Raw genomic sequence first — 230,686 nt, forward strand, 5'->3', positions numbered from 1 at the left:
AATCCGATCAACATCACAAGGAGGGCAGCAATGCCGAAGATGAAAACTAATTCCGCAGCGTCCAAGCGCGTTCGTCTTACCGGTACCGGTAAGGTGATGCACGATGGTAGCGCCATGCGCCACAACTTGGAGCACAAGTCGGCTCGTAAGCGTCGTGCTCTTTCTGAAGATAAAGTATTGGCTACTGCGCAGAGCAAGAAGCTTAAGGGCTTGCTCGTTAAGTAAGTAACAAGTAAGAATTGCTTGTAAACGAATACGCAATCGAAAATTTTTAAGAAAGCTGAGGAATACTTATGGCACGAGTAAAGCGCGCAGTAAACGCTCACAAGAAGCGTCGCGTTGTTCTTGAGAGGGCTTCTGGTTACCGCGGTCAGCGCTCCCGTCTTTATCGCAAGGCAAAGGAACAGCTGCTCCACTCATTTACTTATAACTTCCGCGACCGCAAGGCTCGCAAGGGTGATTTCCGCAAGTTGTGGATTCAGCGCATTAACGCAGCAGTTCGCGCTGAAGGCATCACTTACAATCGCTTCATTCAGGGCTTGCACTTGGCAGGCATCGAATTGGATCGTCGCGCTCTTGCTGAGCTCGCAGTTTCCGATATTGAAGCTTTCAAGGCTGTTGTCGAAGCTGCTAAGGCTGCATTGCCAGCTGATGTAAACGCTCCAGTTGAAGCCTGATTTTGCTTTAATAGAGTTCTATTTTAAGCCCACCAATTTAGGTGGGCTTTTTCTTTTAAATCAACAAATTTACTTATTAGCTATAATTATTTTTATGCGCTCAAATCTTGATTCTGACAATAGGGAAAATAATATTCCTGAAGAGTTTGCACTTCATATTCAACGCTTTATTGCGCATATTGATATTGAGCGTGGTCTTTCTAAAAAAACAGTATCTGCGTACGCTTCAGATTTGCAAGATTACACATGCTGGCTTTACGACGAACGAAAAATAAAAGATATTACTACTATTTCTCAATTAGATATTGAATCATACATTCGAACTTTGAATGAATTAGGGTTGGGAACTAGAACAGTTGCGCGTCGACTTGCAAGTATTCACGAATGGCACCGCTTTATGCTTGCTCATGGCGATATACAAGCTGACGTTTCAGCGCAAGTAAAAGCTCCAAAACAAGCCGAGTATTTGCCGGATGTTTTAAGTATTGAAGAGGTAAATAGAGTTATTGAAGCTGCTGGAAATTTTGGTAGCGAGGACGCTATTTCGATTAGAGATGCAGCTTTGCTAGAATTTTTGTACGCTACAGGAGCGCGAATTTCGGAAGCAGTTGGCGTAAAATTCGAAGATATTGATTTAAACGAATCTGTTGTAAAACTTACAGGTAAAGGCTCTAAGCAGCGTTTAGTTCCGATTGGTGGTTGTGCTGTTCGTGCTCTTCGTAACTATATGGAGAAATCTCGCCCAGAATTAGCGTTAAAGGGCAAACGTGAATTGCACACAATTTTCTTAAATAAGAGAGGTAATGCACTTTCTCGCCAATCAGCATGGGCAATAGTAACGCAAGCTGGCGAGCGTGCAAAACTTGACAAACCATTGCATCCGCATACGCTGCGTCATTCTCTTGCCACGCATCTTATTGCAGGTGGTGCTGATGTGCGCACAGTTCAAGAGTTGCTTGGACATGCTTCAGTTACAACAACTCAAATTTATACGCATATTAGTCCCGACGCATTAGTTGAAGCTTACGTAATGAGTCATCCTCGAGCTAAATAATTTTATGCTCAGAGTTTCGTGAGTATACCTGTTGATAAAGTGGGGAACATGCCTACTGATTTACTTGGACGCGAATACGAAACTTTTCATGCACCAGAGCCGTTAACTTCACATGGTCCTGCTCGCATTATTGCAATGTGCAACCAGAAAGGTGGAGTTGGTAAAACTACAAGCTCCATTAATATTGCTGGCGCACTAAGTCAGTATGGTCGTCGCGTTTTGATTGTTGATTTCGATCCGCAAGGTGCAGCAACAGTTGGACTTGGAATTAACGCAAATGCGCTTGATAATACAGTTTATACGGCATTATTTGATTCGTCTGTAGACGTTCACGACGTAATTCGTCATACTGAAACAGAAAATATTGATATTATTCCTGCAAATATTGATTTATCTGCAGCTGAAGTTCAGTTAGTAACCGAAGTAGGACGAGAGCAAATATTAGCAGGCGTATTGCGCAAAGTACGTGACGAATACGATGTTATTATAGTCGATTGCCAGCCTTCTCTCGGCTTGCTTACTGTAAATGCGTTAACAGCAGCTGATGGCGTGATTATTCCACTTGCTGCAGAATTCTTTGCTCTTCGAGGCGTTGCTCTTCTTATGCAATCAATTGAGAAGGTACAGTCTCGTATTAATCCAAATCTTAAAGTATTTGGAGTTCTTGTCACTATGTATACTCGCACGCTTCATAGTGAGGAAGTGTTGCAGCGCATTTATGAAGCTTTCCAAGATCGCGTTTTGCACTCTGTGATTTCGCGTTCTATTAAGCTGCCAGATTCTACAGTTGCTGCAGTTCCTATCACTATTTTTGCTCCTGAACACAAGACTGCAAAAGAGTACCGCGAAGTTGCGCGTGAGCTTATTGCTAAAGGTGTTGTTGCGTAAGTTCTTGTTGTTCTGCGTTAGTGTGGATTAAAAGCTGTCTGCGCTCACTAGTAAAATCGGTGCGGTTTGGCAGTTTACCTATTTGGGTGCTTGTCAATAATGTATATAGCTACTGTTTTTAGCTGATGTTTATAGCTTAAGCGGTTGCATGTTAATAATTACTTAAAACGCGAAGAATGGAAGAGGTTTGTGATGACTGTTCGCGGTGATATTCGAAATGTGGCAATTGTGGCGCACGTAGACCACGGTAAGACCACTCTGGTAAACGCCATGCTTCAGCAGTCGCACGTATTTTCTGAGCGTGAAGAAGTTCCAGATCGCGTTATGGATTCCAATGATTTGGAACGCGAAAAGGGCATTACTATTCTTGCTAAGAACACTGCTGTGCAGTACACAGGTCCATTAGCTGAAAAGTATGGTCATCCAGAAGGTATCACTATTAACGTTATTGATACTCCAGGTCACGCTGATTTCGGTGGTGAGGTCGAGCGTGGTATCTCTATGGTTGACGGCGTTGTTTTGTTGGTTGACGCTTCTGAAGGTCCTCTTCCACAGACTCGCTTTGTGCTTCGTAAAGCTTTGGAAGCTAAGCTTCCTGTTATTTTGTGCGTAAATAAGGTAGATCGTCCAGATGCTCGTATTGAAGAAGTTGTTGGCGAATCTACAGATTTGCTTCTTGGCTTGGCTCAGGATGTTGTCGAGGAAGGTATTGACCTCGATCTCGACGCTTTGCTTGATTTGCCAGTAATTTATTGCGCTGCTAAAGCTGGTTATGCTTCTGTTAATCAGCCTGAAAATGGTGGTTTGCCAGATAACGATAATTTGGAGCCATTGTTTGATTCTATTATTTCGAACATTCCAGCTCCTGAATACGAAGAAGGCGCTCCTCTTCAAGCTCATGTTGCAAACATTGATTCCTCTGACTTCTTGGGTCGTCTCGGTTTAGTGCGAATTTACAACGGAACTTTGGAAAAGGGCAAGACTTACGGTCTTTCTCGCGTCGACGGTTCCATTGAAAACTTCCGTGTTTCTGAGCTTCTTCGCACTCAAGGTTTGGAGCGCACTCCTGTAGCTTCTGCAGGTCCTGGCGACATTGTTGCTGTTGCTGGCGTAAACGACATTATGATTGGCGAAACTATCGTTGACCAAAACGATCCAAAGCCGCTTCCATTAATTCATGTCGACGATCCTGCAATTTCTATGACTTTCGGAGTAAACGATTCTCCTCTTGCCGGTACTGAAGGCAAAGATCATAAGCTTACTGCTCGTATGATTAAGGATCGTTTGGATCGCGAGCTTATTGGTAACGTTTCTATTAAGGTTATTCCAACTGAGCGTCCAGATGCTTGGGAAGTTCAAGGTCGTGGCGAGCTTGCTTTGGCTGTGCTAGCTGAGCAGATGCGTCGCGAAGGCTACGAGCTTACAGTTGGTCGTCCTCAGGTTGTTACCAAGACTATTGATGGTCAAATTAATGAGCCTATGGAAAGCACTACAATTGACGTCCCAGAAGAGTACATGGGTACCGTCACTCAGCTTATGGCTGATCGCAAGGGTCGCATGGATTCTATGAGCAACCACGGTTCTGGTTGGGTTCGTTTGCAATTTACTGTTCCTTCGCGTGGTCTTATCGGTTTCCGCACTGCTTTGCTTTCTGCTACTCGCGGAACTGGTATTGCAAGCTCTATTTCCGCCGGTTATGCTCCATGGGCTGGTCAGATTGTGACTCGTCAGAATGGTTCCATGGTTTGTGACCGCAAGGGTGTTGCAACTCCTTATGCTATGCAGCGTTTGCAAGCTCGTGGCGTATTCTTCGTTGATCCACAAAGCCCAGTTTACGAAGGACAAATCGTTGGTATTAACAACAAGCCAGATGAGCTGGATGTAAACATTACGCTTGCTAAGCACATGACTAACATGCGTTCTTCAACCGCTGATGTTCTCGAGACCTTGACTCCGCCAATCAAGATGAGCTTGGAAGAGTCTCTTGACTTTGCTAACGAAGACGAATGCGTGGAAGTTACACCTGAAGCAATTCGCGTGCGCAAGATTATTTTGAGCCGTGACGAATGGTATAAGTGGCGTGCTAAGCAGCGTCGTCAAAACAACAACGCTGCATGATAATCGCAATATACCAATTAGTAATGGAACGTTAGGTTTTATTATGTCGTCGAAACCGTGGTCGCATCGCTTGCCTTCGTGGGGCAGGTATGCGACCACGTGTGTTTCTGCAGTAATATGCGCGTTGATTGGTACTTTTGCTCATCGCTGCGGTGCAATGGATAACATTCCTTACGGATTCGTATTATCTATGCTTTTGCTGTTTTTGTCTGCTTGGTGTGCAAGATCTCGTAGTGGTTGGAGTGGATTACTTATTCACGCAATAGTTTTCTCCGCGTTTGCTTGGATTCTCGCATTAGATTTTATTGGCAGTGCAATTCTAGTACCTGTTGGTTTCACAATACCGTTGCCATGGTGTTCGCAATATGTTGGATATTTTTGGCTTTACGGCGTTCTTGTTGCTCACTTAGTCTTGCTTTGTATGCCTCAGCGTTGGTTTGTTATTGAATAGTGAAATGAGCAAAGAATTTGCAATAATTTAAGCGTGACTTCGCTGTGAATTTTGCATACAAAGAAGTATTAAGCAGTATTTTTTACAGTAGTCTTGATTACAATATTCTTAACTGCAACAGTCTTTAAGGAATATTTATGAATAGTAGTAACAGTAAGTTCTCACGTAAATTATGCTATTTAGGGCCGGAAGGTTCTTTTACGCATCAAGCAGCTTTAAAAGTTCAGCAGCAGTTACAATCATTTGAGAATTTGCAACTTATTCCAACTGCTTGCGAGAATGTTCTTAGTATTGCTAGTGAAATTGAAGAGCATCACCATTGGGGTGTTATTGCGTGGGAAAACAATATTGAAGGCGTTGTAATACCTAATTTAGATTTACTCATTGATGCAAAAAATATGGTTGGTATTACTCGAATAGGCGTCGATATTAGTTTTGATGCTGTTGTTTGCAAATCAGATTCAATCGATAACTGTTCTACTATTGTTGCTCACCCTCACGCGTTGGCACAATGTCGTAAGTTTGCTCAAGAGCGTGGATTGAAAGAAAAAACTGCGTCTTCAAATGCTGCTGCTTGTAGGGATTTAGTTCCTGGCGAAGTTGCTTTATGTCCTAAAATTTGTGCTGATTTATACAATAGGCAGATTGTGAGTGAAGCAGTTGAAGATTTTTCTGGCGCGCGAACTGAGTTTTTAGTGCTAGCTCCTCGAGATGAGGCTTTAAATTTTGTTAATACGCAGCGCGAAAACTTTTCATCATTTTCCTCAATTATTGCGTTTATTCCTCGTTGCACAGGTGCTGGAGTGTTAGCAAATTTGCTTGATGTTGTGCGTGATCATGGTCTTAATATGACTTCCTTTATGTCTAGACCGATTAAAGGGCAAGGCGGTTTATACAGTTTTATTGCAACTGTTGATGCTGCTCCTTGGGATTCTACGTGTAAAGCTATGATTCAAGAGGTTGTTGAACATGGTGATTGGGTTCGAGTTTTAGCAGTGTATTCTTCTGATAAACGCAAGAATCCGGTGATGGATGATTGGATGCTACCTCATGGTGGAGTGTGCGTTGAACCTTCAGTTGATGCTTTACGTAATTTGAACGTAATGCGTGCAGAAAGAGAATTATTATGGTAGAAGATGCTGAATTTTCGCAAAAATTTTCTGTTGGCATTGTAGGTCTTGGTCTTATTGGTGGATCTCTTGCAAAAAGACTTGCAAAATTGCCGGAATGTAGAGTATACGCTTGGAATCGTCATCATGACCCATACGAAGAAGCTGAAAATTTAGGAATTGACTGCGTAGACAATGTGCAAGATCTAGCTAAACTTCGTCCAAACGTTCTGATTTTGTGCAATGCTTTGTTTGCTATGCCAAGTATTTTGCAGGAAATCGCACCTTATATTGACAAATCTCGCACAACTATTAGCGATGTTGGTAGCGTAAAAACTTTAGTTAGAAATCAGGTTGCTGCAGCAGGTTTGCAAGATTGCTACGTTGGTGCGCATCCGATGGCTGGTAGTGAATTTACTGGTTGGAAAGCTTCTAGTGGTGAGCTTTTAAATGGTGCTTTGTGGGCTTTAACTGTTGATGATTCTACTGAGTTTTGGCGAGTTAGAAATATTTTGCAAATGATTGTTTCGCTATGCAAGAATCGCGCAATAGTTTTGGATGATGCAACGCACGATAATTCTGCAGCTCTTATTTCTCATATGCCTCATGTTGTTGCAACAGCTCTTGCAAACGTATTATGTGAACAATCTAATCGTGCTATTGCTTTACAACTATCTGCAGGTTCCTGGCGAGATATGACACGAGTTGCTCTTACTGATCCTCAACGCACTCGTGCTATGGTAAGTGAAAATCGGCATAATACTGCGAAATTATTGCGTTCCGTAATTTCTGAGCTAACTTTTGCTGCAAATATGTTAGATAATGATGTTGAAACCGCGGATGCTTTAGAGCAAGAGTTTTTTGCTAAAGCTCAATCTTGGAGAGAATATAAATACTTGCAGCGCAACTCGTCTAAAACTAGTATGCAACAAAGCGATGCTGCAAATAGCAGATTGTGGAAGTATGATTCTCAAATCAATTGGCAGCAGGAATTATTAGAATCCGCGCGCTTAGGAGAATCCATTGTTGAACTTTCCGGATTTAACATCAACGAATCTTCGCAACTGCTATTGCGCTCAGATGCTTCCTTGAGAAATGTGTAAAACTTGCTCCTTATCAGACAATTCTACAGACTAAGCGGCTTTTGGAATTTGCGTTCTGGGATTGGCTTTAAACGGTAAATAGTTTTGGCATCAATGAACATTTCTTCGGCAGCTCTAGTGCCGTTTGCTGCAGGATCTCGAAGTAAATGAAGCATTACCCCGTCCCACTCGAGTACGTGCCCAATTGCATCATGATACTCGATTTTTTGTGTTCCATTGTTATTGTCTTCTATAATTTTGTAAGTTCTTACTACTATGCGCGAGCCTGCAGGTATTTGCTGTGGTAGTGTAGTTAAATTCCGTGTTTGTGTGTTCATAACATGCTCCTTGTTGTATTATGCATGTGACTGAAGTATATGGCAAACGTTTTGTTTTAAACTTTTATGGAAGGGTGAGTTAAGTATGAGCAACAATAAATTTGTTTCTGAAAATTTCTTAGGCTTACCTTCTAAATATATGAGTTTAATAGATGATTATATTGATTATGTTCGTGCTAATAAAGGCTTGGGTGAACGCACGCAGAAAGCTTATGCCAGTGATATTTTGCAATGTTTAGCATGGTGTAATCGGCACGGATTTAATAATATTTCGGAGCTTACTACGGATGATTTGCGTTCGTGGATGGCTGATGAGTCGCGAAGTCATGCGCGTTCAAGTTTGGCTCGCAAAGTAGTTGCGGTGCGTGGTTTTTTTGCGTGGTGTCAGCATGTTGAATACATAAGCGGTAATCCTGCAGAAATTTTAATGACGCCAAAAATTAAAAATATGCTGCCATCTGTTTTGGATGAATATCAAGCAGAATCATTAATGAATAATGTTGATTCTAAAGCTAATGTTTCAACTTCGTGTCCCAAAAATCAGAAAGCTATAGGACTTCGCAATGCTGCAATTCTGGAGCTTTTATATGCGACTGGTATTCGTGTTGGTGAGCTTACTAGTTTAAATATTCAGGATATTAATTTTTCCTCGCACACTATAAAAGTTACTGGTAAGGGAAATAAGCAGCGTGTTGTGCCTTTTGGGGTTCCTGCTTATAAAGCTTTATCTGCTTGGATTTCTAAAGATGGACGAGAAATTTTATTGCGAAATTCTGTTGAAGAGGCAGTATTTCTTGGTACTCGCGGAAAGCGTATTGATCAGCGTTTGGTAAGGCAGATTGTGCATGACGAGGCTAAAAGTGCGCATGTTCCGGATATTTCTCCTCATGCTTTGCGGCATAGTGCTGCTACGCATATGTTGAATGGAGGGGCAGATTTACGCGAAGTGCAGGAATTATTGGGTCATTCATCGCTTAATACTACTCAGCGTTACACTCATGTTTCTATTGAATCTTTAAAACGTAAGTATTCTCAAGCTTTTCCGCGTGCATGATAGTAAATGTTTTAAGTATTCAATTATTCATATTTAACATGTTTTTTACATAATAAATATGTTAATTTACATTTTTGTAATATACATATACCTGTAAAAAACAATAAATTTTACTATATAAATAATAAAATTTTCGGTATTTATAATTAAATCTAGACTTAAATAATTAATTATTACTAATATACAATATTTTTTTCAATTTTCTTTTACTATTGCATTGTTTGTAAAAATACGTATCATTGAATTTTAATCAACGAAGAGGCCTCGTCATTGGCTTGCGAGAATCCATCTGGCAATAAAAACCGGATGGATTTTTATGTTTTAGCTGATGTTTGGCTTTTTTGTGATATGACAATCCTGCCTACCAGACGTTAGGAGAAAAATATATGAAGAATAAGGCTTTGGCTTTCGCTGCTGCTGCCTGCTCGCTGGCAATGTTACTTGGTGGCTGTGGCTCTTCCGCTAAGAATGCACAAACAAACGGTGGCAAGGTTATTATTACCGTTTCAAACTCTGAGCCACAAAACGAATTAGTCCCTGGAAATATTAACGAAAATGCTGGCGCTCGTCCTGCCATGTTGGTTAATTCCACGTTGGTAACTTTCGATGAAAAAGGTAATCCTGTGAATGAGGATGCTGAAAGCATCACTCCAAATGCTGATGCTACCCAGTACACCGTGAAGGTTAAGAAAGGAAAGAAGTTCAGCGATGGCACTCCTATTACAGCCGAAAGCTTTGTGAAAGCTTGGAGCTTCGTCGCTAACGCTAAGAATGCTCAGAAGTGTGCTTCCTTCTTCCAAACCATTAAGGGTTATGCTGATTTGCAGAAGGATGGTACTAAGGGTGACGAACAGCTTTCTGGTTTGAAGGTTGTTGATGAAAATACTTTTACCGTTGATTTGGAACAGCCAGATTCTGTATTCCCAATTAAGGTTGGCTACTTGGCATTTGCTCCACTTCCGGAATCCTTCTACAAGGATCCAAAGGCTTATGGCGAAAAGCCTGTTTCTTCTGGTCCATACTTGTTCAAGTCTTGGGATCACAACAAGCAGATTGAAGTTGTGAAGAACCCAGATTACGATGGTCCACGTAAGGCTCAGAATGATGGCGTAACTTTCAAGGTTTATACAGATGGTAACGCTGCATACCGCGATGTGCAGGCTGGAAACCTCGATATGACTGATAATATTCCAGATACCCAAACTAAGACTTTCCAGAAAGATACAACTGTTAAGGCTTACAACCGTCCAGGTTCTGTAATCCAACAGTTCACTATTCCTTCAAGTCTCCCGCACTTTGATGTAAAGACTGAAGAAGGTAAGCTTCGTCGTCAAGCTATTTCTATGGCTATAGACCGTAAGGTGATTATCAACAAGATTCTCAATGGCACTGCTTCTCCTGCGAACGAATTTACTTCTCCATTGACTCCAGGCTATAAGGCTGATCTTAAGGGTCATGAGAACGTAGAATTTAATGCAAAGAAAGCTAAGGAACTTTGGGCTAAGGCAGATAAGATTTCTAAGTATGATGGATCTCTTACTTTCTCCTACAATGCCGATGGAAATGCAAAGTCTGTGTTTGATGCTGTTGTGAATTCCCTCAAGAATAATCTTGGAATCAAGGCTGAGACCACTCCAATTCCTACATTCCAGGAATTCCGTAATGCTTGCGCTAAGCGTCAGATTAAGGGTGCATGGCGTGCAGGTTGGATGCCAGATTATCCAAGTGCAGAAAATTACTTGACTCAGGAATTTGCTTCCGTTGCAGCTGATGGCAATGGTTCCAACGAAGGTGATTATAAGAATCCAAAGTTCGACGATTTACTTAAGAAAGCTGCATCTGCTAAGCCAGAAGAGGCTATTAAGCTCTATCAGCAAGCAAACGAAATCCTTCTTGAGGATCTTCCATCTGTCCCATTGTTCTACTCGAACGCTAAGGCTGTGATGGTTCCAACTTTGAAGGGCTTCACAATGGATTGGCAGAATATGCCGCTGTACTATCAGCTTCACAAATAAGCTGGTAGCTAATTAAGAAAACAGCATAGTGTTACATACTTTTTAGAAAGTTAGTAGGTAACACTAGTTGGTTCCTCTTAATAATTTAATATCGCTTATTGCGAAATTGCTGCTCCAGCTAAACTAGTTAAATAAAACTATTGAGCTGGAGCGGCACTTTGTTGTTTTTTGAGTAAGTTTTAACAATTCAAGGAGAATTCGATGGGTAAGTACATTCTGCGTCGTATTTTGCAGATGATTCCTGTTGTTCTCGGCACAACATTATTAGTTTATGCTTTAGTATTTGCTTTGCCTGGAGACCCAGTAAAAGCAATGTTTGGAGAAAAACCTGTTAATCCTGCAGTGGCTGCACAAATACGAGCCGAGTATAACTTAGATAAACCATTTATTATTCAATATTTACTTTTCTTAAAGAATGCTCTTACCCTCGATTTTGGTCATACTTTTGCAGGTCAACCAGTTATCGATGAAATTGGTCGTGCATTCCCGGTTACTGTTCAACTAGCAATTATGGCATTCGCTTTCGAGGCAATATTTGGTGTCATATTTGGCATAATTTCAGGTTTGAAGAAAGGCAAGTGGTATGACAGTGTGATTCTGGTTGTATCTCTTCTTCTTATTTCTGTTCCAACATTTGTGACAGGTTTCGTAGGACAATACTTATTTGGTGTTAAATGGCGCATATTACCAGTTACAGCTAGTAACGATCCTGGATTCTTCGATTTGCTTCTTCCTGCAATGGTTCTTGGTTCTGTGTCTATGGCGTATATCATTCGACTTACAAGATCTGAAATTTCTTCAAATATTTCGCTCGATTATGTGCGTACAGCTCGTGCAAAGGGCTTAAAAGAAGGCTCTGTTATTGTTCGTCACGTTTTGCGCAACTCGCTTATACCTGTCGTCACCTTCTTAGGTCAGGATTTGGGTGCTCTTATGGGCGGTGCAATGATTTCGGAAACGATCTTCAACATTCATGGCGTTGGATTCCTCACATATCAAGGGATTCTAAAAGGAGAAGGAAACCTTGTTGTTTCCATTGTCACGCTTTTGACATTGATATTTGTATTTAGCAATTTTCTTGTTGATATGTTGTACGCGGCTCTTGATCCGCGCATTCGTTACGCGTGAGGGGAGTACACTATGGAAGATAATTTGATGAAAAATGATTTGATTGCAAATAATGCTTCAAATTGCGATATATTACCGGGGCAAGAACGCTACGTTGCACCATTAGACGATACGCCTATTCAAGAAGTGGATTCCGTAGACGAATCCGCTGCTGCAACGAGTATGTGGGCAGATACTTGGAGAACTTTGCGCAGGAATCCATTGTTTATTGTTTCTGCAATTTTGATTATTGCAATTATTTTTGTTGCGTTCTTCCCAAGCATTCTTACAAAGCACAATCCTAATTATTGCGTTTTGGAACACTCTCTTGAGCCAGCTTCAGCCGCGCATCCATTTGGTTTTGATATGCAAGGTTGCGATATTTATGCTCGAGTTGTTTATGGTACTCGTACATCGCTAAGTGTTGGTTTGCTTGCAACTATTTTGGTTGTACTTGTTGGTTCTTTAATTGGTGCGTTAGCAGGATTCTTCGGAGGCTGGGTTGATACTATTCTCAGCCGAATAACTGATATCTTCTTGGCTTTACCAATGCTTCTTGGTGCAATCGTAGTTTTACAAATGTTCCGTACATCTAAATCAATTTGGAAAATTGTGCTTGTTATGGTGCTTTTTGGATGGGTTAGCGTTGCTCGTATTGCACGAAGCGCTGTTATGGAATCAAAAAATCTTGAATTCAATACCGCATCTACTGCTTTAGGATCTACTCCAATACGTAATCTTTTCAAACACATTATCCCGAACTCTTTGGCTCCAATCATTGTTGTTGGAACAACTTCGCTTGGAACTTATATTGTGTTGGAAGCAACATTAAGCTTCCTTGGAATTGGTTTACCAAGTACTACTGTCAGCTGGGGTGGAGATATTTCTACCGCTAGAAATGTTCTTACTACGAACCCAGAAGTCTTGTTCTATCCGTCTATTGCACTCGCAATTACTGTGCTCGCCTTTATTATGATGGGTGATGCTGTAAAGGATGCATTAGATCCGAAGAGCCGTAAGGCGTGAATTTAGCGTGGAGGAATAAAACTTATGAATACAACACGTAAAGATATAGACATTCGCGCCATGCAGCTAGAGCAAGGGCCATTGTTGGAAGTAAAAAATCTCCAGGTTGATTTCACAACAGACTCAAAAAAAGCTGTTCATGCTGTTAGAGATGCTAGCTTCTGTGTTTATCCTGGTCAGTGGGTTGCAATTGTAGGTGAATCTGGTTCAGGAAAGTCCACTTCTGCAATGGCTGTTCTTGGTCTTCTTCCTGGAACTGGTCATGTTACAGGTGGATCTATTAAGCTCAAGGGTAAAGAAATTAGCAGTTTGAAGCCAAAAGAGATTGCTGCTTTGCGTGGTACTGCAATGGGTCTAGTTCCGCAGGATCCTATGAGCAACTTGAACCCTGTGTGGCGTATTGGCGAACAAGTTAAAGAAGCATTAATCGCAAATGGTGTTGACGTTGATCACGAGAAGCGTTCTTCATTAGCTGAGGCTCTTGCAGGCGATTCTGTTCAAGTCAAAAGCAATGAGGATGAAACATTCCTTGGCTCTAAAGAATTGCCAGAATTGATTGAAGTTGCTAAGAAAGCTTTGAAAGAAGTTGGGCTTGATGAGCATAACGATGCTGAAAAGTTCAATGAAGCTATTGATTACTACAAGAAAGAGTGGGTTCCAGGCTCTGAAACTCGTTGGCGCGTAGCAGACGATTTAATCAAATATGGTGTAAATGACGACAAAGCTTGGGAAATTGCCAAAAAGTATGTTGTAGGTGCAAGCGTTGAAGATCGTATTGCTGGTTTGCTCGATGAAGCTGGTTTGCCAGATGCTGCAACTCGTGCACGTCAGTTCCCACATGAGTTTTCCGGTGGTATGCGTCAGCGCGCTTTGATTGCTATTGGTTTGGCTTGCCGACCGGACTTGCTTATTGCAGATGAGCCAACTTCCGCTTTGGATGTTACTGTGCAAAAGCGTATTCTTGACCATTTGCATACACTAACTGATTCGCTCGGAACTTCTGTTCTCTTCATTACACACGATTTAGGTTTGGCTGCCTCTCGCGCGCAGCATGTTGTTGTTATGTATAAGGGTCGTGTTGTTGAATCTGGCCCATCGTTGGAAGTTTTGCAGCATCCTCAGCATCCGTATACAAAGAGACTTGTTGCTGCCGCTCCAAGCTTAGCTTCTCAGCGCATTATTTCTGTTAAAGAACACGGTGGTAACGCTGATAACTTGCTTGAGCATCACGTAGTAGGTGAGCAAACTCTCGAAAAAAGTGAGCATATTATTACTGTGGATCACTTAACTCGTGAGTTTAAGCTTCCTCGCAAGAAAGAGCTTTTTAAGGCTGTTGACGACGTTTCATTCTCTATTAAGCGTGGTACGACGTTAGCTATCGTTGGTGAATCTGGTTCAGGTAAATCTACTGTTGCGAATATGGTTTTGCGACTTCTTAAGCCAACAAGTGGAACTGTTACTTACGAAGGTAAGAATATTTCCGATTTAAAGGGTTCGGATTTGCTTGACTTCCGTCGCCATGTGCAGCCAGTTTTCCAGAATCCGTATGGTTCTTTGGATCCTATGTACTCAATTTATCGTTCAATTGAAGAACCTTTGCGTATTCATAAGATTGGTGATAAAAAGAGTCGTAAAAACCGTGTGGTAGAGCTTCTAGACATGGTTCGTATGCCTGCTTCAGTTATGACTCGATTCCCGAACGAACTTTCTGGAGGACAGCGTCAACGAATTGCGATTGCTCGTGCTATGGCTTTGGACCCAGATGTTATAGTTTGCGATGAAGCTGTATCTGCTTTGGATGTGCTTGTGCAAGATCAGGTTTTGCACTTGCTTAACGATTTGCAGGCGGAGCGTGGTTTGAGCTATTTGTTCATCACACACGATTTGGCTGTCGTTCGTCAGATTGCAGACGAAGTTGTTGTTATGCAGCATGGAAAGCTTGTTGAGCATGCAACTACAGATGAGGTATTCGATCATCCACAGATGGAATACACTCGCGATTTGCTTGATGCAATTCCAGGAGGAAATTTGGAACTTGGTTTAGACTAAATAGTACAAGCTGATAAAAAGGTGCAGGTTTTATAGAATCTGCACCTTTTTATTTTTCTATTAATTCCGTGTTTATTGGTTGAGTAATCCATAACTTGTAATCTGTGTTGGTTGCGTGATTTATGTCTGTTGCTTAGTGGTGGAGCTGTTTGTGTTGTGTACATATTAGAGTTGATTACATGATTACAATTACGACTTCGAATTTAAACGGTATTCGTGCAGCTGAGCGCAAAGGTATGCTTAACTGGTCTGACGCGCATACTCCAGACGTGTGGTGTATGCAAGAAGTGCGCGCTCCGCAGGATGCAATCGACCCAATTATGACAAAAATTGAAATGGGATATCGTACGTCTGAAAATATCGTAAATTCTATAAAAAACGATAATTTTACTTATACAAATGAAGTTTGCCGTGTAAAAGGTCGAGCTGGAGTAGCTCTAGTTACGTCTCTTCCTGTAGTTGAAAAACGCTACGGTTTGCCTGGTTTAAGTGAGGATGTTGATTCTGGGCGATGGGTTGAAACTGACGTGCGTACCCCTGAAGGGTATGAAATTACTATTGCTTCTGTGTATGTTCATGCTGGAAATGTGGACGATCCGCAAAAAATGCAACAAAAATTCCGCTTTTTAGATACAATGCTTATACGCTTGGGGGAGCTTCGAAATATTGCAGCAAGTGGCGGAAATCAAGCGATTTTGTGCGGTGACTTTAATATTGCGCATACTTCACTTGATATTAAAAACGCTAAGGCTAATGAAAAAAGTGCAGGATTCTTGCCAGAGGAACGCGCTTATATTGATCGCTGGATTAACGAATATGAATTTGTGGACGTTATGCGCATGCTTGCAGGAGATATTCAAGGACCATACACTTGGTGGAGTCAGCGCGGTAAAGCTTTCGACAATAACGTTGGCTGGAGATTAGACTACCAGTTCGCAACTCCTGAAATTGCGGAAAGCGCTCGCGGATTTGTGATCGATCGTGCTGAAAGTTATGATGCGCGATGGTCTGATCACGCGCCGTTAAGTATAAAGTATGACGTGTGATGCGTAAGTATTAATTTGCATAATGTGAAATAACTAAATAATCGCACGTGTATATGAATGTACTATATACGCAAATTTTTCAGTGCTTTGCTTGTGCTATTCTGGTGAAGTTAGGCAATTTACAATAATAAGTAATAAATATATTTTTGTAGATTTGTTGTTTTAAGAAATGAGGAATAATGGGTTGGTTATTTGGCCGACATGAAGAAGAAAAATCTTCAAAAGTTGAAGACAAAATCGTAGAGGTAAAAACTGGTCCATGGGATTTCAATGATGAAGATGCTCCTGATTTTAGCGATTATCTAGATTTTGGTTCAATCTATATTCCATATTTTCAAGGCATTGAGTTGCGAGTAAAAAAGCAGCATGAAACATCGCAAGTTCTTGGTATGACAGTAACTTATGGTTCTTCAAGCGTAGAAGTTGAAGCTTTTGCTGCGCCTAAAACATCTGGTATTTGGCTAGAAGTATGCAAAGATTTGCTTGATGGTAATAGTCAAGCGTGTACAGTACAAGGCGAATTCGGTACTGAGCTACTGTTGCCTGTAAAAGTTGGAGAAAAAACCATTACAACGCGTATTGTTGGCGTTGATGGTCCTAGGTGGATGCTTCGCGGAGTATTCTCTGGACCTGCAGCAACAGAGCTTGCAGATAATAATAACGAAACAAAACAATTAGACGAATGGTTTAAGGGGATTGTTGTAAATCGTGGTGAAGAGCCGCTTGCGCCTCGCGATTTTATTCCTATGCATGATCCAATAACTAGAGAAGAAAAAGAAGCTGCTTTAAATGCAGAAAATAGCGGTAAAGATGGGGAAAATAATACGTCTGATGAAGATGCTAATAATGCACTAAAAAAAGACGATAAACCATTAGGTTACGACCAACAAGTAGAAGTAAAAACTACGCTTACACGCGGTCCAATGTTTGCTGAAATTAGATAATGCAAGTAGTAGAAAGTTAATTGAATGGATTCACAGGAATCTTTACAGAAGGTCGAAGAAGAGTTTTCTTCGCAAGAGTTTTCAAATGAAGTAAAACTCGACGATTATGCGCAAACCAACAATTTTGTGCAGACTAAAAAACGCTCAGGATTAGCGACATTGGCTTCAATCGGAGCAGAAGGGTCTACATTTTCTGTAATTGATTCATTGGGTGGCATTCGAGGCGTAATTGAATCCATGCTTCCAGGCTTGCTGTTTGTTATTTGCTTTGTTGTAACGCGTAACGTACAAACAACGGTTATTGTGGCAGCTGTGATTGCTGTTTTGCAAGTTGTGGTTCGTCTTATTCAGAGACAATCGCTTATGGGAGCAATTAGTGGACTTGTTTCCATTGCAATTTGCCTTATTTGGGTGTGGACGAGTCATCAAGCGCGCGACTACTACATGATGGGTTTTTATTACAAACGCTGTTTATGGTACGCTTCTTGCTATTTCGCTGATTGTGCGCGTGCCTGCTTTAGGGCTTGTGATTGAGTCAATTCGCAAAATGCCTACAGAAAACTTTGGTGCGTGGCTTCATGAATGGCTCGATTATAAGCCGCTTAAGCGAGCGTATATGTATGTGACAGGATTGTGGATTGCTGTTTTTGTGCTGAGGCTCGTTTTGCAAGTGCCATTATATTTGACGAATCACGTTGTATGGCTTGGTACCGTTCGCTTGATTATGGGATTGCCGTTTTGGGCACTCGCAATTTGGGTTTCTTACTTGATTATTGCAACGCCGTTTATGCGGCTTCATCATAAAAATCGAGAGGCAAAGCAGGGTGATGAAGATCAAAACGATGTAAATTCAAGTGAAGTAAAATCAGCTTAACAAAAATCAGCTTAACAAAAATCAGCTTAACAAAAATCAGCTTAACAAAAATCAGCTTAACAAAAATCAGCGTTAGAAAATCAGCTTAACAAAACGCAAAACTAAGGGGTAGTTTATGCAAGTGACGATGCGAATCGAGCGTTATGCGGATCAAGGAAGATGCGTAGGTCATCTTGACGGACGCGTTGTGTTCGTGCGATTTGCGCTGCCTGGAGAGCTGGTTGTTGTGCGCATGGATGAGCCGATGCGTGCAAAAGCGCACTTTTTCACTGGTGAAGTTGTGGAAGTTTTAGAGCCTAACGCGGATCGTGTGGAGCCGCAATGGAAGCTCGCGGGTCCTTTGGTTCAGGGCGGCGGAGTTGGAGGAGCGGATTTAATTCACGTTTCTTTGCCTGGGCAGATTCGTTGGAAGGCAGCCGTGATTGCCAATCAATTCCAGCGTTTAGCGCATATGGATGTTTCGGAAAGCGATGTTAGCGTTGAGCGCATTCCGGGGGATGAGGAGCTTAACGGATGTAATTGGCGCACGCGCATGGAGTTGGTTGCGGATGATGAAGGGCGATTGTCTATGCGAAAGCGCGAGTCGCATGATCGCATTGCGATTGATACTATGCCACTTGCGTCGCGCGCGGTTTTGGCTGTTGCGGATTCTTTGGATTTGTGGAATCGAGAATTTGAGCCAAATGCGCAAATTCGTCTTGCTGTTCCAGAGCCTAGGGTTGATGGTTTGGATTTTGGTGTTTCTGGCGATAAGGCTGCGCTTCTTAGTGCGATTGGCGAAAATTATGCGCTTATAGTAAATGATGAGTTGGTTGCGGGTTCGGCTTTGTTGCGCGAGCGCGTGCGCGTTGCGGCTGCTGGCGATTCATCGCGTGCGCGTACTTTTGATTACGATGTTGACGCGCGCGGTTTTTGGCAGATTCATCGCGCAGCTCCAGAGCATTTGGTGAGCTACGTTTTGGGATTAGTCCGTTCTGCGCTTGGTGGTCGCACTAAGAATACGGTTTTGTGGGATTTGTATTCTGGATCTGGTTTGTTTACGATTCCGCTTGCGACTTTGGCTAATGTTGGCGGAGCTTTATCTAGTTTTGCTGGCGATTCTGGTTCTGCAGAGCCTGCGCGCGTGCTTAGTATTGAGGGTGCACCGATTGCTGTAAAGAATGCAAGGCGAAACATTGGGCGCGCAGGTCTTAGCAGAGATATTGTTGAAGCGCTTGAAGGCGATGTTGCGCAAACGCTTGAATCGCAGGTGTTTAAGGCGAGTAAGTCGTCTAAGATTGTTCGCCGATTTGCGCATCCTGATGTTGTTGTGTTAGATCCTCCGCGCGCTGGTGCTAAAGCTCAAGTTTGTAAGCAGATTGCGAAGTCTGGAGCAAGAGCTGTTGTGTATGTTGCTTGCGATCCGACTAGTCTTGCTCGCGATGTTGGCACGTTTAGGGAGCTTGGCTACAGCGTTCAGTCTTTGCGCGCGTTCGACATATATCCCAACACTCATCACGTCGAGAGTGTTGTATTGATGTCAAAGGCTGATTAGGTGGGTGCAAATTTGCCCTTGTGTAGCAGGGGTTCGCGAGGGCTATCGTTAAAAGGTTTAATGCGAAGCAGCTTTAAGCTGGGTTCTTGCGGTTTTTGAGTGCGATTTTTCTGTATGAGGGAAGATATCAACGCTCTAGGGTCGAGTGCACAGGATGTTAACGTTAAAAGGTGCACCCACTTTGCACCCACCCTGCACCCACCTGTTTATGTGCGGTTTGCTTGTAGTATGTTAGCGATTTTGGTATAGGGTGGGTTGAATATTTTTTGAAAAATTGTAGTTTTAAGTGATTTGGGAATATCGATAATATTGTTTCAAGAAAAATTGTGATATGAGTTGCTAGCGTAAAGTTCTTCTTTATAATTGGATTATAATAATCGGTTTTTGGGGTTGGGGGTATTTTATGTATAGTAGGAATACTAATTATACTAGGCAGATTATTGATGATTATTGTGTGCTAGATACCGAAACGACCGGCTTATCTGCGTATTACGATGAAATTATTGAAATTGGTATTTTAAGGGTCAGGAACAATGAGATAGTAGACCGTTATGATCAGCTGGTTAAGCCGAGTACCGGAGTAGATGGTTTTATTACAGCATTAACAGGAATAACTAATGAAATGTTGGCGAGTATGCCGTCTATCGCTGATGTGAAAACGGCTGTGCTTTCATTTATTGGTGAGGATATTATTCTTGGGCATAATACTTCTTTTGATATGCGTTTTTTGAATGAGGGTTTTAAGACTCAATTGTCTAATCAGTATATGGATACGATGCAATTTGCTCGTAAACTGTATCCTGAGTTGAAGCATCACAGACTCTCCAATTTAACTGATTATTTGGGTTTGCATAATAATGAACACCGTGCTTTAGCTGATTGTATTGCGACGAAAGAATTATATGATGCTGTTAAAACACGCATGGCTGAGAAGAATCTAGTCATTGAAGATTTATGGCCTGTTAGCGGAAGTCACGGTGGTAAAGGGATAGATATCAAAGCCATTAAGCCTGATGAAGTGGTTGTTGATAAAGATGGGTTTTTCTATAATCGGCACGTGGTTTTTACTGGTAAGCTTGAGAAAATGGTTCGCAAGGATGCGATGCAGATTGTAGTGAATCTCGGCGGCGTCTTAGATAATAGTGTGACTAAGCAAACTAACTATCTAATACTTGGGGATAATGATTATAATGCAATTCTTAAAGGTGAGAAGTCATCAAAGCATAAGAAAGCAGAAAAGCTCAAGCTTGAGGGGCAAGATATAGAAATTATTGATGAGCGTACTTTCTATGATTTGCTGGAAGTATAGTCTCAGATATAAGCCGTAAATAGTAAAAGGAATACCAAGCATTAGATTTAAAAGTGTTAGGTTAAAACTCAGAATGGAAAGTCAAAGTTTCAGAGTTCAAGGGCAAGGTTTCATTGTATCCAACACATAATGAAACTAAGATCACGCTGAGGATGGTTTATATTCCAGTACCAAAGGACGAGGATTAGTCCTATGAGCTTATGCTGTAGCCAGCACAAGTTATACGCATCAAAGATATGAAAGGGGTGAGTTATATGATACTCCCTGAAAATTTGATGAACTTGATTCGTCAGGGCGAGGGGCTGACAGTCGAATTCAAAAAATCAACAACAGATATTACGAAGGATGTCTACGATACTGTTTGCTCTTTTTCTAATCGGGATGGCGGTCATATTTTCTTTGGCGTGAAGGATAACGGGACGATTCTCGGTGTTGATAAAGACTGCGTTGAGCAGATGAAGAAAAATTTTGTTACGACGATCAACAATGAGAGAAAAATGTATCCGCCACTCTATTTGACTACAGAGGAATATGAGATCGATGGGCGTATTGTTCTTTATGTCTATGTCCCTGTTGGAAAAACCGTTTACCGCAATGCGGGCAGAATATTTGATCGCAATAATGAGTCGGACATCGATATTACAGATAATGCGGACATGGTTTTCAACCTTTATGCCCGTAAGCAAAGCACCTATTTTGTGAATAAGGTCTACCCTGCCATCCCGGTTTCAAGCCTTCGTCATGATCTTATGGATCGAGCAAGGAGAATGACGAGAGTGAATACTGAGCACCATCCGTGGATTGACATGACGGATGAGGAGATGCTCAGAAGCTGTGGGCTTATACTTGAGGATCCGGAAACGAACAAAGAAGGTATCACACTTGCGGCAGTCTTGCTTTTTGGCACGGATAACCGTATCATATCCGTGTTACCTCAGCATAAGACAGACGCTATTTTCAGAGTGTTTAATGTTGATCGTTATGATGACAGGGATGTGGTGATCACAAACTTGATTGAAAGTTATGATCGTCTGATGGAATTTGGAAAGAAGCATCTGAATGATGTTTTTACATTGGATGGTGTCCAGCGGATAAGCGCCAGAGATAAAATCCTGCGTGAGATTATTTCCAACCTGCTCATGCACCGTGATTTTTCCAGTGGATATGTACCGAAGCTTGTCATTGAACGGGATAAGATTACAACAGAGAATGCGAACCTTGCGCATGGGCACGGAAACTTGAATCTGGAAACATTTAGGCCATTTGCAAAGAATCCGCCGATAGCAAAAGTGTTCCGTGAGATCGGTCTTGCTGATGAGCTGGGAAGCGGTATGCGCAACAGCTATAAATACACGAAGATGTATTCTGGTGGAGAGCCTGTCTTTACAGAGGCAGATGTTTTTACGACAGTGATTCCCCTTTCTGAGGCTGCAACTGCCAAGGTCGGGCCGACTACCCAAGGCACTACCCAAGGCACTACCCAAGGCACTACCCAAGGTACTGTGCAAGGTACTATGCAAGCTGAACTGAGCGAAAGAGATAAGACGTTAGTTAATCTCTTACTGAAGCATCCGGACCATACACAAGCAAAGATTGCGAATGAATTAAACTGGGATGTTAATACTGTGAAATATTATATGAATAAGCTAAAGAAGAATTCCGTAATTCTACGCCATGGGACAAGTCAGAACGGCTATTGGGAAGTTATTTATAAGAATTGAGATATAATATATTCATCTGCATTTTAGGGCACTCCAAAGCGCACTTATAGATCAAGCCAAAGTGCCAAAACGCCAAGATGACGTTTTAAGTGGCGTTTTGAATGATGTTTTGGTGGATAAGATAATAGAAGTCATTCAAAATGATCCTAAGATTACGCAGGTAGAACTTGTAAAGATACTTAATATTCCATATCGTTCTTTACAAAGAAAAATGGATGAGATGAAAGACTCTGGCAGCATAGAACGCATTGGTGGCAAGCGTTATGGTCACTGGAAGATTAATGAGTGATGTAGATGTGTGAAGGATTGACTTTATGTATGGGCAGAAAATAACGGCGAGATTATATTTGATGAATCAAGATCCTTATAAAAAGTCCGATTCTGATAAGCGGGATAAGGGAACAAGATAAGGAGCAAGCCACGATACAAGATTTAATTCAATTTTGCTATGTTCCTCGCAGCCGGAAAGAAATGCAAGAATTTATGGGGCTGACCGGTAGAGGAAACTTTTCGCAAAAATTACAAGGCCTCTTATGAAACATCAAATAAAAAGGAAAGGTCGTGAATAAATGAGCAGAATACTATGCCCGGAATGCGGGACAAAAATATCAGATAAAGCTACGAATTGCCCGCATTGTGGATTTCAAAGTGCCGATTCAAAGAGGCCAATCAGTGAGCAGGACAAATACGAGATGGTTCCGATCTTCGAATATAATATTGAAGAGTGGCAGCCGAATCGAGGAGAACTAAGCATTATCTCATATGAAGATAATAGAAGTCTTATTCAATATTTTGGTAAGTGGGAAAATATCAAGGTGAAGCTTCCTGCAATTGCAGAAGTAATAGGAGCTATGGCAAACAAGAATCGCATCATGGTTGCTAAGATGGATTCCTATGTGAAGGATTTAATAGATAAGGGAATCTATCGATTCACCATTGATAAACAGGGAGAAATACTACCAACAATTCGTGACGCAGATGGATTTGTTAAACAGGTGAGACTTGAGGACATGGCCTTGACACCTAATCTCATACAGTCCTTAAACAATTTATCGATGCACGCGGTAATGGCTCAGATTCTTGATGAAATAGAATATGTCGGTTATGCAATAAGAGAAATCCATGTAGAGCTTCAGAATGATCGTCTTGCTATGGCAGAAGGAGCAAGGGATAAACTAATGCAGGCAAGGCTGATTCAGGATGCAAAGCTGAGAGAAGCGGCTATGCTGGATGTTATACATAGTGCGACAGATGCAAAGCGAGTATTGATGCGGAACTTTTCTCAGAATATGTATTATATCACCGAACATTCCCAGAAGCCTGATTTTCAAATGATGCGTAAATTCAAAGAAGAAAAAGACGTCAGCAGGAAGGCAATTGACGCATTTCAGGCAATTGTTTACATTACTAACTCTGTGCAGACCGAGTGTGAAGGATACGCAATGTTGGGAGAATACGAACCGTGCAAGGAATGCTTAGAGGAATTCAAATCCTTCATAGTGGAAAATAAACTTAATGAGCGAGATACATTATTGTTGCTCAATGAGAATTCTTCTCAGAAGCGGATCGAAGTAGTTGATCAGTTTACCGATATTGCAGCGAGGATTACAGCCTTTGATCCGAAGGCACAAATTGAGTATTCATTACATAATCTGTTGACAGTAGAAACAGAACATACCGAAGGTGATTATGATGAGCAATAATAAAGGTCCAGAAATTCGTTATTGCAAGAAGTGCGGATGTGAACTTGTAAGCACTAATAAGTACAAGTTATGTGATAATTGCAGACGCGAAAGGAGTGCAAATTTTAGAAAGGACGTATTAGGTGCGGTGGGTATGGTTGGCAGTATCGCACTATTTATTGTTGCCAAGGGAAAGCGTGGTGGCGGAGGAAATAAAGCCTGAGCAGAGTTGAGACGATGGGATTTCAGACATATTCCCTCAGAGCGAAGTCTTGAGGCGGTTGGTAAATCTGTGCGTTTGCATATTATTGGGCAGGAACATGGTCTTTGACCTGTTTCCGAGAACGGACAAGGGTAAAATCGGTGTGTTTTCCTCAAAAAATTCGCTTTGACCAATTCCCGCGAACGAACGTGAATTTGGCTACACACTCGACATTAATATGAAGCAGTCGTGCCACGTCGAGACTGTCGTATTGATGTCAAAGGCTGATTAGGTGGGTGCATTTTTGCCCTTGTGTAGCAGGGTTTAGCGAGGGCTATCGTTAAAAGGTTTAATGCGAAGTGGCTTTAAGCCGGGTTCTCGCGGTTTTTCAACGTGTTTTGGCTGTATGAGGGAACATGTCTACGCTTTAGGGTCGAGTGCACAGGATGGATAACGTTAAAAAGTGCACCCACTTTGCACCCACCCTGTGAAGTGGGGATATACAGTATTACAAGCATAATATAGTAAGAAATAATATGATGCTCTAAATCAAAGTTTCAGAGTACAGAGCAATAGTTTCAGAGTTCAAAAGCAAAGCTTCATTGTATCCAACACGTAATGAAACTAGAGTACGAAAAAGGAAGAGGTGCTTCATTTGTCAGAGAATCAAGCGGTACATATAACTTGAAACATGCTGAGACAAGTAAAGTGAAATACGATCTTGTTGGAAAAGTTGCAGAAGGCACTACCCTGAGAAGAAAGACAGTAGGGGCAATTCTTGCTGGTCTTCGCATTGATAGGCTTTATATGTTCAGGAATAATCTGGAAGAATTTATTACTAAGGTGGTTCGACTGATTAATGAACAGAAAGTAGCGATGATCGTTGAGCATATTTCATATGATTCTATCGAGGGCAAATATGATAGCTCAATCTTTACGGCAGAAAAAGATACCCAGAGCTTCGATAAGGCATTCTTGGCGAAGAGGTCCATCCAAGATTATGTATTTACGGATGGATCAGCAGAAAAGAGCATGGAGCGTTGTTTCACAGAGGATTTGGATGCAGCAGAAGAGGTATGTGTATATGCAAAGCTTCCAAGAACATTCCAGATACCTACACCGGTAGGAAACTATTCTCCAGACTGGGAAATTGCTTTCTATGAAGGAAAGGTAAAGCATATTTTCTCTGTGGCAGAGACCAAAGGAACCATGGATAGCTTGAATCTGCGTCCAATTGAGCAGGTCAAGATTTAACGAAATGTCCGCAAGTAATGTCAGATATCACGACGTTGATATATACCAGAGCTTGCTAGATGTGATGAAGACAATGAGTTAGGACGGTGGAGCTAATGACTAAAAAAGTATCAGATAATACTAATGATGCATATGAACAATTTGGAAAATGGCTTATCAAGCAACCTTTTTGGCTTCAAGATGCTACATATAGAATCTATACAGGAAAAACAATCGATGAAAAACAAATAGATCGGTATGCGGATATGTGTATTGATCAGCATAGGCAGCAAGATCTTCAATATGAGCATCTTTCTGTAGAAACAATAAGAGCAGAAAAAGAGAATAAAAATATATCAGTTTTATCTTTATCAGAAATCAAGAGTGTTAATGCATTGGCAGAAGATACCTCGTTAGAGTTTTCTGAGAGCGGTGTTACTGTAATATATGGATTGAATGGTACAGGGAAGTCTGGCTATATGAGAATCTTCAAAGAATTAAGCGGATCTCCATATGAAGAAGCAATACAGCCGAATGTGTATAAAAAAACTAAAGGTAGTACACCTTCCTGCAAGGTTAGAATAAAAAATGAAGGCAAAGAAATAGAAGAAGCATATGATTTATCAAGAGGAATTCAGTCTTCTATTTTATCCGCATGCGATGTTTTTGATACACGAATTTCGAATGCATATATTACTTCATCTAATAAGGTGTCGTATCAACCTTTCATATTTACAGTTTTATCGAAACTGGCTATTGTAGCAGATAAAATATCTAAAAGGATTGATGAACGTGAAAGCCATGTTCTTGATAGAACAATTACTATTCCAGATGATATAAAAAATCATAAATGCATGTCGTGGTTAAAGGAAATAAATAAAGATTCTAAAGTTCCGGAAGATTTCATTGAGTGGACTGAAGACGATCAAAAGCAACTTGAGGAGATACCAAGACTTTTAGACAGGGAAAAGGTTAAACAGCAAGTTGAAATTATTGAAAGTAGGGTAAAGTTAATCACTCAGGTTCTTAGGGATTTAGAAGAGGCAAATCGTAAACAGGATGCTGCATCCTTGGGAGAAATGGTTTCTGCCTGGAGTGAAACAAAAGAAAAATACGATTTATCTCGAAAACTGTTTTCAGAAAAAGCAGATATTCAAGATAGTGTAAGCGTAAATGTAAAAGCATGGAAAGACCTTTGGAAATCAGCAAAAGATTACTATGAATCATTTATTTTCGAAGATAACAAAAATCATTTTGGAGAGGAAGGATCAATTTGTCCACTTTGCCATCAGTCGATTTATGGGAAAACTCAGGAACGAATAAGTAGTGTTAATGAATTTATTAATGGTAGTTGTTTGAGTGATCTGGAAAAGACGAAAAAAGAGCTAATAAGCTATAGAGATTCGATTTGTAAAAGACAATATAGTAGCGATGTAGTTCAGCAATTATTAGAAGATATGGACAAGAAAAATCTTCAAAGTATAGTTGATACATATAAGCGAATTGAAGAAATAAAACTATTGTCTGATGTGACAGAGTTATCATTGAAATTATCTGAAGTAGGCTTGGAAAAAGCTATTACAAGTTTGAAATCCATTCTTTCAGCGCTAGAAGAAGGGAAGAAACCGCTAGTTAGCGCCCTCGAAATAGAAGGAAAAGAAGAGTTAATAAATAGTTTACAGGTGTTAAAATGCAAAAAATGGTGTGTAGACAACTTATCGACGATACAACGAGTTATTACAAATCTGAAAAAAATTGATGATTTGCAGTGTTCAAAGCAGTTTACCACCACTAACAAAATCACGAAACAATCAAATGTGTTGGCAGATTTATTGATAACACAAGCTTACATCGATCGTTTTACTAAGGAATTAAATATTCTTGCCCCACATGTTAAAGTCAAGTTAAGCAAAGGAACATCACAGAAAGGGAATTCGCCTTATAAGGTGAGTATTGATTCTGACAGTGGGATAAAATGTAAGCCAGAGGATATTCTTAGTGAAGGTGAACAAAGGATTGTTGCATTGGCGGCTTTCTTTGCAGATGCAACAGGTAGGGTCGATAGTATTCCTATTATTATTGACGATCCTATTTCATCACTTGACTTGAATTATGAAGAAGCGGCAACAAGAAGGATTGTAGAATTGGCATCATCTCGACAGGTAATAGTTTTTACACATCGTATTTCTTTACTTGTCGGTATAGGAGAGGTCTGCAAAGCGAATAATGTACAAATGCAAGAGGCACATATTCGAAGTGCTAATCGTGGAAAAGGTATACCGGAGTCTGAAGAAGTTTATCATGGGAAAATCAAAGCTCAGCTAAATGCATTAAAGGCAAAAGTTGTTAGAACAAGAAATATCGATTCTGATTTGCCAGAATATGATGATGCTGTAAGTAGGATATGCCAACAGTTCAGAATTTACGTTGAAAGATCTGTGGAAGATGTACTTTTATTGGGAATGGTGCATAGATTCCATAGAAGAATCATGACAAACAATAAAGTAATGAAGATATCACAGATTAAAGATTCTGATTGTCAGATGATAGATGATATGATGACCAAATATTCTTTTACAGAGCATTCTCAGCCAATGGACAGTATGCCTGTTCAGCTCAATTTGGATGAAATTTACAAGGATATAGATTCATTCATATCATGGGTAGTTGAATTCACAAAGCGAGTTGGCTGAAAATCTAGAAGGTTAACGGACTGATTTCTAACGTATAACTTATTCAGAGGGAGCAATTCATGGGGAAAAACAAAGCTGATTTGCAATCGATTCAAAAAGAAATAAAACCGTTCCCTTGTAAGGAGTGGTTTTAGAAAGCATATACTGATCCTGCAGATATGGCTCCTGTTTGTAGGCTTATACGAAGAAAGCATGACAAGGTAGATATTGCCCCAAGACCAAGAGATGATGGGAAACCATATCTTGTAATCAAGGTACATGGATTTCTTTCGGGTGGAGAAGTAAAGATTAGAGGTTCCAAACAGGGGAGGTGATTAGCATTGCGGATGCTATCATGGATAGAATATTCTCAAAATTTTAAATCATGGGCAGAGAGTACCAGAGAAAGTTACGTAAATAGGATTGATGATTTCACCGATGCTAATCACGTGGAGAGTGTTGTTTTGATGTCAATGACTTAATGGGTGGGTGCATTTTTGCCCTTGTATAGCAGGGGTTTGCGAGGGCTATCGTTAAAAGGTTTAATGCGAAGCGGCTTTAGGCTGGGTTCTCGCGGTTTTTCAACGTGTTTTGGCTGTATGAGGGAACATGTCTACGCTTTAGGGTCGAGTGCACAGGATGTTAACGTTAAAAGGTGCACCCACTTTGCACCCGGCTTTGTGAAATAAGTAAGACGATAGTTAAGTTGCTTGAGGTACTAAGTTATATATGAGTACATGGTATAATAGTGACAATTATTTTCGGAGGTATCAAAAGATGGTAATTAATAAATCCTGTTCTAAGTAATGTAGAGAGGTTAAATCCTCTCGGTATTTTCAAGGAGGATTTATGATACGTATTGATGATTTAACAGAAGTTGTAGGTGCAAGAACTTTATTTACGATTGATCATCTATCTATTGGTGCTTGTGACAAGGTTGGTTTAATTGGTGATAATGGCACAGGCAAAACCACCTTTTTACGCATACTTTCAAGTCTTGATACGGACTATGCGGGCCGAGTTCAAATGAACGACGAGATTAGTTATTTGTTCAACAATTTAGAAGATGAACTCGGTTTTATATCTCAGCGTCGTTTTCAGCAGAATTGTAGTAGTAGTCCAGGCGAGCAGCAAAGATTGAAACTGGAGCACCTTTTAGTTGATAATAAAGCATTTTTGCTTATTGACGAGCCTACATCACATTTAGACATTAAGCAAAGAAAGCTATTAGCTAAACGGCTCTATTCTCGCAATAAGGGTTTTATTCTTGTCTCTCATGATCGAGATTTTATTAATCAAACCTGTACGAAAATTTTCGAATTGGTCAATGGGAAAATTGAGGTTTATAGCGGTGATTATTCGTTTTACCTATGCGAAAGAGAAAAGAGGTATAAGTGTGCTGAGAGGGAATATGAGAGTTATGTAAAAGAAAAGAAGCGTCTTTTACAGGTTGCAAATGCAATAAAACAGCAGTCAGCAAAAGTAAAAACCACACCCAAAAGGATGGGTAACTCAGAAGCTAGGCTGCATAAAATGGGTGGGCAACAAAATAAGAAGAAGCTCGACAAACAGGTAAAAGCCACTTTAGAAAGAGTAAATCAACTAGAGGTGAAGAGTAAGCCATATCAAAATGCAGCCATCAAGCTCAATATGGATGAGCGAGAAAAAATTCATTCCAAGGTACTCATCAGGGCAGAAAATCTCAATAAGAGCTTTGATGGCAAGGTGATTTTTAAGAATGTCAATTTTGCGATAGACAATACAAATAAAGTTGCCTTATTAGGTGATAACGGTTCAGGGAAAACCACTTTGCTCAACATGATTCTTAACGGTGAAACGTGGACACATCCGAATTTACGAATTGGTTACTATAGTCAGCTAGGAGAAACACTCGACTATACAAAAACGATTCTAGACAATATATTACCTTATTCAATCTATGACCAGTCAATGACTAGAATCATCTTGGCTCGTCTAGGTTTCAAAACAAATGATGTGTTCAAGCAAGTGAATGTGCTTAGTGATGGTGAAAAAGCCAAGGTGAAATTGGCGAAGCTTCTAACAGGTAACTTTAATTATTTGCTGATGGATGAGCCAACTAACTTTTTAGATATTCGTGCCATAGAAGCTTTAGAAGAGCTGCTTCAAGGCTACGACAGACCCTTGCTTTTCGTGACGCATGATGTGTCCTTTATCAATAATGTAGCGGATTCTTTGTTACTTATCGAGAATGAAAAGATTACTGGTTTTGAAGGTAATTTGCAGCAATATAATGAGGGAAATGAGGTTTAGACTAATTATCATAATGAGAATATTTGCTGTTATTCGCTGGCATTGCACAAATGAGAAGTTTAGTGCCCAGGAATACATAGATGTCAATTGCAATTATCCTGGTGATTAGGATGGTGCAATAGAACGCATTGAAGAATGCGAGAAAGGTAATCTTGATATTATTCTTACTAAAAGTGTGAGCCGTTTTGGTCGTGATACGAAAGAAGGATTAGAGGCTATTAGAAAGATTCGATCTTGTGGTACAAGGATTATTTTTGAGGCTGATAAGATTGATACAGAAACGGTTGATGATGAGCTTTTACTTAGTGTGGTTCAGGTTTGTAGTCAAGCAGAGAATGATTGGCGTAGCGAGAATATTGTTTGGGGATTAAGGCATAGAGCAGAAGATGGCACATCAGGTCTTTATAGCAGAGTTTGTTATGGTTATAAGAAAGATAAGCATGGAATGCTTATTATTGACGAAGACCAAGCACAAGTGGTAAGAGATATTTTTGACTGGTATTTAAAAGGATTAAGTATCGACGGTATTATTAAAAGGCTAAAAAGTAGAGGTGTTAAGTCTCCCAAGGGAAAAGACATTTGGAGTAAACGGGCTGTTGATAGCACTTTGACTAGGCGTAAATATACAGGCGATGTGGCTATAGCAGATTCAGGTGGTTCTGACAGGCAATATTTGTATTCGGATCATCATTCCGGAATTATTTCTAAAGAGAAGTTTGAAGTCGTTGAGCTTGAGATGGCGGATCGGAGTAATGTGGAAGTTGGAGAGGACGGAACTATTATAAGAAAGAAGAAAAAATATAGCTCGAAGAGAGGTACTAAATTATGACGGAAAACTTAAAATACAAATTACGGTATTCATTTATTGTATGTTTAAGAAAATTTATGGAAGTTTTATTTTTTGCTTATGACATCATAAGGCATCCGATAAAAAACATTTCAATATGGTTAGTAGGATTGTTGGCGCTACTGATTTATGGAAATCTATCTATAGGAATAAAAGGGAAAGATATGTTTTTTATGTCTGCTGGATTGGTGTCAATAATTACATTCATATCGAACTTTTTAGAGAAGCAGACGATAGATATTGATAATAAAGATAATTTCTATTTAGGTTATAATATAAAAAAATTGAAATTTCATAGAAATTTTTGGCTTAAAAGATTTAATGAACTTCCAGTTAAACTACTGTTTTGGGTAATTGCTCTTATTCCAATTATCACAATTTTTGTTGAGTTAAAATACAAATCTAAAGTATTAAATGAGATGGTTGAAATAATAGTGGCACGTATTAAATATATAGATTCAATATGGCTTGCTACATTCATAGTTAGCTCATTTTATTGCACCGCAATTTTGATAGAGTCAGTGAATTTATCAAGAAAAAATTTCTCTCAAAGTTATTTATATAAAATAACTAATAACTTTGAAAGGCACATAATTAAAATTGAGATAGAGCGGGATTTTAAAGAAATATTTAATAATATTTTCAATATTAAAAGTAGATTAGGATTAGAAAATAATTTTTGTAGCAATGTTGAAAGCGTCATTAATTACATTGTTAATAGTGGGGATGCAGTTAGTGCAAGTGATTCTGAAATTATAGAATTTTATAACATTGCATTTGAATGTGAAGGAAATAAGATAGACGATGTACTAAGTAAAGTGTATAAATACGCAAAATGTAAAGAAGATAAAAAAATAAAATTTTTTATTTATCCGTATATGCTTAACAAAATTTTGAAATTAATTAAATTGTACTATTACACAAAATGGAATACAATAACTGAATTACATGTGTTACCGTCAGGGATTATAAATATTGCAATTCAAGATTTAAAGATATTGTTGGAAATAGAGAAAAAGTTGCATGGAAATAAAGAATATGAAAATATATTTTGTGGAATTTACATAAGTAATAAGTGTTGTTTTAGAAAAGATAAGACAAATAGTAATTTATGCATTTCAAAAATATGTGAAATTTTAGAAAAAAAGTTTAGAGATATTAAATTCCTAGATTGTATTAATAATATGGATACAATGATGAATTTGTTTGATGTCTTAAATAAGATAGATAGTCAAATTAAAGAGGATAGATATTTTTCGCCAATATTTAGTACCATATTTAAACATACTATTGATAATAAAAATGAAGACAATGAATTTGTTCAATTATTTTATGATGAGATGAAAAAACAGGATTTACCAGAATATATTATTAGCAAAAGAAATGAGGTTACTAAGAATATATTATTGAGTGGGGACTTGATATCAAATGATATTCTCGAGTATCTTCTAGGCTTTATTCAATTAGAAGATGCTATCGTGGTATTGATTTTTAGACTTGCTTATTCAGAACGTTCTGGTAGAGAAATAATGACAGTTGATGAATTTGAAGTTTGGAAAAGGGCATTCAATAAACTTACAGTAATAAAAGATATTGATGAGTTAAAAGAATCAAAATTTATAGATGAAATATGTAGCGAAATTTCAAAGTCAGATGTTTCTCATTTTATATTTTGTCAATTTATTAAATGGATGTGGTCTTCATTATTTGAAAAATTTGATGAAAAGAAATATGAGGAATTCATAAGGCTTGGTAAAGAAGGAATTAGAAGAAATTTTAGTCTAGATAGTTATATTATTGTGAGATTGCTATTATGTAAGTACTACTATAGGTCGTTAAGTGTTTATGAGTTTAAAGAGGAAAATAAAAAGCAAATAAAAATTGAAGTAAATAGTATTAAAGATATATTAAATAAAGAATGCGTATATATTTAGTGTCTTCAAATTGCCTAATCGAGATAGGAAATAACAGGTGTAAGCCAACCGATGATTGTGCCTATAAATAGGCGAAAAGCATGAAATTAAGAAATGATTTCAAAAATAGCCTAACAATCTCACGTCGAGAGTGTTGTATTGATGTCAAAGGCTGATTAGGTGGGTGCAAGTTTGCCCTTGTGTAGCAGGGCTTAGCGAGGGCTATCGTTAAAAGGTTTAATGCGAAGCGGCTTCAAGCTGGGTTCTCGCGGTTTTTGAGTGCGATTTTGCTGTATGAGGGAAGATGTCGACGCTCTAGGGTTGAGTGCACAGGATGTTAACGTACTTCGCTCGCGTTGAAAGCACACTGTGCTTTCAACTTTGAGCAAGCTCAGCGAATCGAAGGCGTAAAACAAAAATAAGGATTGGAGTTATAGGTTAAAATTGTCCTAAGCCCCCTTTACGTCATATCTCTCATGCTCATTCTTGACAAACCCATACAACAACTTTAATATTTTTAATAAAAGTTTAATTTAATTAAAGTTTTGTAGGTTGAAGAAAGGGGTGATATGGATCATATTCCAAAATGGATGGCTAATCTCACAGATGAAGATATGTCGTTTATAAAGAACTTTGTATTATCGTCTGGGTCGTTAAAAGAAATGTCGCAAATGTATCAAGTCTCTTACCCAACGATGAGAATCAGGCTTAACAAGCTTATTGAAAAACTGCGCATAAGCGACAATGAACCAGAAGATCCGTTCGTTCTTTTGGTAAAGAGTCTTGCTATTGACGATAAATACGATGTTGACACAGCTCGAACACTCATAAACGAATATAGAAAAAGGAAGGATGAATCATGAGCTATGCATTATTTGGTCCGATAATTGACATTCTTATCGCACTTGCTATATGTGCTTTAGTGTTCTTTATTGCAAGAAGTCTTATTCGATATGCGCATTTTCTTAAGAAAGACGATAAGTCATCTAAGCAGTCTGCAGAAGATAAAAGAATCGCATTACAGGACTTATAAAACACAAAAATAACAAGTTATCGTGGCAGAAATTGCAAAATTAGCAAAAACTGCCACGATAGCTCCATAAATATGTCTTTATTTAAGAATGGTTCCAAAATGTAAATATTTTTAAATGTTGGTTGTTAGGAACATACAAACTACTAATAGTAAAAGTTTTTTTAAAAAGTTTTCTAAAAGCACTATCGTTAAAAATAGGTACACCTATTTGTGTAGATAAAATCTGCACGTTAGTATGTTGGTAATTTACGAAACGAGAATCACGAGGAGGTGCTTATTATGACTAATCCTTTGCGCGGTATACGAGAAGAAGATATCGTCAAGTATTTTAAAGATCACAATCTTTCAGTTGATAAGACGTATGTATTTACAATGAAATACGACCCTTGGTGGAAAGATTTAATCAAACTATTTTTGTTACCTAAATTATTCTATGTAGCGCAAGGCGTTGATGCGCGTATTGTCGCTGCCACTAATAATGAGTTTATTGTGGTTAATCCGAATGCCATTTTAGGCTCGGGTAATCTAGCTAAATTAGACGATAAGCATCTTCGTCGCATTCCGTGGAATCAACTCACTAATTTTGAAGTTATAAATAAGCCAACAACTCAAATAATTCGCTTTACTGTCAATAGTAAAACCGAAGAATGGAGTGTACCAACGGAAAGTGCTAGCGTATGGCACTTTAATGTGTACAATCTTGATAATTTGAGAAAAACAATACAATCGCACATTAAGTAAGGAGATACGGTTATGTTAAAGGTAAAAAAGATTGTAACATCACTGATTGTGACTGTTTTGTCTTTCGGATTCTTGTCAACAACAATTCCAGCTGCGGAAGCGACTGAAAATAAGTCTACAGCTATTGTACAACAGGATGTTAAGAAAATTGAACAAGAAGTTCGTTTTATTTTTGAAGAAGCTAGCAGTTATAAGAATGGCGTGGTTTCTGTTAAAGATGAGCTCCTTAAGATGAAATATGGAAAAGTAATGGCCGCATACATTGCTGAAGGTATTCGACAAGTATATACAAATGATAACCTGTTGGACGCAATCCGCGCGAATAGCCAAGATAAGGATTTTTGGTCTTGCATGGGCGGCGAACTTATAGGTTTAATTCCTGGGATGGATATTGCTCAACTGCTTTCCAGTGGTGATTTTAAAGCTTATATTGAAGGGCATGCTTGGGATAAGCTTGCTAAATTCCTTGCAAAACAAATCGCTAAATTTGGATTGAAGGTGAATGTTGCAGGTATCGTAGCATCAATCGCAATTGGCGCTGGGAAATGTCTCATTTTTGGATGAAATAGTAATAAATTGTTCACTTTTGTCATAGATTTATGATGCATGTATTGCAATTTTGTATTGCAAAATATGAAAATAATGCTTTGGCTTTATCGCACAATTACTTTGCGACAGAGCCGAAGCATTTTAATCATCATTCTAAACATCTATTGACAAGCAAATTCCAAAACAAGATATCATATATTGTATGAACACTACTTATGCAATTGTTGATAATGACACGTTTGTATTGCGATATATGCAACTTCTTTTAAAAAGTCGTTTGCCTGAAAACTTTGTTTGTGCATGGATGTGTTCTTCTGCAAAACAAGCTATTCATCGTTGCGTTACAGAAAATACTCCTGACGTACTTTTAGTAGATATGTCAATGAGAGAAATGAGTGGTGTTGATGTAATTAAAGCAATTCGCGAGCGCAATGGCAATATTGTTTTAATTGGCTTTACTTCCTACATGCTGGATGAATACGTATTGCAAGTTGCTAAGGCGGGTGGTCAAGCGTTAGTACATAAAGACAATTTAGCAGACGTAGTTGCAGCTATCCAATCGCGCGCAACAAGCTACGGTTGCCCAGAATTGCCACAATATATTGACTATTTTCACACTCCGCAAGAATCATTTAATATGATTTCTCAACTTCCGAAGACTTCAGTTTTGTCTCCTCAAGAATCGGAAATTATGCGCTTGTGTAAACAGGGGTATTCGTCAAAAGAGATTGCAGATCAGCTTAATGTGAAAGTTTCAACAGTCAACACGCATTTACGGCGTATTTATGGAAAACTTCAAGTTAAAAGTCGCATGCAGGCGCTTGCTGTGCTCGCAAAATATTCACATGACATATAACGTGTAAGAAATTAACGTGTAAAAGTAGGTAGTTATGAAATTATTAACGCGTATGATCAATTTTTTGCCGCATGATGCCTGGCAGAAAATTGGAATTGGTGTAATCATAAGTTGTACTTTGATTCTTGAGATTTGTTCCTATAATAATCTTCATTACTACTCTAATTGGCATGCAATTACAGTTGAAATAGTATGGATTGTAATCTGCTTATGCATTGCAATATGGCCACGTAAAGCATCTTTTATTGTACTTATTTGGATGCCGTTGGTAATTATTGCGCCAAATATCAACTACTCATCTATGATGCTTACCATATTGATTTGTTTGGCAATTGCTGTAATTACTCAACCTTGGTACACCGTGCTTTCTTCTTGCGGAGTATCTTCATGGTTCTTTATTATCTGCGATTTTCAAAACGCTTATGTGTTAGCGTGGTGGCTTCTTATCACTCTTATTTCTAGTGCAATCGTAAAATACTATATTTCTACTATTCACCAACAGCAGGAACAGTTATTTGCGCAGCGTTACAACGTTTTTCAAAAATATGCCACTATTGCCGCAATTCGCATGCACGATGAAGTAACTAATGAGCTTTCCAGCATTATGATGATGGCTCAACAATCTATTGAACCTCAAACAACTCATGAGCAAGAGCATGAAAATTCGCGAGAGATTCTTCAACGTGCTACTACAACTGTTCATAGAGCACGTAATATCATTTCTCTTCTTGACAATGCTACAACTGCAAGCACTGGCGATGTTATGCAATCGACTACATGTTATAAAGATTTTTGTACAGGCTTACGCGTTTTATTTGACTGTGAACAAAAGTCATTTGAAAAGCTTGGCTATATTGGTTCCATTGACTTGAGTAGTGATTTAGCTACTGAAGATTCTCAATCAATCCATTTGCCTTTTGAAGAATGTGCTCAAATTGAGTATATTTGCCGAGAACTGCTTGCGAACGTAAAAAAGCATGCTGCAAAGCCTAAAGAATACGCCATGAATGTAATGCTTAATGACCATGAATGTCATATTACGTGTATAAATAGTGCGCAACGAGGTATTCTTGCTAACTTGCAATTAGGATATGGACTGCGTTTTCATAAGATGCTTGCGGAACGCGTTGGTGGAACTTTTAAAGTTATTGAAGATGACGATTCGTGGATTATTAATGTACATGTTCCGCTTCATGCAGAGAAATAGCCATTGCGCAAGATGCTTATTGTGCTTTCTTGCGCTTCAATCGAGTATTTGGACGAACCTTTGTGCAGCAGATGCAAGTAGGTGGTTAATTTGCAATGCAGAATGCTGCTTCGTTGCTATGTTATACCAGTTATCGTGGCAGTTTTTGCTAATTTTGCAATTTTTGCCACGATAACGCGCGATTTAGTAATAATTGTGTGCACAATGGTGCTACTTTGGTATTACGTTGGGTGCTGTAGGTCTGTTATAATAAAGCAAAGCATGAATAACAAATTCATGATTTTGAGCTTAAAGGAAACGGCATGGCTTCTACAAAAACAGCTAGAACAGGCAGATTAAGTGTAAGAGTTAATCCAGAAATACGGGATAGCGCATCGCAAGTTCTTGAACATTATGGTCTTGATATGAGTTCAGCAGTCAACCTATTTTTATATCAGATTGTAAATACGCAACGTTTCCCATTTTCACTTGAAAGTTCTCCATATGAGCATGCTATTGATGAAGCTATGAAAGAAAAACCAATAGCTGCAGGTACTGTAGACGATTTTGCTGAGCTGATGCGCAATGCCTAAACCGCCATTTTATAGTCCAATCTATCTGCGAGATGTTAAGAAATATAAGCAGAAGCATTACGATATTGAGCAAGTAATCAATATTGTAAGACTTATTTGCAATAGTGCAGATTCTCGCGAACTTGCAACTTATAGAGATCATATTCTTAAAGGCTCATATAAAGGCGTGCATGAATTGCATGTGTCTGCAGATGTTCTACTGTTGTATCAAGTTAAAGAAGATTGCATTATATTCCTACGCTTAGGATCTCACGACGACTTATTCTAGCTAGCAAAATCTACCACGATAACTTGCTTAAAAATATAGTTATACAAAAGGAATCACATTTGCAAGCGTACTTGATGAAATTATAAACTTATTGAACGTTCTTAACTCTAAGCAAAATGACTAAATTTTGTATCCGTTGGCGACAAAGCGACAATTTTGGCGACATAAAAATGTCGCTTGGGGCTTAGGACAATTTTTAGACATTTTGTGCAACCATAGCACGATGTTCCATAATTGTCTTTTAATCCCCATTTTAATTCTGTGATTGTTGTAAAAATCAATATAAGTATGAATAGCTTGACGTAATTCTTCTGTACTATCCCAGTTAAGTGGATAATACATTTCTGTTTTCATTTGTCCAAAAAAGCCTTCACAGGCAGCATTATCTCCACTGTTTCCTTTTCTTAACATGGAGCGTGTAATACCAAGACCTTCTAATCTCTCAATCCACCTGCCATCTCTATAGTGACCTCCTCTATCTGTATGAATAGCTAAGCTTTTACATTCTGTAATCTTAAGGGTAGTTAAAGCCTCTTCTAACATTTCATCTACAAGACTCTGATCTGGGTGGTTTGAAAGAGCGTAAGAGACCACTTTACCATCAAAACAGTCAATCATAGGGCTTAAATAGAGTTTTGACTCTTTTACTGAAAACTCAGTAATGTCTGTAAGCCAAATCTTATTAGGTGAATCTGCATGAAAATTATTGTTAACAATGTTACTACATGCGGGAGTAATTTCTCCTATGTAACTTGAATAGCGTCTTTTACGCCTGGCATATCTAACCTCAATTAACTCTTCTTTCATGAGCCGTCTTACTACTTTTTCAGATACTTTAATACCTTTAGTTCTCAACGCTAACCATATTCTAGGAGAGTCATAAGTAAAGAAGTTTTCTTCTGCAATCTTGTGTATGCAACCTCGTATATGTGCGTATTTGTCAGGTTTTTGAAGAGCATTTTTAGCATAGTAATAACTTGAACGTTTTATCTGAAGTGTTTTAATCAGAAGCTCTAACGGTAATACTAAAAGTAGTTAGGCTTATAACACTTTTTGCGGAGTGAGGATTTCTGATATTAATACGGTTGGGATTATATTAGATTTGTTGGGATTGTATTAAATACAGTTGGGACTTTATTGGCCACGGTTGGGACTCTATTAGAGCGTGGCTAATGCTCGTTTTGTTTTCTAAAACGAGTGTTGTTTAACGAGAAGGGGGGTGAAAACATTGTTAACGCTTAAACCTCAAAGCACGTAGCTTTCAAGGCAAGTGTGGTTTTTACATGTCAAACTGTTATAAAAACGAGATTATTCCACTCTTTTTTACACTCATGATACAGGTTTTAAGAAAGAGCGGGTAAATGTTATAAGAATTTTTGGAACAATTAACAAGATTGTGGTTAATGATTAATCAATAAGACACTACTAGTAAACAGTTAAAGCCTGATTAGCTATAGGGCGATGAGATACGTCAATAGGATCCTCATGGTTTTTCATGACTCCTATGAAGTACCTCTATTCTACTATGGCTGTTTTTCAGGTATTAGAGTCGGTACTTCATAAAGTATCGGCTCTTTTTTGTATGTGTCTTCACCCTACCGCTGCAGGCGGGAAGGGTGAGCATGAGGACTCGCAAAACTAATAGCAATGATTGAGCAACGTATAAGTATACAAGTTGTGTTCGTAATGAAGATGGTAGTTATAGTGAAGAAACTATCGAGATTAAGCCGGGCGAAAATGGTGTCACTGAAGCTGATATTAAGATGCTTCACTCAATGGATGACAGTGAGGTTTACTACAACAATAAGAACCTGCGTCCTACTAGAACTGTTGAAGAAAAAGCTGAGATTGAAGCTTGGAAAGAAGAATATATCCAGCATTTTAATCTTAAGCATGGTTATGAGCCGAATAAAGATGATGTGGAGTATGCTGCTGAAGAGCATTTTCCACGTAACTATAATCTTTCACTTGACTTTGATGCACGTCGAGAGTGTCGTATTGATGTCAAAAGCTGATTAGGTGGGTGCAAGTTTGCCCTTGTGTAGCAGGGCTTAGCGAGGGCTATCGTTAAAAGGTTTAATGCGAAGCGGCTTTAAGCTGGGTTCTCGCGGTTTTTGAGTGCGATTTTGCTGTATGAGGGAAGATATCAACGCTCTAGGGTCGAGTGCAATAAGTTCAATGATTGTTGCTTGTGCACAGTGTGATATACAAATGTATCAATCACTTGGATTTTCAATTCAGATTGGGAACTTGTTTTCATTTGAACCATAAGTCACAGTCATTAGATAAAAAATAAAGGAGTAAACTATGGAGCATAATTGCGGATTTATTAACGATAAAAAAGCATTTAGGTATAGAGCAGCAGCCATCATAGTAGAAGAAGGTTGTGTGCTATTTGCAGGAAATGATGAGGACGACTATTACTACTCAGTTGGCGGAGCGGTTCACATGGGCGAGACATCAGAAGAGGCCGTGAAGAGAGAAGTATTTGAAGAGACAGGTCTTAATTACGAGGTCGATCACCTTGCTGTCGTACACGAGAACTTATTTATCGGCAGCTCCGGCTTAGATGGAGTAGACTTCCATGAGCTTACATTCTACTACTTGATGAAGTCCCTGGGCAAAAGAGATTTTACGAGCCATAGTACTACAGAGTCAGGTGCTAAAGAGACAATGCATTGGTTACCTATAGATGAGCTTGATAAGTGCAAGGCTTACCCGACATTTATGAAAGAATATCTTAAATCGGAGCATAGTGGAATAGAGCATATAATTTCAGATGAAAGATATTAATGAATCCCGCTATTATGGCAAGAGATCGTTACATAAACATTATTTCTTAGAAGATTATGACAGGAAGAATGTGTTTGATATTGAAGAATATATAAAGAGAAAAGGCAAGGTTAAGCTTAATAGAAATACGGTAATTACAAGATTGTAAGATTTACTATTATAACTATATGGTCGAGGGTATATTCGATATGGTAGAACTATATAAATTTGGAGTTGTGGAGGCGATGAAATGATTAGAAAAATAAAAAAAGAAGATGCTCAATCTATACGAGAAATATGTGATATTTCTTTAGGATATACTGTTTCTACAGAGTTAGTAGAGAATCAAATCATAAAACTATCAGCTGATAAAAAGCATCATGTGATTTATGTTTATGAGGATGAGGATTTGCATAAAGTTGTTGGATTTGTACATGCTGAAATGTATGAGAGTCTTTATTCAGAGTGTGGATTAAATATTCTAGGATTAGCTGTTTTACCAGAGTTTCAAGGAAGAGGCATTGGAAAAAAATTGATGAATCATTTAGAAATGGATTCTCGACAAAAATTACTTAAGTTTATCAGGTTAAACTCAGCAGAAGCAAGAACGGAAGCACATAAATTCTATGAAAATATAGGATATGTATGTGATAAGACGCAAAAGAGATTTATTAAAATTTTCGAATAAGTCAATCCTAGTTTGTTGAACTGAAAAATTGAATACTAAATTTGTAAGACGATAGAAAAAAGAAAAAAATCTATCGTCTTTTTCATGCCTAATTTCAATTTATATTGCGCTCAATAAATAGGGGAAACTCGTTAATTAGCGAACTAGTATTTCAAGTACTTTTCACTAATATATACACTACAAAATGCTAGTTCTAGTTTCTTAACTCTTGGATACAATGAAACTTTTCCTTCTGTACTCTGAAACTGTTTGCTTTCTGTGTTATATATCCCAGCATGCACTTGACAACAAACGTATGTTTCTGTTGCCTTATTCCGTACGTTCGTTGTTGGGGATTGGCATGAATGAGAGCAGAGCAATGAGGTGGATATCGGTCTTCGGCGCATTGTGTTGTATGGCTCGTGCACCTTGGATTTTGTACGTTCTCTGTTAGTTTTGTATAAATTCTTTTGAAACAGCTATTTTCACATAATTATGTGCGCGTGTGCTAAGAAAATGCCGTGTTACGATTCGTAACGCTTGTGTTATCGTTCGTTCCTTTTCTATTCATATGTTGCTCGTTAGCATGTAATTACGCAGTGCGATTATTAATTGCATTACGAGCAAAACAAATAATCGTTAAGAACGAAAACTTATAGCCAATGAAAGGAGTTATACGATGTTGTTGGGAGAAAAAATCAGAAATGCGCGCGTGGAAGCGGGTTTAACTCAGGAAGAACTTGCTGAAATGATTATGGTTTCGCGTGCTGCGGTAGCGAAGTGGGAAGGCGGTCGCGGTCTGCCGGATGTTGCAAATTTGAAGGTGATTGCGGATGCGCTGGGCGTTACTGTCGACTATTTGTTGGATAAAGACAATGCTATTGATTTGTCAATCATTAAGAAGCCTATTGATTTAGCGAAGTATGGTCTTAATGCAAAATTGGGTGTTCGTAAGAAAATCAAGATAAAGGAACAAATTATTCGCGATGAATATGCAGACGCTGAAATTATTATGCTCACGGTGACGAAGTTTATTCCAAATTCGTCTGAAAAGTTTATGGATAATTTTATCGGGTGTATTACTACTTTGTTCGGTGATATTCCTTTGTTTGATACGTTTGCATTCGGTAAAGCGGTAGAGAGCATTGGCAGTGAACAGTATTACTTGGTGAATAAAAAAGAAAAGCAATTTTTTGTGCTGATAACGGATGAGTATATTATTAGCAGAATGATGCGAGTAAAGTTCACTGATAAGAAGATGTGTGTTGGGGATAAGGAATTTACGCAAGTTGGTAAGTTGCGTGATAAGTAAGAACCGGGAACCGGTAGTTGGTTGGGAATTGGTCAGAAGAATGTGGTTTTCAGTTTTGATTTCCGCATTCTCCTGATTTTTATTTTCCGGCTTTTGTACATGCTTTTAGTGTTTTTACATGACAGTTGATCATAAGAAATGAAATTCGATTTTTGCACACATATAAGAATGCATATTCTTTGCATCTGGCTAGTCTACTGAAATTATTTGACCTGTGCGTCAAAAAAGTTCATTGGCACCAAGTCATGATTTTGACCATATAAAACGTTACATTGGGCTTTTAGAAAGATATGTCACATATTGTCGAATTCCCATTATTTGTTGTTGATAATATTTTCGATGTTTCCGACTGTATAAAAGATACGAACAATCGTCACGCTACATTTATCTTCATCTAAGAGGTAAAAAGCTGTGTAGCTATCTATGGGAACCCTGTGTATTTCCATAGAACACCAAGGCTCCCAGACAACAATTTAATATTGCATGGGCATGGTGTTAGTAGAATGGATATCATGCCTGAAATCAGGCTATAAAGTCAATTTTAAACCTTTAACGATAGCTTTTTTAATAACCGTTAGCATAATAATGATTGTTATTAGGAATAGTTATTCCAGTAGTGCGTCAATATTTCGTTTTGAGTATAGAAGTCTTCGCACTTCCATAGTGTCGTCGATGACAACGTAAAAAATAGAAAAGTTGCGTACATTAATCCTGTAGTAAGGGTGTTCTCGTGTTGATTAATCCCTTCTCCTTACACTATCAAAGACGTCGTCTTTAGAAAGACGCGTAGAAGTATTTGCGGCAAAAGTATCTGCTTCGTCGAGTTTTCTTTCGATGTCGTCAGTGAGAGCAGAGTATTGTTTGATGCTCATGAGAACCATAGTTCCATAACCGTTTTTTGTAAGGAATACTGGTGTATTTGAATTTATAACTGTTTCTTCTACTTCTGGGAATTTATTTCTTAAATCGGAAACTGGGCGAATATTGATCATAGTATCAACCTCCTTTTATCAAAAAAGTATCATAATATTATCAAGATTACAATAGTTAGCGCGCTATCGAACTTTTATTCCGACGTTTGGCGAGATATTATTCCAATGTTTGGCGGCATCAGTGAAGATGATTGGAAAGCGCGGTGTGAAAATGAGAGAAAACGAATTGGCGGTCGGTTGCGCTCATTTGTCGGCAGAAATTGCGCTTTTAACGGCAATTGCCAACTGCACTTGCTACTACGCAACTGCTGTTTCAGATATAATTTTACCATGATCATGATGAATTCTAGTTTGAAATGGAGATGTTTTTATGATTTTAGCAGATAAAATATTGGAACTGCGTAAACAAAACGGTTGGTCGCAGGAAGAATTGGCGGACAAATTGGGCGTCAGTCGCCAAGCTGTTTCCAAATGGGAAGGCGCACAAAGTATCCCGGATATGGAACGGATAATTGCATTGAGCCGTTTGTTTGGTGTTAGTACAGATCTTCTTGTAAAAGATGAAATTGATGTTATGGGGAAGAACGTCAATGAAGATGGAAATGCCTGGCAGGAAGAAGCTGGCGTTCGCATGCGGGTAATTGAGCTGGAAGAAGCCTCCGCTTATATTGCTCACAGAATATCATTTGCCGCCTATGTTGCTCTAGGTGTTCTTCTTTGTATTCTGGCGGCAATCCCGTTGGTCGGCAGTGATCTTTTGCTTTCTCACACAGTAAATGCGCAAGTCGGTAAAACTATGGGCTTAGCATTTAGTGTTGCGATTATTACCGTTGCTGTAGCTATTTTTATTATTCAGAGTTTCCACGGAAAGCGTTATCAATATTTGGAAAAAGAGGACTTTGAAACGGCTTACGGCGTTGACAGTGTGCTCAAAGAACGCTTGGAACGATTCATGCCGTCGTATGTGCTGCGGACGGTCAGCGGTGTCGTTTTATGTATGGTTGCTTTTATTTTTCTTATAATTTCGGATATAGCGCCGAAATTTTATCAACTTTCATCCGGCTTTTTTGTAGTTGTCGCTATTGCTCTGGTGGCAGCAGCTGTTTATTTATTCGTACAGGCGAATATTGTCCGCTCGTCCTATTGCCGTTTGCTGCAGCCGAAGAAAAAGATTGTCTATCCTGCAAAGATTAGGTTATTCCTCCAAGCTTACTGGCTTATAATTGTCTGCATTTATTTAGCCTACAGTTTCATTACGTCCGATTGGGGAAAAAGTTGGATTGTTTGGCCGTTGGCCGCATTGACTTACGGAGTAATAGAAGTAGTGCTCAAAGCGTGGATGCTCGGAAAGAAATAAATGATTTGCTTCGTTTATAATAGAAACAAATGTAAGAAACGATAAATTATCGACTATAATCGAAAGCTATAATCGAAAGCGCAAGCGTGATATTTCATTGTTTTCCGACGATTGGCGAACTTTCATTCCGATGATTGGCGGGTTTTCGTTCAGACGATTGGCTTTGTTTAGAAATGTGGTTGTAAAGACTAAATGTTAAAAGGTTTAGCATGCGGTGGATTTAAGCTCACTTCTCGAGATTCTAGATGCAATTTTGCTATTTTATCAGTTATAACTTATAAATTATCGATTTTGGCATTAAATTTCACTTATAGTTTATAAGTGCGGTGAAAATTCCTGGTTCTGGTTCTACTTTTGGCTCTGACATTTGTTCGGATCATGCATTTTTCTAGTAAAAGCTGTGATTTATGGAAAAGAAAAATTTTATGGATGCGAAAACCCTATACTAATTGGAAAAATAAAAAATTTTTCTTTAATAAAGCTTGTATGAGTGATTTTTTTTAATAGTAATACTATTAAAGCTAAACAGACTATTATGGATTCTAATTTTAATAGAATTACATATTGGGAATAAGGAGAGCTTATGAGACTAATTAGACCAGATAGTAAATATATCCAAAGTTATATAGAAGCAAATGAAGAAGATGAAATTTTTAGGCCGAATGCTGAAAGACGTTTTAGAAATTATGAGACAATTGTAGAGAGTTCTTATAACTATGAACATGGTATAAATTTGCCTGAAAATTATGTTAGAGCCACTACATTTTGGCTGATAGATAATGAAAAATTTATTGGTGAAATCAATATTAGGCATGAATTAAATTCTTTTTTAATTAACTATGGTGGTCACATAGGGTACGAAGTTAGGCAATCTGAATGTATGAAGGGCTATGGAACAAAAATGCTTTCTATGGCACTTACATATTGTAAAGAGACTTTGAATCTACATAAAGTTTTAATTACGTGTGATGATGACAATATCGGCTCAATAAAAGTTATAGAAAATAATGGTGGAATTTTAGAAAACAAAGTGAAAAATAGCCTATCAAGGGGAAATGTTACAACAAGAAGGTATTGGATTAATATATAGAGGAAAGATGATGAGTGAGACGAATGTAAGGCCAGTGCTTTTCAAGCATGCTTTTTGGGATAATGTGATTATAGAAACTGTTGCTGGCATTTGCACTCTTATTATTTCGCTTCTTGTACAGCAGTTCGTAGGGCACCACGTACTAGGTTGGGAAACTGTGGTCATACTCGCGCTGAGTGTTGTGGTGTTTTCGCTGCTAAGTGCAGCGTATCTGCAGTGGTATAGGCATCGTAGACCGGATGACGGGTATTTGCTTATTGGAATCATCGATTTTGTGCTCAGGCTTCTGGTGACTTCTGGTATTGCTTTATTGCTTGTTTCCAATATCACGTTGCTAAGCATTATTATTGGCGCAGCGATTACTAGTGTGTTGCTGTTTGTTTTTGAAAAGTCTTGGCAGCCAGGTATGACGGATGCGCAATTACAGGAAGCTTCAAAGAAATCGGTTGAGCTTGGCGTTCAAATGCTTGAAGAAGAGCGCGTAAAGCGCGCCGAGGTGAGAAACATGATTGCATTACAGCATGCGAGCGCAGGTAAAACAGGCACTTCTAGAGGTGTGTCTCTAACATTTTCCTCGTTAATCGTTGCGAATATGCTGATGGAAGCAGTATGCGATGTTGTCACATTTTTGCTTGCATTGATGCTGCAATTGTGGATGCTTGGTACTATTGGTGGCTGGCGCACGCTGCTTGTCATGTTCTTGGGCAATATGCTATTTTCTTGCGTGGCGGCTGCGGTTATGGTTCTGATGGGTGCATTGAAGGCTGATCAACAGAAATGCCCAACAAAAAGTTGGTCTTTTTTGACTATTTCTGTATTGCTTAGACTGCTTATCTTCGGTGTTCTCGCTTGGCTTCTTACACCGAGTTTGGCATGGGTGAGCGTAGTTGTTGGTATTGTGCTTACCGATATTATTTTCGTTATCAAGCAGCACCCATGGAGAAGAACCGCAGTAGCTGCGTAAGATTCTGTAAGACTGTTTTCTTCTTCTTTGAGCAAAAGGCTCTACGTACGTAGAGACTATAGTATTGATGTCAAGGTCTGATTATGTGGGTGCATTTTAGGCTTTGTGCTTTTGATTTCTTCTTCGTAAAAACTCTTTAACAATGATTGGAATTATAGTTGGAATACATTCAGTGGTTAAGAAATACGTAATGTATAAGTAAATCCAGCTACTACCCAATTGTTGAGGAGACTCTTGTAATATCAATAAATCAATGGCTGGTGCGATAAGCGCTATGGCAATGGTTTTACAAACTCCTAAGTTTTCGAGTGTTTTTTGATTGACAACGATTGAGTAAAGGACAAGCGTTGTTAAACCAAATACGTGAGCTATACCGATAAATAAAACAGGTGAGTCATAAACAATTTCTGGATTAAACAATCTAAGTGAGTTAAGGATTAGTCCTAAAAGAGGCAATAATAATGAAAAAAGGAATAATCGTATAGCTTGATACATAGATTTCTTCATTACAACCTCCTTAAATTTATATAGCCAAGCAGATGACTACTGTCGTAGACGGACTATTTTCACTCATTTTACGTTAATTTATCTTACTTTGAAAGTTGTGATAATCATATCCGATTAAAATCTGGCGGTCATTGGCAGACGGGGTTTAAGGAGCTTGTGTAAATACTGTATCGTTTTCACGAAGGCAGCGTAGGCGTGATAAGCGAGATTTTGTTTGCTTTTATGAACATGACATAAAGTTCAGAGAAATTTTGACGATTTGATGTGTTATAAGTATTGGTTCGTATAGAAGTAGCGTCTTTAATATATTTAATATTGCGTATCGAATATGCTTGCTTATATGGACGAGAAAACGTTGTGTTGATGAGAGTAGAAAAGAAGTTCAAATACTCGCGATTATTTACGCTAGAAGAGAACAGGCTAAGCGACTGGAATAATTAGAACAATTGTAAATCGTAAGCGCAATATAGGAACAGAATATATGAACAGAATATAGGGATAGAAAAATGTCAGATTCGTCGACGAAAGAGAAAGAAAAACAGGAACATACTCCCACAGATGAGAAAAATCCTCTATATTGTGAATCACATGAGCAAATATGTGAGAACCTTAACAGTGCAAATAAGGAATTGCCAAAGTATAAGGTTTTGCGGCTGAGTGCGGAAATCTTTTCCATCTTAATTATTGTTGGAACTGTTTTTATGGCATCCAATAAGCTACAGCTTTTTGGATGGATCACCTATTGTTTTGCAATTCTGCTTCTTGTTGTAGTTTCTCTTATTTGGGTTATTGGTGTTATTTGGCAGCGCAATATACATAGTCGTTTTCGGAGTGCGAATGTAGAGCGTAACAAATCTTTTCTTAGCTATGGTAAGCAACAGTGGAAGGGTAGAATCTCGCTGGTTCTTTATTGCTTTTTTGTGTTAAGTGGTATTCTAACTGCATTCTTTGGAATAACTGCGGTACGTCTTCCAAATCAGTGGCTTTTGCAGACTTGGGCGTATGTTATATGCGCGGCAATGCCAGTTGTTTGGATGATTACGATTGCTCTTGTATGTGTCTTCTATAATCTCTATCTTATTTCGCGTGTACGGAAGATAGGTATAAGAATTGTACTTCGTTGTCTACATGTTCTGCTTTGTGTGCTGATTATCTTAGGTCTTGGATTTTTTGACGTTTTGTTTATTGTTGGCAGATATTCTGTGAAACAAAATGATAATGGTACATACACAGAGCACGTGGACGATATGTATGCTCCTTTTGAGTATTATCTTTATAAGTCTGAAGGCCCATTTTTCCTTAAGTATCTTCGACCAATGAAAGATTCAACTGATACTGATCCAAAAATAAGTGAATCTGAGTGGTATAGCAGAATTGATCGTAATAACAGGAAAGATACAAGATTAAAAGATACAAGATTAAAGGTTGAAGAGCCAGATAAAAATTACGATTTGCATGATTCCGCTGAGCATGATTTAGAATCAAAGAAGGAAAGAAATGCAGCGCTTAAGATATTTGATAAGTATTTTGCGGCGAAAGGCTTTGCGTTCAAGGAGAACTATACCGCCAAGGGAGATATGTACTTTGTTCTGAGTGAAAGCCGTTCGGACATTACTTATCTGCAGTATAACAGGGACTCTCAGGATGGAAAATGTGGTCTTTATATTCTGTTTAAGGCTTCAAAATCTTCAAATGGAAGCTGGTCGCCGAGTGATGCTCATATGCAGAGCACCTACACGTATGAATATAGCACTGGAGTAATTGCAAAGAGCAGTAGGGCATATTGGTAGTAGGGTTGATTGGTTATATGTAGGAATATAAGACTATCGGAAGATTGCCAGATAGTAGCATCCATAGTTGTGTACTCTAGTTGCTTATATTTTGGGGAACAAAACGGTGTAAAAATTGTAAAAAAGTTCCCTACATTATTGATTATTGGGGAACAAAACGGTATTTTATTTAAGTAAATGTTCCCCAATTTATGTGAAAAAGGAGTGTGAAGATGGCTGCAAAATATGATGATGTGCAAGAATTGCTTAGAAAAAAGGCTGATATTAATGCTCGCTTGAGTTTGCTTGCGTATGATGGTACTCCTGAAATCAAAAATCGTGGAGATGGTAAATATTTATACACCAGAAAGCGTGTTTCGGGAAAGTTGACGTCCACGTATGTTGGTGTGTATTCGGACGATTTGTATAATCTTCTTCTTCGCAATGCAAGTGAATCTAGGCAATTGCGTAAGGAACTTCGCGCTGTAGTAAGGCAGCTTGCGAATGCCGGATATTCTAATAGTGAGTTATCTGCTGATTTGGTGAACAATATTGCTTTTGCAAGGGCTAACTTAAAGGCGAATATTTACGATCAGGCGGTTTTGGAAGGTGTTGCTACCACTTTTCCTCAAACTGAAGAGATTATAGATAACGGGAAAGTGTTTGGTGTTTCTGCGAGTGACGTTCAAAAAATCTTGAATTTGAAGCATGCTTGGGAGTTTATTTTAGACGAGGATGTTGTATTAAGCAGGTCTGATTATTACATGCTCAGTCATATAGCGAAGCTTGTTAATGAGGGTTTTTTCTTAGACGGCGGTCGTATTAGGGGTGTTCCTGTTGCGATTGGTGGATCTACTTATATTCCGCCTATTCCTAATGAAATAGATGTTAAAGAAAAAATAAGGAATATTGTTGAAAGTGAGGAAGATAGTGAGAATGTTGAAGGTAGAGTTGGAAGGAAAGAGCCTATTGATATTGCGATTGAATTATGCGTTTATTGTATGAAGTCGCAGATATTTTTAGATGGGAATAAGAGGGCTTCTGTGATTTTTGCGAATCATTATTTGATTTCTCACGGTAGGGGCTTGTTGGTTATTCCAGAAAATAAGGTTCCTGAGTTTAAGAAGTTGCTTGTTGAGTATTATGAGGGTGAAGATTTGCAGGTGATTGCTTCGTTTATGAGGGAATGTTGTTGGAGGCATTAAACCGCGTGATTATGTTGGTTCTTCTGTTTCTTCGAATCTTGCTGTTTATGAAAATTATAGTTTGCTAGTAAATGAAGAAATTAGTGTCGATAGTCTAGACAAATTAATAAAAAAAAATAGGATATTTATTAAGATTATTACAGTAATCAGAGCGAATGGTAGATCTTGTTTACTTAATAGTCTGTTTTATGATCATTTGATACAGAGTGGTGTTAACGAAAAGGAGGCTAGTAGTGTTATGAGAAGTAAAACTATTTTTTGTAAAACCATTTTTCAAAGTTGTCTTGTTATGCTTTTGCTGCTAGGTTCTCTCTTTTCTCTTGCTGGATGTTCCGACGATGATGAGAAGGCGGCGCTTGCGTCGTATCATTGGGAAACAGTAGCGGTGTCTCGGGAAGAGTTTCGTATACCAGATAACTATATGAATAAGGATGAGTTGTATCTCTTTGTGTCACGAGATATTCTGGATTCTCATTATGATTTGTCTAAAGTTACTCTTGGAGATAAGCCAATCAAATTAGTTGACTCACAGTTTAATTTGCCTAGTTCAGGACTTAAAGCTTTATTTTTAGTTGGGAAATTTGATTTAAAAGACAAGCCAGGCTCTTGTAAGTCAAGCTCTTGTGTTCTTAAAATACCAGGGATTAATAAAACAGGTAATGTTGCTATAGGTTATAAGAAGAAATAGTAATATTTTGCAAATGTTAAACAAATGTTTTGTGATTGCTTATATTTGAGTTTTTTGCGGAATGCTCATATAATTTTCCACGTAAAGCACATTTAAGTTTATGAGGTGTTGCGCTATGACTGCCCAAATGATAGCTAGTCTTAAGAACGGTTTGAAAGGCATATAAAAGCACATAAAACAGCTTAAGATACATATTCTTTAGCAGTATTAAACACGCATTGCACATGATGTTTTGTCATTATGTTTGCACATGCGCGCTGGTTTTTCTGTGGTTTTTGCACGTTTTTTGCATGTTTTTGCGTGTTCTTATCGTTCTTGTAAGCAAGCGTTATCTTTTCTTATCTGACTAACTGATTTTCATTGTTGAAATTTATTCAATAACAGTAAGAATTAAGGTTTAATAAAAGTAAGAATTAAGCTTTAATAACACGTAAGAACGAAGCAATAATAATGAATAATAATATAGAAGACGCGACTAATAGTCGCGATAACAATAATAAGCAGTCAACTAGCAACTTAATATTGTGTATTGATAATGTAACAAGATCTTATTCTCGTGGATTCGGTCGTAAGAAAACAACTCGCCAAGTTTTACATAACGTATCTTTTGATATTCATTCTGGTGAAATATTTTGCTTGCTTGGTCCGAATGGTGCAGGTAAAACAACTACTGTAAAAATTGTTGGCACGTTGTTAGCTCCTGATAGTGGTAGTGTTCGTATTGCCGATATTGATGCTGTGAGTAATCCTCGAGAAGCACGTAAGCACGTGTCGTTACTTCTTGGAGGTGAGCGAGGATTTTATCAAAAGTTAAGTGCATTAGATAATCTTCGTTATTTTGCGGATCTTTCTGCTGTTCCATATAGGGAGCAAGGAAAGCGTATTCACGATGCTCTTGAGCAAGTTGATTTACTTGATAAAGCTCATGATGCTGTTCAAACTTTTTCAAGGGGAATGTGGCAGCGATTGCATATTGCTCGATCGCTGGTTGCTAGAACGGATCTTATGCTTTTAGATGAGCCTACCACTGGTTTGGATCCTGAAAATGCTAGGAAAGTACGTGAAATTATTCATGCTTTACGAGATCAAGGAATAGCGATTTTGCTAACTACGCATGAGATGAGTGAGGCTGAAAAATTAGCTGATACTGTTGCTGTAATAAATCACGGTAATATTATCGCTCAGGGAAGCGTGCAGCAGTTGGCTTCTTTGCAGCATATTGATCATGTAACAATGTACGCGTATGAAGGTGAATCATCGGTTGTGGATTCTAGTGTTAAGGAAGAATTGCAAAAACTTGATGGAGTGTTGTGGTGTGATGTTTTTGAATCGCATGGAGTGTTAAATATTACTATCGCGTGGAGCAAAACATTATCTCAAGAACGAAATATTAAAATTCCTGTTGATGGGATTACACGTTTAGGTGATCGCGCTGCAAGTTTGGAAGAAACGTATCTTGCTATTGTGCAAAATGATAATATTTCTGCATCAAATACTTCTACTTCTGCTGCTACGCCGTCTTCTTCGTCTTCTTCACTTTCATTAAGTAAGTAGGAGGCTTAATATGAATACTTCTACTCATTCATACGCTTCTGTGATTCGTGGCATGTGGTTTCAGCTTAAAAGCTTAGTGAAAACAACGTTTTTCTTGCAAAATGCGATACTTGCTCCAGTATGTTTTGCGTTGATGAAAATTGTTGCCTACTATGGTTTTTCTCATAATTGTGCTAATTGTCTTAATAATATTTGGGTTGATTCTTCTATAGCTGGATTATGGTCTGCTACAACTACTGCTGTTGGAATTATTGGATACCAGCGTTATTTAGGAACATTACAATATTTAACTTTAAGTGTTATCTCACCTTCTGCAGTGTTTCTTCCTATTGTAGGATCCGCAGCTTTACTTGGGTGCATTGGTATGCCGCTTGCGATTATTACAGTGGCTGTTTTCTGCCATGGGTTCTTTATGATAACATTCACGCAGCTAGTTGGATACTTACTTTCTATGCTTGCTTGCGTAGCTTCTGCTGCATTATTATCTGGAATTTTTGTATTATGCCGTAAAGCTACAGTTTATGAAGGTTTGATTTTAATTCCTGTATGGATGCTTTGCGGAATAGTAATCCCTGTAGAATCAATGTCATTGCCAGTTCGCGTTATGGCGTTTATTCATCCGCTTACGTCTGCAGTGTGGGTGGCTCATGCGCAATCGTTTAATGCTACTACTGTGTTAGCGATTGTGTTATGTGTTGTATTATCTAGCGTTTTGCTTGTTATTGCAGGTTTTATGTTACGTCATGCTATTCGACTTGCAACGCTTAATGGAAGTTTGAACATAATATGATACGAAATAATAATCAGGTTGAAACTATGCGAAATAAAATTATTCAAAATAGTAAGTGCGCTAGATTGCATCAATATAATCAATATTCACAGTATGGTCACGTGAGCGTGTTATCTAGTATACGAACTGGTGCAAGAGTGAGTATACAGAGTATACCTAGCTTAAATAGTTGGAATACTGCTGTTATTCGTATGATTATTGAGCCTCTTTTATCCACGTTCTTATACGTTTTTCTAGCTGGAGCTGTAAGCGGAGGATTCAATGGAGCAGCTAGTGTAGCGACTAGCGCTGGTTTTAATCATAGTTTGATTGCTTCAACTCTTGCTGCTGTGATGGGTGCGTGTTCTATTTCCACAAGTATGACTGTGTCAGAAGCACTAGCATGGGATCGTTTTGAAGGCACAACACCATTCGTGCTTACAAGCGCGAAAGTTGCATTACCATTATGGTTCGGTCGTATTATTGCGCTCGTGACTATTTCTTTAGTGAGTGATGCTGTGACTTTGTTCATAACAATGCTTGTAGTAAGCCCAAGTGCTTTCTTTGTGATTAATATGAGTGCGTTGATGCTGTTGTTCCTTATTGTTCCTGTTGCTTCTACGGGATTTGGTATCGCTATAGCTGCTATAAGCATGATGATGAATGATGTTTATACTATTTCTAACGCGCTTAGTGCAATACTTCCTATTGTTTGTGGTGTGATTGCTCCAATTAGCGTATTTCCTAAGATGATGCAATACGTGTTATATGTGATTCCAGTAACTCATGTTACTCAAGCATCTCGTAGTATAGTTGATGGTTCTGTAAATGTTGGCGTATCGCTACTTGTGATTCTTATTGTTGGTGCGTTGTGGGCAATTGTTGGTGTGATCATATGGAATGTTGGTGTGGTGATTCAACGACGTAAAGGTACTTTAACAACTATAGGGTTTTAAGTAATAAATATGTGAATTTAGTTAATTAAATAAGGATTTTATTAGCGGGTATAGGGGTGGGTAATACTAAAAGCATATTGATTATTGAGTAAGGTTGTTTAGCTATCTTAAACTTTTTAACGATAGCTTTTCCTATCGTTAAAAAGTGCACCAACTATCCATAGTGTGCACTCAAAAAAAGTGTAGCCGTATAGTAGTTCTTTCAATCCATCGTGTTTTCTTTGCGCCGGTTTTACCATTCTTAACCATCTTGTTGCTACATACACTACCAATGGGATTATTGCAAGAGTTCATCATTTAATTACAACAGTAGATTAGGTTAGTTTCATTAGAGTATTCTAATTGTAGTCTATTTGCATAATTTAGTATTTTTTTGGGGGGGGGATAACCCTATTTCTAGTTGTTACAAGTAAAACTTATAACACCTTATACATTTTATATGTTATCAAAAATAACAACAACAATTGTATGGCAAAAAATCATGTAATAAGATGAGTACTAAACCTAATGATAGGTCTTTTATATATTGTAATTACAAAGGAGAATTTCTATGAAATGTCATATTTTTAAGTCTATTGCTGTAGTTGTTGCAGCATTATCAACCTGTATTTCTCTGGTATCAACTGCTCAAGCTAGTGAGATAGTGGATAACGGACCAAGTGTTGTAGAAAGCAATGTCAGTGATGCGAATATAGATAATTATGCTAAGCGTCTTGAAATTATTTTTTCAAGGTATCTCAAGTTTAATGAAATTAATAAAAAATGGACTATAACACAAGCAGGGGAGTTTTCTCATGTTCCTAAAGAAGTGCTTGAGAATTTAATTCATAAGCTCAATGCAAATGCATCTGTTGGTGAGATTTCGTCTAATGATAATCATGCAGTGCGTTCGAAGGATTATGCTAAATGTATAATTAATGCTACTGGGCTAGGCAGCCTTGCTGGAGTATTTACTGGTGCTTTCACAAAGTTACTTGAAAAGCAGCTTTGGAAGCAAGCTGCTATGTATATTTTAAAGGTAGCTGGTTCAGCCGCATTTAGAGGTGGAGCTGTGGGCCTAGCTGCAAGTTTAGCAGCTTCTGCTATTTGGTGTGCGACTCCGTGGAGTGAGTGAGGAGGATATTCTCATGTACAAGGTTCTTATGTTCGTGCTGAAGTTGGTTATGTTTACAGCTGTGAATTTTATGTTCCTTTACTTGTCGATGGTGGTATTCGGCCATGATTTTGGTGCGATGTTCAAAACGTATGGGAATGCGCTCGGTCCGCTTATGTTTGTGCTTGCTTTGATGACAACGATGTCGTTGCCTAATGAAGGAACTATTTTTGAGGGTAAGCGGCAAAAAGTGTGCTAAAAAACCGAGTTTTCGTTGAAATATCAATGAAAACTTGCTGTAGTTAAGCTAAAAAAGCTTAACATTTAGTATTACTTGACATTGAAAACAAAAGGGGCTTAGGACAATTTTTAGACATTTTGTGCAACCATAGCATGATGTTCCATAATTGTCTTTTAAGCCCCATTTTAATTCTGTGGTTGTTGTAAGAATCAATATAAGTATGAATAGCTTGACGTAATTTTTCTGTACTATCCCAGTTATGTTGCAAGAAGGTTTTCTCTTGCCAGAAGAAGACTATCTCCTTGATATTAAAAACCATAAATAGATTCAAAAATGCATGTTTAGACCATTTGAGCCAGTCTGTTTCATTATAACTATTCTCTTTAACTACTCTAATCTTGCGCTCTAAAAGTCCAATACGTTGCTTAAAAGGAGAGCTGCCTTCGTACATAACGTCTTTATTTTACACAAATTGCTCTTAAAAGAGAATCTTTCGTTTTTTGTAAAAGATGAAACAGAAAGCGAGGTGATGGAAATGCAAAAGAATGTTAAGCAGACCTTGAAGCTTGTAGTTTCCAAGGCTAGCAGGTGATGCGCTTTTACAAAAAACCATCACGACAGATTTCATTAACCTTGCTTAAAGCTAAAAAAGACTACACGAAAATAGCTGATGAGATTGATGAACTGAAAGTTAAGAAACAGCAGCTTCTTATAGAAAAAGCAGGTCAAGAAGATGCTAAAAGACGGATCAGAGAAATGGAAGATTTTCTGAAAAGTGAACGTCACGATATTAGTGAGTATGATGAGAAGCTGGTAAGAAAGTACATCAAGAAAATAAAAGTTTACGAGGATAGGTTCAGCGTAACTTTTAAATCAGAGATTAGTGTGAATATTGAAAGTGTGTAACTTCTTAGAGCTCATTTTTAGCTATTTCTTATGTGCTCTAAATGAGTGATATCAGTCACTTATGATGTTCGGGAATATGGTATGAAATATTGTGGTTTCTACAATAATGTTTATTAAATATCGTATTATGCTTCTGCGTTCGGAAAGAATAGAATACAATTTTCGAGAGTAATGCTCATCTTTGAATCTGTGTATTCAATTTCGTAATTTCTGCAACAAATATGCCTGTTCTTGAATAGCTAAGATTGGAGTAGAAATCATGAAATTTGGTTTTATGTAAGCAAGGTCTATGAATATCGTTAAATGCTGATAATCATAAGCCTTGCTTGTTTTATGAGTGATGGAACATCTAATACCGCTATATTCAATTAAGCAGTAGGTTCGTTTTTAATATTCGCTAATTTTACCACTCAAAGATGTGGTTAATTCCATCATCTTTCGCGCGTAAGTATTTCCATCGATTTCTTCATTGTCATATTGACGCATTAACTCATCAATCTGTTTTTTAGTTCTTCCCTGGTCATATTTTTCCCTTAATTAATTTTGTTGATTTGCATAAAGAGCCTCTCAAATACAGAATCTCTTTATTTGGATTTTTTCTTTATATGTTCAAAATAATCATCATCATTTTTGGGTATGTTGTCATTTTCATATTCGCCAAGGTATGTGAAATCATGATATTTTACGCCATCATATTCGTATCCGGTATAAGGATATCCTCTTTGTGTTGTTCCCTGATATGGCTTGAATTCTGCTTCGGCTTCTTCCTTGGTGTAATAATCAGCGTCAAACCATACGCCATCTTGTTCTTTGTCCCAGCCAATTTTTGTGGCTTTAAACACATATTTCATTTTCATTCCTCCGTGATAAAAACTTATAGTGAATACGAATATAATCATTTCAGTCGTATCAGAGAATTGCTATTTTAGAATCTATGAATTTTCTTCTGTTGCGTCTTTGATAACGGTCTCTTGTGGATGGGAGTCATTGTATTCATTGATTCCTTGGATTATTTCCTGCTTAGCAGCTTCTAATTCGGCAGGTGAGTCTGATTTTTCTTTGAAATACTGAATTAGTTTCATGATGCAGGCACTGCCAATAGCACCAATTGCTAGTGCTCCGCCAATATAAGGAAGCATTTTCTTATGCCCCTCATCTTTTCCGAGGTTAAAAGTCTTATCTACGAATTTTTCAGGTCCGCCTGCATTTTTGGCTTCCTTTGAAAACTCTGCATAATTCCAAGTCATAATTTACCCTACCTAATTCTGCATCTTTCTACGCGAGAGTAGTAACAATGGTTGTTTCTATCTTCACAAATAAGATAATGAACATTAAGTTCGAATACAATATAAAGTCTAACATTAAACATCTTTTGTTCGGAACTGCGTCTTGAGCTTAATCTGATTTTTATAAATTTATGCTTATTTTCTTAGAGTCGATTTCAATATACATCCTGTTTATTATGGACTGTTTCGTGATGCCTAAAAATCAAGTTATCAAGCTAATCTTAAACTTTTTAACGATAGCCCTCCCTGTCGTTAAAAAGTGCACCCACTATTCATAGTGTGCACTCAAAAAAGTGTAGATATACTAGGAGTTCTCTCAATCCATACAGAATCAGTAGCGCTTCTTTGCAAATCTCACTGAATCGCAATAGCGTTTTGATGATTTCTACTGTGCCTGCAGCCTGTTGTAGCGTTTTCGTTCTGACATTTGTTTGTGTTCATAAAGGTGAGTGTAAGACTAAATAATCTTGTTAGAAAGAAAAATTTGTTTTAGTTTGCAATATTTAATAAAATACTCTCGTTGGTGTAGCATACGCAAATAACAGTATCCGACGCGCCTCTTAACAATGCGGATCAAGTCGGGTCTTTTGATTTTTGGTCTATAACCCGATATTTAACAAGGGAGTTGTTCAAGTGGCGAATAGTAGGAAGTTTGTAGCAAAAACGAAAGATGTTAGCTTAACGGTTAGAAGGGCTGATTCTTTTAATATTAGTTATGTTAATTGTGAAAAAGATATATTTCATATTGAAAAAAATCAAGACGGTATAAAACTCGTTCAAACAGAAAAAGTATCGGCTTTTTACTGGCTGCATTGGCTTGCTAAAGGCAGCCCTGAGGTAATTGTTTCGTTACCAGAGAGTGTTGATTTTTGTGAGATTAAAGCTGAGTCTAATCAAGTATTAGTAACGGATATTAAAGCTGACAAGATTTATGCGGAAGTTCATAACGGCAGGGTGGAAGCAAGGAATGTTCAGGCGAATGATGTTTTTCTAAAGTGTCTTAATGGTTCTGCTGTGGCGAATAATGTTAAGGTTGTTGCTTCTTGCATGGTGGATACGTTAAATGGTACGAGTGTTTTAGAAGGAGAAATACCTAAGGATGTATGTCTTGAAGTAGTTTGTGAGAATGGTATTAGCGAGGTTTCTGATAAGAATAAGGTCAATCTTAGTTGTAATAATTTTGGGCGCAAAACAGATGGATGTGCTCACTATGCTGTGCATTGCTTGAATGGGAAAGCTGTAGTGAAGTAATACTGTTGCGGTGTTTTATGTCTGTCACTGTGACTAGTCGCACGAAATATAGTTTGGCATATTCTAAAAATGCTTAGGAATGTTGGAGTATTAGGCTTGGTGGTTTTTTAATCCAAGTGTAAAGGTCATTTTCATTTGCTTCGCCTGATGCAACTTTGAGAATAATATCAATCAGTTCTTCATTTGGCAAGTTCCTCATAGACTTTTTTGTTCTTTTTAATGAACATGTTGGATAAAGCCATAACTTCATTATCTGTTGGAACAGTAACTTTTTCAGTTTTGGCTTTTGGGAATTCTAAAATTACGTAGCGAGGAGCGTTGTTTTTCAAAATAACAGCTGATCCGTATGTGTCAACAAGTCGCGCAACTTTAGAAAAGTTTTGATTTGCTTCGGAAATAGAAACAAGTGTGTCTGTATTTACATTCATATCAAGAACCTCCATTTTTAGGAGGATTATAGCATATATTTTAGGATAAATAAATCCTAAGTATTTTGAGAGTTATTTTATAAATGGCATTAGCCTATATGTGATTTAGTTGCTTATATTTTGGGGAACAAATCGGTGTAAAAATTGTAAAAAAGTTCCCTACATTATTTGATTATTGGGGAATAACCCTATTTTTCTAATAAAAGCTGTGATTTATGGAAAAGAAAAATTTTATGGATGCGAAAAGCCTATATTAATTGGAAAAATAAAAAATTTTCCTTTAATAAAGCTTGCGTGTGTAATTTTTTAATATTAATGCTATGAAAACTAAACAGACTATTATGGATTCTAATTTTAATAGAATTGTATTTTTATTAGAATTGCATATTAAGGATATTGCATATTAAGAATAAGGAGAACTTATGAAATTAATTAGACCAGATAGTAAATATATCCAAAGTTATATAGAGGCAAATGAAGAAGATGAAATTTTTAGGCCGCATGCAGAAAGACGTTTTATACACCCTGAGACAATTATAGAGAGTTCTTATAACTATGAACATGGTATAAATTTGCCTGAAAATTATGTTAGAGCTACTACATTTTGGTTGATAGATAATGAAAAATTTATTGGCGAAATTAATATCAGGCATGAATTAAATTCTTTTTTAATTAACTATGGTGGTCACATAGGATACGAAATTAGACAATCTGAATGTATGAAGGGCTATGGAACAAAAATGCTTTCTATGGCACTTACATATTGTAAAGAGACTTTGAATCTACATAAGGTTTTGATTACGTGTGATGATGACAATATTGGGTCGATAAAAGTTATAGAAAATAATGGTGGAATTTTGGAAAATAAAGTGAAAAATAGCTTATCAAGAGGAAATGTTACAACAAGAAGGTATTGGATTAATATATAGGAAAAAAGATTAAAAACAGCGAATGTGAATGTGAGAGTGACAGGAAAATAGCCGCAAAAGCTCGGTAACGCTGCGGTTTTCTGGCAATCGGGGGACTTCGGAATCGGGCAGACAAAACACTCTGCGGAAATTTATCTAAAGGAGAACCAACCAAGAGTGTGATGGTAGAGTTGCCAAGATAGATGTCAATAAATGGAGTTGCCGGGTTAGATGTCGGGTAGTTGTGGTTGTGAGATAGATATCAAGATTGGTGAGGCTTGATTTATTCGCAAAATTTACTATTCCTATTATAGAACGTTAAAAGGAGGAACTTTGAATATAGAGTATGTTGTAGTTGGCATATGTATTGTGGCAGTGGTGATGATTGCTGCTTTCCTAATTAATAGGCTAAAGAAAACAAATATTCCCAAAGACGAGAATAGCTCTGATTTGAATAATAGTGCGATGATAGTAAAGAAAACAAGTAAATTATCTCAGCCAGATCAAAAGCTCGATGAACTTGTCATTCAGATGGAAATGCTTCCGGTAGAAGCAATATCTGATGATAGTAAGCTGGTGGAGATAACTGATAGTAAAATTCTGGGGCGTGTGAGCAATTTGTTTTCCGGATTGGTGCAGGCTAGTATAGCAGGTTCCAATGCAGTCCAAACTGCAAAAGCGGGAAGCGAGGTTTTGTATCGCGCTATAATCCCGGCTGGTGCTAAACTTACCAATTCTAAGGCTATGGAAGGGGCGGTTCGAGGACTCTATTTTGGTGCTAATGGAATCAAGGGTCATGCAAACCTTTTAGCGGTTAAAGCTAAAAATGTAGTAGCAAATAATGTGGGTGTAGCCATGGGATTGGCATCAATTGTTGTTGGGCAGTATTACATGACGCAGATAAATGCAGAGCTTGGAGTAATCCGTGATGGAATTTCAAAAATATCTGATTTCCAAGATAACGAATTTCGAAGTCGGATTTTTTCACTTGTTGCTCATGTTAAGAAAATTGCCGACTTTCAAGTAGAGATCCTTGAGAATGATGAATTGAGACTGTCAAAGATTGCGCAGCTCGATAATCTAGAAGAAGAATGTACTCAGTTACTTGGTCAGGTTAATTTAACTTTGGCGGGCTTTACAAAGAAAAATGACCTGGATTATGCATCTTATGAAAAGGAATTAAAAGAAGCGCAAAACTGGTATACATACCAAAAAGCATTGCTTGATGTGCTGTATAAGATTTCCGACTTGAGGTATACGCTTCATCTGGGGGCTGTCTCAAGAAAGCAGTGCCTAGCGCTTTTGCCGACATACACAAAGCAGGTGGAAGATACTCAAGCATTATTGACTGGCTGGCATCAGACATCCGTAAATCGTTTAAGCATTGATACAGATGAGATCAAGCGTAAAAGAGATGGAATCGATCGCGTCATTCATTTTATTCCTGGATTATTTGATGATGACCTTAATTTTAGGGCGATTAACAAAAAAACAGTAGATATGATAACGGCTCAAGCATCAGTCAAATCCATTAAACATCCGCAGGACACCTCTGACCTGTATGCCGAGGATGTGCAATTGATTTCTAAAGACGGTAAAATCTACTACTTACCAATGGGTAAGGCAGAATGAATGTGAAAAAAGAAGAATGATAAGGTGACAGGTACGTTGTAACAAAAAGTATGACAGTATTCGTCCTCTTGACATGAATGGTGCCACCGTCACTCAGAATGCCATTCACGCCAACTATGATAATTTGTTAATTAGTGAGAGAGGTACTTTAGCACCGTTAGTTTCAAATAGTTGAATTTCATCAGTGGACGTTAGCATTACTATTATATTATCGTCCACTTGAGACCTTGGTGATTCTAAATGCACCAGCTTACTAGGAAGACATCTAAATGAGTAAATGTTCAAACGGTCGTAAGCAAATGCAGCTAGTTTCTATTCTAACAAGCGTAATGGTTCCAGTTATTGCAGCTTTCGCTATTATGGAGTTATATCATCTGCTTGGAGTAGCCATTGCAATGGAACTGATTCTTATCGTTTGGGCAGTCGTGCTTATTAAGTCAAGCAAGTAAAACAATTCTCCGACTAGACAGCGAGACTAATTAAATGGATGACATCATACAAGTACGTGTTTTGCAACTCCTAAGTGGAGTGGACGCGATGTATTTATTCTAAAGAGTGTCCACGGCTAGCTTGGGTGAGGTTAGAGACTTTTTTGCGATAGATTTCTAAATAGCGTTGAGTTCCATGAGCTTATTCTTCATAATGTATTTAGATTAAATTCCGAAATGGAAATAATTCTAAATAGGAAGAGGCGTACGTTTACGAGATGTTGTTCACAGATATAATATACGTTTAATATTAATAATAAAGGCATCAAGAAACAGTTAGAAGTTGATTTCATAGCTAATCTTGGAAGTAAAAGATATTATATACAATCTGCCTATAGCCTTCCTTCAATCGAAAAGATACATCAAGAAAAAGCGTCCTTGTTATATATTGATGATTCATTTAAGAAAAAATAATTATCGTAAAAGATAGAATAAAACCTTTTTTGGATGAGCATGGAATACTTACTAGTTTATTCGACTTCCTATTGGATAGGAATAGTTTAGATTTGTAGTGAATAGCTTAACGTATTAGTTATGCTTATATTCCCACACATATTCCCGAGCGCGAGCTTTTGAAAACTATTAACTTTTATTCATATTTGTCTCTCAATCTCACGTTGAGACTGTTGTTTTGATGTCAAAGGCTGATTAGGTGGGTGCAAATTTGCCCTTGTGTAGAAAGGCTTAGCGAGGACTATCGTTAAAAGGTTTAGCGTGCGGTGGATTTAAGCTGGGTTCTCGCGGTTTTTGGGTGTGTTTTGGCTGTATGAGGGAACATGTCGACGCTCTAGGGTCGAGTGCACAGGATACTAACGGTAAAAGGTACACACGACTTGCTCACAGGCTACAACGTCAAAGATAGGCAATTTCTTATAATGTAAAATATCTAGTAATATATACAAATATAATGAAATATATCCAAATACAACCAAATATATTGACCTTTTATAAAAAGCAGATATAATGGTAATTAGGTCTGTAGTGATGAAAATTTAGAGGCGGTATAACACAGATGAAAAATGAAGAAAGCTATATCAGCATTGATGAAGCGGCAGAATACTTGGGGATAAAAACTGTCACTCTGAGAACCTGGATAAGAAAAAAACCAGATATGCCAGTATATAAAATAGGAAAACTTTGGAAATTTAAACGCTCGGAATTAGATAAATGGATTGCCAGTGGAGAAAGTGCAGAGTAGCTGTTAAGTTAGGAGGGTGATTCATATTGTCTAAAATAGAACTTTACAACGATGACTGTATTGTTGCTATGGATAATCTTAGGGCAAAATCAATAGATTTAATTGTTACAGATCCGCCATATAATCTTGGTAGTTTTATGAAAACTAGAGATACTAATCTAAAAAAGATGAGAGACAATTTTTTTGCTGCCGCAGGTTGGGATGACATGGGTTTTGAGGAATGGAAGAAATCCATGGAGTCTTTTTTTGAACTATCTTCTAGAGTCATGAAAAAGGGTGGCTCTATGATTGTGTTTATGGCTATTATAAAAGTTGAAACGATTATAAAGTTAGCTGAGGAATATGGATTTTACTATAAGACAACAGGGATTTGGCATAAAACTAACCCTATGCCCAGAAATATGAATTTACATTTTGTAAATTCTACAGAAGCATGGGTGTATTTCACTTATAAAACAAAGACTGGAACATTTAACAATGGTGGAGCTATGTTTCATGATTTTATAGAAACATCCGTCACTCCGAATAGCGAAAGAAAATATGGAAAACATCCAACGCAAAAGCCAGAAAGTTTGATGCAGCACTTTGTAGAAATACTTTCCAACCCTGGTGATAATATTCTAGATCCATTTATGGGCTCTGGAACAACGGGAGTTGTTTCAAAACGAGCTGGTCGCAATTTTATAGGTATAGAATTAAACTCAGAATACTACAACATTGCTAAATCTAGGATAGAGGGCAAATAAATGCAACCAACGGTAATAGATTTATTTTCAGGCGTAGGAGGATTATCGTTAGGCTTTGAAGAAGAAGGATTCAGTGTTCTTTTAGCTAATGAGTATGATGAATCCATTGCAAACGCTTATATGAAAAATCATAAAACAACAAAAATGGTCGTTGGTGATATTACCTCTCTTGATTTGGATGCTATTTTTGGAACATATAAAAATAAGATTGACGTCATTATAGGAGGGCCACCTTGCCAAGGCTTTTCGCAAAAAGGTCAGCGGAAAACAATCTACGATAAAAGAAATTTTTTATTTGAATATTATGTAAAGGTAGTTGAGCTTGTAAAACCTAAGTATTTTGTAATGGAGAATGTCCCAAACCTGCTTACTGCTGAAAAAGGTTATTTTTTTAATGAAATTGAGACGCTATTTAATGCTATGGGGTACTTTTTGCAGCATGGAGTACTTAATGCCGCGGATTTTGGAGTACCACAAAATAGAAAAAGAGCAGTTATTATTGGCAAAATGAATGGGGTTGCTCCGTCTTTACCATCTTCGCTGAATGAGAAAGTAACTATATGGGACGCAATTAGCGACTTGGCATTTTTAGAATCAGGAGAAGGCGATGAGGTGCAAGAATACAGATATGCGCCTCAAAGCGAGTATGAAAAAAAATTACGTGGACATGCTAACCTTTTGTATAATCATAAGGCAACAAAACACTCTCCACTTTCATTAAAAAGATTGAGAATGATTCCTCCTAATGCCGGTAAAGAAGTTTTACCAAAAGAGCATCTGACTAAATCCATATATAGTGGTACGTGGACCAGAATGAAAAAAGATGATATATCCGTCACGATAACAACAAGATTTGATACACCTTCTTCAGGCAAATTTACTCATCCTTTTTTAAATCGGGCAATAACAGTAAGAGAAGCGGCCAGGATACAGTCATTCCCAGATGAATTCATATTCATTGGTAGTAAGAGTTCTCAAATGAGACAAGTTGGTAATGCTGTTCCGCCACTATTGGCATCAGCAATCGCTAGAGTAATTAAAAATGATATTATGGAGGGAAACACTGATGAATAGACCAGATAATATGTCCGTTTATAATGCATTGGATTTAAAGCTTGGTATTAAATCTTCGCTCCCACATGTTAAGAGTGCTGTCGCGCTAATACTTTTGTTTTGGGAGTGCTCTATTAAGTCTGCTGAGCTTCAGTATTCCGTGCAAAGTGGAGACAAAATAGTAATTAATCCAAATTTGAAAACTGCTATTAAAAATAAACTAGCACAAATTTGTAAACAAGATGGTATTAACATTGATACAGTAATAGATGCTATAAATAATAATTCACTATTTAAGTCTCAAATGGAATCGCTAATAGTAGCCTTTGAGCTAATTTGGAAGTTAGCAAAAATCAGCTTTATTGATGAAGATAAAACTGCTGGTGCAGAAAGGACAGGTGGAATAAGGTATCCCAAAAAATTAATCTATACGGTCAATGCTGACATTATCGATACTCTAATTGACAATGATTGGGATGCTTATGTACGTATTTTGATTTTGTGGATTGGTGTTGATATTAATTATGATAAGCAGATAGAGACTCGATTGAGTCGCTTGTTAACTGCAATATCTGAAGGCGCAATCTTTAAATTAGTTGATGGTACTAATGATGTTATTTTTAATCAAAACGACGTGTATAAGAAACTAATGCAAACTAAAAATAATGTAGACTTAAATGGAGATGAAGAAGCTAAAGGTTCTTTAAGAATACTTAAATCTCTGCTTTCGGATGGACTAAACCCATACCTTGAGGGCCATAATGGAGATGTTCAGATATTAAAAGGTCAGTTTAATAATCTAGAGGAATATCAAAAAAGGGTAGAAACCTTTCTGCAGCTATCAGCCACAAAAATAATAGGCTTCAAGGATGCAAATATAGATAAAGAGACCGATAGACAAGATTCGCTTGAAAATAATCGCGTTGTAAGTGGGCGTAATATTCTTCTATATGGTGTTCCGGGTTCTGGTAAGAGTTGGACTATTGAGCATGAATATTGCAAACCTGGAAGTGTTGTAGAAAGACTTGTATTTCATCCTGACTACACTTATTCAGATTTCATTGGACAGATTCTTCCAGCAGTTTCAGATGATGGACAGGTAAGTTATAAGTTTACTCCTGGACCTTTTACGAATATCCTTCGTGAATCATATAACAATCCGAGCAAGGAATACATCCTTATTATTGAGGAAATTAATCGTGGTAACGCTCCTGCTATCTTCGGAGAAGTGTTCCAGTTGCTTGACCGTAAAGTAGAAATTCGTGATATTGATGACAACGGATATCCCATCGGTACAAGTGAGTACGGTATTACAAATATGAATATTGCTGAGGAGATGTACGGCAAGGATAGAAAAACAGAAAAGGTTCGTATTCCTTCAAACCTTTCCATCATAGGTACGATGAACACATCAGATCAAAATGTTTTCACGTTAGATACAGCTTTTCAGCGCAGATGGGATATGCGTCTTATCGAGAACGATTTTGCCAGTGTCGACAGTTCGCTTGCTGATGCAGAAATCCTTGACACTGGAATAACATGGAAAAATTTCTGTGTTGAAATCAATAAGATTGTTGTTGGGAATAGTACAAGGATGACTTCTGCGGAGGATAAGAGACTTGGAGCATATTTTGTTCATGTTCATGACCTTAAATACGATGACACTATGGGAGATCTGAAAGAATACGATGCTCTTCGTGTGAAAGAAACCAGTGGTTCCCTTACAGATGATGAGAAGTCCAGAATTGCAGTGATTCGTGATGCAATGCGACAAAATAGGAAGTTCCCTGAAAAGGTAATAAAATATCTTTGGGATGATGCATTTAAATTCAACCGTGAAATTATTTTTGATGTTGATAAATATCAAAGTCTTGAACAAGTAATACATGCTTTTATGTATGCCAATGGTACTGAGCGCTTTAAGGTGTTTAAAGATAATGTCAGGGATGCATTTGCTAATGTAGAAGAAGATTAAGTCGGTGATTTATATGGATTTAGACTCAGCATCAAATTCAATCAAGGAATTTGATATTAAAAAACACTGCCATGTTAACACAAATGAAGATGGTGATCGTTTTGTTGGTATCAAAGCTGATTCTGATAATGCTATGGTCTATTTTCCAATCGGATATGAGTTGCCAAAAACCGATGCTGAAATCAGAACAGACATAAAGCATTTAATACAAGTGTTATCTGAATTTACAACAAAAGATGACAGATTATTGGCAATTAATAAGTTTACAGCACCACAATTGGTAGGCTTCCCTATCAATGCGTATAAAAATGTTATAGAATATTATTTTTCAATTGGTGGCGCCTATTATGTTGAGAAAGAGCAAGTATATACTACTGCTTCAACTGGTAAGCAGGATTGGGCAAGAACTGCACGAAAGCAAATGCCTCTTGTTCAAAGCAGAAATGGTGTGAGTTCTTTTGTGTTTACACAGTTTGAAGTTCGATCTTCAACTCCAAATGACACGAAAGAAATAACGCAGATTAATAGATTCTGTGTGTATGAAGCGTTTAAGAGACTTGGATGGCTGTATGTTCCCTATATGCCAGAGGAATCAGGGTCACATCCGGATATTAAGACGTCAATAAGAATTGTCCAAAACAAGCTTGCTACTACAAATGACGATAGGAAGAAATCCTTATTTCGTAGCATGAATGACATGCTTGAGTATATGTATGAGAAGACTTCAGATAAGCAATTCTACTTTGGTACAGATGACTTTGATCATGTGTGGGAAAAATTAATTGATCGAGCATTTGGAGAGAAGGACAAAAATAAATATTTTCCTCGTTCAAGATGGTTGCTTGATTGCGGCAAATACAAAGAAAAGAGGCCTTTGATTCCGGATACAATCATGGTATATAACGATAAATATTACGTTCTTGACGCTAAGTACTATAAATACGGTTTGACTGGGATTCCTGACCATCTGCCTAACGGTTCGTCAATCAATAAGCAAATTACATATGGCGAATATTTGGAAAAGAATAAGAATGTAGATGCGAAATCTCTATTTAATGCTTTCATCATGCCGTACAATATGGCAAAGAACTATTTTAGTCTGACGTCTTTTGTTGGAAACATTGGTGAGGCAATTGGCGACTGGAGATGCAACAAAAAATACTATGAACGAATCCAAGGAATTGTGATTGATACAAGGTACCTAATGTACCATTATTCAGGTAAGCCGATAAAGGAAAAGGCTGCACTTGCGGAATCTATAGAGTCTGTTCGGTGGAGGAAGGAAATAAAATTTACAAAGGAATCATCTCTTCCTAAAACAGTATCTTATGCGCGTAAGCCTACTGATTCTATGGTTGCCGAAGACCGTGGCACGTACGATATAGATTAAATATAAAAAATACTATTGCAGAATCTCTGTTTGTAGTACTACAGACAGAGACTTTATTTTATGATATGTACTCCTTTCACTAGCAGTCCAGAAAAGGGGTACATATCATTGCCCAATATTCATAGCCTTTGCTTCCTTTTACCTTTCTTCAGTATAATCTTCTCCGATTGTTCTAGATCTTGTAAATCTCGGCTTATCTTTCGGTTTAAAAGCAATGTGTTTGCTATACTTAATTTCATAGCCAAGATCAGCCATTTTCTTTAAAAAATCATCCCAATCCTTAAACTGTTTTACCATTCTGTCAATATCAAATTGCAGCCTGCTTTTCCAAGAAGTACCACGCTTTGTCTGTTTATTCTCATACCAAGATTTACCGTTAGTCTTATATTTCTTCTTGTAACTTTCGTAAAACTCATCAATGACAGGTAGGTTGTTTTCTTTGCATAGCTTGTCGCTTTGATACCTGATTTGATGACAGCTTTTCTTATTAGACTGGTGGCATCTACCCGTTATCATATTTACATTGTTGAAGATGATGTGATTGTGGATATGCCCTTATCTACGTAAGTAGATAAGACAAATTCGTACTTGTCTTTAAGTATATTCTTATACAGCTTTATACCAATCTGGTGAGCCATTTCAGGACTTGTTTCTCCCGGTAAAAATGATTGAATGAGATGTCTTGCAAAAACGGTTTTTGCTCTCGCGTCTTTCGTGTCCTTAAAAACTGAGTGTGGGCAGTTGATTCGTGGCATTTATGAGTGCGTAGTAAAAGTTGCTTGTTGAATATTATGAAGGCAAAGATTTGCAGGTAATTGCTTCGTTTATGAGGGAATATTGTTGGCGACATTAAATGCGCATGATGGTGTTGTCTGCTTTTGCGGTTGTTGCCGCTGCTACTTCTGTGTATGAAAAGTATAGTTTTACTGCTACCTTGTCTTGTGTTGTTTCCAGAACACTAGAAGCGTCACCACAGCACCGGCCAAAATTGTAGCGACGGTATTAATCTGTGTTCCAGGACTCCAAGCATAGCTAATAAAGTGCAAATTAGACACATATGGCTACTATCTCCTTACGATCTTAGGTAAAACCATTCATAATTAAGCGGTCAAAACATGCAAAAAAGACTACTTAAAACCTACGCAAGACATGTGGGCACACAAAGTTCGCTAGAAACGATTAGGCAAGATATACAGTATTACAAGAATAGTATACAATAATTTACTATAAGTCTTTCTTAAAATAATTAATAAAATTTATTATTTGTTACTGTTTTGTATTCATGACTTATAACTGTATTGTATTTTTTTGTAAGAAGTAATAGTATCTTTTACCAAAGTTCTTAAATGAGTTCTTAAATGAACTTAAAAGGAAATTAAATGAGTTATTATTTTTTATTGAAAGGTGAATATTATGGGACGTACTGGAACTGAACACAGCACTCCACATCTTACTAGTATGAGTGATTTCTTTGTTGGTGAAATACCAGACGATGATGAAAATTGAAATAAATATGCTGGCGGTTTTGTTATTTTGTAATACAATTGCCAGCATTATTTTGTGAAAAGATATGTTATGGTTAATTTTGTTTCACCTGAACGAGAATTTACATTGATGGATTCTTTGTCATCAATTATTGAGGTATTTGCCTTAAAGAAGTGGCAATGGAGTGTTGAAGTATCGCAATGGAGTGTTGAAGTATCAGCATTAGACACTACTTGTATTTTGGATTCGTGTGTTTATTTAGATGAGGCTGATTGTGCAGATATTGTTTTAGAATCCGCTAGAGGTAAAGGTCTTGGGCTTGAATCTCTAACTAGCGGTTTATATGAATTATTGGAACATATAGTATATTCGAATCAGTCTGTTTTGTATTCTTGTTCATCATCTCTTCGAATAAAAGGAGATGCGATTCTTAATCTTTCTAATTCAGCAAGCAAAAATACTGATTATACTTTTTATAGTATGAGTGATAATGCTATTGCTTCGTTACCACCAGAATACTGCGGTGGAAAGTCTACTGGTGAGTTTTCTTCTATTGATGAAAATTTAATTCGTTGCTACTATACAAATAATGGATGGGCCGCAGGTGCTTCTATCCAAGAAGCGACTTTGCATGCGCTTAATGAACTTATTGAACGAGATGCAACATCTAATATTCTTCTTTCTAATATATTTGATGATGTATGCGTAGAGTTTTTAATTCCTAATTGTGAATTATTGAAAGAAATAAAACAGGCTATTGAGAGCGCAACTGGTAACAAGGTGTATATTGTATCGATTCCAGCTTTGTCTGGCTCAGTGGTGCTATCTATATGTTATAAGACAGATAGAGAAGAAATTCCTACTTTTGGATGCGGCGCATCGCAATTTTTAGGATACGCAACATATCGTTCGCTTCTTGAGTTATGGCAAGAGTTATGTGCAGATAAAGATTATTCTAATCCTGAAGAACGTGATAGATCCAAAAGACTAAAACATCTTGTACATTCATATCCAAATATTAAGAAAGCTTTATTCTTAGAAAAAATTAGACAGGATAGTGGGAAATTTTCACAAAAATTAGTGTCATATGATATACGTGACACTTTATCTATTCCTAACATAGAAATTCAGATAAATAATATAGTAAATGATCTTCATAAGTACGGAATAGATATATGGAAACGTGACGCATTCCACTATGAGCGTAAATCGATGAAATGCAATCCTAGTGTTGTGCAAATTGTCGCACCAGGATTGGAACGTTTTCATGTTATTCGTCATGGTTTTCCTGCTGAACTTATAGGTCGTCTAAGAAAACGTAAATCAATAATGTCGATTCGTCAACACAATTAATGTAATTTATAAGGGGCTTATTATGAAGGCTATTGGTAAGCGGAATAATATTTTTATTCGTATGAGATCTATTAGTCCAGCATTGCGATGGGCTTTGGTTGGCTTCTGTTTTTCTATGCTTGGTAATCAAGCGTATGAAGGATCGGTTTTGCCTTCGATTATTATTGTTGGCTTGCCAGCTTGGGTGATTGGTTTTCGTAAGACTTTTATGACGGTTGCCGATTTTCTTTCGCCATGCTCTGGTTGGATAGTTGATAAGCTTGGCGGTTTTCGCGCCCTTGCTATGACTGAAGGCGTAGAAGGCGTGCTCGGTTTGCTGCCGCTTCTTATGTTTGGCTCTCCTGCGTGGAAGTGGTCGCTTGTAGCTCTTTCTTGTGCATTGTTGATTACAGGTCAAGTGATTGATATTGCTAGCGAAGTTTTCGAGGTTGATGCTGCAGGCGGCGACGACAGCATGATTGTAAACTACAGCGGCATTGTGAGCATTTTGGCAAGTATTACAGGAACATTACTTGGCTCTCCATTAGGATCGTGGATTGCGAGCTGGTCGATTCCTGCGGTTTTGATTTTCTCGTCCGTGACTTCTTTTGCGGCTTGTGCTACGCGATTTATTATGAAACAAGACATTGCGCAAGCGTCTTGCGCAGAAGAGGAAGCGTTGCAAGATGTAGAGAATGAATCGCAAGCGATTAGTGAAGAAGGAGAAGTATCGCAAGTATCGCAAGTATCGCAAGAAAATGACGTTGCCAATAAATCTGCAGCTAAGCAATCTGAGAATCCGTTACTCAAGAGTAAAATCATGCTTCTTGCAGGATCTCTTTTGGTTGCTTTTATTCCTGCATGCTCTGTTTCTTATATTCTTCTCGGTCTTGGTAAGCAATATGGTTCTAACTCTTTGACGATATTGTATATTTTTACTGGTGTAGGAAGCGTGCTCGCATCCGTTTTATATGCGCATTCTTCTCAAAAACTCGGTTTAAGAAAAGTTGCGATTTTAGGTATTGCTGTGAGCTTGCTTGCTTATTGCTTTATGTTTATTAATCTTTTGCCAATGATGTGCTTTGCATTCTTCCTTCAAGCGATTGGTGGAATGTTACTAGTAGAGCCGATTATTGTTGCGCGTCAGATTCTGTTTAAAGGTAGTGCGCTCGCTAAGTTTTCTGGTTGGGCGCGCCTTGCGTTTGCGATTGGTGCTACTACTGGTTCTTGGATTGGATTTGCATTCTCATCTACGTGCCAATGGCAGCTTTTGCCTATACTCGCGCTGATTTTTACTGCCGGTTTGATTGTTGTTTTGCCGCAGTTGCCAAATACCAGCTATGCGGCGCTCGCATGATTATTTGTAATATTTAATATTGAATATAGTTGTTACCTTAATCGCATGGTAGTTTTTGCCTATATTACTTGAATTATTACGCGGGGGGGGTATCCTTTGGTCTATTAACAAGCTCTTTTACAAGATGTGAGTTTACGTCTGCAGAGCGAGTTGAAGAGAAAATATATAAGTGAGGACTGTTAATGGTTAAGAAAACACAAGCTGCTAAAAATGCTTTACATGTGTCTAAAAATTACGCGTATTTGAAGCCGAGTACACTTCGTTCAATGGCGAAAGAGATAAGTGGAACTCGTTTAGAAGCATGTAAGTCGTATGCGATTTCACGTTTACCGAAAATTGCTGTGACTGCAACATTGGCAAGCTTGCTTGCTTGTGGTGCTGGTTTGCCAACTCATCAAGCTTGGGCTAATGGTTTTAATCTTCCTGATGGTAGCTATAGGTATGCGAATCGCGATTCTTCTACAAAGGCGCAGAGGTATGTGGATATTAAACTAGTGCCATGCGATGATAAACAAAACGATAATAAGGAAACAGCAGACAGAAAAACTTACGGACAATATTATAAGGTTGAGTACCAGTTTAATTCTCAGGGTGAATGGTGGGGTGGTCGACCATTCTGGTGGGCGAGCGTGCCTAAGGACGTCACGATTGTAAACGATAGCATTACTTTGTATAAGGACGAAGAGTTGACTGGTGGTTCGGCTTCTCAACAAACAGGTGCAACATATACAAAGGAGTCTTGGAATCAGTCTGCAAGCCGTTTCTGGTTTGATGATAATAAAGAGCAAAGTGTTGAATTTAAGAATAACTGGGAAAGAATGACCGGTGAAGCCGGCGGTTATGATGAATCTGGTAATACTCTCGATACTTCTAGAGAATATAGGAAAGCCACTAACTCTTTAATTATTAACTGGGAGAGTAGAGGCAATAGAAAATCTAAGATTAGCTTCGTTATTAAACTGAACGATAAAACAAAGCCGTTGAAGTTTGCTGCAGGCGTGTATCAGGTATTGGGTAACTGGCATTACACTGTTGGTAAGGTTGCGCTTGCGCCAACTTTGCCAGATTATTCCAAGGAATTAGAGCTTACTTATCCTCAGGCTACAGAAATTGCTACATTTGGACAGCCAACAGAGTCTGAACAAAAACAAATACTTAGCAAGCTGTGGGAAGCTAATAAGAGTAATACCGATGTGCTGAAAAAACTTAAAGGTATGGAACAGACTCAAACTGAAGATGCTTTCAAAAAGGCTGTAAAAGTCAATAACGATGGTAGCGCAACGGTAACGTACAAAGATAACTCTACGGATACTATTTCTAAGGAAAATCTGACTAAACGCTACGTGCCATTGTCAGAGCGCACAAAAATTACGTATCCGGATTTGACTCCTGTGAAGAATCCGTCTTCTCTTGATTCAACAGAGAAGAAGCAAGTTGAAAATGCTATTAAGAATGCTAATAGTAAGATTAAGGATCTTATAGAAAAGGTTGATGTTGCTGCTAATGGTGATGCAACAATCACATTCAAGGATGCAACTGGTACTCATTCAACTAAAAAGCTTGAAGGCAAGTATCTTGTAAAGAAGCAGCGTTCACTTGCGGATAAGTTTACGCCGTACTATCCAGTGCCAATGGCAGTTGGAAATCCACAAGGGTTGACTCAAGGTGAGCAAACAGAACTTGTGAAGAAAGTTTATGAAGCAAATAAAAATAAAGCTGACTTCATGAATGCTATTGGTAAGCCTCAGAATTTAGAAGCAGCTAAGCAATCTATTACAGTAGATGCTCAAGGCAACGTAACTATCACTTATACTGATAAGTCTACTGATAAGCTCGATGGCAACAAGCTGGTGTATCAGCGTAAGCCACTCGCTGATTTGACGAATATTACGCTTCCAGCTCGTACAGCTGTACAAGATGCTAAGAAGATTCAAAAGCAAGAACAGTCAATTATTAGGCAAGCTATCTTAACAGCCAATAATGACCTTCAAAGCAAGCTAAAAGGTAAGAATGAAAATAATGCTATCACATTTGATGACAGCAATCATACTATGACTGTTAAGTTTAATGATGATTCAACTTCTACCTTCGACTACTCTGAATTGGTGTATACCAAGGGTAATCCGGAAAAGCCAAGAACTGAAACAAAAGATAATAATGGCTACAAGTACAACATCACTAAGATTGCTATTACCGATAAGGATAAGCCGCAAGCTGCTGATTGGAATAGTTTTGTCATAAAGTTCATTCAAGATAATTGGAAAGTTAAATCAGGAAATGCTGAAATAACTACAGATTTTATAACTAAGACTGATGGCTTACTGAATAAACTTACCACTACTGGTGACAGTATAGGTAATGGAATGCAACTTTACAAATATAGTGGACAGTGGATTGAAAAAAATGGATCTAATCTTAAATTGGTTAGAGGTGGATTTGGTGGTGAAGATGGAATTGTAACAATTTATTTAGGCGACTCCATTGAAGTTAGAAAATCTAGTAAATATGGTGGTTCTGATTTAGCATTCAGTCTTACTAAGAACGACTGCTTTGTATCTAATGCTGCCGCTCCTCAGCCTAAAGAACTTAAGAAGGAAGCTGAGAATCTTATTGACAAGATTCTTAAGAAAAATGGCTTGAATGATCAAGAGATTAAGAAGTTCAAGGAAGATCATCAAGGTGAAATCAACAATATTACTAAGCCAGAAGATGTAGACAAGATTATTAAGTCTGCTAATGAGCATGGTCAAGATGAGAAGAAAAAGAAAGATGCTCAGAAGCAGATTAATGATGCTAAGAATGATCTTGGTTTGACTCCTGAGCAAAAGACTGAACTTGATAAGAAGATTGGTACTGAGACTGATCCTGAAAAGATCCGTGAGAAGATAAACGAGTTCCAAAAGGATCAGGATCAAAAGAAGCAAAAGGAAGCTGATCAAAAGCAGCAACAAGCTGATCAGCAGGCTGAGCAGGAGAAGCAACAGCAGCAGCAGAAAGATGATGCGAAGGTTGATGGCGAGGTAACGAAGCAGAATCAACAGGAGCAGCAAGACACAGGCAAGGCTGAAGAAGCTAAGAAGAAAGCTGAACTTGAGAAGCAAAAGCAGGCTGCTATTAATGAAATTAACGGGAATGATAAACTCAAGCCTGAGGAGAAAGAGCAGTTTATTAATAGCATTCAGACTGCAACTGATGAGAATGCTATAAATGCTATAAAGAAACAGGCCGCGGAAAAGGCTACTCAGAATCAAAATGCTGCTGATAACAGTAATAACGATGGTCTTAATGATGCTAAGACTGATGCTAAAAACAAGATTAGCAAGTTGAAGAATCTCAGCGAACAAGATAAGAAGAAGTATCAAGACGAAGTAGGTACTGCAGATAGTCTTGATAAAGTTGCAGAGATTCTCAACAAAGCTGAGTTTGAGGATGCTAAAGCTGCAGCTAAGAAGAAGATTGCTGATCTGAAGAAGCATGGTGATCTTACTGATCAAGAAGCTACGAACTTCAATGCAAAGTTGGATGATAAAAATACCGATTCTATACAAGACATTGATTCTATTCTTCAGGAAGCTGAGCTTGCAAAGACTAGAAAAGATGCGAATACTGCAATAGATAATCTTCAGAATCTTAATAATGCACAGAAGAAGGCTCTTAAGGAAGAAGTTGCAAATCCTGAAACTGACCCTAAGAGTGATTTAGACACTGTTGATAAGGTGAAAACTGCTATCAATAATGTTGTTACTAAGGCTAAAGATCTTGACGGCAAGATGAAGTCACTCAAGAATCTTGTGACTCTTATTAATGACCAGAAGTCTACTCTTACAGCAAAGCCTGATTATAAGGATAATAAGAAGACTGCTTTTGATAGTGCGTTCACAAATGCATCTACTCTTGTTGATGCAACTAAGGGTATGAATGCTGATGGTGCCAAGGTTGATGAGATTAAGAAGGCATTAGAAAAGGCTGTTCAGGATCTCGGTGGCAAGACTGTTGATAAGTCTGCACTGCAAAAACTTATTGACGGTGACACTGACTTCAAGAAGACGATCGCATACATTAACGCAGATCAGACTAAGAAAATTACTTACAATGAAGCTATTGCTGATGGTAATGCAGTGCTTACTGATGCTAATGCAACTGCTGAGAAAGTAGCTCAAGCTGTTAATGCTATCAATTCTGCTAAAGCTGCTCTTGATGGAGCGGTTAATACAACTGAACTTGAGCAGAAAGTTGCTGATTCTAAGAAGCTGAAGAAGTCGACTAACCCTCAATCTGTTGGCGATGCTAAGTATGAGAATGCTTCTGAAGCAAAGAAGTCTGCGTTTGATAAGGCTTTGCAACAGGCTGAGTCTGCTATTACTGAAGCTAAGAATGCTAAGTCTACTAAGTCTCCTGAGCAGAAGCAGCAAGCTGTTGATACTGCATTGACTGCACTCAAGCAAGCTGTTAATGAACTTGATGGTAACGATGTGAGTAAGTTGCAGACTGCTATCACCAATGCAAAAGCTAAGCAGCAAGAAGTTATTTACAAGAATGGTACTGCTGTTAAGAAAAAGGCTCTTGATGATGCTTTGAAGACTGCCGAAGATCTTGTTAAGACTCCTCACGGTCACACTGATTCTGAAATCAGCACAGCTTTGAATAAGTTGAATACTGCAATAAACGGTCTTGATGGAGCGGTTAATACAACTGAACTTGAGCAGAAAGTTGCTGATTCTAAGAAGCTGAAGAAGTCGACTAACCCTCAATCTGTTGGCGATGCTAAGTATGAGAATGCTTCTGAAGCAAAGAAGTCTGCGTTTGATAAGGCTTTGCAACAGGCTGAGTCTGCTATTACTGAAGCTAAGAATGCTAAGTCTACTAAGTCTCCTGAGCAGAAGCAGCAAGCTGTTGATACTGCATTGACTGCACTCAAGCAAGCTGTTAATGAACTTGATGGTAACGATGTGAGTAAGTTGCAGACTGCTATCACCAATGCAAAAGCTAAGCAGCAAGAAGTTATTTACAAGAATGGTACTGCTGTTAAGAAAAAGGCTCTTGATGATGCTTTGAAGACTGCCGAAGATCTTGTTAAGACTCCTCACGGTCACACTGATTCTGAAATCAGCACAGCTTTGAATAAGTTGAATACTGCAATAAACGGTCTTGATGGAGCGGTTAATACAACTGAACTTGAGCAGAAAGTTGCTGATTCTAAGAAGCTGAAGAAGTCGACTAACCCTCAATCTGTTGGCGATGCTAAGTATGAGAATGCTTCTGAAGCAAAGAAGTCTGCGTTTGATAAGGCTTTGCAACAGGCTGAGTCTGCTATTACTGAAGCTAAGAATGCTAAGTCTACTAAGTCTCCTGAGCAGAAGCAGCAAGCTGTTGATACTGCATTGACTGCACTCAAGCAAGCTGTTAATGAACTTGATGGTAACGATGTGAGTAAGTTGCAGACTGCTATCACCAATGCAAAAGCTAAGCAGCAAGAAGTTATTTACAAGAATGGTACTGCTGTTAAGAAAAAGGCTCTTGATGATGCTTTGAAGACTGCCGAAGATCTTGTTAAGACTCCTCACGGTCACACTGATTCTGAAATCAGCACAGCTTTGAATAAGTTGAATACTGCAATAAACGGTCTTGATGGAGCGGTTAATACAACTGAACTTGAGCAGAAAGTTGCTGATTCTAAGAAGCTGAAGAAGTCGACTAACCCTCAATCTGTTGGCGATGCTAAGTATGAGAATGCTTCTGAAGCAAAGAAGTCTGCGTTTGATAAGGCTTTGCAACAGGCTGAGTCTGCTATTACTGAAGCTAAGAATGCTAAGTCTACTAAGTCTCCTGAGCAGAAGCAGCAAGCTGTTGATACTGCATTGACTGCGCTTACTAAGGCTGTTAATGAACTTGACGGTAACGACAAGTCTCAATTGGTAGCAAAGCTCGCAGAAGCAAAAGGTAAGAAGAATGATGCTTCTTATAAGAATGCTTCTGCTGCTAAGCAAGCTGCTCTTGACAATGCTATAACCTCTGCAGAAAGCATTGTAAAGAAAGCTGGTGCAACAGAGAAAGAAATTTCTGATGCTACTTCTGCGCTTAATAATGCTGTTACTGGTTTGGATGGTCACGATACCTCTGCTTTGCAGGCGGCTGTGACTGCTGCTGAGTCGAAGAAGAAGACTGTTGCTTACATGAATGCTTCTGATACTAAGAAGACTGCGTTTGATAATGCTGTGGCTGCTGCTCAAGCTATTCTTGATTCGCCTAAGGGCAAGACTGAGCAAGAAATCAGCGATGCTAAGACTCAGCTTGAAACTGCTTCTAACGCTCTTGATGGAACTGTAGATACGTCTAAGTTGCAGGTTGAAGTTAACAAAGCTGATTCTTTGAAGAAGTCCGTACAGTATACGAATGCTGTTCAGGATAAGAAATCTGCGTATGATACTGCTCTTACGGCTGCTGAGTCTGCTCTTGCTGATGCGAAGAATGCTCAATCAGCGAATACTCCTGAGCAGAAGCAGATTGCTGTCAATGGTGCGCTGCTTCAACTTCAAACCGCAGCTGCTGCACTAAATGGTGTTGATATTGCTGATTTGCAAGCTGAGATTGCTCTTGAGAATAGTGTGAAAGAATCTGTAAAGTACGTGTATGATACTGCTGAAAAGCAGCAAGCATATAATAAGGCTTTGCAAGATGCGAAGGAGCTTATATCTAAGCTAGCTGATCCTGCTGGTCAGGGTGTGGAAGTTGCTACTAAGTCTCAAGCAGATCGTCAAGCTCTTGTTAATACTGCGTTAAAGAGTCTTAAGAATGCTAAAGATGCTTTGAATGGTGTTAATAAGACGGTATTGCAAGCTGAAGTTGATGATGATTCTCACTTTAGCAAGTCGTTTGCCTACTTGCTTGGTGAAGCTCCTGATTTGGATGTGTATAAGAAGGCATTGGCTGAAGCTAAACGTGTGCTTGCTGATCCGAATGCTACCCAGGCTCAGGTTGATGCTGCGGTTAAGAATCTTTCTGCTGCTCGTAAGGCTTTGGCTGCTGCTAAGGCTCATGCGGCTGATGTTCGTGCTTCTGTGCGCGCTCAGGTGTTGAAGAGTGGTAGTGTTGCTCAGCTTAGTAAGACTGGTAGTGACGTGTCTGTGTTTGGCTTGTTTGCTGCAACTCTTAGTGCTGCTGGTGCTGCGCTTTTCTCAACTAAGCGTCGTGGTACTTCTCGTCACAGTAGTAAGTAAAATATTTGCTAGCTGGTCTGGTTATTGCAGATCAGCTAGTTTTAGAACTGCTTAATGTTTGCTTAATTGTATTCAGTAAGTTTGCTGAGTATTGAGTTAATCAGCATAATGAAGTTAATGTAAAAGTGCCTCACTTTGCGTCTTTCTTTACTACGCAAAGTGAGGCATTTTGCTATTTTAATTTGCGATTACACTGGAAGTTATTGTTGCTTACTATATTTTAAGAGTTATCTTGCTTACAAAGCACTTATTGAAGCGTTTAGTCACTGAGTTGCTAAGTTATTGAAACAGCGAAACATTAAACCTTAACGATTTGCATATATATGCATCCTTATGTATAATCTTTAAAAAATAAAATCTTGCAAGTGCTAATACACGTAAAAGAGTATAAAACATTCTGCACAAATTACTATACAGGAGACTCTCATGCACAAGATTGTTCAAAAATGGAATAACATTGACCTTATTTTACGCATTGTAATTGGTCTTTTTTTCGGTGCTGCACTTGGTATTTTTGTGCCAGCTCACGTCTATGTGCTCGATCTTATGGGAAAACTTTTCGTCAGTGCGCTTAAATCTGTTGCGCCAATTTTAGTATTTTGCCTAGTTATTGGTGCGCTTGCGCAAGCAAAAAGTGTTGGCAACATGAAAGTGGTAATAGGGCTGTACGCGCTATCTACGTTTACTGCAAGCCTTGTAGCTGTATGTGCGGCTATGATTTTCCCTGTTGATTTTACTTTTGCTCATGTTGCAGCAGCGTCTTCGCCGTCTCCTCAAGGAATTGGTGAGGTGCTTAATTCACTTGTGCTAAATATTGTTGTTAATCCTGTAGATGCTCTCGTTAAAGGTAACTTTATTGGCATCCTCTTCTGGGCGATTGCTTTCGGTGTTGCTCTGCGATTAGCCGAGCCTTCTACAAAAGCATTTTTCGATAACGTTTCGTCTGCTATTGGAAAAATTGTCCACTGGATTATTAACGCAGCACCTTTTGGCATTATGGGTCTTGTTTATACAACAGTTGCAAGTAACGGTCTTCGTATTTTTAGTGAGTATGGTTTCGTTATTGCTTTGTTAGTAGGCACAATGACTGTTGTTGCTTTGATTCTTAATCCTATTTTGGTTTTCGTGCTTACGCGTAAGAATCCGTATCCTCTTGTTTTTAGAACTTTGCGCGATTCGGGTGTTACAGCATTCTTCATGCGTTCTTCTGCTGCAAATATTCCTGTGAATATGAATTTGTGTGAAAAACTTGGCTTTAACAAAGATAATTACTCTGTTTCAATACCGCTTGGCTCAACTATTAATATGAGCGGAGCTGCTATAACTATTTCTATCATGTCTTTGTGCGCTGCTCACACGCTTGGTATTCGCGTTGATATTCCAACGGCTGTGATTCTTTCTGTGCTTTCTGCAGTTTCTGCTGCAGGAGCATCTGGTGTAGCTGGTGGTTCGCTTTTGCTTATACCTCTTGCATGCTCGTCGTTTGGTATTTCAAACGATATCGCTATGCAAGTAGTTGCTATTGGTCTTATTATTGGTGTTATTCAGGATTCTTGCGAAACCGCACTTAACTCTTCCACGGATGTTCTCTTTACTGCGGTTGGCGAATATCGCATGTGGCAGCGTGCAGGTATTGAATTCAAAATGGGCAAGGATCACGAGACTGTGCAACTTAAAAAGTAGATGTTCTGCTGTTGCTAGTTTTTGCTAAGTATTCTTGCTAGTGCGCGTTCTTCCGTTTTTACGTTTTAGATCGCGCACTTTTATTATATTTGGATGTTTATTGTAAATGAATCTAGCAGATGTTCAAATAAAATAGTAGAAGTGGAATCGGTATTTTTAGCGCGCATTAGGCTTTAGGGAAGTGGTAGGTTGTGTTTGCAGGAATACTGCGGTTTATCCACGCGTTTGCTGCGATTATACTTCCGCTTCCGATTGTTGTTTCGCCGCCAAGAATAGTAGCATTTGCGTAAATTACTACGTTGTCTCCAATATTCGGGTGTCGCTTTCCGCCTTTTACAGGATTTCCATCCTCGTCTAGCGCAAAGCTTTTCGCACCAAGCGTTACTCCTTGGTAAAGCTTAACATGCTCGCCGATTATAGTTGTTTCGCCGATTACAATGCCAGTTCCGTGATCAATGCAAAAATATGCACCAATTTTTGCTCCTGGATGAATGTCAATTCCGGTTTTTCTGTGAGCATATTCGCTCATAAGTCTAGGAATTAGCGGCACGTTAAGCTTGTAGAGTGCGTGAGCTGTGCGGTGAATAAGCATTGCATAAAAACCAGGGTATGCGAGCGTGACTTCTACTTTGCTTGTGCAAGCAGGATCGCCTTCATACATGGCTTGAATATCTGTTAAAAGTAACTTTTTAATTGCAGGAAGAGTATTTATAAATTGATTGCAAGTTTCTCGAATTTTAATTGAGTTGCTTGTATAGGATTGAAGTTCGTGAAATATAATGCGTTCTATAGTGTCTAATGCGTTTGAAGTAACGGTATTCAAACTAGCGTTATTATTCAAACTAGCGTTGAGTTGCGTAGTATCGTTGCTTACATTGTGCACATGCAACTCAGGCAAAAGTAACACCTGAGTTGCATGTATGAGTGCAATAATATTGCGGTAATTAGGTATGAATGTAGCTTGCCTTATGTCTGAATCGTGAATTGAGTTCAGTTGATTTATAAGATCAAGGCGATCATTCATACATTTCTCCCGTTATTTTGCTATTTTCTTTATTTTCTATTTTCTTTATTCTATAGTTTTGATCATTATCTAATAATGTTATTTATTATTCTTTTATTATTTAATCAAAACTTGCGTATTTAAAGTAGGCTCCTAAATGTAGTTAGTCTTCAAATAATGCGGTAGACAAGTATCGATCTCCTGAATCTGGCAGTATTGCAACGATGGTTTTGCCCCTGTTTTCTTCTCTTTTTGCTTCTTGGGTTGCTGTCCAAATCGCAGCTCCGGAAGAAATACCAACGAGGACGCCTTCTTTTTTGCTTATAAGCTTGCCGTTTTCGATTGCGTCTTCATTTGTTACGTGAACAATGCGATTATAAATGTTTTTGTTGAGCACATCTGGCACGAATCCTGCGCCGATTCCTTGAATCTTGTGCGCTCCTGGTTTTCCGCCTGCGAGCACAGGGGAGTCGGCTGGTTCTACTGCGATTACTTCAAGATGCGGATTTTGCTCTTTTAAGTATGTGCCAGTACCAGTGATTGTGCCGCCTGTTCCAACGCCTGCAATAAGCATATCCACGTTTCCGTCAGTGTCTTGCCAAATTTCTGGACCAGTTGTGTTGTAGTGCGCGTGCACATTTGCTTGATTGGTAAACTGTCCCGGAGTCCACGCATTTGGCGTGCTTTCAACGATTTCCTTCGCTTTGGCAATTGCGCCTTTCATTCCATCTTTAGCAGGTGTGAGCACGAGTTCGGAGCCGTAAGCTTTCATAAGTTTTCGGCGTTCAATAGACATGCTTTCTGGCATTACAATAATGCTTTTGTATCCTTTTGTTTGTGCGATCATTGAAAGACCAATGCCAGTGTTTCCGGAAGTTGGCTCAACAATTACTGAGCCTGGCTTAATTGTGCCTGTGGTTTCTGCTTCTTCAATCATCTGCTTTGCAATGCGGTCCTTTACAGAGCCTGCTGGGTTGAAGTATTCGAGTTTTACGAGGATTTTTGCTTGAAGATTGTACTCTTTTTCAATGTGAGTAAGCTCCAGAAGTGGAGTGTGGCCTACGAGTTCTTGCACGGACTTGTAGATGTTGGACATAATATTTCCCCTTACTTGTTTGTTTTACTTGTTTGTTTTACTTGTTTGTTTTACTTGTTTGTTTTGTTTAATTTAATTTGTTTAATTTTGTTTATTTTTAATTTTTAAAAAATAATTTTTTATTAATAAAGAGATTGTTGTTTATTAGTTGTTTCTAAAAATGCCATTTATCTGTTTAATATCTAATCCGTATTAAATTGTTATCTTTTCAACGTTTTATATTCGAATTTTGGCATAAAAAAAAGAAACAGCGCGCTGTTTCTTAAATCGTAATTTGCTGCGTTCTAACGTAAATGCTTTTAACATAGGCTAGATGTTATGCATATTTAGTGCTTGCAAACATCATTTCGATTAAGAAATGCGCAACAGCATACGTCACAACAACAGTTTGTCATCATATTTGTATGATACATGTGCACTCCTTTACTCGTCGAAATGGTGATAGGTGATGACTATAGCGAATGGATTTGCGTTTGTCAAACTTGATTTGTGTTTGGCATACCTTGATACGTACTCCTTTTTCTGCGCGAGTGTCTGATTTTGCCTGTTTTTGGGCACTGGTGCAGTTGGCGCATTAAAGTCCTATGTTAAAGAGATAGGCGACTTGATATACTGAGTTATTACGCTAGAAAATTTAGGGTTTCAACGTTGATTTCACAGTGTTTGGAGGCGTTGTTGTAAATGAATTTAACAGACGTGCAAATAAAAGAGTACAAAAAGTATAATAGCGAAGATATTCCAAAGCTGTATGATTCCGTTGGTTGGTCTGCGTACACAGATGATTTAGCTGCTTTGGAAAATGGTTTTAACAATTCGCTCAAGATTTTAGCTGCTTATAAAAATGATGAGCTAGTTGGCATTATTAGGGCTGTTGGTGACGGGTACACGGTTGTTTTTATTCAAGATATTCTCGTTTTGCCTGAGTATCAAAGGCAGGGGATAGGGTCTGCTTTGTTAAAGGCGATTGTGGATTGCTATCCTAACGTTCGTCAAATTCAATTGACCACGGATTGCACTGAAAAAACTATTGCTTTTTATAAGTCTGTTGGTTTTATTGAGTTTTCAGAAATTGATTGCTGCGGTTTTATAAAAGACAGGACATGATGCAGAAAATATGATTCTCTAGTAGCCATTAAGTGCGAATTTGCATAGATTGGCCACTTTGTGATTTTCGTGTGCTAATGCGTGTATTTGTGTATAGGATTGAGTTGCTTGTAGGATGGAGCTGATCTTATGGAGGAGCTGATTGTATGGCAGAATATGATTTGCCGATTTTAGAGTATGATTCCGATAAAAGTGCGGTTATTATGCCAAATCACGATAATATTTCTGTTCAGCTTCCATCTAAAGCGGTTTTTGCTTTTTTAGGCGATGCAATCGATCAGTATGCTTTAAGTAGGAAAGCTACGATTGTAGCAAATTTTGAATCTGCAACTAAAGTATATCCAATATATGTTTTGGAAGAAAAAGTAGAGAAAAAAGTAAAGGAAGACGCAAACAGCGAAGTAGAAGAAGAAACTCAAAAAATCTGCTTAGTACAAGCTCCAGTTGGCGCTCCTGCTGCTGTTCAGATCTTAGATTGGTTGATTTCTTACGGCGTTAGGGAAGTTGTTAGTGCTGGTTCTTGTGGGTCGCTAGTTGATTATGCGGAAAACGTTTTTCTGGTTCCGTATAAAGCTTTAAGGGATGAGGGGACTTCTTATCATTATTTGCCTCCAAGTCGTTATGTTGATGTTTCAGAGCGTTCGAGGCGTGCTATTTTGCAAACTTTGCAGGCGCATAATTTGCCTTATCATGAAGTTAAAACGTGGACTACGGATGGGTTCTTCCGTGAGACTAAGACGAAAGTTGCTAATCGTAAGCAGGAGGGATGCGCGGTTGTTGAAATGGAGTGTTCTGCTTTAGCGGCTTGTGCGCAAATGCGTGAGATTGTTTGGGGTGAGATTCTTTACACTGCAGATACTTTGCACGATGTTGAAAATTATGATGAGCGCAATTGGGGCGGGGATTCTAAAGCGTATGCGCTTGAGCTTTGTGTTGAAGCGGTGTTGCGTATTTGATTTGATTTTTTTTTAACTCTATGCTTATTATTTCTAGCAAGCATTACGTATAAGTGTGTTTAAGCATTTATAGGTGTTATCAAGCAGATAAGCATGACCAATCAGGATAAGTATGATAGTGTGTCTTTCAATACTTAGTAGAGAGTGGATTAGCAATTCGAAAGCGAAAATGCTAGCTGCGAAAATGCTATTAGCGAAAAATAGCAAAAATAGCAAGAATAGCAAATAGATATAAAGGAAGTGAGAGGTAGCGAGAATGAACAAAACTGACAATACAGCAAATCAGCAATCGCCCGCGAATCAGCAATCATCCAAACTACATCCCGACGTAAAAAATTACGTAAAACTATTTTTCAAGGAAAACAAGCTTGTAGCTTTTCTTTCGATGATAGTTTTTATTTCCTTGTCTATGATTTACACTGCTATTTCTTGGATTTTGCAAATTATTTTCGACTATATGGCAGGTAAAGGAGCTTTCTCTTTAATTACTATTTTGCTGCTTGTTGTTTCCTTTATGCTGGCAATCTCCCTGATTTTCGCGTTGAAGCGCAGCTCGTACCCTCGCTTTCTTGAAAAAGCAATGAATCAGTATAAAGAGTCTGTTATCAAGAAGCTTTTACAGAAGAGTTATAGTGATTTTTCGCTCGCGAATTCCGGCACGTATCTTTCTGTGCTTACTAATGATTGTGAGCGTATTCAAGAAAAGTATTTGAAGAAGATTTTTGATTTTTTTCAAGACGTTCTTATGCTCGTAAGCTCTCTGGCTCTTATGATTTATTATAGTCCATTGCTCACTGTTATTGCTCTTATTATTTCTGTGCTTCCAATGGCGTGCTCGATTCTTACAGCTAACGGGATTGCCACTCGCGAGGAGCAGGTTTCCAAGTCGAACGAGTCTTATACAGCCTTAACGAAGGATGTTTTGAACGGCGTTTCGGTTATTAAGAGTTTTAAGGCGGAGCAAGAGGTTATTAACCGTTATCAGAATCAGTCGATGGAGCTTGAGCATACTAAGAATCTTCGCGAAAAAACGATGACTACTGTTTCTGCTCTTGGTACTATTTCAAGTCTTGGAACTCAGCTTGGCGTGATGCTTGTTGGCGCTTGGATGGTTAACGCTCACGTGGGCGTTATTACTGCTGGAATGGTGTTAGCTTTCACTAATTTGATGAATGGCGTGCTTCAGCCTATTGCAAGTCTTCCTCAAATGCTTGGCGAGATGAAGGGCGCTAAGAAGCTTATTAGCAAGATGGCTGATTATATGAGTAACGCTAAGGAAGATTCTGGCGAGATCATTGACGATTCTATTAAAAGCGTTGTTTTGCGCGATGTTTCGTACGCTTATGACCTGGATCATAAAGTCTTGAAAAATGTAAATCTAACTTTGCAAGCTGGAAAATCTTATGCAATAGTAGGACCTTCTGGAGCTGGTAAGAGTAGTTTGATTAATCTGCTTATGGGATACTACAAGGATTATGAAGGTAGTGTGAAGCTGAATAATCACGAGCTTAGCAATGTGAGCAAGAGTTCGCTTTACGATAAGACTACTCTTATGCAGCAGTCTGTGTTTATGTTTGATGCTTCGATTTTAGATAATATTACGCTTTTTAAGCCGTTCCCGGATTCGGAAGTGGATCGCGTGATTCACTTGGCTGGTTTGGATGATTTGATTGCTGCTAAAGGCAAGGATTATCAGTGTGGTGAGAATGGTAGTCATCTTTCTGGCGGTGAAAAGCAGCGTATTGCTATTGCGCGAAGCTTGCTTAAAAAGTCCGAGATTCTGCTGGTTGATGAGGCAACGAGCGCGTTAGATAACGAGACGGGCACGAACGTAACGCAGTCTATTTTGGATTTGCAAGGAATTCTTCGACTTGTGGTAACTCACCGCTTGGATGCTAATTCGCTTAAGCAATATGATGAGATTCTTGTGATGAAAAGCGGCGAGCTTATTGAGCGCGGAAGCTTTGAGGAGCTTATGAATCAGAAAGCTTACTTCTACTCGCTTTACACTGTGTCTATGTGAGGATGTGGAGCTGGTTTGCTCTCAATGCGCTGTGCAATTTAGCGCAAGTGATTCTGAGCCAGTGTTAGTAGCCATTAAGTGCGAATTTGCAGCAATTGGCCACTTTCTCAGCAATGCAACCTGCTTTCGAGTTACATTTTAAGGAATTACGCTGTTACTTGCAGTGCTTTCTTTGCTTTAAAATTTTGCAAAATAAATTTTAGTCAAAATCTGTTTTTATTTAATGATCTTGTGTAATTTAGATTGTATAGAGTTAGAGAAAAGGCATATATGGAACAGTTTAATCAGTATGACTAATGACCAGAGTAACTATGATTCAAGTAATCAGAATCAGACAAACCCAAACAATGATACTGTAAATTCAAATCCTACAACGTTGTGCATAGTGATTCGCAAAATATGTCAAAAATGACGAGTGATTTATAAAAGGGAGATGACATGAATGTAAAATATGGTAGCGTATTTACAAATCCAGAAGTTTTAAACAGACTCGCACAAATAGAACAATCTCCCCAAATACAAGGAAAATTAAGTGCTTTAAAAGAAGGCGTAAAAAATAACTCTTTTGATCCAATTCGTTTAATTCCAATAATACCGGTAGTAATGGTTTTAGGCACTTTGTATAACTATTTTCCAAATATTGATTACTCTCGTTACAAATATTATTTACTAATAGTAGGTGTTTTTGTTGTTTGCTTTGCAGGTAAGTTTTTTGTAAATAATAAGGTTGATGTAGACGCGCTATATGCGGATAATGTTTTAACGCCGATTTTAAATGTGATTCTGCCTGGAACAGTATTAAACAATTCCGAAGGAATTGACAGCAGCATTTTTGATAATCTTCTGCCAATATCTAGTAGGTATTATTCAAGTAAACACATAATTTTTGGCGATGAATTTAAAACTGAATTTTCAAATATGCAAGCAATCCACTTTTCTAGAAGTGAAAGTGGAAAAAGTGTTAAAAAAACGGATTTTATTGGGCAAGTCTTATTAATAAACTCAAAAACCAACATAAATGGCCACATTAGAATCGTCCCTGTTACTGGAAAGAACTTTATGGGACAAAAACTAAATGGATACTATGGTAAAAAAACAAAAGAGGAGAGCGAAGTTCAGACAGAATCCATTGAATTTAACGACTCGTATTCAGTCTTCTCTACAGACGATTTTTATACAAAACTGGTATTAGATCCAAGTTTTATAGAACTAATGAATAATTTGCAAAAAAGAATGCGAGTTTGCTTATACCTAGATAGTGAGCGTATTGTTGCAGCCTTTGATTCTGGTCGGTATTTATTCGGCGCTCCAGGAAAATCTGGAATAGAAAACCTATCTTTAACAAGAGAATATGCAAAATTTAGAGATATTTTGGCTGAGTATTACGAAATAATTAACGTAATTAGAGAGAAATTACAAAAGTAAAAATTACAAAAGTAGAAACTAGTAAATTGCAATACTAGCGAACTAAAAAATTAGAAAATACTAGAACTAAAGGAGATGTTATGGGAGACATTATGGGTGACGTTATGGATAAGAACACTGTGCTAATTTGTGTTGCAATAGTGCTTGTAGTGCTTATTGTCTGGTTTATTGGCATGTTAAATAGGCTAAGAAAATATAGGGTGATTATAGAAGAGTCGCGGAAAAACGTTGATATTGCGCTCGCTAAAAGATACGATACGATTTGCCAAATGCTTAAAGTTGCGCAGTCGTTTGCAAAGTATGAAAAAACAACATTAGTGGATTTAGTAAGTTTAAGAGAGGGATTGGGCTCAGCGGATTCTAGTTCGGTAATCAAAAATCAGAATCATGCAATAGGGAAGATTTTTGCTTTGGCGGAAGCTTATCCGGAATTAAAGTCTTCTGAACAATTTTTGAACTTGCAGGAAGAAATAAACGACGAAAATGAGCAGCTTGCGGCAGCAAAAAGAATTGTTAATAGTAATATAAGCACTCTTAATCAAAATATTGTTACCTTCCCAGTGTCGCTTATTGCAAGCTTAAGCGGAATAAAGCAGATGGCTTTTCTTGACGAAGATAATCTAAGCAATAAGAAGAATATTGACAGCATACTGAGCTAGTGAAAATGTTTAGCTAGACGGTATATCTAATATAGCCAATCGCCCGCGAATTTGCAGTGATTGGCCACTTTGGGATTGACTGATTTGTGATTGGTTGATTGGTATTTAAATATAAACGCCAGGGAGTTTATTTCAACTCTACTGGCGTTTATTGGTTACTTGCGTTATTCGCTAGTTGCGTTTTTTACTTGCCGTGTTTTCGGAAATAATCTGCTAAATAAACTGCGATATTACAATGCCGGCAGCCATAAGCGGAATATTGAAAATAAGGAACGTTGGAACGCAAGTATCCCAAATATGACTGTGCTGACCGTCTGCGTTTAAGCCGGAAGTAGGTCCAAGCGTAGTATCAGAAGCAGGGGAACCTGCGTCTCCAAGAGCTGCAGCGGAAGACATAAGAAGAATCGTTGCAGGAGTGCTGAAACCAATGCTCTGACACAGTGGCACGAACAAAACCGCAAGAATAGGAACCGTACCAAACGAAGTACCAATGCCCATAGTCACAAGCAAACCAATAATTGTAATCACAAATGCAGCAACAAGCTTGTTCTGACCCATAGAAGCAACACCCAAGTGCACAAGCTCCTCAACTCCGCCTGTAGCTTGGATCACGTTAGCATATCCTCCCGCAATGAGCATCACAAACGCAATAAGACCCATGAGTTTTACGCCGCCAGTAAGCTGCTTGTCGATGTCGTTCCACTTTATTGCGCCAAAGATAATCATCGTTGCAAGACCTGCAAGAGAAGAAAGTGAAAGATCTTTACTAATAATTTGCACTACTACAACAACAATAATTGCGAGAATAGTCACATAATGGCGTAAATTAAGAGGTCCGACAACAGCGTCAGCAGCACGAGTATCAGCTTCGGTGGTTTCGTATTCGCGAGGCTTGCGATAGAGCACAAATACGGCAAATAGCAAAGCTGCTAGCATTGCAGCACCCAAATACCAGTTCACAGCGCTAACGTCCGCAACGCTAACTTTCATGCCATTTTTAGAAAGATTCGTAGCAATAACAGTCTGGAAAATAAGACCAAAGCCAAACGGAATAGCAATATATGGAACCTCAAGACCAAAAGCAGTACAGCATGCTGCAGCTCGACGGTCAAGCTTCATCTTATTCATAACTCTCAAAATAGGCGGAATAAGAATAGGAATATAAGCAATATGAACCGGCACAATATTTTGAGACATGCATGCAATAATAGTTAGTACCGCAAGTAGAGCGTACTTTTTCATGCCAATAATTGAGCTAATTTTTTTAGAAATAATTTGAGCTAAGCCTGTTGCGGTAATTGCTTCCGCAAAAGTTCCAAGAAGAATGTAGGCTAAAGCGGTTTGTGAGTTGGTGGAGAAACCGTCGCAAAGCAAAGCCATAATTGTGTGATTTCCGTCACCAAAAAGAGGAAGATGACCGGCAATGCCACCTGCAATGCAAGCTATAATCATTGCTAGCAAAACATTAAGTTTTGCAAGACTAAGCGCGCATAGCACTACAACCGACACAATAACCGGATTAAATATGATATTTAAAATTTGCAAACCTAGCATGCCGTTCACCCCTTCAAATGCTTGAATGTTAATGTATTGTTTGAAGCAATACGTTTTATTTCGTATTGCTTACGCTTGTATTTTTGCATATGTATTCTTACATATGTATTTCTTACATTTAGTAATTAAAGACAATATAGCATGGAAGTGTTTACAACATGTTTCTTGAGTGAATATAAAATATAAACAATTAAATAAAAAAATTAGTGTAACTCAACAATTGTTTGCACAAAAGAGTATTCTAAATGATTAGTGGTGAAGAATTGATAAATCACCAAATGTTCGGTTTTACACCGTTTTATTGCAGTATTGCAACGTGAGTTTACTGCTGAAAAGTGGCGATAAAGCAATGCGAAAATTAAAAATTGTTTTGCTAATTGTGAAGATCTAAAAATAAGCAGTAAACAATAAACAACAAACTGAAAAACTAAAAAACTGAAAATAAGTTATTTAGAGTATTTAGAGTAAGGAGGAATGCCTGGCGCTCTAAGTAAAAAGGATATTACGACATATCTTAATTACAAGCGTCAAACATGCAAATTATGAAAGATAGTAAAACACTTTTAGAAGCTAAAGAATTAGGCTTACAAATATTTAGAAGAACACCATTTTGGGACGTATCGTTAAAAGTAGAGCCTCATCAAATCGTTGCAATATCAGGTGAACACGGCTCTGGAAAATCAGCTTTGCTGCTTGCACTGTCTGGTTATATGAAATTTACGAACGGAACTCTTACTATTGCGGACTCAACTCTTCCTAACGATTTTAAAAAATCACGTAAATATGTGGGATTGGGATTATTCAACGGAATTAACGAATTCTACAAAATGCAAACAATAGAAGAAGCTTTGATGAGTGAGCTAAAACTCGCATCATCTTCGCCACTATTTCGCGAACAGTATAAAAATGATGTAAAAAATCGCGAAGCATTGCGCCAATACGCGTACAATCTTCTTGCTCAATGGAAAGTATTTTCTCCTCACAAAACAGCAATAGGAGAGTTGACTCCGTGCGAGCGCATGCGTTTGGCAATTGCGTTGGCATTATTAAAGCAACCGTGGCTGCTATTTGTTGATGGAATTGAGACGGAGCTTACTAGTGAGCAACGCGAATGCTTACTTTCCGATATTCGCGAATATGTTAGCAAAAACTACTGCTCCTGCCTTGTTGGAGTTTTGCAAAGTGAGTTAGAAAAGCAAGCGGATCAAGTCTTAAGACTTATGCCAAATAATGAGAAAACAGAAAATTCTCATACTGATTCTCAACTTGCTACAAGTGAAGCAAACGGTGGTGAAAACAATGCACGTTAGTACTATTGCTCTTGCATTTCGTGAGATTAACAATACGATGAAAGGAAAAGCTCGAAAGCTTGTTATTGGAACCGTAGCTTTGATTCCACTTTTATACGGATCGCTTTACTTATGGGCATTTACAAATCCTTATAAGACTTTGGATACTGTGCCTGTGGCTGTTGTTGTTGAAGACAATGGCGCTATGATTAACGGCAAAATGCGAAACATTGGAAACGAAATCAAAACTCGTTTAAAGAATCAAAAAGACGGTAGTGAAGGTTTCCAATGGAATTTTGTAAATAGTGCTGAAGCAAATAAGGGCCTTAAAAATGGCAACTATTTTATGGTAGCAACTATTCCAGCTTCCTTTAGTAAGTGCATTGCTTCCGCGCAATACGATACTCCAACTAAAGCAAAACTTCACGTAAAGTACGATCAAGCAAGCAATATGCTGGCTTCACAAATTGGTAAAACTGCTTTCCGCACTATGCGTACTGAGATTAGCGAGGCGATTGCTCAAGAGTATTGGGAGCACATGTTTGCGAAAGTTAATTCAGCTTCCGATTCTCTTGGTGCTGCTGCAAACGGTGCTGGAGCATTGCATGAAGGTTCAAAGTCTTTGCAAGGCGGAATAAATAAGCTTGCAGATGGGTCGAATAAACTTTCGCAATCTTTGCAAAAACTTCAAGGCGGATTAGGGGAGCTTCAAAAAGGCGCGAATACGCTAACTGAAGCCAATGCTCGCAGCAAAGAAGGAGCTCAATATCTTGCACAAAAAACGCAAGATTTAGCAAACGGAGCCCAACAGTTAAGCGAAGGAACCCAAAGGCTATCGGCAGCGACAAGCGAATTCTATGAAGGAGCTCAAAAGCTTGCAGCTTCAAGCAACGAATTAGAAGAACATGTTAAAGCTGGAAACGCTGAAACAAAAGCACAAATTACTGGTCTTCTTATGCAAGCGCAAAACCCAGCAGTAACAAAGGAAGACGTGCTTGCTAATTTGCAAAGATTGGCAGAAGGATTAGGTGAAAATTCTAATCTTCTAGAAACAAATCTTTCTGCTTTAAGCGCTGGAGCAGACAAGCTTTCTGCAGGGAGCTTGCAAATAAAGGGCGGTGCTGACGCTCTTATGCAAGGCATGGAGAAAGTTAATGTTGGTTCAGATAAGTTAGTTGCTGGCACAAATAAGCTTGCTGACGGTTTGGCTCAAGTAAGTAACGGTAGCGAGAAACTAAATAGTGGCGTGAATGAAGCTGCACAAGGTTCTGCGAAAATAGTGAACGGTTCTGATCAGCTTAATTCCGGCGCTAAGAAGCTATCTGATAACACTCCAAAGCTTGTTGATGGTACTAAGAAATTGCATGACGGGCTTAAAGATGCTCAAAAGTCTGGAAAAGTAAACGGTATTGTTCAAAAAAGTAAGATGATGAGCGCACCAGTTTCCTTGGAGGAGCACGAGTATTCGCACGTTGAAAACTATGGAACTGGTTTTGCTCCTTACTTTATTTCTATCGCCCTTTGGGTTGGTGCTCTTATGACAACATTCGTTTTGAGAGTTATGGATAGGCGAGCGATACTAAACGGCATGAATCCGCTTAAAAGCGCGCTTATTAGCTTGACGCCGTTTGTGATTATGGGCGTTTCGCAAGCGATTATTCTTATGGGCGTTGTTCAAGGAGCGTTGAAGTTCCAAATCGATAATGTTGTTGCATTCTACGCGCTGGGGATTCTAGCGTCAATAGTCTTTATGGCTATAATGCAAATGATTATGGTGGTGTTCCGCATGCCAGGGCGAATAGTTGCGATTGTGCTACTTATGTTGCAAATCACAAGCTCTGCAGGAACGTTCCCAGTACAAATGACGCCGGCATTCTTTAGAGCTGTTCACCCATATTTGCCAATGACGTACTCGATTATGGGGTTGCGTCAAGCAATGTCTGGAAAGAACAGTGGTGAAATAGTTTCAGGCATTGGAATGCTTGTGCTTTTCGGCGTTATTGCGATTGCCATAACAAGCATTGCCTTCCGCATGAAGCGTACTGTAAAAATGTTTGATTTGCATCCTGTAATAACGCTTGATGCATAAGCGTTCATGCAGGCGCGATAATTAAAATCCCCGCAGCTCTTGTTGGTTGCGGGGATTTTTTAGTGAATTTTGTTTAATTTAGTTACTTTATAAATACGTTATCCGACTTTAGAAAGTAGACGCGTAGACTTCGGCAATGGCGGCTTCGTCCATATGCATGTAGGAGTTCTTCAAAAGTCGCTGCTGCTCTTTGACAACGCTTGCAGCCCAACTTTGAATCATATCCTCGGTCATGCCATACTCGTGAAGCTTGTGCTTAGGAAGAATCGTGTTAAGAACTTCGTCAAGCTTATTTAATACGTCTGTTTTCTGGCATTCAAGAATATTTGCCATAAAGTCAAAAAGCTTAGAAAGCTCAGTGTTTTCTGCGTTATTCTCGTCGTGCTTAGCATAGTATCGCAAAACGCTTGTAAGAAGAGCTGCATTCGTTTCGCCGTGAGCCACGTGGAAAGTTCCACCAAGCGGATAAGCCATCGCGTGAACGCAACCGCAGCCAGCGTTACCAAACGCAATGCCAGCGTAAAGACTTGCCGAAACCAAGTCGCTTACAACTTTGCTTTTTGCGCTGCTGCCTTCTTTAACAACTCGCATATAACTTTGCAAAATAAGTCCGCAAGCCTTGTAACTAAACATTTTTGTAAGCTCGGTTGCAATAGGAGAAAGTGCGGACTCAATCGAATGCGTAAGAGCGTCAATAGAGCTGGTTGCAAAAACGTAATCAGGCAGGCTCTTTAACAATTCTGGAATAAGAACAGCGTCCGTAGCATAGCAAGCATCGTTCGCCAAACCCTTCTTGGTATTGCGCTTAGTAAGCGAGAACACCGCAACGTTCGTAACTTCGGAGCCAGTGCCGCAAGTAGTTGGAACAAGAATAAGATCCGCGCCTTTTTGTGCAGGAATCTTGCCGTCAACCAAGTCTTCAAGCGGGCTTGTTTGCTTCAATGCACAAACCTTCGAAATATCCAAAACAGTGCCGCCGCCAATGCCAATCACGCGCTTTGGAGTTGTGTGAATGTCACTAACGATTGCATCAACCATTGCGTCGCTCGGCTCACCCTTGCCGTATTTCTCTTGGAAAATCACGTCGCAATCAAGATTCAAATCGCCAAAATAAGGCTCCCAAATGTACTGGTTTGTAATAACCAAATCGCCCTTGCTGAGCTTGAATTCTTGCGCGAAGTCGCGTGCGTTCTCGAACTTATGAATAGTTGGTTTAATAGAAAGCTGCTTCATCCTAGACTCCTTTGTTTTAATCTGCATGTCTTATGCTAATAGTGCGCGTTTTGTGCGCTCTTTTGTGCGCGGATGATTAAAAAACCAAGCAACTGCTCCATTATAGAACAGATTGCTTGGTTTAATAAATGCGATTTAAGCTAATCAGAAAAAGTGATTCAGCCTAAGCTAATCAGCAAAGTTTAATCATCCCTTCAACAAAGCCGTGTAAGCAGCCATCGTAATGTAGTTGTATGGCTGGTTGAAGTGAGGCATGAAGAAGATGTCGCACAAAGCAAGCTCCTTAATCGTGACTTTCTTTTGAATAGCTAGCGAGAACAGGTGAATTGCGGCAGACATATCGTAGTTAGAAGCCAATTGGCAACCAACAATAACCTTCGTATCCTTCTTGTAAACGATGCGAATCTTCACCTTTGGATTCTCAACTTCCATAAACGCAGGCTTTTGAGTATCCTCAAAATCAACGTAGTTAACGTCCATGCCCTCTTTTTGAGCGGCAGTCAAACTCAAGCCGGTGCAAACAAGCTTGTAGTCGTAGATCATCATTGCGCTAGAGCCTTGCACGCCCTCGGTTTCTACAGGAGTTCCGCAAATGTTGTGACCTGCAATCAAGCCGCTTCGAACTGCGTTAGTAGCGAGCGCAATGTAGTTTACGCGGTCTCGAGCGTTGTCGTAGATTGTAGCGCAGTCGCCGATTGCGTACACGTCTGGATCGGAAGTTTGCTGCTTCTTGTCAACAAGGAAAGCGCCGTTAGCATACTGCTTTAAGTGGTCTTTGCCGAGCGCAACGTTTGGGTGGAAGCCAATAGCGCAAATCACCATGTCGGCTTCGTAAGTGCCTTTGCTTGTTTTAACAGCCTTGACTTCAGTGTCTCCAACAATTTCTTCAACAGTTTGACCAAGTTCAAACTTAATGCCTTTATTCTCCATAATTTGCTTCAAATTATCGGAAAACTCTGGGTCAAAGTAGCCGTTAAGAATATGGTCTTCCATGTCAATAAGAGTTACGTTCTTGCCAAGTCGCTTAAAAGCTTCCGCAAGTTCCACGCCAATGTAGCCGCCGCCAAGAACCACAACATTACGGAAATCACGCTCTTGTAGCTTAGCAATAACAGTTTGAGCATTCTGGAAAAGCTTTACCATTTGCACGTTTTCCAAGTCAATGCCCTTAATGCGAGGCTTGTTTGGAAGGCTGCCGGTAGCAAGAACCAGCTTGTCGTAAGAATCGTGAATAACAGTGCCATCTTTAAGCTCGACTGTTACTTCTTTCTTTGCGTAATCAATGTCTAAAACTTTACTTTCAAGATTTACCTTAGCGCCTTTTTTAACAAAATCTTCTGGCTTCTGGTAGAACAGTCCGTCACTGCTTTGAATCTGCTTGCCAATCCACAAAGCCATACCGCAACCAAGGAAGGAAATATTGCTATTCTGATCGTAAATGGTAAGCTCGTTCCCTGGGTAGCTCAAAATGGTGTTAGCGCAGGCAGTGCCGGCGTGATTTGCGCCAATCTGAATGATCTTCGTCATCGGTAATCTCTTTTCGTCGTTGAATCTAGTTTTAATTTTGTTTATTTCTGTTGAATTCTGCTGAAATTAATTTAATCTAGTTTAATTTAATTCCGCTAAATTCTGTTGAAATTATTGTATGTGCTTCAACTGCTTTGTTTAATTCACGCTGCGGCGCGAATGCACATCCAATGCACAATACTATTACACGAATGCGAGTCTTACCAATTTTGATTTTGTGCGTGTTGTGAGGGAGTTGTGTGGTTATTTCACAATCTGACTATCACTAATCTTTTTGCGAACATGAATTACGTAGTTGAATCCTGAAGTTTGTATACAGTTTATATACAGTGACATTCACATATGTACAGTTTTTTGTGATGCGTTTTAATGTTTTATAAAGTGATATTCGTATGAAGGGGTATTGTGATGCGTATTTTGATTACTGGTTTTACGCCGTTTAATAATGAGTCTATAAATCCGTCGTGGGAGATTGCGCAATCAGTGCATGCGCCTGAGGGTGTGGAACTTGTTCGTTTGCAGATTCCTACGGAATTTAGCAAGGGCGCGCAAAAAGTTATTGAGAAAATAGAGGAAGTTCACCCTAATGCTGTGCTTTCATTAGGGCAATTTGGTGGTTCTGCTTGTTTTAACGTTGAGTATGTTGGCATTAACTGTAGAGCTGCGCGTATACCGGATAATAGTGGGTATAAGCCTTGGTATGAGCCTGTTGTGCAGGATGGTGATGTGGCTTATAAAGCGACTTTGCCAGTTGTGAACATAGTTGATGCTTTAAATAAAGCAAAATTGCCGGCGTCTGTGTCTTTTTCTGCTGGCGCGTACGTGTGTAATGACGTGCTTTACAGTGTTTGTCATTATTGCCAGACTAAAAAATTGCCGATTAAGAGTGGTTTTATTCACGTTCCATATTTGCCTGAGCAGATTCTTGATAAGCCTACTACGAGTTCTATGAGTTTAGTTGATATGCTTCGAGGTATTGAAGTTGCGCTGCAAGTAATTGCGGATGATTGCAAGTGATTGCAGATTAATCGCCAGCAAATCTTTAATTTGTCAAATTGCATAAAATAACTCAAAACAGCCACTTATGTTGAAGGTGTGGTATAAAAGTCTTATGTTTTCTAAACGCGCTATTACCATTTTTGCGGCTGCTGTCGTAACTGCTTTAACGTTGGGTACGTTGAGTGCTTGCGAGCCGCAGGGTAAAGCCGTTGGTAGCACTGGTCGCGCTGGAGACATAATTCACGACGGCATAGATATTAATGACATCCATTTGCTGGTCATTGGTTCAAAATTAGCTGCGCTTGATGACGAAGTTATGAAGCATTGTAAAACGTCAAAATTGAGTGCTTCTTATGTGCCGCTATCAAATGTTGTTAATCCTAACGAAGCGGCTCAGCAAGCTATTCGCGCTGCAAGCGAGCAACCTGTTTCATTAATACTTATAGACGCGCTCGACGTGACAGGCGTTGACGACCTGCATAATGATAATAATCAACCTAATATAAAAGAGAATAACAAGCTTAATAACAGCACTCGCAATAAACAAAACGAAAGCAAAGCATGGATTTCTGCGCTGCAATACGTGCGTTACGCTGGAGTGCCAGTTGCGTTAATAAATCCTGTAAAAGCACCAAAAGACGCAACTTTATACGCAGCTACTTTGTATTTTGATAGCGATGGAAGTGGAATTGGAAAAAATATTCATGAATCTTATTTATCAAAAAATAGCGAATCTTTAAACAATAAAAGCAATAAATCAAAATTTGAGCGTTCGTCTTTGCTAAGCATCGTTCGAGCAATAATCGACAATACACCGCATAGTAGGGAAGTGATTATAAATGACAAATAACGAACAAAACGCAATGGCATCTACAGAAATTAGCAAAAATAACGCTATTGCGGTGCTTCCTAAAGTAGAAGTTTCTGGTTTGAGCACAGAAGAAGTTGCAGAGACAGTCTCTCGCGGAGATGTGAATATTACTTCTAAGCAGACTTCTCGCTCTTTAATGGATATTGTGCGCGCGAACGTGTTTACATTGTTTAACGCGATTATTTTCACAGCAATGGTTGTTGTGCTTGCCACTGGTTCGTGGAAGGATGCTGTTTTTGGTGTGGTAATTCTGGTAAATACTGGAATTGGCATTGTGACTGAATTAAAAGCAAAGCGCACTTTGGATAGGCTTTCTATACTTGTGGCGTCTTACGCAATGGTTCGTAGAGGCGGAGAAAATATTGAGATTGCGCACAAAGATATTGTGCTTGGAGATATTTTGTGGCTTAGGGCTGGTGAACAAGTTCCTGCAGATGTAGAAGTGCTGGAATCGTGGGGCTTAGAAATGGACGAGTCCATGCTCACGGGCGAGTCTGCTACAGTTCGAAAAGCAAAAGGTGATAACGTTTATTCCGGATCTACTGCAGTTTCTGGAATGGCTTTAACGCGTGTTACTGCCGTAGGAGAGCACAGTTATGCGGCAAAATTGGCGGCGCAAGCGAAAGTTTATACCAAAACAATTTCCGACTTAAGCCGTGGAATTAACACGATTTTGAAGTATATGACGATGGTTGTGGTGCCTTTGTGTGTGCTGCTTGTGTGGTCGCAAATGCACAAGGTTGGCGGATTTGTTGAAGCTTGGCAGACTGGTGCTTGGAGGAGAGCTGTTGTTTCTGCTGTTGCAGGCGTTGTTGGCATGATTCCAGAAGGATTGGTTCTTCTTACTTCGCTTAATTTTGCGGTGGCTGCTATGCGGCTTGCTCGTAAGCAAACGTTAGTTCAGGAGTTGGAATCTGTAGAAACTTTAGCGCGCGTAGACTGCTTGAATCTGGACAAAACTGGCACTATAACCGACGGTGGTATTGCATTCGTTGGCGTGGAAAATCTAGATAATAGTGGTGCCGAAATATCTTTGCAGACCAACTTGCAAACCAATCAAGCTTTATTCGACTTATCAAATGAAGAAAATCCGAACGCAACAGGTGTTGCGATTATGGAAGGGCTTGGCTCTAAAGGAGTTGCAGCTAGCCAGCATGTATCTAACCGTCTTCCATTCTCTTCTGCTAGAAAGTGGAGTGCGGTGCAATATGCGAAAAGCAGCGGAGAACATGAAACTTGGTATATGGGTGCTCCGGAAGTATTGCTAAGCGCGATTAATTATGCAAATTCTAATGAACTTTTAGCGAAAGTTAATTCTTATGCGGAGCAAGGTGAGCGCGTGCTGCTGCTTGCAAAAGTAAGTAGCGAAAGTAGTACTGTAAGTAGCGTCGATAGTAGCAGCGTAAGTAGCGTAACAGAAACAGATAAAACTTTTGGCGATTCTCCAACTATTTGCGTAAATGCTCATCCTATTGCTTTAGTTCGCTGCTCTGAGCGTATTCGTGATGATGCTCGCAAAACGCTTAAATGGTTCCGTGAGCAGGGTGTGCGTTGCCGCGTAATTTCGGGAGATAACCCTACAACAGTTGCGGCTGTTGCTGCAAAAGTTGGCTTAACAGGAGATCGCAAGCCTGCTGCAATGGACGCTAGAAAATTGCCAGAAGATATTAACGAATTGGCTAAAGTGCTTGAAAATGTGGATGTGCTTGGGCGCGTGCTTCCTCATCAAAAGAAAGCGATTGTTCAGGCGCTTCACACTCAAGGTCATGTTGTTGCTATGACTGGTGATGGCGTGAACGATACTTTGGCTCTTAAAGAAGCTGATTTGGGCGTTGCTATGGGCAATGCTGCTCCTGCTGCAAAAGCTGTAGCTCAAGTGGTTCTTGTTGATTCACGATTCTCGCATTTGCCGGATGTTGTGGCTCGCGGTAGGCAAGTGATGGCAAATATGGAACGTGTGGCTGGCTTATTCCTTGTAAAAACTGTTTATTCTGCGCTTATTTCTGCAGGAGTTGTGCTTCTAGCGTTGCACTTCCCGTATTTGCCTCGTCACATTACTTATATTGGTTCTTTAACTATTGGTATTCCAGCATTTTTGCTCGCTTTAGCACCTAATACTCGTCGATACATTCCAGGTTTCTTGAAGCGAGTTGTTCATTTTGCTGTTCCTAGCGGATTTGCTATAGCTGCTTCTGTGCTCGCTACTGCTGTTATAGCTCCGCGAGTTTTGGGATTAAATCTTGACGATGTTGTTGCAAATAATTTGATAGCATCTCGTTTTATTGTCTCAAACGTGCAAGCTTTGGCAACTACTCGCAGTATTTGTTCCGTAATCGTATTTGTTCTCGGCATACTCGTGCTTGCAAGCGTTGCCAAGCCGTTGCGCTCGTGGAGAGGAATTATGGTTGCGCTATTTGCTGCAGCTGGAGTTGCTGGAGCTTTTATACCGTTTACTGCAAAATTCTTCGAAATTCACGTGCCGACTGCAGGAAGCGCGTTTACTGTAATGCTTATAGCTGTTGTTTTAGCTGTAATCTTATGGTTTGTGTGCGTGAGTTTAGCAAACTTGTTATCTAAACAAAGTAAGAAGTGAACAATCTAACATATTTCTCATGTAATTAGTGTGTCGACGTGAGCTTAATGATGCTTACAATAGATACGTGTTTAGTATTTTAGAGATGTTTTCAGTAGGCGTTGGTCCTAGTTCATCACATACAGTAGGTCCTATGCGAGCTGCGTGTTCGTTTGTTTCATCGCTTAAAAAAAGTGGTAGTCTTGCAAACGTTGCGCACGTAAGTGTGACTCTTTACGGATCACTGTCTTTAACAGGTCTTGGTCATGGCACTGATCGCGCTTGCGTTGCAGGTCTTGAAGGAAATCTTCCAGATAATGTAGACACTGATCATATGCTTACTATTCGTCAGGAATGCAAAAAAACTGGCACTTTAACGCTTGCAGGTGAACATACTATTGCTTTTGATTACGATAAGGACGTAATTTTTGAAAAATGGATGCGAATGGTTGTTCATCCTAATGGAATGCGTTTTGTTGCAATTGATTCTGACGGAAATAAAATCGATGAGCAAGTTTGGTATTCAATTGGCGGCGGATTTATTCGTCAAGGGTGTGCAGATGATGCAATGGTTGGCTTGCATGAGCGTGTTACTGAGCAAGATGAAAATAATGCCAATAAGAATAGTGTAAGCGAGAATAATAGCGAAAGTAATAACGGAAATAGTAGTGATAATGCTGCAAGCTCTTCAAATCAAACAAAAGATTCCACTGTACCTTATCCTTTTACTTCATGCGACGGGCTTATAAATATTTGCCGAGAAAAGCATATGTCAATAAGCGATGTTGTGTGGCAAAACGAGCTTGCATTGCATGAAGGTGATGCTGACTACGTGCGCAACTATTTGCTGCATGTTTGGAAAGTTATGAGTAAATGTGTAGAAAACGGATGCAACTCAAAGCAACCGATTTTGCCAGGAGGTCTTGATGTGCCTCGCAGAGCTCCTCACATGTATGAGCGTTTAGCTGCAAATTCAGACATGCTTCGCAACAATCGTCGTCGTTCGGATGCTGCTTTAGAAAGTTCAGACTCTGCGTGGGTTAATCTTTTTGCGCTCGCTGTTAGTGAAGAGAATGCTGGTGGTGGGCGTATTGTTACTGCTCCAACGAATGGTTCTGCAGGAATTATTCCTGCAGTATTGCAGTATTATTGGCGATTTGTTGATTCTGCTAATGAAGATGGAGTTGTGCGATTCTTGCTTGCTGCAGGTGCTGTTGGTTACTTATTTAAGCGAAATGCTTCAATTTCTGGAGCTGAAGTTGGTTGTCAAGGAGAGGTTGGTTCTGCTTGTTCGATGGCTGCTGCAGGATTGTGCGAAGTGTTGGGAGGGACCCCGGAACAGGTTGAAAATGCTGCAGAAATCGGTATAGAACACCATTTGGGGTTAACTTGCGATCCTGTAGGCGGTTTGGTGCAAATTCCTTGTATTGAGCGCAATGCTATGGCTGCAAATACAGCAATTAATGCTGTTCGAATGGCAATGCTTGGAGATGGCTCGCACATGGTAAGCCTTGACAAAGCGATTAAGACTATGAAAGAAACTGGTCATGACATGATGTCTAAATATCGCGAAACCTCAAAAGGTGGGCTAGCTGTAAACGTTGTTGAGTGCTAATTTGCTAATATTTTTGCATTAATTCGTTGATGTTTTGAGATTAATTTTTGCTAAGTTATACACAATGCGTATATTTCATGTACATACGTAACGTTTCAGTGCTAATCTAGGACAGGTTAATCTAGGAAGTGTTAGTCTAAACTGCATTTATTCGAATGTGCATTTACTTAAATGTACTATTTAAAATGCGCTGCTTTAGTAATGCAGGATGGTTAAAAGCTGTCTGTGTAGATGTTATACTGTTCAGATTATACTGTTTGGAGTTTGTAAAGGAGGAAATATGGCACAAGATATGCCAGAAGTGATTGCAGAATTTGGCACTACGCCAACGGTGACGTTCCCTGAATCTGAACCGCCAGCAGGCCTTAAAGTTGTTGAATTAGTTGAAGGTAATGGTCCTGTAGTTCGTGCAGGTGACACTGTAACTGTGAATTATCATGGTGTGGTTTGGGGTAGCGACAAGCCATTTGATTCAAGCTTTGCTCGTCATACTCCAGCTAGTTTTGGTATTGGTGTCGGTCAAGTGATTCAGGGCTGGGATCGTACTGTTCCAGGTCATAATGTTGGATCTCGTTTGTTGATTTCTATTCCTCCAGAGTATGGTTATGGCTCTCGTGGCATACCGCAAGCCGGTATTGGCGGCGGAGACACGTTGGTATTTGTTGTTGATATTATTTCAACTCGTTGATAGAAGAGCGTGAATTTTATTTACGAACGCATAGTTTTTATTTTTAGAGATTGTTGTATAAGGAGGTAGCAATGGCTGAAGAAAAAACTATTTTACTTACGCAGGAAGCGTATGACAAACTAAAAGAAGAGTTAGCACATCGTGAAGGTGAGTATCGAGAAGAAATCACTGAGCGTATTGCTGCAGCTCGTGCTGAAGGTGATTTGTCTGAAAATGGTGGTTATCAGGCTGCTCGTGAAGAGCAAGGAAAGAATGAAGGTCGCATTAATGAGCTTATTGTAAAGCTTCGTAATGCGAAGATTCTTGAAGCACCGAAGGATGGCACTGTTGGCAATGGTTCTTTGGTTACTCTTGAGCTTGCAGGTCGAGAAATGACTTATGTTCTTGGTTCTCGCGATATTGCTGTAGCTACGGATTATGACGTTATTAGCCCGGAATCTCCAATTGGGGCAGCTATTATGGGTGCTCATGCTGGTGATACTGTTAGCTATGCAGCTCCAAATGGACGTGAAATTTCAGTGACAATTAAGGATTCGCATCCACTTGCGTAAGTTGCGTAAGTTACATGATTTTCATAATCTGCATAAGTTGATTTTATAAATATTATTCTCCCCGCTTAGTTCATATTTTGAAATAAGTGGGGAGAATATTTTTTGAGGGGTTGGTGGATAAGTTCTATATTTTTCGCAAAACTGTAACAACTTTTCCCATAATAGTTGCGTGTGATCCGTCAATAGGAGAGTAAGCCGGATTATGTGGAATAAGCCATACGTGACCGTGGTCATTTCTGAAAGTTTTAACAGTTGCTTCGTCATCTAACAGTGCTGCAACAATGTCTCCATTTACAGCCTCATGCTGCTCTCTAACTACTACATAATCGCCATCGCAAATAGCGGCGTCAATCATCGAATCGCCGTGTACTTCAAGCATAAAAAGATTTCCTGTACCTGTAAGACGTTCTGGCAATCGCATTACATCTTCAATATGCTGTTCTGCTGTTATTGGAGCTCCTGCTGCGATTCTTCCCACTAGAGGAACATCTCTAGAATTTATAACAGAATCAGATTCGTATGCGCTAATATTGGCAACTCTTGAAGAATTTTTATTAATTTTGTTATTTGAATTGTTTTCAACAATTGAATTATCAAGAATTTCAATAGCGCGACCTTTATTTGCATTAATTCGCAAAATCCCTTTATCTTCAAGTGTCCGCAATTGATGTTTCACAGAAGATGGGCTTCTAAGTCCAACTGCTTCTCCGATTTCGCGGAAAGAAGGAGGGAATCCATGAATTTTTATATTGTTTTGGATGGCATTGATAATATTGCGTTGGCGGTCAGTAAGTGACATTGCGCTAATATCGCTAGCATTAATGCCATTGTTATCGTTATTTGTGCCATCGTTATTCATGGTGCTCCTTTCGCTTTTACTATTTTAACGCACTTTCTTAAAAAAATCAAACATCTGTTCGACACGCCGTTGCAACTATCGAACAAATGTGTCATTATTAATACATCTGTTCGATAGAACAAATGTTCAGTCGATTAAGGAAGGAGAAAGGATAATTATGAGTACGTCATTAATTAGAAGTGGCAGGGAAGTTAGAGTAGGTATGCAAGAAAATACTTATTTGATTCGTAAACGCTGCGTTTCTAATAAGCATGCGCGCAAAACTAGAGTTTTTCGTGTAACTGTACTTTTGATGACAGCAATAACATTCTGTACATTGTTTATGCCAAAGACTGCTGTTTCTGCAATACCTGAAAGAGTTGTTACATATACAGTTCGTCCTGGAGATACGTTATGGAATTATGCTGCTACTATTACTCCTAAAAACGGTGATATATCAGATAATGTAGAGCGTTTAATGGCTTTAAATCATCTTTCTTCTGAAGATTTGGTTATCGGACAGTCTATTAATGTTCCATTAAATAATGCTCAATAGTTGATTTAGTACAAATAGTATGAAAATGGGGGAAATATGAGAAGGGAAAATATTACTATATTTGAAATTGAAACTGATGAGCTAAGTTTTACTGAAAATGATGATGTAATATTCAGTGTGTTTTATGGAGTATTTCGGATTATGGACAATAAAATCGTATAATATTCGGAAATATTTGAATAAAGTAAATAATATTATGTAGTTTTTCGCTATTTTTTAGTATGCTGAATATATGCATTGTCCTTTTTGTAAGAATTCTGATACGAAAGTTATAGATACTCGTATCAGTGAAGATGGTTACTCTATTCGCCGTAGACGTGAATGCCAAGTTTGTGGTAATCGATTTACTACGGTGGAAACAACTCAGTTGCTTGTAATGAAGCGTTCAGGCTCTATTGAACCTTTTGATCGGGCAAAAGTTGTTGCCGGTGTTAGCAAAGCATGTCAAGGACGTCCCATTAATACTGAAGCGTTAAAGACAATTGGTATGCGAGTAGAAGCTGATTTGCGAGCACGAGGTTTAGCGCAAGTTACATCTGAAGAAGTTGGCAAAGCTATTCTTAAGCCATTGCGTGAATTAGATGAAGTTGCATATCTTCGTTTTGCAAGTGTGTACCAAAACTTCGCAGGTCTTGAAGATTTTGAACATGCCATTGAAGATTTAAAGCGCAGTAAAACAGAAAAATAATAATTTTATCGATTATTGTTACAGAATATCTATTCCCTGCGCTTTTGCATTATTTTGAGTTCTATTTCTCAAAATTTGCGTCATCTGCAGTGCGTATTATATGCAATTTTTGAGTTGGTCTAGTCATTGCAACATATAGATTGGCTGCAGCAGTTAGTCTAGATGCTGCTTCCTGCTCAATTTGAGAAGGTTGCAACACTATGACAGCGTCATATTCAAGACCTTTTACTTCCTCAGCTGTGCAAACGCTGCATTGGCAATCATCGGCATTTTGTTTGTTTAACTGATTCCATAATTTTTCAGGTAATGCATGTTCTAATGCTTGATTTACAACCTTTTTAGCATGGCTAACTATACTGTTAGGAGTAATGATTGCAATACGACCACTACCATCATCAGAGACAAATTTTTCGAATAGTTTTATACAAGATTCTGCAAGTGCAGTATCGAGTTCATCTTGTGATTCAACCGTTTGTGATACGAGTGAATCAGGTACTGAGCGAACTGCATGAACAGTAGAAATGTATAATCCTGAATCTGTTGCAACTTTGCTTGCTGCTTCAGAAACTTCACTAGGATTTCGATAATTAATTGTTAACTCGTAAAGATCCCAATTTGGTTCTCCAAATAGAGAATTCATATTCTTCTGCCATCTGTGAGTTCCTCCGAGCGCAGAAGTTTGTGCAACATCGCCAACAATAGTAAAGGAGCGTGAAGGACAACGACGAATAAGCATTCTCCAATCCATTGCTGTAAGCTCTTGAGCTTCATCGACAACTACGTGACCATATGTCCACTCGCGGTCAGAAGCTGCTTTACGGGCAAGCATTCCTGCATCGTCGCCTTGCAGATTATCAAGAAGCATATCAGCAGTTACTATGCCATTTCCAATACCAGCTTGTGCTAAAGTGTCAGCTGCAAATTGTTGTTCTTCAAGTTTTTTTGCTTGTGCTGCAGATCTTTGAGCGTCAAGTTTTGGATCAGGACCGAGCAATTCCATAGCTTCATCAAGTAATGGAATATCAGAACGAGTAAGCGGGCTGCCCTTTGGTCTAGTAAGTGAGTTAATGTCTTCGTCGCTCAACCAAGGTGCGTATGTGCGTAATTTGTCAGGTTTAGCAAAAAGTTGGTCAATGAGCCATTCTCCAGTCATAGGTAACCATGCAAGATTTAAAGTAATGCGCAGTTTATCGTCAAGACGAAGTTGAGAAGTTATATCGTTTAATTCAGCTTGATCTGGAACATAATCAAGTTTTTCCAAATAACGATTTTTCAATATGCTGAGCACGGTTTTTATAAAAGTATTTCGTGCCTGGTTATGCGGCTGGTGAGTCCGTTGAGCATCTGATTGAGCTATCTCAATATCTTCTTTTAGAAGAGGAATACCAAATCCTCCAACATGAATTGTTGGAAGATTTTTAGGAACGCGAATACGAGCGGCAATTGCATTCGCAATAACTGTTCGCATACGATACATTCCTTTTAATTTTGCTGCGTATGGAGAATCTTCATCTGTAGCACAAATTCCAGGAATTAAGTCGGAAATAGTTCTACTTACTACACCTGTTTCACCAAGAGAAGGGAGTACTTGATCAATATAACGCAAGAATGCCGAACTTGGACCAACAATAAGAACTCCTGAACGCTCAAGTTTGCGCCTGTGAGTGTATAACAAATAGGCTGCTCTGTGCAAAGCAACAGCTGTTTTTCCTGTGCCAGGACCTCCCTGTACAACAATAGTGTGATCAAGAGGAGCGCGAATAATTCGATCTTGTTCTGCTTGAATAGTGGCAACAATATCAGTCATTTTGCCGGTTCTGCGAGAACCTAAAGATGCGAGCAGTGCTCCTTCGCCAGTAAGAGTACCTTGTTGTGAAGCTTTTCCTATTTCATCAGAATGTATGTCAAGTACTTCATCTTCAACACCAATAACGTCTCTGAAACGGAGTGTAATATGACGACGCATAACAATATCGCCATGATGCGAAGGGGTTGCCTCATAAAAAGGTCGTGCAGCTTCAGCGCGCCAATCTGTAAGAATAGGATCATGGTTTTCGCTAAGCAAACCAATGCGACCAATGTATCGCCTAATGCCTTCTGTGTTATCAAGTCTTCCAAAAACAAGACGATCTTCAACAGCTCGTAATTGTGTAAGACGATCTTCGTACATGGTTGCGAATGAGTCGCGCTCTGTGCGCTGTGTTGGTGAACCGTGCGAACCTGACGCGCGCACAGCGTCTAAGCGCGCGCGAATAGTATTACGCAAATCATCTAGACGGCTATAAGCTCGGTCAACAGCTTGTTGTTCTTCGCTAAGTTGTGAGGAATAGGTAGACATACGCTTCCATTCTTCGTAGAATCTGCAGCCAAATCAAAGCCAATTTTTAGGCATTTAAGTGTATCTCGAGGCATAAACCACTGATTTATTTCGTGTTGTAATCTAAATTAAAACAAGCTAAAAGCTTAGCGAATAATTGCGTTTTATTTTGCCGCAAAAATATAATCTAAACATATGTTTATAAGGGTTGATTTTGAATTATAGAGAGATAGAATTCTTGAGTTGTGAAGCATAAAACGATGAGGTTGACGCCTACTAGTTTGTTGCAACTTAGAAATAAACAGAATGGCTTACTGCATCACTGTTGATGTAGCGAGTTTGTAATCAGAAAGGTAGTTCACATGAAGAAGCTTATTCTTGATTTGGATACTGGTGTTGATGATACCTTAGCAATTTCTTATGCTCTTGGTAGCCCTGAGGTTGAGCTGATCGGTATTACTGGTACGTATGGCAACGTTTTAATGGAACAGGGCGTTCGTAATGCTCTTGCTATAACAGATTTATTTGGACATCCAGAAGTTAAAGTGTATCGTGGTTTGCCGCATGCGAGCAAGAAAGATTCGTTTGAAGTTCTGCCTATTTCTGCATTCATTCACGGTGACAATGGTATTGGCGATGTTGTTATTCCAGATTCAAAGCGTGAAGCTGAGTCTGAGCCAGCTGTTGATTTCATAATTGATGCAGTTAAGACTTATGGCAAGGATCTTATTTATGTTCCAACTGGTCCTATGACAAATATTGCTGCTGCATTGCATAAGGCTCCAGAAATCAAAGATGAGATTGGCAAGATTGTTCTTATGGGCGGCGCGCTTACCATTCATGGAAACGTAAACGCTTGGACTGAGGCGAATATATCTCAAGATCCAGATGCTGCAGATGTACTCTTCCGCTCTGGCGCTCCAGTAACAATGGTTGGCTTGGACGTTACATTACAGACTTTGCTTACTTACAAGGAGACAAAGCAGTGGCGTGACCTTGGCACAAAGGCTGGCAAGTTCCTTGCAGATATGACCGATTTTTACATTAAGGCATATGAGACTACGGCTCCGCACCTTGGCGGATGCGGCTTGCATGATCCTTTGGCAGTAGCGGTAGCTGTGGATCCAACGCTTGTTACAACTCTACCAATCAACATGCAGGTAGATGTTGAAGGCCCAACTCGTGGACGCACAATTGGTGATGTTACGCGCTTGAATGACCCTGTTAAAACAATGCAAGTTGCTGTTGGTGTTGATGTTCCACGATTCTTGAACGAGTTTATGACGCGCATTTCTGGCTTGGCAAAAATCGCTGGATGAGTGTGGATTTTACGAGTTTTAGCTCCGCTTTTTGTTGTTCGACACGCCGTAAATCGCAACATTTTCCGCAATATACGACGTGCCTTATTTACCAATGTAGAAACTAAAAATATTAATTGATTGGATTATTATGACTGAGATTGCAAAATTTAGCGCGGTAGACCCATACGAGGATCCAAAAACCCGCGACAAAGTGGCGATTTACTCGCTAATTTTACTTCTTATAACCTTTATTCTTGGAACATTGTGTTTGCAAGGATTTAATCTGGTATTCGATCAGATTGGTAAAGCTGTTGGTGCTCCTAATCAAGCTTCTCTTATTACGAGTTTGCCAATTATTGTTTTAGGCATTGTGTGCTTTATTTACGGCTCTTTGGGTGACTTTGTGTCGCTTCGTAGACTCATAACAATCGGACTTGTAACACTGTTTGTTGGATCCTTGTTCGGTTTTATTGCAAACTTCTTCTTCACTCCAAACTTGTGGACTGTTATTATTGCGCGTATTTTACAAACCGCTGGCGAGCAGGTAGCAGGTTCTTCCTTCCTTGTTATTGCAACTAAGTATTTGCGCAACGATCTTAAGGTAATTTTCTTTGGACTCTTTACTGCAGCTTATCAGCTTTCTGCTTCTATTGGCGTTTTTGCTGCTGGTGCTCTTAGTTCTATTGCTTGGCAGTATTTGTTCTTGATTCCTGCAATTACTATTCTGTTCTTGCCAGTTCTTGTTAAGTGCTTGCCTACAAAGAATGGTATTGGTGGGAAGATAGATAAGCTTGGCTTTACAGTGTTTGGTATTGCTGTTGCATTGCTGACTTTGTTCTTCTCGTACAAGGCATGGGGATTGTTGCTTGGATCCATCGTGCTGTTTGTTGTGTTTGCTGGCTATATTATGAAGGCAAAGAACCCGTTTGTAACTCCTGCATTCTTTAAGAATAAGCGTTGGCTTTCGGGCATTGTCTTAATATTCATCTTCTACTTTACTAACTATTGCATGCCTCCAATTTACAATGTTATTGGTGGAGCTTTGTATCATATGAGCACTGAGGCAGTTTCTTCCTACCTTGTATGGGCATTCGTTGTAGCAGCAGTGTTTGGAACATGCTCTGGAACAATTATCGGTTTCATTGGACGTAAAGCTGGCATTATTATAGCTGCTGTTCTTATGATTCTTGGATGGGTTGGAGCTGCTGTATTCATCAATTGCGGATTCCTTGTTCTAACTTTGTGCGCATGCGTTTACTACGCTGGTTGCGGACTTATGTATTCGCCAATCGTTTCAACGGTTCTTAGCGCATTGCCTGTTGAAGAATCGGGTCGTGGATGCGGTATGAATGATTTAGTTATGAATGTTACAGCATCAATCGGTATTTCCATTTTCAGCGGTTTCTTTGGCGGAAACTTGCTAAAAGGATTCTCTTTTGCTGGAATCCAAGGCTTAGGTGCAGGTTATTCTAACTTGCTTATGATGGGCGCTATTGTAGCCTTTATTGGCTTAGTAGTTTACATTGCTCGTAGTCTTATGGTTAAAGAGTAATTATTATTTACTCAATATGTTAGTGGCCACTAGCTTGCAGTCGTGTTGGGCTGATTGGTTAGTGGCCATTTTTGTATTACTTTGCTTGCACGCTATCAAATCTTTTTCATACGCTGAATACTAATCTTTTGATATTGTATTGGTGAAGCTTATTTCTAATGATTATTTAAATTAATTACCGTTATAGCCAAAATCCTCACTTTTTAATACTTCTTTCCACCATGATTCTCTGCCTAAAACAAAATCATCATCAACTTTCGCATTAAAAATTAAATCTGTAATAAGTGAGTCTTTGTTGTTTTTGTTAAATATAGAAGCAGTTAATTTGTAATCTTTAACCAATTGTGCCAAAAATTAGGCATTTAAGTATACCTCGAAGCTTATACACCGAGATTGTATTCCTATATTGATCTAACGAATATTATTTGCGAGGATCTCCGAACCATGCAGAATAAATCAATGAAAAATTGCGATTTCCATATGCTGAGCACGAATTTCCTTCGCCGTATCCAGCTTTTAACGATTCTATATTTGGCTGATAAGGAGTATAGATATAAAGTAATGCAGTAGCCTTATTTTCGATATAAACATTGCTAGATCCGCATGATTTATTTGGCGAATATTGAATTGTGTTAATCGTGTTAGGGTGGTAGTTATATTGATCGTTATGAAGAAGATAATATCTATATCTTCTTGCGGAACCAATTACTTGTTTAAAGAATCCTGCAAAACGTGGGTTGCAATGAGAATCATCTGGACAATCTAATCCCATAGCTGATTTGTATTGGAAATCGCTAGGATCAGTGTCTGTTACAAGATGTTGTTCTTTTTGCAGCATGGTAAGTAATACTCGTTGACTGATATGACATGCTTTTGCTGATTTGTATATTATGTCTGCAGAAGATTCTTTGCTTACACTTTGATACTTTGAGCATAGTGAATCGGCAGGAATAGTGTGAGTATTAAAGTACGCATTTTTTAAGCAATTTTTACCAGTGCATTTTGCTCCTTTTTTGCGTATAAAATTGCGTACTTCGTCTTTACTCATTGCGTTATCGTCAAAAAATTGAGAATCAGAAATAATATTGCCTGGATTAAAATCGAAGCGTGACACAAGTTGTTCTTGTTTGTTGCGAAGATTAGAAACAGTCTGTTCCCAACGTATCCACTGAACAACAGGAATGATAATAGCAATGCCTATGACAGCAATAATAATGTTTCGTAAAATTTTATTGGAGTAAAACTTATGCTTTAATGAACTGTTGTTTTTATTGTGATGAGCACCACTATTATGTCCACTATTTAGGTTGACATGAATAGAATCATGTTTCTTTCTTCTCTGCACCATGTTTCCTCCTACTTAGCTTGTTACATTATAAGTGATATGCGAATCATTTTATTATTGTGATTATTTTTTAAAATTGTTCCTAACTTTTATTGTTGATTGTAACTATCAAACTGTAGAATTATCCGATTGAGTAGCTACGCGCGAAGAATTTGTTGCGATTAACTTTAGATTGTTAGAGCAGATTGATTTATTTGCAGTAGTTTTCTGCATAAATATTTGGAATTATTAGGCTGTTGTAGGGGAGTAAGACGGTGATGATTGGGACTAAACGATTTGATTGTTCTTCTGTGGATCCTTATGATGACCCAGAAAAGCGCGATAAGGTTGCTGTTCGTGCGTTAATACTACTGCTTATTACATTTGTTATTAGCACCTTGTGCTTGCAAGGTTTCAATCTTGTTTATAAACAAGTTGGTATAGATGTGAAAGCTGTTGATCAAGCGCCTCTTATAACTGGTTTACCTGGCATTATTTTAGGAATTGTATGCTTTATTTACGGTTCTTTAGGCGACTTTGTGTCATTAAAAAAGCTAGTAACTATTGGATTAACATCTTTGTTTATAGGCTCAGTTTTTGGATTTGTAGCTAATTCTTGTTTTGAGCCAAATTTGTGGACAGTTATTGCTGCTCGTATTATGCAAACAACTGGTGAACAAGTAGCAGGTTCATCATTCTTAGTAATTGCAACAAAATATTTGCGAAATGATTTGAAAGTTATCTTCTTCGGATTATTTACAGCATCGTACCAGCTTTCTGCATGTATTGGAGTGTTTTCAGCGGGATTGTTAAGCTCTATTGCTTGGCAATATTTATTCTTAATTCCAGCATTAACTATTCTAATATTGCCGGCATTATTGCATTATTTACCAACAAAAAACGGCAATGGTAAAAAAATTGATGTTGTTGGTTTTACAGTCTTTGGATTTGCTGTTGCATCTCTTACATTGTTCATTTCATACAGAAACTTGTTGATGCTTATTTCAGCAATTATATTGTTTATAATTTTTGGTATTTACATTAGTAAAGCTAAAGAGCCGTTTGTTACACCAGCTTTCTTTAAAAATATTCGTTGGCTTTCTGGCATAATTTTGATGGGCATAATATACTTCACAAATTATTGCATAAGCCCACTGTTCAATAGAGTTGGAAAAACTTTGTATAACATGACTACTTCACAAGTAGCTTCTTATTTAGTTTGGGCTTTTATTGTTGCTGCAATATTCGGTTCATGCTCAGGCTTAATAATTAGTCGTATAGGAAGAAAAACAGGTTTATTATTAGCAATATTGTTTATACTTTGCGGATGGATTGGTATTGCAGTATTAATAAATTCTGGATTCTTGGCTATAGCTTTGTGTGCATGCATTTATTATGCAGGTTGTGGAATGGTGTATTCTCCACTGGCCTCAACAATTCTTTCATCTCTTCCAGTTGAAGAATCTGGCAGAGGGTGCGGAATGAATGATTTAGTTATTAGTGTTTCTGCGTCTGTTGGTGTAGTAATTTTTGACGGAATATTAGATAAAAACATGCTGAGTGGAAATTCTATAACGGGTGCTTCTGGTATTTCGTCTGGATTTGCAAACATATCTCTTATGTGTGCTGCTGTTGCATTATTAGGAATTATCGTATTTACATTCAGAAACTTTATTACTAAAGAAAGCAATGCAATTGAAGTAAACGAAGATCAAGAATAAGACCAAAATAATAGTAAAAGCAAAAGCAATAGAATTATAATTGGCAATAGCTTAGCAACTGTGCAAATAAAGTTTGTTTGCAACGTTATGAGCAATATTGTTTACAACATTGCAAGCGCTAAGAAAAAATATATGCATATATGCGAAACAGCTTTCACCTTCCGCCAATCATCTTTCGCATGCGTTGTATGCTAATCGGATATGCAGTTCCCAATTCTTGCGCCCAAAGAGATACATAGAATTCTTCGCACATCCAACGTAATTTCTCAGCGATTATTTGTGACTCGTCATGTGCTGGTCCTGATGGGATTTTCTGAGCGTCTTCTTGAGCTTTTACTACAAGCTTATGTGCTTCATCTGCCTGCCAAGCCCAACGTACGTCACGGTTTTTGTCTGCCTTAGCTTTAGTAAGACGAATCACGTCTGCATGCAAGTAGCGTTCAATACGAGGCAGAGAATCAGATGGAGTTTTGGCAATAAACCCTCCGTATACAAGACTTGCAGTGTGTTCGCGGATTGATTGCAACACTGAAAGCAACGGCAAATCAGCCTTGCCAGAAACAGCTTTACTTGATTCTGCTTGACGCTTCAATATTGCGATTACATCGTGCGCTATATCGTATACTGTGTCCTCGTATATTTCAGATACGTTTGCAACAGTTTCGCGTAATAAATTGTCGTCAGTAATATTATCTGTGTCCGCAATTAGTCGTTTTACTGCAGCCATTTGCAAGTCTTCTGCTAAAGCGTTAGAAGTTGAATAAGGTGCAGCTGCGAGCATTAAAGATTCAGCGCCAAGCCAGCGAGAAGTAATACGCTTATTGTCTAAATGCAGCATATTCAATGCACTTTGCCAAACCATTTGTGCGCGCGAAAGATTTGTAGCACCAGATTTGTGTAATAAATCTGCTCGTTCAATTACATTTCCGGCTTGTGCAGCTTTATTTGCTTTGAAATTTACAACTTCTCGTGCAGATTCTTGTGCTTCTTTTGCAAAACGCTGTTGCAATGCAATTAATGATTTGTCGGTTCCAAGAATAGTAGGTTTTACGCGATTAGAGTACTTGTTACGACCTGCAGGTTTATTGCGATTTTCGTTAGCTTTTCTCTCTTCAACACTAAACGTCATGCGCAAGTATGGTGAGAGTTTGCTTATTTGCTCGTCGTCGAAAACTTCAGGATGTATTTGCGCTCCAACTACACAAATTGCAGCTTTAGTGAAAACTTCTCTAAAATCTTGCCATTCGCTTTTTATATTGCTTTCTGTTTCTCCAGTCCCAGGAAGCTCGTCGTAATGTTCGTCAATCCAAGAGCGAATTTTTTGAGCAGTATCAGGAGCTGGAACAAACTGTACTCGTAGAGCTTTAGGCAAAGATTTAATCATGCCAATAATAAGCTCATCTAATAAACCTGGAACATTCCAAGTAAATTCTTCAGGAGTTAAGCGCGAAAGTACGTAAAGCGGCACATGCACAGTTACGCCGTCCAAAGGATTAGCCGGATCATACACATAACTTAAACGCAACCTTATAATCTGACCATCTGTACCAACTGTATCCCAATGGTCAGGATAGTCAGCTAAATCAGTACTTTGCGTAGTTTGTAAACGTTCAACTTCATCGGGATTAAAGTCTAACTTGTGTGGATTTTCTTCGCGGTTATCTTTCCACCATTTTGCAAGAGCTGCAATAGTAGTTGCTTCTTGAGGAATGCGAGTGTCGTAAAAAGTAAATAAATCTTCGTCGTTTACAGTTTCGCTTATTTGACGAGTGCGATTTGCTTGATTATCTGCATCTTCAAGCACATTGTGATTATTTACAATAAACTCATCGTGTGCAAAACGCTGTTGCACATCTGCTTCAACTAAGCCTTGACGAATCATAATCGTTCGAGCTTCGTAAGGATTAATTCTAGTCCATTGAACTGTGCGATCTTGAACAATAGGCAATCCGTATAGTAATACTTTAGATTTTGCTACAGCAGCACCTTTAGAAGCACTCCAATGAGCGTCAGAATACGTGATTCTAGTAAGATTTTTAGCAAGAGGCTCGGCCCAAGCAGGATCGACTTGTGCGCAATATCTTGCCCAAAGTCTAGATGTTTCAACTAATTGCGTACACATAACCCATGAAGGAGTTGTTTTCGAAACAGATGAAGCTGGGAATATTGCGAATCTTCCTCCGCGTGCGCCTTGATAGTCGTTTTTAGCCATTTTTTGAGCGCGTTTCATAGCTCGAATTTTTGCTGATCCATGCAAATTAGCAAAATCTGAAGCTTTTGGTTCACGCACTACTTGCATTCCCAACATAGAAAGCAATCCTGCAAGCATCGACGAGTGTATTCCTTGCGAATCCCAAGAGCAGCACAAGCTGTGAGCAGCCTGTTGATTATTAGGAAGCTGACGAATTTCCAAAGATACTCTTTTAGATGGAATAGGCTCGCCAACTTTATAATGCAACTCTTTACACAAGTCTTGAAGTTGATTAACTAAATCTTTCCACTGTTTTAAACGCAAAAAGTGGAAGAATTCCGCTTTACAAAGTTTGCGAAGAGCATTATTGCTCATATTTCCGTCTGCTTGGAAAATATAATCCCAAATATTTAAAGCAGTTAAGAAATCGCTTGTTTCATCCGCATAACGATTATGAAGTCTATCCGCTTCTTCACGCTGTTCTTCGGGGCGCTCGCGAGGATCTTGCAAACTCAAAAACGCAACAATTACCAGCACAGCTGCAAGAGTATTCGGAGTTGTTTTATGCGCCGCTTCAATAATCATGCGTCCTAAACGAATGTCAATCGGCAATTTAGAGAGCTCGCGGCCAATATGAGTTAAAGTGATGAAACCTGATTTTCTACTTATTGCGCCAAGCTCGTTAAGCTCATTAAAGCCGTCGCTTACTGCTTTCATATCAGGAGGGTCAATAAAACCGAAATTTGTAATATCTTCGCCAGTTTTAGCAACGCCTACTGAAAGCATGTGCAATACTACTGCTCCAAGCGAAGTGCGAAGAATCTCAGGATCGGTAAAACGAGGGCGAGTTTCGTAATCTTCGCGCGAGTAAAGTCTAATAGCAATTCCGTCCGCGATTCGTCCGCATCGCCCAGAACGCTGATCTGCGCTCGCTTGAGAAATTGGCTCTATAGGAAGTCTTTGCACTTTTGCAGACTTAGAATATCTGCTAATTCTCGCAAAACCAGGATCGACAACGTATCGAATCCCAGGAACAGTAAGCGAAGTTTCAGCAACGTTCGTAGCAATAACAATGCGTTGATGAGAGTGATGTTCAAATACTCGATGCTGATCTTTTGCAGAAAGACGCGCAAAAAGCGGCACTATTTCAATAGCATCAGCTCGCTTCATATCACTTGCTCGAGTGCCAAAATATGAGCGTAATCCTGCTTCAAACTCTCGAATATCGCGCTCGCCAGAAGCGAAAACCATAATGTCGCGCGCGCCTTGCTCGTGGTTTGAATGAATCACTAATTGAGCACATGCGCGAGCTACTGCAGATGTCATATCTTCATCTGTAATATCGTCTCGATTATTTTCGTTAGATTGGCTTTCTGCAACAGTTTCCTCATCCATTGTTATGTCTGCAAAGCCGGGGACGTGTTGCATAAGTGAAGGCGCGGATCCAAGCGGCTCATAAAGAACTCGCACAGGGTAAGTGCGTCCAGAAACTTCAATAACAGGAACTTTTATGTGTAAAGCTTGCTCAAAATGTTCACGGAATTTTGCAGAATCTATTGTTGCTGAAGTAATAATCAGCTTCAAATCGCGTCTTTGCGGAAGTAAAGTCGTTAAATATCCTAGCAAAAAGTCAATGTTAAGACTGCGTTCGTGAGCTTCGTCAATAATAATCGTGTCGTATTTAGTAAGAAGAGGATCTCGCTGAATTTGCGCAAGTAAAATACCGTCAGTAACAATTCGAAGCTTTGTTTTAGGTGAACTTTCGTCGGTAAATCGCACTTGATAGCCGATTTCTTCGCCTAGTTTTACTTCCATTTCGTTTGCGATTCGCTCAGCAACAGTGCGTGCAGCTAAACGGCGAGGCTGAGTGTGCACGATTTGCTTACCTCTTCCGCCTCTTCCAAGCTCAAGCACCATTTTTGGGATTTGCGTAGTTTTACCGGAGCCAGTCTGTCCGGAAACAATCACGACTTGTGAAGACTTAATTGCTTCTATTATTTCGTCGTGTGCTGCGCAAATAGGAAGCTCAGCAGGGTAGTCGAATTTCATAGTGTATATTTCTTTTCGTAGATTTTTGCTTTTTAGTACTTCTTTAGTATTAGTACGTTTTATTATTTCGTTTTTATTACTTCTATAATTCGGTATCCTTTAGAACTTGCATATTTTTCAACGTTGTAGTTTTCGCCAAGATTTGCAGCAAGCCAAGGAATAAGTGAGTCTGAGCCAAGATTTTTTTGCACAACTAAGTAAGCTGCTCCTCCTACTTTTAAACGCGGAATCCAAGTCATCAAAATGTCGTGCAACATTTCTTTTCCAACGCGAATTGGGGGATTGGACCATATGAGATCAAAATTATTAAATTCCAAAGTATTATTTTCTTTTAAAGCGTCATCTACTAAAGAAGTGCGAATATGCTTTAAGCCAGCGTTTTTTGCGTTTAGCTCAGTAAGCTCTAGCGCGCGCTCATTTACATCTACAGCTACAATCTCAGCTTCTGGAGATTCTAAGCCCATTGCAATGCTGATAGGCCCCCATCCGCATCCAATATCAAGGAATTTGCCATTTTCCGGTGGTTTTGGAGCATGTTTTAGTAGCACAGACGTGCCTAGATCAAGCTTAGAAGCACTAAATACTCCGTTTGAAACTTGTACAACAGTTTCATGATTTCTCAAAGTTACATGTAACGTTCTTCGCTCATCGCAAGATGATGGTGTTGCAGAAAAGTATTGTTCGCCACTGATTTTTTGCGTTTTTTCTGATTTTGGTGATTTGGTTTTATCGTATTGTTTAAATTGTTGATGACTGTCCATGATTTCGCTCAAAAATACCGTATTTCGCCTATAAATTTAGATTTATTAATATACTTTTTTCTATTGTATCTTTATTTACATATCATACATATATGTTGTGTTCATATATTGTCGTCTCAAGTTACCATAATAAGACAAACGTTGTAAAACGCTATTTACAATGAAATAGAGGAGGGACAGTTGGCGGATAGTAATGTGGCATCCGGGCGAGATGATGTGCTTAATTCAAACGATTTTTCCTCCCTCGAAAATGATTCTAATAATATGAATGAGCATAATCTCACCAATAATGCAGTGCTTTATGCTCATTCGGATGTGCTTCTAGACACTACTTCTGACAGTGAAAAGCATGATGAAGTTTGGCAGGAGCGTGAATCTCGTAATGCTTTAAAGCGAGTAGCTGGTCTTGGCGAATTACAAGATGTTACCGAAGTTGAGTATAGAAAGCTTCGTCTTGAGCGCGTTGTGCTGGTAGGAGTGTGGTCTAGCGCAAAAGGAACTCTTGCTCAAGCTGAAGAATCGTTGCGTGAGCTTGCAGCGTTGGCACAGACTGCTGGTGCTGTTGTTTGCGATGGCATGTTGCAACAAAGATATAGGCCGGATGCTGCAACTTATGTTGGTTCAGGTAAAGCGCGTGAGCTTGCAGCAGTAGTTGCTCAGCATGATGCGGATACGATTATTGTTGATGATGATTTACCTCCTAGCCAGCGTAGAGCTTTAGAAGATGCAACCAAAGTTAAGGTTGTCGATCGCACTGCTGTTATTTTGGATATTTTTGCTCAGCACGCTACAAGCCGTGAAGGTAAAGCTCAAGTTGAGCTTGCTCAATTGCAATATATGCTACCTAGGTTAAGAGGCTGGGGTGCTGCTCTTTCTAGGCAGGCTGGTGGTAGAGCTGCAGGAGATGCTGGTATTGGTTCTAGAGGTCCTGGCGAAACTAAAATCGAAATGGATCGTCGAGCTATTCGCAATCGTATTTCTAAACTTCGTCACGATATTGCGAATATGGCACCTGCGCGCGATGTAAAACGTGGTTCTCGTAGACGACAAGATATTCCAACTGTAGCTGTTGTTGGATATACGAATGCTGGCAAGTCGTCTATTATAAATCGCCTTACTGGTTCACAAGAATTAGTAGAAAATGCACTGTTTGCAACTCTTGATACTGCAGTACGTCGTTCTCAAACTCAAGATGGTAGAAGCTATACTTTGGTAGATACTGTTGGTTTTGTTCGCAGACTTCCAACTCAACTAGTTGAAGCATTTAAATCCACTTTGGAAGAAGTTGGACAAGCAGATGTTATTTTGCATGTAGTTGACGGTTCGCATCCAGATCCTATTTCGCAAATTAATGCAGTAAACGAAGTTCTCGCCAATATTTCTGGTGTAGGAGATATACCTCAAATTATGGCATTAAATAAATCAGACATGATGAGTGATGCTGCGCGAGAACGTTTTTCTTCTCTTTATCCTGATGCCGTTATTGTTTCTGCATTTAGTGGCGAAAATTTGCAAATATTGCGCAATCGTTTAGAAGAATTGTTACCGTCTCCTCGTGTTCGTGTAGATGTAACTTTGCCGTACGAGTTTGGTGGATTATTATCAAAAGTTCGTGAAAATGGTGTAGTTGAAAAAGCAGAATATGTAGATTCGGGGGTTGAACTTATTGCTTGGGTTGGACCATCGTTAGCTGCAAAACTTATGAAAGTAGCGTTGTAATAATAAATTCCGGTGGTGCGATTAGAGTAAAGGTGTTCATACCAAAAGCTCTTAATGTGAGAGCAGCCCTTAGTAATGCATAAATCGTGGTATTTTGTGTGCTTATAAGGGTGTGATAGGTTGTTGAAAAGAGGTTTTTGCTCATGGTGAGTTCGCAGGTTAAGCCAACTAAGCTTGCAATTATTGGTGCCGGCGCGGTCGGATCTACTCTCGCTTTCGCTGCTGCTCAGCGTGGTGTTGCGCGTGAGATTGTGCTTGAAGATATTGCTAAGGAACGTGTTGAAGCTGAAGTTTTGGATATGCAGCATGGTTCTAGCTTCTATCCTGCAGTTTCTATTGCCGGTTCTGACGATGTGGAAATTTGCCGTGATGCTGACATGGTTGTGATTACTGCTGGCGCTCGCCAGAAGCCAGGTCAGACTCGTTTGGAGCTTGCAGGTGCCACTATCAACATCATGAAGTCAATCATTCCGAACGTTGTGAAGGTTGCTCCTAACGCAATTTACATGTTGATTACTAATCCTGTTGATGTTGTTACGCACGTTTCTATGAAGCTTTCTGGTCTTCCAGCAAACCAAATGTTTGGTTCTGGTACCAACCTTGATTCCGCTCGTCTTCGTTTCTTGATTGCTCAGCACACTGGCGTTAATGTTAAGAACGTTCACGCATACATTGCTGGCGAACACGGTGACTCTGAAGTTCCACTGTGGGCTTCTGCAACCATTGGTGGTGTTCCAATGTGCGATTGGAACGCTCTTCCAGGTCATGAGCCACTTGATGCTGCTAAGCGCGAAGAAATCCATCAGGAAGTTGTTAACGCTGCTTACAAGATTATCAACGGTAAGGGTGCAACAAACTATGCTATTGCTATGTCTGGTGTAGATATTGTTGAGGCTGTTCTTCGCGATACTAACCGCATTCTTCCAGTGTCTTCTTTGCTCGATGACTTCCACGGCATTTCTGATGTGTGCATGTCTGTGCCAACATTGCTTAATCGCAATGGTGTAAACTCTCGTCTAAACACTCCAGTTTCTGATCGTGAGTTGGCTGCTTTGAAGCGTTCTGCTGAAACTTTGCGCGAAACTGCTGCTAAGTTTGGTTTCTAGTTTTAAAGAGTAATTTATAAATTATTAAACCGCTTCTTCTTTTAATTGAGGAGGAGCGGCTTTTCTTATTTAAAACAACAACATACCTCACAGAATTTTCTGTGAGTTCGATATATTATTACATTATGGCTGATTTTTCTAACATTCTTGCTACTCGTCCTGATTTTAATGACAGTGATCGTGAGTGGCTTCACCATTTGGTGGTCGATTGGCAGGTTATTGCAGATTTGAGTTTCGCAGATTTGCTGCTGATTATTCAAAATGGTGACGGTGATTATGTTGTTGCTGAACAATGTCGTCCTTCAACAGCTATTACTTTGCGTACTGATGATTTGTTAGGTAAAAAATTAGATGATTCTTTAGTACCTGAGCTTAATGAGGCGATGAAATCTGAGACAAGTTTCCACTCTTCGACCTTACGTTCTATTGGTAGAGCTACTGTATGCTACGTTTATGCTCCAGTTCGTCATAGGGGTAAAACTCTCGGATTGGTTATGCGCGAAACTAATTTGGCAACGCGTGAATCTAATGGTCGTTATGAAACTGAAAGTATTAATGCTGGTAAGACTTTATTTGACATGATTCCTCGTGAACAATTCCCATATCGTGAATCTGTATTAAATCAACGACATAATGCTCGAGTATCCGATGGTTTTATTGTGCTAGAAGACGATGGAATAGTTCGTTATGCTTCCCCTAATGCCATTAGTTGTTTCCGCAGACTTGGCGGATTAAACACTATGCAAGGTGAATATTTAAGCGAATTTGGCACTAGGTTGTTGCATACGAACGATAATGTTCCCGAAAGTTTACCTCTTGTATTAACTGGAAAAGCTGATGTAGATTGTGAACTTGAAGCGAACCATTCTATAGTTTCCATGCGCTCCTTGCCTCTGTGGGGTCCAAATAATCGTGTTGGAGCTGTAGTGTTATGCCGTGATGTTACTGAAGTTTTGCGGCGCGAACAAGAATTGCGTACTAAAAATGCCACTATTTCTGAAATACATCATCGCGTAAAAAACAATTTACAGGCTGTTTCTGCTCTTTTGCGTTTGCAAGCTCGTAAGACAAAATCTATTGAAGTTAGAAAAGAACTTGAGGAAGCTCAACGTCGTGTGCAAACTATAGCACTAGTTCATGAAGGCTTGAGCCAAACTGCTGACGAAATTGTTGATTTTGACAAAGTTATTTCGAGTTTGTTGAAGATGTCAATTGAGTTGGCGTCTCAGAATCAAAATATTGATATTGATTTTGTTGGAAAATTTGGCAGATTAGCAGCTCAGGATGCTACACCATTATCTCTTGTTTTAACTGAGCTAGTGACGAATGCAGTTGAACATGGTTTTGAAGGTCGTGAAAAAGGTCATATTCGTATTGCAGTTGGTAGGGGCGGAGACAATCTTAATATTGTCGTTGAAGATGATGGAGATGGTATAGATAGCGAGTCTTCTCATGGAATGGCTAAACCATCTGGCTCTGGCCTTGGAACGCAGATTATAAACACATTTGTCACTAACGATTTTGGTGGTACAGTTCGTTGGTCTCCTCGAAGAGAGGGCGGAACTAGGGTAGTGTTAGACATTAAATTGCGCGTATCTGGTATTGAGTAGCTTTAGTAAAAATTGTTTTCCAACGTGCATTAAATGTTATACTTTTAGTGTAAAAAGTACAGGAACAATTAAAATTGCTAATAAAGATGCAAAATACCTTGAAAAAACTTTCTTTTCATGATTTCCTTACATTCAGGGAACTTCTAAAGCTCACCGTTGTAGGTAAGAAATGAGGATAATAATTCATGAGCAACTCGTTTGATTGGCGCACAACAGCAGCATGTAGTGACAAAGATCCTGAACTGTTCTTTCCTCTTGGAAGTGCTGGTACAGCAGTTCAACAGCTTGAAGAGGCAAAAGCAGTATGTCGCTCATGTGATGTTGCAACAGAGTGTTTAAAATGCGCATTAGAAACTAACCAAGATTACGGTGTGTGGGGAGGATTAAGCGAGGATGAGCGTAGAACTCTAAAGCGTCGAGCAATGCGCGCACGTAAAAATCAAGATGCGTCACTATAGATAATTTTATTCTAGGTGCACTATTTGAGTTAAACTTGCTGATCCTGGAGTGATTAAAACACATCGTCCTGGAAGTTGATAGTCTTCAATATCAAAACTTTTAGATAAAGCAGAAGGTATTCCAAGCATTGTATCTGTGCCCACATCTCCTGTTGGAAATATTATCCTCACTGGTGCTTGCTCAGGTAAACGTAAGTAGCGAGAAGTGCTAGTGCTCATAATAACTGGGCATTGTTTACTATTTAATCTTTTTTGAAAAGCAATAGCAGTTTGTCTCGTATTTAGCGGATCAAGCAATTCATCTGCATCGTCAATAATGATTGGCGTATTTTCGTTGTAAATGTTATTAATGTTTTGTTCATATAGTGATTTTCCTGAATATATTGGCAGGTTTAAAGTTTTAGAGATTATTTTTAATATTGTTGTTTTGCCTTGTTTCCTACTACCAATAACAGCTATATTCCCAAGGTGAATTGGTAATAGAGCAGGATATAAGTGTATGGTATCGTCTTGTAACCCAATAATAATATGCTTCGTATAAAATTCTTGAGTACGTAAACTTTGAGATATTTTTTGCTCCGAATTTTTGTATTTGTAATTATTTGAATACTCTGCAAGTTGTTTTGCTGAAAGAATCGACGGCAATGGTTTGCTAAATAATTCTGGAGAATGATCATGATGGCAGAATCTACCAGCTAACTGTATTGCTCGTACTAAATGTGCGGGATTGCTGCTTTGAGCACATCGCAAAGCTTCTACTCCTTCTCCAATATTGTAATATGCGGCTCCTGGCGTATTTGGGCTTATTCTAGCTGCATGCGCTGTTCCTAATAATTCTTGCGATTGCATTCCGTCTCTAACTCTCAAGCAAATATTAATAGAAATATTAGCTTTCATATCTGCGCTTACTTGTGCGAGTGGATTTTGAGTTCCAGCAATAATATGCATTCCCAAAGATCTGCCTACTGATGCAATTCGTATAAGACGAGGCATGTAGTCGGGAAGTTGATCTTTTAGAGCATGAAATTCGTCAATAACAATAAGCAATGAAGGTTCAGCTGGGGTTACTTGTGCAATATTATTACATCCATGATGAGCTACTAGTCTTTCTCGTCTATTTAGTTCTAGTTCGAGACCTTTTAGAGCGCGTATTGCGTGTTTAAGATTTAAATCTCCCACATTTCCCATAGCATGTGGGAGTTTAGATAGTATGTCAAAAGTTGCTCCTCCTTTAAAATCCATAAAAACAAACCGTAGCTGCTGCGGACCGTATTGAAAAGCCAAAGCTAAACACCAAGTCGTAAGAAGTACTGATTTACCAGAACCAGTTGTTCCAGCAACTAAAGCATGTGGCCCATTGTTAATTAAATCTAAATAGCAGTAGCCATTATTACTTATTCCAAGTGGAGTTATAAGGTGTTTAGTTTTTGAATTAGGCAAGTAGTTATAAATATTTGTATTTAGATTTTCCTTCATACTATTGGATTTGTTTTTTATGTCGTATGTTCCTGCATTTTTTAGCCATGTTTGCAATACTTCTTTCCAGTGATGTTGCGTATTAGAAATTGCATTTCTTCTCATAAGTAATGTTTCTAAACTTACTGGTGTAATAGTATCTGGCAAACTTTCTACAGTTTGTTGATTATAAGTTACGTTATTTGACGATTGCGTAGTGTTTAATAATTGAATTTGCTGATTTTGTTGAACATTTTGAACAGAATTTTTCTCAGATATGTATTGAAAAATTTGTGGAATAAGACTTGCTATGTACATCATAATGCTTGGAATAATCATGGTTAGCATCATCCAATTATCTTGCATCAATGCCATTATAGCCAATGCTACGTGAGCGAATATGGGAACTATACTCGCTGTCATCTGTACATGCATAAGTACTTTAGTTGTAGACATTCCTGTATTAGATTTGTTACTCATAAATGTATGAGACAATATTTTTGATTTTTGTGCAATACTTATGCAAGATTGTGGTTAAAAGATACGAGTTTAGTGCTTTCTAAGTTGTGGTATCTAATTGAAGTGTTGTTTACACAACAATACTTCGAAATTATTGTTGCTCTGCAAGAGTTCCAACTGATCCAGGTTTATGAGTTCCTGATGCAAGTTGGTTGAATAAATCTAAGTTTTTAGCATCATCGAGAAGCACGGATGAACCAACTCCTGGAACTTGATAATCAGGATTCGTCCAATATATTGTTCCGGATATGCCTGACGGTCCAGTTGCTTCTTTGAATGCTTGAGCCATTTCCCATAATGTTTCTGGATTGGTTTTCTCGTCAAAAATAACTGAAGCAAGTCCCGTTTCAGCAAGTTTTTTTACTTTTCCAAAATTCAATAAGGTATTGTGATCTAATGCTTTTTTCATAATAGCTGCAATAACCATTCGTTGACGTGCAGCTCGTCCAAAATCAGATTCTGGATCTGCGTATCGCATTCGCGAAAATGCCAACGCTGTATTCCCATCAACGTGATGGCATCCAGAAGTCCAATTTAACCCGCTAAACTTATCACTTACTGTACGGTTGTAGCATAAATCAATGCCATCTATAGCGTTAACAACATTAGTAAGACCGCCAAAACGTATTTCTGCAACATGGTCAATGCGATGACCTGTAATTTTTTCTATTGCTGCTGTTAATGCTTTATTTCCAGCTGCTTGCGCAACGCTATTAATTTTTACTTGTTCGCCATTTAAAGAAACAAGAGAATCTCGAGGAATAGAAATTAGAGAGCTGTGACCATTGCTCGGCTTTGTCAATACAAGAATAGTATCTGTTCTAAATCCTGTTATCTCTTTAGCTTCTTCGCCTTCTCGTTGATCAGAACCAAGAATAAGCCATGCTTTGCCTTGAGTGCTAGGAGTACTAGTAAGCCAAGTAGTGCGGTTAATTCTTGAGTCAACCCAGTTCCATGAATATACCCCAAAACCAGTTACACCTATTGCCAGAACAACAAAAAATGCAATAAATGCATGTAAAATTCTGTGCGGTTTGTGCGGTAGTATTTTTGCTGTACTTCCAACTGCTTTATTTATAGTTGTTGGAATACGCATTTGTGAAATAGAACTTGTGCGCGGTGCTGGTCTTGGTTGCAATTGCGATGTGTAAGAAACAGGTCTAGAAGAACATTGTTCTGGACTTTTTAAGATTCTTGTTCTTTGAGTTGTAGGCGCAAAAGACGGCGCTTGTGATGGAAGCGCATTAGACTCTATTTTGCCTCTTTTTACGCGTTTTGGAGTGAAACTAGGAGGCACGTTTGAGTTAGATGAATCGTTATTATGAGAAGGAGTGAAGATAGGTGGGTTTATATTATCTTCAGAAGGGTCCTCATACAATCTCGAATTCATTCATCCTCCAAAATAAGCATGTATCTTCAACGACTATGAATACATAATATATAAATTTTATGTTCGTACATTATATATTCATAGATTACATCTTGCTTAAGTGTTTATTTTTTTCTAGGCACAGCGCAAAGTACATTGTTTGCATACTTGTCTGCAAAGCCAACGTATTGTCCTGTTTGTGGATTGTGAATAGTTCCATTTTCAGGATTTACAATTCCTCCAGTATTTGGATCAATAAGTTGTCCTTGAGAATTTTTTATTAATCCTGTTTTTGGATCAACACGTCCCATCTTCTTTGGATCTGTAGTTTTATTAAGCTTGTCGTTTTCGTTTATATTGTTATCGTCATCCGTATCTTCATTGTCTTGATTATTCGTATTCTTAGACGAATTATTGGCATTCTTTTTGTTAGTGCCGTTAGTTTTATGATTTAGCGATAGCGGTTTATTTTCACGCATCAAATCCCAAATATTGTTTGCTTCATCAGACCACACAACACGATTTGGATCATAAGGATCTGGAATAACAGGAGTAGTACGAGCATAAATATGTGAAGAATCTAATTTACGCATGCTTAATGCCAAACCGACCAAAGTGGTAGGATTGGCCAAGCCTTCACTTATATTCAATGCTCCCAACGATGCTTTTGCAAGCTGGTAAAGCTCACTTGTCTGAGTAAATAAGTTTTTAGATAGTGCTTGATGTAAAAGCTGTTTAATCAAGTATTGCTGTCTTGTTGTTCGCATTATGTCAGAGCCATCGCTTGCTGTATCGTGGCGCATTCTAGCGTATTGAGTAGCAAGTCGACCATTAAGATGCTGCATTCCTTGTTTGAAATTCACGCCCGTATAGGCATCGCGAGTTGCTGTTGGGATGCACACAGATACTCCACCAACTGCATCAATCATATTGCTTAATCCACTGAAATCAGCGACTATAAAATGATGAATATTTAAACCGGTAAGTGAATTAACAGCTTTTAACGAGCATGATGCTGCTGAAGCTAAATCTCCACCTTGCGCATATCCTAAGGCGAAAATTGAATTAAACATCACATGTTTTCTTGCAGGAATATGTCCTTTTGTAGTGTCGCATGCTGGTGCGTTTACCATAGAATCTCGTGGAATAGAAACGATATTCATGTATGATCTATCTGCGCTAATTTGAACTACCATAGTAGTATCTGACTGATGATCACCAGTTTCGCCGTCATGTGTAAAGCTCTGATTATTCCCATCTCGAGAATCTTGACCTAAAACAAGAAAAGTTACTGGTTTGCCTGCGTTAATATCAAGTGTTTGATTAGCTTCTGGATCTTTAGATATAACGTTTATGACTCTGTTACTTACAGCAGAAGAAAAATCTAACCACACTGCAGCTATGATTGTTGAAAAGAATGTAAGTACTGAAATAACAAACATGCACAGTATCTTGCGTGTGCGGTTAATCATTCTATAACCAAGACTATGATGAGGAGTTGAGTTCCAATCTTCGCCTGGTTGGTACCGCATGCCTTCAGGATACCGTGAAGTTGTCATCGTACCTTCTTTCTCAATAATGAGTAACCTTTTAGGTTGTGGCAATATCATTTCTTTTGTCATCAAATAAATCAATATTCAATGGACACATATAGCGTGTAATTATAGCATGCGGCAGTGAGATTTATGACATCTGGTTATGTTGAATATTATTTGATATTTTAAAGAAAATTTTAATAAGATTACGCAAATATTCTAATTAAATTTGTATGAAGCGTACTGGCTAATATGAGCAAAAATATTAATAAAATATGTATAAATTTATTTAGAATTACGACTTGTGTTTTGGCGGATACATACCCCCTGCGTAAACTGGTAAGTATGGATTCGATAACCGCTCATAATCTTACATTTGAAGACGAAGTTTTACAGGTGCTGTCATCTGCGAAAGATGCGCATCCTCATGATGTGGATTCGTCCATTATGGCAATGATGTGTGTGGAGCGAGATACTCGTTTTTATGCTGATACGTTACATGCAGTACTAAGTCAATCAATTCTTCCTGGAACTTTAGTAATAGTCGATTGTGCTAGTCGAGTAAAGCAGACTATGCAAACGAATTTACAAATAAAAATTAATTCATCTAAGCTTGCGGGAGCAATTAATACTAGGAAATCATTATTGCAGAATGCTAATAATATCGATTCCAATAATGCAATTGATAGCGATTCAAAATATAGACCAAATACTAATCGCGTAAATAATACTCGCGTAAACAATAGTGAAAATAAATCTGTACACATAATTATTATTCCTATTTCTTATGCTCATTCTTTTGGAGATGCAATAGAAAAATCTTTGCGCAAGATTTTGCCTTGTGCAGGAGTTTCTGCATTATGGCTTTTGCATGATGATTCTCGTCCTGCAGACTTCCATTGCTTAGAATATTTGCGTGAAACTTGGCGCAATACTCCGACTGCATCAGTATTGGGAGCTAAACAAGTTGATTGGCAAGGAAATATCTTGCACAACGTTGGAATGTATGCTTGGCGTCACGGTGTTCATACTCTTACTGTTGACGGCGAGCCAGATCAAGAACAGTATGATGGACGTGGAGATGTGTATGCAGTATCGCTAGCAGGTGCTTTAGTCACATTAACTGCATGGCAGACTTTACGCGGTACGCAACCATGGATGACAACTTTTGGCGAATCAAGAGATTTTTGTCGTAGAGTATGTCTATCTGGAGGTCGTGTTGTTGTAGTTCCTTCAGCTCGTATCGCACACAGGCGTGCAAGGTTAGAAGGTATCCGTACTCGTAACGGTGATGCTAGAAATCATAATAATTCAGGATCTAAGTATGGTGTAGCAGCTTCTCTCGTAGCTAAGCAGCGTTACAAATACACTGATATTAGTATTTTTTTGTGGCCTCTTATATGGATTCTTAGTTTGCCTGCTTGTTTCGTTGGCGCTTTGCATTCGCTGTTTGCTAAACATCCTTATATAGCGTGGATTCGTCTGCTTTTGCCATGGCTTGCTATTATGCAATTACCTAGAGCAGTTTTTGCTCGCAGAAGGGTTGCAAGGAATACTCGTGTTCCATTAAAACGACTTGTTCCTCTTATCGCAGATCGTCATCAAGTTGCACGTTGGCGTGATCGTAGTTCTGCTTTCCAAGCTCAACAGCATTTCGTGCTGTTGAGTCCTCTAGCGAAGCGGCATTTGCATATTCGAGTGTTGCGTAGGTGGAGTGCTGTTATTCTTGCGTCTCTTCTTCTTTTTGCAGTCATATTGAATTTATATGGCTCTCCATGGCGTGAAATTTTAAGTGGTGCTTCTTGGAATGCGCAGCAATGGTTACCAACGGGTGCAGATTTCAATCAACTATGGAATTCTGCTATTGGTGCATGGGTTCCTGATGATGGTTTTGGACCTGCAATTCCTCCAGCACCATGGCTAAGTATTTGGGCAATCGCATCAATTGTGGTTGGTGCTAACCCGTTATTGGCTGTCACATTAATGTTCTTCTTAGCTGCTCCAGCTATGTGTTTAAGTTTTTGGGCTCTTGCTGGCGTATTTACGCGCTCGGATACTGTGCGTGTATGCGCTGGTATTTGCTGGACTATGATTGCTATTGCTTTTGGTTTGTTTGCACGCGGTGATTTGCCAATGTTAATGACTATGGCATTTTTGCCTGCAGCATTTGCTTTTGCCTTCCATGCTGTTGGAATGTACGTAACAGAAGATCCTGTGCGTCCTGTTAAATCCACTCAATGTGCAGCATGCGCAGCATTATGCTTTATGGTTCCAGTAGCTGCAGAACCGCAGCTTGTTTTGCCTCTTATTGTTATTTTTATTGCGTCGTTTATTATGGTGCGCTCTCATCGTATTATGTTCGCGCTTATGCCTATACCATCGATAATTGTTTTGCTTCCTACAATAGGAAGTGCTATTAGATATGGCGAATCTGGAATGTGGCGTCAATTGTTCTCTAGTATGGCTTTGCCATTGAGAAGTGTGCAAGGTGCTCCACGCGTAAGCGATTACGCTGATGTTTTGTTGCACGCTTTTAATATGGCTTCTCCTAATGTTGAAATTAATATGCCATTGATGAGCTTAAGAACAATAATAATGGTAATTTTTGCAATTCTAGCTGTTGTTATGGCTGTTACGTCATTAACTTTGCCTTTTGCTTTGCGAGTTTCTCGAATGATGTGGGTTGTGATTATTTCCGGAATGCTGTTATCTCTTATTGCCGCTCGTGTTGTAGTTGCATCCGATATTTCAGGACCTGTTGCTGCAAGCGTTTTGCCTGGAGTCGCATTATCTACTGTCGGCATTTTATCTTGTATGTGCATGGTTGCCGGTCAAGCTGTTCGACGCTTTGAGCCACTACGTACTTCGAAGGAATCTGAGTCTCAAATTTTTGATAACTATAAAACTCGTGCAAGTAGACGTGCTGCAATGCGTCGTTCTGCGGCACAATTGTTGCAGCGCATAATTCGCATAGCACGCGCTGTTCTTGCAAGTAGCATGTTGACTATGGCGGTTCTTTTGGGTCTTTTTGCTGTATTGAGCGGACCTGCTACATCTATTTGCGCAAATAACAATGAGCTCCCTATGGTTGTTTCTGATTATTTGCGAAAAGACGATACTCGGCGAATACTTGCTTTAAGAGCTCAAAGTAGCCATGATTTGTCAATCTCTATTATGCGAACATCTAAGGGAGATGCAATAGACGAATCTCCAGCACTTCGTGTTAGACAAGTAATGTTTGGTGATTCATCAAGCAATAAAGCAATATATCGTGCCTCAGCACAATTGTTATCTCATGCAGATAATGGCGCAATTTCGACGTTAAAGCAACTTGGAATTGGCGGTATTTATATTGTTAATAGTTCAGAAAATAAGCAGGTTTCCCATAAAACTTCTATGTCAATACAACAATTGTTACATCCTTCTGTGCAAACAGTGAGTAATGTTAACAAAGAAGCTACTGAACAATTAATTGCACACGTTAACGCTTCTGACGGTACACAATTGGTTGTTTCATCACCGCAAGGAACTTATTGCAGATTTGATGGTGTGCCTGATTCTAAGTCGTTGTCTTCTACATCTCCGTATTATCGATCTAGGCCTCTTGCGTGGAGAGTTCCTTGGATTATTGTTTCTTCTATGGTATTACTGCTGTACTGTATTGTTGCCGTGCCTCGATTTGGCAGACATGCAATGATAGAACGTTCAGATGACAGGCATGAGGAGGAATTAGATGAACTGGCATAAAAATCCTCATGAGGGCTCTAAGCATGGTGAAGTAAATGCGGATGTAGATATTAATCGCAAGAACAAAATAGTCAGTATTGTCTCACTTGCTATTTTTAGTGCAATAATACTTATTGCTTCTGCATGTGTTGTTGCATTATGCTTACCAATGCCTCACTTTGTAGACAATCCTAATACTCCATCTAGTGGCGTTATAAGTAGTGTTGGTTCTACTCGTTTGCAAACTATTTGTCCTATTCGATTGTCTCTTCCAGATTTGACTCAATATGGTGATAGCGAATATAACGAATCAGAAGGCGATTTACAATCTTCTGCTCGTTATGGTGCTTTTGGAGATGTGTATAGTTCTAGCTTGCGTAACATACGAGATAACAATGATCAATCTATTACGTTGAATTCAAAATCAACTGATGATGATACGTCAGCTTTTATTGCTAACAATAATGTAAATCATGACGCTCAAGTTCTAGAAGGACATTTGTCACGAGTTGGATCTGGCACTGGAATATCTGCTTCCATGGTTTCATGGGCTACTAAAGGTGACGTAAAAGGTTTATCTGCAACTACCTGTTCAATGCCGTCTATGAAACAGACATTCCTAGTTCCAGAATCTGCTGATGGAATTTCTATTCGTTTAGAAGCGTTTAATGCTGCTTCAAAATCCACTGTTGTTCGTGTTAGAGCTTGGTCTGCTGAGCACGGCAGCAATCAGTTAAATCTTTCTACAGGAAGTGCTTCTACTGTTCCTGCTCGTTCTCATGCATATTTTGATCTTGCTGCTGCCTCTCCTAAGACTTCTGGATTATACGTGCAAGTTGAAAGCGAGCAGACACCTATAGCATCATTTGTAAAAGTCGTTCATATGAGTGGCTTATCTGTAAAAGGTGTAGATATTGTTCATGAATTAAGCACTCAATCTAATACAAATATTCTTTCAGGTATTAGTGAAGGCGATCAATCTAAGTTATATGTATGGCCAAATAAAGATGGTAATGTAACGCTTTCATGGATGAATGATACAGGTTCTAAAGAAGTAAAGAATTTGACGTTAAAAGCACACCATTTGCAAGTTGTCGATCTTGGAAAAGTTCCGGAGCATGCTAATGCTTTGAGCGTAAGTGGAGATGTTCCTACTCAAGTAATGATGTCCATTACTAAAGATGGCAAAGATAATCAATCAGATGTAGCTTTTATTACACCATCTAACGTACAAGGTAGTGGCGCAATTGTATCGCCTGTTTCTGCTAATGAAACAGCTCTATACCTTTCTTCTTCAAGTGATAAAGATACTGCTGTGCGTTTGCAAGGATTTGATTTAAATGGTGTATTAGCTGCTACAAAAAACGTAACGATTCCTGCGAATGCATCTTTAAGAATTCCTGTTTCAGAAATTTCGCACGATGCAGTTATGTTTATTGCGAAATCGCATAGCAAAGTTGCTTTGTCTGCCCGTATTCATAAAGATGAAATCGATAAGGCTGGTATAGCAGGTATTTCTTGGCTTTCTGCGCAATCTTTGGAACCGCAAGAAATGAAGGTATACGTTAAAACTGACAATCATATTGTGCAATAATACGAATAAAAATATTGCTATAAGCGACTATAAATTAATTAAAATACTTAATAATTTTAATTAATTTAAAAATTGTTTACAAACCCCAATCTGGATCAATTTCTTCTGGTCTGCGACCGTATAGTTCTGCTAAGCATTGCACAAGCTCATCTCTGATAGCATATTGAAGTTCACTTCTGCTGCTTACATGAGTGCATAGTGGAAGCCTATACAATACAATTCTAGATTGCATACCACGGCTAGCTGGAAACGCTTGTGAAAGTATTCTGCGGTTTTGTTCCCATAACAGTGGTTGTGAAGGTGGCACATCTTCTACTGCAAATTGAATGTCTTTAGTTAATGCTCTCCAAGCACTGTTAAGACGTCTAATTTGAGCCGCTACCATAGCATCGAACATTCCGCTAGCAGTTCTATATTGTGGCAGGCGAGTACCAAATATTGGTGCCCTAAGACCTCTACCATGCCTATTCCTATAGTGACGTTCTTCCCAAATTAGACCTGTCATGCTTCCACTTTACGAGAAGGCTAGGGCAATAATATGTAAATAATTAATATGCGGTGTGTGAAATACGCTCACACTATAGAATACTGTATATATGGTTTTAAAAGTCAGGAGGATTTGTAATGCTCAAACCAATAGTGCATGATTGGAATGAGTTTAATCTTGACTTGAGCATTGCTGAATCGTCTCTTATTGCTTTTGATTTAGATAACACACTGGCATGTTCTAAAAAACCTATGCTTAAATCGATGGCTGAATCATTAAGTAAGCTGATTGATATAATTCCTGTTGCTGTAATAACAGGTGGCTGCTTAGAGTTAGTTAAGAAGCAAATTTTAGATATGCTAACTACTGGCACTAATCTTAAAAATATTCACATAATGCCTACTAGTGGAACTAGTTATTATCGGGTGAATAATGACATGTCATTGCAATGTGTTTATGAGCATACTATCGATTTTAAGCAAGCGCAATGCGTTATTGATGCAATACACAAGTGTGCAAAAAATATAGGCGTTTGGAAAGAACCCGGCGATCCAATGCTGTGGGGAGAACAGATAGAGAACCGCGGTAGTCAAATTACTTTTTCGGCACTAGGACAACTAGCTCCTATTGAATATAAAAAAACTTGGGATCCTAGCGGTTGTTTGAAAGCTCAACTTGCACAAAGCATTTCTCAAGCTTTACCTAATTTTGCTGTACGCGCTGGAGGAGATACTAGCATCGATATATACAGGCGCGGTGACGATAAAGCTCAAGCTTTGCGAATGCTGTCTCAATATTGTGATGTTAATATTGAAAAAATTACTTTTATTGGCGATCATATGTATCCTGGAGGAAACGATTATCCTACTGCCTTTACAGGAGCTTTAATTATTAAAGTAAGTAATCCTTCGGATACTTTAGAGCTTTGTAATAAGGTACTTAATATTTTAGAAATATAGAATTTTATTAATTTTTCATTTTAAGATACCTTTTATCCACAATAACATTTTTTATTTGCATAGCCAATAAGCTATCGCATATGCTGTCATTATGGTTGGGAGACGCAAGGTTATAAACCACCAAAACAAAAAGAAGTATAGAAGCGTGACATCTCATGGGGGATTAGCATGTCACGCATCTGTACCTTGTGGTGTATGTGAAAACAAGGATGTTGATTTTATAAATTGGCGTTTTGCTAGTTGGAAGAATGTAGCGATTGCTTTATTTAATTTATTTTTGCCTCGCGCATGTGCAGGCTGTGATACTCCAGATTATATATTGTGTGAAAACTGCAAGAAAGCGTTGCAATGCTGGAAACGTGCACCATTTGCCAGAACAGTATGTGGATATCGCTACGCGTGTGGTTCGTATTCTACGGTTGTTCGCCGCTCAATATTATTGTGGAAGGATCATTTCGATATTGCATGTGACAAAATATTTGGTGAACTTATTGGCGATTTAGTAGTAGAAGTTATATCTAAATTTTTGCGCTCGCATTCTTGTTATATAAGTGAAAAACCTATATTTGTTATACCAGTCCCGTCGTCTAAGCATTCATCAAGGCATCGTGGACGTAAGCATATGTTGCCTGTTGCAAATTGTGTTGCTAAACGATTGTGTAATAGTGGCATTAGAGCATACGTTTTAGATATTGTAAGTATGGATGCTAGAATTACTGCGAAATCAGTGCAAACTTCCGGTTTTCGCGGAAGGTCTAACAGAATTTCTAAGGCGTTTAGCATCGATTTTAAAGAATTGAGAAAGCAAAAGTTTGAAAATCAACGCGAGTACAAAGCTATTGTATTGGATGATATTGTAACTACTGGCTCAACTATGAATAGCTGCGTTTCAACTTTACAGAGTAGTGGAATTACTGTTTTGGCATGCTTTTCTTTAGCATGTGTATGCAATAAGGATGATCGTACAGCAGATTACGAATGTTAGTTTGCTATTGTATTGCTATAGTTTAGTGGAAGCGCAATTTCAAAGTTCGGACCGCGTTTATCGTCTACTACTTTTACAGTTCCATGGTGCAATTGTGCAGCCCAACGAGCAATTGATAATCCTAATCCTGTTCCTCCTGATTCTGTGCCAATTCGCTGATTTCCTTTAACAAATCTTCTGAAAATATCGGCGCGATCTTCTTGAGGAATTTGTTCTCCAAAATTCACAACATTGCATATTACAGAGTTTTGGCTGTGATTAATATGAGCACTTATAAGAACACGAGTTCCATCATCTGAATGTTTTAGAGCGTTAGAAATAATATTAGTAAAAAGTTGCGAAAGGCGAGCTTGATCTCCTGTTAATTCAATCTCATCATTAATTTGAACTTCAATATTATGATTATGACCTGAATCAGCTATTTCTAGTGGTTCGATAATTTCGTCAATAAAGTCTGTGAAATTAAATGAAGTTATATTAAGGCTTTCCGCGCCTGCTTCAACTCTAGATAAATCAAGAAGGAAAGTAATAAGATCAGCAAGTCTATGAGTTTGGTTTAATATAGCTTCCATATTAGATGGAGTAGGATCAACAACTCCATCTGCAAGATTTTCAAGCATCGCTTGTAAAGCAGAAACAGGAGTGCGCAGTTCGTGACTTACGTTTGCTATAAGCTCTCTACGCATTTGATCTGCATGTTCAAGTTCTTCTGCCATTTCATTAAATGCAAGAGTTAATTTACCTACTTCGTCACGACGATTTTCTACAGCAACTCGCACAGAATAGTCTCCGTCAGCCATAGCTTCTGCAGCATTTTTCATTTGACGAAGTGGTGCTGTAAGTCCTCTAGAAAAAATGTATGTAATTCCCAGAGCAACAATAAGTGTTAATGGCATTGCAATCCAGCCATTTAGACCAGTTTTAAGTAAAAACCATGCCATTACGAAAGCAATTGCTGTTGCAAAAACAATAATTGCCGAAAGTTCAATTTTTAGAGATGAAAAAAATCCGACAGGTCGATTTGGATAATTATGCTTTACAGAAGAATTCGTAAATCGCATTTTTGACTTATTTTTAAGTTGAGCATTTGAGTTTTTATTTAATAAATTACGTTGTTTAGTATTTTTATATTGCTCAGAATTAGCATTATCTATTTTATTTTCTAATACCATTTACGAATTTTCCGAAGCTAAAGTGTTGTAATTATTTACTATTTATGAAAGTAGTAATTATTTATGAAACTTGTGATTGCAGAACTTTGTCGTAATCACTAATAGGTGGCTCGAATGCGTATCCTATTCCGTGTACAGTACGAATCCATTCCGATCCAATTTTATGTCTCAAAGACTTAATGTGTGAATCTACTGTGCGAGTTCCAGAAGCATCCGGCCAATCCCACACCTCTTCAAGTAACTTTTCACGCTTAAATACAGTATGAGGATGACGAGCTAGAGTAGCGAGCAAGTCAAACTCAGTTGGTGTAAAATGTACCTCTTTGTCGTTTAAAGTTACAAGTCTTTGACGAGGTCTAATAATAAGTGACCCAAAATTAATTGTGCGTTCATGTTCCATTGTCTTTGCTATTTGCGATGCGCGTTCTACGCGTCTCAGCAATGCTGCGCAACGAGCAATTAACTCACGTGGCGAAAATGGTTTAGTCATGTAATCATCTGCGCCTGCGCTTAAGCCAACAATTTTATCGGCTTCTGCGTCGCGTGCTGTTAACATGAGGATAGGAACAGGCATTTTGGAGATAATTCGTCGAGTTGCTTCAATCCCATCCATAATAGGAAGCATAATATCCATAATTATGAGATCAGGTTTTAGTTGTTCGGCAGCTCTAACAGCAGACGCTCCATCTGTAGCGACTCTTGCTCTCCAGCCTTGTGCAGTAATGCGTTGTGCAATTGCTGTAGCAAGATCCGGCTCATCCTCAACAACGAGAATTGTACGAGCATTTACGCCAGCTGATGGAGCGTTTAGCATATTTTAAAAAGACCTTTCAGTGTTGTACTGGCTTCAAGAATACCGCACCTAACGCTGGAACAGTGATTCTTGCAGAGTATGGTCGAGAATGATACTCTTCAGCAGTAGCAGTGAATGTGCCGTTGTGAATATTAGATCCGCAATACTTTGCATCATCAGTTGTGAGTATCTCTTCCCACTGTCCGCCTTTTGGTAACGCAACCTGATAGTCTTGCCAAGCTTGACCTGAGAAGTTTACTACTACAACGATTTCTTCTCCGTCGTCGCCAATACGCATGTAGCTTAAAGTATTGTGATCGGAATCGTCGCTTGTAAGCCACTGGAAACCATCAGGAGTAAAGTCTTGACTCCAGAATGCACGAGAGCTCTTATATAGAGTGTTCAAATCTGCAACAAGCTTTTGCATACCTTGATGGAACGGCCATTGCAGCTCATTCCAGTTAAGCGAAGTATTGAAGTTCCATTCGCTGGACTGTCCAATTTCTCCACCCATGAACAGAAGGTTCTTGCCTGGATGAGACCACTGGTATGCAAGCAATGCTCGCAATCCTGCGAACTGTTGCCATTCGTCTCCTGGCATCTTTCCAAGTAACGAACCCTTACCGTACACAACTTCATCGTGGCTTAATGGCAACACATAATGCTCAGAGTATGCATAAACCATTGAGAATGTAATTTCGTTATGATGCCAACGACGATTAATTGGTTCCTCTTTAAGATATTGCAAAGTGTCGTGCATCCAGCCCATATTCCACTTCAAGCCGAATCCTAAGCCGCCCATATCGGTTGGTGCAGTTACGCCTTGATAAGCAGTGGATTCCTCAGCAATCATCATGATGCCAGGATTATTCTTATATGCAGTTGCGTTTGCTTCCTTAATGAAGTCAATTGCTTCAAGATTTTCGCGTCCGCCGTAGATGTTTGGTCTCCACTGTCCTGCTTCACGGCTGTAATCCAAGTAAAGCATTGAGGATACTGCATCAACGCGTAACGCGTCAACATGGTATTCATCAAGCCAGAAGCAAGCATTAGCAACCAAGAAGTTACGAACTTCATGACGACCAAAGTTGAAGATGTAAGTACCCCAATCAGGATGCTCACCTCGCATAGGATCAGGATCCTCATATAATGCTGTGCCATCAAAACGACCGAGTGCAAAGTCATCCTTAGGGAAGTGAGCTGGAACCCAATCCATAATGACGCCAATGCCTGCTTTGTGGAGTTTATCTACCAAGTACTTAAAGTCATCAGGGGAGCCAAGGCGAGAATCTACTGCATAATAACCCGTTACTTGATATCCCCAAGATCCAGAGAATGGATATTGTGTCAACGGCATAAACTCGACGTGAGTAAAGCCTTCTCTTTGCACATAATCAACTAAATGATCAGCAAGTTCGCGATAATTACCCAAATCGCGATTCCAGCTGTTAGCTTGTACTTCGTAAATGCTTATTGGACCATTGTGAGCATCTGTTTTTGCGCGCTCATCCATCCAATCAGTATCGTGCCACTTAAACTCAGAATCAACAACAACAGATCCTGTGTTTGGTGGAACTTCATGAGAGCGCTCCATTGGATCGGCTTTCATAATCCAATTGCCAGATTGTGTAAGAATTTCGTACTTATATACTTCTCCTGCTGTAACTCCTGGAATAAAAAGTTCCCAAATGCCAGAAGAGCCGAGTGAACGCATAGCGTGGCGACGACCATTCCAGTAATTAAAGTTACCAACTACGCGTACTGCACGAGCATTTGGTGCCCACACTGAGAAAGCAGTACCAGTAACTTTCTTTACCATCTTTCCAGTTTCAGGAGATATAAGTCCCCATGAATCTGTTATCGTTTTGACGTGTGCGCCTAATGCTTCCCAAAGACGCTCATGACGACCTTCTCCAAATAAGTACATGTCAAGTTCGCCAACTTGAGGCAAATAACGGTAAGGATCATCATCTGTGGACTCAGAACCGTCTATTTCCACAGTGTAAACGCGATAACTAGGAACAGACCAAGACTTTGTTTTTGTATGCTTTACTGCAGGAATAACAGCTGTAAAGATGCCGTTATATTCGTGTTTAGCTTCGTATTCACCGTTCTTAGTAAGAATAACAACTTTCTTTGCCATAGGGCGCAATACGCGGACGGTTACAGTGTCGGCACCTTTGCCAGTTCCAAGGTGACCTCCAAGAACCTCATGTGGATTGTAATATTCTGCATTGCTCACCGCAGCTAATACGTCCTGTCGGACTGGAACTGCGACTGCATCTTCATTGATGTTAGTAACTGTACTCATGTTGACTATCATACATGCTTTATTGCTGTAAGTCGCGTGTGTTTCGCGCTATTGTGAAAAAAATATGAAAATTTTTTCAAGTCGTGACCTTATGGGAAACTGTTATGAGTTTTTCTGTGCATACGGAGGGTTCTGTGGAATATCAAGTCGGCGATATGGTCGTCTATCCTCGTCATGGTGCGGCTCGTGTTGAAGAAATTAGTGAGCGCACCGTAAAAGGTGTAACTCGTCAATATTTACGATTGGTAGTGTTATCATCTGATGGTTTAGAAATTAACGTACCTGTCGATAATGTTAAAAAAGTTGGCGTGCGAGACATTGTTGGAGCGCAAGAAGTTGCAAAAGTTTTTGAGATTTTGCGTACTCCAATAGTTGAAAAAGAGATGAATTGGTCTAGACGCTACAAGCTTAATGTAGAGAAGATTGCTACTGGCGATGTTAACAATATTGCTGAAGTAGTTCGTGATTTATCTCAGCGAGATGTTGATGAACATGGTTTATCTGCAGGAGAAAAGCGAATGCTTGCTCGCGCTCGCAGTATTTTAATTTCCGAAATTGCTTTGTCTGAAAAGATTGATGAGATTGAGGCGGAGCGACTTTTAGATGTGAATCTTGGATACAAGGAGCCTCAAGAAGGCGATGAAAATCACCATACTGTAGCTCCAGAAGAGCCTGCATCGCGAACTTTAGCGCTGTTAGAAGAGCGTAGCAAGAAATCTAAGAAAAAATGATTTGCGATATGCAAAATAAATAAATATTAATTGTTCATATTATTTAAGCCCTTCTAAATGTCGGTATATCGGCGAGTTAGAAGGGCTTTTGCTTATATATTTGCTTACGTATTTATTGTATGTTTTGCTTTTGTTCTTGCTTAAAACAGATAATAAAAAATCCTTGCATTTGTAAAATACAAGGATTTTTATGTTTATAGATTCACCTAAATTTACTTGCCTGGATCTTGCTGACCTTGGTTAGAATTTTTAGGATTAGTATTCTTTGCTACATGTGGCTTCTCAGTGATTGGCTTTTTTTGAGGCTCTTTATCATCAATGTCTTTACGCATATCCTTTGTTGCTTTTACAGCATTATGTAGGTCGTCACAAATCTTCATAATCCATTTATCAAGCTGATCTGCGTATTTTGGCATAAGTTCGCTTACTCGTACTGTAGACGTGTAGCTGCGTCCTGCGATTCCGCTTAGCAAGTTCAGAACATCGTTTCCTTGCTGGCTATCGCTAATCAACACATCAATTTTGCGACCTTCAATAAGCTTCTGAAACTCCTCAACGCTTGAATGTTCTGGTTCATTATTGTTATTTACTGAGTCAACATATTCTTTAGGTGAGCTATCTTTCAAATTGGCATCAGACATTAGCCAGAAAAGAATAGGAGATGTAGAAGCATACTTTGCGTTACCATTTTCTTTAGAGAAATCACTTAAGTAGGTGGTTAATTTCTTTTCCTTTTCCTGCCATTGTGCTAGTCGCTTAGAAAAAGCTTGCTTTTTTGATGGCAAAACTTTGGAGAAGGTGTCAGTCATGGCAGATGCCATAGCATTCCTAGCATCGTGAGAAAACCAAAGATATGGATTGTCTCCGTTAAGTGCTCCTACAGTACCTGCTGCACTAAGCACTTCAGCTTTAGCTGGGTGTACTTTGTTTGCCCAATCATCGTAGCCTGCACCATTTGTAACTAATACTTGTGCATTCTGCATATTTTTTAAATCTTTTGAGCTAGGTTTAAACGACGATATGTCTGTATCTGAACCAGTCATAACTGATTCAACTTTGACGTCAGAGCCACCAATCTCTTGAGCTAAGCTACCCCAGGTGTCAACAGTGGATACAACAGAAATATTTGTTGCAGCTTTTGGTTTTTCTTTTGGTTTTTCCTCAGTTTTTCCACAAGCTGCAAATCCAAGTATTACTGCAGAAGCAATAAGGCATGTTATGGCAGTTTTTCCAAACTTCTTTACTGCACAAAGAACGGTACGCATCACTGTGACTCCTCCCGTGATAATGGTGCGTCGGCGCACGTAAAATTGTTAGTCGACCCATATCTTCTATACTTCACGATAGCCTATCCTTACGAATTGTGCGAGTTGGGAGGAATTTTTTATGACTATTGTGCTAGATGGTAAGGCTTTAGCTAGTAAAATTAAAAAAGATTTGGCAGCGCGCGTTGCTATTTTACATAAAAAAGGCATTAATCCAGGTTTGGGTACGTTGCTTGTAGGTAGTGATCCTGCTTCGTTGAAATATGTTGCTGGTAAGCATCGTGATTGCGAAGAAGTGGGGATTAATTCTATTCGTTGCGATCTGCCAGAAGATGCTAGTGAAGATGAGATTCTTGCTGCTTTACAGAAATTAAATAATGACCCTCTTTGTACTGGATTTATTGTGCAACTGCCATTGCCAAAAGGTATTGATGCTCAAAAAGTTATTTCTTCTATTGATCCTGCAAAAGATTGTGATGGAATGCATCCATATAATTTGGGTGAACTTGTTACGCATATTTCCGGTAATATTACAACACCTTTGCCGTGCACGCCGCGTGGAATTTTAGCTTTGCTTGATGAGTATGGTATTGAACTTTCTGGTAAGGAAGTTTGTGTGCTTGGTCGTGGCATTACGGTTGGGCGTACTATTGGTCTTCTGTTAACACGCAGGGGAGTAGATGCAACTGTTACGTTGTGCCATACTCATACTCGGAATGTTCAGGAGATTATGCGCCGTTCTGATGTAATAATTGCAGCAATGGGTTGTGCTGGTTTTGTTAAGCCTGAAGATATTAAACCTGGCGTTGTTCTTGTTGATGTTGGTGTATCTCGTGTTTTTGATGAAGAGGCTGGCAGATATCGTGTAAAAGGTGATGTTGATTCAGCTTGTCGAGAAGTTGCTGGAGCGTATTCTCCGAATCCTGGTGGGGTAGGTCCGATGACTCGAGCTATGTTGCTGGCGAATGTTGTAGATATGGCTGAGCGAGCAGCTAATTGCAAATAAAATGCGACACGCCCGAAGTAAAACGTAAATTTTGGCTATACCTGTATATAAAATCGACAAAGCGTGTGCATAGTATGCACACGTAGCATAAATACATAATTAAATATCGAGTAATATCCACCCCAAGAAGAAACCACTAATAACTAATGGCAGAGAATAATAACGAAGTCGCCAAGGTTGCGATTAATGATATTGGCACCGAAGAAGACTTCATCAAGGCAGTCGATTCAACCATCAAGAATTTTGATGATGGTGATTTAGTTGAAGGTACAGTCGTAAAGATTGATCACGACGAAGTATTGCTGGACATCGGCTACAAAACTGAAGGTGTAATTCCTTCCCGTGAACTTTCCATCAAAAAAGACGTTGATCCAGATGATGTTGTCGAGGTTGGCGACACCATTGAAGCCCTTGTTGTAACTAAGGAAGACAAGGAAGGACGTCTTATTCTCTCCAAGAAGCGTGCACAGTATGAGCGTGCTTGGGGTGACATCGAGAAGATTAAGGATGCAGACGGTATCGTTGAAGGTACCGTTATTGAAGCTGTTAAGGGCGGCTTGATTGTTGATATCGGTCTTCGCGGCTTCTTGCCAGCTTCCTTGGTTGAGATGCGTCGCGTGCGCGATCTTTCTCCATACATTGGCCAGAAGATTAAGGCTAAGATTCTCGAGCTCGATAAGAACCGCAACAATGTTGTGCTTTCTCGTCGCCAGTTCCTTGAGGAAACCCAGTCCGAAGTTCGCGAGACCTTCCTCTCGCAGCTTAAGAAGGGTCAGATTCGCGAAGGCGTTGTGTCTTCTATCGTAAACTTCGGTGCGTTTGTTGATCTCGGCGGAGTTGACGGTCTCATTCACGTGTCTGAGCTTTCTTGGAAGCACATCGATCACCCATCTGAGGTTGTTAAGGTTGGCGATAAGGTTACCGTTGAAGTTCTCGACGTTGATCTCGATCGCGAACGTATTTCCCTTTCCCTTAAGGCAACTCAGGAAGATCCATGGCAGCGCTTCGCTCGCACTCATGTTCCTGGACAGGTAGTTAAGGGCAAGGTCACAAAGATTGTTCAGTTCGGTGTGTTCATCTCCGTTGAAGATGGCATTGAGGGCTTGGTTCACATTTCTGAGCTTGCAAACCGTCACGTAGAGAACCCAGAAACTGTTGTTAAGGGTGGCGAAGAAGTATTCGTGAAGGTTATCGACGTTGATCTCGATCGTCGTCGCATCTCCCTCTCCTTGAAGCAAGCTACTGAAGCTGTAGATCCAAATTCTGAAGATTTTGATCCAGCTCTCTACGGTATGCCAGCTGAATATGATGCTGAAGGCAACTACAAGTACCCAGAAGGCTTCGATCCAAACACTAACGAATGGATGGTCGGTTACGAGCAGCAGCGCGAAGAGTGGGAAGCTCAGTATGCTGCAGCACACCAGCTTTGGGAAGAGCACAAGGCATTCGCTGCTAAGGAACTTGCGGCTGCAGCTGAATCTGCTGCTGCTGACGGTCAGAGCGAAGAAGCTGAAAAGAAGCCAGCTAAGGAAGAAAAGAAGGAAGAAGTTGCTTCCAACTATTCTTCTGAAGCAACTAGTGAAGGTGCTTTAGCTGATTCCGATCAGCTCGCAGCTTTGCGTGAACAGCTTTTGAACGAAAAGAAGTAGTTTCTACTTTCTACTAGAAGCTTGTAAATAAAACAGTAAGATGCCCTCGGTGACTAATCATCGGGGGCATCTTGCGTATTGTTGTTCATAATGTTTTACGAGTATCTTGAGTATATTTGACAAGTATTTTATAACTCAAGTTTTGTAATTAAATATAGGTACAATCAATTTTCTTTTAATAATCGTGATTATATGATGTAAAACGTCAATCGTATTTACTAATCGTATTTACTAAAAGGATGGTTAAAATATGAACACTTTGGAAAACAACCAGCAAAATGCTCAGTTCCCTTCGTACGATGGAAATAGTGAGGAGAACACTAAAGCAACTTTAGTAAGCTCGCGCAAGAAAATTGTTGCAGGTTTGCTAGCGATTTTCTTAGGCACATTGGGTATTCACAATTTTTACCTTGGTTTTAAAGGAAAGGCGATTGCACAGCTGCTTATTTCTGTTCTTTCCTTTGGGTTCCTGTTGATTATTACGGGAATATGGGCATTGGTTGAGGGTATTTTGATTCTTTGCTCAAAGCCTGGAAGTAAGTGGCACAAAGATGCTGATGGTGCCGAGTTAAAGGATTAGTGTTTTATAATTATTGTTAATAAACAATGCCCTGGTAATTATTTGCTGGGGCATTATTTATAATTCATATATGACAATGATGCGGATTGCGGTAAAGGGCGGAATTGCAGCTGGAAAATCTACAGTAGTAAATCATTTGCGTTCCCTTGGCGCGTTTGCTATAGATTACGATGTTTTAGCGCGTGAATGAAACTTCTATCGAAGGTGCTTTAGCTGATTCCGATCAGCTCGCAGCTTTGTGTGAACAGCTTTTGAGCGAAAAGAAGTATTTTTCTACTAAAAGCTTATAAATAAGATGCCCTCGGTGAGTAATCATCGGGGCATCTTTTAATATCTTTAGTAATAACGCTTTGATTTATTAATTTTTTATTATACAGTTTTTAAGAAAATAAATTTCTTACGAGAGAAAGTGTGATTATTGTGAGTGATTTAGAGAATCAAACTGGAGATTACTCCGGCTCTGACGGACAGACTCAGTACGGACAGCCACAGTACAATGATCAGTCCCAGCAGTATAACCAGGCTCAGCCACAATATAACAACCAATCTCAGTACGGTGCTCAGTCTCAGTACAATGCTCAGCCACAGTATGGTCAGACTCAGTATGATCAGAATTCATATGCTCAGCCGCAATACAATGCTCAGCCGCAATATGGTCAGTACTCTCAGTCTACTCCTCAGTACAATCAAGCATCTTCATACTCTAACTATGGGTCTAATTATTCATCAAACACATACAGAAGCTCTCGTAACAAGATTGCTGCAGGCCTGTTAGCCATTTTCTTGGGTGCTTTGGGTGTGCACAATTTCTATCTTGGTTTTAAAGGCAAGGCTGTTGCTCAGCTGCTTATTTCTATTCTTTCTTTCGGCTTGCTGGCTTTTGTTTCTGGAATTTGGGCATTTATTGAAGGAATTTGCATCCTTTGCTCTCAGCCTGGTTCTAAGTGGCATAAGGATGCCGATGGAGCTGAACTTCAAGACTAATTTTACAATTATTATTTAGCGTATAATGCTCCGGTAATTAGTTACTGGGGCATTACTTATAATTTATATATGACAATAATGCGTATTGCGGTAACGGGCGGAATTGCTGCCGGAAAATCTACAGTAGTAAATCATTTGCGTTCGCTTGGCGCTTTTGTTATAGATTACGATGTTTTATCGCGCGAGGTTGTGAAGCCAGGAGGTTACGTATTTCAGCAAATCGTAAGCATTTTTGGGGAGAATGTCGTTTTGAATGATGGCTCTTTAAATCGCGAGTTTATTGCAAAGCATGTTTTTGGGTACTCCGATGAGAGTTGTGCAAATCGTAAGAAGCTTGAGTCGCTTATTCATCCTGCTATTTATGATTGCGCAAAGCTCTTAGAAAGCAAGTATGAAAGCGAGTATATTAGTAAAATTTCTAAGGAAAATCGCAACGTGTTGGACAGTATAAATTCAGTTATTGTGCACGATATTCCGCTCCTTGCGCAAGTAATCGACAGCATTCCATTTAGTTTTGACCATATTATTACTGTTGAAGCGCCTCAAGAAATTCGCGTTAAACGAATGATAAGCGAGCGAAATATGACTGAGGATCAGGCTTTGGCGCGCATAAATAGTCAGCTTCCTAGTAAAATGCGAAAAAATATCGCAGATTTTGTAGTTGATTCCACTAAACCAATGGAATCGATGCTTAACAGTGTTGACAATACGCTAAAATCATGGTTGTGTGACGCAAACAATAAAAGTGCTGAAATGACGAAACTGGGGAAGTAAAAAACTGGGGAAGTAAAAAACTGGGGAAGTAAATACATGTCGAATAAAATTCAGCGCACAAACAAGCCTTTTGTAGTAAAAGCGCCATACAAGCCTTCAGGAGATCAGCCGCAAGCAATCGACGAGCTGGCTAATCGCATTGAAAACGGCGAAAACGACGTTGTTTTAATGGGTGCTACAGGAACTGGTAAAACCGCTACAACCGCTTGGCTTATTGAGCGTTTGCAAAGGCCTACCCTTATTATTGAGCCGAATAAAACTTTGGCAGCTCAGCTTTGCGCAGAGTTTCGTGAGCTTATGCCAGATAATGCTGTGAGCTATTTTGTGTCTTACTACGATTACTACCAGCCAGAAGCGTATATTCCGCAAACAGACACGTATATTGAAAAAGACTCGAATATTAACGACGATGTTGAGCGTCTTCGTCACGCAGCTACAGCAAATTTACTTACTCGACGGGATTGCGTTGTTGTGGCTACTGTTTCTTGCATTTACGGCCTTGGTACTCCAGAGGAGTATGCCGAGCGAATGCTTATGCTAAGCGTTGGTGATCAGCTTGAGCGAGACGATTTATTACGCCAATTTGTGAGCATGCAATACAAGCGCAACGATATTGCGTTTACGCGCGGAACTTTTAGAGTGCGAGGTGACACAGTCGAGATTATTCCAGTGTACGAAGAATTAGCTGTGAGAATTGAGTTCTTTGGCGACGAAATTGACAGAATTACCATGTTGCATCCGCTTACGGGGGAAGTAATTCGCCAGGAGAGTAGCGTTCATATTTTCCCAGCATCTCACTATATTGCAGGACCTGAGCGCATGGAGTGCGCGTTAAAGGCGATTGAAAAAGAGCGTGATGAAAGAGTAGCGCAGCTTAAAAAGCAAAATAAATTGCTGGAAGCTCAGCGTTTAGAGATGCGAACTACGTATGATTTGGAGATGCTCCGCCAGGTTGGAGTGTGCCAAGGAGTGGAAAATTATTCTAGGCATTTTGACGGCCGTGCAGCTGGCACGCCTCCGCATACTTTGCTTGACTTTTTCCCAGATGACTTTTTGCTTGTTTTAGACGAGTCACATGTAACAGTTCCGCAAATTGGAGCCATGTATGAAGGCGACGCTTCGCGCAAAAGAACGCTTGTAGAGCATGGCTTTAGGCTGCCTTCTGCAATGGATAATCGCCCGTTAAAGTGGAAAGAATTTTTGGAGCATGTTGGTCAAACTGTGTATCTTTCTGCAACGCCTGGAGATTACGAGCTTGGGCTTTCGGATGGCGTAGTTGAGCAGATTATTCGCCCAACTGGCTTGCTTGACCCTAAGATTGAGGTTCGACCTGTGGAAGGGCAGGTTGACGATTTGCTTGCGGAAATCAAGGCGCGAGTAGCAAAAGATGAGCGCGTTCTTGTTACTACGCTTACGAAGAAAATGGCGGAAGACTTAACTGATTACTTCCTTGAGCTTGGTATTAAAGTTGAGTATTTGCATTCGGATGTTGATACTTTGCGCAGAGTGGAGCTTTTGCGCGAGCTTCGCGAAGGAAAAATTGACGTGATTGTTGGCATTAATTTACTTCGTGAGGGTTTGGATTTGCCGGAAGTTTCGCTTGTTGCGATTTTGGATGCAGATAAGGAAGGTTTCTTAAGATCTTACCGTTCGCTTATTCAGACGATTGGTCGTGCTGCTCGTAACGTTTCTGGAACTGTTCTTATGTATGCGGATACTGTTACTGATGCTATGAGCAAGGCGATTAGCGAGACAGAGCGCCGTCGTGAAAAGCAAATCGCGTATAACAAGGCTCATGGAATTGATCCTAAGCCTTTGCGAAAGAAGATTAGTGATGTGAACGACATGCTTGCTAAAGAGGATGTTGATACTCAAACTTTGCTAGCAGGCGGTTACAGGAATGCTAATAAGGCTGGGAACTCGCATTATGGCGTGCCAAAAGAGCCAAATCTTGGGCAGCAAAGCAAAGAAAAGCGTATGGCGAATGTTTCTGAGTTGCCGCAAGACGATATTATGTCGTTGATTAAAAATTTGAATGAGCAGATGCATGTTGCTGCAGAGCAGTTGCAATTCGAGCTTGCAGCGCGTTTGCGCGACGAGATACGCGATCTAAAGAAAGAGTTGCGTCAAATAAGCGATGCTCAAAGTTAGAAAATAACTATTATTCTCAATTATTATTCAACTATTGTTCAAGCATTATCTGAGCGTTATACAAGTATTTTCTGCGATTTTATGTTATTTTTTGTGAGCGTTCACAAAACGCCGAATAAATACAATAAGCGGTCACAATACGTTGATACACTGGAAAGCGGAATTGGGCGTTTTATGGTTTCTATCATTAAATCGCTCATAAAAAATAAACAGAAATAGAAAATAGGTAGGCATTATGCGTAAAGCCAAAATCGTTGATACTATTGGTCCAGCTACCGAATCCTTGGAAGGTATTACCAAGCTTGTTGAAGCCGGTATGGATGTTGCTCGTTTGAACCGTTCTCACGGCACTCCTGAAGATCATTTGCGCGTTTACAACAACGTTCGTGCAGCTTCCAAGTCCACTGGCCGCAATGTTGCTGCTCTTGTTGATTTGCAAGGTCCAAAGATTCGCTGCGGCTGGTTCGAGAAGAACGCTGAAGGCGAAGATAAGGTTTATTTGGAAGAAGGTCAGGAGTTCATCATCACTACTGATGATGTTGAAGGTGACGAGCACCGCACTTCTACAACTTTTAAGGGCTTGCCAGGAGATTGCCACGCAGGCGACCCAATCCTTATCGATGACGGTAAGGTTCGTCTTGAGGTAACCAAGGTAGAAGGCAACGACGTTCACACTAAGGTTATTGTTGCTGGTCCAGTTTCCAGCCACAAGGGCATTAACCTCCCAGGTGTTGCAGTTTCTCTTCCAGCTTTGACTGAAAAGGATGAGGCTGATCTTCGTTGGGCTATTCGCACCGGCGCTGACATTATTGCTATGTCCTTCGTGCGTTTCGCTACCGATATTGATCGCGCTCACGAAATCATGGACGAAGAAGGTCGTCGTATTCCAATCGTCGCCAAGATTGAAAAGCCACAGGCTGTTGAAAACTTGGAAGAGATTGTTAAGACCTTCGATGGCATTATGGTTGCTCGTGGTGATATGGCTGTTGAAATGCCTCTCGAAGAGGTTCCACTGGTCACCAAGCGTTGCATCGAGCTTTCTCGTCGCTATGCAAAGCCAGTTATCGTTGCTACTGAAGTTCTTGGCACAATGGTTAACTCTCCAGTTCCAACCCGTGCAGAAGCTTCTGACTGCGCTAATGCTGTTCTCGACGGTGCTGACGCAACAATGACTTCTAACGAAACTGCTGTTGGTAAGTACCCAGATGTTACCGTAAAGACCATGTCCCGTATTTCTCAGTACGCAACTGAGCACGGCTATGATCGCATTCCTGCTGTTGAGCTTGATATGTCTAGCACCGGTGCTGTTTCTTCTGCAGCTGTTGACTTGGCAGATAAGCTTAATGCTAAGGCTATTGTTGCTTACACTCAGACTGGTCGCACAGTTCATCGTATTTCTCGTGAACGCCCAACCGCTCCAATCTTTGGCTTGACTAACAATGAGCACACTTATCGTTGGTTGGCTTTGAGCTGGGGCACTGAAGGCTTCTTGATTGATGAAGATTACCATGACATGAATCGTCACGATTTGATGATCTTCACCGACAAGGTTCTTCGTGAAGCCGGTAAGGTTTCCGATGGTGATCAGATTGTTATCTTGAGCACTGCTCAGGGTGAACGCCAGGCTGGTCGCACTGACTCCATCTACGTTCACACCGTCGGTGCTTGCGACTAATTGCTTGATTCTGCGTTCTTGTACTAATACGCTAGTTCTTCTAGTTTAAGTGCATTTGCGCAGTAGTATAGTTTGCATAATGCGCGCTAGCTGTTTTTGCAGTTTGCGCGCATTATGTTATGTATGATCAATATTGTTGATTTGCGACACGCGCAAAACGCTTTAACTATTTGCATGTGGCTTAAAGTGTGCTATAGTCAACAAGTCGCAAAAAAATGCGGAAAATTAAAAATGCCCCTGTATCCCAATTGGTAGAGGAAACAGCCTCAAAATCTGTGCAGTGTGAGTTCGAGTCTCACCGGGGGCACGTGCACGACGTCGCTTAGCTTGCTAGGCGACGTTTTTATTTTGTATTTTAATGTTTTGTACATAAACAATGAGCGTATAATAATAAAAGTATTCTCGCACAATGAAAAGTGCTGTACGTATGTGAAAGGAACAACGATGATCCACAGTGCACAATTGCAAGTAAGTGAGCGTAAAAAAAGTAATTATGCTTGCGAATTAATCGATAATTACAAGCGCAATGTAATGTGCTCTTTTACTGCAATTGCTGCAATTGCTGCTGTAGCAACAGTATTAATGTGTATTTTTGCTATTGTCCCAAACTCTTCGGCATTTGCTTCAACTAAATCAACAGACGGTCTTCCGCCAAAAGGTGTGATTGTTACTGCTTTTCAGCAAAATTGGAAAAGTATTGCAAAAGAGTGTAAGCAAACTTATGGTCCTGAGGGTGTGAGTTATGTACAGGTTTCGCCGCCGCAGGATCATATTAAAGGTACAGCGTGGTGGACTTCTTACCAGCCAGTTAGTTACAATCTAAATTCAAAGCTTGGCACTGAAGACGAGTTTAAAAATATGATTATTACTTGCAAGGCTGCTGGTGTTGGAGTTGTTGTTGATGCTGTAATTAATCACACAACCGGTGATAGCAATAAAGATACTGTAGGTGTTGGCGGTAGTAAGTATGATGCGGCAAATCAAAGCTATCCGGATGCTGGTTACACAAAAGATGATTTTCACCAAATAGATAAAGATATTTACACATATAAAGATGCGCAAGTCGTTTGGAATTATCGTTTAGTTGGTTTGCTTGATTTGGATACTTCTAAGCCTCATGTACAAAAAATTCTTGGTAACTATTTTGCAAAATTGCTAAAAATGGGTGTTACAGGCTTTAGAGTTGATGCCGCAAAACATATGTGTCCTGAGGATGTAAAAGGTATTAAAGAAGCTGCTGCTAAGGCTGCTGGAATGAAGCCTGAAAATATTTGGTGGATGCAAGAAACAATTGGTTTCCCTGAACAAGATCCTAAAATTCAGCCGGATCAATATGTTGGTACAGGCGAAGTAGATGAGTTTGAATACTCGTATCGCTTGCGTAATTATTTCTATGGTTCAATTGAGAATTTGTCTCATATTACAGATCAGCTTATTCCTAATAAGAAAGCCGCTATTTTTGTGACTAACTGGGATACTGAGCGTGACAATTCGACTCGAGTTCTCACTTATAAGGATGGAGCAAAGTACGAGTTAGCTAATGCTTTTATGCTTGCTTATCCTTATGGAACACCAAATATTTATTCTGGATATAAGTTCACGCAGCGCGATGATGGTGCTCCTGGTGCAACTGATACGCACATTCCAGATGTAAAGTGCGGCAAGAATTCAAAGTGGCAATGCGCTCAGCGTTGGACTTCGATTCGTGGAATGATTGGATTCTATAATGCTGTTAAGGGCACGAAAGTGACTCAATGGCAAGATGACAACGATAATAACATTGCTTTTAGTCGCGAAAACAAGGGATTCTTGGCGATTAACAATACTGACAAGCCTAAAAATGTGAGTTATAAAACTGATTTGCCTGATGGTGAGTATTGCAACGTATATGCTTCACGTAAATGCTTTAGCACAGTTACTGTAAATGGTGGGAAAGTAGAGACAACTATTCCAGCTTATTCTGCTATTGCTTTGCATGTTAAGGCTGTAGAGCATTTTGGAAGTACTTCCACGTTTAGTACTGTTACGATGATTGTAATTGTTTTCGCTGTGCTATTGATTGAACTAGCTTTGATTTTGCGCAAAAATAAGGCAGGTTCTAATAAGTAGGATGTGAAGTAAAAGACGATTTGGAAATAAATTTATATTGATATTATTACAGTTTTTGTATAGTTATTGCAATATTGTCAGTATGTAGATGGTATAATTTTCTCCGCTGATTGTACATATTATTAGGCGATGGTTAGCATCATAGTTGTGCTAGCCATCGCTTGTGTATTAGAGCTATTAATGCGTCCAAGGAAGGAGCGCGTTAATACCAATGGAGGAAAGGATACTGATGAGTCATCGTCGACACTTTGCATCGAAGATGGTTGCTATTGTTGCGTCTGTTGCAATGCTTGTAACTGGTTTTGCTGTTACAATTAGCGCAAACGCTGTGACTAGCGGGGAGTCTAGCAATAGCAAAGAAACTTCTTCGAATGTAACTCTTAAAGGTAAAGGTGTTATTGTTACTGCATTCCAGCAGAATTGGAAGAGTATTGCTCAAGAGTGCACTAAAACTTATGGCCCTGAAGGTGTGAAGTATGTGCAAATTTCGCCTTCTCAGGATCATATTAAAGGTAAAGCTTGGTGGACTTCTTACCAGCCTGTGAGCTATAAGCTTGATTCTAAACTTGGCACTGAAGCTGAGTTTAAAGATATGATTAAAACTTGCAAAGCAGCAAAGGTTGGAATTATTGCAGATGCTGTAATTAATCACATGGCTGGCGTTGATAATAAGGATACTGTTGGCGTTGGTGGTAGTAAGTATGATGCTGCTTCGCAGACTTTTGAAGACGCTGGATACACTAAGGATGATTTCCATAAGAGCACTGAAAATATTAAAGATTACACGAATGCTGAAGAAGTTTGGACTCACAGACTTGTTGGTTTGCTTGATTTGGATACTTCTAAGCCGCATGTTCAGCAAGTTTTAGGTAAGTATTTTGCAGATTTGTTGAAGCTTGGTGTTGCTGGTTTCCGTGTTGATGCTGTAAAGCATATTTCGCCAGAAGATATGAGGGGCATTAAAGCTTCTGCTATAAGGCAATACAACGAAAGTGTTGAAGATAGCAAAAAGATTCATGACATCTGGTGGATGCAGGAAACTATTGGCAATCCTTCAGAAGCTCAACAAATTCAGCCAGCTGCGCATTTGAATGAAGGCGAAGTTAACGAGTTTGGCTACTCTTACCAGCTTATGCAAAGTTTCAAAGGCTCGCTGATGAAGGCAAGTAAGCCTTTGAACAAAGTTCAAGACGGAATGGTTAAGAGCGATAAAGCTGCTATTTTCGTTACGAATTGGGATACAGAGCGCGGTAACAGCGTGCTTACGTATAAGGACGGTCGTCGTTACGCTTTAGCAAACGCTTTCATGCTCGCGTGGCCATACGGCACTCCAAACGTGTATTCCGGATACAAGTTCGATAAGAATGATGATGGTGCTCCTGGTGCAACTGAAACGTCTGTTCCGGAAGTAACTTGTGGTGCTAATTCAAAGTGGCAGTGCACTCAGCGTTGGACTTCGATTCGTGGAATGATTGGATTCTACAATGCTGTTCAAGGTGCGAAAGTCACAAATTGGCAGGATGATGGCGATAACAACATTGCTTTTAGCCGCGAAAAGAAGGGCTTCTTAGCGATCAACAATTCTCTTGACGAAAAAGAAGTTTCTTATAAGACTGATTTGCCTGATGGTGAGTACTGCAATGTGTATGCTGCAGGAGACTGCTCTAAGACTGTTAAAGTTGAAAAAGGTGAAGTTAGAACCAAGATTGGCGCTCGCGAAGCAGTAGCTTTACATGTTAATGCCACAAAGGCTAATCCTCCGGCAGGCTCTGCCGCAGACACATCTGATCCTCAATATGGTGAAGAAAAGCCTGATGCAGGTATGCCAGAAGATCCTACAACGACCATTTACTTTAAGCCAGATGAAAAGTTTAACGGTAAAAAAGTATATGTTCACTACGGTATAGGCTCAAGCTGGACTCAAGCTCCTGGCGATGAGATGCAAAAGGCTTGCGATAGTTGGTATAAGAAGACAATTAGAACCAATGGCAAAGTTTATGAAGCAGTGTTTAACGATGGCAAAGGTTACTGGTATCACGAAGGAGATAATAATAACTTTAAGATTCCAGCTCACACTGATTCGTATGTAGCTCAAGATCACAAGGGTAGCGTTGGAGTAAATCCTTGCCCAGTAGCATATAATCCAAAGACTACTGTTCGTATCCACTACAAGCCAAAAGCTGGTGATACTCGCGATATTGGCGTTTATTTGTGGGGCAAAGACAAGGATGGTAAAGATTTACCTGGAGCTTGGCATAAATTTAATGGCACTGATAAATTCGGAAAAGTTTTTGAAACTACGGTTGATGGTTCTTTTGAAAACAAGTCACTTTCCTTTATTACTACTACAAAAGATTGGAATAAAGACGGTGGCGATCGTGCTATTGAAAACTGCGCAAGTGGTCTTGCTGAAGCTTGGGTAACAGGCGGATCGGATACTACGCAGTTTGCTGCTCCAGACAACCTTAAGAAGAAGCCAAAAGAGCTAAAGGTAACAGTTCATTATCGCAGGAATGCTGGCGATTATGAAGGCTGGAACATGTGGACTTGGAATGACGGAACCGGTGGTACTGCTCGTTACTTCACTTCGCATGACGATTATGGCAAAGTTGCAACCTTTACTGCTAAGAATGATGCTGGTATTGACAGTGTTGGCTTCAAAGTTAGAAAATCTACGCCAATTAACGCTTGGGATCAACAAGATCCTAGCAATCGCAGTATTCCAAACAATGCGATTAAGCTAGATGCAAATAATCCAAACAAGGGTAGTGCTGAAGTCTGGTTAATGCAAGATGACATGACAGTGTACTTAAACGCTACTATGCCACAACTTACAGCTCACGTGATGTCTGCTGATATTGCTGGCTTAAAGAAGTTAGTTGTAAAAGTGTCTGGTGACGTGTCTTCTGTAAAAGATTCTGACGTAACACTTTTGGATACTAGTGAAAATCCTAGCAAGAAAGTTGAAATTGCTTCTGCTAAAGCTAATGGTTCAGAGATTACTATCGAAACCAAGAATGACCTTAATATTAAGCATAAGTATGAGTTGAGTATTAAAGGATTAGCTACAGGTATTAAGCTTTCTGCTTCCTCAAAAACTGGTGCTAGCGTAATTCGTACCGATGAGTTCGATAAGAAATACGCGTACAATGGTGATGATTTAGGTGCTGTGTATTCTGCTTCTTCAACTACTTTCAAGCTTTGGGCTCCAACAGCAACTGAAGTAAAGCTGATTACTTATAAGTCGACTGCTGAAAAAGCTGAAAAAGACAAAGAAACAGCTATGAAAGCAGAAGATCGTGGCGTATGGTCTGTAAAGCTTGAAGGTGACAAAGCTAATACAGCTTACGCATATGAAGTTCATTTTGCTGATGGCACAGTGAATGTTTCTGCTGATCCTTATGCGAAAGCTGCAGTAGTAAACGGTGAGCGTTCTGTTGTATTAGCAGATAAAGACGCAGGCAGTGCTGGAAATCGTATGCCAAAGTTTACGAATCCAAGTGACGCAACAATTGCAGAAATGGATGTTCGTGACTTTTCGATCAATCCAAACTCTGGTATTAGCGATGCTCATCGTGGCAAGTATCTTGGCGTAGTAGAAGAAGGCACTAAGACTAAAGATAAGCAGAATGTTTCTGGCTTTGATTATTTGAAGTCGCTTGGTGTCACTCACGTACAAATCATGCCAATGTATGATTTTGGTTCTGTGAATGAAACTGGTGACTTGAGCTATGGAAAGCAAGGCGCTCAAAACTGGGGTTATGATCCGCAAAACTACAATGTTCCTGAAGGATCTTACTCTACAAATCCTGCCAATCCAACAACGCGAGTTCAGGAAGCTAAGCAAATGATTGCTGGCCTTCATAAGGCTGGTTTGCGCGTGATTATGGATGTTGTTTACAACCATGTTTACGACGCACAAAATCATTCGTTTAACAAGACAGTTCCTGGATACTACTTCCGCTATAAGGATGGTGCTCTGAATGGTAATTCTGGATGCGGTAACGATACTGCGTCTGAACGTCAAATGATGCGCAAGTATATTTTGGATTCTGTGAAGTATTGGGCTACGCATTACAACCTCGACGGCTTCCGATTTGATTTGATGGGCTTAATTGACCTGAAGACTATGCAAGAAGTGCGTGCTGAGCTTAATAAGATTGATCCTTCAATTATTGTGCTTGGTGAAGGCTGGGATATGAATGAACTGCTTCCTAAGAGCGAGTCTACTATTCAACCAAATGCTTATAAGATTCCAGGAGTAGCGTTCTTTAACGATTCATTCCGCGATTCTGTAAAAGGTTCTGTGTTTGCTGCTAAGGGTACTGGTTTTGTCAATGGCAATACAGATAAAGGTGTTAAGGCTTTGCTTGAGCATAATTTGCTTGGTTGCCAATTTGGCACGAGTAGTACTGTTAAGTGCTGGAATGGTAATGCTGAAACGCACTTTGCTGATGCAGGTCAAATTGTTCAGTATGTTGAAGCTCACGATAACTTGTCGTTGTATGATAAGCTAAAGGTCTCTGCTCCTAACGACACTGAAGACGTACGATTGAGACGAGTAAAGCTTGCAAATTCAATGATTTTGCTTTCTCGCGGCATGCCGTTTATTCAGCTTGGTCAGGAATTCTTGCGAACTAAGAATGGTAACGATAATAGTTACAATGCTGGCGATAAAGACAATGCTCTTGATTGGAATCGTGCTGCTGACAAGTCTGATTCCGTGAACTATTTCAAGGGATTGTTGAAGCTACGTAAGAGCATTAAATCTCTTCGTGATTTTGATTATGCAATAATTAACAAGAACATGAAGATGATTGATGGCACTCCTGATGGTGTAATTGCTTACACACTTAACGATGCAGATAAGCAATATGTTGTAGTGTTCAATGCTAATAATGCTGAAACTCAAGTAAAGATTCCAGCAGGAAAGTATTCTGCACTTGTTGCTAATGGCAAAGTGAATGATACTGCTCAAGATGCAACTGTTGCTGATGATGGCACATACAAGATTGCTCCTGTTTCTACAGCAGTATTGCTTAGTAAAGATAAGGAATCTAAGCCAATTCCTCCGGATGCAAAGCCTGGTGATGAGCCTGGCAAACAGCCTGAGAATCCGTCTGAGCCTGGTGAAAAGCCAAAGCCTGGTGAGGATCCTAGTAAGAAGCCTGAGAAGCCAAAACCTGATCAGCCTGGCACAAAGCCAGCTCCAGCTCCAAAACCTGGTGAGCATCAGCAAGTTCCTGCTCCTGCTCCGAAGCCGACTCCGTCTGAGTCCAGTGAACAATCAAAGCCGTCTAAGCCTTCTGTTCCGTCGGAAAAGCCAGTTCCGTCGGAAAAAACAGAAAAGCCGGCTCCAGCTGATTCTGCTAAACCAGCTCCAGCTAAGCCAGCAGAATCTACTCCTGTACCTGTTGCTCCGAAAACAGTTCAGCAGCTTAATCCAGAATTAAAGGGAACTCTTAGCGTTGGTAACAATAACGTTGCAACTGCAGGTGTTGTTAACAGTGTGAGAATTAATGTTGTAAACAAAGAGTTCACCGAGCGTTTGCAGCGTGATGGAGTAGTTTATGCTTACGCGTATATCTATTCATCTCCACGCTTGCTTAAGGGTGCTGATGGTTCAAAGTTTGTGACTGTTCGCATGGTTAATGGCAAGCCTCAATTTGATGCTCAGTTCCCAGCTGGATATACCGGAAAGCATACGGTTGTTTTGGTTGACGAAAAAGGTAATCAAGTTGCTTGGACTGAAATAACAGTAGTAAATAATGCTGTTAAGAAGAATGTTCATGCGTTAAGTTCAACAGGCAGTAGTGTAGCGCAAATCGCATTTATTATTGCAATATTGTTGCCTGTTGCAGGTGCTTTCTTGATTAAAGTAAGGCGTTCTAAGCATCTGTCTTGCAATTATTAAAATCCAAAGTGCTTTTCGCATAATTTTGTGTTTTGTGATTAAGTACTGAGGTTTTAATAAAAAATGAGGGTAGTAGCAATTGCTAAGCTATTACCCTCATTTTTTATTTTTGCTTGCGTGTTGCGCTTATTTTTAGAAATTTTTTGCTTTGAATAATTTCGGGCGTTTTTTAAAATTATAGTAGCTGTTTTCCTTATGTAAGAATGGTTTATAGGAGATTTTTAAAAAGTAATGTTTTGCTTATATTTTTGAAAATATGATTATATTTTACGAATCAATATTTGCATTTGTACTTTTGCAGTGTTAGCATCATTTCCAACACAAATAAATATCGAATACTTCGGTTGAGGTTTGTGTGTGAGCCACAGTCAGCTAATGAGCTTAAGGAGGCAGTTATCATGCGTAACATGAACATGAATGCTGAATCTCACAATGCTCTTAACGCTGCTCGTATGTGGTGGTGGCAGTCTTCTCTTTGGTGTGAGTTTACTCTGAAGTTTTAGAAGCTGCGTATAAAAGCTTATAAAAGACCTCCGGGGTAAGCCCGGAGGTCTTTTTGTATATAAGCTTAAATTTTAAAAAATAACCAAATCACAAATCACAAATAACAACAAAATATTCGATAGCTTTGTATTCAAATAATATGAAGCTTAAACAAGGAGAGAAATCATGGCTCAAGAAATTAACGAAACCGTTAAGGAAGCTTACAACAATGGTGCAAACGCAACTACAGATGCTGCAGCTGCAATGATGCAAAATGTGAAAGTTAAGAATCACGCATTAGATATTACTTCACTGGTGTTAGTTGCAGTGCTTTTTGCTGCAGGATGCATTCTTGACTTTACTGTTGCAAAGTCTCTTTCTATTGGAAATATTCAGCCTGAGTTCGTTATTGCTTCATTCTGCTTGTCGATTTTGCTTGTTAGACCGAAGATTTACCAGGGTGCTATTATTGGTGCTTTGGCTGCAACGTTAATTCAATTTAATACTTCGATTCCGTTCCTTGAGTATGCTTGTGATATTCCAGCTGCAATCATTATGACTGCAATATTAATTGGTTATATTCGCGTGTTCCCAAAGGATGCAGCTCGTAAAGTAAGCGTATTCCCATTTATTGCTACTTTCATTACTACAGTAATTTCCGGTTGCATTTTTGCTCTTATTGCAGCTTTCTTTATTCTTCACTCTCCAAATATGGTAATGGTTATGTTGCCAATTATTTTGGGAACTGCAGTATTTAATGCAGTTGTTGTTGAAGTGCTTTACGCTCCAATTCGACTTGTTTTGCACAAGTAAAACAACATTGAAGAATAAGTAAATAAATTAACTTGAATAAACGCAAACAAATATAAACAAACATAAATGAATGTAAGTAAGCATAAATAAATATCAAAAGTCGATAATTAAAATTTGATTATCGCATTATGAAGGAGAAGATTATGAATCAGGAAATTAGCGAACATGCAGATAGCATGATTAATGCTGTAAGCATTAAAAAGCATGCTTTAGATATTACGTCTTTAGTGTTGGTTGCAGTTCTTTTTGCAGCAGGATGTATTCTTGACTTTACTGCTGCAAAAGCACTTTCAATTGGAAACATTAAACCAAACTTTTTAATCGCATCATTCTGTCTTGCAATCTTGCTTGTTCGTCCAAATGTTATTCAGGGCGCGATTATTGGTGCTTTGGCTGCAACTTTGATGCAATTTAACGCATCTATTCCTGGTCTTAATTATGTTTGCGATATTCCGGCAGCGATTGTTATGACTTTGATGATTATGGCTTATGTTCGCGTTTTCCCTAAGGATGCTGCTAGAAAGTTCAGTATTTTCCCACTTATAGCAACTTTTATAACTACAGTTGTTTCTGGTTTAATATTTGCTTCTACTGCATCTTTCTTTGTTCTTCATTCTCCTAAGACGATTTTTGTTATGCTTCCAATCATTTTTGGAACTGCTGTGTTTAATGCTGTTGTTGTTGAAGTGCTTTACACCCCAATTCGACTCGTTCTGCATAAGTAAGTGTTTGAATTTGTTTTGGATGATTTATTTTAGATGATATGTATTTTGGATAATATGTATTTGATGATTTTGTTGAATAGTTTGTGCTGGATAATATGCAGCAAGTCATATAATCATCAAAGAATATAATCGCAGAATAAATATAATCGTAAGATATCATTAGTAATTGTAATTGTTAGGTTTCTAAGAGTTAGGAATTATTGTGCCTTTGCTTGAGCTAAAAGATGTGTCTTTTAAGTATGTGAATCGGAATAAAGATGATTCTTTAGACTCTTCAGAGGCACAAGATTCCACTTTTGCACTAAAAGATGTAAGTCTTAGCGTAGAATCTGGCGAATTTGTGGGAATTATTGGTCCTTCTGGCTCTGGAAAAACAACTCTTGCTTCGCTTTTTTCTGGCGCGATTCCGCATCATTATTCTGGCGAACTTTTAGGAAGCGTTAAGATTGCGGGTCAAGACACTAACAATCTTGCTTTAACTAACATTGCTTGCTTGGTTGGATCTGTTATTCAAGATATTGATGCGCAAATGGTTGCCGCAAATGTTGAAGATGAGATTCTTTTTGGCTTAGAAAATTTTGGCGTTGCGCATAGCGAAATACCAAGTCGAATAGATGAAGCTTTGCAAATTGTTGGCATTAGTGATTTGCGTAACCGTGATTTAGACACTTTGTCTGGAGGTCAAAAGCAGAAGGTTGCAATTGCTGCTATTCTTGCGCTAAAGCCTAAAGTTATGGTGTTAGATGAGCCGACGTGCGCTTTAGATCCTGTTTCTTCTAAAATGATTTTTTCGATTCTTAAAGATTTGAATAAGAATTTTGGAATAACGGTTGTTGTAATTGAGCAAAAAGTTGCGCTTTTAAGCGAGTATTGCAAGCGTTTAGTTGTGCTTTCTAATGGCATTTTGTCGCTTGATTTGCCTGTTAGCCAAGCGTTGAAAAATATGGATTTGCTTTATTCTATTGGAATAAATTATCCGCGTACTACGCATTTGGTTAATGATTTACAGCGTGAGAATATTTGCTCTAAAAGCGATTTGCCTGTGTCTGTAGAAGATACAGTAAATACTATTGTTAATACGATTAATAGTGAAAAATCTTTGACTTCACATGTTGATTCACATAGTGAATTTGATAATCGTGAATGCGATTCAAATAAATCGGCGCTTGCTTGCGACTTTTCACACGAATCGCAAGTCTCTACACAATCTTACGCACAAAATAAATCGAAAAACGATTCACCATGTCTTTCGCTTAAAAACGTCAGTTTTTTGTATCAAAGTGGCGTTAGTGCGCTAAAAAACGTGTCTTTTGAAGCTTACGCTGGAGAGCTCGTAACTCTTGTTGGTAGAAATGGTGCTGGCAAAACAACTATTACCAAAATTATTAATGGTTTATTAAAACCAACAGAAGGCAACGTAACAATTGATGGCGTTGACACTAAGTCTCTTCGTATTAGTCAAATAGCAAAATATGTATCTACCTTATTTCAAAATCCTGACCGACAATTATGCAAAGAAACGGTACTTGAAGAAGTTACTTTAAGCTGTATTTTGATTGGTCAGAATGAGGACGAAGCTAAAGCTCACGCAATGGAAATTATTGATGAGTTGGAGCTGGATTCTGAAGCTAGCCCGTTTATGCTCTCTCGTGGCCAGCGTCAAATGGTTGCTTTAGCTGCAACAGTTGTAACAAATCCTAAGATTCTTCTTCTTGACGAGCCAACTTGCGGTCTTGATTACAAGGAATGCATGAGAATTATGCAAGTTGTAGAGCGTTTAAGAAAAAACGGTTGTTGCGTGATTATGGTTTGTCACGATATGGAAGTTGTGCTTGATTATGCAACTCGACTTATAACAATTAATGATGGAAAGCTTATTATTGATGGTTCAGCGTACGATGTGTTTGAAAAACCGGAAGTGTGCTCTGCTGCAGCATTGTATCCACCATTATTGTGTTCCGTTTCTCAAGGCTTGGTTGCGCATGGATTTAATAAGTGCAATGGCTTGTATGTGCGCGAAGAATTAGTAGAAGCGTTGCGCGGCGAAAAAATCACAAAACAGACTGTACAGAATCAGCAGAATTAACAGAAGCAATAGCAAATAAAAGTAGCAAATAAAAGTAGAAGTAAAGGCGTCTGATATTTATGAAAACGAGATTATTAACTTACCAGCCAGGTAACACTTTTCTTCATCGCACTAATCCTATTGCAAAACTAATTCTTGCTACGAGTGTTGTAATAAGCGTGTTTATTGCTAAACAGTATTCCGCGCTTATTGCGCTTGCAGCTATTATTTTTATTGGCATGGCTTTTACTCGTGTTGTTAAAACATTATCTGGTCTTATTAAAGCTATGTTAATAATTTCTTGCGTAATGTTTTTGCTGCAGACTGTTATTGCTCAAAGTGGCAACTATATTTTCTTGTGGTTCACATTGCACGGCATTGATATTGGTGCAAAAGCTGCTTTGAGATTGTTCTGCTTTGCTTTTCCTCTTGTTACCGTACTAACAGTAACTAAATTAAACGATCTTGCAAATGCTGTAGTCCAATATTTGCATATTCCATATTGTTACGCTTTTACTATAACTACTGCGGTTCGTTTTGTGCCTATTTTTGCGCAAGAAATGTCTCAAATCACAGAAGCTCAAATGGCTCGCGGAGTTGAATACGATAGTAAAAATCCATTTAAAAAATTAAAACTTATGATGCCTCTTATTGTGCCTCTTTTGGTTTCTTCAGTGCGTAAAGCAGATAGTTCTGCACTAGCAGCGGAAGAGCGCGGTTTTTATTTGCGCACACGCAAGTCTTCGTATTACAAATACCCATTCGGATGGCGTGGATTCTTGTCTCTAGTTATTTCTGCACTTATTATTGCTTTACCAATATGCACTTCAATCTTTTTGCCAAATTTAGTATAAAATATTTGTGTAAATCATAAATAAATAAATCATAAATAATTTATGAGGCTTTTGATGAAAAGTGTAAAAATTTGGCTTAAGGGTGCAAGAATTTACACGCTTCCAATAGGCTTAGTTCCTGTTGTTATGGCGTTTGCGGTTTCATTTAGAATGATACGATTTTCGTATTTTGAAGAACCAGTTATGCATCTAGAGCAATGTTTTATACAATTTTTCTTGTGCTGCATGGTTGCTGCGTTTATACAAATCGCCGTCAATTATGCCAATGATTATTGTGACGGATTGAATGGCTTGGATGAGAATCGTAGTTTGCGTGCTTTAAGTAGCAATAATTCAAAACCTTTGTGCGATGTATCTTGGCGCCTTGCAAATGCTGGAATTTCCGCGAAATCTGTGCTTAAAGCCGTAATAATTTCTGCTTTTATTTCTTGTATTTTTGGTTTGATTATTGTTTTGCGAACTGGAATATATTGGTTTATTTTACTTGGAATTGCGTGCTTTGCTGCAGCATGGTTTTATGCAGGAGGTAAACATCCTTACGGTTATAAGGGTTGGGGAGAAGTAAGTGCGTTTGTATTTTTCGGCCCTGTTCCTTTTATTGGTTCGTTATGCGCAATTACATATGGAATTGGTATTCCAGAAACTAGCATATTTATCAATAACAGGCAAAGGATTTTGGCTTGTGTGCTAATATCTTGCATTCCTGGTGCTTATTCGGCTTGCTTAATGATGGTAAACAATCTTCGAGATATTAAAAGCGATAAAGAACATGGAAAAATAACTGCTATGGTTAAAATTGGCGAGCGCAATGGCAGACGTTTATGTGCTGCTATGAGCATTGTTTCTGCTGTTCTTTTGATTGCATATTCTGTTTTGATTATTGCGTTACCTTCAGCAGTGCCGTCAATATGGCGCTTTTATAGTGTTGAAATTTTCCTCAGTTTTAGTGCAATTGTATGCAATTCTTCGTGGCATTTATTTTTTGCTACTTTTCAGTGGATTTTATTGTTAGTTATTATTATTAAAGCCTATAAATTTACTAAATGTGTGCTTATGGGTGACTATAAGGATGCTTTTCCTATGTGCGTTGCTCAGGCAATACTTGGTGCGTTGGCTGTATTATTATCTGCGATTATATAAAATAAGCAAAATAGTGCTAATTGTATGTGCTTGTTCGCGCGTCTTGCAATTCTTATGATATTATTAATTGACACGAACATGGTGCGCATGCGGTATTTTAATGACTTGCAGATTGTGTTATGATGCGCAATTTTCGCTAGTGTTTGTGAGTGTGCCGTTGCGCGAACGCCATGTTAAAGATGCATGGCGATGTTGCCCTGTGAATGTGTGGCAATGAAGTGAGGTTTTGGATATGCCAGGTATGGATGAAAATGAAGGGACAGAGCCAGCAATGCCTGAGGTACTTACTGATGATGAGCTGCGCAAAGCTGCAGATGATGAAGCTGTTCAGCGAGAAGCTAAAGAAAAAAAGGCCAATCATATTCGTACTGTAGTAGTTGCAGAAGATGAATCAGTTAATCGTATGGATTTAGTTGCAATGCTTGAAGATAACGGATATCAAGTTATAGGTCAGGCTGCTAACGGTCAAGAAGCTATTGAGTTGACTCGTGAAAATCATCCAGATGTTGTATGCATGGATGTTAAGATGCCTGTTATGGATGGCATTACTGCCGCTGCAACAATCTGTGATGAGAATATTGCTCCTGTAGTAATGCTCACTGCTTTTTCACAGTCAGATTTAGTAAAACAAGCAACTGGTGCTGGAGCGATGGCGTACGTTACTAAGCCATATGAAGAATCTAAACTTCTTCCTGCTTTGGAAGTTGCTATGGGTCGCTTTAGTGAAATCAACGATTTATTAGATAGTGTTGAGCGTGCAGAAAACAAGTTACACGATGCTGAAGATCAGTTGAAGAAAACAGAAGAAAAGTTGAAGAAAGCTGAAGATACTTTAGAAGAACGTAAGCTTGTAGACCGTGCTAAAGGTCTTCTTATGGATAAGGCTGGATTCTCTGAGCAGGGTGCTTTCCGCTGGATTCAAAAAACTTCTATGGATCAGCGTATCCCTAAGAAGCGTCTTGCAATGGCTATTATTGCAAAGTATAGCGATGATAAAGTAGAATCTTCATCTGAAAATTAGTAGGGTTATATTTATTCATTTTTATATAAGTGCATAGTTATTTATTAGTAATTTACGGAACGTGGGTGAGTAGTCAACAGTGAATACCGACATCGTTGAAGAACATTCTTCGGAACTTAAGAATGAGAAAGGAACGTTGTTGGTTGTCGATGGCCATTCTCTTGCGTTCCGTGCTTTTTTTGCAATATCTGCAGATAATTTTTCTACTCGCTCTGGGCAAGCAACAAATTCCATTTGGGGATTTATTACTATGCTTTCACAGGTTGTAAAAAAAGAGAAGCCTGACCGCTTAGCTATTGCTTTTGACGTTAAAGGTGGAACTTTTAGAAATACTATGCTGCCTCAATATAAAGGTACTCGTGATGCTGCTCCACAGGAGCTTCTTTCGCAGCTTCCTATCATTCAACAGATGCTTAAAGCTCTTGGTGTCACTTATATTGAGAAACCCGGTTATGAAGGTGATGATGTTATTGGCACTCTTGCAGTAATGGGTTCGAATGCCGGTTATAGAACTTTAGTACTTTCTGGCGATCGTGATGCATTCCAACTTATAGATGACAATATTACTGTTTTATATCCAGGACAGCATTTTAAAGACTTAAAAAAAATGGATAAGAATGCTGTTTATGAAAAATATCATGTTACGCCTAAGCAATATCCTGATCTAGCAGCGTTAAGAGGAGAAACTGCAGATAATATTCCAGGAGTTCCAGGTGTTGGAGATGGGTACGCTGCTAAATGGATTAATCAATTCGGCAGCCTAGAAAATATTATTGAACATTCGAATGAGATTAGCGGTAAAAAGGGAGAAGCTTTAAGAGAAAATATTGATCAAGTTCGTTTAAACCGTAAAGTTAATGCTTTAGTTTGCGATTTGGATCTAGGCGTAACTGTAGATGATTTGTGCTTTGGTGATGTTGATGCTGTAAAATTAGGAATCTTGCTGTCTCAACTTGAATTTGGCGAATTAAAAAAGAGAAAGATTCTCAAAACTTTTAGCAACGGTATGCAACAATCTATCGAAAATAATATGCGTATAATGTTTTCGTCTACGTATGAAGGTGACGCTAATAACGATAAGCTAGCTCAAAGTGCTCAATCAAATATTGACGCAGAAAATTTTCAAGAAATGCTAGCAGGCATTGACTTACATCATGTTAAAACTGTAGAGGACTTTATTGATTGGGAGAATTCAGTTTCTTCTTTGCTTTATACAAAAATAAAGAAAGATTCAAAAAATACTGAAGATACTTTTGAAGAATTAAATTCCGAAAAAATTATAAATAATTCTCGTAAATGTGCCGAACCTATACTGAAAAATCAAGAAGTTGTAATATACGCTCATGAGTGCAATAAGAATTCAAAACATCATTTTGAGTTGATTGCAGATTGTTTAATAATTCTTATTGCTAATAAAGCTGCAATATTATATACGACTGATTTGCAATCGTCAGATCAAGCTTTGCTTGAGATGTTACGAAAGTTCTTGCAAAAAAATTCCTCAATAACAGTATTGCATGATTATAAAAAGCATTTGGGATTGCTAAAATCGCTAAAATTATTCGATTCGAATAATTCATTTGGCACTCCACTTCTTGATACTCGATTGGCATCATATTTATTGGAGCCTGATTTTCGAGCTGAAACGTTAGAAAATATGGCTGAACATTATTTAGATATTCAGTCAGATGAAGATAATTTGGGTGAAAATGAAGCTAAGCAGGGTGAGCTTGATCTTCTTATTGACGATGGAATGCCAGCTAGTGAAGAAGAAACTAATGAAAAGCAAACTCAAGCGTGTGAAGCTAAATTCTTAAGAACTACGCTTCTTATTCGTCTTTTGGCTCTTCATTTTGCTTCAACACTTGATGATAGAAAACAAACTGGTTTGATGACTGATTTGGAAATGCCTATTTCGCGAGTTTTGCGTGGCATGGAAGACGTCGGTGCTGCAGTTGATATGCAACGTTTAAGTAGTATGCTTAAGCAATTTTCTGCAGATGCTGAGTTTGCGCAAAATATGGCTTGGAAAGTTGCAGGTAGTTCTGTTAATTTACAAAGCCCTAAGCAGTTGCAACAAATACTTTTTGAGCATTTTGGTCTTAAACCTACTCGTCGCACAAAGAATGGCTCGTACACGACTAATGCCGAAGCTTTGCAAGCTATGTACGTTAAACTCGATCCCGAAGAACCTGCAAGTCAATTCTTGGGTGCTTTACTTAAACATCGCGAAACTAATAAATTGAAACAGATTGTGCAAAGTTTAATTGATGCAGCTCATTATGACGATAGGCGCATCCATACAACTTTTGAGCAGACTATTGCAGCAACTGGTCGTTTAAGTTCTGCTGATCCTAATCTTCAAAATATTCCTAATAGGAATGCTGCTGGTCGTGAAATTCGTGCTGCTTTTGTTCCAGGAGAAGAATTTGAATATTTAATGAGTTGTGATTATTCACAAGTTGAGCTTCGTATTATGGCCCATGCATCTCATGATAAAACTCTTATTGAAGCATTCCGTTCCGGCGTAGATTTTCATAAATATGTTGCTAGCTTAGTTTATAAGATTCCTGTTGAACAAGTAAGTCCGGATCAACGTTCTCACGTAAAAGCTATGAGCTATGGATTGGCATATGGATTGAGTACTTATGGGCTGGCAAAACAACTTTCTATTAGTCCGGCTGAAGCTGAAATGTTGAAGAATAAGTATTTTGATACTTTTGGCAATGTTCATGACTATTTGGAATCTCTTGTGTCGAAGGCAAAAGAACTTGGGTACACAGAAACTATGTTTGGTCGACGTAGGTATTTCCCGCAACTTTCTTCCAATAATCGTGCATCTCGTGAAGCTGCTGAGCGCGGAGCTCTTAATGCTCCAATACAAGGTACTGCCGCAGATATTATGAAACTTGCTATGCTTCGTGTTGATTTGGGATTGCGTGAAGCAAAAGTGCGCAGCCGCGTAATATTGCAAATACATGATGAATTGATTCTGGAAATTTCACATGGTGAGCAAGCGCAGGTAGAAAATATTGTGCGTAAAGCTATGGAAAATGCTGTGCATTTAGATGTTCCTCTTAATGTTTCTACTGGAGTTGGTGTAGATTGGCAACTAGCAGCGCATTAGCACTGCTTAAAGGTAGAAGAAATGATTAGATTAAGCAAAGTAATTGAAGCTATAGAAACATTGTACCCATTAAGCTTTGCTGAAGAGTGGGATGAGCCTGGTCTTATTGTTGGAGACTTGAATTCCCAAATTCAGCGAATCGTATGTGTTAGTGATCCTACGATTAGCGCAGTTGATCGAGCGTTATCAATGGGTGCAAACCTATTAGTGACTCATCATCCGCTATTTTTCAAAGCTGTGCATGGAGTTTCAAACGAAACTGTTCGTGGCGAAATTGTGCAGCGCTTAATTAGTAATAATTGTGCGCTATGGGTTGGTCACACTAATGCAGATGTCGCGTGGCGCGGAGTTGCTCATGCTGCGGCAGAGTATTTTGGTCTTCATAATTTGCGTCCAATTGTTGTTTCTAAACAGATTGATTCTGCTGGACGTAACATTGGCTTAGGCAGAATTGGTGTTTTGGATGTGCCAATATCATTGCGTGATTTTGCGCAAAGTGTTTTTAACGTTCTTCCTCATACAAAAGTTGGTGTTCAAGTTGCTGGAAATCTTGATGCGAAAGTTAGTACAGTAGCTGTTTTGCCTGGTTCTGGGGAAAGCTTGTTAGATGAAGTTCGCAAGGAAAAAGTTGACGTATATGTTACAAGCGATTTGCGTCATCATCCTGCACTTGATGCAATTGAGCGAGCTAAATATGAATCGAAACTGCGTCTTTCTTCTGGTGAAGATTACATTCAACACACATATCCTATGATTATTAACACTTCTCATAGTGCTATTGAATCATTGTGGTTTACTTATGCGATTAATGATATTGCTGATTGCATAGAAGAAATGTATGGAGAGCGTCCAGAAGTTGCTTGGTTAGGTGAAGCTTGCGATCCATGGAATTACGTTATTAATTGAGGCTTTCATTTAAATTCAATCTTTTTTTAAATAACGTCAACATGACGTGAAAACTACTCGAATATATGAGATACTTATATTATGCATATACGACCAGGTTCCATGTATCCGCTTGGCGCAAACTATGATGGCGCTGGCGTGAATTTTGCGCTGTTTTCCGAAGTTGCAAAGCGCGTTGAATTATGTTTATTTGATGAGCATGATAACGAAACACGTATTGATATGACTGAGCAGAACTCATACGTGTGGCATAACTATGTTTCAGGCATACAGCCTGGTCAGCGTTATGGTTATCGTGTTCACGGACCTTATGATCCTTCTCATGGTTTATGGTGTAATCCTCATAAGTTGTTGCTTGACCCATATGCCAAGGCGATTGAAGGAAATATAGACGGTGATGAGAGTCTTTTCTCGTATTGGTTTGATAATCCAGATGATATTTCAGCAATGAATACTTTGGATTCTGCAGACCATACGATGAAGGCTGCAGTTATTAACCCGTATTTTGATTGGGGTAATGATCAGCATCCTATGATTCCGTATCATGATTCTGTTATTTACGAAGCTCATGTTCGTGGAATGACTAATCTTGATAAACGTGTTCCTCCAGATATTAGAGGCACTTATGCTGGACTTGCACATCCAAGCGTTATTTCTTATTTAAGGAAGCTTGGTGTTACTGCAATAGAATTGATGCCTATTCATCAGTTTGTAAATGATTCTTTCTTGCAAAATAAAGGATTAAGTAACTACTGGGGATACAATACTATTGGTTTCTTCGCTCCTCAAAATTCTTACTCCAGTTCTGGTCAGCGCGGAGAGCAGGTTAACGAATTTAAATCAATGGTTAAGGCATATCATGCTGCAGGTATGGAAGTTATTCTAGACGTGGTTTACAATCACACTGCTGAAGGCAATGACCGTGGCCCTACTTTGAGTTTCCGTGGTATTGATAATCGCGCATATTATCGCCTTGTAGATAATGACCAGCGTCACTATTTTGATACTACCGGTACTGGTAATTCCTTACTTATGCGTTCTCCGAAAGCATTGCGATTGATCACAGATAGTTTGCGTTATTGGGTAACTGAAATGCATGTTGATGGCTTCCGTTTCGATTTAGCAGCAACTCTTGCGCGTCAGTTCCAAGAAGTAGATAAACTTTCTGCATTCTTTGACATTATTGAGCAGGATCCTATTATTTCAAGTGTAAAACTTATCGCTGAGCCTTGGGATATTGGTGTTGGTGGATATCAAGTTGGTGGATTCCCTCCAAGTTGGTCCGAATGGAATGGAAGATATCGCGATTGTGTCCGCGACTTTTGGCGTTCACAACCATCTACATTACCTGAATTTGCCAGTAGACTTATGGGTAGCTCAGATTTATATGAGCAAAATGGACGAAAGCCTGTAGCTTCCGTGAACTTTATTACAGCTCACGATGGCTTCACTATGAACGATTTAGTTAGCTATAACGAAAAGCATAATGAAGCTAATAAGGAAGGCAATTGCGATGGTGCGAACGACAATCGTTCGTGGAATTGCGGTGTTGAAGGACCTACTAATATTCACGATGTTAATGAATTGCGTGAACGTCAAATACGTAATTTGTTCTCAACTCTTTTAATGAGCCAGGGCATTCCTATGATATGCGCTGGTGATGAAGTCATGCGTACGCAGAAGGGCAATAACAATGCTTATTGTCAAGATAACGCTATTTCGTGGATAAGTTGGGATTATAACGAAACTCAACGAGATATGTTCGATTTCGTTTCCAAGCTTATTCACTTGCGATTAAAGCACCCTGTGTTGCATCGTCGTCGTTTCTTTACGGGTCGTTCTGCTGGAGATGATGTAAGCGATATTCCACAAGTTGAATGGCTTGATCATAACGGTACTGTTATGGATATGGAGGACTGGTCAAATACTCATGCTTTATCTGTGATGATTTATTTGAATGGTTCGGATATTCCAGAAACTGACTGGTATGGAACGAGAATGGTTGATAATGACTTTATTCTTATTTTTAATGCGCATTATGAACCTATTACTTTTACTTTGCCAGATAAACGTTATGGTGAGAAGTGGAAGTTGATTGTGGACACATATAATCCAAAGGGTCCAGAATTGTTATATGAGGCAGGATTTAATATTGTTGCACAATCTCGTAGTTTCTTGCTTCTTATGAGTGAGCATAAACCAGAACATTAAATATTATGTTTTATTTGTAAAGAATTTCGTGACTTGTAAAAAACTAAAAGCAGCGCAGAAATTTAAGTTTCTACGCTGCTTTTGTTAGTTTAATTATCTTTTGTTCTTATTCTATTTGTGCTTTTGAGCTTCTATTTAATACTAAAGCTTGATTTATTTTTGATTGAAGACGATCGCTTTGCATAGCCGCAACTTGTCGTGAAAATACAATAATCCATCCAAGAAATAGCAGACACGATAATGCTTCAACATTTGTAAGAGTATTATTTCCATGTATCCACTGATTTCCTGCCCACGCAGTAAGAATAACCGCTAAATCGGAAGCAATATAGAATGTGCGAGAAAGCTTAGGCGCAAGCCATGGAAGACATACAAGCATTGTGCAAATTAATCCTGTTACTCCTCGAGCACACAAATCATGTAAGAAAGGATGTGGTGTGTATCTAAAAGTTCCTATTCCAATAAACGATATTCCTCCAAGAATCAGCAAAGCTGCCATAACAGTTGTGCGCATCTTGAAGTATTTAATTAGTTTTTGGCTATTGTGTTGCAGCATTTCATGCTGCGTTGCAACGAATTCAGTAATAGCAAAGTAGCTCGTTATAATAATGCAAATTCCTGACAAAACAAGTGTTGCATTAAACATACTAGCTGCAAATGTTGTGCGGTCTCCAAGTTGAGAGAAATTATTGTTATACCAGTACGGATCATCTGTCGTAAGACCTGCAGTTGCAGCTCCAGAAATAACGAATAATGGCAGGAGAGAAGCCACTGTTTTAGCTTCGAGAAGTTCAGCTTGAATAAGAGTTGCGTATCCAACAATTCCAGATAATGCTGAGCATAATACTGGTAAATAACTGTTCATTGCTGCTCTGCCAATAATACTATTAATAATAGATAGCAAAGCAAAAGACATAAGAAACATTGTCGCGCCGTAAATCGTAGAAAGTGCTGTTATTTCAAACGCATGCTTAGCTACTCGAATTAAGTGATGGCTGATAACTTTTTTATTTGTACGCAAGTATCCAACAATAAAAGCGCCTACGCTGCACAAAGACACAATAGTTGAAGCTGTAAGGAATAGTCGCTGACTAATTTGCCAAAACGCTGGCATTGTTACCATATACATTCTCATAATAATCATTCCACAAGCTGCGCAAACTATGAATGATATTAAGCCCATTGCCTCTGTTCGCTGGAAGCGTCCCATACTTAGCCCCTTTTTCTTCAAACTAATTCTATTGTATCGTTTGGTAGCTAGTAATGAGTTTTGCTAGTTGAATTTTGTAATGAAGAAAAAATTTTCATAATACGTGTGTCGTAATTTGCATTTGTCTGCAAAGTGCGCTATTGTAATTGATTGTGCTTGGAACTGGTAATCAGTTCAAAAGTCTCGGGGTGTAGCGCAGTTTGGTAGCGCGCCTGCTTTGGGAGCAGGATGTCGCAGGTTCGAATCCTGTCACCCCGACTTTTTATATCTAATGAAATATGCGTATTTTTGCTTTTTTATTCTTATTTAGCAGTACATGTTAATCGATAGTATTCATAGTATGAGTGATATTAACGATATTGCAGATTGCACTACTCCTTGGAAAGCACCGTATGCTAATCATCAATTAAAAGCTTATATTGAGGTTCCTGGCAGTAAATCTTTGTCGAATCGTTATTTAATTTTGGCAGCTTTGGGCACAAAATCAGTAGTTTTACAAGGATTATTGCGCTCGCGCGACACGGATCTTATGATTAACGCTTTATCTACATTTGGCGTTAGATGTGAGTCATTAAATGAAGATGGAACTAAGCTTCGTGTAATTCCTCCAGAAGACGGAGTTTTTAGGGTTTCAGATAATGCTGAAGTGTATTGCGGTTTAGCTGGAACTGTAATGCGTTTCGTTGCAGCATTAGCTTTATTTGCAAATAAAGCTGTGCGATTTGATGGCGATAAGCAAGCTTATGCTCGTCCTATGAAGCCAGTTCTTGACGGTTTAGAGCAGCTTGGTGCTCGCGTAAAATATCACGAAGAAGAGGGTTTTTTACCTTTTACTATTACGCCACCTTCAGTCGAATTTAAAATAAATAATTTTTCTGAAAAAATCGTGCAAATTGATTCTTCTTCATCATCACAATTTATTTCTGCGCTGCTTCTGATTGGTTCACGTATTCCTGGTGGATTAGAGCTTAAACATATTGGTGACACATTGCCAAGTATGCCACATATTCGCATGACTATGGACGATATTTGCAAAGCGGGTGGGTCTGTAAATATGACTAGCAACGCAATGTGGCATGTTAAAGAGAGTAAAATAAATCTAGCTAACGTTGTTACTATAGAGCCTGATCTTTCTAATGCTGCGCCATTTTTAGGAGCATCATTGATTGCTGGAGGAAGTGTCAGTATGCCTAATTGGCCGTTTTCTTCAACTCAACCTGGAGGATTGCTTCCTGGAATATTAGAAAAAATGTGTGCAAAAGTTAATTTTGAAAAAACAGGTGATGATGCTGGAATAATGCATGTGGAAAGCGATAGTGCGATTAAAGCAATTCCATATCTTGATTTGAGTGCAGCAGGGGAGATTGCTCCTAGTATTGCAGCTATTCTCGCTTTTGCGGACGGTCCAAGTGAACTTCATGGTATCGCGCATTTGAGAGGGCATGAAACGAATCGTTTGCAAGCGTTAGTTAATGAATTGAATCGAGTTGGGATTGGCGCTAAAGAGCTCGAAGATGGAATTCGTATTGAGCCAAGTAATCATATGCATGGGGAAGTAATGGAAACTTATGCGGATCACAGAATGGCAACTTTTGCTGCAATGCTTGGATTGCGCATAGAAAATATGAGAATCAAAAATATTTCTACTACTCGCAAAACGATTCCTGATTTTCCAGGCATGTGGCATAAAATGCTTGAATAACAAATAATCCCGAGCCTTTTTGACCCGGGATTATTTATATCTATTTATTTGTTTGTTCTACGCAGTTAAGCGCAAACAATTTAGTGCTTGAACTTGTTGCCGTAGCTATCTTCGCCAGCTTCAGCAATAGCTGCAGCCTTGCGTGCGATAGCCAACTCTTCGTTCGTTGGAATTACAGCAATAATCACAGAGCTGTCTGGAGTGGAAATAACGCGTGGCTCCTTAGAACGAACCAAATTCTTTTCCTTATCGAGCTTAACGCCGAATGGCTCAAGCTTTTCGCATACGCGAGCGCGCACGATTTCGTCGTTTTCGCCGACACCAGCTGTGAAGGTAATGACGTCAACGCCGCCCATTTGAGCAGTGTAGTTGCCAATGTATCCAACAATGCGGTGCACGTATACGCCGAGAGCGAGCTTAGCGTTTTCATCGCCTTCTGCGATGAGCTTGTGAATATCACGCAAATCGCCGTGACCAGTCATGCCCATCATGCCGGAACGCTTGTTGAAGAGAGTGTCAAGTTCGTCCACGTTCATGTGAGCGTTGCGAATAAGGTGGAACACTACAGCTGGGTCAATATCGCCAGTGCGACCGCCCATCATTAAGCCTTCGAGTGGAGTTAAGCCCATAGAAGTTTCAACTGGCTTACCAGAAATCTGAGCAGAAGCAGAAGCACCGTTACCAATGTGCAAAACAATCTGCTTCAAACCTTCTGCAGGCTTACCTACAACGCTTGGAACAACAGAGCCAATGTATTCGTGAGAAGTGCCGTGAGCACCATAACGACGAATATGATAGCGGTCTGCAATTTCCTTATTCAAAGCATAAGTTGCTGCAACCTGTGGCAAAGCATGGAAGAAGGAAGAATCGAATACCATAATCTGCGGAACATCTGGCAAAAGTTCAGTCATGACTTCAGCGCCAACAGCTTCTGGGCCGTTGTGAAGTGGAGCCAAAACTGCCAAATCCTTAACCTTATTGATTGTCTTTTCATTGACTAATGCAGGCTTAGGGAATGTTAAGCCACCCTGAACAACGCGGTGACCGACAGCAACAATGCCAGACTCTGAAAGCTTTGGACCATATTCTTCGAAGAATCCAAGTACGCGCTTCAAGCCCTGCTCGTGGTCGTGAACTGGCTCATCGAACTCATGCTTTTCGCTATTGAATACGTGCTTGTAGTGTCCGTCAACTGGCTCGCCAATCTTCTCAACGATGCCGGAAGCGATACCTTCACCGCTTTCCAAGTCAACGAGTTGATACTTAATCGAACTGGAACCAGAATTGATAACAAGAACGGTTTTTGCCATGTGGGCATCCTCCATAAGTATTGATAAGGCTTATAAATTGCCACGCTCTAGTTTAGCGTTAAGTTCCTACAAACTTAAAGATATTGAGTGCAATGCAATACCTAAAAATCGTGTATGCACTGTGGTGCTGTTTTAGGAGCTTTATTATGTTTATTCTGATTGTGCTTCTAACGCGGTTAAAGCAACGGTATTAATAATATCTTGTACTAAAGCTCCTCTAGACAAATCATTTACAGGCTTATTTAATCCTTGCAAAATTGGACCAACAGCCAGTGCTCCGCTAGAGCGTTGCACGGCTTTATAAGCGATATTTCCTGCGCATAAATCAGGGAATACAAATACATTCACATGACCAGCAATACTATTATTTTTTGCTTTTGCTGCAGCAACTGTAGGAGACCATGCTGCATCAAACTGTATAGATCCAACAATTGCTAAATCAGGTGCTTTTTCTTTCGCAATGCGTGTTGCTTCCTCTACAGTATCAACATCTGGCCCTTTTCCTGAACCAAGCGTTGAATAGGATAGCATTCCAACTTTAGGGTTGAGTCCGAAAGTCTCAGCAGTGTGTGCAGACTGAATAGCAATATCAGCAAGCTGTTCTGCACTAGGATTTGGGTTGATTGCACAATCTGCAAATACAGATACGTGATCTTTGAAGCACATAAGAAATGCTCCAGAAACCAGCTTAGAACCAGGCTTAGTTTTGATAACTTGAAGAGCAGGACGTACAGTGTTAGCGGTTGAATTAACTGAACCAGAAACAAGACCGTCTGCTTGACCTAGTACTACTAGCATGGTGCCGAAGTAGCTTGCATCTGTTAATTGTTCACGCGCTTGCTTTTCTGTCATTCCTTTCTTTGCTCTTAATTCGCAAAGTTTTGTAATCATATGGCTTAGCATTGCCTCATCGTGCATAGATTGGAAACTAGCCTTGCAAAGAGAATTGAGATTTAGTTCTTCTGCTCGAGCAAGAATAGATTCGCGTTCTCCAATGATAATTAGATTTACAATATCACGTTCTAGCAAATAGTTTGCTGCTTTAAGAATACGATCTTCTTCTCCTTCCGGAAGAACTATAGTTTTCTTATTTTCTTTTGCTTTCCCTAATAAACTGTATTGGAAAGCATAAGGTGTAGTTGGAACTTTAAATGGTTGGTGGAGAGCATTAAGAACATCATTTTCTCGAACGCAATTTACGAATGTTTCTAATGAAGAATTTTTAGTTTCTTCATCTATTGATGGCAAAACCCATAATGGAGTTTGGCTTACTCGGGATGCTTCGTCGTTTGAGTTTGCATAATTCCTAGAGCTATAGTCACGCATTAACTCAGCTCCAAGTTCTGGATCGCAGTTTGTAACAAATACTCCTAAAACTTGTGTGCATGATTTAAGAACACAAGCATTTGCAGAATCTATAGTTTGTAAAATTTGTTGTGAGTTTCTGCCTTGAGCTGAAACTGTGAGAAAAACAGGTGATGCCAAGTCAGCTGCAACAGTTGCGTCGAAAGAAAACAGTTCTGGATCATATGCTGGGTTTGCGTCACTAGAAACAATAATAGAAGCTTGAGCAGAGGTGGATTGCAACAATTCGTTATAGCGCGCAACGATATCTCCTCGCACTGTGTCTTTATTTGTTCTAACTATTTCTGGAGTTGTTGCAATAACTTGCTCTAATTTCGTTGAAGTATTTGTGATACCCAAAAGTTGTTTAGTAAAAGTGTCATTTGGTTGAGCGCATGGACGAAAAACAGTAGTGCTGTAGTTATTAGACAGAATATGTGTTATTCCGAATGCAACAGCATTTCTGCCGTACATATCTTCGTTGCCGATAATTGTTACATTAATATGCGACACGATGCGTTCTCCTTTGATACTTCGTGTTACTGCTAGGTTTATATTGTTAATGTAAGTTTTGCATTTTGCAATATAAACAAACTTTTTCTATTGTACGGCTTATCTATGTTGTACACGCACAAAATAGTAATTATAAATGTAATTTATTTTGCATATAACTAGTTTTATTGCATTGTTTGTTTTAATACACAAAACGGGAGCCAATCTTTCGATTGACTCCCGAAATGTTTTAGCTAACCAATTTTAGCTTTATCAGCTTAAAACTACTCGTTATCGCCTGCGGTTGCAGCGGTAGCGGTGACAGCGCCTGGCTTATCGGTCTTAACGCCTGGCCATACCCAATCGGTGTAGTCTGGGTGATCAAGACCCTTGTCGACTGCATACTGGAAGGCTTCGAGGCGGAAGTCCTCGAGCTTCTTGATTTCGTCGGCATACTTAGCGGCGTCAACCATGCGCAATGCTTCAGCGGTAAGCTCGTAACGATCCATGTCGTTCACACGAACCATATCGTATGGCGTTGTGGTGGAGCCCTGCTCCTTGTAGCCATGAACGTTGAAGTTATCGTGGTTTGGACGATCATAAATCAAGCCGCGAACGTCATGTGCATAGGAGTGATAAGCGAAGAGGACTGGCTTGTCAGCAGTGAAGAGCTCAGTGAACTCTTCGTCAGTCAAAGCTTCGTTGTTTTCCTTAGCGGACTGCAACTTGAGCAAGTCAACAACGTTAACAACCTTGAACTTAACGCCAAGCTTGTTCAACTTGTCGGCAGCTGCCATCAATTCCTGCTGTGGAACATCGCCAACACCAGCGAGAACAACCTGAACTTCGTCATTGTTCTTAGCGTTGGAAGCCCACTTCCACTCAGCAGCACCCTTCTCGAGCTCTTCGCGAGCTTCGTCGAGAGTCAACCAAGTAGCAGCTGGCTGCTTACCAGCGAAGATAGCATTAATCATGTTGGTGGACTTGTAAGCCTTTTCAGCAACAGCAAGCAACATGTTGGAATCTACTGGGAAGTAAATGCCGATTACGTGATCGTTGTTGAAGGTCTTGTTCAAGAGCACGGAGGTTACGCCTGGATCCTGGTGCGAGAAGCCGTTGTGATCCTGACGCCATACGTGAGAGGACACCAACAAGTTCACAGAGGAGATTGGCTTACGCCATGGGATCTCACGAACGGTAGCCTCAAGCCACTTTGCGTGCTGGTTCAACATGGAGTCGATAACGTGTACGAAGGACTCGTAGGAGCTCCAGATGCCGTGACGACCGGTGAGCAAGTAACCTTCGAGGAAGCCTTCCATCTGATGCTCGGAAAGCTGCTCGGTGACCTGACCGGTAACAGCCATGTGCTCATCGACTAAGCCGGAGAGATAGCCAGCATCCCACTGCTTGTTGGTTACTTCGTAAGCAGCCTGCAAACGGTTGGAAGCAGTCTCATCTGGTCCGAAGATACGGAAGGAATCTGGGTTGTTCTTGATGATGTCACGAGTGTAAACGCCAAGACGACGGGTAGCTTCGAGCTGACCCCAGCCGTGACCGAATTCCTTAACTTCCTTGACTTCGTAATCCTCAAGCTTTGGAAGCTTCAAATCTTCACGAATACGACCACCGTTGGCGTTTGGATTTTCACCAATGCGGAGTTCGCCCTTTGGCATGAAGGAAAGAACGTCTTCCTTCACAGCGCCCTTTTCATCGAAGAGCTCTTCAGGCTTGTAGGACTTCATCCAGTTCTTCAAAACCTCGAAGTGAGCTTCGGTATCGCGAGCAGATGCCAGTGGCACCTGGTGTGCACGCCAAGAACCTTCGGTCTTCTTGCCATCGATGAACTTCGGGCAGGTCCAACCCTTTGGAGTGCGGAAGATAATCATCGGGTAGTAAGGACGAGTTACATCGTTAGTCTGAGCCTCAGCCTTAATATCGCAAATTTCATCGAAGATAGTTTCGAACATGTCAGCAAAGCGACGGTGGATGGACATATGATCCTCATCGTCGAAGCCAGCAACGAACTCGTATGGTTCATAACCCATGCCGTGGAAGAACTCATGAAGCTCCTCATCGGAAATACGGGAAAGAATTGTTGGGTTAGCGATCTTATAGCCATTCAAGTGCAAGATTGGAAGCACGATACCATCGGTACGTGGGTTCACAAGCTTGTTGGACTGCCAACCGGTAGCCAAAGGACCGGTCTCAGCTTCACCATCGCCAACGATTGCTGGAACGAACAAGCTTGGGTTGTTCATAACAGCGCCGTAAGCGTGGGAGAGTGCATAACCAAGCTCGCCACCTTCGTGGATGGAGCCTGGGGTTTCAGGAGCGAAGTGAGAAGGAATACCGCCTGGGTAAGAGAACTGGCGGAAGAACTTCTGCAAACCAGCTTCGTCCTTTGTAATCTTTGGATAGTACTCAGTGTAAGTACCGTCGAGGTAGGACTGAGCAGTACCAGCTGGGCCGCCGTGGCCTGGACCCATGATAATCACGGTATTCTGCTGGTGGTCAGCAATGAAACGGTTGATGTGGCCAATAAGGAAGTTAAGACCTGGAGTGGTGCCCCAGTGGCCCACCAGACGATGCTTAACGTCTTCGCGAGTGAACGGCTCCTTCATTAGAGGGTTGCTGCGAAGATAAATTTGGCCAATTGCAAGATAGTTGGCAACGCGCCAGTACTTGTCTACGCCTTCGATAGCTGCCTCGGAAACTGGAGCGTTGAGCTTCTTCCAAGGTGTGCCAATAACAGGACTCGTCATGTGTACTCCTGTACTCAAGCACTTTTCAGTGCAATTTGATCATTACCATTTGGTTATAGAGACTGGAAAACAAATGTATTACAGCTCTTTTTCCATCCGTTTCAGTATAGTGCCAGCGTCTGACTTTTGTTCGTTTGGTTACTTCTTCGTGCATTTGTGTTGAAAAAATGTGTGATTATGTGCGTAAAAAATGAGCCATTTGTATAGATTATGTTATATTTAATGTTCATTTTATACTTTATAGTTAAGCGTTTCGCACAAAAATCTGTCAACGTTATTTTGCAGTGTTAGACTGTACGTGTAACTTTTGTGTTTAATTTTCGGCGTTTTGTAATTACGTAACGTCGCAAAGTTTCACTATTATAAGTTGAATCGTATTAGAACTTATATATAAGGAGAATCATGGCAAAAGGACCAGTGCTTGTCGTTGATTTTGGCGCTCAATACGCTCAGCTTATTGCTCGTCGAGTGCGCGAAGCAAATGTGTATTCAGAACTTGTTCCTCACTCTATGCCAGTTGACGAAATGCTTGCTAAGGATCCTCAAGCTATTATTCTTTCAGGTGGTCCTGCTTCTGTTTATGAACCAGGTGCTCCTGACATTGATCCAAAGATTTTTGAAGCAGGTGTACCGGTTCTTGGTATTTGCTATGGCTTCCAGGTAATGGCTCATGAGCTTGGTGGCGATGTCGATAAAGCTGCACTTGGTGAGTATGGCAAGACTGCTGCAACTATTGATGATTCTGAAGGTTTACTTTCCGGATCTCCATCTGCGCAGAATACTTGGATGAGTCACGGTGTTGCTGTTAAGCGTGCTCCAGAAGGTTTTACGGTCTTGGCTCACACAGAAGGTGCTCCAGTTGCAGCAATGCAAGACGAAAGTCGCAAACTTTACGGTGTGCAATGGCATCCAGAAGTTAAACACACTCCATTGGGTCAGGAACTTATATCTACATTCTTACATAAGTGTGCAGGATTAGATAATAATTGGAATCCTTCTAACATTATTGAAGATCAGGTTGCTAAGATTCGCGCAGAAGTTGGGAATGCACAAGTTATTTGTGGTCTTTCTGGTGGCGTAGATTCTGCTGTTGCTGCAGCATTGGTGCATAAAGCAATTGGCAATCAGCTTACTTGCGTTTTTGTTGACCACGGTTTGCTTCGTAAAGGCGAAGTTGAGCAGGTTAAGCATGATTTTGTTGAAGCAACAGGCATTAAACTTATTGCAGTTGATGCAGAAGATGACTTTTTGAACGCACTTAAAGGCGTGAGTGAGCCGGAGCGCAAGCGCAAGATTATTGGCGAAAAGTTTATACGCACTTTTGAAAAAGCTCAGCGTCAAGTTATTGAAGAAGCTGGTAAAACTGGAGCTGAAGTTAAGTTCCTTGTGCAAGGCACACTTTACCCGGATGTAGTTGAGTCCGGTGGTGGTGATGGTGCTGCAAATATCAAATCTCATCACAATGTTGGAGGTTTGCCAAAAGATTTGAAGTTTAAGCTTATTGAACCTTTGCGTACTTTGTTTAAGGATGAAGTTCGTGCTATTGGAACTGAGCTTGGACTTCCAGATGAAATTGTTTGGCGTCAGCCATTCCCGGGTCCTGGTTTAGGTATTCGTATTGTGGGTGAGATTACACGCGAACGCTTAGCTGTTCTTCGTGAAGCAGATGCTATTGCGCGCGAAGAGCTCTCTAAAGCTGGATTGGATCGCGATATTTGGCAATGCCCAGTTGTTTTGCTTGCTGATGTTCATTCTGTTGGTGTTCAGGGTGATGAGCGCACATATGGTTCTCCAATTGTTTTGCGTCCTGTGAGCTCTGAGGATGCCATGACAGCTGATTGGTCTCGTGTGCCTTACGATGTATTGGCAAATATTTCTACTCGAATCACGAATGAATGTCGTCAAATTAATCGTGTAGTGCTTGATGTAACTTCTAAGCCGCCTGCCACGATTGAGTGGGAGTGACCGTCAAAGTAAATATGTAATCTGTAACGATTATTTAAGTCTTCTTAAATTAAGATTATATAAATTAATTTGTTTATAACTGAAATAGATTGTCAATGACTTTCAAAAGTAGCATGCTTAATTTTAGAAGTTTTATTTTATGAGTCGCGTTTACTATTACCAGTGTGTTTTTAAAATGACGTGGATATGTGTGCCCCTTTCCTATAAATGTTTAGAAAAGGGGCACATGTAGTATCAGAGTGAGTTGCAGAAAGTATATCTGTTAATGATTTTGTATTGTAACTTTTTCATTTCTTATTTGATGTATCATGATTATAATTAGTTCTGTATTGGTAAAGATCTTGGATAATACGTATCAATTAATAGATATTTATCTATAATCTATAGATTGAATTATTGTTTATATTTGTTGTTTAAATATTATGATTCTTTGTTTGCTGTTTTGCAAAAGTAATATGAAAAGTTTTTTATACTCTTATAAATGGGAGTTTTCAATAAAAGTTGTCTTTTGTCTGGTCCTCATCGAATTTTTTTCGCCTATAATCCGAGTTGTGTGCACGGATCATTAATAGTTGGTGTTTTACTCTAGAGGTTTTTATTTTGCAAAGACATAGGCTATGACAAACTTAGCTATTCCTGTATTGTTTGAAGAGGATCCCTAACGTTGTTGAGTGGTGAAGTTATTTGTAGATATGTTTTAAAAGCTATCATTTTAGTATGAGGAATGTTTATGATGCTGTGTATTCAATAGCCTAGGTGAGTTGCATGTATCAAAAACTAACATGAAGATATATATCTTATGCATAGAACTACATGTACCCTATAGTGGACAAAATATGCATGTTGATGGATAGGCACTTTTATATTTGTGATTATTAAATTGTCCTAAGTAACTAGGAATAGGTGAAGTTCTTCCTAATCTCTATTGACTACATTATTTTATTTGGATACCTCAAAGGAGACGAACATGAAAGATGTACTTGTTGAGATTACAGATGCTGAATTAGATGAAATTCTCGGTGCTGGAGATGGAGTCATGCATACATTGACTCATGAATGCCATATGAACACTTGGCAATTCTTGTTAACCTGCTGTTAAGACCATAAAGAAGTTAGGAAGGATTTCACCTAAAATGGTTACTGATGAAACCAATGAGCTATATCAGTTTAATGGTGTATTCGAAAAAGTTAGAAGTGCTGATATTCGTCTTATAGATACTTCTAATCTGGAGCTGGAGCATGTGCTTGGGCCAACGATAGTACTGTTCCTAGCGAACTATAAAGCCAAGAATGGGAAACCGTCTTTTGCTGATTTCATCAGTCGTTTAGAGCATGATGATACTTTCTTTTCAGAATTCATGCATTTAGCAAGGCATAGGCTAGAAAATGTAGCAAAACTAGAATTAAAAAAGAAAGAATATAAAAAATGGGTTACAGGTTGTTTGCATAGTGATGTTCATCAGATAAACAAGGTTTTCAATTATTCTTTCAATAAGAATAATAAAATATTAACTAAAGTTTGCGGTGATTTACATGAAACACCTCCTTCTTTCCTAGTAGAATCAAAAGACTTTAAGTTGTATTTGAAGCGTGGCTCAAATGGTAATTTACAAGTATTGGAAGTTCTATGGAGCTTAATATCTGAAGATGAGAAAATATTGGATTTGGTTTGGCCAAAAAGTTTAAATTTGGGGGATCATTCTTGGTATGAATCTATTGATCGCAAACCATTATCATCAAAAGAACAGGCTTCAAGATACTACCGGAGATTTGGACAAATTATGTGTTTGGCTTATGCGTTGCGTATGAGCGATTTGCATTATGAAAATATTATTGCTCATGGAGAATATCCTGTAATTATTGATTATGAGACACTAGGTGCGTTAAATATAAATGAAAGTTATCGCAAGAATGATGTTAGTTTTAATTATAAACTATTGAAGCGGATAAATAACAGTGTTCTTATGACAGGAATGCTTCCACTAGCTGCAAATCAATCTGAGCGTGATGATGTTGGTGCTATATCTTCAAAGAGAATACTTAGATCTGTTAAGGAACTGGTTGATATAGGAACTTTAGATATGAGGTTTGAGAGAAAAGATAGAATAGTCTCTACTAACACTGCCTCTCCCTTCTTAAGTAAATATGATGGTGAAGAAAATTTGGCATGGGAAGATTATTACGATGATATATTAGATGGTTTTCATTATACGTATACAGCTATTCTTAAAGTGCGTAAGGAGTTGATTGCTAAGTTAGAAAGTGTTGCTACATCTATCGAAAGTAGAATTTTATTACGTAATACCCGAGAATATGCTGCTGTTATAGAGGCGTTGAAATCATATCGTTTTCAAGAACGTAAGGAATATATTTGGAAGATTTTTTGCGAAAAGAAGTATGGTATTTTATCTTCAAATTTAGTTGACTACGAGCGTTCGGTTCTAGAAGTTGGACTTATTCCGTCCTTTTACTGTAGAGCAAATTCAAAAGATCTTTATGGTGGAAATAAACAGCTACTATGTGAGCTTTCTTTGACTCCCATTACTTTAATGAAACAACAACTTGAAAGGCTGAATACAAAAGATCTTAAATTTCAAGTTGATGTGATTGAGTTTTCTCTTAAAGGTGTAGCTACAGTGCAAAACACGCAATGGTTAACCTATTGTGAGACTTGCAAAAAAAATAGTTTAATTGCGCTAAAGTCACAAACACAGATAGCTTCCGATTTATCTTTTAGTATTGAAGAATTCTTTACAAAGTATGCTGTAATTGATAAACATAATTCGAAGAATAGATATTGGTTTGGAGCCAATGTTGATGATCGGGACAATCTAGTTATTGATGTTGTTTCCAGTAATTTATATTCTGGAAGAGACGGTATTGAGACTGTTCTTAAAAATAGTCTTCCCGATGATAAGAATGGTCAATTTACATCTAGTTCAGTTTATTTGAGTTATATGTCTCGTTTGATTGTTGGTGAAGATCGTAATCGATTTTTATCGTGCAATATTAATGAAATCTTGAATTGTGTTCGAAAAGATAGTGTTCATGATGTTCTTGGAGGGAACGCGGGTTTTATTTTTTCTTTGGCTGATATGAACACTGATTATACGCATGTTCTTATTCAAGAAGCTGCATACAGTTTAAAGAAAAAAATGATCTGTGAAGAAGGGATTTTGCGATGGCCTATCGGAAATGAAGTAAGAAAAGCTAATGCCAGCTTTGCGCATGGTAATGCTGGCATAGGATTGTCGCTTCTTAAGGCTGGAATAGTTCTCCATAACGAAGAATACGTCGATCTTGGATTAAAAGCTATAAAGACAGATGATTCATTTATAAATGCAAGTGGTTTATGGGTGGATACGCGTCATATTCCATCAATTCCAACTGCTAACTGGTGTAATGGAACAACTGGTATGGTTCTTAGCCGATATTTATTATTGGAATTGGATAAAACAGTAGGATTTCTAGATTATTTTGAACGTCAAAAAGCTCGTGAAGAAATTCATTTAGGGATTCAACATATTCTTTCTAGCTTTTATTCATTAACAAGTTTTTCTATGTGCCATGGCATTTCAGGTAACCTTAAGTTGCTAATATTTCTTGATAAGCAAGGTCTTTTATCTGTAAATCAAAGTGTTGAATTGAGTCGTCAGATTAAACTATTCCTACGTTATATTGTTGATTTTGGATGTGGGTTCGGTAATAATCGTTTTCAATCTTTAGGACTTATGACAGGACTAGCCGGGATTAAATTGTTCCTCGATGAACTCTCTAATGACAAAGCAACTTTGTTTCCTCTTATTCCAGTAAGGAGTGATGCAAATGAAAATGATTAAACAACAGTCAGAAAAAGATTGTTTACTCGCATGTTTTGCCATGGTTTTGTCTGTTTATGGGATTAGCAGAGATCCATATTCGATTAATCCTGAACACTACCTATTTGAGTCTGATGGATTACGAGCATCTAGTTTGCGATCTTTATGTGAAAAATATGGTCTACTGTTAAAAGCATATCGTATTAATTCTTTAGAGTTGTTGGAATATGCCAAGCAAAGTGATTCAATCTTGATTTTACATTTGATCAACAATCATTATGTTGTGCTATCAAAAGTAAAAAAAGAGTTTTTAGTTATAAACGATCCAGCATACGGTATAAGACGTATTCGTATTGATGAACTTAGTAGAATTTTTTCAGGAACAGTGTTGTCGATTTCTAAAGATTCTTCATCAAAAGTGAAAATCGATAAAAAAGATCCTGTGAAAAAAACTAATGTTTTTTCTTTATTTTCAAAAACTGGTTTTTTGTGGATGCTGCTTTCTTTTATTTGTATTCAAGGTGTTTCATTATTATACGCTGCGTTATTGCGTTGTATAGTTGAGAAAAACAATAGTTTTAACTATTTGTTTATAGCAGTAGGGTGTATAGGGCTAATTACTGTATTGAATTATTTTGTGCAGGTAAAAGCATTAGAAAAAGGGGCTAGAGATTTTGATAGGGCTTATTCAAATCGTCTAATCAAATCAATGACACAACAGCCATTATCTTATTTCGAACGTTCCAGCATAGGTGCTTTAATCGAGAAGTTAGCTTTACGCACTACGGTGCGTGATACGCTACAAAAGGCAATCATTCCTCAACTGTTTTCAGCTATATCTTCTACTGTCCTTCTTGGATTCATAGCCTATTTTACCCCTATTATTTCAGTCGTTCTACTTTTAGGGTTAGCTTTTTTTGCAACCATTAACTATTTCATTGTTAATAGACAAAAAGAATTGACGTTTGATTTTATTCAATCTCAGCAAAACTTATCAACTAGAATTCAACATGATATTGAAGATATTGCTGTTCTTATTTCTACTCGTAAAACCAATTATATTGCAGATAAATGGATTCAATTAAATGATTCACTAACGTCTAGTTATCTATCGCTAACAAAACTAGTTACGTTAGCTCAGTCGTTCTCTTCTTTTTTCACATATGCTTCAAATATTTTTCTGGCCGTTTATCTAGCATTTTGTTTCAAAATGGGCAGTGTTAACCTGGGTGAAATGCTAATGATACAATCATGTGCAGCACTATCTGTATCAGGATTAAAAGATGTGCTTAACTCGTTTACTGGATATGTAACTGTACGACAAAATCTAGATAGGAATAATGACCTTACTGCTACGCAACCTAAACAATTATTTGTCGAAGATTCTTCTAGCTCTGAATTAGTTGCTACAAATTTGAGCGTAACTTTACCAGGAAATAAACATTTAGATTATGGGACTATTCATTTCACTCCTGGAGAGAAGGTATTTCTAATAGGCAGATCTGGTATTGGAAAAACAACCTTTATTAAGACTCTGCTTGGTTTAATACCTCATCAAGGTCTGTTGTATCAGCCGAGTAGTTTTAACGATAAAGTTGGAGTTTCGTTAGCTGATACACCTTTAGGCGGATCTACCATCCGAGAATTTCTTGTGGGTGAATATGATAAAAAAGATGCTAACTTACTTTGGTCGGCACTGGAAATAGTTTCTTTAGATCAACGTATAAAAGAATTTCCTTTAAAATTGGATTCCTTATTGTTGGAAAATGCTTCTAATTTGTCAAGTGGAGAAAAAAAGAGATTAGCTATTGCTCGCGCTCTTGTTTCGGCTCAAAACGGATGGGTTTTTTTGGATGAGCCTTATATTGGGTTAAATCAAGAACTTATAAAAACTATTCATTCGAATCTTAAAAACAACAAACAATTATCAATTATGTTAGTTACGCACAACTTGCGAATGTTGAAACCGCAAGACAAAGTTATATTTTTCAGTGATATTGCATCACCAGAAATTGGTACACATTCGCAGCTATTGAATAGTAGCGAAATGTATCGAAATTATTACAAATCACAAATGAATGGAGATATTAATGTCTAAGTACGCAATTGAAACTTGTAGACTATCAAAAGTCTATGGTGATCAGGCTGTAGTGCGGGATTTGTCTATTCATGTTCCACGTGGAAGCATCTATGGTTTTCTTGGACCAAATGGTGCTGGCAAATCAACAACTATGAAGATGTTGCTTGGTCTTGTTAAACCTTCAAGTGGTCAGATTGTAGAGTTTCGGAATTCTGCAAGTAATGGTAGCTCTAAGAAAGTGTTGCCGGGGTTATTGGTGGGATCGTTGATAGAAGGTCCGGCATTTTATCCTAATTTAAGTGCCTTAGAGAACGTTGATTTGGTTTGCGATTATCTTGGCATTGTTCGTGCTCAAGGTCGAGAAGCACTCGACATGGTTGGGCTTTCAGGTATAACTGGTAAAAAACCAGTGAAAGCGTTTTCTTTAGGAATGAAGCAGCGTCTAGGTATAGCGCTAGCTTTGGCAGCGAATCCACCTGTGTTGATTTTAGATGAGCCAACAAATGGTTTAGATCCTGCTGGTGTAGTAGAAATGCGTCAGCTAATTGTTAATTGGGCGCATAACCGTGGTACGACGGTGATGATTTCATCTCATATACTTTCTGAAATTGAACAGATGGCTGATTATGTGGGGATTATCTCAGCAGGAACTTTACGCTTTGAGGGGCGTATGCAGGATATTTGTTCTGCAGGGTACTTGCAACTACAAGTTTCTGATATGCAATCTGCAGTAGTTCTATTATCTAATTGTGGTATTGATTATAAAGTGGAAGAGGCTAGTAGATCCCTAATATTGCCAATTATATCTAATGAAGTAGTAGCAAATTTGGTTGCACATCTTGTGAATCAAAATGTGAAAGTATATAGGGTACAAATGGTTCGTCAATCTTTGGAAGAAGCATTCTTAGAACTAACAGATCCAATTTACACATCAAAGGTGGTCGCAAAATGAAGCAGTTTATTTTAACGCTAAAAAGTTTGCGTCATCGACAGATTTTGCTGATTACATTATTATTCATTGCTGTTGTTGGCTTATGGTTGGGTGCAGCGCTTGCTAAACGTGCTCGTGGCCCCAAAGAGATTCACCTTTATTTGCTAGCATTGAATGAGGTGATGATGTTAGCTATCTACGTGTTACCGATTATTGCTGCAATTGTCGCCTCTAGGGTGGTAACCACATCGCGTGATGGTGGTATGGATACTAAACTGCGTTCTATGGGAATTTCTGCTAGTCGCCAGTTTGGTGCAAATCTTGTTGTAACTATAATGATTACTACGCTAGTTGCTGTTTTCATTTTGGCATTAGCGCTCGTATCATCGTTAATATATGGATTTAATAGACCAAACAACATTACAATAATATCATTATCTGCTTTACTTGCACTGGTAGGAGATGCGATTGCTGTAAGTGCTATACATACATGGGCTGCTACACAATTTTCACAACAAGGTGTGACTCTTGGAATGGCTGTGGTTGCTGCTATAGGTACATCTGCACTTCCATTTGCTGGTTTAAATTATTTATCTTGGATTTTGCCTTGGGGTATTGTTAGTGCTGCGAATCCGGTACTTGGTTCAACTGGTGGCGTGGTTACTATTAGCTCCGAAGCACTACTGTTTGGCGTAGTAGCAGTGATTGTTGGGATTTTCTGGTCTAGTGTGTGCATGTTTTTGATTAAAATTAGAAAGGTGGAACAATGATAAAAAAAACATTTGCTTGGGAATGTAGGAAAAATAACATTACTTGGTATTGGATTGCTTTATTGTGTACGTCTTTTCTTGGATTGCTTATGGGAATTAGTCAATATGAGTCATATGAAGCAGAGTTCAAGGCTCAAGGAGTTACCTATTTAGCAGTATGGGGTCAGTCTGCGTTGTTGCCAACGACATTATTCTTTCCTATATTGCTTGGTGCACTGCAAGCGCAGAAAATGTCTAATGAGCATAATGGCCGTAATATTGCTCGTTTAAAGGCTATTGGAGTTGTTAATAAGTATATTACAACATTGACGCTTCATTCCTTTGTTATTTCTATGTTTTCTGTATTGCTGTTTGGCACTTTACAACTTGTTGCTGGCATATTTCTTCATTTTCATATTTCTGATGTATTTTCTCTAGTTCCTCGTTTATTTGCGATTGCATTAGCGATGACAGCTTGGCAACTGATTGTAGTGGGTATTGGGGTTCGCCTTTCAGGATTTTCTTCAATTGTTACAGTTGTGTTGGTTTCATCACTCATAGGATTTGGAATGGCTATTGTTGCACCCGCATTATCTGTTGTTTATCCACCGGCTCTTCTTGCGTATGCAAGTGCTGTACGTTGTATAGGTGATTTTTATGCGGTAGGTTCGATTGTTATCTCTGTTATGATGAATCTAATGTGGATAATTTTGGGAATGATATTCATAAAGGTTCAATTCAAACGAGCAAGGCTATGAGCACTTATATGCGTGAGAAAGCTTTATTTCATCACGATTATAACGCTAGACGAATATCCTCAAGTAGTTACCGGCTTGGGTTCTTTGACCAAATATATGCAGCTTGGATAAATAACTCTGAGCCGGTATGGATTATTGGAATACTTTCGACTATCTATCAAATAATAATTGGATTACGTAGTGATGCTGATCCGATTATAGTGTGGATGACGGTTGTGCTAACTTCTATTGCAGTATTTGGTAGGCGCCGATATTGGCATATTTCTGTTGCTTTATCTCTTATGGCCGCTAGTATATCTGCCTATTGTGGAGATGTAAATATTGGATTGCTTACCATGTATATTCTGGCTTCTTCAGGTATATGTTTGCTTGATATGCGAAAAATGTTAATAGGTATATTAGCCTTAGGTGCTGGAGTTGTCTTATCAACTCTTTATGGATATGTAGTCTTCGGCAGGAAATTAATTATTCCTGCCATTTCTGTTTTTGTATTTACATCTCTAACTGCTGCTCTAATACGAATGAGAGCAAATCAGGTCAGAGAGAAACAACAAGAACAAGCCATATTATCTGAACTACATGAGAGTGAATCCCAAGCACGAGTTAATGAGAAAGCTACGAGAATGGCAACTGTGCTACACGATTCTGTTGGACATTGTCTTACTGCAATTATTAGCCTCACTGAGGGTCTGCAAGTAGATGATGATTTAGATGTGAAACAGCATGAAATAGTGAAACTTATCAACGAATACGCTAGAAGTGGCTTACGGCAAACAAGAACTCTAGTTAACTCGATATCTGGTGGAGAACAAGATAGTAATAAGGAACATTCTATTACCGATATTGAAGAACTGGTTGCAGGAATCAATAAACTTGGAATACGCGCACAGCTAGAAATAACACCAGTAGTTCCAGAAGTGGGGGTTCAAATTCAATGGGCATACAGGATTATTCGCGAATCTATAACGAATACTTTGAAACATGCTACACATGCTACAGAAATTAGTGTTCAAATCACCATAACGTTGGAAGGAGAACTCGAAGTTGTTGTAATTGATAATGGCAAACAGATGGGTATTCATGAACAGACTCCGTCTACTGGTTATGGTCTTGCTCATATCGCTGCTGATTTAGTCAGTATTGGAGGCTCTATTACTGCAGGGGTCTATGCTAGAGGTGGCTGGAGAGTGCATGCAATTATACCAAAGGAAAATATCTATGATTGATCGCAAAAAAATCCGAGTTATTATTGTCGATGATCAGAAAGCTATCCGTTATGGATTTTCAATGATAATTAACAAATCTGCTACATGTACTGTCATAGGATCTTGTGAAAACGGGCTAGTTGCATTAGATATGCTTGAAAGGTTATCTGCATCGGGTGAGCAGTTGCCGGAAATAATAATTATGGATATTAGGATGCCTGTTATGAATGGGATCATTGCGACAAAACATATTAAAACTAAATACAGAAATATTAAGATTCTTGCACTTACTACTTATGATTATGACGACTATGCATTTAAAATGCTAAGTTCTGGAGCTTCCGGTTTCCTACTAAAGGATGTGCGCGGACCGCAACTTATATCTGCTATTGAAGCTATTAATGCAGGAGATGCTGTGCTAACTCCAAGAATAACAGGAAAGATATTAGCTCGTCATGTTTCTCAAATCAGTGCAAGTCAAGATGTGCAAATAGCTAGAGCTAAATTTGATGCTCTAACAGAACATGAAATTGAAATAGTAAGCCTTGTGTCATGTGGTCTCAATAATGCAGAAATTGCTGAGAAGCTTTTTATTGAACCTGATTCAGCCAAAAAAGCTGTCTCTCGTATTCTTGCAAAACTGGGGATGCGTGATCGCGTGCAACTAGCTATAGAATGGATAAAAACTTCTAATTGAGTAAAAATAAAAGTCATACTCTAATTAGACATATGTAAGACAATTCACATTTACGAAATAAATCGAAAAATTTAATAGTTTTGCACTCAAAAACGATAAAAACAATTATGTGGTATGAACTGTGCTAAAAATTAAAAATATTTTACTCAGCAGTTTTATATGTATTGTATATTTGAAAAAGTGGGAGTGACAGTTTTTGATGAGAATTATTGACCGAAATATAAACATATGTTTATACAGTAAAACATATGTTTATTTTCATTAAAAACTGTAATAATTACTGATTTTATAAAGCACTTCGTGAAAATGGAGTGCTTTTTTCTGTATATTGGTGTGTCGAATTTTCTAAAAACAGGTAAAAATTTCGAATTTTATTGATATTTAATAAATATTTTAGTTATAAATAGTGTTATTTTAATTGTTTATAATGTTTAACGATATAATGAATTTGACATGAAACAACAGTATGAGCTGTAACAGTAGTTGTTGGCTGGGTATAAAAACTACTGCTCGTAGTAGCTCTTACTACTTTGCTTCATTGCGGAACCGTGAATTTTGTATGTGTAGTTTTACTGTGCTACGAAACTAATCGTGTATTTTGAATAGTTTCGCCTACGGTATCGTTTGCGAAGTTTGTAAGATATTTTTGCCGCCAATAATTGCGTAAGCCGCTCAAACTATATCGATTAATATGGTAAGGAGAGTTACGTGGACGGAATTCTGTCAGTACTGCTCGATATTTTCAGACAGCCATCTGTTATAGTTGCGCTTATTTCTTTTATTGGGCTTGCAGTGCAAAGAAAGAAATTCTCGGATATTTTGCAAGGATCAATCCGTACTCTTGTTGGTTTTCTTGTTTTAGCAGCTGGTTCTGGAGTTATTACTGAAGCGTTGAACCCCTTTGGCAAAATGTTTCAATACGCATTTCATGTGCAAGGCGTAGTGCCGAATAATGAAGCAATTATTGGAACTGTTTTATTGAAGTATGGCTCTGAATCTGCGCTTATTTTCTTCTTTGGAATGATTGTTAATATTATTCTTTCTATTACTTCTCGTTTTAAATTTATCTATTTAACGGGTCACGTAGCTTTCTATATGGCAAGTATGCTTGCAGTTATATTTAATGTTGCAGGATTTAGCATGTGGGAAGTTCTTTTATGGGGTTCAATTGCTCAAGGATTGTTTACGACAATTTCTCCAGCACTGGTGCAGCCGTTTATGAAGAAAGCTTCAGGCAAAGATGATGTTGCTTTAGGACATCCTGCTGGTACTGGTGTTGCTTTAGGTGCGTTAATTGCAAAGCTTACTGCTTCAAAAAAGCGTCCTTCTAAGTCAACTGAGGATATTAAATTCCCAGCAGCATTGGGATTCTTGCGTGATACAACAGTTCTTATCACGCTTTCTATGGCTGTTATTTATATAGTAGTGGCACTTTTTGCTGGATCTTCGTATGTCGAAACACATTTATCTAATGGTCAAAACTTCATTGTTTTCGTTATGTTGAAGGCTGCAACTTTTGCTGCAGGTGTTTATATTATTCTTGCAGGCGTGCAGATTGTTCTTGACGAAATTGTTCCAGCTTTTAAGGGAATATCGGAAAAGCTTGTTAAAAATGCGCGTCCTGCTTTAGATGCACCAATGACTTTTGGCTTTGCTCCTAATGCTGTTCTTATTGGTTTCTTAGCTAGTTTCTTTGGCGGTTTGCTTGGAATGACGCTTATGGCGATTTTGGGAACGACAATTATTATTCCTGGAATTGTTGCGCATTTCATGGCTGGTGGTGCTGCAGGAGTATTCGGTAATGGTCAAGGTGGAATACGTGGTTGCTTGACTGCATCATTTATTAATGGTCTTTTTATTACTTTCCTTCCGTTGTTCCTTTTGCCAGTGCTTGGCGATTTGGGAAGCGCAAATTCTACATATTCTGATGCGGATTATGGTGTATTTGGTGTAATACTTGGTCACGCAAATATTGTCGGTGGTCGTACTGTTTTAATTTCTGTAATACTTATTGCACTAATATTGTTCTATTCTGTTTCGATATTGATGAATAAACGCGATTCTAATAATTTTGAAAAGGTTGAAGAAATAAAATAAGTAAAGAAAATAAAAATACAATTAAATAATTGTATATACATATAAAAATTAAAAATTTTTTTACTCATTTTCTTATTTATTTGTACATTTTATTGTATGACTGGTAGGATAACAGAGTTATTAGTTTTGCATGAGCCGTTGTTACTATGCTGTGTTTTACACAAACTAGTATCAACGGCTTTTTCATATTAGCGTTTAGCTAGGGGAGAGTGATAATGGTCGAAGGTGTGCCTAAATACATTGCTGTGCGAGATAATCTACGCGCTCGCATTGATTCTATGGAAGCGAACGAACAATTACCTCCTGAAATTGAATTGTGCAAACAATACAATGTGAGCCGTATTACTTTGAGGCATGCAGTCGATAACCTTATTACTGAAGGATTACTTGTTCGTGAGCAGGGTAGAGGAACATTTCGAGCTTCTTCAATTATTCCTAGTTATAGTCAAGAAGTAATTTCTGATCGTGCGCAAGGATTTTACGAGCAGACTTATTCTAATGATGCAAAAATTAGAATAAAAGTTATTGAAAACGATGTTATTCATGATGAAGATGCTGCTGCTCGTTTAGGCCTTGATCCAGTAGATGAATTGATATGTTTGAAACGCTTGCGTTATGTTGACGATGTTTTATCGCGTTATAGTGTGCTCTATTTGCCTGCTTCTCGTTTTCCTAAAATTTTGACGCATGATTTTTCAGATGAGTCGTTATCTGATTTTTTGCTTAAAGCGTACGCTGTTCAACTTGTAGAAAATGAAGTGTCTGTGCATATAGAAAATCTATGTGACAGGCTTGCAGCAGTACTTAACCTTGAAGTTGGAACTCCTGCAATTACAGCTTATTCTACTGTAAAAGATAAGTTTGGTACGATTATTGCTTTTGGTGCATCTGTTTATGCGCCAAATTCTGGTGAGATTCGTTTCCACCTGCATTCAAATGCTGCTTAATTAAACTTTAGGGCTAACTAAGAATGTCTTAGCTAGCCCATTTTTGTGTTAAAAAACAATAAAACCTTGCTGGTTTTCCAGCAAGGTTTTTTCGTGTCCGGAGCGGGAGTTGAACCCGCACGCCTGTAACAAATAGGCACTAGCACCTCAAGCTAGCGCGTCTACCATTCCGCCACCCGGACAGGTGTTTTAGACAACAGATAAGACTATAACATCTTTTTTTCTTCTTCGCTTCGGCGTGTTGAAAAAATTACGAATTTTCAAAATATTTATATATGAAAATAGTAATAATAGTTTTAAATTATGCTATTTTCAGTATAAAAATCTCCTTTACTATCTTGTTTAAAATCAATAATATTCACTGACTTTTTTGCCAAGTTTCCATCAAAGTCAATGAACGAGTGTTGTGGCAATGAAGAAATATCATGTTTTGGATAGTCTCTTCTAAAGAAAGCACCTCTAGATTCATGTCTAGCAAGTGAAGATTGCAATACTGCCTTTGCAAGTAGTGACATGTTCTTTATTTCCCATATTGCAGTAATTTCTTGGTTAAAAACTAAATTATTGCTATGGATGTGTAATGACTGAATTTTAGGATCTATAAATTCTTGTATTTCATTAAGTGCTTCCTTAATTGATTGCTCGTCACATGATATTGCAACAGCGTTTTCCATGATTTTTCCTAAATCTGCAAATAATTTATAAGGATTATATTCTTCTTCTATTTGTGAAAATTCGTCGTTATAGCTGTTGTCTGTAAAATCTGTAGCTTGATTCGCACTTGTTTTCATAAGCTGATTAAGCTCATTATTTCTTTGTTTATATAAGACTTGTAGCGCAGTATTATTTGAGAAAGTTTTATTGGTTTCGTTGGTTTCGTTGGTTTTGTTACTGTTAGTTTCGTCATCCTTGTTTAAGTTTTTCAATTCTTTTGCTATTGTTGCTCCCGCGCGATTTCCAAAAAGGCATGCGTCAAGCAAGGAGTTTCCTCCTAATCGATTAGCTCCGTGCACTCCTACGCATGAGCATTCTCCGGCAGCGTATAAACCATAAACAATAGTTTGGTTGTTATTTTGCCATCTATATACTTTTCCATCCAAAGTTATCGGTATTCCGCCCATTGTGTAGTGAGCTGTAGGACGAATTGGGACTAAATCGCAAGTTGGGTCAAGATGAGCATATTTTTCAATAGTTTCTGTGACTTGTGGCAAGTATTCTAACATATTTTCTCGGCTGATATGTGTCATATCTAGCCAAATGCAATCGTTATGTGAATTGCTTTGTTGCGTAGTTGTTGAATCGTTTACACCTCTGCCTTCGCGAATTTCTTGGGCAATTGCACGAGAAACAACATCTCTTGGAGCTAAATCTGCATGTACTTCATCGTATTTTTTCATAAAAGCTTCGCCATTTGAGTTCCTAAGCACGCCGCCTTCAGCTCTTGCTGCTTCTGAAAGCAGAATACCAGTATGAGCTAGTCCAGTAGGGTGGAATTGAATGAACTCGCAGTCTTCAAGTTGTAATCCTGCTTTTAAAGCTAAAGCCATGCCATCGCCTGTTAAATCCCACGAATTAGATGTTGTTGCAAATAATCTTCCCGATCCGCCTGTAGCTAAAAGTAGGAATCTAGACTTTATTGCTCGCAAGTTTCCTGCAGATAAATCAAATGCAACAATTCCTTCAACGCTCATAGTTTGATCGTTTATAGCAACATCTGTTACGTAACAATCTTCAGCAAATACAATATTCTCGGAAACACATTGTTGCCATAAGCTATGTAAAATTTGGTGACCAATACGATCTGCAGCAAAAGCTGCACGTTCAATTGGATTCTTTCCAAAATTAGCAGTATGTCCACCAAAACGGCGTTGGTTAATATATCCATTTTGTGTTCGAGAAAATGCTACGCCATCATGTTCAAGCTGAATAACTGTTTTTGGTGCTTCTTTTGCAAGTAGCTTTGCTGCATCTTGATCGCTTAGCCAATCTCCGCCATGAACTGTGTCATAATAATGCCATTGCCATTTGTCGTGCTCTACATTCCCAAGGCTTGCTGCTATACCTCCTTCAGCAGAACCCGTGTGTGAACGCAATGCTGGCACTTTAGAAATCACTAAAATTGATGGTGTTTTTCCTTCTTTTTTCATGCATGCGTATTCTTCGGATTTAATTAATCCTAGTGCTGCAGATAATCCTGCAGCTCCAGCGCCAACAATAATAACATCGTAGTATTCGCTTGATTGCATACTTTTATTTTCTCACATATCTTGTATTGAGCGCGTTATTTTACGCTACTTTTTGCTGTGATAATGTTAAATTTTCTTTATTTTGTACAATAATTCCTTCCAATTCTAGCAATGCAATTTTTCCAGAAATTTCAGCAATAGATGGTATGTAATCTAATTGTTTTTCTTTGTAAGAAGTTTTTATTATTTCGTATATTCTGTCAACATTTGCAAGTTCGTGTTTGCGTTTGCACGTTGTAATTGCGTCGATAATTAGTTTTTGTGTATTGTCATAATTTTTATAGTCTATACTTAATTTTTCTGGTTTAGGTTGAGAATAAGCAAAGTAGTGATGAGATTGAGGAAACAGAATATCTATATCTTGAGTTGAACACAATATTATAGCTTGTGAATCGTGTATTAGCTTGTTGCATCCCGCATTATTAGGCTGATTGATATCTCCTGGTATAGCGTATAGTTCGCGATTTAAATCCGTTGCCCATGTTGCAGTATTTAGCGCTCCGGATTGTAATCTTGCTTGAGCAACTATAATTTTTGATGCTAGAGCTGCAATAATTCTATTTCGCAATAAAAATCTGTGGCCTACTGGTGTTGTATCTGGGCATAGTTCGCTAATACACACTCCGCCTTTTGCAATAATTTGTTCAAAAAGCTGATAATTGCATCTGGGGCCCATATGATTTAATCCTCCTGCAAATACAGCAATGGTTTTTCCTGTAGGCTTATTTTCATCTATATCTTGTGCATCTAATGCGCCCCAATGTGCTGCTGCATCAATTCCGTACGCTCCACCAGAAATAACAGTATGACCTTTCGAAGCGCAATCATAAGCAAATTGATATGCGAGTTCTCTTCCGTAGTCTGTGCAAGAGCGTGAACCAACAATAGCAAGTGGATTATGACATTGTGTTAATGTTTGTGGATTCCCTACGCCCCACAAGCATAAAGGTGGTGAGAAATGACTCTGAAAAGCCAAATCTTGTAATTGTTTCGGCCAATATTTGCTGTGTGGTGCAATAATCCATTGCTTTCCGCCACAAGTGAACCATTGACATAGTGATTCACTATTCCATGTCGGCAAATGCAATAATCGAACGCACCATGTTGAAATAGAATTGTGTAGCACTTCTAAAGATTTAGGCGCATTATTGTTGTGATAACCCCACGCTGTTAAGCCCTTCTTGAAATAATTTTCTAAGAGAGCAAGCTCTTTATGTTTTTTTATGAAACTTAACATTGTAGATACTAATTCTTGATTTTTGTTACGTTTTCTTGAGGTAAAAGTTTTAGAATTGGCATCGTTTTCTTGATCTGCTACTTCACTAATAATTGGAAGTTGCATTTGTTGAGCTGAGCATGCTGATTGTTGTTTCGTATAATTTTTCACAATTGTTTTTAATAGAGAAACAATTTCTTTAGCGCTTTTAGATCCCAATAGTAGTGTGTACATAATTGCATCCGCTCCTTCAAGGCAGAATGTAAGTATTGCACGAGATATTGTTTCTTCGTCTGGTGAAGAAAAATCGCTAGATGTACTAATGGTTTCTTTAGTGTTATCCGTGTTGTTTATGCTCTTAGTATTCATATTCGTGTCCTTAAACTGATAGCTTGTGCAATGTCTGTCATGTCTGGTGAAGTGTGTCCAGAAAGATCAGCAAGCGTCCACGCGAGTCGCAATGCTCTATCTGCTCCGCGCAAACTCAGTTGATGCTTTTCTAATGCACGGTTGATAAGTCCTACAGCTTGCTGTGAAGTGTATTTTCTAAGCCATGTTCCAGATGCTTGTGCGTTGCAATCCCAGCCTTGTTTTATAAAACGGTCGCGAGCAATTTTACGAGCTTCTATTACGTTATCTCGCATTGTTTTGCTATTCAGATACGTGTTTTTAACTGAGTTTTGTGCATTGTCGTGATGATGGTTTGAAATAATAATTCGTTCTACTGGAGGCACATCCATTTGAATATCGATACGGTCAAGAATTGGACCTGAAAGGCGTGAAAAATATCGTGCTCTTTCGCGCTCTTTGCAAGTGCATCGTTCTCCATTTCCGTATGCGTATCCGCAAGGACAAGGATTTGCAGCAACAACAAGCTGGAATTTAGCTGGATAAAGAGTTGTCCCTTTTGAACGAGAAATAGCAATATGCCCTGATTCCAATGGTTCTCTTAGGGTTTGCAATACTCTAGGAGAAAACTCTGGAGCCTCATCCATAAACAGCACTCCGCAATGTGCTCTAGTAATAATCCCAGGTTTTGCAACTCCTGTTCCTCCTCCAATAAGAGAAGCTGCTGAAGCAGTATGGTGAGGTGCTTCAAATGGTGGAATATTGCTAATTCCGTAGTAGGGAAGTGTGCCACAAAGTGAACGAATTGAAGCAACCTCAAGCTGTTCTTGTTCGTTAAGTGGACACATAATGCTTGGTATTCGTGAAGCTAGCATGGTTTTTCCAGATCCTGGAGGTCCAATCATCATCACGTGATGTCCTCCAGCTGCAGCAACTTGTAGAGCCCATTTTGTATGTTCTTGCCCTATTACTTCAGACATATCTCCAATTTCATGTTTTGGTTCAATTTGTAGTGGGGAAGTGCTTTCTTCGTGAATTGACGGATTATAATCTTCTTCTCCATTGTTATAATTTCCATTTCGTTCAAGAACTTGCATATGTTTATACGCAGGGTCTTCTTCAATAAGCTTTAATGATTCCTCGCTCAAACTGCCATGCAATTGCGTCACTAAATCTAAAATATGGTGTATTCCAATAGATTCAATTCCATCTACAAGTTGTGCTTCGGCAAGATTTTCTTGTGGAATAATCATTCGTTTAAAATGCATCTTTTTTGCGTAAAGTGCAATAGGAAGAATGCCTTGAATAGGTAATACTGTCCCGTCAAGATTTAGTTCTCCTAAAATAATTGTATTTTCTAATTCTGTAAGTGGAATATACTTTTCTGCGCTTAGTATGCTTGCTGCGATAGCTAAATCGTATGATGCTCCGCTTTTTGGCATTGAAGCAGGTGATAAGTTTACTGTTACCCTTCCTTCAGGCCATTTGCAATGCAACGCAAAATGAGCTGATTTAACGCGCTCTCTTGCTTCGCTTAATGAAGTGTCAGGTAAGCCGATAATAGAAAAGTTTGGCATATTTCCAGATATAAAAGCTTGCAGCTGAATAGTAAAAGCTTTAAGACCAATAAGCCCTATTGACGTTGCGTTTCCAATATGCATTAGAATGCTCCTTGAACATGCTTGAATTGGATTGATGAATTATCTTCAATTTCTTCCAAAGATTGCAATTCATATGCAGAATCTGGATAAGTGTATTTGTTAATAATAAGAATTGATACAGCGTCAAATCGAATACGGTAATGAGGTATGTCGCTTCCGAATTCTTCCAGCCATTTCATACCAGTTGTACGTAATTTGCTACGTTTTTCTTGAGTAATTGCTTCAAGTGGAGTGCCACAACGTACGCTTCTTCGAGTTTTTACTTCCACGAATACCAATTTTTGTTCTGGAGTAATCATCACCAAATCTAGCTCTCCATTGCGGCAATGCCAGTTTCGGTCAATAACGTGCCACCCTTTTTGCATAAGTCGCAAAGCGGCGTATGTTTCTCCCAGTTTTCCCAACTCTTTACTTTCAAGAGAATCATCTTGAAGCTCGTTGGACACTTGTTCAAGTTTTTCTTGCAAAAATACTTGAGCAGTTTCAGCGTTGTCAATCTCGGCAAGCGAGATAATTTCATCGTCAATAATGTGTTTTTGTGTAATCATGCTGCTATTTTCTGTGCTTATTGAGCAGTAATCCAGATTTTTTAAGCATTGTGGATAAAAGCTGCATACGGCGTGTTGTATTAGAAATTCAGTATATTTTCCGTATTTTTCTAAAACAAATTTCGCTATTTTTTGCAAACTGTTAATTCGTTATAGCTAATTTTGATAACCACAGGTATGTACGAATGAACCATAGTGGCATATTGTCGTTATCACTTAAATAAATATGTAAACAGAAAACGGAAAAGTAAGCGGATGCGCAAAGTAAGCTGAAGCAAACTAATCTACTGTTTAAAAAGTCGCAAAACTGGAGGGGTATTATGAGCGATATTGAAGAAACGCAAGGAAAGTATCATTTTGAGACCTTGCAATTGCATGTAGGTCAAGAGCAGGCGGATCCGGCAACTGATTCTCGTGCAGTTCCTATTTATCAAACAACAAGCTACGTATTCCATGATTTTGACCATGCTGCAGCTCGTTTTGATTTGCGTGACGCTGGAAACATTTATGGTCGTTTAACGAATTCTACTCAAGATGTTTTTGAGCGCAGAATTGCAGCTCTTGAAAGTGGTACTGCAGCTTTGGCTGTTGCTTCTGGCGCGGCCGCTGTCGACTATGCTATTCGTAACATTACGCAGCAGGGCGATCACATCGTGTCTTCAAAGAATGTGTATGGTGGAACTTATAACCTTCTTCGTCACACTCTTCCTCGAGATGGTGTAACAACTACTTTTGTCGATCCTAAGCATCCTCAAAACTTCGAGGATGCTATTCAACCAAATACAAAGCTTGTATACTTTGAAACTTTCGGTAATCCTAACGCAGATTTGCCTGATTTTGAGACTATTTCCGAGATTGCTCATCGCCACAATCTTCCTGTTTTTGTTGACAATACTTTCGCAACTCCATATCTTTTCCGTCCGCTTGAGCATGGTGCAGATATTGTAGTCGAATCTGCTACGAAATTTATTGGCGGTCATGGTACAACTCTTGGTGGCATTATTGTTGAAGGCGGCAATTTTGATTGGGCTAAAGTCCCTGGAAAATTCCCAACTCTTACAGAAGCTGACCCAAGTTACCACGGTTTGAACTTCTATGAAGCTTTAGGACCTGTGGCTTTTGTGACGCGTATTCGTGCGATTATTTTGCGCGATACTGGTGCTTGCATTAGCCCATTTGCAGCATTCTTGCTTTTGCAAGGCACGGAAACCTTGAGCTTGCGTGTTGAGCGTCACGTTGAGAATGCGTTGAAGGTTGTTCAATATTTGCAAACTGTGCCAGAGGTTGAATCTGTAAGTCATCCTTCTATTGAAGGTCGTTCTGATCACGAGCTTTATAAGCGTTACTTCCCGAATGGTGGAGGCTCTATTTTTACGTTTGATATTAAAGGTGGAAGGGATGCAGCTCGCGTATTTATTGACAATTTACAGCTTTTCTCATTGCTTGCAAATGTTGCTGACGTGAAGTCATTGGTTATTCATCCTGCATCTACTACGCACTCTCAGGAAACTCCTGAAGAATTGGAAGATCAAGGCATTCATGAAGGCACTATTCGTTTGTCTATTGGAACTGAACATATTGACGATATTCTTGCTGATTTACAGCGCGGGTTTGATGCAGTTCGTAAAGCAGGACTTGCTTAAATAGAAAAGAGAAAGCAAAGCAAAAATTATCAATTAAAAATATTCCTGAAGATCCATTACCATTTTATTCGGAGCGCATATTGTATTTGTATGTGCTCCGATTTTTATACATTTTGTAAATTTGTGCATCATACTTTAGGATGAGACGCTAATTTTTTCTCAATAATTTCCGCCTTACGCACGATGGTAATCAGCTGTATTTTTCCGTAAATTTAAGTATTAGCAGTAGATAACTATGCGATTACTACTTTTTAAGAAAAGGAGCAGTTATGAACAGTCCGTACGAAACAAGCTCATACGAGCAAGAAAATGCTTTAGATTTTAGAGCAGATTTTAACCAAAACTTGATTGGTGAGACTGCAGTTGCAGCTTTGCATGTTGTTAAAGATTTTGGCAAGGGTGCAGGCATTGTTCACGCTTTGCGAGATGTAAGCGTAAGTTTTGAACGCGGCAAGTTTACGGCGATTATGGGTCCTTCTGGTTCCGGAAAGTCAACTTTAATGCACTCTTTGGCTGGTCTTGACAGCGTTAATTCTGGAAAAGTTTTGGTAGATGGCCTAGATATTACAGGCATGAGCGATAAGCAGCTTACGCTTATGCGACGCGAAATGGTCGGATTTATTTTCCAAAGTTTTAATCTTCTTCCAATGTTTAGCGCTGAGCAAAATATTCTCATGCCTCTTACTTTGGCGGGCAAAAAGCCAGATAAGCAATGGTTTAATACTTTGGTTTTAACTCTTGGATTGCAAAATCGATTACATCACAGACCTGCTGAGCTTTCAGGCGGTCAGCGTCAACGTGTTGCAATTGCTCGAGCTTTAATCTCTAAGCCTTCCGTAGTTTTTGCAGACGAGCCTACCGGAAATCTTGACTCTGCTTCCAGCTCAGAAGTTTTGCATTTCTTGAAGAAGTCCGTAACGGAGCTTGGTCAAACTGTGATTATGGTTACTCACGACGCTGTTGCAGCCTCTTACGCGGATCGAGCAATCGTGTTTGCAGATGGCCAAATCGTTGAAGATGTGCAAAATCCTACTGCGGAAGGCATGAGCAAGATGCTTATGGAACGCAGCGAGGCTGGTATTAGTAATCAGTCTGCTCAATTGCAATAAAAGGTGGTGAAGTTAGAATGTGGAAAATCGCGCTAAAACTTATGCGTAAAAGCGTGCGCATGCTAATCGCCTCTGGAATTGCAATTCTTATAGGCAGCATGTTTATGAGCGCTACTTTGCTTTTTGTAAACAGTGTTGACGACTTGATGGTTCGCAATGCAACGGAAGAATTCCATAGCGCAAATTATGCAATCTCATCTAAAAGCTCTAACAGTTCTCCGAATAGTGGAATTCATTATAAAGACCTTCATTTAGACGAAATATCGAAGATGCCTGGTGTCAACGGTATTCGTAGTGACGATGCGACTGCGCTTGTAGGAGTAGAAAAAGGTGATAAATCAGTTACAAGTATTGCTTGGTCTAGTGGTTTGTATGGAAATCTTCCTGTGTATAAATCAACAGAAGGTAGAGATCCGCAAAAAATAGGCGAAATTACGCTTATTAAAAGTATTGCTAAATCCATACATGCAAATATTGGCGATACTATAACCTTGGTTAAAGTAGATGAAGCTGGCGGAAATAAAGAAAAATCGTACGATGTTCGTGTGGTTGGTCTTGTTGACGATGGAGAACATTCTCAAATACCAATTTCAAATCGCGGCACGTATCTTGGTGGCATAACGAATGATTTTTGTGCAAAACTCAACAATCTTAAAAATTTTGACAATCAAGTTGTGCAAAGCAAAGTGTACATGAGTATTGATGAATCTAAAATAAACGATTTATCTCCTAAGATTAACGCTTTGCTTCCAGAGCAATTTTCTCTTATGTCTAGGCACGAAGTTGGTGTAAGAGCTGTTCGAAGTGTGTCAAACGGCACAAATTTTGTGACTATGTTCTTGCTATCGTTTGGTGTTCTAGCGTTGCTTATTTCTTCGCTTGTTATAGCAAACACATTCCAAGTTTTGGTTGCTCAACGCAGACGCACTCTTGCGCTTTTGCGCGTAATCGGTGCACAATCGCATCAGCTTTATACAGCAGTTTTGCTTGAAGCTGCAATACTTGGAGTTATTTCTGCGGCTATTGGCGTGCTTTGCGCAATAGGATTTATGGGCGCAATTAGTAACTTGAATATTAATTCTGGACCATTATCTAAAATTCCTTTGATTGTTTCACTTCCGGCGATTGTGTGGCCAATAGTAATTGGCGCGATTGTAACAGTTCTTGCATCTATGGGTGCTGCGCGATCTGCTACAAAAGTAACGCCTATGGAAGCGTTGCGACCAATGGATTTGATGAAAGATAAGCGTGCAAGCATTATTCGCGCTGTTTTTGGCGTTCTATTTATTGTTGTAGGTATTTTATTTACGGCTTTAAGTTCTACTTCTTTGGCAAGCATGATTGCTCAGCAGTCACCTAATGCTGGTGCTGACTCTTGGAGGACTTTGATTGGAGCAGTTTTTGGATGCGCGCTTGTGTTTATTGGAATTATTATTACAGCAACATTCTGGATGCCGTTTGCTATGAAGGCAACTGGCGCAGTTATGGCACTTTGTGGGCCTGCTTCTAAAGTTGCTAACGCAAACGTGCAACGAAACCCTAGAAGAGTTGCAGCAACTGGAACAGCTTTGCTTATTGGCGTAACTCTTGTTTCAACAGTAGTAACTGGCGCAATCTGCGGTAAAGCAACTCTTAAAGGTGTTGTTGATGACCGTTACAGTGTTGACATTATTATTCAAGGCAAGAATGTTGATGAATCTTTAGCTGCCGACATTTCAAAGATTAGTGGAATAAAGCATACTGAGTTGCTTCCTGCAGTTCCTATGACTTTTAAGAACGCTAAGGGCAAAACTGAGTACGCTATGGCAGCTGGAGTTGATAATGTAAATCAACTTAGAAATGTAATGCACACTGACCTTGATGGCGTTAATATAAACAAAGATTCTGTGCTTTTGCCTAAGTTTAATGATGAAGGTGGAGAGCCTTTTGATCTTAAAAAAGGAAGTCTTAATCTGCAGGCTTATGTAGAAAAGTACAGTTCTGGTGAAACAGACAGTGATAATATTACGCCATTTACTGGCATGAATACAGACTCTAGTAATAACGATAAGAGCATTACTGTAAAGCAAGTTCAGTTTAAGAAGTATCGAAATGTTGGTGTGTATTCAAATAATACTGCTTTTGTGAGCAAATCCTACTTCAATAACTACCTTAAGCCCACAACGCATATTTTGCTCATTTCGGTAGACTCTAGCAAAGCTAATCTTGTAGATATTGCTAAAAACATTCGAAATGTTACATCTAGTTATGCGGAGGTTGTGTCTACTGGAAGCGTGTTTGAGCGAGCAAAGTGGGAGAGTACTATCGACGCAATGATGATGGCGCTTGTTGGCTTAATAGCAGTAGCTGTTGTGATTGCTTTAATAGGCGTTGCAAACACATTAAGCTTGTCTGTTATTGAGCGAACCAAAGAATCTGCAACTTTGCGCGCAATCGGCATGACAAGGGGACAGGTTAGAAGGTCTCTTGCATTGGAAGCAACGTTGATTTCCTTAACAAGCACTGTTTCAGGCTTGATTGTTGGAACAGCATTTGGTTGGATTGGATCCTACATGGTATTTAGCACAATTGGCAAAGTTCCGTTTGTAGTTGATTGGACTATTTACGCGGTTCTTGCTCTCATCGCTTTGCTTGCAGCTCTTCTTTCCAGCGTGCTTCCAGCTCGTAGAGCAGTGAAGTCTTCGCCAGTAGTTGCGCTCGCGGAGGACTAAATTTCGTAAGAACATATGTGAAAAGATAGTCTGTAGAAGTTAAGTTGCAGAAAAAATAGAGATAGTGCCGGTATGTAAATTTTACTTATCGGCATTATCTTTTTCTTAGGCTTTTTCGACACTCTGAAAAAATTTGTAATATTGTTATTATTTTTTTATTAAAACGTGCGTATAATTATGCGACTAGCATAATATTATGTAAAAAAAAGAGCATTTTTTATTAGTAATATTCAAAAATAATACGATTATTATTCATCATGACAAGTTTTATCGGAAATATTCCGAATAAATGGCATTGAAAATGTATTTATTTCTTTGTTATGCTCAAAATGACTGCTGACATAAGTTAGACATGAAGGCCGCTACGAGCAAGGAGTAACAAATATGGTAACGGTCAAGAAAAAATCTGCCGCAGCAATCGCAGGATTTGTTTTGTTCCTGCAAGGTCCAATGCCAGCATGGGCGCAAGAAGCTGCTGAGGTTGTACAAAATACGCAAGCTCAAACAGAGGTGACTGCAAAAGCATCTACTGAAGAAGCAATTGAAAAAGCTGAAGAGCAGGTTCAGCAATTAGAAGCTCAAATTGAAGAGTATAAGAAAAAAGTTGCAGAATTTGACGATCTTTTAAATAAAATCTCTGAAACTGAAAAAAGATTTGAAAACGTTGAGAAAGATAAGGAAAAGGAACTTTTAGAAGCTGAAAATGCATTGAAAATGGATTCCGAAGCTGCAAAAGTAAAAATTGCAGAATTTGAAAAATCCAAAGAAGAAAAGGATAACGAACTTATTGGATTAAAAGCCGCATATGAACTTTTAAAAGAGCAATATGATAATGCAAAATTAGCTCTTGATGCTTTGCAAAGTGACGAAGAAGAAAAAAGTCAAACAAAAGAAAGAGCTACAGCTAACATAAAACAATATGAATCACAGATTTCAAATCTTCACAAAGAAGTAGATAATCTTAAGGAATCTATTGCAAGCGATTCTGCTCAAATTAAAGAGTATGATACAAAAATCAGTGAATTAGAAACTGCGTTAGAAAAAGTTGATCAAAACGATGCCGGTAATATTTATTCTCTAGCGGACCAGTTTAGAAAAGTCTCTAATGATCAAGTTTCGCTTAGCAAAAAAGTTGAAGAAAATAAGAAACTTGTTGCTGATAAAGAAAGAGCTTTGAACGAATTAGAGACTCTTTTCACAACAGCAAAGCAAGAATTTGAAAAAGCAGATGAAGAACTTCAAAAGATTAAAGATCAAATTGATGAGTCTAAGAAAAATGTAGCTAGTAAGCTTGAAGCTTCTAACAGTAAAGATTCTGAAGTAAAGAAAGCAGAGTCTGAAACAAAGCTTCTTAATAATATTATTGAGAACTATAAGTTAGTTGACGACAAAAAGAAACTAGATGAAAAAATTAAATCATTAAGAAATGGCTTTGAAGGCGCTAAAACATTTAAAAACAATCAGATTCAGCAGAAAACTGAGAAAAGTGATTTAAAGAAGAAAGCTGAGGATTCTTTAAAGGACGCAGAAAAGAATCTTGAGGAAGCTAGAGTTAAAGTTGCTGCCCTCAAAGCTCAATTGGAACAGGAAAAAGTTCAAAAGAATCAGCAAAGTGGTAGCAGCTCTGATGGTAATAATAATGCCAAAGAATCTGAAAAACAGACTAATCCTGTTGCTCCAGTACCTTCTGATTCTGAATCTAAAGAGCATGTTGCTCCAGTACCTGTACCTCCTGAAGCATCTGCTCCGAAAGTAACTGCTCCAGTTCCTACAGTGCCTGAATCTAAGATTCCAGCTCCGTCTATTAAAGCTCCAGCTATGCCACCTGCTTCTGTTGTTCCTGCTACCCCAGTAGTGCCAGCAGTTCAGGTTGAAGATAATTCAGCTCCTGCAACGCCTTCTGCATCTGTAGTTCCTGTAGCACCTGCAGAAAATCCTACTGTTGCAAATACTCAGAAGGCAGTAACTCCAGCTGCTGAATTGGTTAAAAGTGTTTCTTCCGCAGCTGCATCTCATGCTCCAGCTGCTGCTAGTACTTCAGCTGCTGTGGCTCCGTCGAACAATACTTCGCAAGCAGATAAGTCAACTGAATCTCAAGTTTCAGAAGAAAACTCGAAGAAGCCTGAAGATAATAATGGTGAAACTGAGGAAGTTGAAGAAAAGACTCCTGTTGAAAGCAATAAGCCACAAGCTCAAGCTAGTGCTACAGCCGAGAACAAGTCTTCTGGCAATATGCTTAGCACTATAATGCTGGGTGTTTTGGGTGTGCTAACCATTTCTGGAGCTGCTGCTGCCGGCGTTACTGTTATGCGTCACCGTCGCCTTCCGAGAGCATAAATTAAAAAAACTACTCGGTACGTTGATAATCTGAATTTGCGGCTATTTGTGTCTATGCATAAATAGCCGCATTTTTATATGCTTACGACTTAACTAAGCCATTTTCGTAAGCGAAAACTACAGCCTGCACGCGGTCTCGAGCACCGATTTTTCCTAAAATATGCGCAACATGAGTTTTAACTGTTGGTAAGCTAATAAATAGTTTGTCAGCAATTTCCTGATTTGAAAGTCCGTGAGCAATTTCAACAAGAACTTCGCGTTCTCTATCAGTAAGTTCTGTAATAGCTGAATTTGTGTACGCGCAACTTTGTGTTTCTTGCGCAGCCGGATTTGCTTGTACGTCGTAACTTACTTGTGCAGTGTAATTCGCAGCACTGTTTTCTGTAGTATTTGTTGCTACTTTGCCTTGCTGAATCATATTTTCAATCAAACGCTTCGTAGCAGTCGGAGCAATAATTGCGTTTCCTTGATACACTGTTCGTATTGAATTAAGCAAAGTTTCAGGTTCAGTATCTTTCAAAAGGAACCCGGAAGCACCAGCATGAATTGCAGCCATAACATATTCGTCTAAATCAAAAGTTGTTAGAATAATAATTTTAGTATTTTCGTTAGTTTTTTGCTGCAGAATTTTGCGAGTTGCTTCCAATCCGTCCATTACAGGCATGCGAACGTCCATAAGAATAATGTCTGGATTCTGGCTTTTAGAAAGCTCTACAATTTGTGATCCGTTAGAAGCCTGATATACAACGTGCATATCTTGCTGCGAATTTATTACCATCGCAAATCCTGCTCGCACAAGCTCCTGATCGTCTGCTATTGCAACGCGAATTACTTCATTGTTTTCCATATTTTCCATAGTATCAACTTACTCTTGCTTATTTAATGCACTGTGTTGAATTTGCTCATCGAGCGAAGGAGCAGGGCGAACTGCAATTTCAGTTACATTCGCAGCATTATTCGTTGAATTAACGCTGGAGCCGGTTTCTCGTAAGATTCCAAGCAGCTTTCGCATGTATTTAAGTGCTGAACGACCTTCGTCGCTAATATTTTTGAAAGATTCTCTAATTGCTTCACTTTGTTCAAGTGCTTGCTCTGGTTTTACGCAGTTTTGATTTTCTATATTATTTCTTGCTTCTTCGTATTCGTTGAGCATATCGATACCGCTATTTGCGGCATCAATTACTTTGTGTAGTGTAACGGCAACTTTTTGCTGAATATTTGCGCTAAGTCGTTGCCTTTCTGCGTTTGCTGCAAGAATTGCTAGCTGTTTTTGTTCTTTCTCAAGTTCCGTTCTGCGCGATTTTAGAAGCAGTAAATTATTGTCATCATTTCTTCGGGAATAAGCAAACGCAATAACTGTAAAACAAATTATTGCAACTATGAAACCAAAAACTAATCCAACGGACGCCATTTGCATAATGTCATAAAAATTGGTTGTGACAATATTCGATGTAAAGAATCGTATTGGAGTTTCATTTTGTGGAATATTTCTTGTAACAATACCAATTTTTACTGCGAAAATAGCAGATTCGGCAAGCACTACTGCGCTAACCCATTGCCATGCGCGTTTTTTGCCGTAGAGAACCGCAGCGTAAATAATATTTGGTATGAAAAAATTAGCGAATAAAATGTTAGGCAGGAATATAAGCTGTATTGCAGAAAATACTGCTGCAACAATTGCGCACGTAGTTGGAGATTTTCTACGTAACATGAATGGAATCATGGTTGTAAGAGTAAATACTCTATAAAGTATTTGTGATGAAAGCGAGCTTGAATATTGTGAAGTCATTCCAGTTCCAACAGTAAAATCGTAAGTTGGTATAAAAAGCATCATAACAACCCAAGGTGATGCATAAATAATGTCTCCAATAAGCCAATGTTGTTCAAACCATTGAGATACTTTCTCAATCCTATTTTGTGAAGCATTTGTTTCTGGTAAAACTTTTGGCAAAACTTTTGATGAGGTTGGAACATTTACATCTGCTGGTTTCACATTTGCCGGTTCTGCTTGCGCCGCCGATTCATTATTAACTTTTAGATTTTTATGAGTAACGTTAGGAATACTATTTAATACAGAAGCAGTAGTGTTTGATTGGTCTGTGCTGTAAGAATATGGAATAAAAGCAACAATACTAAACGTTCCATCATTGAGTTTCCCATAATCAAGCGTTCCGTGAAGATTTTCAAGTCGCTCTTTCATACCAATTAAGCCATAACCGTTTTTATGTTGCGCATTGCTATTTTGCGTTTGGTTAGCTTCGGTTTTGTGTATTTCATTCGTGATTTTTAGTGTTAAGCCTTGGTTCTTCCACTGTTCATGAATGTTTATTTTAACGCCATCTCCTGCGTGCTTTCGAATATTAGTAAGAGATTCCTGAACAACGCGGTATGCAACGGTTTGTGCGTCAGTGTTAAACCTATTTTGAGAATTTATGCCATCAACAGTATGCCAAAAAATATTTTTAGGAGATGCAATTTTTGCTTGCTCAATAAGCGAAGGTATGTGATTGAAATCCAACTGACCCGATGGAGCGTCTGTTAAAGCTTCTAGAAGTCGGCGCATGTCATGAACGGCGCGCTCGGCTTCGTTTTTAATAATATACATTGTTTTTTTAGCAAGAGAAATATCTTTGGTTGCTGCATAACGACCACCATCTGCTTGAACAATAATAATAGAAAGCGTGTGGGCAACAATATCGTGCATATCTCTTGCAATTCTTGCGCGCTCTGCAGTAACAGCAATGTGTTGAGCTTTTCGGCGGTACGCGCGAATAGCATTATTGTGATCTTGCAAAAGTTGAATAGTATGCACGTGAGTGCGCTGCCAGTAGCCAATAATAACCGTAATAGTAGTAATAATAATCGCAAAAATTATTGAAGGAATTGCAAAATTAAGTATATTTGAAACGCAATTTTTTATGTTACTACTATTTATATTTTGTACACTACAAGTATAACTAGCTTTTGAATGATTGTTGCCATATATTGGCCCCATTACGATATTCCACGATATTATTGCGCAAGATAATACTGTTGTTACGTAAGCTGCAATAACAAAAGCTTTTGAATGTTCTGGATTTCCGCGCGCAATAGCATTAACAAGTAGCACGAAACCAAAGAAATCAGCGAAAAGTTGAGTAGAGCCAAATGCTACTTGCACAATGCAAATAACAATAAAAATAGTAGCCGATTGTTCAGGCCATAGTTTTCGGACTGAAAGTAGTAATGCAACAACAATATTGATAAGCGTTACTGTAATAAGCGAACCTTGAGTCAAAAAGCCATCAACGTTGCTTATAACGTAGCGATCGCTTGAAAGCATAAAAAGAATAAACGGAATAATACCCCATAATATGTCGTTTAATGAGAGCTCTTTTCGTAAGCGCTGTATAACACTTTGAAACATATTAGGTACTTTCATAATTACTAGGCTAGTGCATAGTACTTTATAGAACAATCAAACTTGAGTATGATTTATAAATAGAGTGTGTAATTGATAGTTGCAATGTAGCACGAAAATAAAGAAAGGGATGGCAAGATGGCATTGCTTACAAGCTATTATGTTCCGGGATTGCATATTGAAGAACGAGCGATTGATGTGCCGCTTGATTGGGAGGGTAACACTCCGGGTGGTGCTATCAAAGGTGAGACTATTCGCTTATTCTGCAGAGTAGTTTGCGCTCCTGAGCATGTGCATGACGATTTGCCGCTGCTTGTGTTCTTGCAAGGAGGCCCAGGCGGGCAGTGCCCACGTCCGCTTTCACCTTCTAGCGATGGTTGGATTCAAGAGGCTATTAAGCATTTTCGCGTAGTTTTGCCGGATCAGCGCGGTGTTGGACGTTCCTCAAGGGTAGATGCTTCAACCATGAAGCGTATGTTGGATGACGGCGTTAGTGTTGAGCGTCAAGCATGGTATTTGAAGCGTTTCTTAGCTGATTCAATTATTCGCGATTTTGAGCATTTGCGACTTACTGAGTTTGATGCGAAGCCGTGGGTGTCTTTGGGACAAAGCTACGGCGGTTTCCTTACGCTTACATATTTGTCACTGTTCCCGCAAGGATTAATTGCAAGCTTCACAACCGGCGGTATTCCTCATGTTCCGGCGAATGCGCGTGAAGTTTACGAACACACGTTCCCGCGTATGGCTCGCAAAACAGAGCAATTCTATGAGCGTTATCCGCAGGATGTGGCTCGCGCCGCTGCTATTGCAGACCGTATTGCTCAAGGAGACGTTATGCTTCCAAATGGCGAAAAACTTACGGTTGAACGATTCCAAATGTTGGGCTCTTCCTTTGGTATGAAACCAAGTTTTGAGCGAGTGCACTGGCTTCTTGATTCCGCTTTTTCTGACGGTGACGGTTCGCTTAAAGCTTTCAAACACGCTGGCGGTTCTGTTGCTGGTAGTTTAAGCGACGAGTTTGTTTACGGTGTAATGGATGCTACTGCTTCGAGCCCGCTGTACTGGCCGTTGCAAGAGTTTATTTATGCTGATGGCGAATTAGAGCATCCAATTTTGTGGGCTGCCCAGCAGGTTAGGGAAACAATGCCAGAGTTTTCTGGTTCTGCTCGTCCTCTTCTTTTCACTGGCGAAGCAATGTTTCCTTGGATGTATGATCAAGAGCTTGCTTTGCAACCATTCCTTCCAGCTGTTGACTGCTTGATGAAAGATAAGCAGTTTGGCAAAATTTACGATCAAGATCAACTTGCTAATAACGAAGTTCCATTGCAATCTGCAGTTTACTTTGATGACATGTACGTAGATTCTGGTCTTCAGCTTGACACTCTTTCTCATATTGCCAACTCTCACTATTGGACGACGAACGAGTTTGAGCATGATGGTTTACATGGAGATATTGTTTTCCGTCATTTGTTTGATGAGGCGTTGAATCGCGGCGATTTAGAGGGAATTTACAAGAGATAAGCCGTATACAAAGGTAATAATTTTAATATGCGCAATGATTATAGTGCACTCTTTGCTATGCTATACATCTGTTTGCTTAGTAATGAGTGCACTACTGTTTTATCAATGCGCTAAAGGGAGTCATGTATGGGTACTTGTGTATCTGGAACTGTTGGTTTTATAGGCTATGGCAATATGGCACAAGCAATCGCTAAAGGTGCGCTGAATGCAGGAGTATTGCAAGGTGAAAATATTGTTGCGTGCGCGCATAATTTTGAAAAACTCGAGCGTAATACTTCACTAATTGGCGCTCGCGCTATGCGTACTGCTCAAGAAGTGTGTGAAGCAAGTGATGTGATTATTATTGCTGTAAAGCCGTATCAGGTTGCTGAAGTGCTTAAGCCAATTTGTGAAGTTATTAATGAACGAGGTATTGCTGTTATTTCCGTTGCAGCCGGTTGGACGCTTGAGCGTTACATGGAACTGCTTGGCAAGAATGCTCATGTTCAGTGCATTATTCCGAATACTCCTATTGCGGTCTGCCAAGGCGTGACTTTAGCTGAAACTACTCATACGCTTAGTGATAGTCAACTTTCAATGTTTAGTGCTTTATTTGAGCCAATTTCTTTGGTAGAGCGAGTGAATAGTGATCATATGAATATTGCAATGTGTATTTCTAGCTGTGCTCCAGCTTTTACAGCAATGTATATGGAAGCATTGGGCGATGCTGGTGTGAAATATGGTTTGCAACGTGATTGTGCTTACCGTTTGGCTGCAAAAATGATTGAAGGAGTAGGTGCGTTATATATGGATTCGCGCACTCATCCAGGGATTATGAAAGATGCAGTGTGCTCTCCTGGAGGAACAACTATTCGTGGCGTTGCTGAGCTAGAATCTCGCGGATTTAGGGGAGATGTGATTGCTGCAGTTGATGCTATTGAAAATAAATAGTAAATAAAATCAAGTTGTGTCGGCTTTCCCGGCGCTGGTCTAAACTAGGTAAATATGTCTTTAACTATTGGAATTGTTGGATTGCCAAACGTTGGTAAGTCCACTATGTTTAATGCTTTAACCCGCAACAACGTTTTGGCGGAGAATTATCCGTTTGCAACTATTGAGCCTAATACTGGTATTGTTCCGCTTCCGGATCATCGTCTTCCAGTTTTAGCTAAATTAGTTAATACTGAAAAAATTGTTCCAGCAACAGTTACTTTCGTTGATATTGCAGGAATTGTTAAGGGTGCCTCCGAGGGTGAAGGCTTGGGCAATAAGTTCCTTGCTAATATTCGCGAAGCAGACGCTATTTGCGAAGTTGTTCGCGCGTTTAATGACGACGATATTGTGCATGTTAACGGAAAAGTAGATCCTGCTGACGATATTGACACGATTAATACTGAGCTAATTCTTGCCGATATGCAAACTATTGATAATGCTTTGCCAAAGCTTGAAAAAGATTTGCGCGGTAAGAAAGTTACGCAAGAATACGTAGACGCTGTAAATAAAGCTAAGGAAATTCTTGAATCTGGCAAAACTATTGACCAGGCTCATAACGAAAAGCTTATTGATAAAAACGACGTGTATGATTTGCACTTGCTAACTGCTAAGCCATTTATTTACGTGTTTAACGTGGATGATTCGGAGTTGGCTGATGAAGATTTAAAGTCTAAACTTTCTGCATCTGTCGCTCCTGCAAAAGCAATATTCCTTAATGCTCAATTTGAGTCCGAACTTACTGAGCTCGACGAAGCAGATGCTCGTGAAATGCTTGAAGATGCTGGTTTGAAGGAATCTGGTTTGGATCAGCTTGCTCGCGTAGGATTCGATATTTTAGGTCTTCAAACCTATTTAACTGCCGGTGTTAAGGAAGTTCACGCCTGGCAGATTCATAAAGGCTGGACTGCTCCACAAGCTGCTGGTGTGATTCACACTGATTTTGAGCGTGGATTTATTAAGGCAGAAATTGTGTCATATGATGATTTTGTTGCTGCTGAAGGATCTATGGTCAAAATTAAAGAGGAAGGCAAGCTTCGTCTTGAAGGCCGTGATTATGTTATGCAAGACGGCGATATTGTTGAATTTAAGTTCAACGTATGAGATTGTTTGCGAAAATAAAAGCAGTATGATTCATATTTAATATTGCTGAATTAATAAGTGAAAAATATTGCTTTTTGCGCGTTGCATCTAATAATTTCCTGCTAAACTATTGGATGCAACGCTTTTGCATTTATATAGGAGACATAATGCAGTTTATTCGTAACATAATGAATGACATTAAAAAGTGCATTCGCATTGCTGCGAAAATGCGCAACTGGTGGAGGAGAAGCTCTAAAGCTGCTCGTATTACGTCTTCTGTTTTATTAGCTTCTTTGCTGATTGCATGGTTGTGCTTTATTATTTTCGAAACTGTTAATATGGTTTCTTACTCGTCTAGATACAGCGCAAAATTGCAGAATTCTGTATTAATTCAGCGCGAAAAAAATGCTTATAGTAACAATCTTGGTAATAAAAACAATGAGGTTGCTGATAATAAGTCGTTTGAAAAATATTTCGATAAATATTGCAAACAAAAGTTAGATAAATCAACGGTTAATCATGTTTTTGGAAACATCCTACTGGTGGTGAATATCCAAATCTTTCAGGAGTTAAAGTTTCTGACTTAAAAGTTAATGTGGACTTAAAAAAGCAACGAGTGCATATTCTTGCCAATGGTAAAACTGTATATACAATGATTATGAGTTCTGGAATGGGTGATTCCACTCCTCATGGTGATTATCACATTAATATGCGCGGAAAACATTTCTTTAATGATGAGGAAAAAGTTGGTGCTGATTATTGGGTTGGTTTTATTGGTGGAGAATACTTATTCCATTCGGTTCCAACGCGCTACAACTTTGGTGAATATATTCCATCGGAAGGCATGAAGCTTGGAAAGCCTGCATCGCATGGCTGTGTGCGTTTAAGTGTTGCGGATGCCAAATGGTTTTATAAAAATATTCCTGATGGAACGGCTGTGCATATTAGATAGATTTTTCAAGAATACACGAAAATAAATTATCGAGAATATAAAATGAGGGTCTTCAAACGAAGACCCTCATTTGTTAAGCAAAACTATTTTGTAATGTTTTATTTAGAAGAACAGTACTGCAGCTGCATAAGCCAAAGCAACTAAAACAATAGAAGCTAGGAAGCTTGCTGCAAATGCTGCGCGACCTTGCTTGAAAATGGCTCGGAAGTTTACGTTAATTCCAAGTGCAGCCATAGCCATGCCAAGGAAAACGTATCCTGCTTCTACAAGAGTTGATGCGTGTGCTGCTACGAAAGGAACGTAAGTTCCAATAACAGATGCTGCAATAAAGCCAAGCATAAACCATGGGAAGCTAATCTTATGCTTTCCGCCATTTTCAACTTTGCTATGACGAGCATTCCACCAAATTGCAATAAAGATGGAGGCTGGAACGAGCATAAGAACTCGCGAGAGCTTCATGATTGTTGCAACATCGATACTATTGAACGCTCCGCCAGCTGCAACAGCATGTGCAATTTCGTGAAGTGATGCACCTGCTGTAATGCCAAGCTGCTGCTTAGTCATGCCAAAGTTAGGCAGGATGAAGATTTCAGCAAGAGCGTAAATAGTGCCCATAATTGCAACTGTTGCAACAGCCATAACTTCGTTCTGTTCTTTCTCATCTTCCTCTTCTGGAAGAACTGGCATTGAGCCAGAAAGACCCATAACTGCAGCAGCTCCACAAATACTTGTGCCTCCTGCTGTAAGCATTGCAAGCTGAGGATTTACTTTCAAGAGTTTAGCAATGTTATAAGTTACGCAAACCATTATTGCAACTAACACAGCTGCAATAGGCAAGCATTTAATGCCCTTGGTAAACAAATCATGCAAATTCAGCTTAAATCCGAGGAGAATAATACCTAGACGAAGAAGTTTGTTTGCAATCAAACCAGCAGCGCTTTTAACGCCTGCTCGCCTTGAATCATTATTCATTTTGTACACGTGCAATGGCAGCTGCAGAGCCATGCCAACAAGCAACGCAATAATAAGAGCACCAAGTAATTGGAAACCTGGGTACTGCTTAAGCCAGCTGCCAATAAAGGATGCTAGAAGTGTCAATACAGCAATAAGAGCCATATCGATGGTGCAGATTTTCTTTTTCCATGTATCAAAGAAATTAACCATTTAGCCAAGTATTCTCCCATAATCGGACAAAAACGAACATAAATTAAAAAAATTAAGCAAATTTTATATAATTTTGCTGCAAATAAACGCGACACGCCGACATAAAATCACATAATCGAACATAATAACTCAATTTATATCGCAGATATCTTTTGCTAGTAAATAATTCCTTGAAAAAATAAATAAAGCTGCGATTATGGTAAACGTATAAAGGAGATTTTATGAACAAGTGCACTGTGAAGATTAAGCGTGTGTATGAAACGGTTAGTGAAGATGATGGTGTGAGAGTCTTGGTTGATAGACTTTGGCCGCGTGGTATAAGCAAAGAATATGCTCATATTGACAAATGGCTTAAAGATATTGCTCCTACTTCGCAGTTACGCAAGTGGTTTAATCATGACCCGGAGCATTTTGAAGAATTTTCACATCGTTATGTTGAAGAACTTGATTCAAATCATGAAGCTGTTGGTGTGATTATGGATTTGTTTAATAAGTATCAAACTATAACTTTGTTGTATGCTGCAAAAAATCCAAAAGTAAATCACGCATTAGTTTTGCAAGAATATTTACAAAAATTACTTGCTTGAGTATGTGTTTACTAATTTTGCGATTGTTTAACTTTGCCTAACTTTAATTATTTTATAAACATAAGTTAGTAAGTATCAACTTTAGTTGGTGTTCATTGCATTCTTTTCAACACGCCGACCTTGCTTGATATTCCAACAAAAATAAAAAACAAAGCTGTAATTTTTTTCTTATGCTCGACACTTTCGTTTTGCGACATTAGAATGTCCCTTTGGCATATGGGTCGGTGGTGCAATGGACCTCCCAGAAGCTGCCATCCCAGCGCTCAATGAGTGCTTGTTTTTTAGCGACACTTGTTTACACAACATTTTGCATAGCTTGTTTTTGCAAGGAGAAGAAATGAATTCATTATTCACGTGGCAGCTTCACGGTAATGGCAAAACGTTAAAGCCTGGTGAAGTTGTAGAGCCAGACGAGCGTTTGACTTGGACTCGTACTGCTGGAATTGGTGCTCAGCATGTTATTGCAATGTTTGGTGCTACGTTCTTGGTGCCTATTCTTACGGGCTTTGATCCATCAACAACATTGATGTTCACTGCTATTTCTACAGCACTGTTCTTACTTATTAACGCAAATAAGCTTCCTAGTTATCTGGGAAGCTCTTTTGGTCTTATAGCACCTGTTATGGCTGTAACAACAGCTCATAAAGGTATTGCAGTTGCAAGCTTTGGCATTATGTGCACAGGTTTGCTTCTTGCTCTTATAGGTGTGCTTGTACATTTTGCAGGAGCTAAGTGGATTGACATTATTATGCCGCCTGTTGTAAACGGTGCAATCGTTGCAATTATTGGTTTTAATTTAGGACCTGCAGTTTGGACTAACTTCCAGAAAGCTCCAGATACAGCTCTTGTGACATTAGTTGCTGTAATGCTTATTGCTGTAGTATTTCGCGGTCTTCTTGGTCGTTTAAATATTCTTTTAGGTGTTCTCGTTGGTTACGCTTATGCATGCTTCCAAGGTCAAGTCGATTTTAAAAAGATTGAAGAAGCTTCTTGGATTGGTTTTCCTAGATTCCACACGCCACAAGTTGATTTCTCTGTTCTACTTATGTTCTTGCCGGTAGTACTTGTTCTTATTGCAGAAAATGTTGGTCACGTAAAGTCTGTAGCTCAAATGACTGGTCGCGACTATGACTCTAAGATTGGAACTGCATTATTCGCAGATGGTTTTGGTACAGCTATTGCTGGTTTATTTGGCGGCTGTGGTACCACCACATACGGTGAAAATATCGGTGTTATGGCTGCAACAAAGGTTTATTCTACTGCAGCTTATTGGTGTGCTGCAGCTTTTGCTTTTATATTGAGCCTTTGCCCAAAGTTTGGCGCTGTTGTAAATTCAATCCCAGCTGGTGTTCTTGGTGGCGTGACCACTTTGCTTTACGGCATGATTGGCATGATTGGCGTAAGAATCTGGGTAGAAAACAAAGTTAACTTCGATAAACCAGTGAATATTATGATTGCTGCAATCGTTATGATTATTGGTATTGCTAACTTCCAGTTTGCTATTTCTGGAATTCAGTTCAACGGTATTGCAATCGGAACCGTTGTGGTGTTGGTTGTATACCACTTACTGAAGGCTATTGGAAAGCTTACTGGTACGATTGCTAAAGATGATCCTGATGTTGCCTAGCTTAAATACTCCAATTTGATTTAATTTAATCGCTTTAAGCGCGTTCGCATTAACTTGCGGGTGCGCTTTTTGTAATTAATTTTGATTACATAATATATAGATTGGGAATAATTAGTATAGTATCATTAACCTTATGTTGAAGCTCATCATAGAAGTAATTATTGGCATTATGTGGGTTGTTGCTGGTGCATATATGGCTAAAAATAATAAAAATAGTAAGAGCAGTGCGAGCAATAAAAGTAACAAAAATGTACAGACTATATTCTCAATGATGATGAGAAAGATAACAACAATAAGCTTAAGAATGGAAGAAATTGTTCTATGAAAGTTAATCTGAATTTTGCAAAATTTACTTATACTGCAAAAAAGTGGAAGTGGATTCTTGCGATAGTAGTGTTAATCGTCGCGTTTGCTGTAGCTGCAATATTTGCTCTCGCAAGGTTCATAACTGATTGCATGTGGTATTCACAGCTTGGATTTGAAAGTGTTATTTGGATTCAGCTTGCAGCAAAAGTGGGCGTTTGGGTGCTTTATGCAATATTAATGTCTGCTTTTGGATACTTGTCTGCAGCTTTGGCAATAAAAGCGCGTCCAAGCAATGCAGATGGAACTTATATTCGAATTAAAGGCAATGTTATTGATTTAAAGCAGGGAATTAGTTCAAAGCTTGCTTTGCATGTTGCAGGAATTTTTTCATTGATTGTAGGCGCAGTATTTGGATTTAAATTCTACAATCATTGGGCGCAAATTTTGTTAATGTTTAACGCCCAACCTTTTGGCATTAAAGATCCGCAATTTGGAATTGACAATGGCTTCTATGTATTTGTGCTTCCAGGATTAAGGTTATTTATAAATGCATTTGTGCTTTTATTGGTAATATCTCTTGTTTTCTCTATTATTACGCACATTCTTATGGGAGCAATTCGTTTTAGTATGCCTATCGATGGTAAAGGCATATTAAGTATTACAAAACGAGCACGTAGACAAATTTCTGTATGGTTTATGCTTGTGATTTTGACATGGGCACTTCAACAGATTTTAGACATGTTCGCTTTAGTAACTCTTGATGGATCTCGAATTACAGGTGGCTCATACACTGACATGAATGCTGGTGTTCCTGGAAGCATAGCAATGGCAGTGATAACAGTGTTAGTTGGTTCTGTTATTGCATTTTGGTTTATGAAATCTCATGCTTTATCTGTAGAAGCACCAATTTCAGTGCGTTTTAAAACAGCAATTAAGGCATGGAAAACACCAATTATTGCTTTAGCTTTTATGATTGTTTGCTCAATTGTTATATCTTTCGCTTGGCCGGCACTTGTGCAGCGATTTAAAGTTGCTCCTAATGCTCAGGAATTGGAAGCTACTTATATTCAGCGTAATATCGATGCAACAAAGTTTGCTTACGGGCTAAATAACGTAAAGAAAGAATCGTATAACGCTACTTCTAAAGGTAAATCAGGTGCATTATCAAAAGAAGCAGAGTCAACTGCGCAAATTCGTTTGTTAGATCCACAAGTTACGTCTCCAACGTTCCGTCAATTGCAGCAATCGAAGCAATATTACACTTTCGCAGATACGCTTTCAGTTGATAAATACGATATTGACGGTGTAAGTCAAGATACGGTTATTGCTGCGCGCGAGCTTGATTTAGCTGGCAACGATAATCGAAACTGGGTTAATGATCATACAGTTTATACGCATGGCTATGGAATTGTTGCAGCTTACGGAAATAAAGTAACAACAGATGGACAGCCACAATTTATGGAGTATGGTATTCCTGCTCAAGGCAAACTTACTAAGTCACAAAAGTATGAACCGCGTATTTACTTCTCACCAAATGCTCCTGAGTATTCTATCGTTGGTTCTCCAAAAGGGACATCTCCATGGGAGTTTGATTATCCGACTGGCTCTCAAGGTGCTTTAACTACTTTCAAAGGCAATGGTGGTCCAAGTTTAGGAAACTTCTTCTCTAAACTTTTGCATGCAATTAGATTTGAGTCTGATCAGATTCTTTTTTCTGACCGTGTGACTTCTGAATCTCAAATTTTGTATGATCGTGATCCTAAGACACGCGTGTCTAAGGTTGCTCCTTACTTAACTTTGGATGGTCGAGTTTATCCTGCAGTAGTAGACGGTCGCGTTAAGTGGATTGTTGATGGCTATACTACTTCTGATTCTTACCCTTATTCTCAAATGACTGATTTTGGTAAGGTAACTCAAGATTCCACAACAACAACTTCTCATTCTATTAAAGGGTTGACAAATCAGCGCGCAAACTACATTCGTAATTCTGTGAAAGCTACAGTTGATGCTTATGATGGATCTGTTGATTTGTATGTGTGGGATACGAAAGACCCTGTGATTAAAGCATGGCGTTCAATTTTCCCAGGTCATTATCATGACATTTCTAAGATTTCTGGCGATTTGATGAAGCATTTGCGTTACCCAGAAAGCTTGTTTAAAGTTCAACGTCACTTATTAGCAAAGTATCACGTCGATACAGCAAGCCAATTCTTCTCTGGAGAAGACTTCTGGCAGATTCCTGTTGATCCAACTGAATCTCAAAAAGCACAAAAAGAAGATATTTTGCAACCTCCATACTATTTGACTTTGCAAACTGGAGACGCAAAGAAACCAGTATTTTCGCTTGTTTCTACTTATATTCCGGCAGGTAAAAGTACTCGTGAAATATTAACTGGTTTCTTGTCTGTTGATTCAGATGCGGGGGATACTCCTGGAAAGATTGGTCCAAATTACGGTAAGATTCGTTTGCAAGAATTACCTAAAATATCTAATGTTCCAGGACCTGGTCAAGCTCAGAATAATTTCAACGCTAATGCAAATGTTTCTAAAGAATTGAATTTGCTTGAATCCGGTTCTACTAAAGTTAAGCGCGGCAATTTGATTACATTGCCTCTTGGCGGTGGGCTGGTTTATGTAGAGCCCGTTTATGTGCAATCTAGCGGTTCTACTAGCTATCCTTTGCTTAAGAAGGTGTTAGTTGCGTTTGGAGATCAAGTTGGATTTGCAGATACGTTAGATGAAGCACTTAATCAAGTATTTGGCGGAAACTCGGGCGCTTTGGCTGGAGATGCTTCTAATAATTCTTCTTCAAACAATGCTGCTGAAAATAATGAATCTAAGGATGCTGATTCTAAAGAAGGTACTTCTAAGGAAAATGAGTCTACGAATTCAGAAAAATCTCATTCTATGAGCCAAAAAGCTAAAGAAGCACTTAAACGTGCGGCTCAAGCATTAAAAGATTCTGATTCTGCTATGCGATCCGGAAACTGGGAAGCTTACGGAAAGGCACAAAAAGAGTTGAGCGATGCTATTAATGAAGCAATGAAAGAAGAATCAGGTAAGTAAGTAGGTTTTCGTTAATATATCAGTTTGTGAGTTACAAAAGTAGCGAATGTTACGTTATTTTCGTTACTTTTGTAGCTCACATGGGCTATTTTAATTCATTTCACAATTGGTTATCTGGATCCTCATCTTCGTCTGCTGAGCCAAGCAGAATTCTTTCACAAACGTTAACGATGCACATAAAAAGCGCAGTAAGAATTATTATTACTATTGTTGCAGAAAAAATAAGTGGTGTTCTAAATGAGTTATAAGCGAATTGAAGCCAAATTCCTAGCCCATCTTTGGCTCCCAAATATTCTGCAGTTGAAGCAGTTCCAAAAACATAAGCTGCACTAATGCGTATGCCACCAAAAATTTGGCGAGCTGCAACTCTTAATTTAACATGCCACAAAGTCCAAGTTCTGCTTGCTCCACAAGTTAAAGCAACATCTGTATAAAAACTTGGAACAGCGTCAAGACCTCGTATAGTTTGCACAGCAATAGGGAACATGCTGAAAACCATTACTATTACAATTTTTCCAGATATTTCAAAACCAAACCAAATCAAAAAAATTGGCGCAATAGAAATTAATGGCATAGTTTGCGCTGCGCATAAAAGCGGGAATAAAGCAGATTTAACAAGCTTACAAACATGGAAAATAACACCTAAAAGAATTCCAACTACTATTGCAATAGAAAAACCGATAACTGTTTCTTGTGTTGTAATTAATGCTGCAGGTAATAGAGTTGGCAAAGAGTCAGCTGTTGATTGAGCAATTGAAGATGGTGTTGGAATCAAATTTTCCGAAATTTTATAATATTCGCATGCGTACTGCCAAAAAACAAGTAAAACTATTACAGAAAATACAGTTGGCAGATATTTAATTAGCATACGTTTAAAACGCGATTGCGTCATGAAAACTCGATTCCTTTCTGTAAATGACTTCGATTGCTGCCCCAACCGAATTATTTAAGACTACAAATAGCATGTACATTCCATTCTATTAGAAGCGCACAACTTCTGTGAATTTAATAGTGTACATGATTTTTATTTGTCTCTTTAACCGTGCATAATCTAAATGTTTCGTGAGTCAATGTGTGGCAAACTGTAGCAGGTTGAATCTGCGCAGGGGCATTGAACGGCGCGAGCTAGGCCCTTTGTTACCGTTTTCTGCCGAGTTCGTGTCACTTTCCCAGAAGAACGGTACAAGAAACAAAGTAGGGAACTCATGAATATGCGTATTGTAAAGCGTACTCTTGCGTTTGTTCTTTCTGCGTGCTGCGTATTTTCTTTCTCGGCATGTGGATCTGCAAGTAGTAGTAAGAATGCAAATCTTCGTAAAGTGTCGTTTATGCTATTTTGGGCACCGGATACTAATCATATTGGTATTTATGTTGCTAAGCATAAAGGATGGTTTAAAGATGCTGGATTAGATGTCAATATACTTGCTGTTGCTCAGACTGGTTCGGAACACGCAGTTGATAGTGGTGTTGCTGATTTTGCTCTTAGTACTTTGACAAATGCTGCTGATTTTTCAACAAAGGGAGCAAATCTTGAGCAAGTTATGCAAGTTCAGCAAAAGCCAAGTGCTATTTGGTGTTCACTTGCTTCGAACAATAAAATTCATTCTCCAAAAGATTTTGATGGTCGTACTTTTGCAACTTTTGGTTCAGCTGAAGGTGATGCTGTAATTCGTAGGATGATTCAACACGATGGTGGTCAAGGTAAGTTCGACAAAGTGACTGTTGGAACTTCAACTTTTAGAACTCTTGAATCTGGCAAAGCTGATTTTGGTGGTTTCTACGGCACTTGGGAAGGTGTACAGTCTGAAATGTTTGGGCCAAAGCTTCGCTGCTTCATGGAGGGCGACTACGGTGTACCAGGTCAGCCAGATACTATTGGAATAATCGCAAATAAGCGTACTGTAGCTAAAGACCCTAAGCTTGTTCGAGCATTTGTTAAAGCTGCAAAGCGCGGATATGAGTATGCTTATGAACATCCTGATGAGGCTTCTGAAATTCTTGTGAAAGAAGCAAAAGATGCTAATCTCGACATAAAGTTTGTTCAGCGTAGCATGAAGATGATTGTTGACGGTCAATATTGGGGCAATCGCGCGGATATTAAGAGCGGAAAATTTGTGTTCGGAACCACTGATGTTAAAGGCGCTCAAGCTTACTTTAACTTCTTAAGTAAGGAAGGTGCTTACACTGATTCTAAAGGCAAAGTAACTCATAAAACTCCGCAAGCAAAAGAATTGTCTACTGACGAATTTTTGAAATAAATAACATAATGACTTGAGTCTTGATAGAATAGGCTGAAGTATATAAGGGCGTATCGAGTAGTTGTGATTTTACGTTCAGCTACAATCGATGCGCCCGTTTTGTTGTTTTGCTAAATATTTGAATGGGGAGTGGTCTGCCATGGCATCGGATTTTTGGCTTATTGCTGGCTTGGGAAATCCTGGTACAAAATATGAGGGTACTCGACACAACATGGGTTTTATGGTTGCAGACGTTTTGGCACAACGTTGGTCAGTATCTCTTTCAGATCACAAAGGTTTAGCTAAACTTGGCAAAGGTGTTATGAATCTTGATGGTCGCGTAGCAAAGTTTTTCCTTGCTAAACCGTTGACTTTTATGAATGATTCTGGTGCTGCAGTATCTTCTATAAGCTCCTATTATCAAATAGAACCAGATCATATTGTGATAATTCATGATGATATGGATTTAGATTTTGGGCGTATTAAAGTAAAAGCAGGAGGCTCTGCGGGAGGACATAACGGTATTCGTTCTATCGATCGCTCTCTTGGTACTCCTCAATATTCTCGAGTGAGAATGGGTGTTGGTCATGCGCAGCGTGGTGCTCACGCGCACGATAATACAGTCAATTGGGTTCTTGGAGGTTTTGCTGCAGCTCAAAAATCCGATCTTCCAAACTTTTT

Annotated in this window: 172 protein-coding genes, 3 tRNA genes and 5 pseudogenes (2 of these 180 cut by a window edge); 139 read left to right on the top strand and 41 right to left on the bottom strand. The window is 39.0% G+C overall.

The window, feature by feature from the left end; all coding sequences use genetic code 11:
- From infC to HXT37_RS02540, 9 genes are all read left to right on the top strand, one after another.
- Positions 1-50 carry the 3' portion of a translation initiation factor IF-3 gene (gene infC, locus HXT37_RS02500; protein ID WP_012913964.1) on the top strand. The gene continues 712 nt to the left of window position 1, outside the view, so 50 of the gene's 762 nt are visible here — the last part of the coding sequence; its start codon lies beyond the left edge, outside the window; the stop codon is at positions 48-50.
- On the top strand, positions 31-225 hold the full coding sequence (gene rpmI / locus HXT37_RS02505; protein WP_004128670.1) for a 50S ribosomal protein L35: 195 nt from the start codon (positions 31-33) through the stop codon (positions 223-225). Before infC ends, rpmI begins: the two co-directional genes overlap by 20 nt.
- A gap of 68 nt (positions 226-293) precedes the next feature.
- A complete protein-coding gene (gene rplT / locus HXT37_RS02510; protein WP_004105106.1) occupies positions 294-677 on the top strand; it encodes a 50S ribosomal protein L20 in 384 nt (127 codons plus the stop codon).
- A gap of 94 nt (positions 678-771) precedes the next feature.
- Positions 772-1,731, top strand: a complete 960-nt coding sequence (gene xerD / locus HXT37_RS02515) for a site-specific tyrosine recombinase XerD (protein WP_421779694.1) — start codon at positions 772-774, stop codon at positions 1,729-1,731.
- A gap of 48 nt (positions 1,732-1,779) precedes the next feature.
- A complete protein-coding gene (locus tag HXT37_RS02520) occupies positions 1,780-2,619 on the top strand; it encodes a ParA family protein (RefSeq protein ID WP_004110398.1) in 840 nt (279 codons plus the stop codon).
- A 192-nt stretch (positions 2,620-2,811) separates the two neighbouring features.
- Positions 2,812-4,737, top strand: coding sequence for a translational GTPase TypA (gene typA, locus HXT37_RS02525; RefSeq protein ID WP_064621387.1), 1,926 nt, complete (start codon positions 2,812-2,814; stop codon positions 4,735-4,737).
- 43 nt (positions 4,738-4,780) lie between these two features.
- Positions 4,781-5,188: a hypothetical protein gene (locus HXT37_RS02530; protein ID WP_041160476.1), complete on the top strand. Its 408-nt coding sequence runs from the start codon at positions 4,781-4,783 to the stop codon at positions 5,186-5,188.
- 137 nt (positions 5,189-5,325) lie between these two features.
- On the top strand, positions 5,326-6,321 hold the full coding sequence (locus tag HXT37_RS02535; protein ID WP_421779696.1) for a prephenate dehydratase: 996 nt from the start codon (positions 5,326-5,328) through the stop codon (positions 6,319-6,321).
- Positions 6,315-7,400 (top strand): prephenate dehydrogenase, encoded by a 1,086-nt coding sequence (locus HXT37_RS02540; RefSeq protein ID WP_421779698.1) that lies wholly within the window; start codon positions 6,315-6,317, stop codon positions 7,398-7,400. The genes HXT37_RS02535 and HXT37_RS02540 overlap by 7 nt, the downstream gene beginning before the upstream one ends.
- A gap of 23 nt (positions 7,401-7,423) precedes the next feature.
- Here the strand turns inward: HXT37_RS02540 and HXT37_RS02545 are convergent, their stop codons facing one another.
- Positions 7,424-7,717 (bottom strand): DUF6725 family protein, encoded by a 294-nt coding sequence (locus tag HXT37_RS02545; protein WP_012913969.1) that lies wholly within the window; start codon positions 7,715-7,717, stop codon positions 7,424-7,426.
- An 85-nt stretch (positions 7,718-7,802) separates the two neighbouring features.
- Between HXT37_RS02545 and HXT37_RS02550 the strand changes: the two genes are divergently transcribed.
- The 27 genes and pseudogenes from HXT37_RS02550 to HXT37_RS02680 all read left to right on the top strand — a co-directional run bounded on the left by HXT37_RS02550 (position 7,803) and on the right by HXT37_RS02680 (position 38,463).
- Positions 7,803-8,771 (top strand): tyrosine recombinase XerC, encoded by a 969-nt coding sequence (locus tag HXT37_RS02550; protein WP_116440549.1) that lies wholly within the window; start codon positions 7,803-7,805, stop codon positions 8,769-8,771.
- Between the two features lie 386 nt (positions 8,772-9,157).
- A complete protein-coding gene (locus HXT37_RS02555) occupies positions 9,158-10,786 on the top strand; it encodes a peptide ABC transporter substrate-binding protein (RefSeq protein WP_004110383.1) in 1,629 nt (542 codons plus the stop codon).
- A gap of 201 nt (positions 10,787-10,987) precedes the next feature.
- Positions 10,988-11,914, top strand: a complete 927-nt coding sequence (locus HXT37_RS02560) for an ABC transporter permease (protein WP_004105077.1) — start codon at positions 10,988-10,990, stop codon at positions 11,912-11,914.
- A 12-nt stretch (positions 11,915-11,926) separates the two neighbouring features.
- Positions 11,927-12,919 carry an ABC transporter permease gene (locus tag HXT37_RS02565; protein WP_064621766.1) on the top strand — a complete coding sequence of 331 codons (993 nt, stop codon included), beginning with the start codon at positions 11,927-11,929 and terminating at the stop codon, positions 12,917-12,919.
- Positions 12,920-12,943: 24 nt separating this feature from the next.
- Complete coding sequence (locus HXT37_RS02570) at positions 12,944-14,968, top strand: dipeptide ABC transporter ATP-binding protein (protein ID WP_421779700.1); 2,025 nt, start codon at positions 12,944-12,946, stop codon at positions 14,966-14,968.
- A 179-nt stretch (positions 14,969-15,147) separates the two neighbouring features.
- Positions 15,148-16,014 carry an exodeoxyribonuclease III gene (locus HXT37_RS02575; protein WP_004110377.1) on the top strand — a complete coding sequence of 289 codons (867 nt, stop codon included), beginning with the start codon at positions 15,148-15,150 and terminating at the stop codon, positions 16,012-16,014.
- A 179-nt stretch (positions 16,015-16,193) separates the two neighbouring features.
- Positions 16,194-16,958: a DUF3710 domain-containing protein gene (locus HXT37_RS02580; protein WP_004105066.1), complete on the top strand. Its 765-nt coding sequence runs from the start codon at positions 16,194-16,196 to the stop codon at positions 16,956-16,958.
- A 24-nt stretch (positions 16,959-16,982) separates the two neighbouring features.
- A pseudogene (locus HXT37_RS02585) lies at positions 16,983-17,832 on the top strand (DUF3159 domain-containing protein).
- Between the two features lie 115 nt (positions 17,833-17,947).
- Positions 17,948-19,366, top strand: a complete 1,419-nt coding sequence (locus HXT37_RS02590) for a class I SAM-dependent RNA methyltransferase (RefSeq protein ID WP_421779703.1) — start codon at positions 17,948-17,950, stop codon at positions 19,364-19,366.
- A 403-nt stretch (positions 19,367-19,769) separates the two neighbouring features.
- On the top strand, positions 19,770-20,675 hold the full coding sequence (locus HXT37_RS02595; protein WP_102703422.1) for a 3'-5' exonuclease: 906 nt from the start codon (positions 19,770-19,772) through the stop codon (positions 20,673-20,675).
- A 254-nt stretch (positions 20,676-20,929) separates the two neighbouring features.
- Positions 20,930-22,396 carry an RNA-binding domain-containing protein gene (locus HXT37_RS02600; protein ID WP_421779705.1) on the top strand — a complete coding sequence of 489 codons (1,467 nt, stop codon included), beginning with the start codon at positions 20,930-20,932 and terminating at the stop codon, positions 22,394-22,396.
- 61 nt (positions 22,397-22,457) lie between these two features.
- Positions 22,458-22,685, top strand: coding sequence for a winged helix-turn-helix domain-containing protein (locus HXT37_RS02605; RefSeq protein ID WP_158245254.1), 228 nt, complete (start codon positions 22,458-22,460; stop codon positions 22,683-22,685).
- 280 nt (positions 22,686-22,965) lie between these two features.
- Positions 22,966-24,099, top strand: coding sequence for a zinc ribbon domain-containing protein (locus HXT37_RS02610; protein WP_102703424.1), 1,134 nt, complete (start codon positions 22,966-22,968; stop codon positions 24,097-24,099).
- Complete coding sequence (locus HXT37_RS02615; RefSeq protein WP_101896516.1) at positions 24,089-24,301, top strand: hypothetical protein; 213 nt, start codon at positions 24,089-24,091, stop codon at positions 24,299-24,301. Before HXT37_RS02610 ends, HXT37_RS02615 begins: the two co-directional genes overlap by 11 nt.
- Before the next feature lie 597 nt (positions 24,302-24,898).
- A complete protein-coding gene (locus HXT37_RS02620; RefSeq protein WP_199172881.1) occupies positions 24,899-25,534 on the top strand; it encodes a hypothetical protein in 636 nt (211 codons plus the stop codon).
- Between the two features lie 95 nt (positions 25,535-25,629).
- Positions 25,630-28,206, top strand: a complete 2,577-nt coding sequence (locus HXT37_RS02625; protein WP_102703425.1) for an AAA family ATPase — start codon at positions 25,630-25,632, stop codon at positions 28,204-28,206.
- 828 nt (positions 28,207-29,034) lie between these two features.
- Positions 29,035-30,477: a ribosomal protection-like ABC-F family protein gene (gene abc-f, locus HXT37_RS02630; RefSeq protein WP_102703426.1), complete on the top strand. Its 1,443-nt coding sequence runs from the start codon at positions 29,035-29,037 to the stop codon at positions 30,475-30,477.
- Positions 30,478-30,652: 175 nt separating this feature from the next.
- Entirely contained in the window at positions 30,653-31,306 is a 654-nt protein-coding gene (locus tag HXT37_RS02635; RefSeq protein WP_233186358.1) for a recombinase family protein, read from the top strand.
- The gene (locus HXT37_RS02640) at positions 31,303-33,258 is read left to right on the top strand and encodes a hypothetical protein (protein WP_102703427.1); all 1,956 of its coding nucleotides are present in this window, start codon (positions 31,303-31,305) and stop codon (positions 33,256-33,258) included. Before HXT37_RS02635 ends, HXT37_RS02640 begins: the two co-directional genes overlap by 4 nt.
- A gap of 548 nt (positions 33,259-33,806) precedes the next feature.
- Positions 33,807-34,100, top strand: coding sequence for a DUF2089 family protein (locus HXT37_RS02645; protein ID WP_020759138.1), 294 nt, complete (start codon positions 33,807-33,809; stop codon positions 34,098-34,100).
- Positions 34,097-34,270 carry a hypothetical protein gene (locus tag HXT37_RS02650; protein ID WP_102703428.1) on the top strand — a complete coding sequence of 58 codons (174 nt, stop codon included), beginning with the start codon at positions 34,097-34,099 and terminating at the stop codon, positions 34,268-34,270. Before HXT37_RS02645 ends, HXT37_RS02650 begins: the two co-directional genes overlap by 4 nt.
- 279 nt (positions 34,271-34,549) lie before the next feature.
- A complete protein-coding gene (locus tag HXT37_RS02655) occupies positions 34,550-35,011 on the top strand; it encodes a hypothetical protein (RefSeq protein WP_004110362.1) in 462 nt (153 codons plus the stop codon).
- A gap of 12 nt (positions 35,012-35,023) precedes the next feature.
- Positions 35,024-35,575, top strand: coding sequence for a hypothetical protein (locus tag HXT37_RS02660; protein ID WP_076002703.1), 552 nt, complete (start codon positions 35,024-35,026; stop codon positions 35,573-35,575).
- Between the two features lie 187 nt (positions 35,576-35,762).
- Positions 35,763-36,416, top strand: a complete 654-nt coding sequence (locus HXT37_RS02665; protein ID WP_102703429.1) for a response regulator transcription factor — start codon at positions 35,763-35,765, stop codon at positions 36,414-36,416.
- A gap of 34 nt (positions 36,417-36,450) precedes the next feature.
- Positions 36,451-37,623, top strand: a complete 1,173-nt coding sequence (locus tag HXT37_RS02670) for an exodeoxyribonuclease V (protein WP_102703430.1) — start codon at positions 36,451-36,453, stop codon at positions 37,621-37,623.
- 302 nt (positions 37,624-37,925) lie between these two features.
- On the top strand, positions 37,926-38,195 hold the full coding sequence (locus HXT37_RS02675) for a type II toxin-antitoxin system RelB/DinJ family antitoxin (RefSeq protein ID WP_102703432.1): 270 nt from the start codon (positions 37,926-37,928) through the stop codon (positions 38,193-38,195).
- Entirely contained in the window at positions 38,188-38,463 is a 276-nt protein-coding gene (locus tag HXT37_RS02680; RefSeq protein ID WP_102703433.1) for a type II toxin-antitoxin system YafQ family toxin, read from the top strand. Before HXT37_RS02675 ends, HXT37_RS02680 begins: the two co-directional genes overlap by 8 nt.
- Before the next feature lie 120 nt (positions 38,464-38,583).
- Here HXT37_RS02680 and HXT37_RS02685 read toward each other — a convergent pair whose 3' ends face one another.
- Positions 38,584-39,471 carry an IS3 family transposase gene (locus HXT37_RS02685; protein ID WP_421779779.1) on the bottom strand — a complete coding sequence of 296 codons (888 nt, stop codon included), beginning with the start codon at positions 39,469-39,471 and terminating at the stop codon, positions 38,584-38,586.
- A gap of 767 nt (positions 39,472-40,238) precedes the next feature.
- On the opposite strand from HXT37_RS02685, the gene HXT37_RS02690 reads away from it, so the two are divergent.
- From HXT37_RS02690 to HXT37_RS02710, 5 genes and pseudogenes are all read left to right on the top strand, one after another.
- Entirely contained in the window at positions 40,239-40,478 is a 240-nt protein-coding gene (locus HXT37_RS02690; protein WP_233186359.1) for a hypothetical protein, read from the top strand.
- Between the two features lie 292 nt (positions 40,479-40,770).
- A complete protein-coding gene (locus HXT37_RS02695) occupies positions 40,771-41,256 on the top strand; it encodes an NUDIX hydrolase (protein ID WP_102703435.1) in 486 nt (161 codons plus the stop codon).
- A gap of 31 nt (positions 41,257-41,287) precedes the next feature.
- Positions 41,288-41,404: pseudogene (locus HXT37_RS02700) on the top strand (conjugal transfer protein TraG); the annotation flags it as partial.
- Between the two features lie 81 nt (positions 41,405-41,485).
- Positions 41,486-41,923 carry a GNAT family N-acetyltransferase gene (locus HXT37_RS02705; RefSeq protein ID WP_102703437.1) on the top strand — a complete coding sequence of 146 codons (438 nt, stop codon included), beginning with the start codon at positions 41,486-41,488 and terminating at the stop codon, positions 41,921-41,923.
- Positions 41,924-42,581: 658 nt separating this feature from the next.
- Positions 42,582-43,214, top strand: coding sequence for a helix-turn-helix domain-containing protein (locus HXT37_RS02710; RefSeq protein WP_076002747.1), 633 nt, complete (start codon positions 42,582-42,584; stop codon positions 43,212-43,214).
- A 737-nt stretch (positions 43,215-43,951) separates the two neighbouring features.
- Here the strand turns inward: HXT37_RS02710 and HXT37_RS02715 are convergent.
- Positions 43,952-44,206 carry a type II toxin-antitoxin system Phd/YefM family antitoxin gene (locus HXT37_RS02715; RefSeq protein WP_004110957.1) on the bottom strand — a complete coding sequence of 85 codons (255 nt, stop codon included), beginning with the start codon at positions 44,204-44,206 and terminating at the stop codon, positions 43,952-43,954.
- 310 nt (positions 44,207-44,516) lie between these two features.
- Between HXT37_RS02715 and HXT37_RS02720 the strand changes: the two genes are divergently transcribed.
- From HXT37_RS02720 to HXT37_RS02730, 3 genes are all read left to right on the top strand, one after another.
- The gene (locus HXT37_RS02720) at positions 44,517-45,503 is read left to right on the top strand and encodes a helix-turn-helix domain-containing protein (RefSeq protein ID WP_102703438.1); all 987 of its coding nucleotides are present in this window, start codon (positions 44,517-44,519) and stop codon (positions 45,501-45,503) included.
- Between the two features lie 583 nt (positions 45,504-46,086).
- Complete coding sequence (locus HXT37_RS02725; RefSeq protein WP_102703439.1) at positions 46,087-46,593, top strand: GNAT family N-acetyltransferase; 507 nt, start codon at positions 46,087-46,089, stop codon at positions 46,591-46,593.
- Positions 46,594-46,603: 10 nt separating this feature from the next.
- Positions 46,604-47,557, top strand: a complete 954-nt coding sequence (locus HXT37_RS02730; protein WP_165845969.1) for a hypothetical protein — start codon at positions 46,604-46,606, stop codon at positions 47,555-47,557.
- Between the two features lie 96 nt (positions 47,558-47,653).
- On the opposite strand, the gene HXT37_RS02735 is transcribed toward HXT37_RS02730, so the two are convergent.
- Positions 47,654-48,064, bottom strand: a complete 411-nt coding sequence (locus tag HXT37_RS02735; protein ID WP_102703440.1) for a hypothetical protein — start codon at positions 48,062-48,064, stop codon at positions 47,654-47,656.
- A gap of 506 nt (positions 48,065-48,570) precedes the next feature.
- On the opposite strand from HXT37_RS02735, the gene HXT37_RS02740 reads away from it, so the two are divergent.
- The 8 genes from HXT37_RS02740 (at position 48,571) to HXT37_RS02775 (ending at position 56,357) form a co-directional block, all read left to right on the top strand.
- Positions 48,571-49,854 (top strand): YcxB family protein, encoded by a 1,284-nt coding sequence (locus tag HXT37_RS02740; protein ID WP_421779713.1) that lies wholly within the window; start codon positions 48,571-48,573, stop codon positions 49,852-49,854.
- 212 nt (positions 49,855-50,066) lie between these two features.
- Positions 50,067-51,038 carry a Fic family protein gene (locus HXT37_RS02745; RefSeq protein WP_102702975.1) on the top strand — a complete coding sequence of 324 codons (972 nt, stop codon included), beginning with the start codon at positions 50,067-50,069 and terminating at the stop codon, positions 51,036-51,038.
- 238 nt (positions 51,039-51,276) lie between these two features.
- Positions 51,277-51,726, top strand: coding sequence for a hypothetical protein (locus HXT37_RS02750; RefSeq protein ID WP_102702976.1), 450 nt, complete (start codon positions 51,277-51,279; stop codon positions 51,724-51,726).
- Between the two features lie 450 nt (positions 51,727-52,176).
- Entirely contained in the window at positions 52,177-53,280 is a 1,104-nt protein-coding gene (locus HXT37_RS02755; RefSeq protein WP_102702977.1) for an ABC transporter ATP-binding protein, read from the top strand.
- A gap of 10 nt (positions 53,281-53,290) precedes the next feature.
- Positions 53,291-54,070, top strand: a complete 780-nt coding sequence (locus tag HXT37_RS02760) for an ABC transporter (protein WP_180963717.1) — start codon at positions 53,291-53,293, stop codon at positions 54,068-54,070.
- Complete coding sequence (locus tag HXT37_RS02765; RefSeq protein ID WP_102702978.1) at positions 54,067-55,005, top strand: ABC transporter permease; 939 nt, start codon at positions 54,067-54,069, stop codon at positions 55,003-55,005. The genes HXT37_RS02760 and HXT37_RS02765 overlap by 4 nt, the downstream gene beginning before the upstream one ends.
- A gap of 550 nt (positions 55,006-55,555) precedes the next feature.
- Positions 55,556-56,119 (top strand): hypothetical protein, encoded by a 564-nt coding sequence (locus tag HXT37_RS02770; protein ID WP_102702979.1) that lies wholly within the window; start codon positions 55,556-55,558, stop codon positions 56,117-56,119.
- Positions 56,120-56,132: 13 nt separating this feature from the next.
- The gene (locus HXT37_RS02775; protein ID WP_102702980.1) at positions 56,133-56,357 is read left to right on the top strand and encodes a hypothetical protein; all 225 of its coding nucleotides are present in this window, start codon (positions 56,133-56,135) and stop codon (positions 56,355-56,357) included.
- A 58-nt stretch (positions 56,358-56,415) separates the two neighbouring features.
- Here the strand turns inward: HXT37_RS02775 and HXT37_RS02780 are convergent, their stop codons facing one another.
- The gene (locus HXT37_RS02780) at positions 56,416-56,790 is read right to left on the bottom strand and encodes an IS3 family transposase (protein WP_219724965.1); all 375 of its coding nucleotides are present in this window, start codon (positions 56,788-56,790) and stop codon (positions 56,416-56,418) included.
- A 140-nt stretch (positions 56,791-56,930) separates the two neighbouring features.
- Here HXT37_RS02780 and HXT37_RS02785 point away from each other — a divergent pair, with 140 nt between their 5' ends.
- Positions 56,931-57,245, top strand: a complete 315-nt coding sequence (locus HXT37_RS02785; protein ID WP_233186375.1) for an integrase — start codon at positions 56,931-56,933, stop codon at positions 57,243-57,245.
- Between the two features lie 584 nt (positions 57,246-57,829).
- Here HXT37_RS02785 and HXT37_RS02790 read toward each other — a convergent pair.
- Both HXT37_RS02790 and HXT37_RS02795 read right to left on the bottom strand, forming a co-directional pair.
- The gene (locus HXT37_RS02790) at positions 57,830-58,096 is read right to left on the bottom strand and encodes a hypothetical protein (RefSeq protein WP_102702982.1); all 267 of its coding nucleotides are present in this window, start codon (positions 58,094-58,096) and stop codon (positions 57,830-57,832) included.
- A gap of 81 nt (positions 58,097-58,177) precedes the next feature.
- A complete protein-coding gene (locus tag HXT37_RS02795; RefSeq protein WP_102702983.1) occupies positions 58,178-58,492 on the bottom strand; it encodes a hypothetical protein in 315 nt (104 codons plus the stop codon).
- 672 nt (positions 58,493-59,164) lie between these two features.
- On the opposite strand from HXT37_RS02795, the gene HXT37_RS02800 reads away from it, so the two are divergent.
- The gene (locus tag HXT37_RS02800; protein ID WP_102702984.1) at positions 59,165-59,782 is read left to right on the top strand and encodes a DUF4097 family beta strand repeat-containing protein; all 618 of its coding nucleotides are present in this window, start codon (positions 59,165-59,167) and stop codon (positions 59,780-59,782) included.
- 179 nt (positions 59,783-59,961) lie between these two features.
- On the opposite strand, the gene HXT37_RS02805 is transcribed toward HXT37_RS02800, so the two are convergent.
- Positions 59,962-60,210: a prevent-host-death protein gene (locus tag HXT37_RS02805; protein WP_102702985.1), complete on the bottom strand. Its 249-nt coding sequence runs from the start codon at positions 60,208-60,210 to the stop codon at positions 59,962-59,964.
- Positions 60,211-60,632: 422 nt separating this feature from the next.
- Here HXT37_RS02805 and HXT37_RS02810 point away from each other — a divergent pair, with 422 nt between their 5' ends.
- The 8 genes from HXT37_RS02810 (at position 60,633) to HXT37_RS02845 (ending at position 69,600) form a co-directional block, all read left to right on the top strand.
- Positions 60,633-61,139: a GNAT family N-acetyltransferase gene (locus HXT37_RS02810; RefSeq protein WP_103014104.1), complete on the top strand. Its 507-nt coding sequence runs from the start codon at positions 60,633-60,635 to the stop codon at positions 61,137-61,139.
- A gap of 312 nt (positions 61,140-61,451) precedes the next feature.
- Entirely contained in the window at positions 61,452-62,750 is a 1,299-nt protein-coding gene (locus tag HXT37_RS02815) for a hypothetical protein (protein ID WP_102702987.1), read from the top strand.
- A gap of 269 nt (positions 62,751-63,019) precedes the next feature.
- On the top strand, positions 63,020-63,199 hold the full coding sequence (locus HXT37_RS02820) for a hypothetical protein (RefSeq protein WP_102702988.1): 180 nt from the start codon (positions 63,020-63,022) through the stop codon (positions 63,197-63,199).
- A 1,051-nt stretch (positions 63,200-64,250) separates the two neighbouring features.
- Positions 64,251-64,436 carry a helix-turn-helix domain-containing protein gene (locus HXT37_RS02825; protein WP_004110921.1) on the top strand — a complete coding sequence of 62 codons (186 nt, stop codon included), beginning with the start codon at positions 64,251-64,253 and terminating at the stop codon, positions 64,434-64,436.
- Between the two features lie 26 nt (positions 64,437-64,462).
- Entirely contained in the window at positions 64,463-65,182 is a 720-nt protein-coding gene (locus tag HXT37_RS02830; RefSeq protein ID WP_004110918.1) for a DNA-methyltransferase, read from the top strand.
- On the top strand, positions 65,183-66,256 hold the full coding sequence (locus HXT37_RS02835; protein ID WP_421779719.1) for a DNA cytosine methyltransferase: 1,074 nt from the start codon (positions 65,183-65,185) through the stop codon (positions 66,254-66,256).
- Positions 66,249-68,210: an McrB family protein gene (locus tag HXT37_RS02840; RefSeq protein WP_288231290.1), complete on the top strand. Its 1,962-nt coding sequence runs from the start codon at positions 66,249-66,251 to the stop codon at positions 68,208-68,210. The genes HXT37_RS02835 and HXT37_RS02840 overlap by 8 nt, the downstream gene beginning before the upstream one ends.
- A gap of 13 nt (positions 68,211-68,223) precedes the next feature.
- Entirely contained in the window at positions 68,224-69,600 is a 1,377-nt protein-coding gene (locus tag HXT37_RS02845; RefSeq protein WP_421779781.1) for an LlaJI family restriction endonuclease, read from the top strand.
- A 141-nt stretch (positions 69,601-69,741) separates the two neighbouring features.
- Here HXT37_RS02845 and HXT37_RS02850 read toward each other — a convergent pair.
- Positions 69,742-70,384, bottom strand: a pseudogene (locus HXT37_RS02850) (relaxase/mobilization nuclease domain-containing protein); the annotation flags it as partial.
- 791 nt (positions 70,385-71,175) lie between these two features.
- Between HXT37_RS02850 and HXT37_RS02855 the strand changes: the two are divergent.
- The 4 genes from HXT37_RS02855 (at position 71,176) to sstT (ending at position 82,674) form a co-directional block, all read left to right on the top strand.
- Entirely contained in the window at positions 71,176-72,438 is a 1,263-nt protein-coding gene (locus HXT37_RS02855; RefSeq protein WP_102702995.1) for a YcaO-like family protein, read from the top strand.
- 22 nt (positions 72,439-72,460) lie between these two features.
- The gene (locus HXT37_RS02860) at positions 72,461-73,774 is read left to right on the top strand and encodes an MFS transporter (protein ID WP_421779722.1); all 1,314 of its coding nucleotides are present in this window, start codon (positions 72,461-72,463) and stop codon (positions 73,772-73,774) included.
- Between the two features lie 182 nt (positions 73,775-73,956).
- Positions 73,957-80,991, top strand: a complete 7,035-nt coding sequence (locus tag HXT37_RS02865; RefSeq protein WP_421779724.1) for a GA module — start codon at positions 73,957-73,959, stop codon at positions 80,989-80,991.
- Between the two features lie 426 nt (positions 80,992-81,417).
- Positions 81,418-82,674, top strand: coding sequence for a serine/threonine transporter SstT (sstT, locus tag HXT37_RS02870; protein WP_421779726.1), 1,257 nt, complete (start codon positions 81,418-81,420; stop codon positions 82,672-82,674).
- 166 nt (positions 82,675-82,840) lie between these two features.
- Here sstT and epsC read toward each other — a convergent pair whose 3' ends face one another.
- Complete coding sequence (gene epsC / locus HXT37_RS02875; RefSeq protein ID WP_116431798.1) at positions 82,841-83,698, bottom strand: serine O-acetyltransferase EpsC; 858 nt, start codon at positions 83,696-83,698, stop codon at positions 82,841-82,843.
- Between the two features lie 142 nt (positions 83,699-83,840).
- The gene (gene cysK, locus HXT37_RS02880; protein WP_116431797.1) at positions 83,841-84,773 is read right to left on the bottom strand and encodes a cysteine synthase A; all 933 of its coding nucleotides are present in this window, start codon (positions 84,771-84,773) and stop codon (positions 83,841-83,843) included.
- Positions 84,774-85,454: 681 nt separating this feature from the next.
- On the opposite strand from cysK, the gene HXT37_RS02885 reads away from it, so the two are divergent.
- The 5 genes from HXT37_RS02885 to HXT37_RS02905 all read left to right on the top strand — a co-directional run bounded on the left by HXT37_RS02885 (position 85,455) and on the right by HXT37_RS02905 (position 90,940).
- Positions 85,455-85,877 (top strand): GNAT family N-acetyltransferase, encoded by a 423-nt coding sequence (locus tag HXT37_RS02885; protein ID WP_004110858.1) that lies wholly within the window; start codon positions 85,455-85,457, stop codon positions 85,875-85,877.
- A gap of 146 nt (positions 85,878-86,023) precedes the next feature.
- Positions 86,024-86,833, top strand: coding sequence for a nucleoside phosphorylase (locus HXT37_RS02890; protein ID WP_116431796.1), 810 nt, complete (start codon positions 86,024-86,026; stop codon positions 86,831-86,833).
- 256 nt (positions 86,834-87,089) lie between these two features.
- The gene (locus HXT37_RS02895) at positions 87,090-88,856 is read left to right on the top strand and encodes an ABC transporter ATP-binding protein (RefSeq protein WP_116431795.1); all 1,767 of its coding nucleotides are present in this window, start codon (positions 87,090-87,092) and stop codon (positions 88,854-88,856) included.
- A gap of 438 nt (positions 88,857-89,294) precedes the next feature.
- The gene (locus tag HXT37_RS02900) at positions 89,295-90,281 is read left to right on the top strand and encodes a DUF3137 domain-containing protein (RefSeq protein ID WP_116431794.1); all 987 of its coding nucleotides are present in this window, start codon (positions 89,295-89,297) and stop codon (positions 90,279-90,281) included.
- Positions 90,282-90,361: 80 nt separating this feature from the next.
- Positions 90,362-90,940 carry a LemA family protein gene (locus tag HXT37_RS02905; protein WP_103013960.1) on the top strand — a complete coding sequence of 193 codons (579 nt, stop codon included), beginning with the start codon at positions 90,362-90,364 and terminating at the stop codon, positions 90,938-90,940.
- A gap of 213 nt (positions 90,941-91,153) precedes the next feature.
- On the opposite strand, the gene HXT37_RS02910 is transcribed toward HXT37_RS02905, so the two are convergent.
- Entirely contained in the window at positions 91,154-92,494 is a 1,341-nt protein-coding gene (locus tag HXT37_RS02910; protein ID WP_162863127.1) for a Na+/H+ antiporter family protein, read from the bottom strand.
- Positions 92,495-93,027: 533 nt separating this feature from the next.
- Here HXT37_RS02910 and HXT37_RS02915 point away from each other — a divergent pair.
- Together HXT37_RS02915 and HXT37_RS02920 are read left to right on the top strand one after the other, a co-directional pair.
- Positions 93,028-93,804: an ATP-binding cassette domain-containing protein gene (locus HXT37_RS02915; protein ID WP_004110838.1), complete on the top strand. Its 777-nt coding sequence runs from the start codon at positions 93,028-93,030 to the stop codon at positions 93,802-93,804.
- The gene (locus HXT37_RS02920) at positions 93,794-95,872 is read left to right on the top strand and encodes a YhgE/Pip domain-containing protein (RefSeq protein ID WP_004110836.1); all 2,079 of its coding nucleotides are present in this window, start codon (positions 93,794-93,796) and stop codon (positions 95,870-95,872) included. Before HXT37_RS02915 ends, HXT37_RS02920 begins: the two co-directional genes overlap by 11 nt.
- A gap of 108 nt (positions 95,873-95,980) precedes the next feature.
- Here HXT37_RS02920 and HXT37_RS02925 read toward each other — a convergent pair whose 3' ends face one another.
- Positions 95,981-97,105 carry a 4-hydroxybutyrate dehydrogenase gene (locus HXT37_RS02925; RefSeq protein WP_116431793.1) on the bottom strand — a complete coding sequence of 375 codons (1,125 nt, stop codon included), beginning with the start codon at positions 97,103-97,105 and terminating at the stop codon, positions 95,981-95,983.
- A gap of 186 nt (positions 97,106-97,291) precedes the next feature.
- On the bottom strand, positions 97,292-98,632 hold the full coding sequence (nox, locus tag HXT37_RS02930) for a H2O-forming NADH oxidase (protein ID WP_116440580.1): 1,341 nt from the start codon (positions 98,630-98,632) through the stop codon (positions 97,292-97,294).
- 408 nt (positions 98,633-99,040) lie between these two features.
- Between nox and HXT37_RS02935 the strand changes: the two genes are divergently transcribed.
- The 6 genes from HXT37_RS02935 (at position 99,041) to HXT37_RS02960 (ending at position 105,928) form a co-directional block, all read left to right on the top strand.
- Complete coding sequence (locus HXT37_RS02935; RefSeq protein WP_116773780.1) at positions 99,041-99,649, top strand: pyroglutamyl-peptidase I; 609 nt, start codon at positions 99,041-99,043, stop codon at positions 99,647-99,649.
- 94 nt (positions 99,650-99,743) lie between these two features.
- Positions 99,744-100,481 (top strand): hypothetical protein, encoded by a 738-nt coding sequence (locus HXT37_RS02940; RefSeq protein ID WP_004110825.1) that lies wholly within the window; start codon positions 99,744-99,746, stop codon positions 100,479-100,481.
- Positions 100,471-103,095, top strand: coding sequence for an HAD-IC family P-type ATPase (locus HXT37_RS02945; protein WP_421779730.1), 2,625 nt, complete (start codon positions 100,471-100,473; stop codon positions 103,093-103,095). Before HXT37_RS02940 ends, HXT37_RS02945 begins: the two co-directional genes overlap by 11 nt.
- Before the next feature lie 85 nt (positions 103,096-103,180).
- Entirely contained in the window at positions 103,181-104,689 is a 1,509-nt protein-coding gene (locus HXT37_RS02950; RefSeq protein ID WP_103014040.1) for an L-serine ammonia-lyase, read from the top strand.
- A gap of 280 nt (positions 104,690-104,969) precedes the next feature.
- Positions 104,970-105,377 (top strand): FKBP-type peptidyl-prolyl cis-trans isomerase, encoded by a 408-nt coding sequence (locus HXT37_RS02955; RefSeq protein ID WP_004107148.1) that lies wholly within the window; start codon positions 104,970-104,972, stop codon positions 105,375-105,377.
- Positions 105,378-105,448: 71 nt separating this feature from the next.
- Positions 105,449-105,928, top strand: coding sequence for a GreA/GreB family elongation factor (locus HXT37_RS02960; protein ID WP_004110818.1), 480 nt, complete (start codon positions 105,449-105,451; stop codon positions 105,926-105,928).
- 124 nt (positions 105,929-106,052) lie between these two features.
- On the opposite strand, the gene lexA is transcribed toward HXT37_RS02960, so the two are convergent.
- A complete protein-coding gene (lexA, locus tag HXT37_RS02965) occupies positions 106,053-106,727 on the bottom strand; it encodes a transcriptional repressor LexA (protein WP_421779782.1) in 675 nt (224 codons plus the stop codon).
- A 217-nt stretch (positions 106,728-106,944) separates the two neighbouring features.
- Between lexA and HXT37_RS02970 the strand changes: the two genes are divergently transcribed.
- Entirely contained in the window at positions 106,945-107,322 is a 378-nt protein-coding gene (locus HXT37_RS02970) for a LysM peptidoglycan-binding domain-containing protein (protein ID WP_421779732.1), read from the top strand.
- Positions 107,323-107,554: 232 nt separating this feature from the next.
- Entirely contained in the window at positions 107,555-108,010 is a 456-nt protein-coding gene (gene nrdR, locus HXT37_RS02975) for a transcriptional regulator NrdR (protein ID WP_033888678.1), read from the top strand.
- A 61-nt stretch (positions 108,011-108,071) separates the two neighbouring features.
- Here the strand turns inward: nrdR and HXT37_RS02980 are convergent, their stop codons facing one another.
- Positions 108,072-110,348: a HelD family protein gene (locus HXT37_RS02980; RefSeq protein ID WP_102703005.1), complete on the bottom strand. Its 2,277-nt coding sequence runs from the start codon at positions 110,346-110,348 to the stop codon at positions 108,072-108,074.
- A 341-nt stretch (positions 110,349-110,689) separates the two neighbouring features.
- Here HXT37_RS02980 and HXT37_RS02985 point away from each other — a divergent pair, with 341 nt between their 5' ends.
- Together HXT37_RS02985 and HXT37_RS02990 are read left to right on the top strand one after the other, a co-directional pair.
- Complete coding sequence (locus HXT37_RS02985) at positions 110,690-111,646, top strand: nucleoside hydrolase (protein WP_064621673.1); 957 nt, start codon at positions 110,690-110,692, stop codon at positions 111,644-111,646.
- A 130-nt stretch (positions 111,647-111,776) separates the two neighbouring features.
- Positions 111,777-113,180: an MFS transporter gene (locus HXT37_RS02990; protein WP_012914034.1), complete on the top strand. Its 1,404-nt coding sequence runs from the start codon at positions 111,777-111,779 to the stop codon at positions 113,178-113,180.
- Positions 113,181-113,351: 171 nt separating this feature from the next.
- Here the strand turns inward: HXT37_RS02990 and HXT37_RS02995 are convergent, their stop codons facing one another.
- Both HXT37_RS02995 and HXT37_RS03000 read right to left on the bottom strand, forming a co-directional pair.
- Positions 113,352-113,531 (bottom strand): hypothetical protein, encoded by a 180-nt coding sequence (locus HXT37_RS02995; RefSeq protein WP_041160484.1) that lies wholly within the window; start codon positions 113,529-113,531, stop codon positions 113,352-113,354.
- A 70-nt stretch (positions 113,532-113,601) separates the two neighbouring features.
- Entirely contained in the window at positions 113,602-114,528 is a 927-nt protein-coding gene (locus HXT37_RS03000; protein WP_012914035.1) for a hypothetical protein, read from the bottom strand.
- Between the two features lie 254 nt (positions 114,529-114,782).
- Between HXT37_RS03000 and HXT37_RS03005 the strand changes: the two genes are divergently transcribed.
- Positions 114,783-116,225, top strand: coding sequence for an MFS transporter (locus tag HXT37_RS03005; protein ID WP_041160485.1), 1,443 nt, complete (start codon positions 114,783-114,785; stop codon positions 116,223-116,225).
- A 154-nt stretch (positions 116,226-116,379) separates the two neighbouring features.
- On the opposite strand, the gene hrpA is transcribed toward HXT37_RS03005, so the two are convergent.
- A complete protein-coding gene (gene hrpA / locus HXT37_RS03010) occupies positions 116,380-120,465 on the bottom strand; it encodes an ATP-dependent RNA helicase HrpA (protein ID WP_421779736.1) in 4,086 nt (1,361 codons plus the stop codon).
- A gap of 62 nt (positions 120,466-120,527) precedes the next feature.
- Positions 120,528-121,226, bottom strand: coding sequence for a class I SAM-dependent methyltransferase (locus HXT37_RS03015; RefSeq protein WP_116994811.1), 699 nt, complete (start codon positions 121,224-121,226; stop codon positions 120,528-120,530).
- 264 nt (positions 121,227-121,490) lie between these two features.
- Here HXT37_RS03015 and hflX point away from each other — a divergent pair, with 264 nt between their 5' ends.
- From hflX to HXT37_RS03035, 4 genes are all read left to right on the top strand, one after another.
- Complete coding sequence (gene hflX, locus HXT37_RS03020; protein ID WP_119522939.1) at positions 121,491-122,945, top strand: GTPase HflX; 1,455 nt, start codon at positions 121,491-121,493, stop codon at positions 122,943-122,945.
- Between the two features lie 143 nt (positions 122,946-123,088).
- Positions 123,089-124,051, top strand: coding sequence for an L-lactate dehydrogenase (locus tag HXT37_RS03025; protein ID WP_004107125.1), 963 nt, complete (start codon positions 123,089-123,091; stop codon positions 124,049-124,051).
- Positions 124,052-124,176: 125 nt separating this feature from the next.
- Positions 124,177-125,661, top strand: coding sequence for a sensor histidine kinase (locus HXT37_RS03030; protein ID WP_004110792.1), 1,485 nt, complete (start codon positions 124,177-124,179; stop codon positions 125,659-125,661).
- A 185-nt stretch (positions 125,662-125,846) separates the two neighbouring features.
- On the top strand, positions 125,847-126,119 hold the full coding sequence (locus HXT37_RS03035; RefSeq protein ID WP_004110789.1) for a WhiB family transcriptional regulator: 273 nt from the start codon (positions 125,847-125,849) through the stop codon (positions 126,117-126,119).
- 6 nt (positions 126,120-126,125) lie between these two features.
- Here HXT37_RS03035 and HXT37_RS03040 read toward each other — a convergent pair whose 3' ends face one another.
- From HXT37_RS03040 to HXT37_RS03050, 3 genes are all read right to left on the bottom strand, one after another.
- The gene (locus HXT37_RS03040; RefSeq protein ID WP_174182742.1) at positions 126,126-127,949 is read right to left on the bottom strand and encodes an FtsK/SpoIIIE domain-containing protein; all 1,824 of its coding nucleotides are present in this window, start codon (positions 127,947-127,949) and stop codon (positions 126,126-126,128) included.
- Positions 127,950-128,184: 235 nt separating this feature from the next.
- On the bottom strand, positions 128,185-129,483 hold the full coding sequence (locus HXT37_RS03045) for an LCP family protein (protein WP_421779738.1): 1,299 nt from the start codon (positions 129,481-129,483) through the stop codon (positions 128,185-128,187).
- Positions 129,484-129,587: 104 nt separating this feature from the next.
- On the bottom strand, positions 129,588-131,021 hold the full coding sequence (locus tag HXT37_RS03050) for an LCP family protein (RefSeq protein ID WP_041160486.1): 1,434 nt from the start codon (positions 131,019-131,021) through the stop codon (positions 129,588-129,590).
- Between the two features lie 321 nt (positions 131,022-131,342).
- Between HXT37_RS03050 and HXT37_RS03055 the strand changes: the two genes are divergently transcribed.
- Complete coding sequence (locus HXT37_RS03055; protein WP_064621808.1) at positions 131,343-134,744, top strand: glycosyltransferase family 2 protein; 3,402 nt, start codon at positions 131,343-131,345, stop codon at positions 134,742-134,744.
- Entirely contained in the window at positions 134,731-136,317 is a 1,587-nt protein-coding gene (locus HXT37_RS03060) for a DUF5719 family protein (RefSeq protein WP_116773772.1), read from the top strand. The genes HXT37_RS03055 and HXT37_RS03060 overlap by 14 nt, the downstream gene beginning before the upstream one ends.
- 76 nt (positions 136,318-136,393) lie before the next feature.
- Here HXT37_RS03060 and HXT37_RS03065 read toward each other — a convergent pair whose 3' ends face one another.
- On the bottom strand, positions 136,394-136,822 hold the full coding sequence (locus HXT37_RS03065) for a metallopeptidase family protein (RefSeq protein WP_116773771.1): 429 nt from the start codon (positions 136,820-136,822) through the stop codon (positions 136,394-136,396).
- Positions 136,823-136,941: 119 nt separating this feature from the next.
- On the opposite strand from HXT37_RS03065, the gene HXT37_RS03070 reads away from it, so the two are divergent.
- Together HXT37_RS03070 and HXT37_RS03075 are read left to right on the top strand one after the other, a co-directional pair.
- Positions 136,942-137,763: an HAD-IIB family hydrolase gene (locus HXT37_RS03070; RefSeq protein ID WP_421779741.1), complete on the top strand. Its 822-nt coding sequence runs from the start codon at positions 136,942-136,944 to the stop codon at positions 137,761-137,763.
- 91 nt (positions 137,764-137,854) lie between these two features.
- Entirely contained in the window at positions 137,855-138,748 is an 894-nt protein-coding gene (locus HXT37_RS03075) for a ComF family protein (RefSeq protein WP_004110765.1), read from the top strand.
- Here the strand turns inward: HXT37_RS03075 and HXT37_RS03080 are convergent.
- The 3 genes from HXT37_RS03080 to glgB all read right to left on the bottom strand — a co-directional run bounded on the left by HXT37_RS03080 (position 138,745) and on the right by glgB (position 143,024).
- Positions 138,745-139,920 (bottom strand): sensor histidine kinase, encoded by a 1,176-nt coding sequence (locus tag HXT37_RS03080; RefSeq protein WP_004110763.1) that lies wholly within the window; start codon positions 139,918-139,920, stop codon positions 138,745-138,747. The two genes, HXT37_RS03075 and HXT37_RS03080, sit on opposite strands and share 4 nt — an antisense overlap.
- 61 nt (positions 139,921-139,981) lie before the next feature.
- Positions 139,982-140,734, bottom strand: a complete 753-nt coding sequence (locus tag HXT37_RS03085; protein WP_102155265.1) for a response regulator transcription factor — start codon at positions 140,732-140,734, stop codon at positions 139,982-139,984.
- 16 nt (positions 140,735-140,750) lie between these two features.
- Positions 140,751-143,024 (bottom strand): 1,4-alpha-glucan branching protein GlgB, encoded by a 2,274-nt coding sequence (gene glgB / locus HXT37_RS03090; RefSeq protein ID WP_421779743.1) that lies wholly within the window; start codon positions 143,022-143,024, stop codon positions 140,751-140,753.
- 134 nt (positions 143,025-143,158) lie between these two features.
- Between glgB and HXT37_RS03095 the strand changes: the two genes are divergently transcribed.
- Positions 143,159-143,755 carry a CarD family transcriptional regulator gene (locus HXT37_RS03095; protein ID WP_012914048.1) on the top strand — a complete coding sequence of 199 codons (597 nt, stop codon included), beginning with the start codon at positions 143,159-143,161 and terminating at the stop codon, positions 143,753-143,755.
- 212 nt (positions 143,756-143,967) lie between these two features.
- Here the strand turns inward: HXT37_RS03095 and HXT37_RS03100 are convergent, their stop codons facing one another.
- A complete protein-coding gene (locus HXT37_RS03100; RefSeq protein ID WP_116994806.1) occupies positions 143,968-145,020 on the bottom strand; it encodes a metal ABC transporter solute-binding protein, Zn/Mn family in 1,053 nt (350 codons plus the stop codon).
- 121 nt (positions 145,021-145,141) lie between these two features.
- On the opposite strand from HXT37_RS03100, the gene HXT37_RS03105 reads away from it, so the two are divergent.
- The 20 genes and pseudogenes from HXT37_RS03105 (at position 145,142) to glgX (ending at position 175,207) form a co-directional block, all read left to right on the top strand.
- Complete coding sequence (locus tag HXT37_RS03105; RefSeq protein WP_004110747.1) at positions 145,142-146,026, top strand: bifunctional methylenetetrahydrofolate dehydrogenase/methenyltetrahydrofolate cyclohydrolase; 885 nt, start codon at positions 145,142-145,144, stop codon at positions 146,024-146,026.
- A 146-nt stretch (positions 146,027-146,172) separates the two neighbouring features.
- Positions 146,173-147,675, top strand: coding sequence for a 30S ribosomal protein S1 (gene rpsA / locus HXT37_RS03110; RefSeq protein WP_012914051.1), 1,503 nt, complete (start codon positions 146,173-146,175; stop codon positions 147,673-147,675).
- 250 nt (positions 147,676-147,925) lie between these two features.
- The gene (locus HXT37_RS03115) at positions 147,926-148,255 is read left to right on the top strand and encodes a TM2 domain-containing protein (RefSeq protein WP_012914052.1); all 330 of its coding nucleotides are present in this window, start codon (positions 147,926-147,928) and stop codon (positions 148,253-148,255) included.
- Positions 148,256-148,325: 70 nt separating this feature from the next.
- Positions 148,326-148,442 (top strand): annotated as a pseudogene (locus tag HXT37_RS03120) (dephospho-CoA kinase); the annotation flags it as partial.
- 224 nt (positions 148,443-148,666) lie between these two features.
- Positions 148,667-149,239, top strand: coding sequence for a TM2 domain-containing protein (locus tag HXT37_RS03125; RefSeq protein WP_199172890.1), 573 nt, complete (start codon positions 148,667-148,669; stop codon positions 149,237-149,239).
- 69 nt (positions 149,240-149,308) lie between these two features.
- A complete protein-coding gene (coaE, locus tag HXT37_RS03130) occupies positions 149,309-150,013 on the top strand; it encodes a dephospho-CoA kinase (RefSeq protein ID WP_103013973.1) in 705 nt (234 codons plus the stop codon).
- A 36-nt stretch (positions 150,014-150,049) separates the two neighbouring features.
- Positions 150,050-152,164 (top strand): excinuclease ABC subunit UvrB, encoded by a 2,115-nt coding sequence (gene uvrB, locus HXT37_RS03135; RefSeq protein ID WP_103013974.1) that lies wholly within the window; start codon positions 150,050-150,052, stop codon positions 152,162-152,164.
- 235 nt (positions 152,165-152,399) lie between these two features.
- Positions 152,400-153,839: a pyruvate kinase gene (pyk, locus tag HXT37_RS03140; RefSeq protein WP_103013975.1), complete on the top strand. Its 1,440-nt coding sequence runs from the start codon at positions 152,400-152,402 to the stop codon at positions 153,837-153,839.
- 233 nt (positions 153,840-154,072) lie between these two features.
- Positions 154,073-154,146 (top strand) — tRNA-Leu (locus HXT37_RS03145).
- A 224-nt stretch (positions 154,147-154,370) separates the two neighbouring features.
- On the top strand, positions 154,371-155,948 hold the full coding sequence (locus HXT37_RS03150; RefSeq protein ID WP_421779785.1) for an alpha-amylase: 1,578 nt from the start codon (positions 154,371-154,373) through the stop codon (positions 155,946-155,948).
- Between the two features lie 259 nt (positions 155,949-156,207).
- Positions 156,208-161,862 (top strand): type I pullulanase, encoded by a 5,655-nt coding sequence (gene pulA / locus HXT37_RS03155; protein WP_174182772.1) that lies wholly within the window; start codon positions 156,208-156,210, stop codon positions 161,860-161,862.
- Between the two features lie 669 nt (positions 161,863-162,531).
- Positions 162,532-163,158 (top strand): hypothetical protein, encoded by a 627-nt coding sequence (locus tag HXT37_RS03160; protein WP_004111317.1) that lies wholly within the window; start codon positions 162,532-162,534, stop codon positions 163,156-163,158.
- Between the two features lie 143 nt (positions 163,159-163,301).
- On the top strand, positions 163,302-163,883 hold the full coding sequence (locus HXT37_RS03165; protein WP_012914058.1) for a tryptophan transporter: 582 nt from the start codon (positions 163,302-163,304) through the stop codon (positions 163,881-163,883).
- Between the two features lie 202 nt (positions 163,884-164,085).
- Positions 164,086-165,969, top strand: coding sequence for an ABC transporter ATP-binding protein (locus tag HXT37_RS03170; RefSeq protein ID WP_103013977.1), 1,884 nt, complete (start codon positions 164,086-164,088; stop codon positions 165,967-165,969).
- Positions 165,970-166,028: 59 nt separating this feature from the next.
- Complete coding sequence (locus HXT37_RS03175; RefSeq protein WP_004111322.1) at positions 166,029-166,802, top strand: energy-coupling factor transporter transmembrane component T family protein; 774 nt, start codon at positions 166,029-166,031, stop codon at positions 166,800-166,802.
- Between the two features lie 54 nt (positions 166,803-166,856).
- On the top strand, positions 166,857-167,942 hold the full coding sequence (gene menA / locus HXT37_RS03180; RefSeq protein ID WP_033888750.1) for a 1,4-dihydroxy-2-naphthoate octaprenyltransferase: 1,086 nt from the start codon (positions 166,857-166,859) through the stop codon (positions 167,940-167,942).
- A 232-nt stretch (positions 167,943-168,174) separates the two neighbouring features.
- Positions 168,175-168,963, top strand: a complete 789-nt coding sequence (locus tag HXT37_RS03185; RefSeq protein ID WP_004111325.1) for an ANTAR domain-containing response regulator — start codon at positions 168,175-168,177, stop codon at positions 168,961-168,963.
- Between the two features lie 79 nt (positions 168,964-169,042).
- Positions 169,043-172,090 carry a DNA polymerase I gene (gene polA / locus HXT37_RS03190; protein ID WP_421779748.1) on the top strand — a complete coding sequence of 1,016 codons (3,048 nt, stop codon included), beginning with the start codon at positions 169,043-169,045 and terminating at the stop codon, positions 172,088-172,090.
- A 21-nt stretch (positions 172,091-172,111) separates the two neighbouring features.
- Complete coding sequence (locus HXT37_RS03195; protein WP_102703026.1) at positions 172,112-172,996, top strand: Nif3-like dinuclear metal center hexameric protein; 885 nt, start codon at positions 172,112-172,114, stop codon at positions 172,994-172,996.
- An 81-nt stretch (positions 172,997-173,077) separates the two neighbouring features.
- A complete protein-coding gene (glgX, locus tag HXT37_RS03200) occupies positions 173,078-175,207 on the top strand; it encodes a glycogen debranching protein GlgX (protein WP_012914065.1) in 2,130 nt (709 codons plus the stop codon).
- A gap of 106 nt (positions 175,208-175,313) precedes the next feature.
- Here the strand turns inward: glgX and HXT37_RS03205 are convergent, their stop codons facing one another.
- Positions 175,314-176,417, bottom strand: a complete 1,104-nt coding sequence (locus HXT37_RS03205; RefSeq protein ID WP_012914066.1) for a hypothetical protein — start codon at positions 176,415-176,417, stop codon at positions 175,314-175,316.
- 184 nt (positions 176,418-176,601) lie between these two features.
- On the opposite strand from HXT37_RS03205, the gene HXT37_RS03210 reads away from it, so the two are divergent.
- A tRNA-Pro gene (locus tag HXT37_RS03210) sits at positions 176,602-176,675 on the top strand.
- An 82-nt stretch (positions 176,676-176,757) separates the two neighbouring features.
- The gene (gene aroA / locus HXT37_RS03215; RefSeq protein ID WP_064621524.1) at positions 176,758-178,119 is read left to right on the top strand and encodes a 3-phosphoshikimate 1-carboxyvinyltransferase; all 1,362 of its coding nucleotides are present in this window, start codon (positions 176,758-176,760) and stop codon (positions 178,117-178,119) included.
- An 80-nt stretch (positions 178,120-178,199) separates the two neighbouring features.
- Here the strand turns inward: aroA and HXT37_RS03220 are convergent, their stop codons facing one another.
- From HXT37_RS03220 to HXT37_RS03230, 3 genes are all read right to left on the bottom strand, one after another.
- Positions 178,200-179,429: an acetate/propionate family kinase gene (locus tag HXT37_RS03220; RefSeq protein ID WP_162863123.1), complete on the bottom strand. Its 1,230-nt coding sequence runs from the start codon at positions 179,427-179,429 to the stop codon at positions 178,200-178,202.
- 150 nt (positions 179,430-179,579) lie between these two features.
- Positions 179,580-181,286, bottom strand: a complete 1,707-nt coding sequence (gene pta / locus HXT37_RS03225) for a phosphate acetyltransferase (RefSeq protein ID WP_102703028.1) — start codon at positions 181,284-181,286, stop codon at positions 179,580-179,582.
- A 263-nt stretch (positions 181,287-181,549) separates the two neighbouring features.
- Entirely contained in the window at positions 181,550-184,027 is a 2,478-nt protein-coding gene (locus HXT37_RS03230) for a phosphoketolase (RefSeq protein WP_004111342.1), read from the bottom strand.
- Positions 184,028-184,429: 402 nt separating this feature from the next.
- Between HXT37_RS03230 and guaA the strand changes: the two genes are divergently transcribed.
- The 11 genes from guaA (at position 184,430) to HXT37_RS03285 (ending at position 199,274) form a co-directional block, all read left to right on the top strand.
- On the top strand, positions 184,430-185,992 hold the full coding sequence (gene guaA, locus HXT37_RS03235; protein ID WP_064621521.1) for a glutamine-hydrolyzing GMP synthase: 1,563 nt from the start codon (positions 184,430-184,432) through the stop codon (positions 185,990-185,992).
- Between the two features lie 967 nt (positions 185,993-186,959).
- Positions 186,960-187,091, top strand: a complete 132-nt coding sequence (locus HXT37_RS03240) for a lacticin 481 family lantibiotic (protein ID WP_004111352.1) — start codon at positions 186,960-186,962, stop codon at positions 187,089-187,091.
- A 34-nt stretch (positions 187,092-187,125) separates the two neighbouring features.
- The gene (locus HXT37_RS03245) at positions 187,126-189,831 is read left to right on the top strand and encodes a DUF4135 domain-containing protein (RefSeq protein ID WP_103013981.1); all 2,706 of its coding nucleotides are present in this window, start codon (positions 187,126-187,128) and stop codon (positions 189,829-189,831) included.
- The gene (locus tag HXT37_RS03250) at positions 189,818-191,908 is read left to right on the top strand and encodes a cysteine peptidase family C39 domain-containing protein (protein ID WP_004111355.1); all 2,091 of its coding nucleotides are present in this window, start codon (positions 189,818-189,820) and stop codon (positions 191,906-191,908) included. Before HXT37_RS03245 ends, HXT37_RS03250 begins: the two co-directional genes overlap by 14 nt.
- Positions 191,901-192,842, top strand: a complete 942-nt coding sequence (locus HXT37_RS03255) for an ABC transporter ATP-binding protein (RefSeq protein WP_004111357.1) — start codon at positions 191,901-191,903, stop codon at positions 192,840-192,842. Before HXT37_RS03250 ends, HXT37_RS03255 begins: the two co-directional genes overlap by 8 nt.
- Entirely contained in the window at positions 192,839-193,591 is a 753-nt protein-coding gene (locus HXT37_RS03260; RefSeq protein WP_004111358.1) for an ABC transporter permease, read from the top strand. Before HXT37_RS03255 ends, HXT37_RS03260 begins: the two co-directional genes overlap by 4 nt.
- Positions 193,588-194,328 carry a hypothetical protein gene (locus HXT37_RS03265; protein ID WP_004111359.1) on the top strand — a complete coding sequence of 247 codons (741 nt, stop codon included), beginning with the start codon at positions 193,588-193,590 and terminating at the stop codon, positions 194,326-194,328. Before HXT37_RS03260 ends, HXT37_RS03265 begins: the two co-directional genes overlap by 4 nt.
- The gene (locus tag HXT37_RS03270) at positions 194,271-195,554 is read left to right on the top strand and encodes a sensor histidine kinase (RefSeq protein ID WP_421779752.1); all 1,284 of its coding nucleotides are present in this window, start codon (positions 194,271-194,273) and stop codon (positions 195,552-195,554) included. Before HXT37_RS03265 ends, HXT37_RS03270 begins: the two co-directional genes overlap by 58 nt.
- Positions 195,547-196,230: a response regulator gene (locus HXT37_RS03275; protein WP_004111361.1), complete on the top strand. Its 684-nt coding sequence runs from the start codon at positions 195,547-195,549 to the stop codon at positions 196,228-196,230. The genes HXT37_RS03270 and HXT37_RS03275 overlap by 8 nt, the downstream gene beginning before the upstream one ends.
- A 708-nt stretch (positions 196,231-196,938) precedes the next feature.
- Positions 196,939-198,327: a PTS ascorbate transporter subunit IIC gene (locus HXT37_RS03280; RefSeq protein ID WP_116440596.1), complete on the top strand. Its 1,389-nt coding sequence runs from the start codon at positions 196,939-196,941 to the stop codon at positions 198,325-198,327.
- 215 nt (positions 198,328-198,542) lie between these two features.
- On the top strand, positions 198,543-199,274 hold the full coding sequence (locus tag HXT37_RS03285) for a GntR family transcriptional regulator (RefSeq protein ID WP_012914074.1): 732 nt from the start codon (positions 198,543-198,545) through the stop codon (positions 199,272-199,274).
- Positions 199,275-199,368: 94 nt separating this feature from the next.
- Here the strand turns inward: HXT37_RS03285 and HXT37_RS03290 are convergent.
- The 5 genes from HXT37_RS03290 to HXT37_RS03310 all read right to left on the bottom strand — a co-directional run bounded on the left by HXT37_RS03290 (position 199,369) and on the right by HXT37_RS03310 (position 205,293).
- Positions 199,369-199,456: transfer RNA gene (locus tag HXT37_RS03290), tRNA-Leu, on the bottom strand.
- Between the two features lie 114 nt (positions 199,457-199,570).
- The gene (locus tag HXT37_RS03295; protein ID WP_102703031.1) at positions 199,571-201,520 is read right to left on the bottom strand and encodes an FAD-binding protein; all 1,950 of its coding nucleotides are present in this window, start codon (positions 201,518-201,520) and stop codon (positions 199,571-199,573) included.
- Between the two features lie 40 nt (positions 201,521-201,560).
- Positions 201,561-203,105: a DNA-processing protein DprA gene (gene dprA / locus HXT37_RS03300; protein ID WP_004111365.1), complete on the bottom strand. Its 1,545-nt coding sequence runs from the start codon at positions 203,103-203,105 to the stop codon at positions 201,561-201,563.
- A complete protein-coding gene (locus HXT37_RS03305; protein WP_004111366.1) occupies positions 203,102-204,745 on the bottom strand; it encodes a YifB family Mg chelatase-like AAA ATPase in 1,644 nt (547 codons plus the stop codon). Before HXT37_RS03305 ends, dprA begins: the two co-directional genes overlap by 4 nt.
- The gene (locus HXT37_RS03310) at positions 204,745-205,293 is read right to left on the bottom strand and encodes a YraN family protein (protein WP_421779755.1); all 549 of its coding nucleotides are present in this window, start codon (positions 205,291-205,293) and stop codon (positions 204,745-204,747) included. Before HXT37_RS03310 ends, HXT37_RS03305 begins: the two co-directional genes overlap by 1 nt.
- A gap of 320 nt (positions 205,294-205,613) precedes the next feature.
- Between HXT37_RS03310 and HXT37_RS03315 the strand changes: the two genes are divergently transcribed.
- From HXT37_RS03315 to HXT37_RS03330, 4 genes are all read left to right on the top strand, one after another.
- On the top strand, positions 205,614-206,936 hold the full coding sequence (locus HXT37_RS03315; RefSeq protein ID WP_064621975.1) for an O-acetylhomoserine aminocarboxypropyltransferase/cysteine synthase family protein: 1,323 nt from the start codon (positions 205,614-205,616) through the stop codon (positions 206,934-206,936).
- Between the two features lie 269 nt (positions 206,937-207,205).
- On the top strand, positions 207,206-208,045 hold the full coding sequence (locus HXT37_RS03320; protein WP_004111369.1) for an ABC transporter ATP-binding protein: 840 nt from the start codon (positions 207,206-207,208) through the stop codon (positions 208,043-208,045).
- Positions 208,046-208,062: 17 nt separating this feature from the next.
- Positions 208,063-210,756: an ABC transporter permease gene (locus HXT37_RS03325; RefSeq protein WP_012914078.1), complete on the top strand. Its 2,694-nt coding sequence runs from the start codon at positions 208,063-208,065 to the stop codon at positions 210,754-210,756.
- A gap of 384 nt (positions 210,757-211,140) precedes the next feature.
- A complete protein-coding gene (locus HXT37_RS03330; protein ID WP_102703035.1) occupies positions 211,141-213,093 on the top strand; it encodes a chromosome partitioning protein ParA in 1,953 nt (650 codons plus the stop codon).
- Positions 213,094-213,175: 82 nt separating this feature from the next.
- Here the strand turns inward: HXT37_RS03330 and HXT37_RS03335 are convergent, their stop codons facing one another.
- Both HXT37_RS03335 and HXT37_RS03340 read right to left on the bottom strand, forming a co-directional pair.
- The gene (locus HXT37_RS03335) at positions 213,176-213,949 is read right to left on the bottom strand and encodes a response regulator (RefSeq protein ID WP_116994796.1); all 774 of its coding nucleotides are present in this window, start codon (positions 213,947-213,949) and stop codon (positions 213,176-213,178) included.
- A 9-nt stretch (positions 213,950-213,958) separates the two neighbouring features.
- Entirely contained in the window at positions 213,959-216,514 is a 2,556-nt protein-coding gene (locus HXT37_RS03340; RefSeq protein ID WP_248893285.1) for a sensor histidine kinase, read from the bottom strand.
- A 117-nt stretch (positions 216,515-216,631) separates the two neighbouring features.
- Here HXT37_RS03340 and HXT37_RS03345 point away from each other — a divergent pair, with 117 nt between their 5' ends.
- The 4 genes and pseudogenes from HXT37_RS03345 to HXT37_RS03360 all read left to right on the top strand — a co-directional run bounded on the left by HXT37_RS03345 (position 216,632) and on the right by HXT37_RS03360 (position 221,018).
- Positions 216,632-218,014 carry an alpha/beta fold hydrolase gene (locus tag HXT37_RS03345; protein WP_102703038.1) on the top strand — a complete coding sequence of 461 codons (1,383 nt, stop codon included), beginning with the start codon at positions 216,632-216,634 and terminating at the stop codon, positions 218,012-218,014.
- Between the two features lie 126 nt (positions 218,015-218,140).
- Entirely contained in the window at positions 218,141-218,944 is an 804-nt protein-coding gene (gene proC, locus HXT37_RS03350) for a pyrroline-5-carboxylate reductase (protein WP_064621611.1), read from the top strand.
- A gap of 54 nt (positions 218,945-218,998) precedes the next feature.
- Positions 218,999-220,087: a redox-regulated ATPase YchF gene (gene ychF / locus HXT37_RS03355; protein ID WP_102703039.1), complete on the top strand. Its 1,089-nt coding sequence runs from the start codon at positions 218,999-219,001 to the stop codon at positions 220,085-220,087.
- A 146-nt stretch (positions 220,088-220,233) separates the two neighbouring features.
- Positions 220,234-221,018 (top strand): annotated as a pseudogene (locus HXT37_RS03360) (L,D-transpeptidase).
- A 102-nt stretch (positions 221,019-221,120) separates the two neighbouring features.
- Here the strand turns inward: HXT37_RS03360 and HXT37_RS03365 are convergent.
- Positions 221,121-222,182, bottom strand: a complete 1,062-nt coding sequence (locus tag HXT37_RS03365; protein WP_033888753.1) for a YeiH family protein — start codon at positions 222,180-222,182, stop codon at positions 221,121-221,123.
- 221 nt (positions 222,183-222,403) lie between these two features.
- Between HXT37_RS03365 and HXT37_RS03370 the strand changes: the two genes are divergently transcribed.
- The 3 genes from HXT37_RS03370 (at position 222,404) to HXT37_RS03380 (ending at position 227,768) form a co-directional block, all read left to right on the top strand.
- Entirely contained in the window at positions 222,404-222,769 is a 366-nt protein-coding gene (locus HXT37_RS03370) for a DUF488 domain-containing protein (protein ID WP_101892149.1), read from the top strand.
- A gap of 337 nt (positions 222,770-223,106) precedes the next feature.
- The gene (locus HXT37_RS03375) at positions 223,107-224,396 is read left to right on the top strand and encodes a uracil-xanthine permease family protein (protein WP_116994792.1); all 1,290 of its coding nucleotides are present in this window, start codon (positions 223,107-223,109) and stop codon (positions 224,394-224,396) included.
- Between the two features lie 321 nt (positions 224,397-224,717).
- Positions 224,718-227,768 carry a UPF0182 family protein gene (locus tag HXT37_RS03380; protein ID WP_421779760.1) on the top strand — a complete coding sequence of 1,017 codons (3,051 nt, stop codon included), beginning with the start codon at positions 224,718-224,720 and terminating at the stop codon, positions 227,766-227,768.
- Positions 227,769-227,868: 100 nt separating this feature from the next.
- On the opposite strand, the gene HXT37_RS03385 is transcribed toward HXT37_RS03380, so the two are convergent.
- Complete coding sequence (locus HXT37_RS03385; RefSeq protein WP_103013990.1) at positions 227,869-228,660, bottom strand: ABC transporter permease; 792 nt, start codon at positions 228,658-228,660, stop codon at positions 227,869-227,871.
- Between the two features lie 313 nt (positions 228,661-228,973).
- On the opposite strand from HXT37_RS03385, the gene HXT37_RS03390 reads away from it, so the two are divergent.
- Positions 228,974-230,026 carry an ABC transporter substrate-binding protein gene (locus tag HXT37_RS03390; RefSeq protein WP_004111395.1) on the top strand — a complete coding sequence of 351 codons (1,053 nt, stop codon included), beginning with the start codon at positions 228,974-228,976 and terminating at the stop codon, positions 230,024-230,026.
- A gap of 139 nt (positions 230,027-230,165) precedes the next feature.
- On the top strand, positions 230,166-230,686 hold the 5' portion of the coding sequence (gene pth, locus HXT37_RS03395) for an aminoacyl-tRNA hydrolase (RefSeq protein WP_103013991.1). Its footprint extends 79 nt past the window's final position; the window shows 521 of its 600 coding nt (coding positions 1-521); the start codon lies at positions 230,166-230,168; its stop codon lies off the right edge, out of view.

The sequence above is a fragment of the Gardnerella sp. DNF01151 genome, assembly GCF_049244235.1.
GTDB lineage: Bacteria > Actinomycetota > Actinomycetes > Actinomycetales > Bifidobacteriaceae > Bifidobacterium > Bifidobacterium swidsinskii.

Bases quoted from the DNA above. Each gene is read 5' to 3' on its own strand.
- HXT37_RS03085 (WP_102155265.1), bottom strand. From the start codon at position 140,734: ATGCTAAACGCTCCATCAGCTGGCGTAAATGCTCGTACAATTCTCGTT.
- aroA (WP_064621524.1), top strand. From the start codon at position 176,758: ATGAGTGATATTAACGATATTGCAGATTGCACTACTCCTTGGAAAGCA.
- rpmI (WP_004128670.1), top strand. From the start codon at position 31: ATGCCGAAGATGAAAACTAATTCCGCAGCGTCCAAGCGCGTTCGTCTT.
- HXT37_RS02565 (WP_064621766.1), top strand. From the start codon at position 11,927: ATGGAAGATAATTTGATGAAAAATGATTTGATTGCAAATAATGCTTCA.
- HXT37_RS02980 (WP_102703005.1), bottom strand. From the start codon at position 110,348: ATGTCTACCTATTCCTCACAACTTAGCGAAGAACAACAAGCTGTTGAC.
- HXT37_RS02625 (WP_102703425.1), top strand. From the start codon at position 25,630: ATGACTAAAAAAGTATCAGATAATACTAATGATGCATATGAACAATTT.
- HXT37_RS02985 (WP_064621673.1), top strand. From the start codon at position 110,690: ATGAAGAAGCTTATTCTTGATTTGGATACTGGTGTTGATGATACCTTA.
- HXT37_RS02600 (WP_421779705.1), top strand. From the start codon at position 20,930: ATGATACTCCCTGAAAATTTGATGAACTTGATTCGTCAGGGCGAGGGG.
- HXT37_RS02885 (WP_004110858.1), top strand. From the start codon at position 85,455: ATGAATTTAACAGACGTGCAAATAAAAGAGTACAAAAAGTATAATAGC.
- HXT37_RS02845 (WP_421779781.1), top strand. From the start codon at position 68,224: ATGGATTTAGACTCAGCATCAAATTCAATCAAGGAATTTGATATTAAA.
- proC (WP_064621611.1), top strand. From the start codon at position 218,141: ATGGGTACTTGTGTATCTGGAACTGTTGGTTTTATAGGCTATGGCAAT.
- HXT37_RS03315 (WP_064621975.1), top strand. From the start codon at position 205,614: ATGAGCGATATTGAAGAAACGCAAGGAAAGTATCATTTTGAGACCTTG.
- HXT37_RS02895 (WP_116431795.1), top strand. From the start codon at position 87,090: ATGAACAAAACTGACAATACAGCAAATCAGCAATCGCCCGCGAATCAG.
- HXT37_RS02950 (WP_103014040.1), top strand. From the start codon at position 103,181: ATGTTTTCAGTAGGCGTTGGTCCTAGTTCATCACATACAGTAGGTCCT.
- HXT37_RS03175 (WP_004111322.1), top strand. From the start codon at position 166,029: ATGAAAACGAGATTATTAACTTACCAGCCAGGTAACACTTTTCTTCAT.
- HXT37_RS02905 (WP_103013960.1), top strand. From the start codon at position 90,362: ATGGGAGACATTATGGGTGACGTTATGGATAAGAACACTGTGCTAATT.
- HXT37_RS02680 (WP_102703433.1), top strand. From the start codon at position 38,188: ATGCCTAAACCGCCATTTTATAGTCCAATCTATCTGCGAGATGTTAAG.
- HXT37_RS02520 (WP_004110398.1), top strand. From the start codon at position 1,780: ATGCCTACTGATTTACTTGGACGCGAATACGAAACTTTTCATGCACCA.
- HXT37_RS03365 (WP_033888753.1), bottom strand. From the start codon at position 222,182: ATGGTTAATTTCTTTGATACATGGAAAAAGAAAATCTGCACCATCGAT.
- glgX (WP_012914065.1), top strand. From the start codon at position 173,078: ATGCATATACGACCAGGTTCCATGTATCCGCTTGGCGCAAACTATGAT.
- HXT37_RS02805 (WP_102702985.1), bottom strand. From the start codon at position 60,210: ATGAATGTAAATACAGACACACTTGTTTCTATTTCCGAAGCAAATCAA.
- dprA (WP_004111365.1), bottom strand. From the start codon at position 203,105: ATGAATACTAAGAGCATAAACAACACGGATAACACTAAAGAAACCATT.
- HXT37_RS03335 (WP_116994796.1), bottom strand. From the start codon at position 213,949: ATGGAAAATATGGAAAACAATGAAGTAATTCGCGTTGCAATAGCAGAC.
- HXT37_RS03105 (WP_004110747.1), top strand. From the start codon at position 145,142: ATGACTATTGTGCTAGATGGTAAGGCTTTAGCTAGTAAAATTAAAAAA.
- HXT37_RS03160 (WP_004111317.1), top strand. From the start codon at position 162,532: ATGGCTCAAGAAATTAACGAAACCGTTAAGGAAGCTTACAACAATGGT.
- HXT37_RS03150 (WP_421779785.1), top strand. From the start codon at position 154,371: ATGTGCTCTTTTACTGCAATTGCTGCAATTGCTGCTGTAGCAACAGTA.
- HXT37_RS02570 (WP_421779700.1), top strand. From the start codon at position 12,944: ATGAATACAACACGTAAAGATATAGACATTCGCGCCATGCAGCTAGAG.
- HXT37_RS02580 (WP_004105066.1), top strand. From the start codon at position 16,194: ATGGGTTGGTTATTTGGCCGACATGAAGAAGAAAAATCTTCAAAAGTT.
- HXT37_RS03055 (WP_064621808.1), top strand. From the start codon at position 131,343: ATGGATTCGATAACCGCTCATAATCTTACATTTGAAGACGAAGTTTTA.
- HXT37_RS02865 (WP_421779724.1), top strand. From the start codon at position 73,957: ATGGTTAAGAAAACACAAGCTGCTAAAAATGCTTTACATGTGTCTAAA.
- abc-f (WP_102703426.1), top strand. From the start codon at position 29,035: ATGATACGTATTGATGATTTAACAGAAGTTGTAGGTGCAAGAACTTTA.
- HXT37_RS02915 (WP_004110838.1), top strand. From the start codon at position 93,028: ATGCAAATTATGAAAGATAGTAAAACACTTTTAGAAGCTAAAGAATTA.
- HXT37_RS03075 (WP_004110765.1), top strand. From the start codon at position 137,855: ATGGTTGGGAGACGCAAGGTTATAAACCACCAAAACAAAAAGAAGTAT.
- HXT37_RS02970 (WP_421779732.1), top strand. From the start codon at position 106,945: ATGAGTACGTCATTAATTAGAAGTGGCAGGGAAGTTAGAGTAGGTATG.
- HXT37_RS02695 (WP_102703435.1), top strand. From the start codon at position 40,771: ATGGAGCATAATTGCGGATTTATTAACGATAAAAAAGCATTTAGGTAT.
- HXT37_RS03070 (WP_421779741.1), top strand. From the start codon at position 136,942: ATGCTCAAACCAATAGTGCATGATTGGAATGAGTTTAATCTTGACTTG.
- HXT37_RS02650 (WP_102703428.1), top strand. From the start codon at position 34,097: ATGAGCTATGCATTATTTGGTCCGATAATTGACATTCTTATCGCACTT.
- HXT37_RS03390 (WP_004111395.1), top strand. From the start codon at position 228,974: ATGAATATGCGTATTGTAAAGCGTACTCTTGCGTTTGTTCTTTCTGCG.
- HXT37_RS02955 (WP_004107148.1), top strand. From the start codon at position 104,970: ATGGCACAAGATATGCCAGAAGTGATTGCAGAATTTGGCACTACGCCA.
- HXT37_RS02725 (WP_102703439.1), top strand. From the start codon at position 46,087: ATGAGACTAATTAGACCAGATAGTAAATATATCCAAAGTTATATAGAA.
- HXT37_RS03195 (WP_102703026.1), top strand. From the start codon at position 172,112: ATGATTAGATTAAGCAAAGTAATTGAAGCTATAGAAACATTGTACCCA.
- HXT37_RS02640 (WP_102703427.1), top strand. From the start codon at position 31,303: ATGACGGAAAACTTAAAATACAAATTACGGTATTCATTTATTGTATGT.
- ychF (WP_102703039.1), top strand. From the start codon at position 218,999: ATGTCTTTAACTATTGGAATTGTTGGATTGCCAAACGTTGGTAAGTCC.
- HXT37_RS02780 (WP_219724965.1), bottom strand. From the start codon at position 56,790: ATGTACGAAGGCAGCTCTCCTTTTAAGCAACGTATTGGACTTTTAGAG.
- HXT37_RS02825 (WP_004110921.1), top strand. From the start codon at position 64,251: ATGAAAAATGAAGAAAGCTATATCAGCATTGATGAAGCGGCAGAATAC.
- HXT37_RS02755 (WP_102702977.1), top strand. From the start codon at position 52,177: ATGAATAATAATATAGAAGACGCGACTAATAGTCGCGATAACAATAAT.
- HXT37_RS02710 (WP_076002747.1), top strand. From the start codon at position 42,582: ATGTTGTTGGGAGAAAAAATCAGAAATGCGCGCGTGGAAGCGGGTTTA.
- HXT37_RS03375 (WP_116994792.1), top strand. From the start codon at position 223,107: ATGAATTCATTATTCACGTGGCAGCTTCACGGTAATGGCAAAACGTTA.
- HXT37_RS02595 (WP_102703422.1), top strand. From the start codon at position 19,770: ATGTATAGTAGGAATACTAATTATACTAGGCAGATTATTGATGATTAT.
- HXT37_RS03265 (WP_004111359.1), top strand. From the start codon at position 193,588: ATGATAAAAAAAACATTTGCTTGGGAATGTAGGAAAAATAACATTACT.
- HXT37_RS03165 (WP_012914058.1), top strand. From the start codon at position 163,302: ATGAATCAGGAAATTAGCGAACATGCAGATAGCATGATTAATGCTGTA.
- cysK (WP_116431797.1), bottom strand. From the start codon at position 84,773: ATGTCCAACATCTACAAGTCCGTGCAAGAACTCGTAGGCCACACTCCA.
- HXT37_RS02920 (WP_004110836.1), top strand. From the start codon at position 93,794: ATGCACGTTAGTACTATTGCTCTTGCATTTCGTGAGATTAACAATACG.
- glgB (WP_421779743.1), bottom strand. From the start codon at position 143,024: ATGAGTACAGTTACTAACATCAATGAAGATGCAGTCGCAGTTCCAGTC.
- HXT37_RS03115 (WP_012914052.1), top strand. From the start codon at position 147,926: ATGAACACTTTGGAAAACAACCAGCAAAATGCTCAGTTCCCTTCGTAC.
- HXT37_RS02820 (WP_102702988.1), top strand. From the start codon at position 63,020: ATGAGTAAATGTTCAAACGGTCGTAAGCAAATGCAGCTAGTTTCTATT.
- uvrB (WP_103013974.1), top strand. From the start codon at position 150,050: ATGTCGAATAAAATTCAGCGCACAAACAAGCCTTTTGTAGTAAAAGCG.
- HXT37_RS02575 (WP_004110377.1), top strand. From the start codon at position 15,148: ATGATTACAATTACGACTTCGAATTTAAACGGTATTCGTGCAGCTGAG.
- HXT37_RS02785 (WP_233186375.1), top strand. From the start codon at position 56,931: ATGCGCTTTTACAAAAAACCATCACGACAGATTTCATTAACCTTGCTT.
- HXT37_RS03345 (WP_102703038.1), top strand. From the start codon at position 216,632: ATGGCATTGCTTACAAGCTATTATGTTCCGGGATTGCATATTGAAGAA.
- HXT37_RS02925 (WP_116431793.1), bottom strand. From the start codon at position 97,105: ATGAAGCAGCTTTCTATTAAACCAACTATTCATAAGTTCGAGAACGCA.
- HXT37_RS03325 (WP_012914078.1), top strand. From the start codon at position 208,063: ATGTGGAAAATCGCGCTAAAACTTATGCGTAAAAGCGTGCGCATGCTA.
- hflX (WP_119522939.1), top strand. From the start codon at position 121,491: ATGAATGAGCATAATCTCACCAATAATGCAGTGCTTTATGCTCATTCG.
- HXT37_RS03275 (WP_004111361.1), top strand. From the start codon at position 195,547: ATGATTGATCGCAAAAAAATCCGAGTTATTATTGTCGATGATCAGAAA.
- HXT37_RS03205 (WP_012914066.1), bottom strand. From the start codon at position 176,417: ATGGGACGCTTCCAGCGAACAGAGGCAATGGGCTTAATATCATTCATA.
- HXT37_RS02665 (WP_102703429.1), top strand. From the start codon at position 35,763: ATGAACACTACTTATGCAATTGTTGATAATGACACGTTTGTATTGCGA.
- HXT37_RS03065 (WP_116773771.1), bottom strand. From the start codon at position 136,822: ATGACAGGTCTAATTTGGGAAGAACGTCACTATAGGAATAGGCATGGT.
- HXT37_RS02645 (WP_020759138.1), top strand. From the start codon at position 33,807: ATGGATCATATTCCAAAATGGATGGCTAATCTCACAGATGAAGATATG.
- HXT37_RS02720 (WP_102703438.1), top strand. From the start codon at position 44,517: ATGATTTTAGCAGATAAAATATTGGAACTGCGTAAACAAAACGGTTGG.
- HXT37_RS02840 (WP_288231290.1), top strand. From the start codon at position 66,249: ATGAATAGACCAGATAATATGTCCGTTTATAATGCATTGGATTTAAAG.
- HXT37_RS02770 (WP_102702979.1), top strand. From the start codon at position 55,556: ATGAAATGTCATATTTTTAAGTCTATTGCTGTAGTTGTTGCAGCATTA.
- HXT37_RS02560 (WP_004105077.1), top strand. From the start codon at position 10,988: ATGGGTAAGTACATTCTGCGTCGTATTTTGCAGATGATTCCTGTTGTT.
- guaA (WP_064621521.1), top strand. From the start codon at position 184,430: ATGGCAAAAGGACCAGTGCTTGTCGTTGATTTTGGCGCTCAATACGCT.
- HXT37_RS03285 (WP_012914074.1), top strand. From the start codon at position 198,543: ATGGTCGAAGGTGTGCCTAAATACATTGCTGTGCGAGATAATCTACGC.
- HXT37_RS03000 (WP_012914035.1), bottom strand. From the start codon at position 114,528: ATGGTGCAGAGAAGAAAGAAACATGATTCTATTCATGTCAACCTAAAT.
- HXT37_RS02730 (WP_165845969.1), top strand. From the start codon at position 46,604: ATGAGTGAGACGAATGTAAGGCCAGTGCTTTTCAAGCATGCTTTTTGG.
- HXT37_RS02910 (WP_162863127.1), bottom strand. From the start codon at position 92,494: ATGCTAGGTTTGCAAATTTTAAATATCATATTTAATCCGGTTATTGTG.
- HXT37_RS02705 (WP_102703437.1), top strand. From the start codon at position 41,486: ATGATTAGAAAAATAAAAAAAGAAGATGCTCAATCTATACGAGAAATA.
- HXT37_RS03030 (WP_004110792.1), top strand. From the start codon at position 124,177: ATGGCTGATTTTTCTAACATTCTTGCTACTCGTCCTGATTTTAATGAC.
- HXT37_RS02590 (WP_421779703.1), top strand. From the start codon at position 17,948: ATGCAAGTGACGATGCGAATCGAGCGTTATGCGGATCAAGGAAGATGC.
- sstT (WP_421779726.1), top strand. From the start codon at position 81,418: ATGCACAAGATTGTTCAAAAATGGAATAACATTGACCTTATTTTACGC.
- HXT37_RS03250 (WP_004111355.1), top strand. From the start codon at position 189,818: ATGAAAATGATTAAACAACAGTCAGAAAAAGATTGTTTACTCGCATGT.
- HXT37_RS02670 (WP_102703430.1), top strand. From the start codon at position 36,451: ATGAAATTATTAACGCGTATGATCAATTTTTTGCCGCATGATGCCTGG.
- HXT37_RS02660 (WP_076002703.1), top strand. From the start codon at position 35,024: ATGTTAAAGGTAAAAAAGATTGTAACATCACTGATTGTGACTGTTTTG.
- HXT37_RS03060 (WP_116773772.1), top strand. From the start codon at position 134,731: ATGAACTGGCATAAAAATCCTCATGAGGGCTCTAAGCATGGTGAAGTA.
- HXT37_RS03040 (WP_174182742.1), bottom strand. From the start codon at position 127,949: ATGGCATTGATGCAAGATAATTGGATGATGCTAACCATGATTATTCCA.
- HXT37_RS03260 (WP_004111358.1), top strand. From the start codon at position 192,839: ATGAAGCAGTTTATTTTAACGCTAAAAAGTTTGCGTCATCGACAGATT.
- HXT37_RS03385 (WP_103013990.1), bottom strand. From the start codon at position 228,660: ATGACGCAATCGCGTTTTAAACGTATGCTAATTAAATATCTGCCAACT.
- HXT37_RS03295 (WP_102703031.1), bottom strand. From the start codon at position 201,520: ATGCAATCAAGCGAATACTACGATGTTATTATTGTTGGCGCTGGAGCT.
- HXT37_RS02960 (WP_004110818.1), top strand. From the start codon at position 105,449: ATGGCTGAAGAAAAAACTATTTTACTTACGCAGGAAGCGTATGACAAA.
- HXT37_RS02530 (WP_041160476.1), top strand. From the start codon at position 4,781: ATGTCGTCGAAACCGTGGTCGCATCGCTTGCCTTCGTGGGGCAGGTAT.
- HXT37_RS02775 (WP_102702980.1), top strand. From the start codon at position 56,133: ATGTACAAGGTTCTTATGTTCGTGCTGAAGTTGGTTATGTTTACAGCT.
- HXT37_RS02810 (WP_103014104.1), top strand. From the start codon at position 60,633: ATGAAATTAATTAGACCAGATAGTAAATATATCCAAAGTTATATAGAG.
- HXT37_RS03245 (WP_103013981.1), top strand. From the start codon at position 187,126: ATGGTTACTGATGAAACCAATGAGCTATATCAGTTTAATGGTGTATTC.
- HXT37_RS02935 (WP_116773780.1), top strand. From the start codon at position 99,041: ATGCGTATTTTGATTACTGGTTTTACGCCGTTTAATAATGAGTCTATA.
- HXT37_RS02555 (WP_004110383.1), top strand. From the start codon at position 9,158: ATGAAGAATAAGGCTTTGGCTTTCGCTGCTGCTGCCTGCTCGCTGGCA.
- HXT37_RS02545 (WP_012913969.1), bottom strand. From the start codon at position 7,717: ATGAACACACAAACACGGAATTTAACTACACTACCACAGCAAATACCT.
- HXT37_RS02550 (WP_116440549.1), top strand. From the start codon at position 7,803: ATGAGCAACAATAAATTTGTTTCTGAAAATTTCTTAGGCTTACCTTCT.
- menA (WP_033888750.1), top strand. From the start codon at position 166,857: ATGAAAAGTGTAAAAATTTGGCTTAAGGGTGCAAGAATTTACACGCTT.
- HXT37_RS03340 (WP_248893285.1), bottom strand. From the start codon at position 216,514: ATGAAAGTACCTAATATGTTTCAAAGTGTTATACAGCGCTTACGAAAA.
- nox (WP_116440580.1), bottom strand. From the start codon at position 98,632: ATGACGAAGATCATTCAGATTGGCGCAAATCACGCCGGCACTGCCTGC.
- hrpA (WP_421779736.1), bottom strand. From the start codon at position 120,465: ATGAAATTCGACTACCCTGCTGAGCTTCCTATTTGCGCAGCACACGAC.
- HXT37_RS02940 (WP_004110825.1), top strand. From the start codon at position 99,744: ATGTTTTCTAAACGCGCTATTACCATTTTTGCGGCTGCTGTCGTAACT.
- rpsA (WP_012914051.1), top strand. From the start codon at position 146,173: ATGGCAGAGAATAATAACGAAGTCGCCAAGGTTGCGATTAATGATATT.
- HXT37_RS02890 (WP_116431796.1), top strand. From the start codon at position 86,024: ATGGCAGAATATGATTTGCCGATTTTAGAGTATGATTCCGATAAAAGT.
- HXT37_RS02765 (WP_102702978.1), top strand. From the start codon at position 54,067: ATGATACGAAATAATAATCAGGTTGAAACTATGCGAAATAAAATTATT.
- HXT37_RS03320 (WP_004111369.1), top strand. From the start codon at position 207,206: ATGAACAGTCCGTACGAAACAAGCTCATACGAGCAAGAAAATGCTTTA.
- HXT37_RS02860 (WP_421779722.1), top strand. From the start codon at position 72,461: ATGAAGGCTATTGGTAAGCGGAATAATATTTTTATTCGTATGAGATCT.
- typA (WP_064621387.1), top strand. From the start codon at position 2,812: ATGACTGTTCGCGGTGATATTCGAAATGTGGCAATTGTGGCGCACGTA.
- HXT37_RS02535 (WP_421779696.1), top strand. From the start codon at position 5,326: ATGAATAGTAGTAACAGTAAGTTCTCACGTAAATTATGCTATTTAGGG.
- HXT37_RS02790 (WP_102702982.1), bottom strand. From the start codon at position 58,096: ATGAAATATGTGTTTAAAGCCACAAAAATTGGCTGGGACAAAGAACAA.
- pyk (WP_103013975.1), top strand. From the start codon at position 152,400: ATGCGTAAAGCCAAAATCGTTGATACTATTGGTCCAGCTACCGAATCC.
- coaE (WP_103013973.1), top strand. From the start codon at position 149,309: ATGACAATAATGCGTATTGCGGTAACGGGCGGAATTGCTGCCGGAAAA.
- HXT37_RS03255 (WP_004111357.1), top strand. From the start codon at position 191,901: ATGTCTAAGTACGCAATTGAAACTTGTAGACTATCAAAAGTCTATGGT.
- HXT37_RS03330 (WP_102703035.1), top strand. From the start codon at position 211,141: ATGGTAACGGTCAAGAAAAAATCTGCCGCAGCAATCGCAGGATTTGTT.
- HXT37_RS02715 (WP_004110957.1), bottom strand. From the start codon at position 44,206: ATGATCAATATTCGCCCAGTTTCCGATTTAAGAAATAAATTCCCAGAA.
- HXT37_RS02675 (WP_102703432.1), top strand. From the start codon at position 37,926: ATGGCTTCTACAAAAACAGCTAGAACAGGCAGATTAAGTGTAAGAGTT.
- HXT37_RS02760 (WP_180963717.1), top strand. From the start codon at position 53,291: ATGAATACTTCTACTCATTCATACGCTTCTGTGATTCGTGGCATGTGG.
- HXT37_RS03045 (WP_421779738.1), bottom strand. From the start codon at position 129,483: ATGAATTCGAGATTGTATGAGGACCCTTCTGAAGATAATATAAACCCA.
- HXT37_RS02735 (WP_102703440.1), bottom strand. From the start codon at position 48,064: ATGAAGAAATCTATGTATCAAGCTATACGATTATTCCTTTTTTCATTA.
- HXT37_RS02620 (WP_199172881.1), top strand. From the start codon at position 24,899: ATGAAACTAGAGTACGAAAAAGGAAGAGGTGCTTCATTTGTCAGAGAA.
- HXT37_RS03015 (WP_116994811.1), bottom strand. From the start codon at position 121,226: ATGGACAGTCATCAACAATTTAAACAATACGATAAAACCAAATCACCA.
- HXT37_RS02740 (WP_421779713.1), top strand. From the start codon at position 48,571: ATGTCAGATTCGTCGACGAAAGAGAAAGAAAAACAGGAACATACTCCC.
- rplT (WP_004105106.1), top strand. From the start codon at position 294: ATGGCACGAGTAAAGCGCGCAGTAAACGCTCACAAGAAGCGTCGCGTT.
- HXT37_RS03310 (WP_421779755.1), bottom strand. From the start codon at position 205,293: ATGATTACACAAAAACACATTATTGACGATGAAATTATCTCGCTTGCC.
- lexA (WP_421779782.1), bottom strand. From the start codon at position 106,727: ATGTCACTTACTGACCGCCAACGCAATATTATCAATGCCATCCAAAAC.
- HXT37_RS03025 (WP_004107125.1), top strand. From the start codon at position 123,089: ATGGTGAGTTCGCAGGTTAAGCCAACTAAGCTTGCAATTATTGGTGCC.
- HXT37_RS03100 (WP_116994806.1), bottom strand. From the start codon at position 145,020: ATGCGTACCGTTCTTTGTGCAGTAAAGAAGTTTGGAAAAACTGCCATA.
- HXT37_RS03220 (WP_162863123.1), bottom strand. From the start codon at position 179,429: ATGGCAAAAACCGTTCTTGTTATCAATTCTGGTTCCAGTTCGATTAAG.
- HXT37_RS02615 (WP_101896516.1), top strand. From the start codon at position 24,089: ATGAGCAATAATAAAGGTCCAGAAATTCGTTATTGCAAGAAGTGCGGA.
- nrdR (WP_033888678.1), top strand. From the start codon at position 107,555: ATGCATTGTCCTTTTTGTAAGAATTCTGATACGAAAGTTATAGATACT.
- HXT37_RS02540 (WP_421779698.1), top strand. From the start codon at position 6,315: ATGGTAGAAGATGCTGAATTTTCGCAAAAATTTTCTGTTGGCATTGTA.
- HXT37_RS03080 (WP_004110763.1), bottom strand. From the start codon at position 139,920: ATGGTATTAGAAAATAAAATAGATAATGCTAATTCTGAGCAATATAAA.
- HXT37_RS02855 (WP_102702995.1), top strand. From the start codon at position 71,176: ATGGTTAATTTTGTTTCACCTGAACGAGAATTTACATTGATGGATTCT.
- HXT37_RS02745 (WP_102702975.1), top strand. From the start codon at position 50,067: ATGGCTGCAAAATATGATGATGTGCAAGAATTGCTTAGAAAAAAGGCT.
- HXT37_RS03005 (WP_041160485.1), top strand. From the start codon at position 114,783: ATGATTGGGACTAAACGATTTGATTGTTCTTCTGTGGATCCTTATGAT.
- HXT37_RS02945 (WP_421779730.1), top strand. From the start codon at position 100,471: ATGACAAATAACGAACAAAACGCAATGGCATCTACAGAAATTAGCAAA.
- HXT37_RS02795 (WP_102702983.1), bottom strand. From the start codon at position 58,492: ATGACTTGGAATTATGCAGAGTTTTCAAAGGAAGCCAAAAATGCAGGC.
- HXT37_RS02835 (WP_421779719.1), top strand. From the start codon at position 65,183: ATGCAACCAACGGTAATAGATTTATTTTCAGGCGTAGGAGGATTATCG.
- HXT37_RS02690 (WP_233186359.1), top strand. From the start codon at position 40,239: ATGGATGACAGTGAGGTTTACTACAACAATAAGAACCTGCGTCCTACT.
- xerD (WP_421779694.1), top strand. From the start codon at position 772: ATGCGCTCAAATCTTGATTCTGACAATAGGGAAAATAATATTCCTGAA.
- HXT37_RS02900 (WP_116431794.1), top strand. From the start codon at position 89,295: ATGAATGTAAAATATGGTAGCGTATTTACAAATCCAGAAGTTTTAAAC.
- HXT37_RS03050 (WP_041160486.1), bottom strand. From the start codon at position 131,021: ATGACAACTTCACGGTATCCTGAAGGCATGCGGTACCAACCAGGCGAA.
- HXT37_RS03370 (WP_101892149.1), top strand. From the start codon at position 222,404: ATGAACAAGTGCACTGTGAAGATTAAGCGTGTGTATGAAACGGTTAGT.
- HXT37_RS02610 (WP_102703424.1), top strand. From the start codon at position 22,966: ATGAGCAGAATACTATGCCCGGAATGCGGGACAAAAATATCAGATAAA.
- HXT37_RS03035 (WP_004110789.1), top strand. From the start codon at position 125,847: ATGAGCAACTCGTTTGATTGGCGCACAACAGCAGCATGTAGTGACAAA.
- HXT37_RS03230 (WP_004111342.1), bottom strand. From the start codon at position 184,027: ATGACGAGTCCTGTTATTGGCACACCTTGGAAGAAGCTCAACGCTCCA.
- HXT37_RS02750 (WP_102702976.1), top strand. From the start codon at position 51,277: ATGAGAAGTAAAACTATTTTTTGTAAAACCATTTTTCAAAGTTGTCTT.
- HXT37_RS02990 (WP_012914034.1), top strand. From the start codon at position 111,777: ATGACTGAGATTGCAAAATTTAGCGCGGTAGACCCATACGAGGATCCA.
- HXT37_RS03240 (WP_004111352.1), top strand. From the start codon at position 186,960: ATGAAAGATGTACTTGTTGAGATTACAGATGCTGAATTAGATGAAATT.
- HXT37_RS03305 (WP_004111366.1), bottom strand. From the start codon at position 204,745: ATGCATATTGGAAACGCAACGTCAATAGGGCTTATTGGTCTTAAAGCT.
- HXT37_RS03185 (WP_004111325.1), top strand. From the start codon at position 168,175: ATGCCAGGTATGGATGAAAATGAAGGGACAGAGCCAGCAATGCCTGAG.
- pulA (WP_174182772.1), top strand. From the start codon at position 156,208: ATGGTTGCTATTGTTGCGTCTGTTGCAATGCTTGTAACTGGTTTTGCT.
- epsC (WP_116431798.1), bottom strand. From the start codon at position 83,698: ATGAATGATCGCCTTGATCTTATAAATCAACTGAACTCAATTCACGAT.
- HXT37_RS03380 (WP_421779760.1), top strand. From the start codon at position 224,718: ATGAAAGTTAATCTGAATTTTGCAAAATTTACTTATACTGCAAAAAAG.
- HXT37_RS02655 (WP_004110362.1), top strand. From the start codon at position 34,550: ATGACTAATCCTTTGCGCGGTATACGAGAAGAAGATATCGTCAAGTAT.